The organism is Actinomadura geliboluensis (assembly GCF_043197915.1).
Lineage (GTDB): Bacteria > Actinomycetota > Actinomycetes > Streptosporangiales > Streptosporangiaceae > Spirillospora > Spirillospora geliboluensis.
This window is the reverse complement of the sequence record NZ_JBICUA010000012.1, coordinates 57,178-219,289: the sequence shown is the minus strand read 5'-3', so window position 1 is coordinate 219,289 and position 162,112 is coordinate 57,178. Positions and strand designations below refer to the sequence as shown.

The window sequence follows — 162,112 nt, the reverse complement described above, 5'->3', positions numbered from 1 at the left end:
CATTTGACGGAGCTCATTTGACGGAGCTCATTTGACGGAGCTCATTTGACGGAGCTCATTTGACGGAGCTCATTTGACGGAGCTCATTTGACGGAGCTCATTTGACGGAGCCGGCGGTCAGGCCGGCCACCAGGAAGCGCTGGAGCAGCAGGAACCCGGCGACGACGGGGGCGCTCACCACGAGGGAGGCGGCCATCACCTGGTTCCAGTAGACCTCGTGCTGGGTGGAGTAGCCCTGCAGCCCGACGGCCAGCGTCCGGGTCTGGTCGTTGGTCATGACGGAGGCGAACAGCACCTCGCCCCACGCGGTCATGAAGGCGTAGACGGTCACCGCGACGATGCCCGGCAGCGCCGCCGGGACGATCACCCGCAGCAGCGCGCCCAGCGGCCCGCAGCCGTCCACCCGGGCCGCCTCGTCCAGCTCGTGCGGGATCGAGGCGAAGTAGCCGGCCAGCATCCAGATCGAGAACGGCAGCGAGAACGTCAGGTAGGTCAGGATCAGCGCGCCCCGGCTGCCGTACAGCGCGACGCCGGTCGCGTTCCCGGCGTTGACGAAGATCAGGAACAGCGGCAGCAGGAACAGGATGCCGGGGAACATCTGCGTGGACAGCACCGTCACGGTGAACACCCGGCGCCCCGCGAACCGGTACCGGCTCACCGCGTACGCCGCGCCGACCGCGATCACGACCGACGCGACCGTGGCGCCGCCCGCGACGATCACGCTGTTGACGAAGTAGCGGGCCAGCGGGACGGTCGACCACATGTCGACGTAGGGGCGGACCGTCGGCTCCGACGGGATCCAGCGGAACGCTCCCTGGACGTCCTGCAGCGGTTTCAGCGACGAGCTGACCATCGCGTAGACGGGCACGAGGGTGAACACCGCCAGCAGCGTCAGCACGATGCGGCGCGTCCACACGAACGACGCCGGCGGGTCGGCCGGCCCTCTGCGGGACGGGCGCGGTTCAGCCATGCGCGGGTCTCCGTCTCGACGTGGCGAGCAGGTACGCCGCCGTGACCACCAGCAGGAACAGCAGGAGCAGCACCGACATCGCCGAGCCGGTGCCGAAGTTCCAGGTGACGAACGACGCGTGGTAGATGTGCACCGAGATCAGGTCGCCGCCGTCGGGCGCCGCCCTGCCGAACAGGACGAACGGCGTGTTGAAGTCGTTGAACGTCCACAGGAACAGCACCAGCACGAGCACCTGGTTGACGGGCCGCAGCGCCGGCAGCGTGATGTGCCGGATCTGCCGCCACACGCCCGCGCCGTCCAGCGCGGACGCCTCGTACAGGTCGCGGGGGATGTTCTGCAGCCCGGCCATGAGCACCAGGAACGCGAACGGCCACGACCGCCACACGATGACGGTGACCAGCGCCCAGAAGCTGTTGTCGCCGATCAGCCAGAACGGCCGGTCCCCGCCGGTCAGGTGGAGCTGGTCGGTGAGGACGTGGTTGACCAGGCCGGTGTCGCGCTGGAACATGAACGCCCACGTCATCACCGCGGTGTAGACGGGCAGCGCGTACGGGACGAGGAAGACCGCGCGCAGCGGCCCGCGGCCGCGGAACCGGTCCTGCATCAGGATCGCGGCGGCGGTGCCGAGCAGCCAGGACAGCCCGACCGCCAGCACCGTGACGGCGACCGTGACGAGGAAGGAGCGCAGCAGGCCCGCCCCGATGGCGCCGTCCACGTCGACCGCGACCCGGTAGTTGCCGAGGCCCGCGCCGGGGGCCCTGGACCATTCGCGGACGTAGAAGAGCGTCAGCTCCCGGAAGCTCATCCAGATCCCGACGGCGATCGGCACCAGGTGCACGATCAGCTCGGCGGCGATCGCGGGTGCGAGCAGCAGGTAGGGCAGCGCCTTGGGCGGGAGCCGCGGCCGCCGCCGGCCCGGCCGGGCCGCGCCGGGCCCGGGCCGGGGCCGCTCGGCGCCGCCCGTCCGGGCGGCCGAGGCGTTCGCGGTGGCCATCCGCCTACTTGCCCATCTGTTCCTGGGCGGCGGCGAGCGCGTCGCGCACCCGCTCCTCCGTGACGGGCTTGCCGGCGGCGGCGTCGGCGAACAGGTCCTTCATCGCGGTGCCGACGGCCGTCTCGAACTGGCTCTCCTCGGGGACCTGCGGCAGCGGCGCGGCGCCGGTGGCGAGGATCTGCTTGAAGACCTTCAGGTCGGGGGTGTCGAACGCCGGGTCGTTCTGCGCGGCGGTGACGGCGGGAAGGGACCCGTACGCCTTGTTGAGGACCTTCTGCTCGGCGTCGCCGGTCATGAACTTCACGAACTTCAGCGCGCCGTCCCTGTTGCCGGTGTTCTTGAAGACCGCGATGTTGATGCCGGCGACCATCGAGGTGACGTCCCTGCCGCCGGGCGGCGCCGGGGACGGTGCGGGCAGCGGGACGACGCCCCAGTCGCCGGGCTTCATGCCGAGGTTGGTGAGGCCGCTGGTGGTGGCCTGCCACATGAGCATCGCGGCCTTGCCGGTGGCGAAGTCGTTGATCGACTGGTTGGCGGAGTACTCCGCGTTGCCGGGTGCGGCGATCTTGTCCGCGGCGATGAGGTCGATGTAGGACTTGACCGCCTTCACCGCCTGCGGGGTGGCGAACTGCGGCTTGCCGTCGGGGGTGAAGAAGTCGGCCCCGTACATCTGGCCGATGTTGAACGCGGCGTGGACGTTCTCGGGGATGCTGGCGCCCTCGACGGCGATGCCGTGCTTCCCGCCCTTGGTGAGCCTGCGGCCGGCGTCGACCATCTCCTGCCAGGTCCTCGGCGGCTGGAGGTTCGCGTCCGCGAACATCTTCTTGTTGTAGTAGAGGCCGTAGGCGAGCGAGTAGAGCGGCACGGCGGCCGGGGGCCTGCCCTTGGCGCCGGTGGAGGCGAGCGCGGCGGGCACGAACCGGCCGGCGCCGCCGACCTCGGCCATCGCCGCGCCGTCGAACGGCAGCAGCCCGCCGGTGGCCTGGAGCGAGGCCGACCAGGTGTTGCCGATGTTGAGGACGTCCGGCCCCTGGCCGGAGGTGGTGGCGGCGAGGATGCGGTTGAGCAGGTCGCTCCAGGGGACGACCTCCAGCTTGACCTTGATGCCGGTCTGCCGCTCGAACTTCGCGAGCTCGGGGGCCAGCACCTTCTGGTCGGCGGCGATGTCGGCGCCCTGGTTGCTGGCCCAGTAGGTCAGCGTCTTCGGGTCGCCGTTCCCGCCGCCGGACGCGGTGCCGCCGCCGCAGGCCGCCGCGGCGGCGAGCACCAGTCCTGCCGTGAGGACGGCCCCTGCACGTCCTGCGAACGCTGCCCGTCCTGCGAATCTGGCCCGTCCTGGGAATGCGGCCCGTCCTGCGAGTGGGGTATGGCGCATCGGCTCGGCCTTCCGGTCCGGAGTGAGGGGGATCACTCGGAGAGTTAGATCACACCTTATTTCACGACGTGATCTAAGCAGTGACATAATTACCGGGTCAAGACCTGAGAACCGGGGGGACGCGGCCGCGCGGCGGCCGCGGGAGAAGGGGGCCCGATGCCGGAACGGCGCCGGAGGACCGTGCGCGACCTGCGCCGCACCAACCGGTCGGTGCTGCTGCGGCGGCTGTACTTCGACGGCCCGCTCAGCCGCCAGGACCTGGCCCGCGAGACCGGGCTCAGCCCCGCCTCGGTCAGCAACGTCGTCACCGAGCTGATCGAGGCCGGGCTCGTCGTGGAGGCGGGCAGCGTGGAGTCCGACGGGGGCCGCCCGCGGGTGCTGCTGAAGACGGCGGCCGGTTACGGCCACCTCGTCGGGGTGGACGTCGGCGAGACGCGGGTGATGGTCGAGCTGTTCGACCTGGAGCTGACCCAGCTCGCCAAGGCCGACCTGCCGCTCGGCGACGGCGGCCACGACGAGCGCGCCGTCGTCCGGCACATCCTGGACGGGCTGCCCGCCGTCATCGAGGGCGCGTCGGTCGACCCGGCGTCCATCATCGGCGTCGGCGTGGGCGTGCCCGGCGTGATCGAACACGGCCCGGAGGCGGTCGTGCACTGCCAGACGATCGGGTGGGAGGCCGTGCCGCTGGAGCGGATGCTGCGCGCCGGCACCGACCTGCCGCTGTTCATCGACAACGGCGCCACCTCCCTCGGCCAGGCCGAGATGTGGTTCGGCGCGGGCCGCGGCCACCGCAACGCCGTCGTCGCCCTGATCGGCTCCGGCGTCGGCGCCGCCGTGATGATCGACGGCTCGCCGTACCGGGGCGCGGCCGGCAGCGCGGGCGAGTGGGGGCACACGACGCTGCGGGTCGGCGGCGCGCGGTGCCGGTGCGGGTCGCGCGGCTGCCTGGAGTCCTATGTCGGCGCGACCGCGCTGCTGGAGCGCTACCGGGCCGCGGGCGGCGCCGCCGGGACCGACGAGGAGGCGGCCCTCGCCGCGCTGCTCGCCGACCCGTCGCAGGCCGCCGCCGGGCTGCGCGCGGAGGTCGCCGAGTACCTGGGCGCCGGCATCGCCGACCTGGTCAACCTGTTCAGCCCCGAGAAGATCATCATCGGCGGCTGGGCGGGGCTGCTGATCGGCGGCCGGATGCTGGACCGGATCGTCGAGGCCACCGCCGCGTACGCGCTGCGGCAGCCGTTCGCGCAGACCGCGGTGGAGCTGTGCCACCTCGGCCCCGAGGCGGTCGCGGTCGGCGCGGCGACCCTCCCCCTCGCCCACCTCCTGGACCGCGGGGGCGCCCCGGCGGACGCCTGAATGGCCGGGCCGCCGGGCGGCGCGCGATAATGGGGACCCGACCAGCACCCGGAGGAACGACGACACCATGGGCACCGCCGGACGCCCCGTGCGCGAGTCCCTGCTCGACGCCGCCGCCGAGCTGCTGGTCGAGCGCGGCTACCGGGCCGTCCGCATGCGGGACGTCGCCGCGGCCGCCGGGGTGAGCCGGCAGACCGTCTACAACGAGTTCGGCGACAAGTGGGGGCTGGCCCAGGCGGTCGTGGTCCGCGACAACGAGCGCTACCTCGACGGCGTCGACGCGGCGCTGTCCGAGCACGACGACGTGTACTCCGCGGTGGTCGCCGCCGTGATGTACACGCTGGAGACCTCGGCGGACGACCAGCTGAAGAAGGCGGTGCTGACCGGCGCGGGCGGCGACGAGATGCTGCCGCTGCTCACCACGCAGGCCGAGCCGGTGCTGTTCGCCGCCAGCGCCCGCATCGCCGACCACGCGCTGCGGCACTGGCCGCATCTGGACCGCGACGCGCTCACCGAGGTCGCCGACGCGGCGGTGCGGCTGACGATGAGCCACATCATGCTGCCGTCCGGCCCGCCGGAGGAGTTCGCGCACTTCGTGGCCCGGCTGGTGGCCCGCTACCTGTCCGTCCCCGCGAAAACCGGTGGCCCGGACGCCTGACCCCGCGCTACCGTCGGTCTCTCCTCGCGGCTGCTGAACCCGAGGACGAGCGGCCCCGCCCGCTCCCCCGCCGTCGCGCCCTCCGCGCGGACGGCTCCTTCCCGCGCGCCGTCGCGCGCTCCCAGCAGCCCTGAAGGATTCACCGTGTCCGCACGTCAAGACCCCCGTCTCGCCCGCACCGGCGAGAACTGGCTCACCCTCCCCAACCCGCAAGGCGTCCCCGTCGAGATCTGCGCCGGGGCCGGAGTGCCGCTCGAACCCGCCGCCGTCACCGAGGCGCTGGCCCTGTTGGAGACCGCCGGGACGCTCGAGCGGCTCGCCGAGGCCACCCCCGGCTACACCGGGCCGGAGCCGCGCATCACCCGCGCCGCCCTCACGCCCGACTTCCACAAGGGCGCCGGGATACCGATCGGGACCGTCCTGGAGACCGAGCACGCGCTGCTGCCGCAGGCGGTCGGCAGCGACGTCAACTGCGGCATGCGGCTGGAGGTCACCGCGCTGCGTGCCGGCCGCGTCCGGGCCCGGCTGGACGCGCTGGAGCGGCGGCTGCGGCACCTGTTCTTCGAGGGCGGCCGCCGGATCGCGCTCACTCCCGTCCAGCGCGAGGCGCTGCTGCGCGACGGCCTGCCCGGCCTGCTGCTCACGGGCGCCGCCCCGTGGCGGGGCTTCCGGCCCGAGGACGCCGACGACGCCCTGGACCGCGCGCACGCGTGCGCGCACCCGGCCGCGACGGCCGCCGCGTTCGCCGACTGGATCGGCAGCGCGGGCGGCGCGAGCCACGACAGCGTCATCGGCGGGATCGGCGGCGGCAACCACTTCGCCGAACTGCAGTACGTGGCCGAGGTGCACGACCCCGCCGCCGCGCACGCCTGGGGCCTCTCCCCCGGAACGGTCGTCACGATGGTGCACAGCGGCTCGCTGTCGCTCGGCCACCAGGCCAACGCCACCGCCCTGGACGCGCTGCGCGCCGGGTGGCCGGCCGGGCTGCCCCGGCCCCGCAACGGCGTCCTGCCCTTCCTGCTGGACGAGCGGTCCGAGCCCGCCCGCCGCCGGTACCTGGACGCGTTCGGCAACGCCGCCAACTTCGCGGCCGGCAACCGGTACTTCCTGTCGCTGGCGATGCGCGCGGGCCTGGCGGCCGAGTGCGGGGACCCGGACGCCCGGCCGCTGTACGACGCGCCCCACAACCTGTTCTGGCGGGACGGCGACCGGTTCGTGCACCGCAAGGGCGCCACCCCGGCGGGCGGCCACGCCGAGATGGCCGGCGGACCCTATGCGATGTGGGGCGAACCGGTCATCGTGCCGGGGTCGATGGGGGCGTCCAGCTTCGTCCTGCGCGGGCACGGGAACCCGCGCACGCTGGCCAGCGCGTGCCACGGCGCCGGGCGCCGGGTCCCGCGCGGCGCGTCGGCGCGGGGCGGCGACGCCGAGCTCGACGCGTTCCTGCGCGAGTTCCGGGTCGTGACGCCGCTGGACCACCGCGACCCGGTGACGGCGCGCAGGCGCGACGTCATGGCGGCGTGGCGGCGCGACCTGAAGCAGGAGGCGCCGTGGGCCTACAAGGACATCGGCCCGGTCGTGTCGAGCCTGGCGGGCGGCGGCGTCGCGACGCCGGTCGCGGAGCTGCGGCCGCTGCTGACCGTCAAGGGCTGAGGGAGGGGCGTCAGGGGACGTCGGTCTGGACGTGGACGGCCTTCACCTTCGTCATCTCGTCCAGCAGCTCGGGGCCGTAGCCGAAGCCGCGGCCGCTGCCGAGGCGCGGTTCGGCGGCGCCGCCCGGGGCGCCGCCGAACACGGCGTTGATCTTCACCGTGCCGACGTTCAGGGTGCGCCAGGCGGCCTGCGCGTGCGCCATGTCCCGGGTGAGGACGGTCGCGGCGAGGCCGTGCCGGGAGCGGCGCGCCGCGTCGAGGGCGTGGTCGAAGGAGGCCACGGTGCGGACCGGCGCGACCGGCCCGAACACCTCCTCCGCCATGATCGCCATGTGGTCGGCGCAGCCGGCGAGGACCGTCGCGGGGTAGAACGCGCCGGGGCCGTCCGGGATCCGCGCGCTGGTCAGGGCGCGCGCGCCGTCCGCGATCGCCTTCTCGACCTGCTGGTGGACGTGGGTGCGGTGCCGCTCGTCGACGAGCGGCCCGAGCTCGGTGGTCACGTCGGCGCCCGGCCCCATCCGCAGGCCGCGGGCCCGCTCGGCGAGGGCCTCCAGGAAGGGGTCCGCCACGGCCTCGTGGACGTAGACCCGCTCGACGGACGTGCAGATCTGGCCGGCGTTGGCGAAGCAGCCGAGGGCGGCCTGGCCGGCGGCCCACCCGGGGTCGACGTCGCGGTCCACGATCAGCGGGTCGCAGCCGCCGTTCTCCAGCAGGGTGCGGGCGCCGGTGCGCAGGGCCAGTTCGGCGACGCGGCGGCCGGCGGCGGTGGAGCCGACGTGCGCGACGACGTCGGTGTCCGGGTGGCCGGCGAGGGCCTCGCCCGTCGCGCCGTCGCCGGTCACCATGTTGAGGACGCCGTCGGGCAGGCACGCGTCGAGCAGCTCGGCGAGCATCGCGCCGGTGTGCGGGGTCCGCTCGGAGGGCTTGTGGACGACGGTGTTGCCGGTGGCCAGCGCGGCGCCGATCAGGCCGCAGGCGATGGCGACCGGGTCGTTCCACGGGGTGATCACGGCGGCGACGCCGCGCGGCTCGCGGACCAGGAAGTCGGCGGCCCGCCAGCCGCCCTGGAGGCTGCGGCCGCCGTGCAGGGGGCCGAGCTCGGCGTACTGGCGCAGCGTCCCGATGCCGGCCTCGACACCGCCGAGCGCGTCGCCGGACGGCTTGCCCATCTCGGCGGTCACGAGCGCGGCCAGCTCGTCCATCCGCTCCTCGACCGCCCGCGCGGCGGCGTGCAGGGCCGCGCCCCGGTCGGCGGCCGGGGTGGCGGCCCAGCCGGGCGCGGCGTCGCAGGCCGCCGCGACGGCCGCGGCCACGTCCGCCGGGGTGGACACGGCCACCACGCCGAGCGGCTCGCCGGTCGCCGGGTCGGTCATCGTGAACGCGTCCTGCCCGGTGCCCTGGCTCCACCGTCCGCCGGCCAGCATCCACCTGTCGCGCGGCCGCATGGGCGCCCCCTCCCGAGTCGGTGTCCGTCGGTTCGCCTACCCGGTGCGGCGCGCTTCAATGACCGCACCCCCGCGTCAGTGACCACTTACTTAAATCGGCTACCGTGGTGCGGACGCGAATTGAGGGAGGCGCGGTGGACTTCGACCTGCCGGAGAGCGCGGCCGCGGTGCGCGAGGGCGTGCTGGCGATCGCCGGGAAGTACGACCAGGACTACTGGGGCCGCTGCGACGCGGACAAGCGCTGGCCGGAGGAGGTCTGGCGGGAGCTGGTGGCGGGCGGCTGGCACGCGCTGGCGATCCCCGAGGAGTACGGCGGCGGGGGCCAGGGGCTGCTGGAGCTGGCCGTCGCCCTGGAGGCGCTGGCCGAGGGCGGCGCGGGCGGCGCCGCGTCCTTCATGTACCTGCTGACGCCCGCGTTCGGCGGGCTGACGATCAACCGGCACGGGACCGAGGCGCAGAAGCGCGAGCTCCTGCCGAAGATCGCCGCCGGGGAGATCGAGACCTGCTTCGCCATCACCGAGCCGGACGCGGGCAGCAACGCGATCAACATCACCACCCAGGCCCGCCGCGACGGCGACCACTTCGTGGTGAGCGGCCAGAAGATCTGGATCTCCGGCGTCGAGCGCGCCGACTTCCTCGTCCTGGTCACCCGGACGATCCCGGCCGCCGAGGCCCGGCCGCGCACCTCCGGGTTCACCGTCCTGCTGGTGGACGTCAAGCAGGCCGTCGCCGACGGCACGCTCACCTACCAGCCGATCCCCAAGCTCGGCACCAACACCGTCGCGTCCAGCATGGTGTTCCTGGACGAGGTCCGCGTCCCGGCCGAGCGCGTCCTCGGCGAGCCCGACCAGGGGTTCCTCGTGCTGTGGGACATCCTCAACCCCGAGCGCATCCTCGCCGCGGCGGGCGGCGTCGGGTCCGGGGGGCTGGTGCTGAGGCTCGCCTGCGAGTACGCGACCGACCGGGCCCCGTTCGGCAAACCGATCGGCACCAACCAGGCCATCGCGTTCCCGCTCGCCAAGGCCAAGGCGCAGCTGGAGCTGGCGCGGCTGATGACCTACAAGGCCGCCTGGCTGTGGGACCGCGGCCGGCCCTGCGGCTCGGAGGCCAACATCGCCAAGCTGACCGCGGCGGACGCGGCCTGGCAGGCGGCCGACCGCGCCTTCCAGACCTACGGCGGGATGGCGTACTCGATGGAGTACCCGATCGCCCGGATGTTCCGCGACGCCCGCATCGCCAAGAACATCCCGGTCGCGGAGGAGCTCGTCCTCGCCCACATCGCGCAGCACGAGCTGGGCCTGCCCAAGTCGTACTAGGCCGCGGCCGCACTGGCCCGCGCCTACCCGCCTGACTCGGGGAGCCGGACGGACGTGCCCGGGTCGTGCGCGGCGCGCAGCTCGCGCTTGGGCACCTTGCCCGAGTGGTTGCGCGGGATCGCCGCGACCAGCTCGTACCAGCGGGGGCGCTTGAACGCGCCGAGCCGGGCCCGGCAGTGCGCGTCCAGCTCCGCCGGCGTGGTGCCTCCGCGCACCACGACCACGGCCTTGACCGCCTCGCCCCAGCGCCGGTCCGGGACGCCGATCACCGCGGCGTCCCGGACGCCGGGGTGCTCGGCGAGGACGCGCTCGACCTCCGCGCAGTACACGTTCTCGCCGCCGCTCTTGACCATGTCCTTGGCGCGGTCGATGAAGTGCAGGCGGCCGTCGGCGTCGAGCCGCATGAGGTCGCCCGTGCGCAGCCAGCCGTCCGGCGGGACGCCCGGGTGCCCGGCGTATCCGGCCATCAGGCTCGCGCCGCGCAGCAGCAGCTCTCCGACCTCGCCGGGGCCGTCCACGCCGTCCAGGGCGAGGTCGAACGCGGGCAGCGGGCGGCCGACCGTGCCGGGGGCGGCCAGCTCGTCCTCCAGCGTGGACACCGCCACGAAGTTCCCGGCCTCGGTCGAGCCGTACACGCCGCGGTAGCCGAGGCCGCGCAGCCGCTCCAGCGTCGCGGGACGCTCGGTCGCGGCCATGCCGAAGACCAGGCGGAGCGTCCCCGGCGCGGCGGCGGGATGGCGCAGCGCCCGCCCGGTGCCGGTGGGGAAGACCGCGACGGTCACGCCGTGCTCGGCGATGAGCGGCCACAGCGCCTCCGGAGACGCGCCGGACGGCAGCACGACCGTCCCGCCCGCGGCCAGCTGGCCGAGCACGGCGCCGTACCCGGCGACGTGGAACAGCGGCAGCGCGCCGAGCAGCCGGTCGTCGCCGGTCAGGCCGAACGCCTGCACCGCGTTCGCCGCGGCGGCGACCCAGCCCCGGCTGGTCAGCAGGCAGCCCTTCGGATGCCCGGTGGTGCCCGAGGTGTAGAGCTGGACGACCGGCGCGTCCGGGCCGGGGCGGGGCGGGTCGTGCGGCGGCGCCTCGTCCAGGGCCCGGTCGAGGGCCGGGCCGATCGTCCAGTGGTCGAGGTCGAGGAGGCCGGACGCGGCGGCCAGGGTCTCCAGCGCCGGGTGGACGACCGCGTGCCGCGCCCCCGCGTCCTCGACCTGGTACCGGATCTCGGCGGGGCTCAGCCGCACGTTCAGCGGGACCACCGCGGCGCCGATCAGCGACGCGCCGAACGCGGCCTCGACCGCCTCCGGCGCGTTGACGGTCAGCAGCGCGACGCGGCCGCCGGGCCCCACTCCCCCGCCGGCCAGCAGCCCGGCCCAGCACCGCGCGCGCCGGTGCAGCTCGCGGTAGGTGCGGCGGCGGCCGTCCCAGGCGAACGCCGTGCGGTCCGGCCAGAGCGCGGCGCCGCGGTGCGCGAGGTCCCCGAGCAGCATGCGCCTGATCATTCCGAATCGGATTCGGCACGGTCAAGGTGTTGCCCGGGTCACAGCGGCCGGGCCAGCATGAGGGTCCGCCCACCGTGAGGAGAGCCCATGCCCCGGTCCTACGCCAGTGCCGTGTTCGCCAGCAGCGCCGACGAGGTGTGGTCCTACCTGCGGGACTTCGGCAACCTCGCCGACTGGATGCCCGGCGTGCAGACCGGCGTGATCGAGGACGGCGGCCCCGGCGACCGCGTCGGCTGCGTCCGCCGCCTGATCGGCCCCGGCGAGACGGTGTTCCGCGAGCGGCTCACCGCGCTGGACGACGCCGGCCGCGGCTACCGGTACGAGATCCTGGAGTGCCCGCTGCCGGTGCGCGACTGCCGCGCCGAGCTGCGCGTCGCCCCGGTCACCGCCACCGGCCACGCGTTCGTCGAGTGGCGGGCCGAGTTCTCCGCGGACGCCGCCGACGAGGAGGCGATGACCAAGACGCTCGCGCAGGGCATCTACGCGACCGGGCTCGGCGCCCTCGCCAAGCGCTTCGGCTGACCCCGGCCCGCCCCGGGGCCGGGCCCCGCCTCAGCCGAACCGGGGCGGGCGCTTCTCGCGGATCGCCGCGACGCCCTCCCGCACGTCCGGGCCGGTGAACCCGAAGAACTCCATCGCCAGCGACGCGTCGAACGTCGGGCCCGCGAGCCGCAGCCAGTTGTTCAGCGCGTGCTTGGTCAGCGACAGCGCCTCGGCGGGCCCGGCGGCGAGCCGCCCGGCGATCTCCAGCGCGCGGTCGTGCACCTCGGCGTCGTCCACGCACAGCGACACCAGGCCGATCCGCTCGGCCTCCTCGCCGGTCAGGACGTCGTTGAGCAGCAGGTAGTACTTGGCCTTCGCCAGCCCGCACAGCAGCGGCCACACGATCGCGGCGTGGTCGCCCGCCGCCACGCCCAGCCGCACATGCCCGTCGATGATCTTCGCGGTGCGGCCGGCGACCGAGATGTCGGCGAGCAGCGCCACCGCGAGCCCCGCGCCCACCGCCGGGCCCTGCACGGCGCTGACCACCGGCTTGGAGCAGTTCAGCACGTTCATCACGATGTCGCGGGCCTCGCGCATGATCCGGCGGCGCGCGGCGTGGTCGGCCATCATCTCCTCGATCATGGCGATGTCGCCGCCGGCGGAGAACGCCGTCCCCTCGCCGCGCACCACGATCGCGCGCACCGCGTCATCGGCGTCGGCGTCCCGCCAGATCTCCGCCAGCTCGCGGTGCCCCACGGTGTCGACCGCGTTGAGCTTGCCCGGCGTGCTGATCGTGACGCGCAGCACCCCGTCCGCCGCCCAGTCGATCCTCAGCCGCTCGTACCCGTCGTACATGGCGCGCCGCCCTCCCGCTCGCGATCACCGAATGCCGCGCGCAATCGTCGCACAGCGAACGCCATCGCCTCGGCGCCGGCGTCGAAGATCTCCGGCAGCAGGAAGAACGAGTGCACGACGCCGTCGTAGCGGCGCAGCTCGACCGGCACCCCGGCCGCCGCGAGCCGGCGGGCGTACGCCTCCGCCTCGTCGCGCAGGATGTCGCACTCGGCGGTGATGACGGTGGCGGGCGCCGCGCCGGACAGGTCCGGGGCGCGCAGCGGCGCCAGCCGGAAGTCGGACGGGTCGGCGCCGCCCCGGTACAGGTCCATGAACCGGGCGAGGCTGCCCGCGTCCAGCCCGTACCCGGACCCGTACTCCCGCCAGCTCGGGGTGTCCATCGCGGTGTCGGTCACCGGGTAGACCAGCAGCTGGTGGGCGAGCGGCAGCCCGCGGTCGCGGGCCAGCAGCGCGACGGCCGCCGCGATGTTGCCGCCGGCGCTGTCGCCGGCCACCGCCACGGCGCCGGGCGCGATGCCGTGGCCGCTTAGCGAAGCCCCTTCGCGGCCCGCCTCCCCCGCCGCGGCGACGACGGCCCACGCGTCGTCCACGGCCGCGGGGAACGGGTGCTCGGGCGCCAGCCGGTACCCGACGCTCAGGACGGCGCATCCGGCGGCGTGCGCGAGGTCGCGGCACGCGGCGTCCACGTTGTCGACGCCGCCGAGCACCCAGCCGCCGCCGTGCAGGTAGACGACCGCGGGCAGCGGCCCGCGCGCGAGCGGCACCGGGCGGTACAGCCGCACCGGCACCGGGCCGCCCGGGCCGGGCACCGCGACGTCGCGCACGTACGGCAGCTCCCGCCGCACGACCGGGTACGCCGCGCCGATCCGCTCCCGCATCTCCGCGATCGTGGGCTCGGCTCCGTCCCCGGGGCCGGCGGGCGGGGCCGTCCAGGAGGCGAGCTGCTCCAGGAAGCTCGCGGTCTGCGGATGGACGGGCATGCGGCGGCCTCCCCGGGGTCTGCGGCGGTTTCCACCGACCGCCTTCCCCGGGAAAGGGGACGCCAATCCCGGCTCAGCGGCCCGCGGCCTCCGCGACCAGGGCCTCGAAGAGGCGCTTGTCCTCGCCCTCCTCGGGATGCCACTGCACGGCGAGGCCGAAGCGGTGGCCCTGCAGCTCGATGGCCTCCACCACCTGGTCCTCCGCCCACGCCACGGCCGACAGGCCCTTGCCGAGCCGGCCGACCGCCTGGTGGTGGTAGGCCGGGACGTCCGCCGCGTCGCCGAGGATCTTGCCGATCTGGCTGGTCGGGCTGATCCGCACCGGGTGCGAGCCGACCAGGCCGGCCTGCGGCGCGTGCCCGCGGTGGCCGACGGCCTCCGGCAGGTGCTGGATGAGCGCGCCGCCCCGCGCGACGTTCAGCACCTGCATGCCCCGGCAGATCGCCAGGAACGGCAGGTCCGCGGAGACGGCCGCGCGGACGAGCGCCAGCTCGAACCGGTCGCGCTGCGGCTGCGGCGGCCCCGTCTCGTGGTGCCGGGCGGCGCCGTAGAGCTCGGGGTCGACGTCGCCGCCGCCGGCGAGCACGATCCCGTCCAGCCGGCCGACGAGCAGGTCGACCCCGCGCAGGGTGGCGGCCGGGGGCAGCAGCACCGGGACGCCGCCGGCCCGCTCGACCGAGCGCACGTACGGCGCCGGCAGCAGCGCGGCCTCGCGCACCCAGGTCCCCCAGCGGGCCGGCTCCTGGTAGGTGGTGATCCCGATGACCGGCGGGCCGCCGGCACCGGTGGCGGGGCGCGGAGCCCCGCGGACGGCCTCTGACATGCGTTTCCCCCTCAGCTGAGCACTGGCCACCGGGCGGCGCGAACGGGTGCTCGCCGCACCCGCCCCCCTCGCGCCGTCCCGCCCCCGGCCCTTTTCTCCCGGCCAGCTTGCCGCAGGCGGCGGCTCTTCGCAGTCCGAAGCGGTCAGATCGCCGCGACGCGGCCGAACTTCCACCGGGGAGTGCTTTCCTCCTCCACCGCCGGACCGGCCGCCGCGGCCCGGCCACGCCATCCGCCGATACCGATCAGTATCCGTGTTCGATCACGGGCTCCGGCGGTCACCGCCGCCGCACGGGCGCTCACCCTGCGCAGCGGCGGGCGCCCCGCCGCGACCGCCCGGTTGAGTACGCACCGCGTTCGGCGAGAGAATCTCACCCAGCCGGGCACCCGGACCCGCCGCGACCGCCGGTGCCAGGCCCGAAGGCCAGGGAGAGAGCCCGGACATGCCACCGGAACCCCGTACCGCCGACGACTGCTTCGCCCGCCTCGAAGCCGACCCGGCGGGCGCGACGAGCTACTTCTACGGCCGCCTCTTCGCGGCCGAGCCCCACCTGCGCGTCCTGTTCCCGCCCGCGATGGGCCGCCAGCACGACCGGTTCTTCCAGGCGCTCGCCCGGATCGTGCGGAGCCCGGACGACCCCGCCGGCCTCGCCGCCCACCTGTGCCGGCTCGGCCGCGGCCACCGCAAGTACGGGGTCCGGCCCGAGCACTACGAAGCCGTCGGCGCCGCGCTCACCGCCACGCTGCGCGTCTTCGCCGCCGACTGCTGGACGCCCGCCGCCGAGGCCGCCTGGACCGCCGCGTACACGCGCGCGGCCGAGGCCATGATCGGCGCGGCCGAGCGGGACGCCGCGCAGTCCCCGCCGTGGTGGGCCGCCGAGGTCACCGCCCACGACCGCCGCGCCCCCGACCTCGCGGTGCTCACGCTGCGCCCCGAGCGGCCGCTCCCCTTCGCCGCCGGGCAGCACGTCAGCGTGCAGACCGCCCGCTGGCCCCGGATGTGGCGGCCCTACTCGATCGCGAACGCGCCCCGGCCGGACGGCACGCTGCGCCTGCACGTCCGGGCCCGCCCCGGCGGCTGGGTGAGCGGCGCGCTGGTCCGGGCCACCGCCCCCGGCGACACCGTGCTGCTCGGCCCGGCCGAGGGCGAGATGACCCTCGACCCCGACCCCGGCCGCGACCTGCTGCTGATCGGCGGCGGCACCGGGCTCGCCCCCGTGAAGGCGCTGGCCGAGCAGGCCGCCGGATCCGGCCGCGACGTCCGGCTGCTGGTCGCCGCGCGCACCGCCGACCACCTCTACGACCTGCCCGACCTGCGCCGGCTGGAGGCGGCGTCCGCGCGGCTGCGGGTCGTGCCGGTCCTGTCCCGGTCGGCGGGCCCCGGCGCGCTGACCGGCCACGTGCAGGACGTCCTGCCCGGCCTGCTGGACTGCGTCCGCGACCACACCGCCTACGTCGCCGGGCCCGCCCCGCTCGTCCGGGCCGCGGCCGCGGCGCTGCGGCGGCTCGGCGTGCCGGCGCCCCGCGTCCACCACGACCTGCCGGCGCGCGGCGGCGGGGCGGTCACCAGCCCGCCCGCTCCCGCAGGTACTCCGTCGTCGGCGCGTCCGCCGGATAGAACGACTCGATCGCCAGTTCCGCGACCGTGATGTCGATCGGCGTGCCGAACGTCGCGATCGTGCTGAAGAAGGACAGCTCCCGGCCGTCGAACCGCATCCGCAGCGGGACGAAGACGTCGTGCCCGGCGGGCGGCGCGATCGCCTCCCCGACGTCCCCGGGGAAGCTCCGCAGCTCCCGGTAGAGCTGGGTCAGCGAGGCGTCCGCGGTGAGCGCGACGTGGCGCCGCACCCGGTCGATCATGTGGGCGCGCCACTCGGCGAGGTTCAGGATGTTCTTCGCCATCCCGTCCGGGTGCATGCTCAGCCGCAGCACGTTCAGCGGCGGCTCCAGCAGCTCCGGCGGCGCGCCCTCCATGAAGAGCGCGGCGGCGCCGTTGGCGTCGATGAGGTTCCAGAACCGGTCGACGACCACCGCCGGGTACGGCTCGTGCCCGGCCAGCACCTGCTTCAGCGCCGCCCGGACCGCGTCCATCCTCGGCTCCTCGATCGGCGTCTCGTCGAACACCGGCGCGTAGCCGGCCGCCACCAGCAGCAGGTTGCGGTCGCGCAGCGGCACGTCCAGGTGCTCGGCGAGCCGCAGCACCATCTCGCGGCTCGGCGCGGAGCGCCCGGTCTCCACGAAGCTGAGGTGGCGGGTCGACACGTCCGCCTCCGACGCCAGCTCCAGCTGGCTGAGCCGGCGCCGCTGCCGCCAGGCGCGCAGCTGGTCGCCGATGGGTCGCATGTCGCTCAACGCCGTCGTCACGCCCCGGACGCTACCGGCCTCCCGGTCACGCCCGCGATTACGTCACGGGTAATGGACGCCGCGACGGCCCGGCGACCAGGGTGGACGCGAACACGCTCACCGAGGAGGCTTCATGACCCCTGACCAGCTCACCGACGCCATGCCGTTCGCCCGGACGCTCGGCGTGCGCATCGACACCGCCGGGCCCGAGGAGGTCACCGGCCGGCTGGACTGGGCCCCGGAGCGCTGCACCGCCGGCGGCGTCATGCACGGCGGCGCCCTCATGGCGCTCGCCGACACCCTCGGCGCCGCCTGCGCGTTCCTCAACCTGCCGCCGGACACGTTCACGACGACGCTGGAGTCGAAGACGAACTTCTTCCGCGGGGTCAAGGAAGGCTGCGTCAAGGGCGCCGCGCACCCGCTGCACACCGGGCGCACGTCGATCGTCGTCCAGACCGACCTCTACGACGACGGCGGCCGGCGCGTCGCCCAGGTGACCCAGACCCAGGCCGTCCTGCGCTCCTGACCGTCTGACCGGCCCGGCGCCTTTACGTTGTAGATTTTTTATTGAGGTACTCGCCGAAGAAGGCGAAGATCCGCTCCCACCCGTCGGCGGCGTTCTCCCGCCCCTTGCCGAGCCCGAAGACGATCTTCGCGACCGGGCCGAGCGGGGCCGGCGGGGCGAACCCGGTGAGGAAGGAGTGCCCGGTGCCCGGGTACTCCTTCACGTCGTGCGGGACGCCGGCGCTCGTCAGGGCCCGCTCCAACTTCCCCGCCGCCCCGCGCAGCGTCGGGTCGGCGCCGCCGTAGCTGCCGACGACCGGGCACGCGCCGCGCAGCGACTCCGCCGGCCGGCGGGGCAGGATGCCGTAGTTCGCGGCGGCGGCCTTGAAGTCGTACTTCGCCGCCGCCACCAGCGCGAACCCGCCGCCCATGCAGAACCCGCACACGCCGACGTCGCCGGTGCAGTCGTCGCGCCCGGCGAGCCACGCGCGGGACGCCTCGATGGCGTCGTAGGTCGGCCCACGCTGCGCGCGCATGTCGCGCATCGCCTTGCTGACGCACCGCACCCACGGCGCCCCGTTGTAGAGGTCCGGCAGGACGGCGAGGTACCCCTGCGCGGCGAACCGGTCGGCCTGGGCGCGCATGTCCGCGTTGGCGCCCATCGCCTCGAAGACGATGACGACGCCCGGCCAGGGCCCCTCCCCCGCGGGGACGGCGAGGTACCCCGGCACCTCCCGCGCGCCCGCGGGAATCATGATGTCAGACATACCGTCCAATAATGCCGCAGCGCCCGCCGCGCGCCCAGTCCCCGCCGCGCCGCCCCGGGGCGGAGGTCAGACCTTCCGCCACTCGGGGATCCACGAGCCGTCCTCGACGACGTAGTCGCCGAACAGGTCCGGGGCCTCCCTGCGCATCACCTCGCCGATCTTGCCGAACAGCAGCCGGATCTCCTCCTCGGCGCCCGGCGCGGTGCGGTTCTCCAGCGTGTGCCGCAGGGTGCGGACGTTGGCCGTCCAGACCAGGCCGGTGCCGACGCCCTCGGGGGCGAAGCGGCGCATGAACGAGGTCTTGTGCTTCTTCTCCTTGAACGGCACGCCCTCGTCGTCGAGGCCGAAGTGCTCGGCCATCCAGCCCTGGAACTCCTCCATCTGCTCCAGCATCGCCGTGGCGCGCTTCATCAGCTCGGGGTCCTCGCGGGCCCACTCGGGGAACCAGAACGGGATGTCCTGGAGCCGGACGAACCGGAGCGACTCCTGCGAGATCGCCACGCCAGGGCGGTGCCGGACGAGCTCGTGGGTCAGTACGCGGCTCACGTTGTGCAGGACGAAGCTGAAGCTGACGTGCTCCAGCACCGAGCCGTGCAGGCTCCGCAGGATGTTCTGCAGGTACTGGCCCGAGTCGGTGCGGATCTTGGTCACGTTGGGGTTGAGGCCCGGCTCCCAGGAGCGGTAGCAGAGCCGGCCCGCGAACTCGGCGAGGTTCTGCGGGTCGTTCAGCTCCGCGTCGAGGTCGCCGCGGTCGAGCCGCTCCAGCCAGCTCTCCCCGCCCACGTCCCGCAGGTACCGGGCGACCTCGTCGTAGTCCAGTTCGGGCTTCGCGACGAGGAACACCTCGGGCTCGACGCTCTTCACTCTCGTATCCCCCCACCGGTCGTTTGCATCGCCTCTTAGGAAACCACCCCGCCGGTGCCGCCGCGACCTGGGACGGGCCCCGCCGCGACGGTGTGGACCGATACGGTTCGGTTCGGAGGGTTCGATGATGGTTCAGGGGGATCCCGGCGCTCTGCTGGAGCGCGCGCGCAAGTTCGAGCGGCAGGGGCGGTCCGCCGAGGCCGCGGCCGCGTTCGCGGAGGCCGCCGGGGCGATGGAGGCCCGCGGCGACTGGCCGGCCGCGGCGGCGGTGCGGGCCCGGTACGCGCGGGCGCTCGCCGCGGCGGGCGACGTGGCGAAGGCGCAGCGGGTCGTCGACACGCTGGACCGGGGCGCCGCGTCGCTGCCGGCGGAGGTGCGGGCGGGGCTGGACGCGCAGGCCGCGCACGTCCTCGCGGCCGCGGGCCGGACCGGCGAGGCGGCGCGGCGCGCCTGGGCCGCGATGTCGGCGTTCGGGGCGCTGCACGACGCGAAGCGGTCCGGCGCCGCCGGCGTGCACGCGGCGCGGCTGATCCTCAAGGACGCCGGGCCCCGGGACGCGCTGCGGCCGCTGCGCGAGCTGCTGGCGCAGATGCCGCCGGGCGGCGACGGCCACCGCCAGGTCGCCGCGCTGCTCGCCGACGCCGAGCGGCGGCCCGACCGCGACCACGACGTCCTCGTCACCGACCCGGACAGCGCGCCGTGGGGGCGGCTCGCGGCGGCGCTCGCCGTCGGCGCGCACCTGGCCGTCGGGAACGGGACCGCCTGGAACGCCCTGCGCGGCGAGCCCGGCGACAAGGAGCTGCTGGAACGCGACTGGGGCGTCACCGACGCCGCCGGCTGGCGCGAGCAGATGGACGCGCTGCTCGACGCCCGCAACAGCGACCCGGCGATCCAGATGGTGCTCGACCGGCGCGGGCGCGGCACCGGGGAGCGGGAGTGGCGCGCCGCGATCACCGCCTGGTGCGGCGAGCGCGACATCGGGGAGGAGACGGTCCGGGAGGTCGTCGAGCTGTCGGGCGCGGTCCTGCGGTACGAGGCGCGGTTCCGCGCGGACGGCCTGCTCCCGCCCGACGGGCGGGTGGAGAGCGTGTACGGCTACGACTTCGGCCGCGCGGTGAACATGGCCCGCTGGGGCCTGTCCGCGGGGTACTGCGACGCCGACGAAGCGGAGAAGTGCGTCCTCACCGCCGGGCACCGGGCCCACCAGGTCTACCCGTCGTGGGGGTCGTTCTCCGCCGGGTACGTCCTCGGCCGGATGCTGCGGTTCGACGAGGGCGAGTTCGGCGAGTGGTACGACCGCTCCCTCGCCGGCCACCGCGTCCTCGCCGAGGACCCGGGCAGCCCGTGGCGGCGCATGGCCTGGGGCTAGCCGCCCCGGGCCCGGCGCCGCCCCGGTCAGAGCAGGGCGTCGATGTCGTCGGTGATCGCCTTGCGGTCGGCGGCGCCGAGCGACGAGGCGGCGACCGCGTTGCGGGCCAGCGCCGCCAGCTCGGCGGGGCCCAGCCCGAACACCTCGGCGGCGACGCGGTACTCGCCGGTCAGGGTCGTGTCGAACATCGGCGGGTCGTCGCTGTTCAGCGTGACGAACAGGCCCTCCTCCAGCATCCGCGGCATGGGGTGGGCGGACAGGTCGGGGACCTGGCCGGTGCGCAGGTTGGAGGTGGGGCACACCTCCAGCGGCAGCTGCGTCTCGCGCAGGTGGGCGATGAGCCGCGGGTCCCGCACGCAGCTGGTGCCGTGGCCGATCCGCTCGGCGCCGAGGCCCTCGATCGCCTCCCAGATCGTCTCCGGACCGGTCATCTCGCCGGCGTGCGGGAGGCTGCGCAGCCCGGCGGCGCGGGCGGCGGCGAACGCGTCGCGGAACGCGTCCCGGTGCGGGGTGCGCATCTGCTCGATGCCGCCGATCCCGAACCCGACGAGCGCCTCCGGCGGGTGGGACAGCGCGTGCTCCAGGGTGCCGCGGGCGCCCTCGGCGCCGAACTCGCCGGGGATGTCGAAGATGTAGGCGACGCGGACGCCGAGCCTCTCGCGGGCCTCGCGGACGGCGTGGTCGAGGGCCTCGGTGACCGCGGGCATCGGCATCCCGGCCCGCTGGTGGGTGTAGGGCGTGACGGTCAGCTCGACGTAGCGGACGTTCTGCGCCGCGAGGTCGCGGGCTACGCCGAAGACGAGGGTGCCGACGTCCTCGGGCGTGCGGACGAGGCCGGACACCGCCTCGTAGACCTCGGCGAAGTGCGGGAAGTCGCGGAACTCGTAGAAGGCGCGCAGCTCGCGCTCGTCCGCGGGGACGGGCCCGTCCGGGTATCGGCGGGCGAGTTCGAGGACGGTGGGGACCGAGGCGGAGCCGACCAGGTGGACGTGCAGCTCGACCTTCGGCAGGGCGTCGATGAACGCCTCGATGGGAGTGCTCTGGGTGGAAGTCACGCCGCGAAGCTAACAGCGACCGCGGCCCGTCCGACAGACGAAGGCGGCGAACCTGACAGGAAAACGTCAGGAACACCGCCTCGGGCCGCCGGCGGGGTCCGCGGTGCGGCAGGATGGGCCCGTGCGCGCGGCCCGGCTGATCTCGATGGTGCTCCTCCTGCAGTCGCGGGAGGCGATGACGGCGGGCGAGCTCGCGCGCGAGCTGGAGGTGTCGGAGCGCACCGTCTACCGGGACATGGAGGCCCTGTCGGCGGCCGGGGTCCCGGTCTACGCCGACCAGGGGCGCGGCGGCGGGTACCGGCTCGTCGGCGGGTACCGGACGCGGCTGACCGGCCTCACCCGCGAGGAGGCCGAGGCGCTGTTCCTGTCCGGGCTGCCCGGCCCGGCCGGGGACATGGGGCGCGGCGGCGCGCTGGCGGCGGCCGAGCTGAAGGTCCTCGCGGCGCTGCCCGCCGCGCTGCGGGACGCGCCCGCGCGGGCGAGCCGGCGGTTCCTGCTGGACGCGCCCGGCTGGTTCGGCGAGTCCGGCCCGCCGCCGCTGCTGCGCGAGCTGGCCCGCGCGGTGTGGCAGGACGAGACCGTCGAGCTGCGCTACCACCGCAAGGGCACCGAGGTCGTGCGCACGGCCGACCCGTACGCGCTCGTCCTGAAGAACGGCACCTGGTACCTGGTCGCGCGGGTCGGCGAGGGGTACCGCACGTACCGGGTCGACCGCGTCACCGCCGTCCGGGCGGACGGCACCGTCTTCGAGCGGGACGAGGAGTTCGACCTCGCCGCGCACTGGCGCGGCGCGGCGGCCGAGTTCGTGCGCTCGATGCTGCGCGAGGAGGCGACCGTGCGGCTCTCCCCCGCCGGGATGCGGCTGCTGCGGTACGCGGTGGAGCCGCACGCGGCCCGCCGCGCGGCGGAGGCGGCCGGCGAGCCCGACGCGCGGGGCTGGGTGACGACCACGCTGCCGGTCGAGTCGGCGGAGGTCGCGGCGTCGGAGCTGCTGCGGCTCGGCCCGGAGGCCGAGGTCCTCGCGCCGCCGGAGCTGCGGGAGCGGATGGCGGTCAGCGCCGCGCGGCTGGCGGAGCTGTACGGCGCCTAGTCCTGCTTGCGCGCGATCGCCGCGGCCAGCTGCTCCTTGCTCATCTTCGAGCGGCCCTGGACGTCGAGGCCGGCGGCGCGGTCGTACAGCTCCTTCTTGGTGCTGCCCTCTACGTCCACTCCGCCGAAGCTCTTGCCCTTGCCGCGGCGGGCGTCGGGGTTCTTGGCCCGCGGGTCGGACGGCCCCTTGCGGCCCTTCGGCTCCCAGTGGTCGCCGCGCTTCTCGAACTTGTGCTTGAGCGCCGAGTAGGCGGTGCGGTGCGCCCGCTGGCCCTCGCCGTAGGTCTTGACGGCGGAGTCGTGGGCCTTGGCGAAGGTCTCCTGGGCCTCCCGGGGAGAGCGCTGGAGCGTGCCGGGAAGCTCCTGCTTCCGGGGCTTGCCGCTCTTGTCGGTCATCGGCATGGCTCCTCCTTTCTCCTCTTCACGCCATAACCGGGCAGATCGTTCTCAAACGGCCCCGGGACGTCCCGGGGCCGTGGCGAGACGGCGGTCAGCGGTAGCCGGTGACGTCGGCGGGACGGCCGGCGTCCACGACCTCGGTGATGTAGCGCCACGCGTCGGGGCGGCTGCCGTCGGCGTCGGTGAAGCCGTAGACCCGGGCCAGCCCGCCGCTGGTCAGCGACCGGCCGTTCCAGCGGGCCCGGTCGGGGTCGGCGGCGAGCGCCGCGACCGCGCGCCCCACGAGGGCGGGCGATTCGGCGATGGCGAAGTGCGGGTCCTTGGCGGCGCCGTCCCGCCAGGTCGCCTCGGTGACGCCGAAGTGCTCCAGCATGGCCTCCGAGCGCAGCCATCCCGGCGTGAGCGCGACGGCGGTCGCGCCGTACGGAGCGATCTCCTCGGACTGGGCGAGCGCCATCCGCAGCACGGCGGTCTTGGCGATGTCGTAGAAGTAGCCGCACTCCTTGCGGTACTTCGCGTTGTACTCGGCGGTGCCGTCGGTCACCTCGACGACCAGCCCGCCCGGCTCGCGGATCAGCAGCGGGAGGGCGTGGTGGCTGGTGACGGCGTGGGTGTCGAGGGCCAGCCGGAACATCCGCAGGCCGTCCTCCAGGGACTGCTCCCACATCGGCTTGCCGAACTGGAAGAGGTGGTCCGATCCCCAGATGTCGTTGACCAGGACGTCCAGCCGGCCCCGCTCGGCGTCGATGCGGCGCACGAGCGCGGCGACCTGCGCCGGGTCGAGGTGGTCGACGCGGACGGCGATGCCCTCGCCGCCCGCGTCCGTCACCCGTTCCGCGGTCTCCTCGATGGTCTCGGGCCGGCCCATCTCCGATCGCTCGGACCGGGTCGTGCGCCCCGTCACGTAGACGGTCGCGCCCGCGGCGCCGAGCTCGGTGGCGATGCCCCGGCCCGCGCCGCGCGTCCCGCCCGCGACCAGTGCGGTCTTTCCTGTCAGTGCACGGCTCATGGAGACGATGCTGGCAGGCAAACCTGACATCTCATGTCAGGGTTACGGGCGGGTCGCGCGGATTTTCGGTCAGGTGAAGATGCTGACTCCACCGGGGCCGACGAGGAGTCCGACGACGATGAGGACGATGCCCCACAGGAGGTCGCGCCGGGCGAGGATCACATAGATGCCGGCGATCACCAGGATCACCGCGATGAGCCACAGGATTGTCATCATGGCTTCCGGCGTCCCCCGAGAGAACGCCAAGAAACGGCAATCCGGTTTCGAATGACCGAATTTTCCGTTTTGTACGGGGAAGGGGACGGTGCCCCCTCCCCCGCTGGGATAACGGCGGTCACCCGCGCCCTCGTGCGCGGCGCGCGCGGCCACGGCCCAGTCTTCCGCCGGGCCCGGCCCGGGGCATCGGCCTTCGGACCGGTTCCGCGCGCCGGGCCCTCGTGCTTGCGGACTAGGACCGGCTCGGCTCCTGGAACGGTTCAACCGTCCGAACGGCTCAACCGGAGCACGTTGGCGACGATCCGGTGCCCGGCCCCGCCCGCCGCGGTGAGGATCGACTCCGGGTGGAACTGGACGGCCCAGCGCCGCCGCGGCGCGTCCTCGACGGCCATCACCACGTCCCCCGTCAGCGCCGTCACCTGGAACCCCTTCACCCGGTCCGGCGTCGCGTGCAGCGAGTGGTAGCGGGCGGCGGTGAACTCGTCCGGCAGCCCCTCGAACAGCCCGCCGCCGGTGACCTTCACCTGGCCGGGCTTGCCGTGGGACGGCTCGGGCAGCAGCGCCAGCTCCCCGCCCGCGTGCTCCACCATCGCCTGCAGGCCGAGGCAGACGCCGAAGACCGGCAGCTCCCGCTCGGCCAGGGCGTCCAGCAGCGCGCGGGTGCCGAAGTCCTCCGGGCGGCCGGGGCCGGGCGACAGCACCACCAGGTCGGGGGCGTGCTCGTCCAGCATCCGCAGCGGGAACCCGTGCCGCAGCGTGACCACGGCCGCGCCCTGCTGGCGGAAGTAGTCGGCGAGCGTGTTGACGAACGAGTCCTCGTGGTCGACGAGCAGCACCGTGAGCCCGTCCCCCGGCAGCGCCGCGCGCGGCGCCTCCTCCCGCTCGGCGTCCCCGGCGCCGTCCTCGACCGCGGCGAGCGCGCCGAGCAGCGCGCTGGCCTTGAGGTGGGTCTCGCGCTCCTCCTCGTCGGGGTCGGAGTCGTACAGCAGCGTCGCCCCCGCCCGCACGGTGGCGACGCCGTCGCGGATCTGCGCGGTCCGCAGCGTCAGCCCCGTGTTCATCGACCCGTCGAAGCCGACGCAGCCGACCGCGCCGCCGTACCAGCGGCGCGGCGACTCCTCGTGGTCCTCGATGAACTGCATCGCCCACGCCTTCGGCGCGCCGGTGACGGTGACCGCCCACATGTGGGTGAGGAACGCGTCCAGCGCGTCGAAGCCGGGCCGCAGCCGGCCCTCGATGTGGTCGACTGTGTGGATCAGCCGGGAGTACATCTCGATCTGCCGGCGGCCGAGGACGCGGACGCTGCCGGGCACGCAGATCCGCGACTTGTCGTTGCGGTCGACGTCGGTGCACATGGTCAGCTCGGACTCGTCCTTCGCCGACGCCAGGATCGTGCGGATCTGCTCGGCGTCCTCCAGCGCGTCGCCGCCGCGCTTGATCGTCCCGGCGATCGGGCAGGTCTCGACGCGGTCGCCCGACACCCGGACGAACATCTCCGGCGACGCGCCGACCAGGTACTCGCCGTCGCCCAGGTTGAACAGGAACTCGTACGGGGCCGGGTTCGTCTCGCGCAGCCGCTCGAAGAACGCGGCGGGCGCGTCGCACCGGGCGTACATCGCGTGGCCCGGCGTCACCTCGAACAGGTCGCCGCGGACGAACTTCTCCTTGGCCTCCCGCACCATCCGCGCGTACACGCCGGGCACCGGCTGCGGCGGCAGCTCCGCCGCGCGCGGCCGGACCGGCGTCGGCTCGGTGGCCCGCGCCAGCCCCGCCGTGCCCTCGCCGCCGACCTCGAACTCGTAGGAGATCCGGTGCGAGGTCTCGCGCTTGCGGTCCACGACGACCATCTCGTCGGCCAGGTGCAGGACGAGGTCGCGCTGGTCGTCCGGCCGCTCCAGCCGGGTGCGCAGCGGCTCGAACTGCAGCGACAGGTCGTAGCCGAACGCGCCGTACAGGCCGAGGTGCGGGTCGTCGCAGCCGAACAGGCCGACGACGGCGCGCAGGGCGGTGAAGACGGTCGGCTGGCGGCTGCGCTCCTCCTCGGGGAAGAACTCCGCGCCGGGCGGGACGAAGACCTCGAACAGGTCCGCCGCGTCCGCGCGGACCTCGCCGACGCCGCGGAGCACGGCGGCCACGGCGGGCAGCACGATCCGCCCGCGCTCGTTGAGGGCGCGCACGGCGACCGCCCGCCCGCGCGCGACGATCTCCAGGCAGGGGTCGACGTAGGCCATGTGCCAGCGGCTGTAGCGGCCCGGGTACTCCATGCCGGAGCTGAGCACGCCGCCGCGCCGCTCCCCCACGGCGCGGACGAGGGCGTTCAGCACATCGGACTTGCGCTCGGAGTCGACGGGGACGGCGGTACGGGTCACCCGTACGCCCCCGGCCGTGACGAACTCGCTGGTCAGCGGCTGCTGTGAGACGGTCTCCACCGCGGTGGCCCCTCATGTCGGGCCCTCATCGGGCGGCGCCCACGAAAAAACGACCGCCGATGAGGGCGGTCGCCTGGTCTGAGCATGCAGGAACCGGCGCCGCCTCAGCGGCGCCACCACCACCGGGCGGCTGCGGTTCGCATGCGGCGAGGTTACCATGGACCCCGGTCGCAAGGGCTTGCTTACCTCCAGGAGCGGCGTCATGACCAGGAAGAACACCGAGTTCGAGCTGCGCGGGGTCAACCACCTGGCGCTGGTCTGCAGCGACATGAGGCGGACGGTGGACTTCTACGAGGGCGTGCTCGGCATGCCGCTCATCAAGACGATCGAGCTGCCGATGGGCTGGGGGCAGCACTTCTTCTTCGACTGCGGCGGCGGCAACGCCCTCGCGTTCTTCTGGTTCCCGGACGCGCCCGACCCCGTCCCCGGCGTCTCGGCGCCGAAGAACCTGCCCGACCGGGGCGAGCTGCTGTCGGCGGTCGGGTCGATGAACCACATCGCCTTCGACGTCCCGCCCGAGCGCATCGAGGAGTACCGCGACCGCCTCATCGCCAAGGGGATCGACGTCGGCGTGCTGCTCAACCACGACGACAGCGAGTTCGGCGTCGCGCCGGAGAACCACGAGGGCGTGTTCGTCCGCTCCATCTACTTCAAGGACCCCGACGGGATCCTGGTGGAGTTCGCGGCGTGGACCCGGGAGCTCGGCCTGCCGAGCGACGTCCGGCACGAGCCGAGGACCGCCGCCGACCGGACCGTCTGACCATCCCCTGACACCGGGTCGGACATGTCCTGACCTGCCCTCCCGCGCACTGGAACGATCCATCCAAGTCGTGCCGTGACCGATATCACACCGTGATCGTCGGATGTGTACTCTCGCCCGGCTGCTCCACCGGGACGGCCCCTCCGCGATCCGGACCGGCCGCTCCCGCGACGCACGACGAGGAGGACTCCCCTTGACTCCCGACACCCCCGAGGAACCGGCCTCGGCGCCCCCGCCACCGGAGGCCCGCTCCGACCGCAGCGCCTGGAACTGGCTGCTGGTCGTCCCGGTCGTGGTCCCGCTGCTGACGTTCCTGTTCAACAGCGACTCCCCGCGGCTCGCCGGCTTCCCCGCCTTCTACTGGATCCAGCTCGCCTTCATCCCGCTCGGCGTGGCCTGCACGGTCGTCGTCTACCGGCTCACCCGGAAGCGGGGCTGACCGATGGCGAGCGACCACATCACCGAGATCGTCGTCTTCACCGTGCTCTTCCTGCTGGTCAGCGGGATGGGCTTCGTCGCCGCCCGGTGGCGGCGCCCGGACACCATGCACAGCCTGGACGAGTGGGGCCTCGGCGGCCGCAGCTTCGGCAGCTGGGTCACCTGGTTCCTGATCGGCGGCGACCTCTACACCGCCTACACCTTCGTCGCCGTCCCCGCCCTGGTGTTCGGCGCGGGCGCCGCGGGCTTCTTCGCGGTCCCGTACACGATCATCGTCTACCCGCTGGTGTTCCTGTTCCTGATCCGGCTCTGGTCGGTGTCGCACGTGCACGGCTTCGTGACGCCGGCCGACTTCGTCCGGGCCCGGTTCGGCTCGCCGACGCTGGCGCTGCTGGTGGCGATCACCGGGATCGTCGCCACGATGCCCTACATCGCGCTGCAGCTCGTCGGCATCGAGGCCGTGCTGAAGGCCATGGGCGTGAACGGCCACTGGCCGCTCGTCATCGCGTTCACGATCCTCGCGGCCTACACCTACCAGTCCGGGCTGCGGGCGCCCGCGCTCATCGCGTTCGTCAAGGACGTGCTGATCTACCTGGTCATCATCGTCGCGGTGCTGTACATCCCGGCGAAGCTCGGCGGCTGGGGCGACATCTTCGACGCGGCGAAGGCCAAGTTCGACGCGACGCCCGCGCCCGGCGACGGCATCACGATCGCCGGCAGCGGCCAGCTGAACTACGCGATGCTCGCGCTCGGGTCGGCGATGGCGCTGTTCCTCTACCCGCACAGCGTCACCGGCGTGCTGGCGAGCCGGAACCGCAACGTGATCAAGCGGAACATGGCGGCGCTGCCCGCCTACAGCTTCGTGCTGGGCCTGATCGCGCTGCTCGGCTACATGGCGATCGCGGCGGACGTGAAGCCGATCAGCACCGACGGCAAGCCGGACGGCAACACCGCCGTCCCGGTGCTGTTCGACCACATGTTCCCCGACTGGTTCGCCGGGGTGGCGTTCGCCGCCGTCGGCATCGGCGCGCTGGTCCCGGCGGCGATCATGTCGATCGCGGCGGCGAACCTGTTCACCCGCAACATCTACAAGGAGTACATCCGGCGGGACGCCACCCCGAAGCAGGAGGCCACGGTCAGCAAGGTGGTCTCGCTGATCGTCAAGGCCGGCGCGGTGGCCTGCATCCTCGCATTGGACCCGCAGTTCTCCATCGACCTGCAGCTCATCGGCGGCGTGATCATCCTGCAGACGCTGCCGTCGGTCGGGCTCGGGCTGATGACCCGCTGGTTCCACCGCGGCGCGCTGATCGCGGGCTGGGCCGGCGGCATGCTCGCCGGGCTGTGGATGCTGTACCAGATCCCGAACCCGGCGAAGGGCAAGGAGCACTTCGGCGGGTCGGCCTACCCGCTCAGCGACCTCGGCCTCGACACCAAGACGACGATCTACGCCGGCGTGCTGGCGCTCGTCGTCAACGTCGCGGTCGCGGCGATCGGCACGCTGGTGTGCCGGGCGGCGAAGCTGGCGGACGGCGCGGACGCGACCCGTGCGCACGACTACTTCGCCGACGAGGGCGACCCGAAGGTCAAGGAGCTCGACCTCACCGGGACCACCTGACCGGCCGTCCCCGCGACAAGCGGCCCGCGCGCAGCTCGCGAGGCAGGGCCTCGCCGTGACCCGCCCGCGGCCCGGCCGTCTCCTCAGCGGACGGCCGGGCCGCCGGGCGCGTCCCTGCCTTGAACACCGGGCGCGGCGCCGCCTTGAACACCCGGCGCGGCGCCGCGGGCGCCGGACGCGGCGGCGGGCAGCCCGCCGAGCACCAGGTCGACGAGCCCGTCCACGACGGCCTCGCGCGGCACCTCGGCGGCGTGGTCGAGCCACCAGTCGCCGGCGGTCTGCACCATCCCGACGATCGCGTGGCCCCACACGTAGGCGCGGGTGCGGTCCGCCATCTCGCCCTCGGCGATCATCACCTCGGCCAGCTCCCGGCTCACGTCGCGGATCATCGTGCTCATCGCGCTGTGCGTGGCGGTGTCCTCGGCGCTCGCCCGGTGCATCAGGAACCGGTACAGGTTGAGGTTCTTGGAGATCGTGGCCAGGTAGGTGTCGATGGTGGAGCGGGTCCGGTCGCGGACCGGCTCGTCGCGGGAGAACTCGTCCCGGATGCCCTCGATCAGCTTGCGCGTGTGCCGCTCCGCGAGGGCCTGGTAGAGGCCGCTCTTGTCGCCGAAGTGGCGGTAGAGGATCGGCTTGCTGATCCCCGCCTCGGCGGCGATCGCGGCCATGGACGCCTCCGGCCCCTCCCGCTGGATGACCCGGTCGGCGGCCTCCAGCAGGGCGCGGCGGCGGCCGGGATCGCGCCGCGCTCCCGGCTTACCCGCCGCAGTCGTCATGGAAAGCACGCTATCGGGGGTGTTACCCGGTGACAACACCGGTATCACCGACTGACAACCGCGCCCCCGCCCGGCGGCGTCCAGGCCCCTGCCGGAACCGCCGCCGGGCGCCGGGCGGGCGCTACCGGACCGGGAGGCCGGTGATGGAGCGGCCGATGACCAGGCGCTGGATCTCCGAGGTGCCCTCGAAGATCGTGAAGATCTTGGAGTCACGGTGCATGCGCTCGACCGGGTACTCGCGGGTGTAGCCGTTGCCGCCGAGGATCTGGATGGCCTCTTCGGTGACGTAGACCGACATCTCGCTGGCCATCAGCTTGGCCATCGAGCCCTCGGCGTTCGCGAAGTCCTTGCCGGTGCGCGCCATCCAGGCGGCGCGCCACACCATGAGGCGCGCGGCGTCCAGGCGGGTCTTCATGTCGGCGAGCTTGAAGGCGACGGCCTGGAAGTCGCCGATCTTGCGGCCGAACTGCTCGCGCTCCCGCGCGTACTGCAGGGCGTAGTCGTAGGCGGCGCGGCCCACGCCGAGCGCCATCGCGCCGACGGACGGGCGGGTCGTCTCGAACGTCTTCAGCGCGGCCTGGCCCTTGGAGCTCTTGCCCTCGCGGGTGCGGGCGATGCGCTCGTCGAACTTCTCCTTGCCGCCGACGATCAGGTGCGAGGGGACGCGCACGCCGTCCAGGATCACCTCGGCGGTGTGGGAGGCGCGGATGCCGTGCTTCTTGAACTTCTGGCCCTGCTTCAGGCCGGGGGTGTTCGGCGGGATGATGAAGCTGGCCTGGCCGCGGCTGCCGAGCTCGGGGTGCACCGACGCCACGACGACGTGGACGTCGGCGATGCCGCCGTTGGTCGCCCAGGTCTTGGTGCCGTTCAGCACCCACTCGTCCTTGGCCTCGTCGAAGACGGCGCGGGTGCGGATGGAGCCGACGTCGCTGCCGGCGTCGGGCTCGGACGCGCAGAACGCGCCGAGCTTGACGTCGTCGGCGCTGCCGAACATCTGCGGCACCCACTCGGCGGTCTGCTCGGGGGTGCCGACGGCGGCGACGGACGCGGCGGCGAGGCCGGTGCCCACGATCGACAGCGCGATGCCCGCGTCGCCCCAGAACAGCTCCTCGAACGCCACCGGGATGCCGAGGCCGGTCGGCTCCAGCCACTGGGTGGCGAAGAAGTCGAGGGAGTAGATGCCGACCTTGGACGCCTCCTGGATCAGCGGCCAGGGGGTCTCCTCGCGCTCGTCCCACTCCTGCGCCGCGGGGCGGATGACGTCCCTGGCGAACTCGTGCACCCAGTCCCTGACCTCGCGAACGTCCTCGCTGGGCTCCAGCGAGAACGGCGTCTGCTCCGCGCTCGTCATGATTAATTCGACCCTTTCTCCAATATCGCTGTTACCAACGGTAGCACCACCAGGCGTTACCGTGGGTAACACCGTGGCCGGAGTCACAGGCCGGTCACCGGGTGCCCGGGGAGAAGGAGCGCGCGGCGGCGTAGCCGGGCACCTCGGCCATCGGCGGGCGCTCCCCCACGGCGACGTCGGTGGTGCGGGCGTCATGGCCGTCCGCGCCGCGGTGGAAGCGGGTGAGCGCGGTGGAGGGGGCCTCCAGCGGGATCATCCGGCCGTGCCGCTCCAGCCGCGACCAGGCCGTCTGCATGATCTGCCCGGACATCGCGCCGAGCGCCTCGGTGGACTGGTGGGCGTGCACCCGGCGGCCGAGGTCCACCTGCGCGATCGCGTCCAGCCCGGCGTGCTGGTAGACGTCCAGCAGCAGGCCGAGCTCCACGCCGTAGCCGGTGACGAACGGCAGCCGCTCCAGCAGCGCGCGCCGGCCCGCGTACTCGCCGCCGAGCGGCTGCATGACGCCGGCGAGCAGCGGCCAGTGCATGTTGATCAGGGGGCGGGCGACCAGCTCGGTGACCCGGCCGCCGCCGCCCTCGACGCGCCGCTCGCCGTCCACCAGCGGGCGGTCGTAGCAGCCCTTCACGTAGCCGACGGCCGGATCGGCCAGCAGCGGGCCGAGCAGCCCGGTGACGTAGGACGAGGTGAACTCGCGCAGGTCGGCGTCGATGAAGACCAGCAGGTCGCCGGACGTGGCGTACAGGGACTTCCACAGCGCCTCGCCCTTGCCGGACATGCGGCCGAGACCGGGCAGGACGGCGTCCTGCGCGACCACCTCGGCGCCCGCCGCCGCGGCGACGGCGGCGGTCCGGTCGGTGGAGCGGGAGTCGACCACGACGATCTCGTCCACGAGCGGGATCCGCTCGACCAGGTCGGTGCGGATGGCCGCGACGATCGCGCCGACCGTGGCCTCCTCGTCGCGCGCGGGCAGCACGACGCTGATCCCGGTGTCGCCCTTGGCGTCGAGCAGGAGGCGCGGCGGCCAGTCGCCCGCCGTGCTGGTGCGGCGGGCCAACCACGACGCGACCTCGGGCAGCACGCGTTCTCCCTCCCCTCTGGCCGTCCCGGACGGAACGCCCCCTCACTAACAGGGAACGCCAAATCCTCCCAGATCATTCACCGGTGGGACGGGAGGGAACGAACCGACCCGAAGAGTTGACGCGGGCGCAACACACCCGTCATTCGGCGGCGTGCTTGTCGAGGAACTCGTAGACGTCGGCGTCGTCCACGCCGGGGAACGCGCCGGGCGGCAGGACCGACAGGACGTGCGAGTGCGCGCGCGCCGACGGCCAGGCCATGCCCTCCCAGCGGTCCGACAGCTCCTTCGGGGGCCGCTGGCAGCAGTCGCCGTCCGGGCAGGCCGACTTGACCCGCCGGGTCGTCTCCCGGCCGCGGAACCAGCGGGAGTCCTCGAACCGGACGCCCAGCGTGATCGCGAAGTCGCGCTCGTGGCTCGGGTCTATGTGCGACAGGCACCAGTACGTCCCGTTGGGGGTGTCGGTGTACTGGTAGTAGACGGAGAAGCGGTCCGCGGCGCCGAACACGTGCCTGCCGGCCCATTCGCGGCACATCCGCTGGCCCTCGATCGCGCCGTCCTCGTCCTGTGGGAACGCGAGGCCGTCGTTTGCGTACGCCTTGTAGATGGTGCCGTTCTCGTCGTTCTTGGTGAAGTGCAGCTGCAGCCCGAGGTGGTGCGTCGCGATGTTGGTGAAGCGGTGCGCGGCCATCTCGTAGGAGACGGAGAAGACGTCCGCCAGGTCCTCCACGGACAGCTCCCGCGCCGCCTTGGCCTCCTGGAGGAAGGGCACGACGCTGCGCTCGGGCATCAGGATCGCCGCGCCGAAGTAGTTGGCCTCCACGCGCTGGCGCAGGAAGTCGGCGAAGTCGCGCGGCTGGTCGTGGTCGAGCGCGATGTGCCCGAGGGTCTGCAGCAGGATCGTCCGCGGCGTGTGCATGCCGAGTTGCTCGCGCTCCAGGTAGATCCGACGGTTGCGCAGGTCGGTGACGGACCGGACGGAGCGCGGCAGGTCCTGCACGTACTGGAGGCTGAAGCCGAAGTGGCCGACCAGCGTCATCAGCAGGCCCTGCGACACGGCGCCGCGCCGGTACCCGACGGCGTCGAGGGTCTGCGCGGCGACCCGCTCGATCTCCGGGAAGTGGTTGCCGCGCTCGTGCATCTGGCGGCGCAGCTCCGCGTTGGCCTTGCGCGCCTCCTCGGGGCTCGCGGTGGGCTTGGTGCGGCTGCGCTTCAGCTCCCCGTACAGCGCGAGGATGTGCTCGATCACCTCGTTCGGCATCCGCTTGCCGACCTTGAGGTGCGACAGCCCGAGCGTCCGGTACAGCGGGTCGCGCTGGGCCTCCTCCAGCTGGATCTCCAGCTGGGCGCGGCGGCTCGGCGGCTGCCGGCGCAGCAGTTCCTCCACCGGGCACTCCAGCGCGGCGGCCAGCGACTGCAGCAGCGACAGCTTCGGCTCGCGGCGCCCGTTCTCCAGCAGCGACAGCTGGGACGGGGCGCGGCCGACCCGCTCGCCGAGCTCCGAGAGCGTCAGCCCGCGGCCGCGCCGCAGGTGCCGGAGCCGCTGCCCGAAGGTGACGAGGTCTACGTCGCTCGTCAAGTTGAGGGGTTCTTCTTGTCGCAAGGTCGTCACGGCTTCATCGTACAGGAAATTTCGCACTTCTTTCGTTACTCGCGAGTTCATTAGGGGGTTGCGACCGGGGCATAGTCGTTGCAAGCACCCAGGGGACGACACGGAAGGGCAACATCATGAGCGACAGTCGCCTCAAGGGCGCAGCCGAGGAGCTGCAGCGACAGTGGGAGACCGACGCCCGCTGGAAGGGCGTCGAGCGGACCTACACGGCCGAGGACGTCGTGCGGATCCGCGGTTCGGTCCAGGAGGAGCACACCCTCGCGCGCCTCGGCGCCGAGCGCCTCTGGAAGCTCCTGCACGAGGAGGACTACGTCCACTCCCTCGGCGCGCTGACCGGGCTGCAGGCCGTCCAGCAGGTCAAGGCCGGCCTCAAGGCCATCTACCTGTCCGGCTGGCAGGTCGCGGCGGACGCCAACCTGGCGGGCCAGACCTACCCGGACCAGAGCATCTACCCGGCGAACTCGGTCCCGGCCGTGGTCCGCCGCATCAACAACGCGCTGCTGCGCGCCGACCAGGTGCAGTGGGCCGAGGGCGAGGGCGACACGCACTTCCTCGCCCCGATCGTGGCCGACGCCGAGGCCGGCTTCGGCGGCGTGCTGAACGCCTTCGAGCTGATGAAGGGCATGATCGCCGCGGGCGCCGCGGGCGTGCACTGGGAGGACCAGCTGGCCTCCGAGAAGAAGTGCGGGCACCTCGGCGGCAAGGTCCTCATCCCGACCTCGCAGCACATCAAGACCCTCAACACCGCCCGCCTCGCGGCGGACATCTCCAACGTCCCCTCACTGATCATCGCGCGGACCGACGCCGAGGCCGCGACCCTGATCACGACGGACGTGGACGAGCGCGACCGCGAGTTCACCACCGGCGAGCGCACCGCCGAGGGCTTCTACCGGGTCCGCAACGGCATCGAGCCCTGCATCGCCCGCGCCAAGGCCTACGCGCCGTACTCCGACCTCATCTGGATGGAGACCGGCACCCCGGACCTGGAGCAGGCCCGCAAGTTCGCCGAGGCGGTCAAGGCCGAGTACCCCGACCAGATGCTCGCCTACAACTGCTCGCCGTCCTTCAACTGGAAGGCGCACCTGGACGACGCGACCATCGCCAAGTTCCAGCGCGAGCTCGGCCACATGGGCTTCAAGTTCCAGTTCATCACGCTGGCCGGCTTCCACGCGCTCAACTACGGCATGTTCGACCTGGCTCACGGCTACGCCCGCGAGGGCATGACCGCCTACGTCGACCTGCAGGAGCGCGAGTTCGCGGCGGCCGAGAAGGGCTTCACCGCGGTCAAGCACCAGCGCGAGGCCGGCACCGGCTACTTCGACATGGTCAGCACCGCGATCGCGCCCGACTCCTCCACCACGGCCCTGAAGGGCTCCACGGAAGAGGGCCAGTTCCACTGATCCGCCCGGGCCGGCCGCGCCCCCGGCACGGCCGGCCCGTCCTTCCCGCACCACCCCCCCTAGGCCCCGAAGGCCCCCGCGTCCCTACACCCGCGGGGGCCTTCCGGTGTCCACGGGCCCCGCCCGGCCCCGCCCGATCGCCCCCGGCCGCCCCGCCCATCCGGCCACATGCGGCAAGGCACCTCGACAACGCCCGATAATCGGCGCATCGTGAGCGCGCTAGTTGATCACTCTCGGAGAGGATCCCTGATGGCGCGTCACCCCCGGTCCATCCGGTCCCGGGCGATCCCCGGCCGGATGCTGCCGATCGCCGCCGCCGCCGTGTGCGTCGTCGCGCTGGCCCCCGCGGCCGCCGCGGACGCCGCCGGACACCACGGGCGCTTCACCCCCGGCGCCCCCGGAGTGGGCGACCCCTACTTCCCGCTGGAGGGCAACGGCGGCTACGACGTCGGGCACTACTCGCTCGACCTCGGCTACGACCCCGACCACGACCAGCTCGACGGCACCGTGACCATCACCGCGCGGGCCACCCAGAACCTGTCGCGGTTCGACCTGGACCTGTCCGGCATGGACGTGGAGCGGATCTGGGTCGGCGGGCAGCGGGCCGACTACCGGCGGCAGGGCCAGGAACTGATCATCACGCCGCGGCGCGGGCTGCGGAAGGGGTCGGTGTTCCGGACGGTCGTTAGGTACGGCGGCGTCCCGCAGACCATCGTCGGCTCCCCGATCGTGTTCGGCTCCCCGTACGGGTTCCTGCACACCCCCGACGGCGCGTTCGTCGGCGGCGAGCCGAACGGCGCCCGCACCTGGTTCCCGGTCAACGACCACCCGAGCGACAAGGCGACCTACGACTACACGATCCGGGTGCCGGAGGGCCTGACGGCCGTCGCCAACGGGCGGCTGACCGGGCACAGCGGTGCCACCGCCGCGTTCAGCCGGCGTCCCGGCAAGACCCGCGCCGAGGTGTTCCGCTGGCGCGAGGACAGCCCGATGGCGAGCTATCTCACCACGATCGACATCGGCAAGTGGGTCGTGAAGCAGGGCCGCACGCCGGGCGGCGTCCCCAACTACACGGCGGTGGACCCCGTCCTGCTCCAGAACCAGCCGGACGCCGTGGACTTCTTCTACGGCACCACCGGCGAGGTCACCGACATGTGGTCGAAGGCGTTCGGGCGCTACCCGTTCGGCGGCACCGGCGCGATCGCCGACGACGCCCGCTTCGAGGGGCAGCCGCTCGGGTTCTCGCTGGAGACGCAGAGCAAGCCCGTGTACTCGGCGGTGCGCAGCACCGGGACGATCGCGCACGAGCTGGCGCACCAGTGGTTCGGCGACGCGGTGTCCCCGGCGCAGTGGAAGGACGTCTGGCTCAACGAGAGCTTCGCGACCTGGGCCGCCTGGTACTACACCGAGCTGAAGGGCGGGCGGAGCGTCCACGACGCGGCCCGCGCCACCTACGCCGCCCGCCCGTTCCCCGACCGCGAGGGCCGGCCGTTCTGGTCGGTGCTGACGGCCGACCCGCAGCGCGACACCATGTTCAACGACCGCGTCTACAACGGCGGCGGCATGATGCTGCAGTTCCTCCGGGAGAAGATGGGCGACGACGCGTTCCTCACCCTGCTGCGGACCTGGTACGCCACGCACAAGTACGGCAACGCGCGGACCGAGCAGTTCACCTCGCTCGCGCAGCGGATCGCCGGCCAGGACCTGAGCACGTTCTTCAACGACTGGCTCTACTCCCCCATCAAGCCCGAGATCCCGCAGGACTGACCCGCCCGTGCGGACCCGGCCCCCGGCGCCCCGCCGGGGGCCGGTTCTGTGGCGGATTACGTGGTAAGCGGCGTCTCGCCACCCTAGGATTCCGGCAAGTGGGGGTTCTTCCGTGGGTGTGGTGGTACGGCTTCCGCCGGCACACCTCGTACCCGCTCGGCTCGCTGACCGAGTCCCTGACCAACACCCTGTTCGGCTTCATGCGCGCCTACGTCCTGCTCGCGCTGTGGAACGTCCGGCCCTCGCTCGGCGGGTACGACGCCGCCGACGCCGTCACCTTCTGCTTCCTCACCCAGGCGCTGATCGGGCCGGTGCAGGTCTTCGGCGGGATGGACCTCACCGAGCGCATCCGCAACGGGGACGTGGCGATCGACCTGTACCGCCCGGTCGGGCTGCAGGGCTGGTGGCTCGCCGACGACCTCGGCCGCGCGGCGGGCTCCCTGCTGCTGCGCGGCGGCCCGCCGCTGGTCGCGGGCGCCCTGGTCTTCCCGTTCCGCGTCCCCGGCCCCGCGCACCTCGCCGCGTTCGCGGTGGCGCTGGTCCTCGCGGTGACGGTGAGCTTCGGGCTGCGCTACCTGGTGGCGCTCGGGATGTTCTGGCTGCACGACGACCGCGGCCTGCAGGCCGTCACGCTCGTGATGTCGCTGTTCTTCTCCGGCATGATCCTGCCGCTGGTCGTCTTCCCGGGACGGCTCGGCGACATCGCGCAGGCGCTGCCGTGGTCCGCGCAGATCCAGGTGCCGGCGGACGTGTTCCTCGGCCGGCACACCGGCGCCGGGCTGCTCGGCGCGCTGGCGTTCCAGGCGGCCTGGGCCGCGGCGCTGCTCGGCGCGGGGGTGCTGCTGACGCGCGCCGCCCGGCGGAAGCTGGTGGTGCACGGTGGCTGACGCCGCGGGGGCCGGGACGGTCCGCATGTACGGGCTGCTGGCCTGGACGTGGATCCGCGCGGCCGCGCAGTACCCGGTGTCGATGGTGCTCCTCGCCCTCACCACGGCGGCCGTCACCGGGCTGGACGTGGCCGCGATCGTGCTGCTGTTCGCGCACGCGCCGCGCATCGCCGGGTTCGGCGCCCCCGAGGTGCTGTTCCTCTACGGCACCTCCGCGCTGTCCTTCGGGATCTCCGACATCCTGCTCGGCACCACCGAGCGGCTCGGGCACCACGTCCGGCAGGGCACCCTCGACGCGATGCTGGTGCGGCCGGTGAGCCCGCTCGTCCAGGTCGCGACGGAGGAGTTCTCGCCGCGCCGGTTCGGCAAGCTCGTCCCGGCGGTCACCGTGCTGGTGTACGCGATCGCGGCGGCGGACGTCGCGTGGACGCCGGGCCGGATCGCGATGGTCCCGGTCATGGTGCTGTCCGGGGCGGCGATCTTCGGCGGGCTGTGGGTGCTGACCGGCGCGGTGCAGTTCGTGCTGATCGACGTCCACGGCGCGGGCAAGTCGGTGACCTACGGCGGCGCGTTCCTCACCCAGTACCCGATGACCGTGTTCGCCCGCGACTTCGTGCGCGGCGTGACGTTCATCGTGCCGCTGGCGTTCGTCAACTGGCAGCCCGCGCTGTACGTCCTGGACCGCCCCGACCCGCTCGGGCTGCCCGCGGCGGCGCGGTTCGCCTCGCCGGCGGTCGCCGTGCTGGTGTGCGCGCTCGGCGCGGCGGCGTGGCGGGCGGGGCTGCGGCACTACCGATCGACAGGGAGCTGATGCCGGTGCCGATGATCGAGGCCGCGGACGTCGTCAAGTCGTTCACCGTCCGGGCGCGCGCGGGCGGCCTGCGCCGCACCCGCCGGACCGTGCGCGCGGTGGACGGCGTGTCGTTCACCGTGGAGCCGGGCGAGTTCGTCGGGTACCTCGGCCCGAACGGGGCCGGGAAGTCCACCACGATCAAGATGCTGACCGGGATCCTCACCGCGTCGTCCGGGCGGCTGCGGGTCTGCGGGCTGGACCCGTCGCGGCGCCGCACCTCGCTCGCGCGCCGGCTCGGGGTGGTGTTCGGGCAGCGCACCACCCTGTGGTGGGACCTGCCGCTGCGCGACAGCCTCGCCCTCGTCCGGCGGCTGTACCGGGTGGAGGCGGCGGCGCACCGGGCCCGGCTCGCCGAGCTGACCGCGCTGCTGGAGCTGGAGCCGTTCCTGGACACCCCGGTCCGGCAGCTCAGCCTCGGCCAGCGGATGCGCGGCGACCTCGCCGCCGCGCTGCTGCACGACCCGGAGCTGCTCGTGCTGGACGAGCCGACGATCGGCCTGGACGTGGTGAGCAAGGCGACCGTCCGCGACTTCCTGGAGCGGATCAACGCCGAGCGCGGCACCACGATCCTGCTGACGACGCACGACCTCGGCGACATCGAGCGGCTCTGCCGCCGCGTCATGATCATCGACCACGGGCGGCTCGCGTTCGACGGCGGGCTGGACGCGCTGCGCCGCACGGTGGCCGCCGACCGGCTGCTGGTCGTCGAGCTGGCCCGGCCGGGCCCGCCGATCCGGCTGGACGGGATCGAGGCCGAGCGGGTCGAGGGGCCGCGGCAGTGGCTGCGGCTGCCGCGCTCGGCGAACGCGGCCGCGGTCATCGCCGAGCTGGCCCGGGCCCACGAGGTCCGCGACATCGCGCTGCGCGAGTCCGGGATCGAGGAGGTCCTCGCCGCGCTCTACCGGGGCGACCACGCGTACTGGTGCTCCGGGCGGCCGGTGGCACCGTAGCGCAGCGTCACCACGACCCGCCCGGCCTGCGCGAGCGCGGCCAGGTACCGCTGGGCGGTGGCGCGGGACACGCCGACCTCGTCGGCGATCTCGGCGGCGGAGCGGGGCGCGTCCGCGCGGCGCAGCGCGTCGCCGACCAGCCGCGCCGTCACCGGCGACTGCCCCTTCGGCGGCGGCGCCTGCCCGTGCAGCGGCGCGTACAGCGCGCGGACGGCGCCGTCCAGCGCGGCCTGGGACAGCTCGCCGTCCCCCGACAGCGCCTCCCGGTAGCGGGCGTAGGCGGTGAGCCGCGCGCCGAGCGCGGCGGCGGTGAACGGCTTGATCAGGTAGTGCAGGGCGCCGCGGCGCAGCGCCTCCCGCACGGCTCCGGGGTCGGCCGCCGCCGTCGCCATGATGACGTCGGCGTCCAGCTCGGGCAGCAGGGCGAGGCCGGAGGCGTCCGGCAGGTACACGTCCAGCAGGACGAGGGCGGGCGCCAGGTCGGCCGCCATGGACCGGGCCTGCGCGGCGGTGTGCGCGAGCCCGGCGACGGCGAAGCCGCGCACCGCCGCCACGAACTTCGCGTGGACCTGCGCCACCCGGAAGTCGTCGTCCACCACGAGAACGTCGATCACCGCACCGCTCACCTGACCGCCTCCGCTCCGAGCACACCGGGGATCCGCGCGACCGCCACGGCCCCGCCCCCGCCGGGCCCGCCCGTCCCGGCGGCGACGAACGCCACGTCGCCGCCGCGGGCGCGGGCGGTGCGGCGCGCCAGGCCGAGGCCCAGCCCGCGGGCCCGGCCGGCCGGGGCGTCGCGGGTGGACACGCCGTCGTCGAACACCGCCTCGCGCAGCCCGTCCGGCAGGCCGTCGCCGGAGTCGGTGACGGTGACGTGCAGGTCGGCGCCGTCGCCGAGCAGCTCGACCTCGACGCGGGCGGGCCGCCGGCGGCCGAGCCGGGCGGCCTCCACGGCGTTGTCGACCAGGTTGCCGACGACGGTCGTCACGTCCAGGGCGTCGGCGACGCGGCCGGGCACGTAGCTGGCGGCCCCGATGTCGAGCCGGACGCCCTTCTCCGCGGCGACCGCGGACTTGGCCGACAGGAACGCGCGCAGGTAGGGGTCCGACACCGGGTCGGGCAGGGTGTCGGGCGCGGGCGCGCGGCGGGCCGCGTCCTCCATCAGCGCCCCGACGTAGTCGGCGGCCTCCGCGGCGTGCCCGAGCTGGAGCAGCCCGGACAGCGTGTGCAGCCGGTTGGCGTACTCGTGCCGCTGCGCGCGCAGCGCGTCGAACAGGGTGCTGACCGAGTCCAGCTCGCGGGCGAGGGTCTCCAGGTCGGTGCGGTCGCGCAGCGTGACGACGGCGCCGAGGTCGCGGCGGTCGCGGCGCACCCGCCGCCGGTTGACGACGAGGACCCGCTCGCCCGCCGTGACGAACAGGTTCGCGGCCTCCCGGCGGCCCGTCAGGACGTCCCGCAGCGTGCCCTCGGCGGCGAGGTCCCCGGCGGGCGCGCCGCGCTCGGGCGTGACGCCGAGCAGCCGCGCCGCCTCGTCGTTGCAGACCGCGATCCTCCCCTCGGTGTCGACGGCGACGACGCCCTCGCCGACGCCGTGCAGCACCGCCTCCCGCTCGTGGACCAGCTCGACCAGCTCGTAGGGTTCGAGGCCGAGCGTCTGCCGCTTCAGCCGCCGCCCGATCGCGGCGGACGCGGCCACGCCGAGCAGGACCGCGCCCGCGACGAACAGCGACATCTCGCGCAGCACGTGGCCGAGCTCGCGGTCGATCGCGCGGGCGTCGAACCCGACGCTGACCTCGCCGAGGACGCCGCCGTCCCGGCCGTACAGGGGAACCTTGCCGCGCGCCGACAGGCCGAGCGTGCCGCGCTCGACGCGCACGACCTCCCGCCCGGCGAGCGCGTCGGACGGGTCGGTGCTCACCCGCTCGCCGAGGCGGACCGGGTTGGGGTGCGACAGGCGCAGGCCCCGGTGGTCGGTCACCACGACGAACAGCGCCCCGGTGCGGCGGCGGACCCGCTCGGCCCGGTCCTGGACGGTGCGCCCGGGGTCGCCGGCCGCGACCGCGTCGCGGATCTCCGGGTCGGCGGCGACGGACCGCGCGACGGTGAGCGCCCGCTGGCCGTACTGGTCGCGGAGCCGGCCGTCCAGCATCCACGCGACCAGGCCGTAGCCGAGGACGGCCACCACGACGACCACGCCGACCTGCAGGATCAGCACCTGCCGGGCGAAGGAGATGCGGGGCCGCACGGACATGACGTGTCACCGTAATCGATGCCGGCCCGGCCGCCCAGCCCCCCGCGGGCGGAACCGTGCGCACAACGCGCAGAAGTCGCGGTAACGCGCGCAACGTGGGGATTCGCGGCTTGCGAGCACATCGCGGGCAAGGGTTCCGGTGACGCGCGCCACATCCGTACGGTGCGGCCGTGTCCGAACAAGCGAGCTCCCCAGAAGAGCGCACCGAGCGGCCCGCCGGGCCCGTCATCGAGCTGGACGGCGCCACCAAGCGCTTCCGGTCGGCGGGCGGCGTGCACACGGCCGTCCGCGACCTGCACATGAGCGTGGGGCCCGGCGAGTTCGTCGCCGTGGTCGGCCCCACCGGCTGCGGCAAGTCGACCACCCTGTCCCTGGTGTCCGGCCTCGAACCGGCGTCCGCGGGCCGCGTCCTCGTCCAGGGCCGGCCGGTGGACGGCATCCCGGACGGCGTCGGCTACATGTTCCAGAACGACGCCGTCCTGCCCTGGCGGTCCGTGCTCGACAACGTCGCGGCCGGCCCCCGCTACCGGGGCGCGTCCCGCCGCGCGGCCCGCGACCGGGCCCGCGACTGGGTCGCGCGGGTCGGCCTCGCGGGGTTCGAGGGCTACTACCCGCACCAGCTGTCGGGCGGCATGCGCAAGCGCGTCGCCCTCGCCCAGACCCTGGTGAACGAGCCGTCCGTGCTGCTGATGGACGAGCCGTTCTCCGCGCTGGACGTCCAGACCCGCGGCCTGATGCAGGACGAGCTGCTGCGCCTGTGGTCGGGCTCGGGGGCGGCCGTCGTGTTCGTCACCCACGACCTGGAGGAGGCGCTCGTGCTGTCCGACCGGGTCGTGGTGATGACCGCGGGCCCCGCCACCATCAAGGCCGTGTTCGAGGTGCCGCTCGACCGGCCGCGCGACGCCGAGGAGGTCCGCCTCACCGGCGAGTTCCTCGACATCTACCGCGAGGTGTGGGACTCGCTGCGCGAAGAGGTCCAGATCACCCGGGAGAGGGGGGCCGGCCATGCCGCGTGACGCGGAGACCATCGCGCAGGCGCCCGCCGCGGGCCCGGCCGGGACCGCGACCGGCGACCGCGACGGCGGCGAGCTCGCGGCGATCGCGCGGGCCCGCACCGCCGGGCTGCGCCGCGCCGCCGGCATCAACGCCGTCCGGGCCGCGCTCGTCGCGGCCTGGCTCGGGTCGTGGGAGCTGGCCGCCCGGCACTGGATCGACCCGTTCTACTACTCGATGCCGTCCAAGATCTGGGAGCGGCTGGCCGGCTGGTTCACCGACGGCACCTCGCAGGGCTCGATCTGGGAGCAGATCTCCGTCACCCTCCAGGAGGCCGTCGCGGGCTTCGCGCTCGGCGCGGCGGGCGGCGTGGTCCTCGGCATCGTGCTCGGCCGCAGCCGGTTCCTGTCGGACGTGTGCGCGCCGTTCATCAAGGCCGTCAACGCGATCCCGCGCATCATCCTGGCCTCGCTGTTCATCATCTGGTTCGGCCTCGGCATGCAGTCCAAGATCGCGACGGCGTTCGTGCTGGTGTTCTTCGCGGTGTTCTTCAACGCCTTCCAGGGCGCCCGCGAGGTCGACCGGAACCTGGTGAACAACGCCCGGATCCTCGGCGCGGGCCGGCTGCAGGTGCTGTGGACGATCGTGGTGCCGAGCGCCACGTCCTGGATCCTCGCCTCGCTGCACTCGGCGTTCGGGTTCGCCATCATCGGCGCGATCGTCGGCGAGTACACCGGCGCCGACAAGGGCCTCGGCCTGCTCATCAACCACTCGCAGGGCACCTTCGACGCGGCCGGGATCTACGCCGGGATGATCATCATCACCGTGCTGGCCCTGCTCGCCGAGTGGCTGCTCACGCTGCTGGAGGGCCGGCTGCTGCGCTGGCGCCCGTCCGTCTCCGGCCACGACGTCCAGATCTGAGCCCCGTTCCCCTTCCACCCCCGCACGACCGGAGAACCGCCATGCCCAGCACCACCGTCCGGGCGAGCGCCGCCGCGCTCGCCGCCCTCACCGCCCTGTCCTGCCTGTCCGCCTGCCGCGGCTCCCGCGCCGGCGGGGACGGCGGCTCCGGCGGCACCGTCAAGATCATGGTCGGCGGCATCGACAAGGTCATCTACCTGCCGGCCAAGCTGACCGAGCGGCTCGGCTACTTCAAGGAGCAGGGCCTCGACGTGCGGCTGCTCACCGAGCCCGCCGGCGCGCAGGCCGAGAACGTCCTCATCTCGGGCGACGTGCAGGCCGTCGTCGGCTTCTACGACCACTCCATCCACCTGCAGACCAAGGGCAAGTGCGTGCAGAGCGTCGTGCAGATGGCCGACGTCCCCGGCGAGGCCGAGATGGTCGCGGCGTCGAAGGCGGGCGAGCTCACGTCGCCGGCCGCGTTCAAGGGCAAGAAGCTCGGCGTCACCAGCCCCGGCTCGTCCACCGACTTCATCACCCGCGCGCTGGCCGTCCGCAACGGCGTCAAGACGTCCGACTACACGACGGTGAAGGCGGGCGCCGGGCAGACGTTCATCTCCACGATGGACAACGGCGGCATCGACGCGGGCATGACGACCGACCCGACCATCGCCAAGCTGGTCAGCACCGGCAAGGCGAAGGTCATGGTCGAGATGCGCACCGAGGAGGGCACCCGCGCGGCGCTCGGCGGGCTGTACCCGTCCAGCTCCCTCTACATGGACTGCGCGTACGTGAAGTCGCACGGCGAGACCGTGCAGAAGCTCGCGAACGCGTTCGTCAAGACGCTCGGCTGGATCAAGGCGCACCAGCCGGCGGAGATCGCGGCGAAGATGCCGGCGGACTACGCCGGCGGCGACCCGAAGCTGTACGAGAAGGCGATCGGCGACTCGGCCGGCATGTTCAACGGCGACGGCGTCATGAAGCCGGACGCGGCGGAGAACGTCCTGAAGGTGCTCGCGCAGTTCTCGCCCGAGGTCGGCGAGATGAAGGACCGGATCGACCTGTCGAAGACCTACACGACCGAGTTCGTGACTAAGGCGAAGCAGTGACGAAGGCGGAGCGGTCCTGAGCGGGGGGTGCGGCGGCCGGGACTAGCGGGCGCGGCCGCCGCGCTCCATCGCGTTGTAGAAGTCGAGGTCGGCGGCGTCGTCGTCGCGCTCGGAACCCCAGCGGCGCGGCGCCCAGGCCGGCATCAGCAGCGCGAATCCCATCATCGCGTACAGGCCGGAGCCGAGCAGCATGCGCAGCCCGGCGTCCAGGTCCCCCGCCGGCGGCACCCGGCCGGGCAGGTCGAGGACGGTGCCGGGGTCGGCCAGGAACCAGCCGGAGAGGCCGAGCAGCGCGAGCGCGGGCACCAGCGAGACCAGCGGCGACGCCCAGCGCGCGACGATGACCACGCCCGTCACCAGGCCGACGGCGGCGAGCAGGGCGAACGCGCCGTAGATGCGGGTGCGGTCGGTGATCTCCTGCCCGGTGCCGTCGAAGGACCGGCCGGCCTGCACGTAGCCCCAGGCGGCGCCGTACAGCAGGGCTGGAGTCAGCAGGACGCCGAGGACGAGGCCGAACGCGTGGCGCACCGCGCATCACATCCATTCGCGCGCGCCCGCCGCAGGGCGCACATCATTCCGGTAGCGCCCCAATCACAACATGCGAGTCGGGCATAGCGCAGTAAATCCACTCAGATGACCTTGTCCGGCGCCGCAGCTCACCCGGCTCCATAACCGGCCTGCGGCGGATGACCGTTTCTTGGTGGTTCGTTTTGAACGCCATTGACCGGGCATCGCGGTCTCATCCTGATCCGACGCACGCTGGAGGAGACCATGTCGACCGCGATATGGGTCGTCATCGCCGTAGTCGTCGTCGCCGTCCTCGCCGCGGCGGCGCACCTGGCCCGCACCAGGTCCCGGACGCGGCGGCTCAGGCGGCGGTTCGGCCCCGAGTACGACCGGGCCGTGCGGGACGCGGGCGGCCGCGCGGCCGCCGAGCGGGAGCTGCTCTCCCGCGAGCGGCGCCACGAGGAGCTGGAGCTGCGCGAGCTGGACCCGGGCAAGCGCGAGCAGTACCACGAGCAGTGGGTCCGCGTTCAGGAGCGGTTCGTCGACACGCCGGCGGCGGCGGTCGAGCAGGCCGACGGGCTCGTCACGGTCGTGATGGGCGAGCGCGGCTACCCCACGCACGGGTTCGAGGAGAAGGTCGCCCACCTGTCCGTGGAGCACGGCCGCACGATGGAGCACTACCGGCGCGCCCACGCGATCGGCGGCAGGGCCGCGTCCAGGGAGGCGTCCACCGAGGAGCTGCGGCAGGCCATGGTGCACTACCGCGCCCTGTTCGAGGAGCTGCTCGGCACGCCCGGCCGGGAACGGGCCGGGCGGCACGCCGCGGACGGGCCCGCGCCCGCGCCCGAGGCGCCGGCGTCCACCGAGACCCCGAGGAGCTGACCCCATGGAGCACAGGCGGCACGCTGAGCGAGTACCGGCCCCGGGCCTGCCCGGCGACACCCGCGTCGCCGGTCCCGCACCGGAGCCCCCGGTGGCGGACGCGCCCGAGCCCGTCCCGGACACGGCCCCGGACCCCATGCCCGCCGTGAAGCCCGAGCCCGCCCCGGACACCGGAGCAACCGCGGACACCGGACCGGCCGCGGACACCGGACCGACCGTGGACACCGGGCCCCTCGCGGCCCCCGGGCCCGCCGCGGTCCCGGACGGGCTGTTCGACCCGGCCGAGACCGAGCGGTTCCGGGAGCGCTGGCGCGAGGTGCAGTCCGCGTTCGTCGACGATCCGGGCGCCGCGGTCCGCCGGGCGGACGAGCTGGCCGCCGAGGCCGCCGAGGCCCTCGGCCGCGCGATCGCCGCGCACCGGCGGGCGCTGTCGGACGGCCTCGACGGCGGCGGGCAGGCCGACACCGAGCGGCTCCGGCTGGCGCTGCGCGGCTACCGGGACCTGCTGGACCGCGTCTGCGCCTCGTGAAGGCTCAGCCGTTGAGGAAGCGGTAGACCGCCTCGCGCCCCTGCGTTCCGCGCTCGCGGTTCTGGATGGAGTGCGAGGCGCCCTTCACCACGACGAGCCGGCCGCGCGGGGCGTTGCGGAGCTCCTCCCGCGCCCATTCGAGCGGCGTGGACAGGTCGCGGTCGCCGCTCAGCAGCAGGACCGGGACGGAGAGCTTCGTCCGGTGCGGTTCGGCGGTGTGCCGCGACCACGGCCAGTGCAGGCACTCCTGGACGAACCCGTTGCCGACGGCCGTGTCGGCGGTGAACGGCCAGGTGGCGCGGGCGGGAAGGTGCCTGCGCGCCCGCTCCAGCGCGGCGGGGCGGGCGGCGGGCGGGGTCTCCGACGTCCCCCAGGGGAAGTGGCCGTCGCCGCAGATCGTCGCGATGTGCAGGCCGGAGCTGTACCGGGTGACGTCGTCGCCGCCGGAGTTCAGCATCTGCAGCAGCCGGTCGAGCCGCGCCGGGTCGCCGTGGCGCGCCTCATGGACGGCCGCCACGGCGTCGCCCGCGCCGCCCGGCAGGGAGTTCTCGTCCCGGTAGGTCGGGTCGAGGAACTCGTAGGTCACCAGCATGTCCCAGATGAGGACCGCGTCGTCGCGGTGCCGGGCGAGCCACGCCAGGTCCTCCGCCGGGTCGAAGCCGCAGGCGGGCGCCGCCGTGCAGGCGTCCCGCAGGACGCGCGCGGTGGCGCGGAGGCCCGTGAGGTAGAGCATGTCGTCGCCCTGCGGGTCGACATGCGGGAGCACCGAGTCCAGGACCAGTTTGCTCACGTGCTGCGGGTACCGGAGGGCGTAGTTCGCGCCGGTCATGGTGCCGTAGGAGACGCCGTCCACGGTCCACTTGCGCGCCCCGAGGGCCCGCCGCAGCAGGTCGAGGTCGCCGACGGTCTGCTCGGTGGTGAAGTAGTGCCGCCGGTCCCCGAGGACGCCGGCGCATTCGGCGACCGCGGCGGGCGCGGGCGGCTCGATGTCGCTGCTGCCGACCTCGGCCTGCAGCTTCGGGCAGTCGATGGCGCCGAAGTCGCCGGTGCCGCGCTGGTCGACCATGACGAACCGGTAGTTCTTCGCGAGCTCCGGCAGCCGCGCGGTGATCCCGTCGATGAACGGGACACCGGGCTGGCCCGGCCCGCCGGTCAGGAACAGCAGGACCCCCTTCGGCGCGCGGGCGTTGTCCGCCGCGGCCACCTGGAGCCTCAGGCTGCCCTTGCCGGGGTCGCGGTGGTCGAGCGGGACGGTCAGGAACGAGCAGGTGAAGCCGGGCTTGCCCGTGCAGGGACGCGGGTCGGCCAGCTGCGGCGCGGACCGCGCGGACGGTACGGGCGCGGGCGGTGACGCTGTGGGTGCTGCGGCCGCCGTCGCCCCGCCGGATGCGGCGAGGGCGAGGGTGAGGGCGAACACCGCGGTGAGACGTGATCGCATGTGATGATCATCACTCCGTTCGGCGCCGCGGGCGGGGATCTCGCCGGATCCGGCCACCGGCGCGCCGCCCCGCCCCGGCAGCGGTCCGGGGCGTGGCACGTCTCGTCAGACGGGCGTCGAAGGTGAATACTGAATCTCGTTCGGTAACCCCCTGAGCGGAGGATCAACGGTGTCCGAGACCTTCTCGATGACCATCGACGGCGCGGCCGTGGACGCGCCCGGCACCTTCGGGGTGATCAATCCGGCGACCGGCGAGGTGGCCGAGCAGGCGCCCGACGCCTCCAGGGAGCAGCTCGACGCGGCGATGGCCGCGGCGCAGGCCGCCTACGCGGACTGGCGCCGCGACGAGGCCGCGCGGCGCAAGGCGCTGCTGGCGGCGGCCGACGTCATGTTCGCCCGGTCCGAGGAGATCGGCCGCATCCTCACCCTGGAGCAGGGCAAGCCGCTCGCCGACGCGACCATGGAGGTCGTCGGCGCCGGCGTGTGGCTGAAGTACTTCGCCGACCTGGAGCTGCCCCGCGAGGTCATCCAGGACGACGACAACGCGCTGGTCGAGGTCGTCCGCCGCCCGATGGGCGTCGTCGCCGCGATCACCCCGTGGAACTTCCCGCTACTGCTCGCGGTGTGGAAGATCGCCCCGGCGCTGCTCGCGGGCAACACGCTCGTCCTCAAGCCGTCCCCGTTCACCCCGCTGTCCAGCCTCAAGCTCGGCGAGGTGCTGCGGGACGTGCTGCCGCCCGGCGTGCTCAACGTCGTCACCGGCGGCGACGACCTCGGCGCCTGGATGACGGCGCACGACGTCCCGCGCAAGATCAGCTTCACCGGCAGCGTGGCGACCGGCAAGCGCGTCGCCGCGGCGGCGGCGCCCGACCTCAAGCGCGTCACGCTGGAGCTCGGCGGCAACGACCCGGCGATCCTGCTGGACGACGCCGACCCGGCCGCCGTCGCCGACAGGCTGTTCGGCGCGGCGTTCCAGAACAACGGCCAGGTCTGCTCGGCGATCAAGCGGGTGTACGTGCCGGACGCGCTCTACGGCGACGTCGTGGACGCCCTCGCCGAGCGGGCGAAGGCCGCCAAGGTCGGCAACGGCATGGACGAGGGCGTCCAGTACGGGCCCGTCAACAACAGGCCGCAGTACGAGCGGGTGTCGGAGCTGGTCGCCGACGCGCTCGCGGGCGGCGCCCGCGCGGCGGCCGGCGGCCGGCCGATCGACGGCCCCGGCTACTTCTTCGAGCCGACGATCCTCGCCGACCTCTCCGACGGCACCCGGATCGTGGACGAGGAGCAGTTCGGCCCCGCGCTGCCCATCGTGAGGTACACCGACCTGGAGGACGCGCTCGCCCGCGCCAACGGCACCCACTTCGGGCTGTCCGGCTCGGTGTGGGGCACCGACACCGACCGGGCCGCCGAGGTCGCCGGGCGGCTGGAGTGCGGCACCGCGTGGGTCAACACCCACCTGGCCCTCTCCCCCAGCCAGCCGTTCGGCGGGTTCAAGTGGAGCGGCGTCGGCGTCGAGAACGGGCCGTGGGGCCTGTACGGGTTCACCGAGCTGCAGGTGATCCACCGCTCCAAGCGCTGAGCGGTACCGGTACGGGTCCGGCGGCGGCCGCCGCCGGACCCGTACCCCTCTCCGCCGCGTACCGCATGAGCGGAGGGCCACGACTTCGAGTCCGGAAAGTGATATGGCCGCTACTGGCGGTCGGCGTCCGGAATGGCACACTTTCTGTGCGGGGCCGTGGAGTCCGCACCGCGACCTGTGAAGGAGCCGCATGCACACCTGGGACGTCATGCGCCGGGACGACCTCGGCAACACCTTCCAGGTGGCCGCCCACGACTCGCGCATCGCGGCGCTGGCGCAGGTCCTGGTGATGGAGAGCGGCGTCCAGCACAAGCAGTCGTACTGGGTGGAGGGGCCGCCGGGGCCGGCCGTGCGCACCAACCGCGACCTGTACCTGGTCTTCCTGCACCTCGGCCAGGAGGCCCGCGCGGCGTCCTGGTCGCTGTCGGCGTTCCTGCGGTCGCTGTGGAAGGTCAGCGCTCCGCTGAGCGGCCAGTCCCGGCTGGAGCCCGACGACGTCGCGGCGATGTTCGCCGCCGCGTCCACCACGCCGCCCGCCGCCTTCGACCCCGCGTGGACGGGCAAGGACCTCGCGCTCCCCGGCGCCGAGCCGGAGGGGTACGCCGACTGGGAGCGGGTCCTGCTGTCCCAGATCGCCGACCTGGAGGACTTCCTCGTCCACCCGCCGGGGCCGCGGGCGCGGTTCGGCGCGGACGCGCCCCGGCCGCCGGGCTCGGGCGCCCGCGCCACCCCGGCCCGCTGGTACAACTTCGACCCGGCGACGTACCTGGAGTGCGCGGTGGCCGGCAGCCTCGGCGGCTGGGACGCCGCCGACGGCGCCCGGGTGCCGCTGCCGCCGCGGCCCGGGGAGCCGCCGGCCCGCTCCTACGTCCGCCCGATCACGACCATGACCTGGGCCGACCTCGCCCGGATCGCGGTGTGCGGCCAGATGTACGAGTAGCCGGTTCCGTCGGTCCCGCGTGGTAGGACTGGGGGCATGACCGACAGAGCGGTCGCGGTCACCGACCGGGGCGGCTGGTACCTGGCGCGGGGGCGCCCCCACCCGGCCCTGCGCCCGTTCCTGCGCTCCTACGACGGCTACTGGGAGACGCTCGCCGCCCCGAGCCGGATGCGCACGCTGCCCACCCGCACCACCGTGGTGATCCTCAACATGGGCCCGCCGCTGCACCTGGCGGTCCCCGACCCGGGCGTCGGCGACCGCTCGTACGGGTCGTTCGTGGCCGGCATGCACGACGGGCACGGCATGTACCTCAGCCCCGGCGGGCAGCGCGGCATCCAGCTCGACGTGACCCCGCTCGGCGCCTACTCGCTGCTCGGCGTGCCGATGGCCCGCCTCACCAACGCCGCCGTGGAGCTGCCCGACCTGCTCGGGAGCGAGGCCCGCGTGCTGGTCGAGCGGCTCGCCGAGGCCCCGTCCTGGGCGGCCCGCTTCGACCTGCTGGACGCCTTCCTGCTGCGCCGCCTCGACGCCGGCCCCGCCCCCGACCCGGAGGTGGCCCGGGCGTGGCGGCTGCTGGACGGCGGCGCCGGCGTCACGGTCGGCGACCTCGCCGCCGACGTCGGCTGGAGCCGCAAGCACCTCACCCACCGGTTCCGCGAGCAGGTGGGGCTGCCGCCCAAGGTGATGGCGCGGGTGCTGCGGTTCCGGCGCGCCGTCGAGCTGCTGTCCGGCGGCGCCGGGCTCGCCGACGCCGCGGCCGCCTGCGGCTACTACGACCAGGCGCACCTCAACCGCGAGTTCCGCGCCCTGTCGGGCTGCACCCCGACCGAGCTGATCGCCGGCCAGCTGGAGCAGCAGCGCGTCACCACCCTCGCCGAGCCCGCCTGACCGGCGGCGGGGCCCGGTGGGGGCCGGCGGGGTCAGCCCTGGTGCACCCCGCCGCCGAGGTTCATCACGATGACCCCGATCACGATGATGACCGCGCCGGCGATCGTGAGCGGCTTGAGCTGCTCGCCGAACAGCAGCACGCCGCCCGCGAACGCGCCGATCGTGCCGAGCGCGGACCAGATCGCGTAGACCGGGCCCACGTTCAGCGACGTCAGCGCCTTGGCCATGAAGACGAACGACACCAGGTACCCGGCCACGACGATCAGCGACGGCCACAGCCGGGTGAACCCCTCCGAGGCCCGCATCGCCAGCGTCGCCGTCACCTCGAAGGCGATCGCGAACGCCAGCAGCACGAACGGCATCAGCCGGCCCCGCCGTGCTCGGCGGCGACGGCCTCGAACACCTTCATGTCGGCGTCGAACTGCGTGCCGGGGCGCGGCCAGTGCAGCGCGATCTCCGTGATGCCCAGCTCGGCGTAGCGGCCCGCGAGGTCGGCGAACGCGCCGGGCGAGGCCAGCCACGGCTCCCCGGTGAACCCCGTCATCAGGACGAGGTCGTCGAGCTTGCGGCCCTCCGCGTCGCAGGCGGCCTTCAGCGCGGCGAGCCGGGACCGGACGACCTCCTGCGGCTCCCTGCCCTCGGCGTGGCCGCTGGTCACCCAGCCGGTGCCGTGCCTGGCGGCGACCCGCATCCCGCGCGGCCCGTTCCCCGCGATGAGGAACGGCACCCGGGGGCGCTGGACGCAGCCGGGCTCCTCGACGACCTCCCGCGCGCTGTAGTACGTCCCCTCGAAGGTCGTCCGCGGCCCGGTCAGCAGCCGGTCGAGCAGCTCCACCCATTCGGCGAACCGGGACGCCCGCTCGTCCGGGGACCACTCCGGCCCGCCGAGGACGCCGGCGTCGCTGGTGCGGTGCGTGCCGCCGGACCCGATCCCGACGGTCAGCCGGCCCCCGCTCACATGGTCGATCGTCTTGATCGCGTGCGCGGTGGGGACGGGGTGCCGGAAGTTCGGCGACGTCACCAGCGTGCCGATCCGGATCCGGGAGGTGACCGCGGCGGCCGCGGCCAGCGTCGTGTACGCGTCGTACCAGGGCGTCGCGCCCCGCCAGGCCAGGTGGTCGTACACCCAGGCGTGCCGGAACCCGAGGTCCTCGGCACGCCGCCACGGCTCCCCCGCCTCCGGCCACGACCGCATGGGCCACAGCACGGCGCCGATCTTCGGTGCGTTCACCCGTGTCTCCGTTCTCCTCGCTCCATCATGATCGGGCATCGGCGAGCCAGCGGTGCAGGGCCCACCACCGGTTCGCGGTCCGCGCCACCGCCGCGCCGCCCGCCGGGTCGAGCAGCGGCCGCCCGGTCAGCTGCTGGAAGCGGCGGATCCGGTACTTCACCGTATTGCCGTGGACGTGCAGCGCCGCCGCCGTCGGGCCGATCCGGCCGCCGTGGTCGAGGTAGGCCAGCGCCGTCTCGGCCAGCTCCCGGTGGAACGGGTCGTCTTGGTCCAGTCCGGACAGCAGCGCGACGGCGAGCAGCCCGCCGAGCTCCGGCTCGGCCGCGGTGACGGTGAGCAGCGCCAGGTCGGCCAGCTCCCGCATCCCGGTGAGGCCCGCGGCGGCGCCCGCCCGCAGCGCGCGGCGCCCGAGCCGGTACATGGGCGCGACCCCGGCGGGCCGGGCGGGCGGCGCGGCCACCAGCAGCGGGCCGGACGGCACCGGGTCCGGCAGGCGCGGGACCAGGGCGGCGAACCGGCCGTCCACGAGCCCGCACAGGCCGGGCGCCGCGGCGGTCAGCTCCTCCTCAAGCCGCGCCGCCACCTCGGGGTCGCTCACGTCCGACACCACGCAGTGGTACGCGGCGGCCGGGTCGAGCGGCGCGCGGACCGCGACCGCCTCCCCGTGCAGCAGCCGCCGGAGCAGCTGGCCGCGGGTCTCCCGCGCGGTGCGGGCCAGCTCCAGCTCGGCGACCCGGTGCGCCTGCACCATCCGGTGGACGAGCGCCGTGGTGATCTCGTCGATGCGGGTCACCCCGTCCAGCAGCTCGGCGTCGGGGACGCCCAGCCGGCGGCCGCCGGCGACGACCGTCCGGACGAGGTGGGCGCGGCCCGCCTGGAAGCCGTCCAGGAACGCCTCGACCGGCACCCCCTGCCGGGCCCGGTCCGAGCCGAGCCGCGCCGCCGCCGCGAGCACCTCCTCGCTCGGGCCGCCGCCGCGCAGCGCGGACACGACGCCGCGCACGAGCGCGCGGGTGTGCCGCCGGGTCTCCTCCTCGGGCAGCGCCGCCACCAGCTCCGACCGGCCGCGGGCGGCGCGCACCGTCGCCTCCAGCAGCGCCGGGTCGTCGCCGTGCTCGATCAGCAACCGGAGGAACCGGTCGCCCGCGCCGGGCTCCATCCCCCCATTCTGCGCCCCCGTTGTCCCGGCCGGACAACCGGCCCCGCGCGGCTTGGGCGCCGCCGGTCTAGCCGGGCCGCCGCCGCATGGTGTTCGGTGGGGGCAGGCTGAGGCGAGGAGGCCCCGATGTCCGACGAGGACGAGTTCCTGGAGAAGCTGCCGACCGACCTGATCTTCCGGCTGCCGCCCGCGTTCGACGACGTCGCGGACGAGCGCCGGCACCGCAAGGAGCGGCTGGCCGCCGCGCTGCGCATCTTCGGCAAGTTCGGGTTCGAGGAGGGCGTGGCCGGGCACATCACCGCCCGCGACCCCGAGCGCACCGACCACTTCTGGGTCAACCCGTTCGGCATGTCGTTCAAGCACATCAAGGTCAGCGACCTGATCCTGGTGAACCACGAGGGCAAGGTCGTCGAGGGCCGCTACCCGGTGAACGAGGCCGCGTTCGCGATCCACTCGCAGGTGCACCAGGCCCGCCCGGACGTGGTCGCCGCCGCGCACAGCCACTCCACCTACGGCCGCGCGATGTCGGCGCTCGGCCAGAAGCTGGAGCCGATCACGCAGGACGTGTGCGCGTTCTACCAGGACCACGGCCTGTTCGACGACTACACCGGCGTCGTCACCGACCTGGAGGAGGGCAAGCGCATCGCCGCCGCCCTCGGCGGCCACAAGGCCGTCATCCTGCGCAACCACGGGCTGCTCACCGTCGGCGACACCGTGGACGCCGCGGCCTGGTGGTTCATCACGATGGAGCGCTCCTGCCAGGTGCAGCTCCTCGCCAAGGCCGCCGGGCAGGTCGTCCCGATCGAGCACGACAACGCCGCCCTCACCCACGAGCAGATCGGCAACGACCTGGTCGGCTGGATCAACTACCAGCCGCTCTACGACCAGATCACCCGCGAGCAGCCCGACCTCTTCGAGTAGCCCGCGCCGCCCCGCCTACCCCGCGGAGCCCTCACCGGCCGCCCCGCCGGACCCGTCGCCGGAGTTCTCGGCGGCGGGCTCGGTGAGCGGGAGCAGGACCTGGAAGCGGGTGTCGCCCGGCAGCGAGGACGCCACCTTGATGTCGCCGCCGTGGCGGTCGGCGACGATCCGCCAGGAGATGTCGAGGCCGAGCCCGGTGCCCTGCCCGACCGGCTTGGTGGTGAAGAACGGCGTGAAGATCCGGTCGACGTCCTCGTCGGGGATGCCCGTCCCGGTGTCGCCGATCTCCACGAGCGCGTGGTCGTTCACGCGCGCCGTCCGGATGGTCAGCGTGCCCGCGCCCTGCATCGCGTAGAGCGCGTTGACGATCAGGTTCGTCCAGACCTGGTTCAGCTCCGCCGCGAACACCGGCACCGGCGGCAGCTCCGGGTCGTAGTCGAGCTTCACGGTCACGTCCGGGCCGATCTTGCGCTTCAGCATGGTCAGCGTGCTGTCCAGCAGCTCGCGCAGGTCGGCCCGGCCGTAGGGGGCGCGGTCGAGCTGGGAGTACTGGCGCGCCGAGTCCAGCAGCGCGGTGATGCGGCCCATCGCCTCGGAGATCTCCGTCTGGAGCTGCGTCACCTCCATCACCTCGGCGAGCCAGCGCATCGCCGCCGGCAGGTGCCCGCCGGCCGCCCGCTCGACCTCCTCCGCCTGCTCGGTCCCGACCCCGGCGGCGACCAGGCCCGGCGCGAGGTCCCAGGCGTCGGGGACGCCGTGCTCCTCCAGCCAGTCGCCCAGCTCGTCCTCGGCGTCGCTGACCTCCAGCGGGCTGCGCCGGCCGCCGGCCGGCGGCGCGGGCAGCGCCGGGCGCAGCGACACGAGCGCGCTCAGATGCGTGCAGTCGACGCCCTGCGCGGCGAGGTCGGCGAGGCCGCGCTGCGCGCCGAGCAGCCGCTCGCCGAGCTCCGCGCTGGCCCGCGCGGCGGCCGCGGCCGGGTTGTTCAGCTCATGGGTGAGCCCGGCCGTGATCGTGCCGAGCGCGGTGAGGCGCTCGCGCTGGTCGACGATCCGCCGCGCGTTGGTCATCCCGAAGAAGATGCCCTCCAGCAGGTGCGTGGCCATCGGGAACCACTTGCGGACGGCCTTGGCGAACTTCAGCGCGGGCAGCACGAACACCCGCGCCGGGCGCGTCGCCCGCAGCGAGTGCTGGTACCTCTGCTCGATCTTGTGCCCCAGGTACGCCTGCACGGCGCCGCCGTAGGTGCCGGGGCGGTCGGTCCGGCTGACCTCGACGGCGTGCCCCCGCACGGTCTGGGTCATCGCCATCTCGCCGTCCAGCAGGACGTAGAGGAACTCGGCGGGGTCTCCCTGCGCGCAGATGACGCCCTCGGCCGGGTACTCGGCGACCGTCCCGCACAGCGACAGCCAGCCGAGCTTGTCGTCGTCGAGGTCCTCGAAGAGGAACAGCCCCCGCAGCTCCTCCGGCGATGCCGTGCTCATGCCTGCTCCAAGTAGCGATGGACGAGCGCGACGGCCATCGCGCCGTCGCCGACCGCGGACGCGACGCGCTTCATCGACTCCGAGCGCACGTCGCCCGCGGCGAACACCCCGGGGACGCTCGTCTCCAGGTGGTAGGGCTGCCGGACGAGCGGCCACCCGGCGGGGCGGCGCCCGCCGGCGACCAGGTCGGGGCCCGTCAGCACGTACCCGCGCGCGTCGCGCTCGACGAACCCGTCCAGCCAGTCCGTGCCGGGCTCCGCGCCGATGAACACGAACAGCCAGTGCGCGTCGATGGTCTTCTTCCCGGCCGCCGACGCGAACGTGAGCCGCTCCAGCCGGTCGGCGCCCTCCGCCGCGCACACCGTCTTGCCCGTGTGCACCTCGATGTTCGGCGTCGCCGAGATCTGCTCGATCAGGTAGTGCGACATCGACTTCTCCAGGCCGTCGGCCCGGACGATGATGTGCACCTTCCTGGCGTACTTCGCCAGGTGCACCGCCGCCTGCCCGGCGGAGTTGGCGCCGCCGACGACGGCGACCTCCTCGTCCTCGCAGGACGGCGCCTCGGTGAGCGCGGCGCCGTAGAACACGCCCCGCCCGACGAAGTCCTCCACGCCCTCGGCGTTGAGGCGCCGGTAGGACACGCCGCTGGCGAGGATGACGGCGTGCGCGGCGATCTCCGTGCCGTCCGACAGCCGCACCACCCGCGCGGTGCCGCGCGACTCCAGCCCGACGACCTCGCCGGCCTGCAGCAGCTCGGCGCCGAACCGGTCGGCCTGCCGGCGGGCCCGGTCGGCGAGCTGCGCCCCGCTCACCCCGTCGGGGAAGCCCAGGTAGTTCTCGATGCGGGAGCTCTGCCCGGCCTGGCCGCCGAGGGCGCGGCGCTCCACCACGACCGTCCGCAGCCCCTCGGACGCGCCGTACACGGCCGCGCCGAGCCCGGACGGCCCGCCGCCCACCACGATCAGGTCGTAGAACCCGGTGGACGGCGTGCTCGGCACCCCGGCCGCGGCGGCCAGCTCGGCGTCCGACGGCGCCGACAGCGCCGTCCCGTCCGCGGTCACCACCAGCGGCAGCTCCGGCGACCCGGCGGCCGCGACCAGCTCGGCGCCCTCCGGGTCGGTGTCCATCACCCAGCTGTAGGGCACCTGGAGGCGGGCGAGGAGCTCGCGGACCTCGTAGCAGCGCGACGACCAGCGGTGCCCGACCACCCGCAGCTCGGCCGGCGGGCGGCGGTCGAGGCGGCCCCACGCGTCCAGCTGCTCGTCGATCACCGGGTAGAACTTCTCCTCCGGCGGGTTCCACGGCTTGAGCATGTAGTGGTCGAGGTCGACGTCGTTGATCGCGCGGATCGCCGCGTCGGTGTCGGCGTAGGCGGTCAGCAGGACGCGGCGCGCGTACGGGAACAGGTCCATCGCGCGCTCCAGGAACTCCACGCCGTCCATGCCGGGCATCCGGTAGTCGGCGAGGAGCACCGCCGTGTCGTCGCCGCGCAGCCGCAGCTCCGACAGCGCGTCCAGGGCCTGCGGCCCCGACTCCGCGCGGACGATCCGGTACGTCTCGGCGTACCTGCGGCGCAGGTCCCGCGCCACCGCCCGGGAAACGCCCGGATCGTCGTCGACGGTCAGCAGCACTGGCTTGGGCAACGTGTCCCCCTCGATCCGGCACAACCCCGGACGAAAGCCTACGACTCCCCTACCCCCTTCCGGCGCACGCGACCCGCCGATCCGACCCCCGCCGCCCGGCCGCCGCGGCGGCATCGGTCATGATCGGGGCATGGACCTGCGAGTTGCGCTCATCGGATACGGCACCGGCGGCTCGGTGTTCCACGCCCCGCTGATCTCCGCGGTGCCGGGGATGCGGCTCGCCGCGGTCGTCACCGGCTCCCCGGAGCGGCAGCGGGCCGTGCGGGAGCGGTACCCGGAGGCCGAGGTCCTGGACGGCGCGGACCGGCTGTGGGGCACCTCGGGCGACTACGACCTGGTGGTGGTCGCAGCGCCGAACCGGCAGCACGTGCCGCTGGCCCGGACGGCGCTGACCGCCGGCGTCCCGGTCGTGGTGGACAAGCCGGTCGCGGCCTCGGCGGCGGACGCCCGCTCCCTCGCCGCGCTGAGCGCCGTCCGGGGCCTGCCGGTGTTCCCGTTCCACAACCGCCGCTGGGACGGCGACTACGTCACGGCGGCGCGGCTGATCGAGTCCGGCGCGCTCGGCGAGGTGGGGCGGTTCGAGTCCCGGTTCGAGCGCTGGCGGCCCGAGGTGAAGGAGAGCTGGAAGGAGAGCACCGACCCCCGCGACGCGGGCGGCATCCTGTTCGACCTCGGCTCCCACCTCGTCGACCAGGCGCTGGCGCTGTTCGGCCGCCCCTCCCGCGTCTACGCCGAGATCGACACCCGCCGGCCCGGCGCCACCGCCCCCGACGACGTGTTCGTGGCGCTGGCCCACCCCGGCGGCGCCCGCTCGCACCTGTGGATGAGCGCGACCGCCGCCCAGCTCGGCCCGCGCTTCCGGGTGCTCGGGAGCCGCGCGTCCTACACGGTCTCCGGCATGGACCCGCAGGAGGAGCAGCTGCGCGCCGGCCTCACCCCGAAGGACCCCGGCTTCGGCATCGCCGACCCCGACGCCTACGGGCTGCTGGGCACACCCGGCGAGACGTCCCCGGAACCCACCGCGCCCGGCGCCTACCAGGAGTTCTACGCGGGCGTCGTCCGCGCCCTGCGCGACGGGGCGGCGCCGCCCGCCACGCTCGCCGACGCGATCACGGGGCTGGAGGTCATCGAGGCCGCCGCCCGCTCAGCCCGCGACGCGGCCGTCGTCGACCTCGACCCTCAGTAGCCCGATCGGGCGCCGGGTCAGAGGACGGAGACGTGGACGTGGTCGTAGTGGTTCTGGGTGACGCTGCCGCGGTCCTCCATCTGGCGCCAGCCGCCGCTGCTGCGCATGTCGTAGATGCGCTGCTTCCAGATGACGTACTTGATGCCGAGGCGGGACGCGTTGTCGATGACGTACTGCGCGACCCGGTCGCCGTGGGCCTGGGCTGAGGCGCTCGGCATCTTGCCGCCGGTGCTCTCCATGAAGTCGCAGGCGGTGCCGGAGCCGTGGTCCTGCGGGTCGCCGGGGCGGGCGCAGCCGATGGTGGGGAACGGGCCGAACTTGCCGTCGACCTCCAGCAGCACGGTGCGCATCCGCGAGGTCATGGAGTTGCCCACGATCGGCGACTTGCTGCCGCTCACCCCGTCGGGGCGCCCGGTGCCGCCGCCGCTCACGGGGGCCTTGGTCACCTCGGGCTTGTACTTGGCGAGGAGCTTCTTGACCCGGGCGCGCTGGCCCTCCAGGTCGTCGATCTCCTTCTTCACCGTCGCCAGCTTCTTCTTGGCGGCCTCGCGCGACTGCGCCGCCTTGGTGTTGAGGATCTCGAGCTCGGCGATGCGGCGGCCGTTGTTGCGGGTGATGTGCTCGATGACGGCGGCGTCGCGGACGGCGGCGCCGGGCTCGGCCGAGGACACCATCGGGATCACGTCGAGCCGGCCGGTCATGTAGGTGGTGGAGGCGATCCGCGCGACGGCGACGCGGGCCGCGTCGTACTCGCGGCCGGTCCTCTCCGCGTCCGCGCCCGCGCGCTCGGCGGCCTTCTTCGCCTCCTCCAGGGTGACCAGCTCGCCCCGGTACTCCTTCGACAGCTTCTCCGAGCGCTCCTTGAGCTTGGCGTACTCCTTCTTGAGGTCCTTCGGCTCCTGCGGGAGCCTCGCGGCGGCCCCGGACGCGGGCGGCAGCACCGCCGACACGCCCACCGCGAGCGCGATCGCCGCCAGGCGCTTCGCCGTGCGCCCGCGCGCCGCACGGGCCGTCCTGCCACCGGGATCGAGGGCCGCCACAGATCACTCCTAGATAACAAAGCTCAAGATTGGCGGCACGCTACCACAATCGCCCATTTAGCCTCAGACGCTTCCCCAAAACACACACTGTCACGCGAGAGTCACCGAGACCGGGCACATGGTACGAGACGCCCAGGGGGCGGGACCGCCGTCCGGCGGTCCCGCCCCCTGCCCCACGCCCCGTCACGCGCCCCGTCAGGGGCCGACGAGCTCCTCCCAGCGCGGGACCCGCGGCGGCCGCAGCAGCCGGAGCCCGGCCTCGGCGACCGTCCGGTCCGCCTTGCGGTTGTTGCACTTCCCACACGCCAGGACGGTGTTCTCCCAGGTGTCGCCGCCGCCGCGGGACTGCGGGCGGACGTGGTCGATCGTGTTCCCGCGCCCGCCGCAGTAGCAGCAGCGGCCCCGGTCGCGCAGGTACACGCCGCGCTTGCTCCACGGCGGCCGCCTGCCGTGCCGCCAGCGCATCGCGACGTACCGGACGAGCCGCAGGACCCGCGGCACCGGGAAGCGGCCGAAGGTCCGGCCCTCCTCCGCCTCCTCGACGACCGCCACCTCGCGCACCAGCATGCGGATGGCGTGCCGCAGGTCCACCCTCTGTAAGGGCTCGTACGACGCGTTCAGGACGAGCACGTTCACCGGGTCACCTCCTTGCCCGTGTGCCGCTCCCCCACCGGGATTCGAACCCGGATCCTCCCGCGCCGAACCCCTCCATTCCCGGATCCGTAGTACGGAGCAGAATGGAGAATGCCGACGGCGCGGCGTTCTTCCGGTGAACTATGGGGAAATGCTTCGGCAATTCCGTGGCCGCCGGGTATTTCCCGGAACGGCCTCCCCAAGAATGCCGAGCGGCGGGCCGCGGCGGCAAGGTGTTTTCGGGCCGGAGCGGCCGGTCAGGGCAGGGCGGCCACCCGGGCCTGGTACTCCAGGGACTCGCGCTCGGTGCGGAATCCCAGCTCCTCGTTGACCGCGATCATGTGCGCATTGTCGCCCGAATTGTCCGTTTCTATCTCGCGCACGTCGGGGCGCTCGGCGGCCAGCCAGGAGAGCATCGCGGCCTTCACCCAGATGCCGATGCGCCGGCCCCGGTGCTCCGGGACGACCGCCGTGTCGTACTGCGCGGCCCGGCCGGCCGAGTCGTGCGGGACGACGACCTCGGTGAACCCCGCGATCGCGCCGCCGTGCAGCGCGGCGACCGTGTACAGCTCGTCGCCGCGCTTGGCGACGACCTCGGCCATCTCCCGGACGCGGTGCGCGTCCCACTGCGTGCCCTCGTACTCGGCGAGGTCGGCCATGGCGTACTTGGCGCGGGCCAGGGCCGCCGCGTGCGCGTCCGGCACCACGCCCCGCCAGCGGGCCAGCCGGTACCCGGCGGGCGCCTCGGCGAGCAGGCGCGCGACGCGCTCCGGGGGGACGTCCGCCAGCCGCAGCACCATGCCGCGCAGGGTGAGCACGCACTCGAAGCCGAGCGACTCCAGGAACGGGACGGCCGGGGTCCCGGCGAGGACCTGCGCGATCACGCTGGCGCGCCCGTCGGCGCGCAGCCCGCCCGCGGCGGCGGCGAGCAGCCGGCCGCCGAGCCCGTGCCGCCGGTGCTCGGGGCGGACCTGGACGTCGATCTCGCCGGGGCGGCCGGCGCCCGGCTCGCCGGGGAGCCGGAGCGCCGCCACCGCGAGCAGCCGGCCGCCGTCCGCCACCGCCCAGAGCCGCTGCCGCGAGCCGGGGTCGGCGCCGAGCAGCCGCCGCGCCGTCGCGTCCGGGTCCGGGGCGGGCTCCCCGGCCGGGTCGGCGGCGTGGACGGCCGCGACCACCTCGTGCCACGCGCGGATCTGCGCGTCGGTCGGAGCATCGAGCGCGATGACGTCCATCCGACTTTTGTACCGGATCCCGGGCCGCCGCGACCGGGACCCCGGACATCCCGTGCCGGGAACCCGGGTCAGCCGTCCCGCGTGAACGCCGCCAGGATGCGGTCGGCGGCCAGGGCCGGGGTGAGCGTCCCGTCGGCGACGTCCCGCTCCAGCCCGGGCACGAGCTCGCGGACGCCGGGGTGCGCGTGCAGCTCGCCGAGCAGCCGGTCGCGGACCATCGCCCACGTCCAGCCGACCTGCTGGCGGCGGCGCCGGGCCTCCAGCTCGCCGGACGCGCGGAGCCGCTCCTGGTGCTCGACGATCAGGCCCCACACCTCGTCCAGCCCGGTGCCCTCGCGGGCGCTGCACGTCAGGACGGGGGTGTCGCGCACCCGCTCGTCGCTGCGCAGCATCCGCAGCGCCCCGGACAGCTCCCGGGCGGCGCGCTTGGCCTCCATCTTGTGCTCGCCGTCGGCCTTGTTGACGGCGATGACGTCGGCCAGCTCCAGGACGCCCTTCTTGATGCCCTGGAGCTGGTCGCCGGTGCGGGCGAGGGTGAGGAACAGGAAGGAGTCGACCATCTCGGCGACGGTCGTCTCCGACTGGCCGACGCCGACCGTCTCGACGAGCACGACGCCGTACCCGGCGGCCTCCATGACGACCATCGCCTCGCGGGTGGCCTTCGCGACGCCGCCGAGCGTCCCGGCCGTCGGCGACGGCCGGATGAAGGCGTCCGGGTCGGCGGCGAGGCGCTGCATGCGGGTCTTGTCGCCGAGGATGCTGCCGCCCGTCCGGGTCGAGGACGGGTCGACCGCGAGGACCGCGACCTTGTGCCCCTCCCCCGTCAGCTTCGTGCCGAGCGCGTCGATGAACGTGGACTTGCCGACCCCGGGCACGCCGGTGATCCCGACGCGGCGGGCGTTCCCCGCGTGCGGGGTCAGCTCGACCAGCAGCCTCTGCGCCAGCTCCCGGTGGTCGGGGCGGGTCGACTCCACGAGCGTGACCGCCCGCGCGATCCACGCCCGCGACCCCTCCCGCACCCCGGCGACGTAGTCGTCGAGCCCCGGCCTCACCGCGCGACGTGCCCCAGCTCGGCGCCCAGGTCGTCCAGCAGGCCGAGTGCCGCGTCCGCGAGCACGGTGCCCGGCGGGAAGATCGCCGCGGCGCCGGCGGCGCGCAGCTCGGCGAAGTCCTGCGGCGGGATGACCCCGCCCACGACGATCATGATGTCGGAGCGGCCGAGCGCGGCCAGCTCCTCGCGCAGCGCGGGCACCAGCGTGAGGTGGCCGGCGGCGAGCGAGTTGACGCCGACGATGTGCACGTCGGCCTCCACCGCCTGCCGGGCGACCTCCGCCGGGGTCTGGAACAGCGGGCCCACGTCGACGTCGAAGCCGAGGTCGGCGAACCCGGTCGCGATCACCTTCTGGCCGCGGTCGTGGCCGTCCTGCCCCATCTTGGCGACCAGGATGCGGGGGCGGCGCCCCTCGGCCTCCTCGAACGCGGCCGTCGCGGCGCGCGCCCGCTCGATGCTCGTCACCTCGCCGGCCTCTTCCCGATACACACCCGAGATCGTACGGATCTGCGCCGCGTGCCGCCCGTACGCCCGCTCCAGCGCGTCGGAGATCTCCCCGACGGTGGCCTTGGCGCGGGCCGCGTCGATGGCGAGCGCGAGCAGGTTGTGCTCCAGGCCGTGCGGGCGGGTGCCGCCCTCGGCGGCCTCGGCGGCGCGGGTCAGCGCGTCCAGCGCGGACCGGGCGGCGCCCTCGTCGCGCTCCTCCCGCAGCCGGCGGAGCTTGTCGATCTGCTGCGCCCGGACGGCCGCGTTGTCGACCTTGAGGACCTCGATCTCCTGCTCGGCGTCCGGCCGGTACTTGTTGACGCCGATGACCGGCTGCCGCCCGGAGTCGATGCGGGCCTGGGTGCGGGCCGCGGCCTCCTCGATGCGCAGCTTGGGCAGCCCCTCGTCGATGGCCTTGGCCATGCCGCCGGCCTGCTCGACCTCGGTGATGTGCGCCCAGGCGCGGCGGGCGAGGTCGTAGGTGAGCCGCTCGACGTAGGCGCTGCCGCCCCACGGGTCGATGGTGCGGGTCGTCCCGGACTCCTGCTGCAGGAGGAGCTGGGTGTTGCGGGCGATGCGGGCCGAGAAGTCGGTCGGCAGGGCCAGCGCCTCGTCCAGCGCGTTGGTGTGCAGCGACTGGGTGTGGCCCTGCGTGGCGGCCATCGCCTCGATGCAGGTGCGGGCGACGTTGTTGAACACGTCCTGCGCGGTCAGCGACCAGCCCGACGTCTGGGAGTGCGTCCGCAGCGACAGCGACTTCGGGTTCCGCGGCCCGAACGTCTTCACCAGCCGCGCCCACAGCAGCCGGGCGGCGCGGAGCTTGGCGACCTCCATGAAGAAGTTCATCCCGATCGCCCAGAAGAACGACAGGCGGGGCGCGAACGCGTCGATGTCCAGCCCGGCCTCGCGCCCGGCGCGGATGTACTCGACCCCGTCGGCGAGGGTGTAGGCCAGCTCCAGGTCGGCGGTGGCCCCGGCCTCCTGGATGTGGTAGCCGGAGATCGAGATGGAGTTGTACTTCGGCATCCGCTGCGAGGTGAACGCGAAGATGTCGGAGATGATCCGCATCGACGGCTGCGGCGGGTAGATGTAGGTGTTGCGGACCATGAACTCCTTGAGGATGTCGTTCTGGATGGTCCCCGCCAGCGCCTCCGGCTTCACCCCCTGCTCCTCGGCCGCGGCGATGTAGAGCGCGAGGACGGGCAGCACGGCGCCGTTCATGGTCATCGACACGCTCATCTTGTCCAGCGGGATGCCGTCGAACAGCTGGCGCATGTCGTAGATGGAGTCGATCGCCACCCCGGCCATGCCGACGTCGCCGGCGACGCGCGGGTGGTCGGAGTCGTAGCCGCGGTGGGTGGCGAGGTCGAAGGCGACCGACAGGCCCTTCTGCCCGGCCGCGAGGTTGCGGCGGTAGAAGGCGTTGGACTCCTCGGCGGTGGAGAAGCCGGCGTACTGCCGGATCGTCCACGGCTGGGTGGCGTACATCGCCGGGTAGGGGCCGCGCAGGTACGGCGCGATGCCCGGCAGCGTGTCGAGGAAGTCGACCCCGGCCAGGTCGTCGCCGGTGTAGAGCGGCTTGACGCCGATGCCCTCCGGGGTGTCCCAGGTCTGGGCCTCCGGGTCCCCGCCGGTGGCGTCGGCGACGGCGGCGCGCCACCGCTTGGCGGCCTCGTCGGCGGGGGGCGCGGTCCCGAGGTCGATCTCGGTGAAGTCGGGGATCATTCGTTCACTCCCAGATCGTGGAGGGTGGTCTCCAGGACCCCGATCGCGTCGCATCCGGCGTACACGCGGGCGTCGACCCCCTCGTAGGTTCCCTTACCCGCGAGCCAGACCTTCACCGCGCCCGCGTCGCGCAGGATCCGCGCGGCGTCCCGGGCCCGATCGGCGTAGACCTTGTCGCTGGAGCACAGGCAGGCGACGGCGGCGCCGGACGCGGCGAACTCCTCGGGCGCGCCGGTGACCGTCTCGATCCCGCCCGCCTGGAAGAGGTTGGCGGCGAACGACGCGCGCGCCGTGTGCACGGCGATGGGCCCGAGCGTCGCCAGGAACACCCGGGGCCGGGAGCCGGTGGCCTCGGCGTGGGCGTCGGAGCGGTCGCGAAGGGCCTCGAAGTCCTGCGCGTACGACACCACCGGGAGGCCGCCGCCCGGCTGCGCCGGGGCGGGGTCGCGCTCGGGCAGCGCCTCGGCGAGGTTGGGGAACTCGCTGACGCCGGTGAGCGGCGCCTTGCGGCGGGCGATGTCGGCGCGGCGCCGCTCCCACGTCGCGGCGAGCCGGTCGGCGACGAGCCCGGACTCCAGGGCCGCGGCGAGGCCGCCGGCCTTCTCGATCTCGGTGAACCAGGTCCAGGCGGCCTGGGCGAGGCCCTCGGTGAGGCTCTCGGCGTACCAGGACCCGCCGGCCGGGTCGACGACGCGGGCGAGGCTCGACTCCTCCAGCAGGAGGGTCTGGGTGTTGCGGGCGATGCGGCGGGCGAAGTCGTCGGGCAGCCCGAGGCGGGCGTCGAACGGCAGGACCGTGACGGCGTCGGCGCCGCCGACGCCGGCCGCGAACGCCGCGATGGTGGTGCGGAGCATGTTCACCCACGGGTCGCGGCGGGTCATCATCGCCGCCGAGGTGACCGCGTGGATCCGGGCGGCCGTCCCGTCGGCGGCGCCGCTGACCTCGGCGACCCGCGCCCACAGCCGGCGCATGGCGCGCAGCTTGGCGATCGAGGAGAACTGGTCGGCGTTGACGGCGAGGCGGAACTCCAGCTGCCCGAACGCCTCGTCCACGCTCAGCCCGGCGCCGGTCAGGGCGCGCAGGTAGGCGACGCCGGCGGCGACGGCCGCGCCGAGCTCCTCGGCGTCCGCGCCGCCCGCGTCGTGGTACGGGGTGCCGTCCACGGTGATCGCGCGGAGCCTGGGGAACTCGCGTGCGCACCGGACGGCCAGCGCGGCGGCCTCCTCCAGCGAGCCCTGGGCGCCCGTGCGGGCCTGGAGCCCGAGCGGGTCGGCGCCGAGGCTTCCGGACGCGTCGGCCGCGTTCCCCCGCTCGGCGGCCAGGGACAGGAAGGCGCCGGCCGCCTCGGCCGTCGCCGCTCCCGCGTCCAGCACCACGGGCGCGAGGTCGAGCAGCACGCCGCGCAGGGCGTCGGGGAGGGCCGCGACGGGCAGGCCGCCGTCGCCGAGCCGCAGCCAGACCGAGGTGGCGCCGTTCTCCAGGTCGGCGAGGATCGCCTCGCGGGTGGCGGCGGCGTCGGGGTGCGCGTGCCGCTGCCGGACGTCCCAGCCGGCGATGCCCTCGCCGTCGGGCCGCACCTCGCGGACGTACGGGGCCAGGCCGGGGCGTCCCGGCGGGGCGTCGGCCCGGGTGTAGAGCGCCGCGACCGGCACCCCGTCGTACGACTCGCGGGTCAGCAGACCCTCGATCCCGTCAAGGGGGGTGTCGTCGGTCGCCGCGCCGGACTTGCGCAGCACCCCCTTCACCATCTCCCGCCACCGGTCGCGCTCGGCCGGGGGGAAGGCGGCGGCCAGTTCGAGTTCCTCAGGCGGCACCGTCATGGCGGAAATCGTAGGTGAGCGACCGAACGGGGCTCTAAAGCGGGTCCCGCTGACCAGTACCCGGGCCCGCCCCCGGGTCCCCGCCGGCCGGTGCCCTGGCCGCCCCCCCGGGGCCCGGTTAGCGGCACGGGGGCCGGGAAAAGGGGCGTCATGACCTTGGACTCTCTCCCCGGTGACCTCTACCACATGCAGGAACTCCTCGACGAGCGCGAGCAGCGGATCGTCGGCCGGGTGCGCGCCTTCCTGGAGGCGAAGGTCGCGCCGATCGCCGACGGCTGCTGGGCGCGGGCGGAGTTCCCGTTCGACCTGATCCCCCAGTACGGCGAGCTCGGCATCGCCGGGCTCGCCCACGACGAGTGCCCCGGGGAGAAGCCGAGCAGCCTGCTCACCGGCTTCCTCGCGATGGACATGGCGCGGGTGGACCCGTCCATGGCGACGTTCTTCGGCGTCCACACCGGCCTCGCGATGGGCAGCATCGGCCGCTGCGGCTCCCCCGAGCAGCGCGAGCGGTGGCTGCCCGCGATGGGGCGGATGGAGAAGATCGGCGCGTTCGCGCTCACCGAGCCGGAGGGCGGGTCGGACGTCGCGCTCGGGCTGCGCACCACGGCCCGCCGCGACGGCGACCACTGGGTGCTGAACGGCGCCAAGCGCTGGATCGGCAACGCCACGTTCGCCGACCACACCGTCGTGTGGGCGCGCGACGAGGCGGACGACCAGGTGAAGGGGTTCGTCGTCGCCAAGGGCACGCCGGGGTTCACCGCCACCCCGATCCGCAACAAGATCGCGCTGCGGACGGTGCAGAACGCCGACATCGTGCTGGCGGACTGCCGCGTCCCCGAGTCCGACCGGCTCGCGGGCGCGAACACCTTCAAGGACACCGCCGCGATCCTGCGCCGGACGCGCAGCGGCGTCGCGTGGCAGGCCGTCGGGGTGATGCTCGCCGCCTACGAGATCGCCCGCGACTACGCGGTGGAGCGCGAGCAGTTCGGCCGGCCGATCGCCCGGTTCCAGCTCGTCCAGGACCTGCTGGTCCGGATGCTGGGGAACGCCACCGCCTGCCTCGGCATGGTGGTTCGGCTGGCGCAGCTCCAGGACGCCGGCCGGTACCGCGACGAGCACTCGGCGCTCGCCAAGGCGTACTGCACCACCCGGATGCGGGAGGCCGTCGGCTGGGCGCGCGAGCTGATGGCGGGCAACGGGATCGTCCTCGACTACGGCATCGGCCGCTTCGTCGCCGACGCCGAGGCGCTGTACTCCTACGAGGGCACCCGGGAGATCAACACGCTCATCGTCGGCCGCGCGGCGACCGGAATGGGGGCGTTCGTCTGATCCGCCGCCCGCGGCCGGCCCCCGAAGTGATCAACGGGTACCCCGGAAGGCCCTGTGGCTAGGGACGTTGCTAGAGTTCGGGCACGTACCGCCCCTCCAGAACCTTGCAGAGGAACCAACGCATGTCGACTGGCAGCCACGCCGGGCGCCCGAAGTCCTGGGTCGCCGTGGCCATCATCTTCGTCGGTTTCGTCGTCGGTGGTGTCGGCATCACCATGGGCCCGGACTGGATCGTGTTCGGCGTGGGCGCCGCGATCACCGTGGTCGGCGGCATCGTCGCGCTGGCCGTCGACATCATGACCGACGTCATCGTCGACGACCCCCGACAGTAGCGGGGCGGCCATGGCGTTCGGTCGCCCTCCCATCGAGGAGCGGATCGCGGCGCGCCAGCGCGAGCGCGGCGAGCTGAAGCACGGGGCGGTCTTCCCGCACGGCCCGGCCAAGATGCTGTTCTTCTTCAGCATGGGCGTGGTCGTGGTCACGCACATCATCGCCCTGGCGATGTACTTCGTCGACGCGGGGCCGGGCCGCTAAGCCCCGCGCGGGGTCAAGATCGGGTCAAGAAGATCCCTTTCCACTCGGATTACGGTCTGTCCGCCAGGTGCGGGCTCGGCGGCGGCCACGTACGGTCGAGGTGAGTGTGGCCGCCTGAGTCGCCCCGAGACCGAGGTGGTGGAAGGCCCTGCGGTTCGGCATCGAGGAAGAGTACTTCGTCGTCGATCCCGTCTCCCGGGAGGTCGTCCCCCGTGCCGCCGCCGTCGTGCGGCGGGCCGGCGCGGCGCTGGGCGAGCGCGCCTCCACCGAGCTGGTGGCGTTCCTCGCCGAGGCCAAGACCTCGCCGTGCGACGACCTGGACAAGCTCCGCGAGCAGGTCCGCGCGATGCGGGCCGCGATGGCGGCGGCCGCGGCGGCCGAGGGCGTGCGGCTCGCCGCCACCGGGACGCCCGTACTGGGCGAGGTGATCCCGGCGCCGATCGGCGCCGGCGCCCGCTACGCCGAGAGCCTGGCCGTGTACCGGGGGCTGGACGACGAGCAGAGCATCTGCTCCTGCCACGTCCACGTCGAGATGCCCGACCGCGAGCACGCCGTCCAGGTCGGCAACCATCTGCGGCCGTGGCTGCCGACGCTGCTCGCGCTCGCCGCGAACTCCCCGTACTGGGCCGGGCGCGACACCGGCCACGCCTGCTGGCGGGCGATGGCGTGGGCCCGCTGGCCGGTGGCGGGCCCGCCGCCCTACTTCGACTCCGCCGCCCACTACGACGACCTCGTCGGGACGCTGCTCGGCTGCGGCGCCCTGATGGACACCGGGACGATCTTCTGGGACGTCCGGCCGTCGGCGCGGCTGCCGACCGTGGAGGTCCGGCTCGCCGACGTCGCGCCGACCGCCGCCGACGCGGCCGTGCTCGCCGCGCTGATCCGGGCGCTGGTGCGGGAGGCGTCCCGCGCGGTGGCCGGCGGCGAGCGGGCGCCCGACCCGCCGCAGGAGATGCTGCGCGCGGCCTACTGGCTGGCCGCGCGCAACGGGCTGGCGGGGCGGGGCCTGGACGTGCGCACCGGCCGCGCCGCCGGTCAGCGGGCGCTCGCCGGCGACCTGCTGGCGCACGCGCTGCCCGCGCTGAGCGCGGCGGGCGACCTCGGCTTCGTCACCGCGGGCGTCCGGCGGCTGCTCACCGGCGGGACGGGCGCCGAGCGGCAGCGCGCCGCCTACCGCAGGCGCGGCCTGCTGTCCGACGTCGTCGACGCCGCGCTGCTGCCGGACCGGTGACCCGCGGCGAGTAATCCGATCCGGCCGGATTTTACGTATTTGGCCCGTTTCTCCCGGTCGGCGCCGGGTACCAACTGGTCTGGACCAGTCGCCGCCGGCCGCCGGAACGGGGACGCGGGCCGTCGCACGGCCGCCCGCGACCGCGTACCCTCGACCGGATGCAGGCGACCGCAGCGACCTCGGACGGAGCGACCGCACGATGAGCCTCAGGCCCGGTGGACCGGGCGTGATGCCGCAGGGCCCCTTCGTCCATCCCGCGCTCTTCTACCGCGACGACGAGGAGTACCTCGCCGGCACCGTCCCGTTCGTCCGGGCGGGGCGCGCGGCGGGCGAGCCGGTCGCGGTCGCGGTCCCCGGCCGCCGCCTGGAGCTGCTGCGCGACGCGCTCGGCCCCACCGCCCGCGAGGTCACCTGGCTGGACATGGCCGAGGCGGGGCGCAACCCGGGGCGGATCATCCCCGGCGTCCTGCGCGGCTTCGCCGACCGGCACCACGGCGGCCGGGTGCGGATCATCGGCGAGCCGATCTGGCCCGGCCGGACCGCCACCGAGTACCCCGCCTGCGCGCAGCACGAGGCGCTGATCAACCTGGCCTTCGCCGGGCGCGGCGTGTCGATCCTGTGCCCCTACGACACGGCCGGGCTGGACGAGGTCGCGCTCGCCGACGCCCGCGCCACCCACCCCGTGCTCATCGACCGGCACGGCGAGCACGTCAGCGAGGACTACGCGCCCCACCGCGTCATCCGCGCCTACAACCGGCCGCTGCCGGAGCCGTCCGGCGCCGTCGCGATGAGCTTCGACCTCGACGCGCTCCCCCGCGTCCGCGAGTTCGCCTGCCGCTGGGCCGCCCGGCTCGGCCTCGGCGCCGACGCCGTGGGCGACCTGGAGCTCGCCGTGAGCGAGCTGGCCGCGAACTCCTGCCTGCACGGCGGCGGGTCCGGCACCGCCCGGCTGTGGGCCGAGGACGGGCAGGTCGTCTGCGAGGTCCGCGACGCCGGGACGATCACCGACCCGCTGGCCGGGCGCCGCCCGGCGCACATGAGCCCGCACGGCGGCCGGGGCATCCTGCTGGTCCACCACCTCGCCGACCTCGTCCGGATGCACACCGGCCCCGGCGGAACCGCGATCCGGGTGTACCTGCGCGCGTAGCCCCCTCGGCAGGCCGAGACTTGACCCGGGTTCAGGTGTAGGGGGCCGACGGCGGGAATGATGCCCTGCGCCCGAACTCTCCCGACCGTGATGGGGAACGATGCGTCTTCTTGCTCGTGCTCACCAGATGCCGGTCCGCCTGGCCGTGGGGGCGTTCGTGCTGAACTCGGGGCTGTCGAAGCACAAGGCCCTGGACGAGTCGGCCGAACAGACCCACGGCATGGCGAAGGCCGCCTACCCGTTCCTGGAGTCGCAGGACGCGCGGGACTTCACCCGCAACCTCAGCCGGGCCGAGATGGCCCTCGGCTCCGCGCTGATCGCCCCGTTCGTGCCCTCGCTGCTCGCGGGCGCGGCGCTGACCGCGTTCGCCGCCGGGCTGACCGGCCTCTACCTGCGGCTGCCCGGCATGCGGGAGGAGGGCGGCATCCGCCCCACCCAGCAGGGCATCGCGCTCGCCAAGGACATCTGGCTGGTCGGGGTGGGGACCTCCCTCGTCCTGGAGGAGCTGACCCGGATCCGCGGGGACCGCTGTCCTTGACGCGGCGGCGCGGCGGCGGTGAGGATCGGCGCGTCCCCGACAGGAGGCCGCGCCCATGACGTCCCCGCCCCCGCCGTCCCCGCCCGTCCGCACGGCCGGCGTGCAGGACGCCGCGGCGATCTCCGCGCTGCTCGGGCGCGCCTTCGACGACGACCCGGTCTGGCGCTGGCTGCTGCCCGACGACGCCACCCGGGTGCGCCGGCTGACCGGCCTGTTCGAGGTCCTGCTGCGGCGGGTCCACCTGCGGCACGGCGCCACCGAGGCCGCCGGGCGCGGCGGCGCCGCCGAGGCCGCCGCGCTGTGGGACCCGCCCGGCCACTGGCGGGTGCCGCTGCGGCTGCAGGCGGCGCAGACGGTGCCGCTGCTGCGGATCCTCGGCACCCGCGTGCCGGCCACGCTGCGCACCCTCGGCGAGATCGAGCGGCACCACCCGCGGGAGCCGCACTGGTACCTGGCGGTGCTCGGCACCGACCCGCCCGCACAGGGCGGCGGCCTGGGCGGCGCGCTGCTGCGGTCCCGGCTCGACCGGTGCGACGCCGAAGGCGTCCCCGCCTACCTGGAGAGCTCCAAGGAGACCAACGTCCCGTACTACGAGCGGTTCGGGTTCCGGGTGACCCGGGAGCTGGCCCTGCCCGGACGGGGCTGCCCGCCGGTCTGGCTCATGTGGCGGGACCCTGCTGGCTGAACGACCGCCGGCCGAACGACCGCCGGACGGGATTTCGACAGGAATTCGACCGTGTCCGTTAAGTGCATGTCATGGCCGGATCCGGCCATACGGCGGGCCCGTGCGCCCCGAGCCGTGCACGCGCGGCGACGGTCCGTTCCGCCGCCGCGTTCCTGATGCGCGTCCTGGCCGCCGCCAGAACGGGCAGAGCACCGCGAAACGCGTCCGGCCCGATGTGGCCACCGGAGCTCCCGATGGCCGGGCCGCCGGACGGCCCCGGTGGCACCCTCGCCGAATGTGCGGCCTACCGTCGGAAAGGAGCCATTGCACTCCTCCCTTCGGTGAAGGCGATAGGTGAACCACATGACCATGGCCGGGACACGGGCGGCGGAGACCCCGCTCGCCCTGCACAGGCCGGGTCCAGCGCGGGTCCAGGACTACCTGCTCGGCGGCAAGGACAACTACGCCTGCGACCGCGGGCTCGCGCACCGGATCCTCGACGTCCTCCCCCAGTCGGCGGACGCGGCCCGCGCCGCCCGCGCGTTCCTCGCCGGCTCGGTCCGGCTGCTGGCCGAGCGCGGCCTGCGCCAGTTCCTCGACCTCGGATGCGGGCTGCCCAGGGCCGACAACGTCCACCAGATGGCCGCCCGGCACATCTGCGGCACCCGCGTGGTCTACGTCGACCACGACCCGCTCGTCATCGCGCACGCACGCGCGCTGCTGATCGACGACGGCAACATCGCGGCGCTGCGGGCCGACATCGGCGACCCCGCCGCGGTGCTGGGCAGCCCGGAGGTGCGCCGGCTGATCGACCCGGCCGAGCCCGTCGCGCTGGTGCTGTCGTCCGTCCCGCACTTCCTGCCGGGCGCCGCCGACCTCGTCGCGGGCCTGGCCGCGGCGGCCGCGCCGGGCAGCGCCGTGGTCGTCTCGCAGCTGACCGCCGACTTCGCCCCGGCCGGGGTCGCCGAGGCCGCGCGGGCGTACCGGGAGGCGAGCGGCGTCGCGCTGTACCCGCGCGGCGGCGCGGAGGTGGCGCGCCTGCTCGGGCCGTTCCGCCCGCTCCCGCCCGGGATCACGCCGCTCACCGGCGGGACGCGCACCGGAGCCCCGGTGATGTACGGCGTCGTCGGCGTCCGCTGACCCAGCCTGGAGCCCGCCCGCGACGGTGTGGCATTGATCACATCCGTGCCCCCGGAACGGCTCCGCCGCGGCCGCGCGCCCGGCCCCGCGACGGCCCTGCTCCCGGCGCTCCTCAGGCGTTCCGCACCCGTCACACTGAGTCATCCAAGACAACTGCTATCGCACAAAAATCTCATTCACCCGTTAGGGACGGTAACGGTTCGGCCCCTATGGTGGCCCCCGATGCCGACGAACACCCTGCCTCCCGCCGAAACGACGACTGCCGCTCCCAAGGGCCGGGCCTCTCGGATGGAGTGGCTCGACGCCCTGCGCGGCCTGGCCGCCCTGGTGGTGGTGTTCGAGCACTCGCTGGACGTGCTGCTGCCCGAGGTGCGCCGCACGGCCAGCCCCTGGTTCGACTTCGGCCGCTACGGCGTCTTCGTGTTCTTCCTCGTCAGCGGCTACGTCGTGCCGTTCTCGCTGCAGCGGCGCGGCAGCGTCCGGGAGTTCTGGGCGGGGCGGTTCTTCCGGCTGTACCCGGCCTGGGCGGTGTCGCTGGTCCTCGCGCTGACGCTCGCGGCGGCGGGCGTCGGCTACGGCCTGCCCGCCGCGCTCGGCGACCGGCCCTGGGCGTCCGCCCTCGCCCACCTGACGATGCTGCAGGACCTGCTGGGCGTGCCCAACGCCGTCAACGTCCTCTGGACGCTGTCCTACGAGATGGTGTTCTACCTGCTCATCACGGCGATGTTCGTCGCCGGCGTGCACCGCTCCAGCGCCCGGGTCGCGCTGGGGTTCGGCGTGGGCGCGGCGATCCTCGGCGTGGCGCTGCCGTCCGGGCTGCTGGCCTCCCGGTGGCCGGGCGGCACGATCCTCGCCGCCGCGCTGCTGCTGGTGGGCGGCCTCGGCGCCATGCTCACCCGGCACCGGGCCGTGCGGCGCGCCGGCGTCGTCGTCGTGGCGGGGCTGGCGCTGACGCTGCTCGTGCTCAACAGCCGCATCGGCGCGATCGAGAGCCTGTGCGTCATCGCCACGATGTTCGCCGGGACGGCCGTCCGCGGCATCCAGGACGGGCGGCTCCGGCGCGGCCCGGCCGCGGCGATGGTCGCGTTCGTGGCCGTGCTCTCGCTGCTGGCGGGCATGCGCACCCCGACGACCTGGGCGCTGCACGCCAACCCGGACCCGCTCGGCCCCGACTGGTCGGCCGCCGTGGCCGCCGCGTGGGCGACGTTCCTGGTCGGCCTCGCGCTCCGGCACCGCCGCATGCCCCGCTTCCTGGTGTGGTCGGGGCTGGTCAGCTACTCGCTCTACCTGCTGCACCCGCTGGTCGTCCAGGTGGTCTGGTACGCGGCCGGCCAGGACACGTGGGGCCTGCCCGTGCCCGTCCGGGCGGCCTGGGGCGCGGCGCTGGCGACGGCCGTCCTGGTGTCGGCGGCCCTGGCGCACCGGTACGTCGAGCGCCCGGCCCAGCGGCTCGGGCGGCGCCTCACCGCACGGCACCGCGCGAGCCCCGGCCCCGGCCCGGCCGCGGGACCGGGCGCGGCGCCGCAGCCCGCGCGGACCTGACCGCCCGGCGGCGGCCGGGGGCCGGTGATGACAGCGTTCCCCTTCTTGCTTAGGGTGAGGCCGATCCGTCCCGCCCCCGAACCCGCCGAACGGAACCGCGGATGACAGAAGGGCCGATGCCCGCCGAGCTGCCGGAGATGCTGCGGCAGCACCTCCAGGCCGCCGTGGACGAGATGGAGCGGGAGATCCGCGACCAGGTCCCCGAGTACGCGGGCGACGACGGCGGCGAGTACGCCAAGCGCGTGGAGCGGACGGTCGGCGACACCGTCGCGTTCTTCATCGACTCCGTCGACCACCCGGACGCCGACGCGCGCACCCTGACCGAGCTGTACATGCGGCTCGGCGAGGAGGAGGCCCGGCAGGGCCGCAGCCTCGCCGCGCTGCAGAACGCGATGCGGGTGAGCAGCCAGGTCGCCTGCCGCCGCTTCATCAAGGACGCCTACCGGCTCGGCTGGTCGCGGGAGACGCTGAGCCGGCTGACCGACTCGCTGTTCATGCTGCTCGCGCGGGTCGCCGACGCCGCCGCGCAGGGCTACGCGCGCCAGCAGGGCCAGCTGGCGACCGAGCGGGAGCGCCGCCGCGACCGGCTGCGGGACCTGCTGGTGAGCGAGCCGCCGCCCGCGCCGGAGGCGATCGCCGAGCTGGCGGCGGCGGCCCGCTGGGACCCGCCGAAGAGCATCGCGCTGATCGCGCTGCCGGCCGGCGCGCCCGCCGGCGCCCGGATCCTGCCGCCCGGTGTGCTGGCCGGGTGGGACGCGCCGGTCCCGTTCCTCGTGGTGCCCGACCCGGAGGGCCCCGGCCAGGAGCGGCTGTGGCCGGTGCTGCGCCGGCTCGGCACGGCCGCGATCGGCCCGACCGTGCCGCTCGGGCAGGGCGCGGTGTCGCTGCGCTGGGCCCGGCACGCGCTGACGCTGGCCGAGCGCGGCATGCTGCCCGGCGACGCCCCGGTCCGGTGCGCGGACCACATCGCGGCGCTGGCCGCCTTCGCCGCGGACGAACTGGTCGGCGCGACCGCCGGGGCCGTCCTCGGGCCGCTGCTGGAGCTCGCCCCGGCCCGCCGGCAGCCGCTCGCCGAGACGCTGCTGACCTACCTGGAGTGCGGCGACAACGCGGTGATCGCGGCGGAGCGGCTGCACATCCACGAGCAGACCGTCCGGTACCGGCTGCGCCGCATCACCGAGCTGACCGGCGGGCGGTTCGCCGAGACCGACGGGCGCCTCGACCTCATGCTGATGCTGAGCTGGCTGGTGCGCAGCGGCCGCGCCGCCGCCACCGCCTGACCGGCCGGCGCTACGCCGGGAGGCTCGGGGGGTCGTCGCGGCCGCCGCCGGCGTGCGCGGACCGCGACAGCAGCGCCACCCCGCAGGTGAGCAGCAGGACGCTGAGGGAGACGGCGGTGAACGCGGCCGCGGTGCGGGGCGGCAGCGTCTCGAACGCCAGCGCGGCGACCAGGTAGGAGGCGATCGGGTTGGTCATCGTCATCGCGGTCATCGCGGCGGGCAGCGACCCGGCGGCGAACGCCCGCTGCTCCAGCACGAGCCCGAGCAGCGTGCTGCCCGCGAGCGCGTAGCCGGGCCAGTCCACCGCCGTGGCGGCCACGCCGCGGTCGACGAGGTCGGCGGTGGTGAGCTTGATCAGCACGGCGGTGGCGGCGAAGCACAGCCCGGCGCAGACCCCGAGCAGCGCGGCCCGGACCGGGCCCGCGCGCAGCCACGCCGCGCGGGACAGCACGACGACCGCCGGCGCCGCGATCAGCCCGGCGAGCAGGATCCGCGGCCGGGACGGCTCGCCCTCCGGCGGGATCGCGCCCGGCACCGTGAACAGCGCCGCGAGGCCGGCCGACACGGCGAGGCCGCCGAGCAGGTCCAGCCGCGCGGGGCGGCGCCCGGTGCCGACCGTGCCGAGCACGATGGTGAAGACGAGCTGGGTGACCAGCAGCGGCTGGACGATGGCGGTGGAGCCGAAGTGCAGGGCGACCGCCTGCGTGCAGAAGCCCGCCAGGTTCACGCCCCACCCGGTCAGCCACACCGGGTCCCGGACCAGCCGGCGGATCAGGCCGTGCGCGGCGCTCGCGTCCGAGCCGCCGTGCACGGCGCGGCGGGCGGCCCGGTACTGCAGCGCGGCGGCGGCGGCGAACAGGAACGCGGCGACGAGGCTGAAGCCGACGGACCACGCCATCACGCCGTCCCGCTCTGCGCCTCGCTGCCCGCGCCGCTGCCGGCGCCGCCGCCCGCGCCGGCGGCGGCGGCCAGCCGCTCGAACGCCCGCAGGAGGCCGTCCGGGAACGCGGCCGCCTCGGGGAGCACCCGCGGCTCGGCGGTGTCCGAGATGTGCAGGGCCCCGTTCCAGCTCAGCGCGCCCACCGCGAACGGGACGCCGTCGGCGAGCGGCAGGATCGGGTGGACGTCGCCGAGCGGCGCGCCCGCGAGCGACATCGGCAGCGGCGGTCCCGGCATGTTCGAAACGATCCCACCGAAGAACCCCGCACGGTAGGTACCGCGGGCAGCGCGCGCGTGCAGCGGCGGGGGCAGCGCGCCCATCAGCCGCATCGCGGCGGTGCTCGCGGCGGTGCGGCCGGACCTGCGGCGCGGCTCGGCCGCCGCGTGGACCGCGGCGAGCCGGTCGAGGACGGGCATCCGCCCGAGGGGCACGTCGAGCCGGAGCGCGGCGGTGAGGTTGCCGGGCACGGCGGTGCGGCCGAGGCCGGGGGGCTCGGGGGCGCGCAGCGTCATCGGCACGGCGGCGCGCAGCGGCCGGCCGCCCGCCGGTGCGCCGCGCGCCGCCAGCACGTCCGCGACGACCTCGCCGACCAGCGCGAGGAGCACGTCGGTGATCCGGACGCCGGCGGCGCGGGCGACCGCGCGCACCCGGCCGAGCGGCAGCGTGGCGGTGCCGAAGACGCGCTCGGGGCCGAGCGGCCCGGTGACGGCGATGGTCCGCGCGGTCCCGTCCAGGCCGAGCAGGACCAGGCCGGGCAGGACGGCGGCGGCGCGCGCGAGCCCGCCGGGGCCGCGCGCCGGGGCCGCCTCCGGCAGGGCGGGCTCCAGGATGCCGCGCAGGATGTCGACGACGCCGATGCCGTCCGCGATGGCGTGGTGGAAGAGGATCACGACGGCGTCGGGGGCGTCCGGGCCGCGGCGGACGAGGCAGAACCGCCACAGCGGGCGCCCGTGGTCCAGCGGCTCGGCGACGAGGCGGGCGACGAGGCCGTCCAGCGCGCCGCGGCCCCCGCCGGCCGGCAGCCGCACCTCCTGGACGTGCCGGCGCAGGTCGACGGCGCCGGCCTCGACCCAGCGCGGCCGCCGCAGCGCGCCGCCGGGGCGGACCCGCTGGGTGAGGCGCGGCATCCCGGGCAGCCGCTCGGCGAGCAGCGCGCGCACCCGCTCGGCGGGCGGCCCGGGGCCGGCGAACTCGGCGACCCCGCCCACCACCTGCGGGACGTCCCGGCTCTCGACGTGCAGGAAGAACGCGTCGGCGGCGGCCACCCGCTGCTCCCGGCGACCCGGGCCGCGCCCCGCCGGGCCGCGCCCCCGCACGAGCCGGTCCTGAACGAGCCGCCCCTGAACGAGCCGCCCCTGAACGAGCCGGGCCCGCACGGCCTCGGCGGCCGCGGCGGCGGGGACGAGCAGCAGCCCGCCCGGGATGTCCACGACGTAGTGGGCGGAGGTCGCGACGATCACCAGGGCGGTCACGGCGAGGTGCAGGGCGCAGAGCCAGGTGAAGAACCGGCCGCACCGGGCGCGCAGGGCCGCCGCACCGATCCACGCGACCCAGCCGATGTGCAGGCTCGGCATGGCCGCGTACGGGTTGGCGCCCGCGGACACGACCCCGGTGCCCCAGGTGGCGGGCGGATGGTGCAGCGCGATGACGTCGGTGTACCCCTCGCCCGGCAGCAGCCTCGGCGGCGTCGCCGGCCACAGGGCGAAGCAGCAGATCGCGATCAGCGTCACCAGGATCAGCGTGTTGCGCGCCCAGGGGTAGGCGGGGCTGCGGCGCCACCACAGCCAGGCCAGGAACCCGAAGGTGCCGACCACGTACGTCGTCGCGTACTCCCACGCGGCGACCGCGCCCAGCCATCCGTGCCGGGTGAGGAACTCGTTCAGCGGGCGCTCGGCGTCCAGCCCCGCCCACCGCTCGAACTCCAGCAGGGCGCGCCCGTGCGCGTCGCTGACCGCGCGGTCCCCGCTGAAGGCGTGGGTGAAGACCAGGTAGACGACCAGGACGGCGAGCGCGGTGGCGATCTCCCGCGCGGCCGACGCGGCCCGTCCCGCGTCCTCGCCCGCGGCCTCCCGCCCGGCCGGGCCGGGCGGCCCGCCCCGGTTCACGGCGACACTCCCGCCACGCGCATCGCTGCACCCCCTCCGATCATCCTCCCCACGATCGGATTGAACGACCATGCGCGGACTCACCCCCTTGACTACGGCGCCAAACGGGCATAAATACAAGGGAAACAAAATCAAACGGAAGGGAACCCACATGGTCCGCGGAACGGCGCGCGCATGATCGTGACGGTGACGCTCAATCCGAGCCTCGACCGGACGATCGAGGTGGACGTGCTGACCCGCGGCGCGGTCATCCGGGCCCGGTCCGCGCGGCTGGACCCGGGCGGCAAGGGGGTCAACGTGTCCCGGGCGCTGCTCGCCAACGGGGTCGCCTCGACCGCCGTGGTCGCCGTGGGCGGCGGCGACGGCGACCAGCTGCACCGGCTGCTGGCCGCCGAGGGCATGCGGGTCCGCGCCGTCCGCGTCGCGGGCCGCACCCGGTCCAACGTGACGATCGCCGAGCCCGGCGGCGTCGACACCAAGCTCAACGAGCCGGGCGGCCCGCTGTCGCGCGGCGAGCTGGACGAGCTCGCCGCGGTGGTCGCCGCCGAGGCGGGCGCGGCGAGCTGGGTGGTGGGCTGCGGCAGCCTCCCGCCCGGCGTCCCGGACGACACCTACGCCGCGCTGTGCCGCCGGTTCGCCCCGGACGGCATCCGCGTCGCGGTCGACTCCAGCGGCGCGGCGCTGCGCGCGGCCGTCGCCGCCGGGCCCGACCTGATCAAGCCGAACCGGGAGGAGCTCGCCGAGGCGGTCGGCGGCGCGGTCGACACCGTCGCCGACGTCGTCGAGGCGGCCGGCGAGCTGCGGGCGCGGGGGGCCCGCACCGTCCTGGTCAGCCTCGGCGCGGAGGGCGCCGTGCTCGTCGACGACGACGGCGTCCGCACCGGCGAGGCGCCCGTCGCCCACCCGCTCGGCACGGTCGGCGCCGGCGACGCCCTCCTCGCCGGGTTCCTGGCGGCCGGGGCCCGCGGGCCGGCCGCGCTCGCCGAGGCGCTCGCCTGGGGCGCGGCGGCCGTGCGGACGCCGGCCGGCCGCATGCCGGGCCCGGCGGAGATCCACCGCGACACCGTGCGCATCCACCCCCGGCCGGACCTCGCCCGGCCCCTGCTCACCTGACGGATCTCAGTACCCACCCCCGATCGACAGGAGGCCCGAGATGGCCACCACGTACACCCCGGAGCCCACCGGCACCGGGTTCCGGGCGCACGTCCAGCGCGTCGGCGGCAAGATGGCCGGGATGGTCATGCCGAACATCGGCGCGTTCATCGCCTGGGGTCTGATCACCGCGTTGTTCATCCCCACCGGCTGGCTGCCCAACAAGGAGCTGGGCGAGCTCGTCGACCCGATGATCAAGTTCCTGCTGCCGCTGCTGATCGGCTACACCGGCGGGCGGATGGTGCACGGCCAGCGCGGCGCGGTGGTCGGCGCCGTCGCGACCGTCGGCATCGTCGTCGGCGCGGACGTGCCGATGTTCCTCGGCGCGATGATCATGGGTCCGCTCGCCGCGTACCTGCTGAAGCTGTTCGACGGGCTCGTCCAGGACCGGGTCCGCACCGGGTTCGAGATGCTCGTCGACAATTTCTCCGCCGGGATCATCGGCGGCGCCATGGCGGTCGCCGGCCACCGGGTGATCGGCCCGGTCATGAACACCTTCAGCGAGTGGGCCGGGGACGGGGTGAGCTGGCTCGTCGACCACGACGTGCTGCCGCTCACCTCCCTGCTGATCGAGCCCGCGAAGGTGCTGTTCCTGAACAACGCCGTCAACCACGGCGTGCTCGGCCCGCTCGGCGTGCAGCAGGCCGCCGAGACCGGCAAGTCGGTGCTGTTCATGCTGGAGTCCAACCCCGGGCCCGGCCTCGGCGTCCTGCTCGCCTACTGGTTCTTCGGGCCGCGGCGGCTGCGGCCGAGCGTCCCGGCGGCCGCCATCATCCACTTCTTCGGCGGCATCCACGAGATCTACTTCCCCTACATCCTGATGAAGCCGCGGATGATCCTCGCCGCGATGGCGGGCGGCATGACCGGCGTGGCGATCTTCGTGGCGACCGGCACCGGGCTCGTCGCGACGCCCTCCCCCGGCAGCATCTTCGCCTACCTCGCGCAGACGCCGCGCGGCGTCGGCAACTGGATCGGCGTCTACACCGGCATGCTCGCGTCGGCGGCCGTGTCCTTCGGCGTCGGCGCCGCCCTGCTCGGCTTCGGCAGGCTCGCCGAGCCCAAGGAGGACGGCGCCGAGGACGAGCTCAGAGAGGCCGAGCAGAAGACGGCCGAGAACAAGGCCGCGGGAGGGACCGCCAAGGAGGCGGCCGCGTCCTGACCACCACCACGTCCGATGGAAGGCACACCCACCATGAACGGCAAGGACATCCGCAAACTCGTCATCGCCTGCGACGCCGGAATGGGCAGCAGCGTCATGCTCGCCGGGCAGCTGCGCAAGGCGCTGAAGAAGAGCGACGTGACCGTCGAGCACACGCCCGTCGACGCGATCCCCGGCGACGCCGACGTGGTCGTCACCCACGCCGGGCTCGCCGACCGCGCCCGGCGCGGCGCCGGGGACGCCCCGGTCGTCACCTTCGAGGTCTACATCGGCGACCCCGCCGTGGACCGGCTCGTCAAGGCGATCAAGGACGGCGGTGAGGTCGGTGCCTGACCGGGCCGCGGCCCTGCTGGCACCCGAGGCGATCCGGCTGGACGCCCGCGCCGCGGGCCGCGACGAGGCCGTCCGCGTCTGCGGGCGGGTCCTGGTGGAGACCGGGGCCGTCGAGTCCGGCTACGTCGAGGCGATGCTGGAGCGGGAGCGCTCGATCTCCACCTACCTCGGCGAGGGCGTGGCCATCCCGCACGGCACGAACGCGGGGCGCGGCCTCATCCACCGCGACGCCCTCGCCGTCGTCCGGTTCCCCGAGGGGACCGACTGGAACGGCGACACGGTGACCGTGTGCATCGCGATCGCCGCGCGGGGCGGCGGGCACATGGAGATCCTCGCCGAGCTGGCCGAGATCCTCATGGACCCCGGCCGGGCCCGCGCGCTGCGCGAGGCGGCCGAGCCCGAGCAGGTCCTCGCGCTGCTCGCACCGCAGGCAGAACACCACCGAACGACAGGACAAGGACACACCGTATGAAGGTCGCCCGTTTCTACGCCCCCGGCGACATCCGGCTGGAGGACGCGCCCGAGCCGGCGCCCGGCCCCGGCGAGCTGAAGATCCGCGTCCGGAACTGCTCGACCTGCGGGACCGACGTCAAGATCTCCCGCTTCGGGCACCACCACATCGCGCCGCCGCGGGTGATGGGGCACGAGATCGCCGGCGAGGTGGCCGAGACCGGCGCCGGCGTCGCGGGCTGGGCGGCGGGCGACCGCGTCCAGGTCATCGCCGCGATCCCCGACGGCACCTGCGCGGAGTGCCGGCGCGGCCGCCGGACCGTCTGCGCCGCGCAGGAGTCGATGGGGTACCACTACGACGGCGGCTTCGCCGAGTACATGATCGTCCCGGCGAAGGTGCTCGCGGTGGACGGGGTGAACCGGATCCCGGACGGCGTCTCGTTCGCCGAGGCGTCGGTGGCCGAGCCGCTCGCCTGCGTCCTCAACGGCCAGGAGCTGGCGCGGGTCGGCGAGGGCGACGACGTCGTGGTGTTCGGCTCCGGCCCGGTCGGCTGCCTGCACGTGCGGGTCGCGCGGGCCCGCGGCGCCGCCCGGGTGTTCCTCGTCGAGGTCAACGCCGAGCGGCTGGACCGGGCCGCCGCGCTGGTCAAGCCGGACGCCGCGATCGACGCGAGCGTCGCCGACCCGGTCGCGGAGGTCCTCGCGCGCACCGGGGGGCGCGGCGCCGACGTCGCGATCACCGCGGCCGCGTCCGGCGCCGCGCAGGAGCAGGCGCAGCGGCTGATGGCGCCCGGCGGCCGGGTCAGCCTGTTCGGCGGGCTGCCGAAGGACGACCCGGTGATCTCCGTCGACGCCAACCGCGTCCACTACCGGGAGCTGTCGCTGGTCGGCGCGAACGGGTCGAGCCCCGCCCACAACGCGCGCGCGCTGGAGCTCATCGGGTCCGGGCGGGTGCAGGTGGAGGACCTCATCACCCACCGGCTCCCGCTGGACGCGCTGCACGACGCCCTGGACCTGGTCACCCGGGGCGCGGCCATCAAGGTCACGATCGAGCCCTGAAGGAGCCACGCCATGCCCGAACGCAGCGTCGTCATCGCCTCGGCGCAGGGCCTGCACGCCCGGCCCGCGCAGATCTTCGTGCACACCGCCGCCCGGCAGCCCGTCCGGGTGTCCATCCGGGTCGGCGACCGCGCCCCCGTCCCGGCGAGCAGCATCCTCGGCGTGCTGTCGCTCGGCGCCGCCCGGGGGACGGAGGTGACGCTGTCGGCCGAGGGCGACGGCGCCGCCGCGGCCCTGGACGAGCTGGCGGACCTGCTGGCCCGCGACCTGGACGCCGAGGAGCCCGACCATGCGTGACCCCGCGCCGGGGCCGGCGGCGGCCCCGGCGCGGGCGCGGGAGACCGCCCGCACCCGCCACAATGGGGCGGGACGGGACTGACGCGGGACGGGTGGGACGGTCATGTACGCGGAGGAACGGCAGCAGGCGATCCTTGCGCTGGCGCGCTCGAAGGGCCGGGTGGACGTGGTCGCGCTGTCGGAGGAGTTCTCCGTCACGACCGAGACGATCCGCCGGGACCTGACCGTCCTGGAGCGGGCCGGGACGATCCGCCGGGTGCACGGCGGCGCGATGCCGGTGGAGCGGCTCGGGTTCGAGCCGGAGCTGGCGGCGCGGGACGCGGTGATGACCGAGGAGAAGCAGCGCATCGCCAAGGCGGCGCTGGCGGAGCTGCCCGCCGAGGGGTCGATCATCGTGGACGCGGGCACGACCACGGCCCGGTTCGTCCAGCTGCTGCCGGCCGACCGCGAGCTGACCGTGATCGTGAACTCGCCGCCGCACGCCGCGGTGCTGGCCACCCGCGCCAACCTGACCGTGATCATCCTGGGCGGCCGGGTGCGCGGCCGGACGCTCGCCACGGTCGACGACTGGGTGCTGCGCCCGCTCGCCGACCTGTGGGTGGACGTGGCGTTCATGGCGACCAACGGCTGCTCGGTCGAGCGCGGGCTGACCACCTCCGACCAGGCGGAGGCGGCGGTGAAGCGGGCGATGATCGCCTCGTCCCGGCGGCGGGTGCTGCTCGCCGACCGCACCAAGATCGGGCACGACCACCTGGTGCGGTTCGGCGGGCTGCCGGACATCGACGTGCTCATCACCGACACCGGGCTGGACACCGACCTCGCGGCCGACCTCGCCGCCGCCGGGCCGGAGATCGTCCGGGCCTGAGCCGGTCCCCCCGGAGCCGCCGTCCCGCGCCGGTGGGGCGGTCGCGCGGGACGGCGGCGGCACCCGTCAGCCGGCCGCGGGGATCCCGTTGGCGGGCGCCTGCGGCTGCGGCGTCGTGTAGGGCTGGATCGGCCCGTCGCCGTCGTCGGTGGTGAGCGGCTGCCCCTCGGGCACGACGTTCTCGCCCTGGATCTTGCCGATCACCGCGCCGGTGTACCCGGCGTGCGACTCCTTGCTGTAGGCGAACGGGACGACGCCCGGCCCGGTGAAGTGCGACTTCTCCAGCGCCTCGACGAGGGCCTTGCGGGTCGGGTTCTTCCCGGCCGCCTGCAGCGCCTGCACGAAGGTGTAGGCGACCGACATCCCGTAGACGATGTTGCCGTTGAACGGCAGCTTCGGGATGTACTGGGCGTGGATCTTCTTGAACAGCTGCGTCCAGCTGTTGGAGGCGTCGCCTGGCGCCGCCAGGTACCCGTCGGTGATCATGCCCTGGATGAGCGGGCTGCCCTTGACCTCGGCGCCGCCCTTCTTGGCGAAGCTCTCCAGCAGCCCGGTGAGGGTGATCGGGTCGGATCCGACGTTGCTGACGACGAACGTCGGCTTGTAGTTCAGCTTCAGTGCGGCTAGCCGGAACAGCGCGGTGTAGGTGGGGATGCTGAACAGCACGACCACGTCGGCCTTGGACTGCGCGATCGCCTGGGCCTGCGCGCCGATGTCGGTGCTGCCCGGCTGGTAGGACTGCCGGGACACCACGTCGGCCTTCGGGATGTACTTGTCGAGGCCCTTCACGCCGTCCTGGCCGAAGTCGTCGTTCTGGAAGAAGTAGGCGACCTTCTTGCCGGCGAACGTCTTCTTGATGTGGTCGCCGAGGATCTTGCCCTCGCGGATGTAGTCGACCTGCCAGCCGAACGTCTGCGGGTGCTTCTGCGGCTCGTCCCAGCAGCCGCAGCCGGAGGCGACGAACAGGTCGGGCACCCGCTGGGCGTTGAGGTAGTCGACGACCTTGGAGTGGGTGGGGGTGCCCAGCCCGTTGAAGATCGCGAAGACCTTGTCCTGGAGGACGAGCTTCTGCGTGACGCTGACGGTCTGCGTCGGGTTGTAGGCGTCGTCCACGTACTTGTAGACGATCTTGCGCCCGTTGATGCCGCCGTTGGCGTTGACGTAGTCGAAGAACGCCTTGGACGCCGCGGAGTTGGCGCTGTACCCGGGCGCGGCCGGGCCGGTCAGCGGCTGGTGGCTGCCGATGGTGACGGTGGTGGCGGTGACGCCGGGCGCGGCCGAGTCGCCGCCGTCCCCGCCGTCACCGCCGCAGCCGCTCGCCGCGATCGCCAGGCTCGCCGCGGTCATCACGGCGAGCGCCCTGGTCCGCAGTCGCTTCATCTGCTCCTCCTGGGTGCGTGGTGGTGGGCCCCGATGTGTCGGTCGATGCGGAACCGCGCGGCCCGGGAGCTCGGTCGCGCCTGACGTGCGCGCGGCGCCGGACGGCGCCGCCGATGCCGCGGAGCCCTCCCTGGAGTCCGCGCGGGAAGGCCAGCGTCACCACGATGAGGACGAGGCCGTAGACGGCGAGGGGCAGGTTGGAGGCGATGTTGTGCGACAGGCCGGACGAGGACGACAGGTCGGACGCCCACGTCGGCACGTACACCAGGATCAGCGCGCCCCACACGGCGCCGGCCAGGCTGCCGAGGCCGCCGATGATGATCGCGGCGATCAGCTGGAGGGAGAGCGTGAGCGGGAACGCGCCGGGCGCGGCCAGCGTCGCGACCACCGCGAGCAGCCCGCCGCCGAGGCCGGCGCAGGCGGCCGAGACGACGGTCGCGGCGATCCGCAGCCGGGCGACGCGGACGCCGCTGAGCGCGGCGGCGATCTCGTCGTCGCGGCTGGCCCGCAGCGTCCGGCCGAACCGGCCGCGGGTGAGGTTGGCGAGCAGGAACAGCGTGATGACGGCGCCGAGGCAGGAGATCCACGCCTGCCAGCGCTCCAGCGGGAACGTCGCGCCGAGCGACTCGGGCGGCACCGGCGGGACGAGCGTCAGCCCGTTCTGCCCGCCGAGCAGGTCGGTGAGCGGCGCGTAGTTGGCGAGGCCGGGCAGCCCGACGGCGAACGCGAGCGTGGCGCCCGCGAGGTAGGGGCCGTGCAGCCGGGCGGCGACCGCGCCGACCAGCACGCCCGCGACGGCGGTGACGCCGGCCGCCGCCGCGAGGACGGCGGCGAGCGGCCAGCCCCAGTGCCCGATGACGAGCGCGGCGGTGTAGGCGCCGACGGCCATGAACGCGCCGTGCCCGAGCGAGATCTGCCCGCCGAGCCCGGTCAGCACGGTGAGGCCGGCGACCGCGCAGGTGAGGTAGGCGACCTGCGCGATCTGCAGGTCCCGGTAGGGGCCGACGGCCGTCGTCAGGAAGTACAGGGCGGCGAGCCCGGCGAGGGCGCCGGCGGTGTGCCGGGTGAGCGTCGAGCGGCGCAGCAGGTTCAGGACGGTGTCCACCGCGTCACACCCTTCTCGCCGTGCTCGCGGCGAACAGGCCGTTGGGTCTGACCATCAGGACGGTGATGAGGGCGGCCAGCGCACCGAACGTGACCAGGTCGGAGCTGACGTAGCCGGACACGTAGCTGAGCGCGCAGCCGAGCAGCAGCCCGCCGGTGACGGCGCCCACCGGGCTGTCCAGCCCGCCGATGACCGCCGCGGTGAACCCGAACACGAGCATCGCGTCGAACTGTGCGGGGCCGACGAACACCGACGGGGCGATCAGCACCCCGGCGAGCGACCCGACGAGCGCGGCGAGCGCCCAGCCGAGGGTCAGCATCCGGCCGACGCGGACGCCCTGCAGCCGGGCGATCTCCGGCGCGAACGCCGACGCGCGCAGCCGCAGCCCGAGGTCGGTGCGGACGAACAGCAGCGTCAGCAGCACCATCACCGCGGCGACGGCGCCGATGACGAACAGGTCGAACGGGGACAGCAGCAGCCGCGTCCCGGCCACCGACAGCCCCTTGATCGTGAACGCGGGCGGGTAGGAGTGCGGCGTGTCGCCCCAGATCATCCCGGCGCCCGCCTGCAGCAGCACGTACAGGCCGAGCGTGACGATGACGGCGTTCAGCGGCGGCTTGTTCTCCACCGGGCGGACCACGACCCGCTCGATGACCGCGCCGAGCACCAGCCCGGACGCCAGCGCGACGCCGAGCGCCAGCCAGTAGGAGCCGCCGTGGTCGATGACGCTCCAGGCGAGGAACGTCGTGAACATCAGCATCCCGCCCTGCGCGAAGTTCACGACGCGGGTGGCCCGCCAGATCAGCACCAGCGCGAGCGCGACCGCCGCGAACACCATGCCGGAGGTGATGCCGGCGAGCGTGAGATTGATGAAGCGCACCATCAGAACCCCAGGTAGGCGTGGCGGAGGCGGTCGTCGGCGGCGAGGGTCGCGGCGGGCTCGGCCGCGACGACCGCGCCGAGGTCCAGGACGATCGCGCGGTCGGCGACCGACAGCGCGCTGCGGGCGTTCTGCTCGACGAGCAGGACGGTGCGGCCGTCCTCGTCGCACAGCCGGCGCAGCACGGCCATCAGCTGGGCGACCACGCGCGGCGCCAGGCCGAGGGACGGCTCGTCGACCAGCAGCAGCCGGGGCGCGCCGGTGAGCGCCCGGGCCAGCGCGAGCATCTGCCGCTCGCCGCCGGACAGGGTGGCGGCGGTCCGCGCCCGGCGCTCGGCGAGCGGCGGGAACAGCTCGTACATCTCGGCGACCCGGCGCGCCAGCGCGGCCCGGTCCCGCCGCCACAGCCCGCCGAGCCGCAGGTTGTCCTCGACGGTCAGCTCGGTGATGACGCCGCCGCTCTGCGGGACGTGCGCGACCCCGAGCCGGACGATGTCCTCGACCGGCAGCCGGGTGAGGTCCGTCCCGTCCAGCTCGACGCGGCCCGCCTTCGGCCGCAGGAGCCCGGAGAGCGTGCGCAGCAGCGTGGTCTTCCCGGCGCCGTTGGCGCCGAGCACCGCGGTCACCGAGCCCTCGTCCACCGACAGGTCCACGCCGCCGAGCGCGCGGACGGCGCCGTAGTGGACGGTCAGCCCCTTCACCTCAAGCACCCGCGACCTCCTCGCCGAGGTAGGCGTCGAGGACGGCGGGGTCGTCGCGGACCTCCGCGGGCGCCCCGCTCGCGATGACCTTGCCGAAGTCCAGCACCACGACCTGGTCGCAGACGCTCATCACGAGGTCCATGTGGTGCTCGACGAGCACGACCGCCGGGCCGCCGCGCAGCCCGCGGATCAGCTCGGCCAGCTCGTCCATCTCCGCCGCCGACAGCCCGGCGGCGGGCTCGTCCAGCAGCAGCAGGTCGGGCTCGGCGACCAGCGCCCGCGCCAGCGCGACCCGCTTCTGCACGCCGTAGGGCAGCTGCCCGGACAGCCGGTGGGCCTCCCCCTCCACGCCCAGCTCGGCGAGCCGGGCCATCGCCCGCTCGCGCAGCGCGGCCTCGTCGCGGTCGCCGCGCGGCAGCGCGAGGAGCCCGGACCAGAACCCGGCCCTGGCGTGCCGGTCGGCGCCGACCATCACGTTCTCCAGGACGGTCAGCCCGGGGAAGAGCCCGAGTCCCTGCAGGGTCCGGGCGATGCCGAGCCGTGTCAGGTCATGTGGCCGGTGCCGGCCGAGGACCCGGCCGCGCCAGCGCACCTCCCCCGACACCGGCCGGACGAACCCGCACACGACGTTGAAGAGGGTCGTCTTGCCCGCGCCGTTCGGGCCGATCACACCGGTGACCCGGCCCTGCGGCGCGGAGAGGGACACACCGTCCAGGGCGACCAGCCCGGCGAAGCGGACGGTCACCTCTCGTAGTTCCAAGTTCGCGGAGGAGCCGGACATAACGCCTCACCTCGCCGATGAAACAGCGTGAATCCCCCGAGGCTGAAATGCACATACCGACTGGTCGGATTCCATGAAGATAGAATCATCGGGCGCTCCCGGTCAACAGCCGGTGCGCAGGTCCCGATACGGCCCCGCGCCCGCGCCGCCGGTAGGCTGTCGGCGATCTGCGGGCGGCCGCCGCCGGGACGGCGCGAGATCCCGGGGCCATCCCGGAACGGAGGTGGAGTGATGACGCAGGCGCCCGTGAACCGGATCCCCGGCAACCTGCCGCTGCCCGACCGGCTGCTCGCCGTGGCGACGCGCATGTTCGCCGAGAAGGGCTTCGAGAACACCTCGGTCCAGGAGATCGTCAACGCCGCGGGCGTCACCAAGGGCGCGATGTACCACTACTTCGGCTCGAAGGACGACCTCCTCTACGAGATCTACCACCGCCTCCTCGGCCTGCAGATGTCGCGCCTGGAGCAGATCGCCGACGGCCCCGGCACCGCCGAGGAGCGGCTGCGCGCCGCCGCCGTCGACGTCCTCAACACCTCGTTCCGCTACCTGGACGACTTCACGGTCTTCTTCCGCTCGACGCACCTGCTCCCCCGCGACCGCCGCGAGGCCGTCCGCGCCGAGCGCCGCCGCTACCACGAGCGCTTCCGCGACCTCGTCGAGGAGGGCCAGCGGGCGGGCGCGTTCCGCAGCGCCACGCCCGCCGACATCGCCGTCCACTTCTTCTTCGGGACCGTCCACCAGATCGGCGTCTGGTACCGCCCGGGCGGCACGCTGGAGACCGAGGCCATCAGCGACCACTACGTGGACCTGTTCCTGAACGGCCTGAAAAACTAGCCGCGCTCACTGAACCGAATACCGAAGCCCATTCGGTAATGGCGCGGCGCCACCCGGATTCAGGGCTTCTCGATCTGCTCGACCTTCAGGGTCGCGTCCTTGTGGTGGGCCCGCAGCGGCTTCTTGTCGAACTTGCCCACGGTGGTCTTGGGGATCTCGTCGATGAAGGTCCAGTACTCGGGGACCTGCCAGCGGGCGACCTTGTCCGCGAGGAACGCGGCGAGCTCGGCGGCCGTCGCGGCGGCGTCCGGGCGCAGCACGACGCAGGCGAGCGGGCGCTCGTCCCAGCGCGGGTCGGGGATGCCGATGACGGCGGCCTCGGCGACGGCGGGGTGGGCCATCAGGTGGTTCTCCAGCTCGACCGAGGAGATCCACTCCCCGCCGGACTTGATGACGTCCTTGGCGCGGTCGGTGATCTGGAAGAAGCCGCGGTCGTCGATGGTGCCGATGTCGCCGGTGCGCAGCCAGCCGCCGTCGAACTTCTGCGGGGCCGGGTCGCGGTGGTAGGCGCCGGTGATCCAGGGCCCGCGGACCTCGATCTCGCCGACGGCCTCGCCGTCCCACGGCAGCTCGGCGCCGGAGTCGCCGACGATGCGCATCTCGACGCCGGCGGCGACGCGGCCGGACTTCAGCCGCCACCGCATGTCCTCGTCGGTGCCGGGCTCCACGCCGGGCGGCGGGAACGCCATGCCGCCGAGCGGGCTGGTCTCGGTCATGCCCCAGCCCTGGATGATGCGCAGGCCGTAGCGCTGCTCGAACCGCTCCAGCAGGACGCGGGGCGCGGCGGCGCCGCCGGACGTCCCCGCGCGCAGTGACGACAGGTCGATCTCGTGCCGCTCCCCGTGGGCGAGGATGCCGTTCCAGATCGTGGGCACGGCGGACGCGAGCGTGCTGCGCTCCGCCTCGATGAACTTCACCAGGTGCTCGGGCTGCATGAACGGGCCCGGCATGTGGAGGGTGGCGCCGGACAGGAAGGCGCCGTAGGGCAGGCCCCACGCGTTGACGTGGAACATCGGGACGATGGTCAGCACGCGGTCGGCCTCGGTGATGCCGACCATCGACGCCGACTGCACGGCCATCGCGTGCAGGAACGTGGAGCGGTGCGAGTACACGACGCCTTTGGGGTCGCCCGTGGTGCCGCTGGTGTAGCACATGGACGCGGCGGAGCGCTCGTCCAGGTCCGGCCACGCGAAGCCGGGCTCCTCGGCATCGAGGAGGTCGCGGTAGCGCAGGACGGGCGCGCCGTTGCCGTTGCCCTCCAGCGCCGACGCGTCGCCGTCGCCGACCACCACGAACGCCTCGACGGCGGGGAGCTCGCCGACCACCCGCGCCAGCAGCGGCACGAGGGTGTCGTCCACGATGACGACCTGGTCGTCGGCGTGGTTGATGATGTGCGAGAGCTGCTCGGGGAACAGCCGGATGTTCAGCGTGTGCAGCACCGCGCCCATGGCCGGCACCGCGAAGTACGCCTCCAGGTGCTCCTGGTTGTTCCAGCAGAACGTCGCGACCCGGTCGCCGCGCCGGACGCCGAGCCGGGCCAGCGCGGCGGCGAGCCGCTCGGCATTGCGGGCGATCTCCGCGAACGTCGCGCGCCGGGGCGGGCCGCCGCCGGTCCAGGTCACGCACTCGCTGCGGCCGTAGACGCGCGCTCCGTGCCGCAGGATCGCGGCGACCGACAGCGGAAAGTCCTGCATCGTGCTGGGGATCATGGCAATTCTCCGAAAGACGCGCGGCGGCGAACGGCCGGCGAAGGGAATGGACATCGCACATACCGACCGGTCGGTTCACCATAATTTCCGCGGTGCGCCGCCGTCAACGCCCGGGGCGCGGGCGGCCCGCCGTGATCATTTATGCGGGCCGGTGCCCGGGGAGCCGTCCCGCAGCGCGGCGAGGCCCGCGCGCAGCAGCGGCTCCACGGCCGCGCCGACCGCGCCGAACCCCTCCCCCACGGTCTGGCCGCGCAGGTACCGGTAGTGGATGCCCTCGGAGATCACCGCGAGCTTGAAGCAGGCGAGCGCCACGTAGAAGCCGATCGAGGACACGTCGCGGCCGCTCCGCGCGGCGTAGCGGGCCACCACCTCGTCCGGCGCGGGGAAGCCGGGTGCGCTGGAGGCGTCCCGGCCGCCGGGCGCCGGGGCGCCGCGCCCCATGTAGACCAGCAGCAGCGCGAGGTCCGTCAGCGGGTCGCCGAGCGTCGCCATCTCCCAGTCGAGGACGGCCGCGATCCGGTCGCGGGAGTCGACGAGGAGGTTGTCGAGCCGGTAGTCGCCGTGCACGATCGCGGGCGCCGCCCCGGCGGGCGGGTCCGCCGCCAGCAGCGCGTGCAGCTCGTCGGCGGCGGGCAGGTCCCGGCTGCGCGAGGCGTCGAGCTGCTTCTTCCAGCGCCGCACCTGGCGGGCGAGGAACCCCTCGGGGCGGCCGAAGCCGGCGAGGCCGGCCGCCGCCGGGTCGACCGCGTGCAGCGCCACGAGCGTGTCGATCATCCGGTCGGCGATCCGCGCCACCCGGTCCGGCCCGAGCGGCGCGAGCTCGGCGGCGCTCCGGTACGGGACCCCCTCGACCATCTCCATGACGTAGAACGGCGCGCCGATCACGTCCGGGTCCTCGCACAGCGCGTAGGTCTCCGGGACGGGCACGGCGGTGCCGGCGAGCGCGGTCATCACCCGGTACTCGCGCGCCATGTCGTGGGCGGTCGCGAGGACGTGCCCGAGCGGCGGCCGCCGGACGATCCACGAGGAGCGCCCGTCGGTCACCTCGTAGGTGAGGTTGGACCGCCCGCCGTCGACGACCCGCGCGCGCAGCGGCCCGGCCGCGGCGCCCGGCCGGACCCGCTCGAAGTACGCCCCGAACCGGTCCAGCGCCAGCCCGGGGACATCGGACTCCTCGAATACCCGCATGGTCTCTCCTCGCCGTCCGAAAGCCTTGTACCGTCCGGTCGGTATGGCGCAGGATGCCGGAGGGCCGCGCACTGCGAGCGGGCATGGCAAGGGTCCGGCACACGCCGCCCCCGGGCAGGTATCCGCACGTAGATAAGACCATACCGACTGGTCGGTTTTCAACGGCGCAACTTATTGCCATTCGAGCGCGGCGGGATTACCGTGACCGCACGACGGACGGCGGAGCGGCGCTCCGCCGCCGGTCGGGACCGGTTTCTCGGGGGAGAACAGCGCCCGGAGGAGTTCCTGAATGCCCGTTTCCTCGTCCACCGACGCCGGCGCCGCCGAGGGCGCCGCCGCGCCGGGCCTCGCCGCCCGGCTGTGGCGCCGCGACCTGCCGCACTACCCCGAGACGGGGCGCCGCTACGGCTATCTCGCGATCGTGGTCGTCACCACGATCGTGCTGTACTACCTGCTCTACATCCAGTACGCCGTCGCGACGTCGATCATGACGCACTACTCGATGTCGTTCGGGTACTTCATCCTGCTGTCGGTGATCGGCAACGCGATCGGCGCGTTCGCCTCGCTGCTCGCCGGGCTCGCCGACCGGTGGGGCCGGGCGAACCTCGTCGTGTACGGGCTGCTGGTCGCCGGCCTGCTGGTGCTGGCGCTGCCCTCGTCGCCGGGCAAGCACACGTTCCTGGTGCTGTTCGCGCTGCTCAGCTTCATCGAGGGCATCGTGCTGGTCGCGACCCCGGCGCTCATCCGCGACTTCTCCCCGCAGCTCGGCCGGGCCACCGCGATGGGCTTCTGGACGATGGGCCCGGTGCTCGGCAGCCTCGTCGTCACGACGGTGACCAGCGCGACGCTCGACACCTCCAGCTGGCAGGACGAGCTGCGCTACTCCGGGTACGCCGCCCTGGTGGTGTTCGTCGTGGCGCTGTTCGGGCTGCGGGAGCTGTCCCCGGCGCTGCGCGACCAGATCATGGTGAGCATGCGCGACCGCGCGCTGATCGAGGCGCGCGCCAAGGGCATCGACCCCGAGCGGCAGGCGACGGGCCACTGGCGGCAGATGATGCGGCTGGACGTCGTCGGGTCGGCCTTCGCGATCAGCGTCTACCTGCTGCTGTACTACGCGGCGGTCGGCAACTTCGTCATCTACTTCTCCGCCACGTTCGGCTACAGCGAGCAGCGCACCAACGGGCTCGCGAACTGGTACTGGGCGGCCAACGCGGTCGCGCTGGTGGTGGCGGGGCTGCTGTCGGACAGGCTCGGCGTCCGCAAGCCGCTGATGCTCGTCGGCGGCATCGGCTCGGTCGCCGCCACGGCCTACTTCGCGCAGCTGGCCGTCCACCCCGACACCGGCTACTACACCTTCGCGTGGCTGTTCATCGCCATCGGCGTGTTCGGCGGCTTGGCGTACGCGCCGTGGATGGCGGGCTTCACCGAGACCGTCGAGAAGCACAACCCGGCGGCGACCGCGACCGGGCTCGCCGTGTGGGGCTGGATCCTGCGGCTCGTCGTGGCGGGGTCGGCGGCGTTCGTCCCGCTCGTGGTGACGTCGGTGACGCCGCTGGTGGAGCACGGGCACGAGGTGCAGGCCGCGTCCAAGGAGGCGGCACCGGCGCTGGCCATCGTGAACCAGCATCCGCAGCTGTTCGCGGAGCTGGGCAAGTACCCGGCCGGGCAGGCGCCGCCGGAGCTGCAGGCGCGGGCCGCGAAGGAGGTCGGCCTGCCCGGCCTCGCCACCGTGCAGAAGGCGCAGCCGCAGCTGGCGGTGCTCAAGGAGCACGGCGCCGAGGTACAGAAGGCGTCCGAGGAAGGCCCCGGCCAGTGGCGGACGTGGTGGTACGTCTGCCTGGGCGGCCAGCTGGTCTTCCTGCCGTTCATCTTCATCATGACGGGGCGCTGGAGCCCGAAGCGCGCCCGCGAGGACGCCGAGGCGCACCAGCGCGCGATCGAGAAGGAGCTGGCGGCGCTCGCGAAGGAGTGACCGCCGCCGCGGGACCACCGCGGAACACGAGCCCCCGGCCGGGCCCCTCCCCCCGGCCGGGGGCTCGCCGCGTTCCGGCCGCGCCGCCGGCCGGCAAGATACTTAGTTTGACTAACATATAAGCCGGTGATACACCGGAATCCGGTTCCCCCGCACACTCCGACCGACCACCAGAGAGCCGCGTATGAAACCAGCCATGCAGGGCGGGGCGGGCGCGCAGAGCCCGTTCCGCCAGCCGAAGGCCGTCTGGGCCGTCGCGTTCGCCTGCGTCATCTCGTTCATGGGCATCGGGCTCGTCGACCCGATCCTGCCCGCGATCTCCGAGGACCTGAACGCCTCCCCCAGCCAGGTCACCCTGCTGTTCACCAGCTACCTGGTGGTCACGGCGGTCGCGATGCTGGTGACGGGCTTCGTGTCCAGCCGCATCGGCGCCAAGCGCACCCTCGTCGCGGGCCTGGCCCTGATCGTGGTGTTCAGCGCCCTCGCCGGGACGTCCGGCAGCATCTCCGGGATCATCGGGTTCCGGGCCGGCTGGGGGCTCGGCAACGCGCTGTTCATCGCCACCTCCCTCGCCGTCATCGTGGCGTCGGCGAGCGGCGGGCTCGGCGGCGCGATCATCGCCTACGAGTCCGCGCTCGGCCTCGGCATCGCCGTGGGGCCGCTGCTCGGCGGGGTCCTCGGCGACATCAGCTGGCGCGGCCCGTTCTACGGCGTCGCCGCGCTGATGGCCGCCGCGCTGATCGCCACCGTCGTGCTCGTCGAACCGCAGCCGAGACCCGCGCGCAAGACCTCGATCGCCGACCCGATCAAGGCGCTCCGGCACCGCGGCCTGCTGATCATGAGCCTGACCGCGCTCTGCTACAACTGGGGCTTCTTCACCGTCCTCGGGTACGCGCCGTTCCCGATGGAGCTGAGCGCGATGAGGCTCGGCCTGGTCTTCACCGGCTGGGGGCTCCTCGTCGCGGTGTTCGCGGTGTTCGGCGCGCCGCTGCTGCAGCGCAGGTTCGGCCTCGCCCGCACCCTCTACGGCAACCTGGCGCTGTTCGCGGTGAACGTCGCGGTGATCGCGGTCTTCGTGAACTCGCAGAAGGTGCTGGTCATCGCGGTGATCGTCGCCGGGATCTTCATCGGCGTGAACAACACGGTGACCACGCAGGCCGTCATGATGATCGCGCCGGTGGAGCGGCCCGTCGCGTCCGCCGCCTACGGGTTCGTCCGGTTCATCGGCGGCGGCCTCGCGCCCTACGCGGCGGGGCGGCTCGTCGAGCACACGAACATCCACGTCCCGTTCGCCATCGGCGCGGGCGTGGTCGCGCTCGGCATCGGGGTCCTCGCCCTCGGGCACCGCGACCTCGCGGCGGCCGAGCGCGGCCAGGCCGAGGTCGACGCGGAGGCCGCCCGCGGCGAGCCCGGCGCTGAGATCACCGAGGCTGCGGAGACCGGCTCGGGGTCCGGCTCGTAGCACGGCCGGCCGCTACGCACCCGCGCGCCAAAAAGCGCCGATTCTTTCTGCGCGCGGGTGCGTAGCGGCGCGCGCGCACCAAGCGTTAGATCGGGTGCCATGAAGATCGCCGCGCGGGCGGCGACGATCGTGGCAGTGCTCGCCGCGCTCGTCGCCCACCCCCTGCCCGCCGGGGCCTCCGAGGACGCCCCAGGAACGTCGGAGCACACCATCGCCATGGGCTTCTGGAACCGGCCCTACCTGCTGCACCTCCCGCCCGGCCGGCCGGCCGGGAAGCCGCTGCCGCTGATCGTCGCGCTGCACGGCGGGCTGAACGACCCCGAGTACGTCCGCAGGCAGAGCGGGCTCGACACGGTCGCCGACGCCCAGGGCTACGCCGTCGCCTACCCCGAGGGGTTCCTCGGCACCTGGAACGCCGGGGCGTGCTGCTCGTTCGCCCGCTGGGCGGGCATCGACGACATGTCGTTCCTCGACGAGCTGATCGAGACGCTGGTGAAGCAGGGCGTCGCCGATCCGCGCCGGGTGTTCATGACCGGCTTCTCCAACGGCGGCGGCATGGCCTACCGGTACGCCTGCCAGCGGGCGGAGCGGCTCGCCGGGATCGCCGTCGTGTCGGGCGCCCTCGCCATCGGCTGCACCCCGGCGAAGCCGGTGTCGGTGCTGGCGTTCCACGGGACGCTCGACCCGTCCGTGCCGTACACGGGCGGCGGGAACATGGACGCCGACGTCCACTTCCCGTTCTTCGCCGTGCAGGTCGTCATGGAGTTCTGGCGCTGGGTGAACAAGCTGCCCGCGCTGTCGTGGCCGGTGCCGGGCGGGCCGGACGGCTGCGTCGGCACCGGGCCCGGTCCGCTGCTGGTCGCGCTGTGCACAGAGCAGGGCGGCGGGCACGAGTGGCCGTCCTACGCCAGCCGGATGATCGGCGAGTTCTTCGCGGCCCGGCCGTCCCTGCCCGCGAGCTGACGGCGCACGGGCAGGGACGGAGGGGCGGGCGGCGCGGGGGACGCCGCCCGCCCCGGGTCAGCCGGCCAGGCTCCGCGGGCGGATGTCCTTCCAGTTGGCCGTGACGTAGCCGATGCACTCCGACCGGGAGTCGGGCCCGAAGACCGTCGTCCAGCCGGCCGGGACGTCGGCGAACGCCGGCCACAGCGAGTGCTGGCCCTCGGCGTTGGCGAGGACGCGGAACGTCCCGTCGGGGTCGTCGAACGGATTGGTCATCGCGCCTTCCTCTCTCTCCTCTAGACGGCCGGGGTGACGCCGGCCGAGCGCCGGGCGATGGACCGGACGATCTCCCCGGTGCGGACCGCGGTCATGGACAGCAGCGACGAGGCGATCCCGTGGGTGTGCTCGGTCGCGCCCTGCAGGTAGACGCCCCAGGAGCGGCCGGGGGCCGTGGCGACGCGGTAGTCGCGCTCCACGACGGGCCGCCCGTCGGGGCCGGCGAGGCAGTCGCCGCCCGCCTCGCCGAGCAGGTCGAACGGGTCGCGCTCGCGGTAGCCGGTGGCGTAGACGAGGGCGTCGGCGTCGAGGTCGGCGGCCTCGCCGGTGGGCAGGAAGCCCACCCTGACGCGCACCGCGCCGCCGTCGTCCCGGACGTCCAGGACGCGGGAGGCGTTGAGGATGCGCAGCCGCTCGGCGCCCGCGACCTTCTCGGCGTAGGCGCGCCGGTACAGCTCGTCGATGAGGTCGAGGTCGACGACCGAGTAGTTGGTGTTGCGCGAGTACTCGAACAGCATCCGCTTCACGTCGTCGGGCGCGGCGTAGTAGTGGTCGACGGCCGCGGGGTCGAAGATGCGGTTGGCGAACGCGCTGTCGTCGGCGGGCGAGTACCCGTAGCGGGCGAAGACCGCGCAGACCTCCGTCCGCGGGTAGGTGCGGTGCAGGTACTCGACGGCCTCGGCGGCGCTCTGCCCCGCGCCGACCACGACGACCCGGCGCGGGTTCCAGCTCTCGCGCTCGCCCAGCCGGGTCAGCAGGTCCTCGGTGTGCCAGACGCGCTCGCCCGCCCGCACGCCCTCGGGCAGGACGGGTTCGAGCCCGACGCCGACGACCACGTTGCGGGCGAGGTGCGTCTCCAGCCGGTCGTCGCGGCGCACCACGACCTCCAGGACCTCGTCGTCGCGCGGGCGGAGCGCGACGACCTCCGTCCCGTAGCGGACGCGGTCGGCGAACGCGGCGGCCGTCCATTCGAGGTAGTCGTGGAACTCCACCCGGGTCGGGAACATCGTCTTGTGGTTGACGAAGTCGACCAGCCGGCCGCGGGCGTGCAGGTAGGCGAGGAAGGAGTACCGGCTCGCGGGGTTGCGCAGCGACACCAGGTCCTTGAGGAAGTGGACCTGCATGGTGGCGCCGTCGATCAGCATCCCCCGGTGCCAGCCGAACCCCGGCTGCTTCTCGAAGAACACCGCGTCCACGCCGGGGCCGTCCGCGCCCCGCCGCTCGTCCTCCTCGGCGAGCGCGACGGCGAGGGCGAGGTTGGACGGGCCGAAGCCGATCCCGACCACGTCGTGGACACGGGGCTGCATGCGCTCCTCCTGCATCAGGCGGACTTCACCTTGCCGGCGGCCTCGGCGATCTTCGGGACGACGTTGTCGACGACGTACGGGACGGCGAGCGGGGTCGGGGTGCGCAGCGGCCAGAACGCCTTCAGGTCGAGCGGGACGTAGGAGCCGCGCTTGACGACGGCGAGGTCGGCGAACAGCTTGCCGCCCTCGATCTTCTTCTGCGTCGCGGCGTCGTCGTTGTAGTGGCTGAGCAGCACGTCCACGTCCAGGACGGAGATCTTCTCCATGCTCAGCTCGGCGGCGAAGCCGTCCCCGGGCAGCTTGGCGAGCTGCTCGGGCAGCGTCATGCCGAACTGCTCCAGCAGCTTCACGCTGGTGTCGTCCTTGGACTTCATCACGCCGATGTTGCCGTTGGGGAAGACGCTGGTGAACGCGAAGCCCTTGCCGTTCAGCTCGGGGTGCTCGGTCTTCACCGCAGTGATCTTGGCCTCGACGTCGGCGACGAGCTTCTTGCCGTCGGCCTCGCGCCCGACGGCCTTGGCGGTCTGGAGGGTGATCTGCTGCCAGGTGTCCTCGGCCGGGCCGGTCTGGTAGGCGACGGTCGGCGCGAGCTTGGAAAGCTTCTCGTACTCCTTGTCGATGTAGAAGTCGCCGCCTGCGAGGATGAGGTCGGGCCGCAGTGCGGCGATCTCCTCCAGGTTGAACCCGGCTTCGCCCGCCTTCAGCAGCTTGGGCTTGGCACCGGTCAGCTCGGGCGCGGTCCAGGGCGCGAGGCCGTCGGGCTGGACGCCGGTCAGCTCCGCCATGCCCGCGGGGGTGACGCCGAGCGCGAGGAGCGCGTCCTGGTCGACCTCGCCGAGCGCGACGATCCGCTTCGGCGCGGACTCGACCTTCGCGGTACCGAGCTTGTGGGTGATGGTGACCGGGAACGCCCCGGCGGACTCGCCGCCGGAGGAGCCGCCGGCGGGCTCGTCATCGCCGCCGCACGCCGCGAGCGTGCCGAGGCTCAGCACGAGCGCGGCGGAGGCGGCCAGGCGCCGCATCTTGGTGCGCATAGAGGACCGGTGTCCTTCCAGGATCTTCGGGGGGTTGCTGATCAAGGATCTTAGGTTAGCCTCACCTAACCTCGCAATGGGTGCGCCGGTATGAGGCGGCTCACCTCGGCCCGGCCGGGCCGAGCCGGGCCAGCAGCCCCGCGACGGTCGGCGCCGCCATCAGCGCCGCGACCTTGAGGTCCGCGCATCCGGGCTCCCTCCTGATCCGCCGGACGAGCCGCATGGCGAGCAGCGAGTGGCCGCCGAGGTCGAAGAAGTCGTCGTCCGGGCCGACCTCCGGGACGCCGAGCTCGGCGGCGAAGATCCGGCAGAGCGCCGCCTCCCGGTCGTCGGTGCCCCGCGCCGCCGTCGGGGCGGCCTCCGCCGTGACGGCGCGCGCGGTGAGCACGGAGGGCAGCGCGCCGACCCGCGCGCCGGGGTCGGCGGCGACCGCCTCCAGCACGCCGATCAGCCCGTCCGCCAGCGCGGCGATCGTGCCCCGGTCGAACAGGTCGGCGGAGTAGTCGACGATGAGCCGCAGCCCCTCGCCGTCCTCGCGGAAGATGAAGTCGAGGTCGAACTTGGCCGCGCCCGGCCCGAACAGCGCCTCCCGCTGCTCCAGGCCGGGGAACCGCACGTCGCCGACGCCCTGGTTCTCATAGCCGACCATCACCTGGAACAGGGGGTTGCGGCCGGGCACGCGGCGCGGGCGCAGCGCCTCGACGACCGCCTCGAACGGGAGGTCCTGGTGGGCGAGCCCGGCGAGGTCGGCCTCCCGGACGCGGGCGAGCAGCTCCGCGAACGACGGGTCGCCGGACACGTCCGCGCGCAGCACGAGCGTGTTGACGAAGAAGCCGACGAGGTCGCGGGCGGCGTCCTCGGTGCGCCCGGCCACGGGGCTGCCGAGCGGGATGTCGTCGCCCGCGCCGGTGCGGTGCAGCAGCGCGGCGACGGCGGCCTGGCAGACCATGAACATGCTGGCGTTCGCGTCCCGCGCGACCTTGCGCAGCCGGGCGGCCAGGCCGGGGGGCAGCTCCGTGGCGAGGGTGCCGCCGCGCTGCCCGACGGTGCCGGGGCGGGGCCGGTCCACCGGCAGCGGGATCTCCTCGGGCAGGTCCGCCAGGGCGCGGACCCAGTGGTCGAGCTGCCGGGCGTGGACGCTGCCGGGGTCGAGGGGGTCGCCGAGCAGCTCCCGCTGCCACAGCGCGTGGTCGGCGTACTGGACGGGCGGCGGCTCCCATGCCGCGGCCCTCCCGTCCAGCCGGGCGGCGTACGCCTCGGCGACGTCGCGGGCGAACGGCCCGAACGACCACTCGTCGAAGGCGATGTGGTGGAAGACGGCGAGCAGCAGGTGCTCGCGCTCGCCCTCCGGGAACACCGCGACCCGCAGCGGGACGTCCCCGGACAGGTCGAACGGCCGGGCGATCACGTCCTCGGGCGCGCAGTCGGCGACCTCCAGCACGGGCCGCGCCTCCTCCGGGGGCAGGATCCGCTGGTAGGGGGTGCCGTCGTGCTCGGTGAAGACGGTCCGGAGGCTCTCGTGCCGGGCGGTGACGTCGCCGATCGCCGCCTCCAGCGCCGCGCGGTCGAGGTCGCCGCGCAGCCGCACCGCGAGCGGCAGGTGGTAGGCGCCGCGCGGGCCGTCGTCCTCGCGGAGCAGCTGGTCGAGCAGCCACAGCCGGCGCTGCGCCGACGACAGCGGGATCCGCTCGGGCCGCTCCCGCGGCGCCAGCGCGGGCCGGGGCTCCGCGCCGGCGTCGCGGTGCACCCGCTCCGCCAGCTCGGCGACGGTCGGCGCCTCGAACAGGTCGCGGATCGAGAGGTCGGCGCCGAGCACCGCGCGGGCGCGGCCGACGAGCCGCGTCGCGAGCAGCGAGTGCCCGCCGAGGTCGAAGAAGCCGTCGTCGATCCCGGCGCCGGGGGCGTCCAGGACCTCGGCGAACAGCGTGCACAGCAGCCGCTCGACGGGGGTGCGCGGCGGCCTGCCAGCCTTGCGCGGCCCGTCCTGCCCGGGGTCGGGCAGGGCGCGCCGGTCGAGCTTGCCGTTGACGGTGAGCGGCAGCGCGTCCAGCGTCATGACCGCGCTCGGCACCATGTAGCCGGGCAGCCGACTCTTGAGGCTCTCCCGGACGCGGGCGGCGAGCACGCCGTGGTCGCGCGCCGCGACGGGGTTGTTCGCGTACGCCTCCGGGGGCCGGCCCGGCTCCGCCGGGAGGTTCGCCGCTCCCCCGCCGAACACGGCGTCGTAGCGGCCGGGCCGGTCAGAGGGGGTGAGTACGGCGTCCGGGAAGAGCGCGCGGAGGGTCTCCGGCTCGATCCCGTCGCGGGTGGTCAGCGCCTGCCCGGCCTCGTCCGCCGAGCCGCCGTCGCGCAGCGTCCGCCACGCTGCGGTCTCGCCCGACAGCCGGGGGTCGGGGATCCCCCGCACCCGCAGCGGGCCCGCCGGCCTGGTCTTGAGGGCGTCGAGGGTCGTCCAGTCGACGGCCGGGGTCCGCGGCGCCGGCGGGGCGTCCTTGCGCAGGACGACGTCGTAGCGGTGGCGGGTCAGCTCGTTGTGGTGCGTGCCGCGCTTGGTGAGGACGTCCACGCGGGCGGGGCCGTCCAGGGCGGTGAAGAAGGCGGGGTCGAGGAGGAGTTCCTTCTCCATCCGGACGGCGCGCTCGACGGCGTCGAGGTCGCCGCCGCCGCGGCCGAGCTGGATCGCGGCGTGCAGGCAGTGGACGGTCCGCAGGTCGCGGACGTCGCCGATGAACAGCGCCCCGCCGGGGGCGAGGAGCCGCATCGCCTTGGCGATGACGTCCCGGAGGTAGCCGGCGCCCGGGAAGTACTGCACCACCGAGTTGATCACGATGGTGTCGAAGTGCGCCTCGGGGAGGCCGGCGGTGTCGTGGGCGGGCCGGCAGCTCAGCCGGACGCCCGAGTCGTCACCGAGGTCGTGCCTGAGCTTGGCGATGACGGGTTCGGAGAAGTCGGTCCCCCAGTACTCCTCGCTCTCGGGGGCGAGGCGGGTGAGCAGGAGGCCGGCGCCGACGCCGATCTCCAGGACGCGGCGGGGCCCGGACCGGCCGGAGAGCGCGCGGATGCGGTCGACGGTCGTCTCCCGCCATTCGCGCATGTCGTCCAGGGGGATGGGGGCGCCGTCGTAGCTGCTGTCCCAGCCCGCGAACTCCTCGGCGTGGACGACCGTGCCGACCTCCGTGTACTCGGCGTCGTAGATCTGCCGCCACTCGGCGAGCTGCTCGTCGGCGGCACCCTCCCGGGAGCCGTCGGGGACGATGTAGCCGACGAGCCGCTTCACGCCGGGCACGCCGGTGTCGGCGGCGACGACCGCCGCCTGCCCGACGCCGGGCTCGGCGGCGAGCGCGGTCTCGATCTCCTCCAGCTCGACCCGGTAGCCGCGGATCTTCACCTGGTCGTCGGTGCGGCCGAGGAAGTCGATGTTGCCGTCCGCGCGGACCCGGACGAGGTCGCCCGTCCGGTACATGCGGCCCCCCGCCGACGGGTCGGTGCGGAAGGGGTCGGCGACGAAGCGCTCGGCGGTCAGGTCGGCGCGGCCGAGGTAGCCGCGCGCCAGCCCGTCGCCCGCGATGTACAGCTCGCCGGGCGCGCCGGGCGGGACGGGCCGCAGCCACGCGTCCAGGACGTACCCGCGGGTGTTCCAGATGGGTTTGCCGACGGTCGGGGTGGCGCTGTCCTCGGTGCCGCCGCCGAGCGTGTTGATCGTGTACTCGGTGGGCCCGTACAGGTTGTAGCCGAGCACGCCTTCGGCCCGCGCGAGCCGGTCCCACACGGAGGCGGGGACGGCCTCGCCGCCGAGCAGGACGAGCGGCGGCCGGTGCCCGCCGTCCAGGAGCCCCTCGTCGAGGAGCTGCTGGGCGTAGGTCGGGGTCACGTTGATGACGTCGACGCGGTGCCGCCGCAGGTAGGCGGTGAGCGCCTCGGCGTCGCGGCGCAGGTCCTCGTCACAGACGTGCACCTCGTGGCCCTCGATGAGCCAGAGCAGCTCCTCCCACGACATGTCGAAGGAGAACGAGACGGTGTGCGCGATGCGCAGCCGCCGCCCGGCGGAGGCGACGACGGGGTCGAAGATGTGGGCGCGGTGGTTGAACTGCATGTTGGTGAGGCCGCGGTACGGCGTCACCACGCCCTTGGGGCGCCCGGTCGAGCCGGAGGTGTAGATGACGTAGGCGGGGTGGTCGAGCCGTCCGGGGGTGCCGGGGGCGAAGCCGGGCAGCTCGTCCGGGGACGGGTCGGTGCCGGGCAGGTCGGCGAGGACGCGGGCGGTTTCGGGGTCGTCGAGCGCTAGCGTCGTGCCGGAGAAGGCGAGGCCGGCGGCGATCTCGCGGTGCGAGACCAGGCAGGCCGGGGCGGCGTCCCGCAGCATGAAGTCGAGCCGGTCGGCCGGGTAGTCGAGTTCGAGCGGCAGGTAGGCGGCGCCCGTGCGCAGGACGGCGAACAGCGCGACGACCATCTGCGCGGAGCGCGGCAGCGCGAGCGCGACGACCTTCTCCGGGCCCGCGCCGTTCGCGAGCAGCAGCCGGGCGAGGCGGTTGATCTCGGCGTTCAGCTCCCCGTAGGTGAGCCGGACGTCGGGGAGGGAGACGAGCGCGAGGTCGTCCGGCTGCTCGGCGGCGCGTGCGGCGAGCAGTTCCGCGACGGTCAGCTCGGGGACGGGGTGCCGCGCGCCGTCCCAGTCGCGGTGGAGCCGGTCGTGCTCCTCGGGCAGGAGCAGGTCGAGCCGGTGGCAGGGCGTCTCCGGGGCGTCGGCGAGCCGCTGGAGAACGGAGACGTACCGGTCGGTGACGCGTTCGGCCTCCGCCTCGGTGAACGCGTCGCCCCGGTACATGACGCGCAGCCCGGTGCCGGGCTCGACGACCATCGTGATCGGGTAGTGGGTGGCGTCGCGGACCTCCCGGCCGAGGACGCGCAGGTCCCCGTCCGGGCCGAAGCCGCGGTCGGTCGGCATGCCGGGGAAGTTCTGGAAGACGAACAGCGTGTCGAACAGCGTGCCGAGGCCGGTGGCGCGCTGGACGTCGGCGAGCGCGACGTAGGAGTGGTCGAACAGTTCGGACTGCGCCGCCTGGACGCGGTCGAGGACGGCGGCGAGCGCGTCCGCAGGGCCCGCCTGCACCCGGACGGGGATCGTGTTGAACAGCAGCCCGACCATGGATTCGACGCCGTCGACGTCGGGGTGGCGGCCGGAGACGGACGCGCCGAAGACGACGTCGTCCCGTCCGGTGAGGCCCATCAGGACCAGGCCCCACGCGGTCTCGAAGAGGGTGCCCGGGGTGACGCCCCGGTCGCGGGCGACCGCGTCGAGGCGCCCGGCGAGGCCGGGCGGCAGCGGCCGGTGCAGCTCCCCGGCGGCCGACAGGTCGGCGGGCTTGTCGACCAGTCCGGGGCGGACGAGCGCGGGCTCGTCGAAGCCGTCGAGCGCGCGGCGCCACGCGTCCACGGCGGCGTCCTTGTCGCGGGTGCTGACCCAGTCGAGGAACGCGCGGAACGGCGGGACCGGACGGGCCAGCTCGGCGGCGGCGTCGGTGTAGGAGTCGAGCAGCGAGGTGACGAGCAGGCCGCCGGACCAGCCGTCCAGCAGGATCAGCTCGGAGGTCAGCACCAGCCGGTGGTCGTCCTCCGCGAGGGTGGCGAGGGCGAACCGGATCAGCGGCGGGCGGCCCGGGTCGAACGGCTCGGAGCGCTGCGCGTCGATGAACGCCTCCAGGCCGTCGCGCGGCACCTCGGCGTGCGTCCACGGCACCTCGAAGCCGTCGGGGACGAACTGCACGGCGCGGTCGCCGTCCGTCCGGAACCCGGCGCGGAGGTTGGGGAACTTCTCCAGCACGGCGCGCGCCGCGTCCGCCATCCGGCCGGGGTCGACGGGCCCGGACAGCGTCACCACGGCCTGCTGGACGTAGATGTCGCGGCCCTCGCCGGCGAGCATCAGGTGGAAGAGCAGCCCCTCCTGGAGCGGGGACAGCGGCAGCTCCCCGGCCGGTTCGGGGTGGAGGGCGGGCGCGGTGCCCGCGGTGGCCGCGGCCGCCCGCGCCAGGGCCTCGACCGTCCGGAGGCGGAACACGTCGCGGACGGTGAACGACAGCCCGGCGCGGCGGGCGCGGGCGACGAGGAGCGCCGCGCTGATGCTGTCGCCGCCGGTGCGGAAGAAGTCGTCGTCGGCGCCGGCGGCGTCGCGGCCGAGGACGCTCGCGACGAGCCGGGCCAGGACGCGTTCCGGCTCCGTCGCAGGGGCGCGGCCTGCGGCCGGCCGACCCGGCTCGGGCAGCGCGCGCCGGTCGACCTTGCCGTTCGGGTTGAGGGGCAGCTCGTCCAGGACGACCAGCTCGGACGGGACGAGGTAGCCGGGCAGCAGCTCGCGCAGCGACGCCTGCACGTCCTCAGGGTCGGCGTCACCGGTGATGTAGCCGACGAGGCGGGACCCGTGCGCGGCGACGGCGGCCCGCCGGACGCCCGCCTGGGCGGCGAGTGCGGCCTCGACCTCGCCCGGCTCGATCCGGAACCCGCGGATCTTCAACTGCCCGTCGGCGCGGCCGAGGAAGTCGAGCCCGCCGTCCGGGCGGCGGCGGACGCGGTCGCCGGTCCGGTAGAGGCGGGAGCCGGGCGGGCCGAACGGGTTCGCGACGAACCGCTCGGCGGTGCGGGCGGGGTCGCCGAGGTAGCCGCGCGCCAGCCCGTCGCCCGCCAGGTACAGCTCCCCGGCGGGGACCTCGCGGAGCGCTGCGTCCAGCACGTACGCGCGGGTGTTGGCGATCGGGGTCAGTCCCCCACCTTCGCCGGGCAGGGCGATGAGGCTGTCGCCGGCCGCCTCCGAGCACCCGTACAGGTCGATCAGCCGGGCCGGGACCTTCGCGGCGAGCGCGGCGGGCAGCGCCTCGCCGCTGCTGATCCAGGTGGTGACGGACGGCGGCAGCCCGTGCTCCGCGAACGCGGCGAGCAGACTCGGGACGAGCGTGACGAGCCGGACGCCGTGCCGTTCGATGAACTCGGCGAGCGCGACGGCGTCGGACGCGGTGGCGTCGTCGGCGATGGCGACGGTGTCCCCGGCGGCGAGGCCGCCGAGCAGCTCGGTCGTCCCGTCGATGAACGCGGGCGAGGACTTGGCGACGCGGACGCCGGGCGCGGCGAGGCCGGCGCCCCAGGCGAGCCGGTTGGCGAGGCCGCGCTGGGTGCCCGCGACGGCCTTCGGCGTCCCCGTCGACCCGGACGTGAAGACCACGTACGCGGGGTGGTCGGGGTGGAGGTCCGGCCGGGCGCGGCGGGGCGCGTCGCGCGGCGGCTCGTCGCGGCCGAGGACGAGCAGGGGCCGCACCGCGTCCAGCATCGCCTCGATGCGGGCGGGCGGGTAGGACAGGTCGAGCGGCAGGTAGGCGGCGCCCGTCTTGAGCACGGCGAGCAGCGCGACGGCGAAGTCGTCCGAGCGGGGCAGGGCGAGCGCGACGACCCGCTCGGGGCCGGCGCCGGCGGCGGCGAGCCGGTCGGCGAGCGCCTCGGCGCGGCGGTCGAGCTCGGCGTAGGTGAGGGCGGTGCCGCCGAAGACGACGGCGGTCCGGCCAGGGGTGCGCGCCGCCTGCTCCTCGATGAGCGCGGCGGCCGTCTCGACGGGGAGCTCGCGGGCCGTGTCGGGGTGCTCGACGGGCGCGCCGAGGGTGGAGAGCCGCCGTCCGGGGTCGGCGGTGACCTGGGCGAGCAGGTCCCCCAGGCCGTCCAGGAGACCCTCGATCGTGGCGGCGTCGAACAGGTCGGCGGCGAACGCCGCGAACCCCTGGACCTCGCCGTCGCCCTCGGCGAAGTACAGGTCGAGGTCGAACTTCACGCCGCCGGTCCCGGGCAGGAACGGCTCGGCGCGGACGCCGGGCAGCGCGAGCCGCACGTCGTCCAGCCGCTGGTGGACGATCATCACCTGGAACAGCGGGCTGCGGGCCAGCGAGCGCTCCGGGGCGAGCCTGTCCACGACCCGCTCGAACGGGACGTCGGCGTGGGAGAACGCGGCGAGGTCGGCGGCGCGCACCCGCTCCAGCAGCTCGGCGAACGCGGGGTCGCCGGACAGGTCGGTGCGCAGCACGAGCGGGTTGACGAACACCCCGACGAGGCCGGCGAGGTCCTCGTCGGCGCGGCCGGCGATGGGCGAGCCGAGCGCGATGTCGTCGCCCGCCCCGGACCGCTGGAGCAGCGCGGCGACGGCGGCGTGCAGCACCATGAACACGCTGGTCCCGGTGTCGCGGGCGAGCCGCCGCACCCCGGCGGCGGGGAGCCGGAACGGGACGAGCCCGCCCCGGTGGCTCGCCTCCGCCGGCCGCGGCCGGTCGAACGGCAGGACGGTCTCCTCGGGCAGGCCCGCGAGGGTCCGCGCCCAGAAGTCGAGCTGCGGCGCCGGGTCGGGTGCGGCCTCGCGCTGCCAGGCCGCGTAGTCGGCGTACTGGACGGGCAGCGGCTCCCAGGCGGGCGCGCGCCCGTCCCGCCGGGCCTCGTAGGCGTGCGCCAGGTCGGCCAGCAGCGGCGTGAACGACCATTCGTCGGCGGCGGCGTGGTGCAGGAGCAGGATCAGCGACCAGTCGTCGTCGCCGGTCCGGATGAGGGTGCCGCGGACGGGCAGGTCGCGGCCGATGTCGAAGGCGTGCGCGGTGGCGTCCCGCTCGATGGCGGCGAGGCGTTCGGGGGTCTCGCCGCGCGCGTCGACGAGGGAGAGGCCGACGGCGGTGTCCGGTGCGAGGACGCGCTGGACGGGCAGGCCGTCCGGCCCCTCGACGAGCAGCGTGCGCAGCGCCTCGTGGCGGGCGACGACATCGCCCAGCGCCGCACCCAGCGCATCCGCGTCCACGGGGCCGTGCAGGCGCAGTCCCAGCGGCAGCGCGTACGACGCGGACGGGCCGCGCAGCCGCTCCTCCAGCCACAGCCCGCGCTGCGCCGCCGACGCCGGTACGATCGCGGGCCGCTCGACGTCGCGGACGCGGACCGCGTCCGTCGCGGTGAGCCGGGGCGCGAGGGCGGCGACGGTCGGCGCCTCGAACACGTCCGCGATGGACAGCTCGGCGCCGAGCACGGCGCGCGCCCTGGCGGCGACGCGGGTGGCGAGCAGCGAGTGCCCGCCGAGCGCGAAGAAGTCGTCGTCGATGCCGACGCCCTCTTCGCCGAGCAGCTCGGCGAAGATCGCGCAGAGCGCGGCCTCGCGGGCGTCGCGCGGGGCGCGTCCGGAGACCTCGGCCTCGGGGGCGTGCAGCGCGGCGCGGTCGAGCTTGCCGTTGACCGTGCGGGGCAGCGCGTCGAGGGCGACGAGCGCGGACGGCACCATGTACTCGGGCAGCGCCCTGGCGAGCGCGTCCCGGAGCGCCGCGGCACCGGTCTCCCCGCCGGAGGGGACGTAGTAGCCGGTGAGGCGGGGCTCGCCGGGGCGGTCCTCGCGGACCACGACGGCGGCCTGCGCGACGCCCGGCTGCGCGGCGAGGACCGCCTGCGCCTCCGCGGGCTCGATCCGGAAACCGCGGATCTTCACCTGGTCGTCGGTGCGGCCGAGGTACTCGACCGACCCGTCGCGGGCGCGGCGCGCGAGGTCGCCCGTCCGGTACATGCGGGAGCCGGGCGGCCCGAACGGGTCGGCGGTGAACCGCTCCGCCGTGAGGTCGGGGCGGCCGGTGTAGCCGCGGGCGAGCTGCGCGCCCGCCAGGTACAGCTCGCCGGGCACGCCGGGCGGCACCGGGCGCAGCCGCGCGTCCAGGACGTACGCGCGGGTGTTCCAGAACGGGGTGCCGATGCCGGTCGCGGGCAGGTCGGCGGACGTCGCCCAGATCGTCGCCTCGGTCGGCCCGTACATGTTGGTGGCGAGCGCCGCCGTCTCCGCCAGCGATTCGGCGAGCACGGCGGGCAGCGCCTCGCCGCCGACCAGCACCCGCAGGCCCTCCAGCGCGGCCGGGTCGAGCGTGCCGAGCAGCGACGGGGTGCCCTGGACGACCGTGGCGCCCTTGAGCAGCCCGGCGAGCGCGGCGGGGTCGCGGACGTCCGCCCGGCCCGCGAGGACGACGGTCGCGCCGCTGATGAGCGGGGCGAACAGCTCCAGCGCCGCGATGTCGAACGCGATCGTCGTCACCGCGACGAGCCGGTCGCCCTCGCCGAGGCCCAGCCGGTCGCGGGTGAGGAGGAGGAAGTTGGCGAGCGCGCCGTGCGGGATCTCCACGCCCTTGGGACGGCCGGTCGAGCCCGAGGTGTAGATGACGTAGGCGAGCTGGTCGGGGCGCGTCGCGGCGGGCGCCGCGCTCGCCGGCTCCAGGGGGCCGTCCAGGACGAGGAGGTCGGTGGTGCCGGGCAGGACGTGCGTGGTCTCCGGTGCGGCGATCGCGCACAGCGGCCGGGCGTCGTCCAGCATGTAGGCGAGCCGGTCGGCGGGATGGTCGAGGTCGAGCGGCAGGTACGCGGCGCCCGCCTTCAGGACGCCGAGCAGCGCCACGACGAGGTCGGGGGTGCGGGGCAGCGCGAGCGCGACGACGCTCTCGGCCCCGGCGCCCCGGGCGCGCAGCTCCGCCGCGAGCGCCGACGACCGCTCGTCCAGCTCGGCGTAGGTGAGGGACTCCGCCCCGGTCTCGACGGCCGTCGCGCCGGGGGTGCGGGCGGCCTGCTCGGCGAACAGCGCCACGACGTCGGTGTCCGGCACGGGATGGCCGGTGTCGTTCGCGTCCTCGATGAGGGCGCGCTCGTCCCCGCCCATGAGCTCCAGGGCGCCGATCGGGCGGTCCGGGTCGGCGACCGCGTCGGCGAGGAGGGTCTCCAGGTGGGCGAGCAGCGCGTCGATGCGCTCGTCCTCGAACAGCTCGCGCCGGAACGTGGCCTCGACCGTCATGCCCCGCGGCCGGACGAACGCCTCCAGCGACAGGTCGAAATGGGTGGTGCCGTTGTGGACGTGCGTCCAGCTCGACGTGATCCCGGGCAGGTCGAGTTCGCCGATCTCCTGCGCGAGGAACAGCAGCATGGTGTCGAAGAACGCCGACCGCCCCCGGCCCCGCGCGGGGCGGAGCTCCCGGACGATCCGGTCGTACGGGAGGGCCTGGTGCGCGAAGCCCTCGGTGACCGTCGCGCCGGTGCGGCGCAGCGCCTCCCGGAACGTCGGCGCGCCCGACAGGTCGGTGCGCATCACCAGCGTGTTGCCGAAGTTGCCGACGAGCCGCTCGGTCTCGGCGTGCTCCCGGTTCATCACCGCCGACCCGACCGCGATGTCCTCGGACCCGGTGTAGCGGTGCAGCAGGACGGCGTACGCGGCGAGCATCACCATGTACGGGGTGAGGTTCTCCTCGGCGGCGAGGCGGCGCATCCCCTCCGTCACCGCGTCGTCGAAGCGCCGCGCCCGGCGCCCGCCGCGCTCGGTCGCGGCGGCGCCGCGCGGACGGTCGGCGGGCAGGTCGAGCGGCGCGGGCGGCGGGTCGAGGCGCCCGCGCCAGTAGGCCAGGTCGGCCTCGTCGGCGGGCCGCCGCTGCTCCCACTCGGCGTAGTCGGCGTACTGGACGGCGAGGGCCGGGAGCCCGTCCGGGTCCCCGGTCGCGGCCGCGCGGTACAGGGCCGACAGGTCGCGCGACAGCGAACCCCAGGTCATCCCGTCCCACGCGATGTGGTGGACGACGAGGACGAGCGCGTGCGCGTCCTCGCCGAGCTTCAGCAGCTCCAGCCGGATCGGCCGCTCGCCGCGCAGGTCGAACGGCAGCGCGGCCAGTTCCGCCGCCCGCGCGTCGGCGTCGTCGCAGGGGACGGGCGGGAGGTCGAGGGAGTCGTCACCGGTGACGACCTGGACGGCGCTCTCCCCCTCGGCGTCGGCGTAGGTCGTGCGGAGGACGGCGTGCCGCCGGATCAGGCCGCGCAGCGCCTCTTGCAGCGCGCCGGTGTCGAGCGGCCCGTCCATGCGGACGAGCAGGCAGACGTTGTAGGCGGGGCTGTCCGGGAACGTGCGGTGGTGCAGCCACATGCTCTGCTGCGCGTAGGAGAGGGGCGCCGGCCCGTCCGACCCGCGCGGGGCGATCCCGGACGTCCCCGGCCCCAGACCGGCCTCGGCCATCATCCGCCGCATCAGTTCGCGCCGCCGCGCCGTCGTCGTCTGCACGCCCGCTCTTTCGTCCGACTCCATGATCGCGGGTTAGGTTAGCCTTGCCTATGGACAACGCACAAGGTTAGCCTTACCTAACTTGATCTTCTGGCCGCAGAGGGAGTTGGCTGCCTTGTCCATCGGTCTGCGCACTGATGCGAACCCCACGGAGCTCGTGCTGGAACGCACCGCCGAGCCGCTCGCCGTCATGGCCCGGCTGGCCGGGTCCGGCCTCTTCGGCGACTACGTGGTGTACGAGCGGCCCGGCTCGTGGACGTTCGCGGGCGGCGTACTCGGCGAGGTCGTCCTCGACGCCGACACCGTCCACGTCCGCTGGCCGGGGCGCCCGCCGTCCACCGGGCCCTGGTCGGGCCGCCCCGCCGACGCGCTCCGCGACACCTTCGCCGACGCCCCGCTGCCCGCCTGGAACGCCTACGGCTGGATCGCGTTCGAGTTCGCCGCGCCGCGCCCCGCCGGGCGGCTCGCGCACCTGATCGTGCCGCGCACCGAGGTCCGGATCGAGGACGGCCGCGCCCGCGTCACCGGCGCCGACGCGCAGCGGGTCGCCGCGCTGCTCGCCGAGGCCGGCCCGGTCGCCGGGACCCCCTCCCCCGTCGACGTCCGCGTCGACGGCGACGCCTACCGCGCCAAGGTCGCGGCGGCCGTCGCCGAGATCCACGCGGGCCGCTACCAGAAGGTCATCGTCTCCCGCCGGCTGGACGTCCCGCACCCCGTCGACGTCATCGCGACCTACGCGCGGGGCCGCGAGGCGAACACCCCCGCCCGCTCGTTCCTGCTCGACCTCGGCGGCTTCCAGGCCACCGGGTTCAGCCCCGAGGTCCTCGCGACCGTGGACGCCGGCGGCCGCGTCATGACCCAGCCCCTCGCCGGGACCCGCGCGTTCGGCGCCGGCGCCGAGACCGACGCCCGCAGCCGCCGCGAGCTGGAGAACGACCCGAAGGAGATCTTCGAGCACGCCGTCTCCGTCCGGACGTCGATGGAGGAGCTGCGCCGCGTCTGCGACCCCGCCACCGTCCAGGTCACCGACTTCATGACGGTGAAGGAGCGCGGCAGCGTCCAGCACCTCGGCTCCCGCGCGTCCGGCGTCCTCGCGTCCGGCCGCTCCCCCTGGGACGCCCTGGAGGCCCTCTTCCCCGGCGTGACCGCGTCCGGCATCCCGAAGCCTGCGGCGATCGAGGCGATCACCCGCCTCGAGGACCGCCGGGGCATGTACTCCGGCGCCGTCGTGGCCGTCTCCCACGACGGCTCGCTCGACTCGGCGCTCGTCCTGCGCGCCCTCTACAGCGAGGACGGCCGCGCCTGGCTGCGGGCCGGCGCCGGGATCGTCAGCGCGTCCACGCCCGAGCGCGAGTACGAGGAGACCTGCGAGAAGCTCTCCAGCATCGCGCCCTACGTCGTCCGCCGCTGACCCGCCGCATGGCGGGTAGGGGACCCGCCATGCCGGAACTTCCCGATGTCGAGGGCTTCCGCCGGGTGCTCGCCGAGCACGCCGGCGAGCCGATCGCCGGGGTCGCCGTCCTCGACGCCGGCGTGCTGCGCGGCGTCACCGCCCGCGCGCTGCGCGACGCCCTGCGCGGCCACCGGTTCGAGGAGCCGCGGCGGCACGGCAAGTGGCTCATCGCCCCGGCCGGCGGCCCCGTCCTCCTGCTGCACTTCGGCATGACCGGCTCGCTCACCTGGCACGACGCGGCCGAGCCGCGGCACCGCCACGACCGCGTCGTCTGGCGCCTCCCCGGCGGCGAACTGCGCTACCGCGACATGCGCAAGCTCCAGGGCGTCCACCTGGACGACGCCGGCGAGGTGCTCGGAGACCTCGGCCCGGACGCCCTGGAGGTCTCCCGGCGCGACATCGCCGGCCTCCTGTCGCACCGCCGCGGACGGCTGAAACCGACCCTGACCGACCAGACCGTCATCGCGGGCCTGGGCAACCTGCTCGCCGACGAGATCTGCTGGCGCGCCCGCGTCAACCCGCTGCGCACGGCCTCGGACCTGGACGCGGCCGAAGTGGCCGCCCTCCACCGCGCCCTGCGCCGCGTGCTGCGCGACTCGGTCGAGGCCGAACGCGTCCCGCCGCGCCGCACCTGGCTCACCGGCGCCCGCGACAGGCCCGACCCCGTCTGCCCCCGCTGCGGCACTCCCCTGTGCAGCCGCCGCGTCTCGGGCCGCCGGACCGTCTGGTGCCCGGCCTGCCAGCCCGCGCGAGGCGAACGCGGGCGCTGAGAACGCTCAACGCCCGCGATCACGTGCCGCCGCCGTGGTTCACGCCGTGGCCAGGTAGCCGGCCAGGCCGTCCAGCAGCATGGCGCTGCCCTGCTCGGCCTGGTCGCGCTCCTCGGCGCCGTCGAACGTCTGGGACAGGGTGATCTTGGTGCGGTCGCCGTCGGCGGCCAGCTCCATCGTCATCAGGACCTGGTCGCCGCCGCCGGGGACGTCCATCCCCATGACCAGGCGCTCGTTCGGCACGACCTCGGTGTAGACGCCGGTCAGCGGGACGCGGGCGCCGCCGGGGATGACCATGACCGAACTCCAGGCGCCGCCCGGCCGGACGTCCAGGGAGACGTCCTCGGCACTGGCCCACTTGCCGTAGACGGCGGAGTCGGTCCAGGCGTCCCAGACCTTCTCGACCGGGGCGTCCAGCGTGCGGGTGATGGCGTAGTCGAAACCGGCGGTACCCATGGCTCTCCTCCTTCTCCGGCCCCCGCTCGGTGGGGGCCCGACTGGCACTGAAGCTATAGTAACGATCGATGACAGTCAAGAATTGTGACTATTTTCCCCGAGCGCCATCGGCGCGCACTCCACGAGGACAGCACCCGGGTATGACATTGCGGGAGGATGCCCGGGTGACCAGCAAGACACATGCGAAGGATCCCGATGCCGAAGCGTGAGCTGTACATCTCGGCGGACGTCGAGGCCGACGGGCCGATCCCGGGCCCGTACTCCATGCTGAGCTTCGGCCTGGCGGCATGCGGCACCTACGACGGACGCGACTTCACGCCGCTCGACCCGGCCAAGTCCACGTTCTACGCGGAGCTGAAACCCATCAGCGACGACTACGTCCCCGAGGCGCTCGCGGTCAGCGGCCTGGACCGCGACCGGCTCACCGCCGAGGGCTGGACACCGGCCGAGGCGATGAACGCGGCCGGCGCCTGGGTGACCCGCGCCACCGCGGAGGCGGACGCCGCCTCACCGGTCCTTGTCGCCTACCCGCTCGGCTTCGACTGGATGTTCCTGTACTGGTACTGGACGCGTTTCGCCTCCGCGGGCTCCCCGTTCGGGCACTCAAGGCACCTGGACATGAAGACCCTGTACGCCGCCAAGGCCGGCGCCATGGTCACCCGCTCGACCAAGCGGCAGATGCCCCCGGAGCTGCTCTCCGACCGTCCGCACACCCACAACGCCCTGGACGACGCGATAGAACAGGCCGAACTCTGCCAGAACCTCACCCGCTGGCCCGGCCGAGACCGGACGTAACGTCGTCGGATGGCGTTACCACCACCCCGAGCGCAATCCGCCCGCATCACCGAGGTCGACGTCCTCCGCGGCTTCGCGCTCTTGGGCATCACGCTGGCGAACACCGTCACTCTCACGGAAACACTATCCTCGGCGACAGGCGGCCTCGGCCACTGGGCCTTTGAGACCCTCCTGCACCAGAGGTTCTTCCCGATCTTCTCCTTCCTGTTCGGGCTGAGCTTCGGGCTGTTCCTGGACGCCGTCCAGGGGCGGACGCGCAGCCCCCGCCTGCTCATGATGGCCCGCCTGGGTTTCCTGGTGCCCTTCGGTGCGCTGCACCGCCTGCTGCAACCGCGTGAGGTCCTGCTGACCTATGCCGTCGTCGGCATCCTCGTGCTGCTCCCGGCGTCCTACCTGCCCGGTTGGCGCACGGTGCTGGCGCTGGGGACCGCCGCCACCGCGGCCGCGGCGCTGCTCGCCGGCGGCAGCACGCTCATCCCCGGCCTGTTCCTGATCGGCTTCGCAGCGGCGAAACACGGCCCGGACAGACTGCTCACCCTCCCGACGAGCCGCATCTGCACGGTCTTGGCCATTGCTTCCGTAATCGCCATCGCCCTGAACGTCCAGCAGATCTACTACGGCTCCGAATCCACCTCACGTGCGGCGACCGTGGCCGGACTGGCGACGGCCGCGACCTACGTGATCGCCATCGTGCTCCTACTCCGTACACCGATCCGACACGCGCTGCGCCCACTGGCGCCCGTCGGCCGCATGGCACTGACGTGCTACATCGCGGCCACGCCCTTGATCCTGATATCCGATCAGGCGTTGCACATCGACGGCGGCTATGGAATTGCTCTCGCCATCGGCATGGGCGTGTTCGTGACCGAACTGACTTTCAGCATGCTGTGGCTGCGCCGCGCCCGATACGGCCCACTCGAATGGGTGTGGCGTTGCCTGACCTGGTGGAGCTTCGTACCGAACAGCTCACGCGGGTCCTCGCGGCATGGTCCGGCCGGGCCGCGGTGGTCTCCGTCCCGTGACGGGTGCCGATAGCGTCCGTCCATGGACGTACCCGACCTGGCGGACCTGATCTGGCTCTTCGAGGACGAACCGACCTCGGAGTACGACGACGTGACCTGGCCGGTCGGCCTGCAGGGCTTCCGCCTCCGGCGGGGCACCCGCGAGGTGCTGTTCTCACTCGACGTTTGTCGTTGCGTCGGCCGGAAAGCCCGCGCGAACCGCGCGACCGCTTCGTAGGCTGGCGCGGTGATATTCGGGGTTTTGGGGCCGCTGGCCGCCTGGACGGACCATGGCGAGCCCGTCACGGTCCCTGGGCGCAAGGTACGGGCGCTGCTGGCGGACCTGCTCGTCCACGAAGGACGCGTCGTATCGTCCGACCGGCTCGTCGACGACCTGTGGGGCGACACGGCGCCGGCCGATTCCACGGCCGCGCTGCACGTGCGGGTGTCGCAGCTGCGGCGGGCGCTGGCGAGCGCCGAGCCCGGCGCGCGCGACCTCGTGGTGTCGCAGCCGCCCGGCTACGCGCTGCGGGCCGCGCCCGGCGCCGTGGACGCGGCGAGGTTCGCGCACCTGGCCGAGCTGGCGCAGGCGGCGGACGACCCGCGGACCAGGGCCGGGCTCCTGACGGAGGCCCTGGACCTGTGGCGCGGCCCGGCCCTGGCCGACTTCGCGGACGAGGAGTTCGCGCAGGCCGCCGTGACCCGCTGGGAGGAGCGGCGGCTGGCCGCGGCGGAGGCGCTCGCCGAGGCGCGCCTCGCCCTCGGCGAGCACCGCGAGCTGGTCGCCGAGCTGGGCGAGCAGGTGGCCCGGGAGCCGTACCGGGAGCGGCTGCGCGCGGCGCACATGCGCGCCCTCTACCGGGCGGGCCGGGTGGGCGAGGCGCTGGAGAGCTACCAGGACCTGCGCCGCCGCCTCGCCGGCGAGCTGGGGCTCGACCCGAGCCCGGAGCTGACCGCGCTGCACGCGGCGATCCTGGCCGGCGACCCGTCCGAGCGGGCGCCGGCGCCCGCGCCGCGTCCGGTGAAGCCCACCTCGAACCTGCCGGCCCCGGTGACCGAGCTGATCGGACGCGACCACGACGTCCGCCGCGTCCGCGAACTGCTGGCGACGGGACGGCTCGTCACCCTGACCGGTCCGGGCGGCGTGGGCAAGACCAGCGTCGCGCTCGCGGCCGCCCACGCCGTGGCCGACGCGTACCCGGACGGCGTGTGGCTGGTCGACCTGACCACGTGGGACGGGCGCGGCGACCCGGCGGAGACCGTGCTGTCCGTCCTGTCCATCCCGGACGTGCCGGGCGACGCGGAGACGGGCACCGGGGCGCGGCTCGCGGCGGCGCTGCGCGAGCGGCGGATGCTGCTGGTGCTGGACAACTGCGAGCACGTGATCGAGCCGGTGGCCGAACTGACCGGTGGGCTGCTGCCGGCCGCGCCCGGCCTGCGGGTGCTGGCCGCGAGCCGGGAGCCGCTGCGGCTGCGCGGCGAGGCGCGCTGGGACGTGGAGCCCCTCGACGTCCCGGGCACCGACGACCCGGACCGGCTGTCGCGGTCGCCCGCCGTCCGGCTGTTCCTCGCGCGGGCGGGGCTGGACCCGGCGCCGGAGACGGTCGCCGCCGTGGCGGAGGTGTGCCGCCGGCTGGACGGCATCCCGCTCGCCCTCGAACTCGCCGCCACCCGCGTGCCGGCGCTGGGCGTCGCCGAGCTCGCGGCCCGGCTGCGCGTGCCGCGCGACCGGTTCGGCCTGCTCGGCACGGGCCCGCGGGACGCGCCCGCCCGCCAGCGCACCCTGACCGCGGTGATCGACTGGAGCTGGCGGCTGCTGACCGGGCCGGAGCGGGCCGTGCTGCGCCGCCTCGCCGTCCACTCCGGCAGGTGCACGCTCGACGCCGCCGAGGCGCTGTGCGCCGGGGACGAGGTCGAGCCCGGCCAGGTGCTCGACCTGCTCGCCGGGCTGGTGGACCGTTCCCTCGTCGTCCGCGCGCCCGGGCCCCGGTTCCGGCTGCTGGAGTCGGTGTCGGCGTTCTGCCACGACCGGCTGCGGGAGGCCGGGGAGGAGGCGGAGCTGCGCCGCCGGCACGCCGACCACTACCTGGCGCTGGCCGAGACGGCCGATCCGCGGCTGCGCGGGCCGGGCCAGCGCGAATGGCTGCTGCGGCTGGACGCCGAGAACGCGAACCTGCGCGCGGCCCTGGACTCCTTCTGCGGGGACGGCGCGGCGGAGCGCGCGCTGCGGCTGGCCGGGACGCTGACCTGGTACTGGTTCCTGCGCGGCCGGTTCACCGAGGCCGACCGGGCGCTCGCCGCCGCCCTGGACGTGCCGGGCGAGGCGTCCGCCGGCGTCCGGGCGAAGGCGGCGGCCTGGCACGCCGGGCTGGCGCTCCTGCGGGGGCGGGCCGGGGCGGAGCGGGTCGCCGAGGTGCTGCACGACGTGGAGGCGGTGGCGGATCCGGTCGAACGCGTCCGGGCCCAGTGGTTCATCGCGAGTTCGGTGATCAGCTTCGGCGACGAGACGACCATCGCGAAGCTCCTGGCGTCCGCCCTGGGCACGGCCCTCGCCACCGGGGACCGCTGGGGCGAGGCGGCGGTGCTGAGCATCCGCACCGTCCTCGCCCACATGCGCGAGGAAACGGACGCCCTCGAACACGACGCCCGGCGCGGCAGCGAACTGTTCGCCGAGCTGGGCGACGAGTGGGGCGTGCTCCAGGCCGCGAACTGGCTGATCGGCCTCGCGGACATGGCCGGCGACCACGCCGCGGCGGCCAGGCTCGCCCGGGACGGCCTCCGCATCGCCGAGGATCTCGGGCTCTGGTCCGACGTGACCGACCTGCTGAGCTGGCTCGCCTGGACGTCGGTGCAGGCCGGCGACCACGCGAGCGCCCGCGAGCAGGGCGAGCGGGCGCGACGGCTGGCGGCCGAGCAGGGGCAGGCCGGGGAGGTGTTCGCCACCATCTCGGTGGCGTTCGCCGCGCGCCGCGGCGGCGATCTCGACGAGGCCGAGGAGCACCTGCGCTGGCTGCTGGCGACGGCCCGGGGGCGGCAGACCGAGGAGAGCCGTCCGCCGTACCTGCCGATGGTCCTGGCCGAGCTGGGGATGCTGGCCGCGCGGCGCGGCGACCCCGCGACGGCACTCGTCCACCACCGGGAGGCGTTCGCGGTGTGCCGCGACCAGGGCTCGGCGCGCGGGATGGCGTGGGCGCTCGCGGGCATGGCGGAGGCGCTGGCGCTGGACGGACGCTCCGGCGTCGCCGCGCGGCTGCTCGGCGCCGTGGAGACCACCCGGCGCGGGACCGTCCTGCCGCCGTCGCCCTCCGACCGCGCCGAACTCGACCGGATCACGGCGGCCGTCCGCGACGCGGAGCCCGATTTCGACGCCCTTTTCCAGCAGGGCTCCGAACTCACGCCCGAACAGGCCCGGTCCCTCGCGGACGAGGGCCGGGCCTGACCGGGGCACCGCCGTCTACTTCGGGACGTAGACGTGGACGGCGATCCCCGACGCGAACTGGTTGACGTCGGCCAGCTTCAGGTGCGTGGTGTCGAAGCCCGCGTCCTCGAACAGGTGCCGGCCGGCCCCGACGATGACGGGGAAGTACCAGAAGTGGAACTCGTCGACCAGGCCGTGCTCGACGAGGGTGCGGTCGACCTCGCCGGTGCCCCACTTCAGGATGTCCTTGCCCGGCTGCTCCTTGAGCTTGGCGACCTCCTCGGGGACGTCCTTGAGGACGGTGGCGTTCCACTTGGGGGCCTCGGTCAGCGTCCGCGACGCCACGTACTTGGGCATCGCGTTGATCATGTCGGCGCCGGGGTCCCCGGCCCTCGACAGCCACGCGTCCGCCATTCCCTCGTAGGTGACCCGTCCGACGAGGATGGCGTCGGCCCTGGTGATCAGGCCGGCCGAGTAGTTCTTGTGGTCCTCGTCCCAGTAGGGCATGCCCCAGTGCTGCGGCTCCGCCCGGGACGCCGTCGACGGCGTGGTGTCGTTGATGACCCCGTCCAGTGACACGAACGTCGACTCGATCAGCTTGCGCATCGTGCTGCTCCCTCTGTCCTCCGGCGGCTCCCCGCCGGTTCGATGACTCCAAGCTGCCGGAGGGGCCTTACGGTTTCCTTCAGGTCCCCCATCGACGCGCCGTAAGGCGACTCTGCTGTGCTTGTATATGCCGGTGTGACGGCTCCCCTTTATGTGCCCGTAGGGACTTCGGCAGAGCGGACTGCGGACAATGACGAGCGGGTCGTGCGCGTCCTGGCCAATACCGAGCAGCGTCTCGCGGCCCGCGTCGTCGACGGCGCCGTGGCGTTCGTGGTGGTCATGGCGGGCCTTTCGCCGGTCTATGTGGTCGGCCTGTTTTTCGAGGACGCCTCGTTTTCGTGGATGACGTGGGTGGGCATTCCGGCCGTGTTCCTCGGGGTCTTCGCCATGGTCCTGCTGCGTGTCGGGGGGATTGCGCGGTGGGGGTGCACGGTCGGGCAGCGGGTCGCCGGGATCCGGGTGGTGCGCCAGGAAGACGGGATGCGGCCGCCGGGGTGGTACAGGTCTTTCAAGCGGTACGCGCTTCCCCGGAGTTCGTCGTCCATTCCGCTGATCACTGATCCGTGGGAGCACAGGAAGGACGGACGGCTCGGGCAATGCCTGCACGACCGTCGGGCCAAGACGGTCGTCGTCCTGGCGCAGGCGCCGCCCGCGCCTGCGGAGAGCGGTGGGCTGGCGGTGCTCGGGTCTTCCGGTTCGGGTGCGGTGGGGGCTGACCATGTGCGGCGCTGGGAGAGGCGGGAGCGTCGGTGGCGCGTTGCGCTCGGCTCCATTGCCGGGGTCCTCGGAGTGACCGTTCTGGCGGCGCCGGTCGTCATCGGGCTCACGGCCGGTAGGGCTTCATCCGGCGGGGCTTCATCCAGCGGCGGTCCGGCGTTCGAGGTGAACACCTTCTACGACGATGACATCCGGTTCGAGAACGCCTTCGGTGGCGCCTCGGAGACCTACGAACGTACGGCGGCCGAGGTGCTGGACGACGAGAAGGGCTGCCGCGCCGGTGCGACCAGTGAGCAGGCCCGTGGTGTTCTGCGGCAGGCCGGGTGCGAAGGGCGGATCGAGATCGCGTTCAAGACCCCGGACGGGGTGCTGGTCAGCAGTCACGTCCTCAGGTTCGCCAATCCGGGCGCGGCGGGTGATGCCGCGCGGCGCTTGCGGCATACCGATCTGCGGTTCGTGCCGGGTGGCGACCTGGAGCCGCCGGGCGGGGCGCAGGTCGGGCAGGTGGGGAGTCAGGATCGGTATGTCGTCGCGACGACCGCCGTATCGCCCGCGCAGCCGGATGCGGCGGGCAAGGCGAAGAATGCCTTCCGGTTCATTCAGGCCCCTACTCTCAGCGTCATCCTCTGGCTGTGAGGGCGGGGATCGGCCGTTTCACCCGCCGGCCGCCTCTCGCCGGCGGCCGGTGGGTGACGGGGTCGCGTCAGGAGGCCGCCACTCGGGCCGCCAGGGTCTTTTTGCTGATCTTGCCTACGGGGGTGCGGGGGAAGGCGTCGGCTGTTTCCAGGCGGTCGGGGAATTTGTAGGCGGCGAGGCCGCGTGTGCGGAGGAACTCCTTGATCTCGGGGAGGGTGGGGGCCTTTCCGGCGTCCCTGATGATGAGGAAGGCGCAGGTTCGCTCGCCCATCATGGGGTCGGGGATGCCCACCACGGCGGCGTCGTGGACGGCGGGGTGGGCGAGCAGGTGGTTCTCCAGTTCCTCGGCGGAGACCTTGTCGCCGCCCCGGTTGATCTGGTCCTTCTCGCGGCCTTCGACGATCAGGTGGCCGGACGGGAGCTGCCGGACGAGGTCGCCGGTCCGGTAGTAGCCGTCCGGGGTGAAGGAGCGGGCGTTGTGCTCGGGGGCGCGGTAGTAGCCGCGCAGGGTGTACGGGCCCCGGGTCAGCAGTTCGCCGACCTCGCCGGGGGCCACCTGCTTGCCGTCCTCGTCGACGATCCGGATCTCGTCGGCGGGTGAGAGCGGGCGGCCCTGGGTCCGTTCGACGAGGTCGGCCGGGTCGTCCAGGCGCGTGTAGTTGAGGAGGCCCTCGGCCATGCCGAAGACCTGCTGGACCTGGCAGCCGAGGGTGCCCGGCACGTCGGCGGCGCGTTCGGCGGCGAGCTTCGCGCCGCCGACCTGGAGGAGTTCGAGGGACGAGATGTCCTCCTCCTGCCAGGACACCGCGTCCAGCCAGAGGAGCGCGATCGGGGGGACGACCGCGCAGACCGTGGCGCGCTCGCGTTCGATGAGGGGGAACGCCTCGTCGGGCGAGCCGGACGGGGACAGCACGACCGTGCCGCCGGTGGCGAAGACGCCGAGGATGCCGGGGCAGGCCAGGGCGAAGTTGTGCGCGGCGGGCAGGACGACGAGGTAGACGGTGGCCGGGGTGAAGCCGCAGACCTCGGCGCTGGCCTCCAGGTTGTAGACGTAGTCGCGGTGCGTCCGGGGGATCAGCTTCGGCAGGCCCGTCGTGCCGCCGGAGAGCAGGAAGACGCCGATGTCGGACGGGGACGGCGGCGCGGACGCGACGGGGTCGGCGTCCACCGACGCGAGCGGGGTGAACTCCTCCGCGTCGCCGTCCACGACCACGTGGTCCACGGGGAGGGCGCGGGCCATGGCGCGGTAGTCGAAGTCGCCGTCGCGGTCGGCGCAGATGTAGGCGCGGGCCTCCGACAGCTCGCACAGGTAGCGGATCTCGCTCTCGCGGTGGGCGGGCAGCGCCAGGACGGGCGCCGCGCCGATGCGGACGAGGGCGAGGAAGGTGACGACGAAGGCGGTCGTGTTGGGGAGCTGGACGACGACGCGGTCGCCGCGGCCGATGCCGAGGGCCAGGTACCCGGCGGCGGCGCGGGCGGCGCGGGCGTCCAGTTCGGCGTAGGTGAGGCGGTCGGCGCCGGCGACGAGGGCCGTCCGGGACGGGTCGCCGCGCAGGACGTCGCCGAGGAGGCGGTCCGTCCAGTGGCCGTCGGCGGTGTAGCGGGCTTCGAGGTCGGCGGGCCAGGGGGTGAAGCCGTCCATGCTCACCGCCCGGCCAGCTGGGCGGGGGCGCCGGGGACCGGCTCGGCCGGGTCGGAGCCGAGGGCGACGATGCGGTTGGCGGCGTCGACGTGGACGACGCGGGGCTCGTGGCGGTCCCGGGCGGACTCCTCCACGGACGCGTAGGTGATGATGATGACCATGTCGCCGGGCTGGACCTGGCGCGCGGCGGCGCCGTTGACGCCGATGACGCCGCTGCCCGCCTCGCCGGTGATGGCGTAGGTGACGAGACGGGAGCCGTTGGTGATGTCGACGACGTGGACCTGCTCGCCCTCGACGATGTCGGCCGCGGCCATGAGGTCCGCGTCGATCGTCAGGGAGCCCACGTAGTGCAGATCCGCCTGGGTGACGGTCGCGCGGTGGATCTTTCCGTTCATCAGCGTCCGCTGCACCGGTTCGTCCTCTTCTCCACGATCAACTAAGGCTAGGCTTACCTTAGCTAATCCCCCGGCAGAGGAGAACCCCGAGGATGCTCCGGCGACTGGCCATGGACATCAGTCCGCTGCGCGACAGCAGGCCGTTCCGCAACGTGTTCATCGCCCGCACGGTCTCGGTCTTCGGGATCGGGATGCTGGCCGTCGCCCTGCCCGTCCAGGTGTACGACCTGACGGGCTCGACCGTGCACGTCGGCGGGGTGTCGGCGGCGGAGGGGTTCGCGCTGCTCGCCGGGTTCCTGTGGGGCGGCGCGCTCGCCGACAAGGGCGACCGGCGGCGGCTCATGCTGCGCGCCCGGACGGCCGCCGGGATCGGGTTCGTGCTGCTGGCGCTGAACGCGTTCCTGCCGTCCCCGTCGCTCGCCGCCCTGTACGCGCTGGCCGCGTGGGACGGCCTGATGACCGGCATCAGCGTCACCGCGCTGCTCGCCGCGACGCCCGCGCTGGTGGCCGCGGACAAGCTCGTCGCGGCGGGCGCGCTGAACGCGCTGACCGTCCGGCTCGGGTCGATGGCCTCGCCCGCGCTCGGCGGGGTCATCGTGTCGGCGTTCGGCGTCGGCTGGAACTACGCGGCGGCCGCGGCCGGCACCCTCGGCACGATCGGGCTGCTCACCACGCTGCCGGTGCTCAAGCCCGAGACCGCGGAGCCGCCGGGCAACCCGCTGAAGGCCGTCGGGGACGGGTTCCGGTTCGTCGCGTCCCACCGGGTCGTGGGGTCGCTGATGCTCCTCGGGCTGCTGTTCATGGTCGCGGGCGGCATCCCCGTGCTGATGCCCGCGTTCGCGGAGCGGAGCCTGGACGGCGGCGCCACCACGGTCGGGCTGCTGTTCGCCGCGCCCGCGTGCGGGGCCGTGCTCGCGTCGGTGACGAGCGGCTGGGCGGGGTCGGCGCGGGCGCCGGGGCTGGCGCTGCTCGTCGCGTCCGTGACCGGGTTCGCGGCGCTCGCGTGCCTCGGCCTGGCCCGCCATCCGGCGCTCGCCGTCGCGATCCTGTTCGCGTACGGGTTCGTCCAGTCGATCGAGGAGATCCTGCGGTACGGGCTGATCCAGTCGCACACGCCCGACTCGCACCTGGGACGCGTCAACGCGCTCTGGGCGGCGCAGGAGACCGGCGGCGGCGCGATCGGGTCGCTGGGGGCCGGGGCCCTCGGCCGGTACCTCGCGCCGGGCGCCGCCATCGTCCTGTACGGGACGGTCAGCGCCGTCCTCGCGCTGGCGCTGGCGCTGACCCTGACCGGGCTCCGGACGGCGAAGATGCGCCCGGAGCCCGAACCCGGCTGATCAGCCGAGGCGCGCGGCGAGCTCCTCCTCGGTCATCGCCTCGACCTCCAGCCAGATCGCGGCGACGGCCTCTAGGCGGCCCGGCTCGTCCTCCAGCTCGGTGAAGCGGCGGCAGACGCGCGCGACGGTCCGCTCGGCGAACAGCACCCGGACCGGCAGCGCGGTCGTGTCGAGCGCCTCCCGCAGCCGCGCGACCACCGTGGTCGCGAGGACGGAGTCGCCGCCGAGCGCGAAGAAGTCGGCGTCCGCGCCGACGCGCTCCTCCCCCAGCACCTCGGCGACGATCCGGGCCAGCACCTTCTCCAGCGGCGTCGCCGGCTCGGCGTAGGGCGCCTCGCCCTTCTCGGCGGCGGCGAGCGCGGTGAGGGCCTTGCGGTCGACCTTGCCGTTCGCGGTGAGCGGCAGCTCGTCCACGCGGACGAGCCGTTCCGGCACCATGTGCGGCGGGAGGAGGCCGCGGGCGTGCTCCAGCACCTCGTCGAGGTCGCCGGACGCCACGACGGCCGCGGCCAGCTGCCCGCCGGCGAGGAGCGCGACGGCGCGGCCGACCGCAGGGTGGTCCTGCAGCGCGGCCTCGACCTCGCCGAGTTCGATGCGGAAGCCGCGCACCTTGACCTGGTGGTCGCGGCGGCCGAGGAACTCGATGGCGCCGTCCGGGCGGTAGCGGGCGAGGTCGCCGGTCCGGTACCAGCGGGCGCCCTCGTGAATGACGAACCGGTCGGCGGTGCGCTCCGGGTCGCCCGTGTAGCCGTCCGCGACGCCGGCGCCGCCGATCCACAGCTCGCCGGCGACCCAGTCGGGGCGATCGCGGCCGAGCTCGTCCACGACCCGGCACGCGACGCCGCGCAGCGGCACCCCGTACGGGACGGCGTGCCAGTCGGCCGGCACCTCCCCCGCGACCTCCTGCACCGTGGAGTGGATCGCGGTCTCCGTCGTCCCGCCGAGCGCGACGAACCGGCAGCGCGGCGCGCGCTCCGCCAGCAGCGCGGGCAGGTGCGCACCGACCCAGTCGCCGCCCAGCAGGACGAGCCGCAGGCTCTCGGGGCGGCCCGCGTGCAGCAGCATCTCCAGCACGGACGGGACGCAGTTCAGCACGGTCACCGACCAGCGGCGCACCAGGCCGGCCCAGCGGGCGGCGTCGCGCCGCTCGTCCTCGTCGGGCAGGACGACCGCGCCGCCCGCCGACCAGGCCGCAAACAGGTCGAACACCGACAGGTCGAAGTCGAGCGCGGAGATCGCGAAGGTGACGTCGTCCTCCCCGATCGCGAACCGCTCGGCCAGGTCGCCGATGGTGTTCATGGCCGCGCCGTGCGGCACCTCGACGCCCTTCGGCTCGCCGGTCGAGCCCGACGTGAAGAGCACGTAGGCGGCCTGGTCGGGACGGACGGCCACCGGCTCCGGCAGCGGCTCGGCGTCGGCGGGCCGGCCGGCGGGCACCGTGCCCGCGACGCCGACGCCGACCTCGGACTCGCCGGCGGGGACCAGAAACGCGGCGACGGCGGCGCTCGCGCGGATCTTCGCGCGGCGGGCGTCCGGCTGCTCGGGGCCGATCGGGACGTACGCGGCACCGGCCGCGAGCACGCCGAGGGCGGCGGCGACCTGCGCGGGGCCCTTCGGCAGCTCGACCGAGACGCGGTCGCCGGGACGCACACCGGCGGCGACGAGCGCGGACGCGATGCGCAGTGCGCGGGCGGCCAGTTCGCCGTAGGTGAGGGTGCCGTCGTCGCCCCAGTGCAGGGCCGGAGCGTCCGGGCGGCGGCGGGCGTGCTCGAAGAAGCCCTCGGTGAGCGTGCGCGGCGGCGGGGCGGGGGTCGCGTTCAGCACGTGCCGCACGCGGAGCTGGGACGCGGGAGCCGCGACGCCGAGCGGCGCCGACCAGTCGGCGTCCGCCGCGCCCAGCCGGGTGATCGCGTCGGTGTAGGCGGCGAACATCGCCTCGGCGACGCCGTCCGGGAACGCCGGGACGCGCACGTCCCAGTTCAGCAGCAGACCGCCGGACACCTCGGTGACCTGCGCGTCCAGCAGCACCTGCGGGCCCTGCGAGATGATCCACTCCGGCTCGCCGAAGTGCTCGCGGACGCGCTCGCCGAACAGCTCCCCGAGGTTCAGCGCGCTGGTGTAGACGATCGGCGCGAGGACCTGCTCCCCGCGCCGCCGCGACAGGTCGCGCAGCACCTCGAGGCCCGAGTAGTCGCTGTGCGCGCCCGCCGTGTGCAGGTTCGCCTGGAGCCCGCGCGCCCGCTCGACGAACGGGAGGTCCTCGCGGAGGTCGGCTTCGAGCATGATGGAGCCGGTGAAGTCGCCGACGACCGCGTCCACGTCCGGGTGGACGGGCTCTCGGTGGAACAGCGGCAGGTTCAGCAGGAAGCGCGGCGTCGCCGACCAGGCCCCGATGACCTCGGCGAACACGGCCGCCAGCGCCATCGCCGGGGTGACGCCCTCGGCGTGGGCGCGCGCGATGAGGCGGGCCTTGTCGTCCGGCGCCAGCCAGTGGTGCAGGCGCTCGACGCGGTCGCCCGGCTCCGGGACGACGGGCAGCTCGGGCGGGCCGGGGAGGCCGGCGAGGCGCTCGGCCCACCACGTCCGGTCCTGCTCGCGCGCGGCGGCGCGCGGGTCGTCGGCGAGGTAGCGGGCGTAGCCGTACCGGATCGGCGCGAGCGCCTCGCCCTCGTACAGCGCGGCGAGGTCGGCGAGCATGACGCGGTAGCTCATCGCGTCGGCGGCGACCATGTCGACGTCCAGGTGGAGGCGGGCGGTGCCGCCGGGGAGCAGGCTGAGGCGGGCGTCGAAGACGCGGCCGTCCTCGATCGGGAGGCGCTGCCGCGACATCTCGGCCCGGATCCGCGCGAGCTCGGCGTCCGGCTCGTCCGCCGACCGCAGGTCGTGGACGGTCACGGCGGGCCCGGGCCGCTCGGGCAGGATCCGCTGCGTGCCGTCGTCGGACACGGCGACGCGCAGCATCGGGTGCCGCGCGGCCAGGTTGCGGACGGCGTCCTCGAACCGGGCGGGGTCGATGGCGCGGCCGTCGAGCTCGACGTACAGGTGGGCGGCGACGGAGCCGAGCGACTGGCCGGAGTCGCGGCCGATCCAGTAGGCGTGCTGCATGAGGGCGAGGGGGAAGGGCTCGTCCGGCTCGATGTCGGCCTGCTCCACCACGGGCGGTCCGGCGGCGGGCGGCCCGGCCGCCGGCTCCACCTGGCCCTTCGCGGCGAGCAGCTCCCACCATTCGGCGAGCGTGGGGCGCTCGGCCAGTTCGGCGAAGCGGACCTCGATGCCGCCGCGGCGCAGCCGGCCGGTCAGCTGCATCAGCCGGATCGAGTCCATCCCGAGCTCGATGAGGTTGTCGTCGGCTCCCGCGTCCTCGCCCAGCACGTCGGTCAGCGCGGTGTGCAGCTCTTCCCAGGTCAGCACGGAACCCCTCTCAAAATTAGGTAAGGCTAACCTAATTCAGGGGGTTTCGGCCGTCAACGCCCGCCGCCGCCCGGCCGGGACGATCAGCGGCGTCTCGGTCTCCGGGTCCGGGATGACGCGGCACGGGAGCCCGAACACCCGCTCCACCAGACCGGCCGTCACGATCTCGGCGGGCGGCCCCTCGGCGAGCACCTCGCCGTCCCGCATCGCGATCAGGTGGGTGGCGTAGCGGCAGGCGTGGTTGAGGTCGTGCAGCACCGCGACGAGCGTGCGGCCCTCCTCGTGGAGGCGCGCGCACAGGTCGAGGACTTCGATCTGGTGGGCGATGTCCAGGTACGTCGTCGGCTCGTCCAGCAGCAGGATGCCGGTCTGCTGGGCCAGGACGAGCGCGAGCCACACCCGCTGGCGCTGCCCGCCGGACAGCTCGTCCACCACCCGGTCGGCGAGGTCGGTGACGCCGACCGCGTCCATCACCTCGGCGACGACCGCCTCGTCCTCCCGCGACCACTGGCGCAGCAGGCTCTGGTGCGGGTAGCGGCCGCGCGCGACGAGGTCGCGGGCCGTGATGCCCTCCGGGGTGAGCGGCGACTGCGGCAGCAGCCCGAGCCGCCGCGCGAGCCGCTTCGGCGGCAGCGCCGCGATCGGCTCGCCGTCCAGGTAGACCGTGCCGGCGCGGGGGCGCAGCAGCCGGGCCAGGGCGCGCAGCAGCGTCGACTTCCCGCACGCGTTCGGCCCGACGATGACGGTGAACGACCCGTCCGGGATCTCCACGCCGAGCCCTTCGGCGACGACGCGCTTCTCGTAGGCGAGCGTGAGGTCCTCCGCGCGCAGCCGGGTCATGTCGTCCCCTTCCGTCCGGTGGTGGACAGCAGCCAGGCCAGGTACACGCCGCCGAGGACGCCGGTGACGACGCCCACCGGCACCGCGACCGGCAGGTGCAGCGAGATGAGGTCGCTGCAGGCGAGCAGCGCGGCGCCCGTCAGCGCGGCGGGCAGCAACGGCGCGCCGGGTCGTCGGGTCAGCCGGCGGGCGAGCTGCGGCGCGGCGAGCGCCACGAACGGGACGGGCCCGGCCGCCGCCGTCGCCGCCGCGACGAGGCCGACCCCCGCGACCGTGAGCAGCGCGCGGGTGCGCTGGACGGGCACGCCGAGCGCCTGGGCCGCGTCGTCGCCCAGCTCCCCCATGCCGAGCGGGCGGGCGAGCAGCAGCGCCGCCGGGACGAGCACCGCCAGCGCGAGCGCCAGCGGGACCGCCTGGTCCCAGTCGCGCCCGTTCAGGCTGCCGGTCAGCCAGAACGCGGCCTCGTACGCCTCGCGCAGCTCGGCGCGGGTGATGAGGTAGGAGTTGAACGCCTCCAGCATCGCCGCCGCCGCGACGCCGATCAGCACCAGCCGGACGCCGTGCACGCCGCCGCCGGGCCGGTAGGCGACCAGGTAGACGGCCAGGGCGGTGACCACCGCGCCCGCGACCGACGAGACAGTGATCGCGACGGCGCCGCCGCCGAACACGAGGATCTGCAGCAGCGCGCCCGTCGCCGAGCCGGTGGTGAAGCCGATGAGGTCGGGACTGCCGAGCGGGTTGCGGGAGATGCTCTGGAAGATCGCGCCGCTGAGCCCGAGCGCGAGCCCGGCGAGCAACCCGGTGACGGCGCGCGGCAGCCGCAGCGTCTGGACGATGAACTCGGTGGCGCGGTCGCCCTGCCCGACGACGGCCCGGACCACGTCCGGCGGTGAGATCGGGAACTCCCCCGACCCGACGACGAGGACGGCCGCGCAGGCCGCGACCGCCGCCAGCACCCCGCACACCGCCGCCGCCCGCGGCTCCCACCGCAGCGACACGCCGCCCGCGCGCAGCACTCTCATAGGTCGCGCGTCCTCCCCCGCCGGACCATCACCGCGAACAGCGGCGCCCCGAGGAACGCGGTGACGATGCCGGTCTCCAGTTCGCCGGGCGCGACGACCCGGCCGATGATGTCGGCACCGAGCAGCAGCACGGGCGCGAGCAGCAGCGAGTACGGCAGCACGAGCCGCTGGTCGGGGCCGGCCGCGGCGCGGACGATGAACGGGACGGCGAGCCCGAGGAACCAGATCGGCCCGGCCGCGGCCGTCGCCGACCCGCACAGCAGCACCACGGCGAGCGCGCCGAGCGCCCGCGTCCGGCCGGGCCTTGAGCCGAGGGCGCGGCCCGCCTCGTCGCCCATGCCGAGGGCGTTCAGCGGGCGGGCGAGCAGCAGCGCCAGGACCGCTCCCGCCAGCACGAACGGCAGCACGCGGTAGAACACCGCGAGCTCCCGCCCGCCGAGCGAGCCGACCTGCCAGAACCGGAAGCCGTTGAAGTTGGCCGGGGTGAACAGCATGACCCCGGCCGTCATCGCGCTGAACACGGCGTTGAGGGCCGCGCCGGCGAGCACCAGCCGCGCGGGCGACGCGCCGCCCCGCCCCCGCGCGCCGATCAGGTAGACGAGGACCGCCGCGCCCGCCGCGCCGGCGAACGCCGCCCACACGTAGACGAGCGGGTCGCCGGCGTCGGCGAGGCCGATGACGAGCACGACCGCGAAGGCGGCGCCGCCGTTCACGCCGAGCAGCCCCGGCTCGGCGAGCGGGTTGCGGGTGAGCGCCTGCATCACCGCGCCGGCGAGGCCGAGCGCCGCGCCGACGGCGATGCCGAGCAGCGTGCGGGGCAGCCGCAGCTCGTGGACGATCAGCTCCGCCCGCGACCCGTCGTCCGGGCCGAACACGCCCGGCAGCACCCGCCCGAGCGGGACGTCCCCGGCGCCGATCGCGAGGCTCGCCACCACCGTCGCGAGGAGCACGGCCGCGAGCAGGGGCAGCCAGATCCGGTGGGCGCCGCGCCGCCCGCCTCGCTTCGCCGGGGTCGTCGGCGGGCCGGTTCGCGCGGGGGACAGCACGATATGAGGCTAGCCTAAGCTAACTATCCCGGTGAAGGCGGCTCATCGAAGAATGTGGCGGCCCTGGCGACGACGCCGCAAGGGGCCAGGTCAGGGCGCGGGGTGGTCCGGGTGCGCGAGGAGCCACGCCCAGATCTCGATCGGGTCCTCGGCGGTGTGCTGCGCGCCGCAGTGGCAGACTCCGGTGAGGGTGTCGGAGCCCGGCGACCACTCCACCCGCAGCCGGCCCGCCGCGGGGCCCGCGCCCCGGCCCGCGCTCATCGGGCCGTCTGCCGCGCCAGGATGCGGCGGGCGGCCAGGCCGCCGGTGTCGATGTTGATGGACAGCTCCTGGTAGCCCTCCGGCTCGGACGCGATGACCTTCTCCAGGACGTTCAGCGCCTCCACGTCCTGGAGGACGACCGTGCGGTTGCTGTCGGCCAGGAACTCCGACACCTTCTCGTCGTCCAGGGCGAAGTCGCGGGCGACCAGCCAGAAGTCGTGCGTGCTCGTCTCGGTCTCGGGCGTGATGGCGTAGCCGACCTCGACGTGGAACGCCCGGGAGTCGTCGCCGTCGGGGCCCGGCTCCACGCCGGTCGGCGCGATGCGGCTGTGCAGGAGGTAGAGGCACGGCGGGTGGTACTCGATGTCCTGCCAGCGGTCGATGCGCCCCTCGATGCCCGTCGACTCGGAGTAGAACGGCGGGCACTCCACGTCCTTCATGCGGCGGCTCACGTAGACGATGCCCGCCTCCTCGTCGACCTCCGTGTTGATCGGGGTCTGCGCCACCTCCGGCGTGCCGATGTAGCCGGCGTGCAGGTAGGTCTCGTGGGACAGGTCGAGCAGGTTGTCGACGAGCAGCCCGTAGCGGGCGGCGAGCGGCTCCATCCCGCGGACGGTCGTGTACTCCGGCGAGTCGAACCACGCGGCGCGCGGGATCGCGGACGCGTCGCCCTCGCCGTCGCCGATCCAGACCCAGATGAACGAGTCCTGCTCGACGACCTGGTAGGCGCGGACGCGGGCGGTGCGCGGGACGCGGGCCTGCCCCGGCACCGCGACGCACACGCCGTCGGGCGCGTAGGTGAAGCCGTGGTAGCCGCAGACGATCCGGTCGCCGTCCCGGTTGCTCTCCGACAGCGGGAAGCGGCGGTGCACGCAGCGGTCGGCGAGCGCGACCGCCTCCCCCGCCCGCGTCCGGTACAGGACGAGGGGCTCGCCGCAGATCGTCCGGGCGAGCAGGCCGTCGCCGACCTCCCGGCCGTAGGCGGCCACGTACCACTGGTTGCGTGCGAAGACCATGGGTCGCTCCTCCGTGGATGGCAGGGTCACGACGACCATCGCGGCGGGCGGGTGACCCGGGCCACAGCGATTCCGTCCAGCGGAAGAAGTCCGGCGGAAGAACAGGTCAGCGGTTGTGCAGCGCGGTCTCCGGCGGGCGCAGGGCGCGGGGCGCGCCGAGCGCGCGGGAGATGCCGCGGGCGCTCGCGCGCACGACGGGGATCAGCGCCCGCGCGTCCCACCCGTCGGACGGCACGACGATCGCGACGGCCGCGACGACCGTGTCGTCCGGGCCGTAGACGGGCGCGCCGACCGACAGGGCGAACGTCTCCACCTGGCCGTCGCTGATGGCGACGCCCGCGCGGCGGACCTCGGCGAGCACGCGGCGCAGCTCCGCGCCGGTGCCGATCGTCCGGTCGGTGAAGCGGCGCAGCGGCGCGGCGATGGCGCGCTCCTGCAGCGCGGGGTCGGCGTGCGCGAGCAGCGCGAGGCCGACGCCCGTCGCGTGGGCGGGCCACCGCCCGCCGACGCGGGAGAGGACGTGCACGGCGTCGCGGGCGGAGATCCGCTCGATGTAGACGACGTCGAGGCCGTCCAGGACGGCGAGGTGGACGTTCTCGTGCGTCGCCTCGTACAGGTCCTCCAGGAACGGCATCGCGGCGGCGCGCAGCGCGGGGCCGCGGGGCGCGAGCGCGGCGACCTCGAACAGCCGCAGCCCGATCCGGTACAGCCCGGCGGCGTCGCGTTCGAGCGCGCCCCAGCACGCCAGCTCGCCGACCAGCCGGTGCGCGGTGGACAGCGGCAGGCCCGCGCGCCGGCTGATCTGGGTGATGGTGAGCGCGTCGCGCTCGGCGGAGAACGCCTCCAGGATGTCCAGCACGCGGCTGGTGACCGTCGGCCGGCCGCCGCCGGCCGGGGGCCGTGCGCTCCCGCCGCCCGCCGTCATGGGTCGCCGTACTCCTCCCGCAGCCGCGCCTTCAGGATCTTCCCGGCGGCGTTGCGCGGAAGCTCCGCGGCGAGGACCGCCGACTTGGGAATCTTGTAGCGGGCCAGTCTGCCGGACAGCGACGCGATCACCTCCGCCGGGCTCACCTCGGCGCCGGGGCGCGGGACGAGCACGGCGCGGCACGCCTCGCCCCAGGCGGCGTCCGGGACGCCGATGACCGCGCACTCCGCCACGCCGGGGTTGGCGGCGAGGATCGCGTGCTCGACCTCCGCCGGGTACACGTTCTCGCCGCCGGAGATGATCATGTCCTTGATGCGGTCGACGATGTAGGCGTAGCCGTCCGCGTCGAGGCGGGCGGCGTCGCCGCTGTGGAACCAGCCGTCGCGCAGCACGGCGGCGGTGTCGGCGGGCCGCCCCCAGTAGCCGCTCATGACGTGCGGGCCCTGCACGACGACCTCGCCGGTCTCGCCGGGCGCCGCGTCCGCCATGCCGGGGCCGACCACGCGCACGTCGCTGAAGAAGTGCGGCACCCCGGCCGAGCCGGCCTTCGGCACCGCGTGCTCGGCGTCCAGGAACAGCACGCCGGGGGCGGCCTCCGTCATGCCGTAGCCCTGGAGGAACGTCAGCCCCCGCCGCTGGTAGGTCTCGATGAGAGACGGCGGCACCGGCGCGCCCCCGCAGGTCAGGATGCGCAGCGAGGACAGGTCGGCGGCCTCCCAGCCGGGTTCGCGGGCGACGCGCTCGAACATCGTCGGCACCCCGAACATGAACGTGACCCGGTGCTCCTCGACGAGGGAGAGCGTCGCGGCCGGGTCGAACGCGGCGACGAGCACGCACGCGCCGCCCTTGAGCAGCACCGGCAGCGTGAGCATGTTGAGCCCGGCGGTGTGGAACAGCGGCGCCGACACGAGCGCCACCTCGCCCGCGACGAGGTCGTGGTCGATCAGGACGTTGATCGCGTTCCAGGTGATGTTGCCGTGGGTGAGCGTCGCGCCCTTGGCCCGCCCGGTCGTCCCCGACGTGTACATGATCATGCAGGGGTCGCCGAGCGCGACGGGCAGGTCCAGGGGGTCGCCGTCCGCGCCGGCGAGGAGGTCCTCGTACCCGCCGCCGAGCGCGACGCGCTCCCGGACGGGGCCGCCGCCGGGCAGTCCTTCGACCAGTTCCGCGTGCGACGGCGCGTGGACGAGCACGGACGCGCCCGAGTCGTCCAGCTGGTAGGCGATCTCGGGGCCGGCGAGCCGGGTGTTGAGCGGGACGAAGATCCCGCCGAGCATCCCGGTCGCGAACAGCGCCTCCAGGAACGACGGGTGGTTCGGGCCGAGGTAGGCGACCCGGTCGCCGGGCCGGACGCCGAGCCCGCGCAGCGCGCGGGCGAGGCGCGCGACCCGGTCGAGCAGGCCGGCGTAGGTGAGCGCGGTCCCCTCGTGGACGAGGGCGGTCGCCCGCGGGGTCTTGCGGGCGCGGCGCGCGGGCCACGACCCGAGTCCTTCGTTGCGCATGCGCGTCACCCCTCCGTCGGTTTCGAGGCCGTGCGGCGATCCCACCACGCGGCGGCGGACGGCACGAGCCCCTTCGGCAGGAACAGCACGACCGCGATGAGCAGCAGCCCGTAGACCGCGTAGGACAGCACGGCGGGCGCCGACGCGGGCATCCCCTCGCGGGTGCCGATGTCGTTGAGCAGCTGGAGCAGCAGGGTGATGGCGGTGGCCCCGGCGAGCGCGCCCCAGATCGTCCCGGCGCCGCCGACGACGACCATCACGACGTACTCGAACGACAGCAGGACGGGGAACGAGCCGGGCGCGACGTAGCCGATGTAGAAGGCGTAGACGCCGCCCGCGAGCCCGGCGAACGCGGCCGACAGGCTGAACACCGCCTGCTTGTACGCGGCGACCGGCACCCCGGAGGAGGCGGCGGCGACCTCGCTGGTCGCCAGCGCCCGCAGCCCGCGCCCCGGCCGTGACGCCACGATGTGCCGGGTGACCAGCACGACCAGCCCGAGCGCGGCGAGGGCCAGGTAGGCGTAGGAGACCTCGCTCGCGAACTCGTACCCGGCGATCCGGAGCCGCGGCACGCCCTGCAGGCCGATGTCGCCGCCCGTCCACTCCTGCCGTCCGACGAGGCTGAGCAGGATCAGCTGGATGGCGAGCGTCGCGAACGCGAGCTGGTGGCCGCGCAGCCGCAGCAGCGGGACGCCGACGAGCGCGGCGCACGCCGCGGCGGCGGCCGGGGCGAGCAGCAGCCCGAGCCAGGTCGGCAGGCCGTGCGTCGCGGTCAGCGCCGCCGTGTACCCGCCGATCATGGTGAAGGACGCCTGGCCGAGCGAGACCTGCCCGGCGTACCCCATCAGCATCGACAGCCCGACGACGACGGTCGCGGCCAGCAGGAGCAGGACGTACACCGAGACCTGCGTCGCGGGCAGCACCACCGGGGCGAGCAGCGCGGCGGCGGCGACGGCCGCCGCGGCGAGCGCGCCCGGGCCGGGCCGCCGCCGGGACGCGGGTGCGGCGGCCCCGGCCGCCGGCCGGTTCTTGCGGACGGACACGCTCATCGGGCGGCCTCCTCCTGCAGCGCGGTCCTCCGCGAGGCCCGCACCATCATGATCGCCAGCATCAGCGCCAGCGCGACGACGGTCTGGTAGGACGCCTCGCCGTAGCCCGCGACCATCGCCTCGGCGACGCCGAGCGTCAGCGCGCCGGCGAGCGCGACGACCGGGCGGTTCAGGCCGCCGAGCACCGCCGCCGCGAACCCGTTGGTGATCAGCAGGACGTCGCTGTTGTAGGAGATGGGCTGCAGCGGGGTGAGCAGCACCCCGGCGAGGCCGCCGAGCATCCCGCCGAGCGCGAACGCGAGCAGGCCCATCTTCAGCGGGTCGATGCCGAGGGTGCGCGCCGCGTACGGGTTGGACGCGCACGCGCTCAGCGCCTTGCCCGGGTAGGTGCGGCCGAAGAACAGCGCGAGCAGCGCGAACACGGCGGCGGCGACCCCGATGACGAGGAACGACTGCTGCTGGACGTGCGCGCCGAACACGGTGACGGCGCCGCGCAGCCCGGCGTGCGAGCGCGGGTTGTCGCCCCAGATCATGATCTCCACCGCGTAGGCGAGGAAGCCGACCCCGAGCGTGACGATCAGCGCCGACTGCGGGGACGTCCCGCGCTTGCCGGTGGCGGCGGCCCCGACCGCGAGCCCGACCAGGCCCGCCACCGCGACGGCGGCGGCCTCGGCGGCGCCGTGCGGCAGCCCGGCCGCCAGCAGGGACCCGGCCGCCATCCCGCCGACGACGGCGAACATGCCCTGCGCGAAGTTCACCACCCGGGTCACCCGGTGGATCGCGACGAGGCCGCTCGCCAGCAGCGCGAAGCCGCAGCCGGTGGCGACCCCGGAGATGAGGTACTGCAGGAAGGCGCTCATGTCTCCCCCTCGGTGCCGCCGCGCCCGCCGAGGTAGGCGTCGGCGACGTCGGGGCCCGCCGCGAGCTCGGCGGCGGTGCCCTCGGCGCGGACGCGGCCCGCCTCCAGGACGTAGCCGCGCCCGCACAGGTCCAGCGCCAGCCGCGCGTTCTGCTCGATCAGCAGGACGGCGAGGCCGCGCTCGGCGTTCAGCGCGCGCAGGTGCTCGGCGAGGTCGGCGGTGACGAGCGGGGCGAGGCCGAGGGACAGCTCGTCCACCACGATCGCGTCGGGCTCGGCCATCAGCGCCCGCCCGAACGCGACCATCTGCTGCTGCCCGCCCGACAGCGACCCGGCCCGCCGCCGGCGCAGGTCGGCGAGCTGCGGCAGCACCTCGTACACGCGCGCGGTGTCGCGCGCCCCCTTCGCGCGGCGGCGCCGCCACGCGCCGAGGACGAGGTTGTCCTCGACGGTCAGGTCGTCGAACATCTGCCGGCCCTCGGGGACGAGCGCGACCCGGCCGCGCAGGTCCACCCGTCCCGCCGCCGGGCGCAGCACGCCGAGGACCGCGTTGACCAGCGAGGTCTTGCCCGCCCCGTTCGGGCCGATGAGCGCGACCAGCTCCCCGGCCCGCACGGTCAGCCCGACCCGGTCGAGCGCGGTCGCCGTCCCGTACCGGACGACGAGGTCCTCCACCTCGATCACGGCGCTCACGCGGCTTCCTTCCCGAGGTACGCGGCGATGACGGCGGGGTCGTCGCGGATCTCGGACGGGGTGCCCTCGGCGATGAGGCGGCCGAGGTCCAGGACGGCGACCCGGTCGGCGAGGCGGGAGACGAACGCGACGTCGTGCTCGACGAGCATCATCGTCAGCCCCTCCGCGCGCAGGCCCTCGATCAGCTGCGCGAGGGCCTCCCGCTCGGCGGCGCGCAGGCCGGACGCGGGCTCGTCCAGCAGCAGGAGCCGGGGGCGGGCGCACAGGGCCCGCGCCACCTGCAGCGACCGCTGCTGGCCGAGCGGCAGGACGTCGGCGGAGCGGTGCGCCCAGTCGCGCAGCCCGACCCGGTCGAGCGCGGCCAGGGCGTCCGCCCTGATCGCGGCCTCCTCGCGGCGGTGCGCGGGGAGCCGGAGCACGGCGGAGGCGAAGCCGTGCCGGGTGCGGGCGTGCGCGCCGACCATGACGTTCTCCAGCGCGGTCATGCCGTGGAAGAGCCGGGCGCCCTGGAACACGATCGCGACGCCGAGCCGGGCGCGGGCGTGCGGCGGCAGCCGGTCGATCCGGCGGCCCGCGTAGGACAGGGTGCCGTGGTCGGCGGCGAGATGGCCGCTGATCAGGTTGAACAGGGTGGACTTGCCCGCGCCGTTGGGGCCGATCACGGCGCGGGTCTCGCCCTCGGCGACCGCCATCGCCACGTCGCGGACGGCGTACACGCCGCCGAACGCGCGACCGACGGCGCCGATCTCCAGCAGGGTCGTCATCCGGCCGCCTTCGCGGTCTCGGCGAGCTGCTTCATCGACCACTCGGTGGGGACGAGCTGGCCGTCCTTGACCTGGTTCATCGAGATGTCGGTGGGCTTCAGGCCGGAGTGGTCGGTCTTGGAGTAGGTGTACTGGCCGCACGGGGTGACGAGGGTGAGGCCCTCCAGCGCGTCCCGGATCTTCTCCCGGTCGGTGCCGGCCTTGTCGATCGCGGCGGCGAGCAGCTTGACGCCGGCGTAGCCGTCCATCGCGAACTGCGGGGGCTCGTAGCCGTACTTCTGCTTGAACGGCACGGACATCTCCTGGACGGACTGCTTGAGCTTCCCGTCCGGCAGATGCTCGCCGACGACGCCGATCGCGGACTGGACGTACACGCCCTCGGCGGCCTTGCCGACCGGGTCGAGCCACAGCTTGCTGGCCTGCGAGCCGGTCATGTAGAGCGGCAGCTTCAGCCCGGACGAGGGGTACTGCTTGGCCAGCGTGACGCCGGGCGCGCCGCTCGCCCACGCGACCAGGGCCTGCGCGCCGGAGTCGCGGACGTGGGTGAACAGCGGGCTGAAGTCGGACGCCGTCGTCTCGTAGGTCTCCTCCTTGACGATCTGGACGCCGTACTGGCCCGCGTACTCCTTCATGCCCGCGAACCCGGCCTTGGCGTAGGCGCTCTTGGTGTCGTACGCGACCGCGACCTTGGTGATCTGGTGCGCCTTGAAGTACCCGAGCATCGCCTGCGCGTAGGTCGAGGAGATCGCCGGGACGACGAAGGTGTACTTGCGGACCGGGTCGACCTGCTCGTCGGCGGGGGCCAGCGAGATGTAGGGGATCCGCTCGCGCTCGGCGAGCGGCTCCACGGCGAGGCCGACGTTGGAGAACGTCGAGCCGATGATCGCGGTGACCTTCTCGGACTTCAGCTTGTTGAAGTGCAGCACGCCCTGGTCCGGTGCCGTCTTGTCGTCGAGGGTGATCAGTTCGATCTTCCGGCCGTCGATGCCGCCGGCGCCGTTGAGCTGCTCGACGGCGAGCTCCACGGTCTTCTTCGCCTCGCCGCCGAGCGGCGCGTAGTTGCCGGTCAGCGACTCGATGAAGCCGATCTTGAGGGTGGATCCGGCGCCGGATCCACCGCCCGAGCCGCACGCGGCGGCGGCGAGGACGGTGGCGGCGAGAAGGGGGACGAGTTTGCGCACTGGGACCTCCCGGGGTGGGCGTGCCCCGAAGTTAGGCGTATTCTTCACGGCAGTCAATGATTTGCCCAACATCAGCGTGACGGCGGTCACCGCGACCCCGCCGCCGTCGTTACGCTGGCGGGATGACGGGAGCCGAACGGTTGAGTGCACAGAGCGCGGCCGGGCCAGTGCCGTCCGACGAGCCGTCCCCGAGGCTCCGGCCTCAGTCGCTGATGCTGACCTACCTCGGCAACTACGTGCTGGGACGCGACATCGCCGTGTTCTCCGGCAGCTTCATCGACACCTTCGCCCGGCTCGGCGTGGGCGAGCACGCCGTCCGCTCGACGCTGACCCGGATGGTCGGCCGGGGCCTGCTGGCGCGGCACCGCGAGGGCCGCCGCATGCACTTCGGGCTCACCCCGCGCTCGGAGGGGATCCTGCACGACGGCGAGGACCGCGTCTGGCGGCGCGGCGTGCTCAACACCGACTGGGACGGCAGCTGGACCGTCCTCGCGTTCTCCATGCCCGAGTCGTGGCAGCGCGTCCGGCACGACCTGCGCGCCCGGCTGACCTGGGCCGGGTTCGGGTCGCTCGGCAACGGCACCTGGATCGCCCCGTCCCGGGTGGACGTCCGGCCGATCGTCGCCGGGCTCAACCTGAACGGGCACCTGAAGGTGTTCGCCGGCCCGGCCGAGGAGCCGACGGACGTCCCGCACATGCTCCGCGAGGCGTTCGACCTCGACGGCCTCGCCCAGGGCTACCGCGCGTTCCTCGACCGCTGGGACCGCGCCGACCCGCTCCCGCACGCCCCCGACGACCTCGCCCGCTACCTGTGGATGACCACCGAGTGGCTGCAGCTCGTCCGCGCCGACCCGCGGCTGCCGGTCGAGCACCTGCCCGCCGGGTGGCCCGCGGTCCGCGGCCAGCAGGTCCTGCTGGAGCTGCGGGACCGCTACGAGGGCACCGCGCGGCGCCTCGCCGACGCCGCGATCGAGTACGTGCCGGTGGGCCGGCCGGGCGGCGCGACCGCATGATCCGCGCTCTCGCGGGTACGTCGCGTGCCCGGGGATCGACGGAAGGTGATCAGCATGTCTCTCGGGGCCGGTGACACCTCGGACCACGCCGCCGCCGACGCGCTGCACGTCCGCAGCGAGCTCCGCGGCCCCTGCCTGCTCGTGGAGGCGGACGGGGAGCTCACCATCCTCACGGCCGAGCGGCTGCGCGAGCACGTCCTCGCCGAGATGCGGGAGGTGCCGTCGCCGCCGCGGGTCGTCCTGGACGCCGGCGGGGTCGGGTTCTGCGACTCCTCCGGCCTCAACGCGCTCATCATCATCTGGAAGGCCGCGCACCGGGCCGGCGGCGAGTTCGTGCTGGCCGACCTGGACCGCCGCTTCCGGACGATCATCGAGCGCAGCGGCCTGGACCGGCACCTCGTCGCGCACCCGACCGCCGAGCAGGCCCTCGACGCGCTCGCCGCGGACTAGCCCGCCCGCCGCCCCCGGCATACGATGATACGGATTTCGTATTGTCGTCTCACGAGGGCGAGGGCCCATGCCACACCTCGACACCCCCGCCGGCCTCCCGACCGACTCCGCCGCCCCGGCGGCCCGTCCCGCCGGCGCGATCCCCGGCCGGGCCGAGACGGACCGGCTCCGCGAGATCCACAAGGGCATCAAGGGCGTGGACGCCGCAGGGCGCCGCTACCACCCGCTGAACCCCGAGGCGTACCTGTGGGTGCACGCGACCCTGTACCACGGCATGGTCGACCCAGTGCGTCTTCGGCCGCCCCCTCGGCCCGGTCAAGGAGGCGGCGCTGCTCGGCGAGTGGCGCGACCTCGCGCCGGCCCTCGGCATCACCGACCGCCACCTCCCGCGCTCCCCCGTCGCCCTCCGCGCCATGCGCCGGGCCCGGCGCGCGGGCGGCGGCTAGAGTCGGCCGCACGATGACCACCGACGACGAACTCCTGCGCAGCCTCCTCACCGAGGGGCCGCGGAGCGAGCCCCAGACCGACCGGATCCTCGACGCCGCCCTGCGCTCCTTCGAGGCCTACGGCCCGCGCCGCACCACGATGGACGACGTCGCCCGCGAGTCCGGGCTCGGCCGCGCCACCATCTACCGGCGCTTCCCCACCAAGGGCGACCTCGTCACCGGCGTCCTGCTGCGGGAGGCGCGGCGCTTCTTCGCCGAGCTGGACGAGGCGGTCGCCGCGCTGCCCACCCTGGAGGAGCGCCTCGTCGAGGGGTTCGCCGTCACGCTGCGGATCAGCCGCGAGCAGCGGCTGATCACCCGCCTGATGGTCGTCGAGCCCGAGCTGATCCTGCCGCACTCCACGGTCAAGGCAGGCCCGCTGCTCGCCGCCGCCCGCGGCTACCTCGCCGGCCGGCTCCGCACCGCGCAGCGCCTCGGCGCCGCACCCGCCGGCGTCGACCCCGAGCTCGTCGCCGAGATCCTCGTGCGCCTCACCCACTCCCTCGTCCTCACCCCCGAGGGCCACATCCCGCTCGACGACGAGGGCGCCCGCGCCTTCGCCCGCCACTACCTGCTGCCCATCGTCCAGACGTCCCCGGCCGGCGGGGACGGCGGCTAACCCGGCAGCGGGAGGGTGATGGTCAGGGTGGTGCCGGCGCCCGGCGGGCTCTCCAGGGCGACCTCGCCGCGCAGGGCGCGGACGCGGTCGGTCAGCCCGGCGAGGCCGCCGCGCGGGACCGGGGCCGCACCGCCCGCCCCGTCATCGCGGACCTCGGCCACGACCTCGCCCGCGGCGGCGCGGACGGTCACCTCGACCGCGTCCGCCCGGGCGTGCTTCACGGCGTTGGCGAGGGCCTCGCAGAGCGCGAAGTAGAGGGTCGTCTCGATCTCCGGCGGGAACCGCGCGGCGGGCAGGTCGAGCCGCACGGGCACGGCGGCGCGGGCCGCGACCAGCTCCATGGCCGGGGCCAGCCCGGCGTCGGCGAGGATCGCCGGGTGCACACCGCGGGCCAGGCCGTCCAGCTCGGCGACGGCCTCGGCGAGCTCGCGGCGGCAGCCGCGGGCCTGCTCGCGGGCCGCCGGATCCGCCGCGGCGCCCTCCAGCCGGGCGAGGGTCCCCTCCAGCGCGCGGAGCCGGGCGCGGGCGCTGCGCTGCAGGTCCGCGGCGAGCCGCTCGCGCTCGGCGGCCTGGACCCGGACGAGGCGCTCCTGCGCGTCCCGGGCCTGTTCGAGCGCGGCGCGCGCGGCGGCCTGCAGCCGGACGGTCTCCAGCGCCCGGCCGCCCGCGGTCAGCGCCGCCTCGACGAGCGTCCCGTGGTCGCGCAGCGCGGCGGCGAGGTCGACGGTGGCGAGGGGCTCCCCGCCCGAGGTGCGGACCTCGTGCCGCCAGCGCCCCGGGCCCGGCCCGTGCGGCGCGCCCGGCCGCCGGCCGTCCACGCCGACGTAGCCGCCGTCGGCCCACAGCCACAGGTCGAGGGCCGCGTCGCCGAGGACGCCGCGCAGGGCGTCGCGGACCTTCTCCACCGACACGGGCGCGGTGAGGCGGTGCATCCGCTCGGCCACGGTCAGCTCCGCCAGCCGGGCGCGCAGCGCGGCGAACAGGAAGACGATCGGCAGCGTCGTGGCGCAGAAGCCCTGCAGGAAGTAGACGCCGAGGACGTCGTCGAGCGTGACCGCGGTGCCGAGCAGGGCGCCCTGGACGGCCAGGGCGGCGCTGACGCCGACCGTCACGGCCGCCGCGACCGGGACGGTGAACGCCCGGTCCAGCCGCCCGGTCCGCGGCACCCGCGCGAGGAGGATGAGCACCAGCGCCCCGGCGAGCGCGGCCATCGCGACCGTCACCGCGCGCTGCGCGCAGCGGAAGACCTCCTCGTCGGGCCGGACCGACGGCCACACCGCGGAGGCGGCGAAGCCGTTCCACTCGGGCCGCGACACCGCGCACAGCAGCGCCTGCCCGCCGACCATGACCAGCACGGCCGCGGCCGTCCACAGCCGGGCGGGGGCGCCCGCCGGGCGGCGGCCCGGGTAGATGACGACGCCGACGCCGATCGCGACGAAGAACACCGACTGCGCGAACACCGACACGAGCGGCGCCGCGCCGCCGTTCCAGGCCGCCGACCACGTCGCGGCCCACGCCGCGGCGGCGACCACGAACGCCGCGCCGGTGCGGCGCCCGAGCCGGCCGGCGGCGAGCAGGCCGCCCGCGGCGGCGAACCCGCCGCAGCACGCCAGCGTGACCGCGGCCTCGGCGGGACGCCCGCGCCAGTACGGCCAGCCGCACGCCAGCGCGGCCGCCGCGATCACCGTGCCCGCGCCCAGGGCGCGGCGGACCCGCGCGCCCAGCCACAGCGGCCAGCGGGGGACGGCCCTCACCGCGTTCCTTCCGTGTCGTCCCGGGGAACCACCGTCCGGGATTGGGGTTTTCCCGGATGTGCGGGACGGGCGGCACCGGGAGCATGGGAGCGGGCCGGAGGCCGCGCCCCGGCACGGCCCGCGGCGCGCCCGGTGGCGTGCGGGGGCCACCACCGGGTCACCCGGTGCGACCCGGTTCCCGCGGCCAGTTTTCCGCACCGCGCACGGCGAGCGGGAGGCTCCGTTACCCGATCGATGCGCGCCCGCGGCGGCCGGCCGCGGCCGCTTCCGGTCAGCGGGTCTCCGCGGCCCGCAGCCAGGTGAGGACGGCCAGCACCCGCTTGTTGCTGTCCTGCGGGCCCGCCGCCCCGCCCGATGAGGCGATCTTCAGCTTGGTGAAGATCGCCCGCACGTGGTCCTCCACGGTCCGCGCCGACAGGTGCAGCCGCTTGCCGATCCCCGCGTTGGAGTGCCCCTCCGCCATCAGCGCCAGGACCTCCCGCTCCCGGCCCGACAGCCGGGACATCTCCGCCTCGCGGTGCCGCGCCTCGACGAGCCTGCTCACCACGTCCGGGTCGATGACGACCTCGCCGCGCATCACCCGCTCCAGCGCCGAGCGCAGGCTGTCCACGTCGGTGACGTGGTCCTTCAGCAGGTAGCCGACGCCGCGCGGCCGGTCGCGGAACAGCTCCATCGCCTGCGGGGTCTCGTTGAACGCCGACAGCACGAGGACGCCGATGCCCGGATGGCGCTCCAGCAGCCGGCGGGCCGCGACGACCCCCTCGCTGGTGAACGTCGGCGGCATGTGCAGGTCGACGATCACCACGTCGGGCGGGTCGCCGGCGACGCGGGCGAGCAGCTCCTCGCCCGAGCCCGCGGACGCCACCACCTCGATGCCGACCGTGGTGAGCAGGGTGACCAGCGCCTGCCGGAAGATCCCGCTGTCCTCCGCCACGGCTACTCGCATGGCACGTCCATCCTCACCGTCGTGCCCTCGCCGGGGCCGCCGCCGACTTCCACCTCGCCGCGCAGCGCCCCGATCCGGCCGGACAGCCCGGCGAGGTCGGCGGCGGGATCGCCGGGCCCGCCGCCGTCGCAGGTCAGCTCCGCGGCCACCCGGCCGTCCGCATGGCCCACCCGGACGTGCACCCGCGTGGCGTGCGCGCGGTCCACAGCGTACGACAGCGTCTCGCACAGCACGGAGTAAAGCGTGGACTCGATCTCGCGGGAGAACCGGCGCTCGGTGACGTCGAGCTCGACGCGCACGCCGACCCGCTCGGCGACGACCTCCAGCGCCGGCCCGATGCCGTCCTGGACCAGCAGCGCGGGCCGCACCTCGCGGGCCAGCTCGCGCAGCTCGGCGAGGGCCGCCACCAGCTGCTCGCGGCACGTGCGCGCGTGCTCCTTCACCACCGGGTCGCCCGTGACGGCCTCCAGCGTGCCGAGCATCGCGCCGAGCGCGAGGAGCCGCTGCTGCGCGCCGTCGTGCAGGTCGCGGGCGAGGCGCTCGCGCTCGGCGGTCTCGGCCCGGACGAGGCGGCGGTAGGCGGCGCGGACCTGCTCCAGGCCCGCGTGCACGCTCGCCTGCAGCCGCGCGGTCTCCAGCGCCCGGCCGCCCGCGGCGAGCGCGGCCTCGACCAGGGAGCCGTGGTCGCGCAGCGCGGCGCCGAGCTCCACGACGGCGAGCGGCTCGCCCGCCGCGTCCTCGACCCGGCGCCGCCACCGCCCCGCTCCCCCGCCGCCCGGGTCCTCCGGGCCGAGCTCGACGGGGCGCCCGTCGGTGTCGACGTAGGTGCGTTCCGCCGGCGCCCAGAACCACAGCTCCAGCGTCGGGTCGTGCAGGACGTCGCGCAGCGCGTCGCGGACCCGCTCCACCGACACCGGCGCGGTCAGCCGGAGCATCCGGCCGGCGACGGTCAGCTCCGCGATGCGGACCCGCAGCGCGGACGCCAGCAGGGTGAGCGGCACCAGCACGACGACCGCCCCCTGCACCGCGTACACCCGCAGCAGGTCGTCCAGCGGGATCGAGTCCTCCATGATCGGCCGCTGCGTCAGCGCGGCGGAGATGCCCACGAAGCCGATGGCGACCGTGACGGGGAGGGCGAGCAGCCGCCGCATCCGGCCCATCCGCGGCAGCCGCAGCATCAGCACGACGGCGAGCGACACGGCCAGCAGGACGTACAGGGTCGCGGACACCCGCAGGACGACCCGGAAGACCTCCAGGTCGGGGAACGGCGCGGGCCACCACACCGAGTCGCCGCGGAACGCCGCCCACTCCGGCTCCGAGGTCGTCCACAGCGCGGTCGGGCAGCCCCACAGCACCGCGCACGCCGCGGCCGTCCAGATCCGGTCGGGCAGGTACTCCAGCCGCCCGGCCGGATACAGCAGGACGCCCACGGCGAGCGCGAGGTAGAAGGTGGCCTGCGCGTACGGCGACAGGAGCGGGCCGATGGAGGCGTCCCAGCTCGCCGCCCAGTTGACCGCCCAGCAGACGGACGCGGCCGCGAACAGCAGCCCGGTGCGGCGGGTCCGCGGCCCGGTCGCGAGCAGCACCCCCGCCATGGCGATCGCGGCGCAGCCGACCAGCGTGATCGCGGCGGCGGCCGGATGGTCCCGCCAGTACGGCCACCCGGCCGGCAGCGCGAGCCCCGCCACCGCCGGCCCGGCGACGAGGGCGCGCCTCGTCTCCGCGCCGAACCACGGGGGCGACCTGCGCCGCCGCGGTGCGGAAATGACCACGACCATCCCCTCCATGCTCGGACCTCGGCGGGAGGTCCTGCCACCGGAAAGCCACGGGGCGCCGGCCCGTGCTTTCCCGGACGCCGCGGCGGGCGGCGGGACCGCACCGGAAGTGTCCCCGAGGCCGGGGCCCGCCGTCACGGTGCGTTATGCGATCGATGCGCGCGCCGTTCCGGCGTTCTCGTCCCGATCTCGCCGGACCGGAGTCCCGCCGGCCCGGGAGCATTCAGGACGCGCCTCCCTTGACGCGGGACGGCCCCGCGTCCGGACCCTGGACGCGGCCGAATCCGACCCGGCTGAAAGGAATTCACATTCACCGGGAAAACACCGCCGCCGGCCCGCGTTCTACTGGGTTGCCGGGCCGGGCGGGGAATGCCAGGATCGTTTCGCGGGAGCAATGGGGGACGCGGGGAGAAAGGGGCGCGGGGGAAATGGAGCAGACGACGGCCGTGCGCGGCCCGGGGCCGGGGGCCGGGCTGCCGGTACCCGCCGGCGCGGCGGGGCCGCTCGCCCCGTTCGCCGACCGGGCGCGGGTCCGGCCGCGGTACCGGGCGATCCTGGCGGTGGACATCGAGGCGTCCACGACGCGCACCGACCCGGTGAAGGCCGAGCTGCGCCGCACGCTCTACCGGCTGCTGGAGGAGGCGTTCAACCGCGCCGGAATCGGGCCGCGGCACCGCGAGGAGTACGTCGACCGGGGCGACGGGGTCCTCGTTCTGGTGCGCCCTTTCGACGAGGTTCCGAAAACGCTGCTGCTGCACCCGGTGGTGCCGCTGCTGTCCGCACTCCTCGCCGAATACAATTCGGCGCAGACGATCACGTCCGGCGGCGACCGGCGAATTCGGGTGCGGGTGGTGGTGCACGCCGGAGAGGTGCACAACGACGGGCACGGCAATTTCGGCGAATCCCTCGACGTCGCCTTCCGGCTGCTGGACTCGGCGGAGGCGAAGGGCGCCCTGCGGCGCACCCGCGGGCCGCTGGCGCTGGTCGTGTCCGAGGACATCTACCACTCCATCGTCCGGCACGGGTACGAGGGGATCCGCGCCGACTCCTACGTCCCGCTCGTCCGGCTGGAGGTCACCGGCCGCAGCCACCAGGGCTGGGTGCACGACGCCGGCGCCGCCCCGGCGCGCGTCCACCGGCGCACCGCGCGCGCCGCGCGCGACGGCCTGCCCGTGTGGCGGCGCCGCCTGCGCGCCCTCGCGGTCAGCGGCGGCGGCCCACGCCCGCCAGGGTGAAGGCCCGTTCCGGGTGCGCGGTCCCCGGCCCGTCGGGGCGCCACAGCGGGGTGAAGGTCAGGCCGGGCTCCACGAGGTCGAAGCACGCGACGATGTCGAGGATCTCGGCCCGGCCGCGCCCCCAGAAGTGGCCGCTGGTCGGCTTGAACACCCGGCCGACGTCGCCGCCGGACTCGGGCTCGGGCTCCTGCGTGATGTGCGTGAACACCAGGTGGCTGCCCGGGGCGAGGGCGTCGTGCAGCCGCCGCAGCACGGCGGCGGCCTCGGCCGCGTCCGGGATGAAGTGCAGGACGCGGTCGAGCACGACCGCCACCGGCCGCTCGAAGTCGATGAGCGCGCGGACCTCCGGGTCGCCGGCGACGGCCTCCGGGCGCCGCGGGTCGCACCGGACGAAGGCGGCCCGCCGCGTCCGGGCGAGCAGCGCGCGGGCGTGCGCCAGCACCACCGGGTCGCCGTCGGCGAACACGACGGCCGCGTCGGGCGCGACCTGCGCGGCGACCTCGTGGACGTTCCCGCGCGCGGGCAGCTTGCTGCCGATGTCGATGAACTGCCGGACGCCCGCGCGGGCGAGGAACCGCACCGCGCGGCCGATGAAGGCATGGTTCTCCCGCGCCGCCGCCCGCGCCTCGGGGATGACGGCGAGCAGCTGCTCGGCCACCTCCCGGTCGGCCGCGTAATTGTCCTTGCCGCCGAGCAGGTAGTCGTAGATCCGCGCCGTGTTCGGCGTGACCAGATCCACGTCGGCGGGAGTCCACCTCTCATCGGCCATCGCAAAGCTCCGATCGTCCCCGGTCAAATGATCGTCTCATGGAACGCGGAGTGCTCGCGCCGGAACCCACCGTGAGGCACGCCGGCGCGGGCTCAGTAAAGCGAGCACGGCAGAGCGGCCTAGTCGGGCAGCAGCGGGACCTGCACCCCCTGGTCGCGGTTCAGCAGGACGGCGCGGGTGATGGCGGACTGGCCGAACCGCTCCCGGACGCCGTCCACCGCGCCGTCCACGGCCATGGCCTGGTCGAACGGCAGCGCGAGCTGGACGGCCCGGTCGTCGTGCAGGTTCCCGAGCGAGACGCCGATCAGCGTCAGCCCCCGGCTCTCCACCAGCGGCGCCGCGGCGGCGAGCAGCCCCCGCGCCGCCGCCAGGATCGCGGGGGTGTCGGCGGTCGCCTGCGCCAGCGTGTGCGAGCGGGTGGCGCGGGCGTAGTCGCCGAACCGCAGCCGGAGGGTCACCGTCCGGCACACGCGCCCGGCCTTGCGCAGCCGTCCGCCGAGCCGGTCGACGAGGCCGACGAGCATGGCGTCCAGTTCCGCGGGCGACCGGCGGCGGCGGCCGAGGGCGCGCTGCGCGCCCATGGACCGGCGGCGCACGCCCGTCCGCACCGGGCGGGGGTCGCGGTTGAGCGCGAGCGCGTGCAGGTGCCGCCCCGCGCCCGGGCCGAGCAGCGACACCAGCGCCGACTCGGGCATGTCCGCCACGTCGCCCACGGTCTCCACGCCGTACCCGGCCAGCTTGGCGGCGGTCGCCGGGCCGACGCCCCACAGCCGCCGCACCGGGAGCGGGCGCAGGAACTCCAGCTCCCCGTCCGGCGGCACCACCAGCAGCCCGTCGGGCTTGGCGACGCCGCTGGCGACCTTGGCGAGGAACTTGGTGCGGGCGACCCCGACCGTGATCGGCAGCCCGACCTCCTCGGCGACCTCCCGCCGCAGCCGGGCGGCCACCTCCGGGGGGTCCCGGCGCAGCCCGTCCACGTCGAGGAACGCCTCGTCGATCGACAGCCCCTCGACGAGCGGCGTGGTGGCCCGGAAGACGGCGAAAACCGCCTTGCTCGCCGCGCTGTAGGCGCTCATCCGCGGCGGCACCACGACCGCGCGCGGGCAGAGCCGCCGCGCCTGCCCGCCGCTCATCGCCGTCCGCACGCCGTGCGCCTTGGCCTCGTAACTGGCGGCCAGCACCACGCCCATCCCGACGATGACCGGCCGCCCGCGCAGCGACGGATCGTCGCGCTGCTCGACCGACGCGTAGAACGCGTCCAGGTCGGCATGCAGGATCGTCGCGGCACCGGACACGAACATATGTTCGCATAGCCGGAGTCCGGGCAGGTAGGGGGCCCGTGGCGGCAGGACGCCGCCACGGGCCGCGGGGTGGGTGGTTACTCGTTGAAGAGGCGGCCGTAGTCGGCCATGGCGAGGGCGATGTCCGCCTGCGCCCAGAAGCGGTGGTAGGTGAAGGTCGGCGCGGTCGAGGTCTCGCCGTTGGCGTAGGCCATGACGCGCTGGTAGTCGGGGTCGCTCTTGTAGAAGGAACGGATGGAGATGAAGGTCGAGTTGGAGTTGATCGGGTCGCCGTTCGGCATGGTGCCCGTCCAGCCGGACGGGACGTAGACCGGGTCGGTGAGGCGGTTGTAGTCGGCCCGGGTCTCCTGCACCGACACGCCCTTGGCGTCAGCGTGCTTCCACATGGCGTCGAGCAGGTCCTTGGCGGCCTTCTTGGCGTCGGCGTCGCCGGACTTGGCGGCGTAGTACGTCAGGGTCTTGGCGTACGCGGCGGCCACGCCGACGTCGTTGGTGTAGTCCTGCACGGTGACGTGCAGGCCGGTGTTGGCGGGCGGCATGCCGCTGGCCGACGACCAGTTCGCGTCCGGCTGCCCGGTCCACTTGAGCGTGGACGGGATCTTGATGCTGCCGGTGGACGGGTCGACGGTCGTCTGCGACAGCGCCCAGGAGACCCACTTGTCGAGGATCGCCTTGGCGTTCGCGTCACCGGTGACCTGGTAGTACTCGGCGACGCGCTCCATCGACCACGCCTGGAAGCCGAACCACTGGTTGCTCGGCGGGTCGTGGTAGACGGGCTGCCAGTCGTAGGCCATGCCGTAGAACTCGGTGAGGCCGGTCGGCGGGGTGCTGTAGCTGCCCTCCCAGCTGTTGGTGACGCCGCCGGCGATCCCGCCCTCGGCGGACTGCAGCCACTTGTAGAGCTGCAGCTGCCGGGTGAGGCTCTTCTCCCAGTCGGCCTTGGCCGTGGCGCCCTTGGGGGCGAGCGCGGCGTCGTTCACCAGCGCGTAGGCGGCCAGGGGGTTCTGGTAGCCGAAGTGCGAGGCGCCGTCGCCGATGCGCCAGGCCCAGCCGGCGCTCGTGTCCGTGGCGCCGCCCCAGGCGTAGTACCAGGACAGCAGGTAGTGCTCGCTGTCCTTGCCCGTCCCGGCCGGGCAGGACGTGGCGGGGTGGCAGTCGCCGATCTTCTTGAAGTACTTGTCGAAGAAGGAGTAGCGCAGGTAGTCGCCCATCTTGCCGGCCTTGGCGACGGTGGCCGAGACGGAGCCGGCCTTGCCCTGCTCCGCGGCCCAGGTGTTCGCCCAGTACGCGGCCTGGATGGCGCGCGCGTCGGCGTCGGGGGCGTCGGTGAACTTCCACTGCTTGGCGTAGGACGAGTCCTTGATGAACAGGTCGAGGTAGCCGTTGGTGCCGCCGAACGCGAACTTGTCGCACGTCGGCTGCGGGACGGTCTCGAACACCGACTCCTGGGCGCCGCGCTGGTAGGTGTTGATGTAGGACGGGCCGTCGGCGCTCGGGCCCTCCTCGCAGCCGCCGCCCGGCGTGTTGCCGTAGCCGTACACGTTGTCGACGTCCTGCAGCCAGTGCATGCCGTAGATGTCGTCGGTGCCGTAGGCGGACTTCAGCTCGCTCGCGATCGGGTCCTGCCCGACCGGGATGTTGCCGTCGATCTGCGACGGGTAGTCGCTGACCTCGGGGTGCTCGGCGGCGTAGGTGGCGGGCTTGGAGGCGTTGTAGAAGGAGTTCGTCGGCTGGTCGTCGTGGGTCGGGATCATGTACTTCTCCATCAGCGCCCACGCGGCGTTGAAGGGGGCCCAGTTCTGCGTGACCTTGCCGTACATGGCCTCCAGCCAGATGAGGTAGCTGTAGGCCTCGGACGTGGTCTCGTGCCCGTGGTCGGGCGCCTCGACCATGAAGGTCTCGACCGAGTGGTACGGGATGCCCTCGGGGCTGAAGTAGCCGTTCGCCGGGTCCTTGATCTTGTTGTACTGGTCGAGGAACCGCTGGGTGTAGGTGTCGCCGCCGGTGGCCACCTCGGTCGCGGTGACCGTGGCCGCCGCGTAGCCGGTCGCCGACGAGGTGAACGTCGCCTGGCCCGTGCCGGAGTCGTCCGCGGTGATCGTCACGTTCTGGGCGGTCGACCAGTTCTGCGGCGTGAACGTGAGCGATCCGCCGCCGGTCACCGACAGGCCGCTGTTGCCCGCGGTGCGGGCGGTCGTCACGGTGACGTTCGAGGACGGCGCCTCCGACAGCTTCACCGCGTACGCGGCCGTGGAGCCCTGCGCGATGGTCAGCGTCGCCGGGTTGGCCACGACGCTCGCCTCGGCCGCGACCGTGATGCCGACCGGCGCGGACTCGGCCGTGCCGCCGGCGCTGTCGGTCACCTTGGCGTAGAGCGAGTAGCCGCCCGCGGCGGAGGGCGTCCAGTTCAGCGCGTAGGGGGCGGTGGTGTCGGCGGCGCCGAGCGGGCCGTCCTGGTCGAAGAACTCGACCTTGGAGACGGTCGCACCGGTCCCGGCGGTGGCGGTCGCCGCGAGCGGCACCGAGGCGCCCACCGAGTAGGTGGCCCCGGCGGCCGGGCTGGTCAGCGCCACCTTCGGGGCGGACGTGCTGCCGTTGCAGGGCGTGCCGTTCAGGGTGAAGGACGTCGGGTCGGTGTTGGTCCCGCTGTAGGTGAACTGCGCGCCGATGTTCACGGTCGCACCGGACGCCAGCGCCCCGTTCCAGCTCTCGTTCTGGACGGTGACGTCCTGGCCGGACTGCGACCACTTGCCCGACCAGCCGCTCGCCAGCTTCTGGTTCCCCGCGTAGGAGTACTTCAGCGTCCAGCCGTTCAGCGCGTCACCCTGGTTGGCGATGTCGATGCTGGTCGTGAAACCGCTGCCCCAGTCGTTCTTCTTGTAGACGACCTTGCACGCGGCGGCGGCGGCGTGCGCGGGCGCCAGCACCCCTAGGCCGCTGCAGAGCAGGGTCAGCGTCGCGCCCACGGCCGTGAACGCGCGCCATCGTTGCCGTCTTCTCACCTTTGTTCCTTCCTGAGTCACCCGGCGTGCGGGCATGCCGGGCTCCACCGCCGGCGGACTCCGGCGGTGGCGTCTCCTTCAAGGGGCGCGCCGCGAGGCGGGCGCGCGTCAGGCCGGGGCCGTCAGCCGGACTCCCGGATGATCAACTTGGTGCGCAGCACCACGCGGCGCTCGGTGTTCGGCCGGCCGCCGGTGCAGGCGCGCAGCTCGCGGGCGAGCCGGGCGCCGAGGTCCTCGGCGGGCTGCCGGACGGTGGTGAGCCGGGGCCGCACCTGCCGGGCGACGGGCGCGTCGTCGAAGCCGACGACGGCGACGTCGTCGGGCACCCGCCGGCCGGCCCGGCGCAGCGCGCTGAGCGCGCCGACCGCCATCTGGTCGGACGCGGCGAGCACGGCGTCGACGTCCGGCCGGCGCTCCAGCAGCCGGCGCATCGCGCGCTCGCCGGACAGCCGGCCGAAGTCGCCCTGGCAGACGAGCCCGTTGACGCCCATCCCGGCCTCCCGGGCGGCGAGCCGGTAGCCGGCCAGCCGGTCGACGGCCGCGCCCATGTCGGCGGGCCCGGCGATCGTGCCGATGCGGCGGCGGCCGGTGGTGAGCAGGTGCCGGACGGCGGCGTGCGCGCCGCCGCGGTTGTCGACGTCGACGTAGGGCAGCGCCACCTCGTCGAGGGGGCGCCCGGCCAGCACCACCGGGGCGCCGGCCGCGGCCTGCACCAGCGGGGCGACCTGGTCGCGGCGGGCGCCGACGAGCAGCACGCCCTCGGCCCGGCCGCCGCGCAGGTAGCCGGTGGTGGCGCGCCACTCGTCCGGCCGACCGGCCATGAGGACGACCAGCGGCGCGCGGCCGTCCAGCTCGCGCCGCACGCCCCACAGCAGGCGCGCGAAGTAGGGGTCGCCGAGGACGCGGCAGGCGTCCTCGCACACCACGGCCGCGATCGTGCCGGAGGACTCCCGGTCGGGGGAGCCGCCGCGGCGGCGGACGTAGCCGAGCCGCTCGACGGCCGCCTCCACCTGGAGGCGGGCCGTCCTGCTGACCCGCGCCGAGCCGTTGAGCACGCGGGACGCGGTCGCGGGCGACACGCCGGCGAGCTCGGCGACGTGGGCGAGGGTCGGGGGCCGGTCGGGAAGGGCGGGGTCTTCGGGATGGGTGAGGGTCACGCTTGAGCACTCCCTTCGGGGGTTCCCGGGCCGTCGCGGGGGTGGGACCGGGTCGGGAGTAGTGGGAGCGCTCCCAAGAATCCGATCGGACGCCGATTGTGTCAAGGGTCACAGGCCAAATGGATGCGCGGAATGGCTCCCCGGTCCCTCACCGCGCGCGCGAGCCGCCGTGAAAATTCGTGAAAGGAATGGAACAGGGGTTCCATGCCGTGTCCGGGCCGTTCTACGTTCACCGCAGTCCAGGAGTGGGAGCGCTCCCAAGCGAAAAGTCACGACGTGAAAGCCGAGATCCCATGAGATCGCCTTCCCCGCGCACCGCCGCGGCGGCCGCCCTGACCGGCGCGCTGTGCGCGGCGGGCTCGCTCGCCGCCGCCGGCGCCGTGCTCGGCGCGCCGCCGGCCCGGGCGGCCGTCGCCTGCGAGGTCGCCTACACCACCAACGACTGGGGTACGGGCTTCACGGCCGCCGTCACGATCACCAACCGCGGCGCGGCCGCCACCGGGTGGACGCTGACCTACTCCTACACCGGGAACCAGCGGCTGGCGAACGGCTGGAACGGCCGCTGGTCGCAGTCCGGCGCGGCCGTCACCGTCCAGAACGAGAGCTGGAACGGCGCCCTCGCGACAGGTGCGTCCGTCCAGGCCGGAGCCCAGTTCACCTACAGCGGCAGCAACGCCGACCCCACCGACTTCAAGGTCAACGGCACGGCCTGCAACGGCGACACTGGGCCCACCGATCCGCCGACGCCGCCCACCACTCCCCCGCCCGGCGGGCCGGCACCGGAGCTGAAGGTCTCCGGCAACGCCTTCACCGACGCCGCCGGCAACACCGTCCGGCTGCGCGGGGTGAACCGCTCCGGCGGCGAGTTCGCCTGCGTCCAGGGCAACGGCATCTGGGACGGCCCGATGGACGCGGCCTCGGTCGCCGCCATCAAGGGCTGGAACGCCAACGCCGTCCGGGTGCCGCTGAACTCCGACTGCTGGCTCGGGCTGGACAACGTCGACCCGGCCTACCGCGGCACCGCGTACCGGAACGCGGTGCGGAACTACGTCGGCCTTCTCGAAGAGAACGGCATCACGCCCATTCTGGAGCTGCATTGGAGCCACGGCCTGTGGACCGGCAATGACAACCATTGCGCCACGGCCGCCGCCGAATGCCAGAAACCGATGCCGGACGCCGAATACGCGCCCGAGTTCTGGCGGCAGGTCGCCGCCGCGTACAAGGACGACAAGGCCGTCGTATTCGACCTGTTCAACGAGCCGTATCCGAACAACTTGCAGGTCATGGACTACGGCCAGTCGTGGAAGTGCTGGCGGGACGGCGGCGCGGACTGCACCGGCCTGACCTACGAGGCCGCCGGGATGCAGGACCTCCTCGACGCGGTCCGCTCCACCGGGGCCGAGAACGTCGTGATGGTGGCGGGCAGCAGCTACTCCAACGACCTGTCCCAGTGGCTCGCGCTGAAGCCGTCCGACCCGGCCGGCAACCTCGCGGCGGCCTGGCACTCCTACAACTTCAACTACTGCAGGGACGCGGCCTGCTGGGACCAGCAGCTCGCGCCCGTCGCCGCCGCGGTGCCGCTCGTCGCCGGCGAGATCGGCGAGAACACCTGCGGCCACTCCTACGTCGACACGCTGATGGCCTGGCTCGACGCGCACGCCGCGTCCTACCTCGGCTGGACGTGGAACACCTGGGACTGCTCCAGCGGCCCCTCCCTGATCAGCTCCTACGACGGCACCCCGACCGCGTACGGAGCAGGGCTCCGCGACCACCTGCGGTCAGCCCGCTGACCCACCGCTCCCTGACCCACCGCCTGCAACACGCCCACCCCAACCAGATGGAGGAGAGACCCGCATGAAGCACCCCCCTGCGCGCAGGAGGCCCGGCGCCCGCCGCGGCGCGGCCGCCGGAGCGGCGGCCGTCCTGCTCGCCTCAGGCACGGTCGCGCTGGCCCAGGCCCAGGCCAGCGCGGCCGCCGGCTGCACCGTCGAGTACACCGCCAACGACTGGGGCACCGGCTTCACCGCCAACGTGAAGGTCACCAACCTCGGCGACGCCCTCAGCAGCTGGACGCTGGAGTGGGACTTCGCCGGCAACCAGCAGGTCACCAACGGCTGGAACGGGACGTTCGCCCAGTCCGGCAAGCACGTGACCGTGAAGAACCCCAGCTGGGGCGGGGCGCTGGCCAAGAACGCCTCCGTCACCCCGGGCTTCCAGGCAACCTACTCCGGCTCGAACCAGGCCCCCACCCGGTTCACGCTGAACGGCACCGTGTGCGACGGGTCGACGGGCGGCCCCACCGACCCGCCGACGACGCCGACGGATCCGCCGACCGACCCGCCGACCGGTGACCGCGTCGACAACCCGTACTCGGGGGCGAAGGTCTACGTGAACCCGGAGTGGTCCGCCAACGCCGCCGCCGAGCCCGGCGGGAGCGCGGTCTCCGACCAGCCGACCGGCGTGTGGCTCGACCGGATCGCGGCGATCAACGGCGTGAACGGCGGCATGGGCCTGCGCGACCACCTCGACGAGGCGCTCTCCCAGGGCGCCGGGGTGATCCAGCTCGTCGTCTACGACCTGCCCGGCCGCGACTGCTCCGCGCTGGCGTCCAACGGCGAGCTCGGCCCGAACGACCTCGACCGGTACAAGACCGAGTTCATCGACCCGATCGCGGGCATCCTCGGCGACGCCAAGTACGCCGACCTGCGGGTCGTCACGGTCGTGGAGATCGACTCGCTGCCGAACCTGATCACCAACGCGGGCGACCGGCCGACCGCCACCGAGAACTGCGACGTCATGAAGGCGAACGGCAACTACGAGAAGGGCATCGCCTACGCGCTGCAGAAGCTCGGCGCGCTGTCGAACGTCTACAACTACATCGACATCGGCCACCACGGCTGGATCGGCTGGGACGACAACTTCGGCCCGACCGCGCAGCTGCTCGCCGACACCGCCGACATGTCCGGCTCGAAGGGCAACGTGGCCGGCTTCATCACCAACACCGCCAACTACGGCGCGGTGAAGGAGCCCTACTTCACCATCAACGACTCGGTGAACGGCACGTCCGTCCGCCAGTCCTCGTGGGTCGACTGGAACCGGTACGTGGACGAGCAGTCCTACGCGCAGGCGTTCCGGCAGGAGCTGATCAGCAAGGGCTTCGACTCCGGCATCGGCATGCTCATCGACACCAGCCGCAACGGCTGGGGCGGCGCCGAGCGTCCGACCGGGCCCGGCCCGCAGACGGACGTGAACGCCTACGTCGACGGCGGCCGCATCGACCGCCGCATCCACCTCGGCAACTGGTGCAACCAGGCCGGGGCGGGCCTCGGTGAGCGGCCGAAGGCGGCGCCCGCGACGGGCATCGACGCCTACGTGTGGATGAAGCCTCCGGGCGAGTCCGACGGCGCCAGCGAGGAGATCCCGAACGACGAGGGCAAGGGCTTCGACCGGATGTGCGACCCGACGTACACCGGCAACCCGCGCAACAACAACCACATGAGCGGCGCCCTGCCGGACGCGCCGCTGTCCGGGCACTGGTTCTCCGCGCAGTTCCAGGAACTGCTGCGGAACGCCTACCCGCCCGTCCAGTAACCGGCCCCTCCAGGAAAAGGCCCCGCGACCCGCTCCCGGTCGCGGGGCCTCTCCCTGTCGCGGGGCCTCTCCCTGTCGCGGGGCCTCTCCCTGTCGCGGGGCCTCTCTGTGCCGGGGAGCCGTGCCTCGGGGCCGGGCCGCGTGCCCGTGCGCCGGCCGGAACGGGAGCGGCCCGCGGCGTCCCCTGTCGGACGCCGCGGGCCGTGTTCTGTTGGGAGCCGGGTTCTGCTGGGAGCGGTTCGATCGGGAGCTTTCAGGAGGTCATGCAGTGCGGTTCGACGTCGGTGGCCGAACTGGGGGCGTTCGCGGTGAACCCGAACGTCGTCGAGGCGCCGACGGCCAGCGACCCGTTCCAGCTCGCGTTCTTCACCGTGACGTCCGGGCCGGACTGCGTGAAGGTGCCGTTCCAGAGGCTGCCGACCGTCTCGCCGTTGGCGAAGGTGAAGTGGGCCATCCAGCCGCTCAGCGGGAGCGTTCCGGTGTTGGTGACCTTGACCTCGCCCTGGAAGCCGCCGCCCCAGCTGTTGACGGAGCGGTACTCGGCGGAGCAGACCATGCCCGGCGTGCCGGGCGGGTCGGTCGGGTCGGTAGGCGGGTCGGTCGGGTCGCCGTCGCCCTCTCCGACGCCCGTCACCTCGCCGTTGCCGCCGTCGAACACGACGTCGGAGCAGCCGTAGAACGTCTCGTTGCTGTCCGAGCGCTGCCACACCGTGTAGATGATGTGGCGGCCGCTCTTGCCGGACGGGAGCCGGGCGTTCCAGTGGTAGTAGGCGTCCTCGCTGCCGGGCGAGCCGACGCTCGGCGGGTCGGTGGCGCTGTAGAACGGCTGGTCCTCCAGGTCGTCCCAGCTGAGCGGGCGGGTCGGGCTCCAGGTGTCCTTGGTGATGTAGGTGCGGAACGTGCCGGGGTGGGCCGCCCACTTGTTGTACCGGAACTCGATGTCCGCGCCGGACGTCAGGTGCGTGACCGGCCAGTCGTCGCGGGCCAGGTCGTAGCCGCTGAAGTCGTACACGACCGCGCCGCCGCTGCACAGCTTCCCGTCGGGGATGAAGCCGCGGGTGCGGCCCGCGCCGTCCGAGCGGAGCACCGCGAACCAGTTGTACAGCGAGGTGGTGCCGCTCTGCGCGACGGCCGCCGCGCACGCGGGGTTGTGCGGGACGATCTGGCCGGTCGAGGTCAGCCCGTCCTTCCAGCACAGGTACGTGCGGCTGCCCGGCACCATCATCGCGCCGTGCGCGGACGCCGGCACGGCGGTGATCAGGGCGCCCGCCAGCATGGCGGGGCCGAGCACCGCCCCCGCCGCCAGCGCTCTTCGTCGTCGCTTTCCCATCGTCCTCCCGTCCACGGGCCGAGGAGAGTCCTGTCCAGGCGGACGCTAGCTCCGCGCCGGCGGGGCCCGGAACGGTCCTTTCACCCTTTCATCGAAGGGCGGTGACGGCAGGACCATACGGCCCGGACGGCGTCGTCCGGGCCGTGCCTCGGGCGGGCTCAGCCCTTCGTGGCACCGGCGGTGAGCCCCCCGATCAGCTGCCGCTCGGCGATGGCGTAGAAGGCGATCGCGGGGACCATGGCCAGCACGATGTAGGCGATGACGAGCGCGTAGTTCGTCGAGTACTGCCCCTGGAACTGCTGGATGCCGACGGGGATCGTCTGCCACTTCGGGTCGGCGAGCACCAGCAGCGGCAGGAAGAAGTTGTTCCAGCTCGTCACGATGGCGAGGACCGACACGGTGCCGAGGGCGGGCCGCGCCATCGGCAGCAGGATCCGCCAGAAGAACCCGAACCGGGAGCAGCCGTCCATGACGGCGGCCTCCTCCAGCTCGCCGGGGATCGTCCGGAAGAAGGACCGCAGGATGATGATCGTGATGGGCAGCGCGAACGCGGCCTGCGGCAGGATGATGCCGAGCGGGTTGTCCAGCAGCCCGAACGAGCGCAGCAGGACGAACAGCGGCAGCACCGCCACCGCGGGCGGGAACATCAGCCCGGCCGCGAACAGCGTGAAGAAGAACTCCCGGCCCCGGAAGGCGTAGCGGGCGAACGCGAACGCCGCCAGCGCCGACACCGCGACGGTGATCAGCGTGGTGGCGACGGCGATCAGCACGCTGTTGGCGATCTGCCGCCAGAAGTCGCCGGACGTCAGGATGCCGGTGTAGTTCGACACCTTCCACGGGTGCGGCAGCCCCAGCGGGTCCGCGGTGAGGTCGCCGGTGGTCTTGAAACCGGAGATCACCGCGTACAGCAGGGGGACGACGACGAACGAGCCGAGCACCCACACCAGCGTGTGCCGGGACAGGCTCCGCGCGAGGCCGGCTCTCATCGGCGGCCTCCCGCGTTGGTGACGGCGCCCTGCAGGTCGCGGCGGAGCGCGTAGCGCTGGTACAGCAGGGAGAAGACCATGCAGATGAGGAACATGGCGACGCTGATCGCCCCCGCGTAGCCCATCTGGTAGCGCTTGAAGCCGAACTGGAACATGGTGACGGCCATCGTCTCCGTGGAGTGCGTCGGCCCGCCCGTCGTGGTGACCCACACGAGGTCGAACAACTGGAGGGAGCCGATGACGGACAGGAACACGCTGATGCGCAGCGTCGGGCCGAGCAGCGGCAGCGTGACGCTGCGGAACCGCCGCCAGGGGCCCGCCCCGTCGATCGCGGCGGCCTCCAGCACCTCCGACGGGATGCCCTGCAGCCCGGCGAGGTAGATCATCATGTGGAAGCCGAAGTACTTCCACGTCATGACGGCGAACAGGGTGGGGAGCGCGGTGTCGGGGTCGGCGAACCACCGGCCGGCGAGGTCGCCGAGCAGCGGCAGGTCCCCGACGAGCTTGTCGGCGAGCCCGCTGCCCGGCAGGAAGATGATGCCGAACAGGACGCCCGCGATCACCTCGGACAGGATGTAGGGCGCGAAGAAGATCGCCCGGTACACCGCCCGGCCGCGCATCCTCTGGTTCAGCAGGACCGCGGTGCCGAGCGCGATCGGCAGCTGGACGGCGATCGAGAACACGATGATCAGCAGGCCGCGCCACAGGTCGCCGCGGAAGACGGGGTCGTCGGCGAGCTTGCGGTAGTTGCCGAGGCCGACGAAGTCCTCGGGCCAGCCGAAGCCGCCCCAGCGGAAGAAGCTCGTGTAGAACGCGACGAAGATCGGGATCAGGACGAAGAAGAAGAACAGCAGCAGGGCGGGCAGGAGGAACCAGGTGCTGGACGCCCAGCCGCGCAGCCGCTCCCCCGCCGACGCCTCGGGGCCCCGCCTGCGCGGGGCCC

At 74.2% G+C, this 162,112-nt stretch carries 138 protein-coding genes and 1 tRNA gene (1 of these 139 cut by a window edge); 63 read left to right on the top strand and 76 right to left on the bottom strand.

Translation table 11 applies throughout. The annotated features are described in order from the left end of the window. Window positions 1-97: 97 nt before the first annotated feature. Genes ACGFI1_RS34415 through ACGFI1_RS34405 form a run of 3 tightly spaced genes read right to left on the bottom strand, consistent with a single transcriptional unit; the run spans window position 98 to window position 3,231 of the window. Window positions 98-970, bottom strand: coding sequence for a carbohydrate ABC transporter permease (locus tag ACGFI1_RS34415; protein ID WP_392791412.1), 873 nt, complete (start codon window positions 968-970; stop codon window positions 98-100). After that, complete coding sequence (locus ACGFI1_RS34410) at window positions 963-1,964, bottom strand: carbohydrate ABC transporter permease (protein ID WP_392791409.1); 1,002 nt, start codon at window positions 1,962-1,964, stop codon at window positions 963-965. The genes ACGFI1_RS34415 and ACGFI1_RS34410 overlap by 8 nt, the downstream gene beginning before the upstream one ends. Before the next feature lie 4 nt (window positions 1,965-1,968). After that, entirely contained in the window at window positions 1,969-3,231 is a 1,263-nt protein-coding gene (locus tag ACGFI1_RS34405) for an ABC transporter substrate-binding protein (RefSeq protein WP_392791406.1), read from the bottom strand. Window positions 3,232-3,495: 264 nt separating this feature from the next. Between ACGFI1_RS34405 and ACGFI1_RS34400 the strand changes: the two genes are divergently transcribed. The 3 genes from ACGFI1_RS34400 (at window position 3,496) to ACGFI1_RS34390 (ending at window position 7,003) form a co-directional block, all read left to right on the top strand. Then, on the top strand, window positions 3,496-4,692 hold the full coding sequence (locus ACGFI1_RS34400) for an ROK family transcriptional regulator (RefSeq protein WP_364553572.1): 1,197 nt from the start codon (window positions 3,496-3,498) through the stop codon (window positions 4,690-4,692). Between the two features lie 67 nt (window positions 4,693-4,759). Then, the gene (locus ACGFI1_RS34395; RefSeq protein WP_138633951.1) at window positions 4,760-5,350 is read left to right on the top strand and encodes a TetR family transcriptional regulator; all 591 of its coding nucleotides are present in this window, start codon (window positions 4,760-4,762) and stop codon (window positions 5,348-5,350) included. A gap of 144 nt (window positions 5,351-5,494) precedes the next feature. Then, the gene (locus ACGFI1_RS34390) at window positions 5,495-7,003 is read left to right on the top strand and encodes an RtcB family protein (protein ID WP_392791402.1); all 1,509 of its coding nucleotides are present in this window, start codon (window positions 5,495-5,497) and stop codon (window positions 7,001-7,003) included. A gap of 10 nt (window positions 7,004-7,013) precedes the next feature. Here the strand turns inward: ACGFI1_RS34390 and ACGFI1_RS34385 are convergent, their stop codons facing one another. Next, window positions 7,014-8,447 carry an aldehyde dehydrogenase family protein gene (locus ACGFI1_RS34385; protein WP_392791400.1) on the bottom strand — a complete coding sequence of 478 codons (1,434 nt, stop codon included), beginning with the start codon at window positions 8,445-8,447 and terminating at the stop codon, window positions 7,014-7,016. A 134-nt stretch (window positions 8,448-8,581) separates the two neighbouring features. Between ACGFI1_RS34385 and ACGFI1_RS34380 the strand changes: the two genes are divergently transcribed. After that, window positions 8,582-9,763: an acyl-CoA dehydrogenase family protein gene (locus ACGFI1_RS34380; RefSeq protein WP_364553569.1), complete on the top strand. Its 1,182-nt coding sequence runs from the start codon at window positions 8,582-8,584 to the stop codon at window positions 9,761-9,763. A 23-nt stretch (window positions 9,764-9,786) separates the two neighbouring features. On the opposite strand, the gene ACGFI1_RS34375 is transcribed toward ACGFI1_RS34380, so the two are convergent. After that, the gene (locus ACGFI1_RS34375) at window positions 9,787-11,250 is read right to left on the bottom strand and encodes a class I adenylate-forming enzyme family protein (RefSeq protein ID WP_392791398.1); all 1,464 of its coding nucleotides are present in this window, start codon (window positions 11,248-11,250) and stop codon (window positions 9,787-9,789) included. A 99-nt stretch (window positions 11,251-11,349) separates the two neighbouring features. Here ACGFI1_RS34375 and ACGFI1_RS34370 point away from each other — a divergent pair, with 99 nt between their 5' ends. Further along, window positions 11,350-11,784, top strand: coding sequence for an SRPBCC family protein (locus tag ACGFI1_RS34370; RefSeq protein WP_138633938.1), 435 nt, complete (start codon window positions 11,350-11,352; stop codon window positions 11,782-11,784). Window positions 11,785-11,814: 30 nt separating this feature from the next. Here the strand turns inward: ACGFI1_RS34370 and ACGFI1_RS34365 are convergent, their stop codons facing one another. The 3 genes from ACGFI1_RS34365 to ACGFI1_RS34355 all read right to left on the bottom strand — a co-directional run bounded on the left by ACGFI1_RS34365 (window position 11,815) and on the right by ACGFI1_RS34355 (window position 14,403). Then, on the bottom strand, window positions 11,815-12,600 hold the full coding sequence (locus tag ACGFI1_RS34365) for an enoyl-CoA hydratase/isomerase family protein (RefSeq protein WP_364553565.1): 786 nt from the start codon (window positions 12,598-12,600) through the stop codon (window positions 11,815-11,817). Then, on the bottom strand, window positions 12,576-13,580 hold the full coding sequence (locus ACGFI1_RS34360; RefSeq protein WP_392791396.1) for an alpha/beta hydrolase: 1,005 nt from the start codon (window positions 13,578-13,580) through the stop codon (window positions 12,576-12,578). Before ACGFI1_RS34360 ends, ACGFI1_RS34365 begins: the two co-directional genes overlap by 25 nt. Window positions 13,581-13,653: 73 nt before the next feature. Further along, on the bottom strand, window positions 13,654-14,403 hold the full coding sequence (locus ACGFI1_RS34355; protein WP_138633929.1) for a gamma-glutamyl-gamma-aminobutyrate hydrolase family protein: 750 nt from the start codon (window positions 14,401-14,403) through the stop codon (window positions 13,654-13,656). Between the two features lie 442 nt (window positions 14,404-14,845). Here ACGFI1_RS34355 and ACGFI1_RS34350 point away from each other — a divergent pair, with 442 nt between their 5' ends. Beyond that, window positions 14,846-16,051 carry a globin domain-containing protein gene (locus ACGFI1_RS34350; protein ID WP_392791393.1) on the top strand — a complete coding sequence of 402 codons (1,206 nt, stop codon included), beginning with the start codon at window positions 14,846-14,848 and terminating at the stop codon, window positions 16,049-16,051. Here ACGFI1_RS34350 and ACGFI1_RS34345 read toward each other — a convergent pair. After that, window positions 15,966-16,745 (bottom strand): helix-turn-helix domain-containing protein, encoded by a 780-nt coding sequence (locus tag ACGFI1_RS34345; RefSeq protein WP_386866770.1) that lies wholly within the window; start codon window positions 16,743-16,745, stop codon window positions 15,966-15,968. The genes ACGFI1_RS34350 and ACGFI1_RS34345 overlap by 86 nt on opposite strands. 133 nt (window positions 16,746-16,878) lie before the next feature. Between ACGFI1_RS34345 and ACGFI1_RS34340 the strand changes: the two genes are divergently transcribed. After that, window positions 16,879-17,271 (top strand): PaaI family thioesterase, encoded by a 393-nt coding sequence (locus ACGFI1_RS34340; protein ID WP_392791390.1) that lies wholly within the window; start codon window positions 16,879-16,881, stop codon window positions 17,269-17,271. Window positions 17,272-17,293: 22 nt separating this feature from the next. On the opposite strand, the gene ACGFI1_RS34335 is transcribed toward ACGFI1_RS34340, so the two are convergent. Both ACGFI1_RS34335 and thyX read right to left on the bottom strand, forming a co-directional pair. Next, a complete protein-coding gene (locus ACGFI1_RS34335; RefSeq protein ID WP_392791387.1) occupies window positions 17,294-18,016 on the bottom strand; it encodes a dienelactone hydrolase family protein in 723 nt (240 codons plus the stop codon). 66 nt (window positions 18,017-18,082) lie between these two features. Continuing rightward, entirely contained in the window at window positions 18,083-18,880 is a 798-nt protein-coding gene (gene thyX / locus ACGFI1_RS34330) for an FAD-dependent thymidylate synthase (protein WP_138641015.1), read from the bottom strand. 124 nt (window positions 18,881-19,004) lie between these two features. On the opposite strand from thyX, the gene ACGFI1_RS34325 reads away from it, so the two are divergent. After that, window positions 19,005-20,249 carry a DUF1266 domain-containing protein gene (locus ACGFI1_RS34325; RefSeq protein WP_392791385.1) on the top strand — a complete coding sequence of 415 codons (1,245 nt, stop codon included), beginning with the start codon at window positions 19,005-19,007 and terminating at the stop codon, window positions 20,247-20,249. 26 nt (window positions 20,250-20,275) lie between these two features. Here the strand turns inward: ACGFI1_RS34325 and add are convergent, their stop codons facing one another. Further along, entirely contained in the window at window positions 20,276-21,304 is a 1,029-nt protein-coding gene (add, locus tag ACGFI1_RS34320; RefSeq protein ID WP_386866171.1) for an adenosine deaminase, read from the bottom strand. 121 nt (window positions 21,305-21,425) lie between these two features. Here add and ACGFI1_RS34315 point away from each other — a divergent pair, with 121 nt between their 5' ends. Then, on the top strand, window positions 21,426-22,394 hold the full coding sequence (locus tag ACGFI1_RS34315) for a helix-turn-helix transcriptional regulator (protein WP_392791383.1): 969 nt from the start codon (window positions 21,426-21,428) through the stop codon (window positions 22,392-22,394). Here the strand turns inward: ACGFI1_RS34315 and ACGFI1_RS34310 are convergent. The 4 genes from ACGFI1_RS34310 to ACGFI1_RS34295 form a co-directional block, all read right to left on the bottom strand. Then, window positions 22,391-22,795 carry a ChaB family protein gene (locus ACGFI1_RS34310; RefSeq protein WP_138638865.1) on the bottom strand — a complete coding sequence of 135 codons (405 nt, stop codon included), beginning with the start codon at window positions 22,793-22,795 and terminating at the stop codon, window positions 22,391-22,393. The two genes, ACGFI1_RS34315 and ACGFI1_RS34310, sit on opposite strands and share 4 nt — an antisense overlap. Window positions 22,796-22,883: 88 nt before the next feature. Beyond that, on the bottom strand, window positions 22,884-23,801 hold the full coding sequence (locus tag ACGFI1_RS34305) for an SDR family oxidoreductase (RefSeq protein ID WP_138638866.1): 918 nt from the start codon (window positions 23,799-23,801) through the stop codon (window positions 22,884-22,886). 69 nt (window positions 23,802-23,870) lie between these two features. Further along, complete coding sequence (locus ACGFI1_RS34300) at window positions 23,871-24,017, bottom strand: GPGG-motif small membrane protein (RefSeq protein ID WP_165959128.1); 147 nt, start codon at window positions 24,015-24,017, stop codon at window positions 23,871-23,873. Between the two features lie 260 nt (window positions 24,018-24,277). Next, the gene (locus ACGFI1_RS34295; protein WP_364553612.1) at window positions 24,278-26,446 is read right to left on the bottom strand and encodes an anthranilate synthase component I; all 2,169 of its coding nucleotides are present in this window, start codon (window positions 26,444-26,446) and stop codon (window positions 24,278-24,280) included. 202 nt (window positions 26,447-26,648) lie between these two features. Between ACGFI1_RS34295 and ACGFI1_RS34290 the strand changes: the two genes are divergently transcribed. The 3 genes from ACGFI1_RS34290 to mctP all read left to right on the top strand — a co-directional run bounded on the left by ACGFI1_RS34290 (window position 26,649) and on the right by mctP (window position 29,259). Further along, complete coding sequence (locus ACGFI1_RS34290; protein ID WP_138638868.1) at window positions 26,649-27,206, top strand: VOC family protein; 558 nt, start codon at window positions 26,649-26,651, stop codon at window positions 27,204-27,206. A gap of 193 nt (window positions 27,207-27,399) precedes the next feature. After that, entirely contained in the window at window positions 27,400-27,645 is a 246-nt protein-coding gene (locus ACGFI1_RS34285; RefSeq protein WP_240808141.1) for a DUF3311 domain-containing protein, read from the top strand. Between the two features lie 3 nt (window positions 27,646-27,648). Continuing rightward, window positions 27,649-29,259, top strand: coding sequence for a monocarboxylate uptake permease MctP (gene mctP / locus ACGFI1_RS34280; RefSeq protein ID WP_392791379.1), 1,611 nt, complete (start codon window positions 27,649-27,651; stop codon window positions 29,257-29,259). Between the two features lie 83 nt (window positions 29,260-29,342). Here mctP and ACGFI1_RS34275 read toward each other — a convergent pair whose 3' ends face one another. The 4 genes from ACGFI1_RS34275 to ACGFI1_RS34260 all read right to left on the bottom strand — a co-directional run bounded on the left by ACGFI1_RS34275 (window position 29,343) and on the right by ACGFI1_RS34260 (window position 34,040). Next, window positions 29,343-30,035: a TetR family transcriptional regulator gene (locus tag ACGFI1_RS34275; protein WP_392791377.1), complete on the bottom strand. Its 693-nt coding sequence runs from the start codon at window positions 30,033-30,035 to the stop codon at window positions 29,343-29,345. A 121-nt stretch (window positions 30,036-30,156) separates the two neighbouring features. Beyond that, window positions 30,157-31,386 (bottom strand): acyl-CoA dehydrogenase family protein, encoded by a 1,230-nt coding sequence (locus tag ACGFI1_RS34270; RefSeq protein WP_138638873.1) that lies wholly within the window; start codon window positions 31,384-31,386, stop codon window positions 30,157-30,159. 94 nt (window positions 31,387-31,480) lie between these two features. Then, window positions 31,481-32,464: a glucosyl-3-phosphoglycerate synthase gene (locus ACGFI1_RS34265; protein ID WP_386866526.1), complete on the bottom strand. Its 984-nt coding sequence runs from the start codon at window positions 32,462-32,464 to the stop codon at window positions 31,481-31,483. Between the two features lie 139 nt (window positions 32,465-32,603). After that, window positions 32,604-34,040 (bottom strand): XRE family transcriptional regulator, encoded by a 1,437-nt coding sequence (locus ACGFI1_RS34260; protein ID WP_138638875.1) that lies wholly within the window; start codon window positions 34,038-34,040, stop codon window positions 32,604-32,606. A 149-nt stretch (window positions 34,041-34,189) separates the two neighbouring features. Here ACGFI1_RS34260 and aceA point away from each other — a divergent pair, with 149 nt between their 5' ends. The 5 genes from aceA to ACGFI1_RS34235 all read left to right on the top strand — a co-directional run bounded on the left by aceA (window position 34,190) and on the right by ACGFI1_RS34235 (window position 39,930). Continuing rightward, entirely contained in the window at window positions 34,190-35,473 is a 1,284-nt protein-coding gene (aceA, locus tag ACGFI1_RS34255; protein WP_138638876.1) for an isocitrate lyase, read from the top strand. 249 nt (window positions 35,474-35,722) lie between these two features. Continuing rightward, window positions 35,723-37,240: a M1 family metallopeptidase gene (locus ACGFI1_RS34250; RefSeq protein ID WP_386866530.1), complete on the top strand. Its 1,518-nt coding sequence runs from the start codon at window positions 35,723-35,725 to the stop codon at window positions 37,238-37,240. 98 nt (window positions 37,241-37,338) lie between these two features. Next, window positions 37,339-38,127 carry an ABC transporter permease gene (locus ACGFI1_RS34245; RefSeq protein WP_392791372.1) on the top strand — a complete coding sequence of 263 codons (789 nt, stop codon included), beginning with the start codon at window positions 37,339-37,341 and terminating at the stop codon, window positions 38,125-38,127. Further along, entirely contained in the window at window positions 38,120-38,938 is an 819-nt protein-coding gene (locus tag ACGFI1_RS34240) for an ABC transporter permease (protein WP_338072666.1), read from the top strand. The genes ACGFI1_RS34245 and ACGFI1_RS34240 overlap by 8 nt, the downstream gene beginning before the upstream one ends. Continuing rightward, a complete protein-coding gene (locus tag ACGFI1_RS34235) occupies window positions 38,938-39,930 on the top strand; it encodes an ABC transporter ATP-binding protein (protein ID WP_386866536.1) in 993 nt (330 codons plus the stop codon). The genes ACGFI1_RS34240 and ACGFI1_RS34235 overlap by 1 nt, the downstream gene beginning before the upstream one ends. On the opposite strand, the gene ACGFI1_RS34230 is transcribed toward ACGFI1_RS34235, so the two are convergent. Further along, complete coding sequence (locus tag ACGFI1_RS34230) at window positions 39,879-40,556, bottom strand: response regulator (RefSeq protein ID WP_240808593.1); 678 nt, start codon at window positions 40,554-40,556, stop codon at window positions 39,879-39,881. The two genes, ACGFI1_RS34235 and ACGFI1_RS34230, sit on opposite strands and share 52 nt — an antisense overlap. Further along, on the bottom strand, window positions 40,553-42,181 hold the full coding sequence (locus ACGFI1_RS34225; protein ID WP_386866538.1) for a sensor histidine kinase: 1,629 nt from the start codon (window positions 42,179-42,181) through the stop codon (window positions 40,553-40,555). The genes ACGFI1_RS34230 and ACGFI1_RS34225 overlap by 4 nt, the downstream gene beginning before the upstream one ends. 170 nt (window positions 42,182-42,351) lie before the next feature. Between ACGFI1_RS34225 and ACGFI1_RS34220 the strand changes: the two genes are divergently transcribed. The 3 genes from ACGFI1_RS34220 to ACGFI1_RS34210 are packed head-to-tail and all read left to right on the top strand — an operon-like array spanning window position 42,352 to window position 45,183. Continuing rightward, window positions 42,352-43,197, top strand: coding sequence for an ABC transporter ATP-binding protein (locus tag ACGFI1_RS34220; protein WP_392791368.1), 846 nt, complete (start codon window positions 42,352-42,354; stop codon window positions 43,195-43,197). Beyond that, the gene (locus ACGFI1_RS34215; RefSeq protein WP_392791365.1) at window positions 43,187-44,095 is read left to right on the top strand and encodes an ABC transporter permease; all 909 of its coding nucleotides are present in this window, start codon (window positions 43,187-43,189) and stop codon (window positions 44,093-44,095) included. The genes ACGFI1_RS34220 and ACGFI1_RS34215 overlap by 11 nt, the downstream gene beginning before the upstream one ends. A 41-nt stretch (window positions 44,096-44,136) precedes the next feature. Then, window positions 44,137-45,183: an ABC transporter substrate-binding protein gene (locus tag ACGFI1_RS34210; RefSeq protein WP_386866544.1), complete on the top strand. Its 1,047-nt coding sequence runs from the start codon at window positions 44,137-44,139 to the stop codon at window positions 45,181-45,183. A gap of 42 nt (window positions 45,184-45,225) precedes the next feature. Here ACGFI1_RS34210 and ACGFI1_RS34205 read toward each other — a convergent pair whose 3' ends face one another. Then, window positions 45,226-45,711, bottom strand: coding sequence for a hypothetical protein (locus ACGFI1_RS34205; protein ID WP_138641473.1), 486 nt, complete (start codon window positions 45,709-45,711; stop codon window positions 45,226-45,228). A gap of 243 nt (window positions 45,712-45,954) precedes the next feature. On the opposite strand from ACGFI1_RS34205, the gene ACGFI1_RS34200 reads away from it, so the two are divergent. Together ACGFI1_RS34200 and ACGFI1_RS34195 are read left to right on the top strand one after the other, a co-directional pair. Next, a complete protein-coding gene (locus tag ACGFI1_RS34200; RefSeq protein ID WP_386866548.1) occupies window positions 45,955-46,572 on the top strand; it encodes a hypothetical protein in 618 nt (205 codons plus the stop codon). 4 nt (window positions 46,573-46,576) lie between these two features. After that, entirely contained in the window at window positions 46,577-47,101 is a 525-nt protein-coding gene (locus ACGFI1_RS34195; RefSeq protein WP_392791361.1) for a hypothetical protein, read from the top strand. 4 nt (window positions 47,102-47,105) lie between these two features. On the opposite strand, the gene ACGFI1_RS34190 is transcribed toward ACGFI1_RS34195, so the two are convergent. Further along, window positions 47,106-48,539 carry an alpha/beta fold hydrolase gene (locus ACGFI1_RS34190; RefSeq protein ID WP_392791358.1) on the bottom strand — a complete coding sequence of 478 codons (1,434 nt, stop codon included), beginning with the start codon at window positions 48,537-48,539 and terminating at the stop codon, window positions 47,106-47,108. A gap of 169 nt (window positions 48,540-48,708) precedes the next feature. On the opposite strand from ACGFI1_RS34190, the gene ACGFI1_RS34185 reads away from it, so the two are divergent. The 3 genes from ACGFI1_RS34185 (at window position 48,709) to ACGFI1_RS34175 (ending at window position 51,946) form a co-directional block, all read left to right on the top strand. After that, window positions 48,709-50,118 (top strand): aldehyde dehydrogenase family protein, encoded by a 1,410-nt coding sequence (locus ACGFI1_RS34185; RefSeq protein WP_364553871.1) that lies wholly within the window; start codon window positions 48,709-48,711, stop codon window positions 50,116-50,118. Window positions 50,119-50,308: 190 nt separating this feature from the next. Then, complete coding sequence (locus ACGFI1_RS34180) at window positions 50,309-51,058, top strand: hypothetical protein (protein ID WP_387067273.1); 750 nt, start codon at window positions 50,309-50,311, stop codon at window positions 51,056-51,058. A gap of 36 nt (window positions 51,059-51,094) precedes the next feature. Beyond that, the gene (locus tag ACGFI1_RS34175) at window positions 51,095-51,946 is read left to right on the top strand and encodes a helix-turn-helix domain-containing protein (RefSeq protein WP_392791355.1); all 852 of its coding nucleotides are present in this window, start codon (window positions 51,095-51,097) and stop codon (window positions 51,944-51,946) included. A gap of 32 nt (window positions 51,947-51,978) precedes the next feature. On the opposite strand, the gene ACGFI1_RS34170 is transcribed toward ACGFI1_RS34175, so the two are convergent. Genes ACGFI1_RS34170 through ACGFI1_RS34160 form a run of 3 tightly spaced genes read right to left on the bottom strand, consistent with a single transcriptional unit; the run spans window position 51,979 to window position 54,336 of the window. Beyond that, a complete protein-coding gene (locus ACGFI1_RS34170) occupies window positions 51,979-52,308 on the bottom strand; it encodes a DMT family transporter (protein WP_138641487.1) in 330 nt (109 codons plus the stop codon). After that, window positions 52,308-53,177, bottom strand: a complete 870-nt coding sequence (locus tag ACGFI1_RS34165; RefSeq protein ID WP_392791353.1) for an LLM class flavin-dependent oxidoreductase — start codon at window positions 53,175-53,177, stop codon at window positions 52,308-52,310. Before ACGFI1_RS34165 ends, ACGFI1_RS34170 begins: the two co-directional genes overlap by 1 nt. A gap of 25 nt (window positions 53,178-53,202) precedes the next feature. After that, window positions 53,203-54,336 (bottom strand): helix-turn-helix domain-containing protein, encoded by a 1,134-nt coding sequence (locus ACGFI1_RS34160; protein WP_392791350.1) that lies wholly within the window; start codon window positions 54,334-54,336, stop codon window positions 53,203-53,205. Window positions 54,337-54,462: 126 nt separating this feature from the next. On the opposite strand from ACGFI1_RS34160, the gene ACGFI1_RS34155 reads away from it, so the two are divergent. Continuing rightward, window positions 54,463-55,257: a class II aldolase/adducin family protein gene (locus ACGFI1_RS34155; RefSeq protein WP_171069447.1), complete on the top strand. Its 795-nt coding sequence runs from the start codon at window positions 54,463-54,465 to the stop codon at window positions 55,255-55,257. A gap of 15 nt (window positions 55,258-55,272) precedes the next feature. Here ACGFI1_RS34155 and ACGFI1_RS34150 read toward each other — a convergent pair whose 3' ends face one another. Both ACGFI1_RS34150 and ACGFI1_RS34145 read right to left on the bottom strand, forming a co-directional pair. Further along, window positions 55,273-56,739 carry an ATP-binding protein gene (locus tag ACGFI1_RS34150; protein WP_392791348.1) on the bottom strand — a complete coding sequence of 489 codons (1,467 nt, stop codon included), beginning with the start codon at window positions 56,737-56,739 and terminating at the stop codon, window positions 55,273-55,275. Then, window positions 56,736-58,382 (bottom strand): FAD-dependent oxidoreductase, encoded by a 1,647-nt coding sequence (locus ACGFI1_RS34145; RefSeq protein ID WP_392791345.1) that lies wholly within the window; start codon window positions 58,380-58,382, stop codon window positions 56,736-56,738. Before ACGFI1_RS34145 ends, ACGFI1_RS34150 begins: the two co-directional genes overlap by 4 nt. A gap of 130 nt (window positions 58,383-58,512) precedes the next feature. On the opposite strand from ACGFI1_RS34145, the gene ACGFI1_RS34140 reads away from it, so the two are divergent. After that, the gene (locus tag ACGFI1_RS34140) at window positions 58,513-59,568 is read left to right on the top strand and encodes a Gfo/Idh/MocA family oxidoreductase (RefSeq protein ID WP_392738049.1); all 1,056 of its coding nucleotides are present in this window, start codon (window positions 58,513-58,515) and stop codon (window positions 59,566-59,568) included. A 17-nt stretch (window positions 59,569-59,585) separates the two neighbouring features. Here ACGFI1_RS34140 and ACGFI1_RS34135 read toward each other — a convergent pair whose 3' ends face one another. From ACGFI1_RS34135 to ACGFI1_RS34105, 7 genes are all read right to left on the bottom strand, one after another. After that, the gene (locus ACGFI1_RS34135) at window positions 59,586-60,608 is read right to left on the bottom strand and encodes a coiled-coil domain-containing protein (protein WP_392791343.1); all 1,023 of its coding nucleotides are present in this window, start codon (window positions 60,606-60,608) and stop codon (window positions 59,586-59,588) included. Window positions 60,609-60,803: 195 nt separating this feature from the next. Then, window positions 60,804-61,244, bottom strand: coding sequence for an HNH endonuclease (locus tag ACGFI1_RS34130; protein WP_386866568.1), 441 nt, complete (start codon window positions 61,242-61,244; stop codon window positions 60,804-60,806). 26 nt (window positions 61,245-61,270) lie between these two features. Next, window positions 61,271-61,392, bottom strand: a tRNA-OTHER gene (locus tag ACGFI1_RS34125). Between the two features lie 106 nt (window positions 61,393-61,498). Further along, complete coding sequence (locus tag ACGFI1_RS34120) at window positions 61,499-62,473, bottom strand: GNAT family N-acetyltransferase (RefSeq protein WP_392791340.1); 975 nt, start codon at window positions 62,471-62,473, stop codon at window positions 61,499-61,501. Between the two features lie 68 nt (window positions 62,474-62,541). After that, window positions 62,542-63,525: a methylmalonyl Co-A mutase-associated GTPase MeaB gene (gene meaB / locus ACGFI1_RS34115; RefSeq protein ID WP_392791337.1), complete on the bottom strand. Its 984-nt coding sequence runs from the start codon at window positions 63,523-63,525 to the stop codon at window positions 62,542-62,544. Beyond that, window positions 63,522-65,735, bottom strand: coding sequence for a methylmalonyl-CoA mutase (scpA, locus tag ACGFI1_RS34110; protein WP_392738039.1), 2,214 nt, complete (start codon window positions 65,733-65,735; stop codon window positions 63,522-63,524). Before scpA ends, meaB begins: the two co-directional genes overlap by 4 nt. Next, window positions 65,732-67,555: a methylmalonyl-CoA mutase family protein gene (locus tag ACGFI1_RS34105; RefSeq protein ID WP_392791334.1), complete on the bottom strand. Its 1,824-nt coding sequence runs from the start codon at window positions 67,553-67,555 to the stop codon at window positions 65,732-65,734. Before ACGFI1_RS34105 ends, scpA begins: the two co-directional genes overlap by 4 nt. 150 nt (window positions 67,556-67,705) lie before the next feature. Between ACGFI1_RS34105 and ACGFI1_RS34100 the strand changes: the two genes are divergently transcribed. The 10 genes from ACGFI1_RS34100 to ACGFI1_RS34055 all read left to right on the top strand — a co-directional run bounded on the left by ACGFI1_RS34100 (window position 67,706) and on the right by ACGFI1_RS34055 (window position 76,960). Then, window positions 67,706-68,884, top strand: a complete 1,179-nt coding sequence (locus ACGFI1_RS34100; RefSeq protein ID WP_392791331.1) for an acyl-CoA dehydrogenase family protein — start codon at window positions 67,706-67,708, stop codon at window positions 68,882-68,884. 122 nt (window positions 68,885-69,006) lie between these two features. After that, window positions 69,007-69,216 (top strand): HGxxPAAW family protein, encoded by a 210-nt coding sequence (locus tag ACGFI1_RS34095; protein WP_301176680.1) that lies wholly within the window; start codon window positions 69,007-69,009, stop codon window positions 69,214-69,216. Between the two features lie 10 nt (window positions 69,217-69,226). Then, the gene (locus tag ACGFI1_RS34090; protein ID WP_301176681.1) at window positions 69,227-69,418 is read left to right on the top strand and encodes a hypothetical protein; all 192 of its coding nucleotides are present in this window, start codon (window positions 69,227-69,229) and stop codon (window positions 69,416-69,418) included. 148 nt (window positions 69,419-69,566) lie between these two features. After that, window positions 69,567-70,649, top strand: a complete 1,083-nt coding sequence (locus ACGFI1_RS34085) for a carboxylate-amine ligase (RefSeq protein ID WP_392791684.1) — start codon at window positions 69,567-69,569, stop codon at window positions 70,647-70,649. 199 nt (window positions 70,650-70,848) lie between these two features. Continuing rightward, window positions 70,849-71,796: an anti-sigma factor RsbA family regulatory protein gene (locus tag ACGFI1_RS34080; protein WP_386866580.1), complete on the top strand. Its 948-nt coding sequence runs from the start codon at window positions 70,849-70,851 to the stop codon at window positions 71,794-71,796. Between the two features lie 100 nt (window positions 71,797-71,896). Further along, a complete protein-coding gene (locus ACGFI1_RS34075; RefSeq protein WP_301176683.1) occupies window positions 71,897-72,334 on the top strand; it encodes a hypothetical protein in 438 nt (145 codons plus the stop codon). Window positions 72,335-72,389: 55 nt separating this feature from the next. Continuing rightward, window positions 72,390-73,019 (top strand): GNAT family N-acetyltransferase, encoded by a 630-nt coding sequence (locus ACGFI1_RS34070; RefSeq protein ID WP_301176684.1) that lies wholly within the window; start codon window positions 72,390-72,392, stop codon window positions 73,017-73,019. Window positions 73,020-73,361: 342 nt separating this feature from the next. Continuing rightward, window positions 73,362-74,138, top strand: a complete 777-nt coding sequence (locus ACGFI1_RS34065) for an SAM-dependent methyltransferase (protein ID WP_392791327.1) — start codon at window positions 73,362-73,364, stop codon at window positions 74,136-74,138. A gap of 222 nt (window positions 74,139-74,360) precedes the next feature. Further along, entirely contained in the window at window positions 74,361-75,680 is a 1,320-nt protein-coding gene (locus tag ACGFI1_RS34060) for an acyltransferase family protein (protein WP_392791324.1), read from the top strand. 101 nt (window positions 75,681-75,781) lie between these two features. Next, window positions 75,782-76,960 (top strand): PucR family transcriptional regulator, encoded by a 1,179-nt coding sequence (locus ACGFI1_RS34055; protein WP_301175963.1) that lies wholly within the window; start codon window positions 75,782-75,784, stop codon window positions 76,958-76,960. A gap of 10 nt (window positions 76,961-76,970) precedes the next feature. On the opposite strand, the gene ACGFI1_RS34050 is transcribed toward ACGFI1_RS34055, so the two are convergent. Further along, complete coding sequence (locus ACGFI1_RS34050) at window positions 76,971-77,858, bottom strand: DMT family transporter (RefSeq protein ID WP_392791321.1); 888 nt, start codon at window positions 77,856-77,858, stop codon at window positions 76,971-76,973. Further along, window positions 77,858-80,005, bottom strand: a complete 2,148-nt coding sequence (locus ACGFI1_RS34045; protein WP_392791318.1) for a bifunctional phosphatase PAP2/O-acyltransferase family protein — start codon at window positions 80,003-80,005, stop codon at window positions 77,858-77,860. Before ACGFI1_RS34045 ends, ACGFI1_RS34050 begins: the two co-directional genes overlap by 1 nt. Before the next feature lie 186 nt (window positions 80,006-80,191). Between ACGFI1_RS34045 and pfkB the strand changes: the two genes are divergently transcribed. From pfkB to ACGFI1_RS34010, 7 genes are all read left to right on the top strand, one after another. Beyond that, window positions 80,192-81,118: a 1-phosphofructokinase gene (gene pfkB / locus ACGFI1_RS34040; RefSeq protein ID WP_392791315.1), complete on the top strand. Its 927-nt coding sequence runs from the start codon at window positions 80,192-80,194 to the stop codon at window positions 81,116-81,118. A 40-nt stretch (window positions 81,119-81,158) separates the two neighbouring features. After that, complete coding sequence (gene mtlA, locus ACGFI1_RS34035; protein WP_386866590.1) at window positions 81,159-82,316, top strand: mannitol-specific PTS transporter subunit IIC; 1,158 nt, start codon at window positions 81,159-81,161, stop codon at window positions 82,314-82,316. Between the two features lie 15 nt (window positions 82,317-82,331). Beyond that, the gene (locus ACGFI1_RS34030; RefSeq protein WP_138638588.1) at window positions 82,332-82,649 is read left to right on the top strand and encodes a PTS lactose transporter subunit IIB; all 318 of its coding nucleotides are present in this window, start codon (window positions 82,332-82,334) and stop codon (window positions 82,647-82,649) included. Then, complete coding sequence (locus ACGFI1_RS34025; RefSeq protein ID WP_392791313.1) at window positions 82,642-83,121, top strand: PTS sugar transporter subunit IIA; 480 nt, start codon at window positions 82,642-82,644, stop codon at window positions 83,119-83,121. Before ACGFI1_RS34030 ends, ACGFI1_RS34025 begins: the two co-directional genes overlap by 8 nt. Continuing rightward, the gene (locus ACGFI1_RS34020) at window positions 83,118-84,158 is read left to right on the top strand and encodes a zinc-dependent dehydrogenase (RefSeq protein ID WP_392738018.1); all 1,041 of its coding nucleotides are present in this window, start codon (window positions 83,118-83,120) and stop codon (window positions 84,156-84,158) included. Before ACGFI1_RS34025 ends, ACGFI1_RS34020 begins: the two co-directional genes overlap by 4 nt. 12 nt (window positions 84,159-84,170) lie before the next feature. Then, window positions 84,171-84,455 (top strand): HPr family phosphocarrier protein, encoded by a 285-nt coding sequence (locus ACGFI1_RS34015; protein WP_138638590.1) that lies wholly within the window; start codon window positions 84,171-84,173, stop codon window positions 84,453-84,455. Window positions 84,456-84,558: 103 nt separating this feature from the next. Then, window positions 84,559-85,320, top strand: coding sequence for a DeoR/GlpR family DNA-binding transcription regulator (locus tag ACGFI1_RS34010; protein ID WP_138638591.1), 762 nt, complete (start codon window positions 84,559-84,561; stop codon window positions 85,318-85,320). Window positions 85,321-85,386: 66 nt separating this feature from the next. On the opposite strand, the gene ACGFI1_RS34005 is transcribed toward ACGFI1_RS34010, so the two are convergent. From ACGFI1_RS34005 to ACGFI1_RS33985, 5 genes are read right to left on the bottom strand one after another with little or no spacing between them, the layout of a single operon-like run. Then, window positions 85,387-86,700 (bottom strand): ABC transporter substrate-binding protein, encoded by a 1,314-nt coding sequence (locus tag ACGFI1_RS34005; RefSeq protein WP_138638592.1) that lies wholly within the window; start codon window positions 86,698-86,700, stop codon window positions 85,387-85,389. Beyond that, the gene (locus tag ACGFI1_RS34000) at window positions 86,621-87,805 is read right to left on the bottom strand and encodes a branched-chain amino acid ABC transporter permease (protein ID WP_138638593.1); all 1,185 of its coding nucleotides are present in this window, start codon (window positions 87,803-87,805) and stop codon (window positions 86,621-86,623) included. The genes ACGFI1_RS34005 and ACGFI1_RS34000 overlap by 80 nt, the downstream gene beginning before the upstream one ends. A 4-nt stretch (window positions 87,806-87,809) precedes the next feature. Beyond that, entirely contained in the window at window positions 87,810-88,688 is an 879-nt protein-coding gene (locus tag ACGFI1_RS33995; RefSeq protein ID WP_386866598.1) for a branched-chain amino acid ABC transporter permease, read from the bottom strand. Further along, entirely contained in the window at window positions 88,688-89,395 is a 708-nt protein-coding gene (locus tag ACGFI1_RS33990) for an ABC transporter ATP-binding protein (protein ID WP_392791310.1), read from the bottom strand. The genes ACGFI1_RS33995 and ACGFI1_RS33990 overlap by 1 nt, the downstream gene beginning before the upstream one ends. After that, window positions 89,388-90,167: an ABC transporter ATP-binding protein gene (locus tag ACGFI1_RS33985; RefSeq protein ID WP_386866601.1), complete on the bottom strand. Its 780-nt coding sequence runs from the start codon at window positions 90,165-90,167 to the stop codon at window positions 89,388-89,390. Before ACGFI1_RS33985 ends, ACGFI1_RS33990 begins: the two co-directional genes overlap by 8 nt. A gap of 231 nt (window positions 90,168-90,398) precedes the next feature. Between ACGFI1_RS33985 and ACGFI1_RS33980 the strand changes: the two genes are divergently transcribed. Continuing rightward, window positions 90,399-91,001, top strand: coding sequence for a TetR/AcrR family transcriptional regulator (locus tag ACGFI1_RS33980; RefSeq protein WP_138638597.1), 603 nt, complete (start codon window positions 90,399-90,401; stop codon window positions 90,999-91,001). A gap of 59 nt (window positions 91,002-91,060) precedes the next feature. On the opposite strand, the gene ACGFI1_RS33975 is transcribed toward ACGFI1_RS33980, so the two are convergent. Both ACGFI1_RS33975 and ACGFI1_RS33970 read right to left on the bottom strand, forming a co-directional pair. Continuing rightward, window positions 91,061-92,710 (bottom strand): long-chain fatty acid--CoA ligase, encoded by a 1,650-nt coding sequence (locus ACGFI1_RS33975; RefSeq protein ID WP_392791306.1) that lies wholly within the window; start codon window positions 92,708-92,710, stop codon window positions 91,061-91,063. Between the two features lie 135 nt (window positions 92,711-92,845). Then, window positions 92,846-93,898 carry a phosphotransferase family protein gene (locus tag ACGFI1_RS33970; RefSeq protein WP_392738000.1) on the bottom strand — a complete coding sequence of 351 codons (1,053 nt, stop codon included), beginning with the start codon at window positions 93,896-93,898 and terminating at the stop codon, window positions 92,846-92,848. Window positions 93,899-94,187: 289 nt separating this feature from the next. Here ACGFI1_RS33970 and ACGFI1_RS33965 point away from each other — a divergent pair, with 289 nt between their 5' ends. The 3 genes from ACGFI1_RS33965 to ACGFI1_RS33955 all read left to right on the top strand — a co-directional run bounded on the left by ACGFI1_RS33965 (window position 94,188) and on the right by ACGFI1_RS33955 (window position 98,295). Then, a complete protein-coding gene (locus tag ACGFI1_RS33965) occupies window positions 94,188-95,870 on the top strand; it encodes an MFS transporter (RefSeq protein ID WP_392791303.1) in 1,683 nt (560 codons plus the stop codon). A gap of 196 nt (window positions 95,871-96,066) precedes the next feature. Next, the gene (locus tag ACGFI1_RS33960; protein WP_387067307.1) at window positions 96,067-97,332 is read left to right on the top strand and encodes an MFS transporter; all 1,266 of its coding nucleotides are present in this window, start codon (window positions 96,067-96,069) and stop codon (window positions 97,330-97,332) included. A gap of 99 nt (window positions 97,333-97,431) precedes the next feature. Next, window positions 97,432-98,295, top strand: a complete 864-nt coding sequence (locus ACGFI1_RS33955; protein WP_392791299.1) for an alpha/beta hydrolase family esterase — start codon at window positions 97,432-97,434, stop codon at window positions 98,293-98,295. 57 nt (window positions 98,296-98,352) lie between these two features. Here the strand turns inward: ACGFI1_RS33955 and ACGFI1_RS33950 are convergent, their stop codons facing one another. From ACGFI1_RS33950 to ACGFI1_RS33935, 4 genes are all read right to left on the bottom strand, one after another. After that, window positions 98,353-98,550 carry an MbtH family protein gene (locus ACGFI1_RS33950; protein WP_364550033.1) on the bottom strand — a complete coding sequence of 66 codons (198 nt, stop codon included), beginning with the start codon at window positions 98,548-98,550 and terminating at the stop codon, window positions 98,353-98,355. A gap of 20 nt (window positions 98,551-98,570) precedes the next feature. Continuing rightward, complete coding sequence (locus ACGFI1_RS33945; RefSeq protein WP_392791296.1) at window positions 98,571-99,857, bottom strand: lysine N(6)-hydroxylase/L-ornithine N(5)-oxygenase family protein; 1,287 nt, start codon at window positions 99,855-99,857, stop codon at window positions 98,571-98,573. A gap of 14 nt (window positions 99,858-99,871) precedes the next feature. Further along, complete coding sequence (locus ACGFI1_RS33940; protein ID WP_392791293.1) at window positions 99,872-100,891, bottom strand: iron-siderophore ABC transporter substrate-binding protein; 1,020 nt, start codon at window positions 100,889-100,891, stop codon at window positions 99,872-99,874. Window positions 100,892-100,991: 100 nt separating this feature from the next. After that, the gene (locus tag ACGFI1_RS33935) at window positions 100,992-112,985 is read right to left on the bottom strand and encodes an amino acid adenylation domain-containing protein (RefSeq protein ID WP_392791291.1); all 11,994 of its coding nucleotides are present in this window, start codon (window positions 112,983-112,985) and stop codon (window positions 100,992-100,994) included. Window positions 112,986-113,076: 91 nt separating this feature from the next. Here ACGFI1_RS33935 and ACGFI1_RS33930 point away from each other — a divergent pair, with 91 nt between their 5' ends. Beyond that, window positions 113,077-114,372: a salicylate synthase gene (locus ACGFI1_RS33930; RefSeq protein ID WP_392791290.1), complete on the top strand. Its 1,296-nt coding sequence runs from the start codon at window positions 113,077-113,079 to the stop codon at window positions 114,370-114,372. Window positions 114,373-114,401: 29 nt separating this feature from the next. Beyond that, complete coding sequence (locus tag ACGFI1_RS33925) at window positions 114,402-115,184, top strand: Fpg/Nei family DNA glycosylase (RefSeq protein ID WP_392791287.1); 783 nt, start codon at window positions 114,402-114,404, stop codon at window positions 115,182-115,184. 39 nt (window positions 115,185-115,223) lie between these two features. Here ACGFI1_RS33925 and ACGFI1_RS33920 read toward each other — a convergent pair whose 3' ends face one another. Next, the gene (locus ACGFI1_RS33920) at window positions 115,224-115,640 is read right to left on the bottom strand and encodes an SRPBCC family protein (protein ID WP_392791284.1); all 417 of its coding nucleotides are present in this window, start codon (window positions 115,638-115,640) and stop codon (window positions 115,224-115,226) included. A gap of 195 nt (window positions 115,641-115,835) precedes the next feature. Here ACGFI1_RS33920 and ACGFI1_RS33915 point away from each other — a divergent pair, with 195 nt between their 5' ends. From ACGFI1_RS33915 to ACGFI1_RS33900, 4 genes are read left to right on the top strand one after another with little or no spacing between them, the layout of a single operon-like run. Beyond that, entirely contained in the window at window positions 115,836-116,435 is a 600-nt protein-coding gene (locus ACGFI1_RS33915; protein WP_392791282.1) for an exonuclease, read from the top strand. Window positions 116,436-116,444: 9 nt separating this feature from the next. Next, window positions 116,445-117,470, top strand: coding sequence for a DUF418 domain-containing protein (locus ACGFI1_RS33910; RefSeq protein WP_392791279.1), 1,026 nt, complete (start codon window positions 116,445-116,447; stop codon window positions 117,468-117,470). A 9-nt stretch (window positions 117,471-117,479) separates the two neighbouring features. Continuing rightward, complete coding sequence (locus tag ACGFI1_RS33905) at window positions 117,480-117,674, top strand: hypothetical protein (RefSeq protein WP_392791275.1); 195 nt, start codon at window positions 117,480-117,482, stop codon at window positions 117,672-117,674. Window positions 117,675-117,698: 24 nt separating this feature from the next. Next, window positions 117,699-120,875 (top strand): BTAD domain-containing putative transcriptional regulator, encoded by a 3,177-nt coding sequence (locus ACGFI1_RS33900; RefSeq protein ID WP_392791273.1) that lies wholly within the window; start codon window positions 117,699-117,701, stop codon window positions 120,873-120,875. Between the two features lie 15 nt (window positions 120,876-120,890). Here the strand turns inward: ACGFI1_RS33900 and ACGFI1_RS33895 are convergent, their stop codons facing one another. Further along, the gene (locus tag ACGFI1_RS33895) at window positions 120,891-121,460 is read right to left on the bottom strand and encodes a dihydrofolate reductase family protein (protein WP_392791270.1); all 570 of its coding nucleotides are present in this window, start codon (window positions 121,458-121,460) and stop codon (window positions 120,891-120,893) included. Window positions 121,461-121,664: 204 nt separating this feature from the next. On the opposite strand from ACGFI1_RS33895, the gene ACGFI1_RS33890 reads away from it, so the two are divergent. Further along, entirely contained in the window at window positions 121,665-122,813 is a 1,149-nt protein-coding gene (locus tag ACGFI1_RS33890) for an RDD family protein (protein WP_392791268.1), read from the top strand. A gap of 67 nt (window positions 122,814-122,880) precedes the next feature. On the opposite strand, the gene ACGFI1_RS33885 is transcribed toward ACGFI1_RS33890, so the two are convergent. Both ACGFI1_RS33885 and panD read right to left on the bottom strand, forming a co-directional pair. Then, window positions 122,881-124,455 (bottom strand): (2,3-dihydroxybenzoyl)adenylate synthase, encoded by a 1,575-nt coding sequence (locus tag ACGFI1_RS33885; RefSeq protein WP_392791265.1) that lies wholly within the window; start codon window positions 124,453-124,455, stop codon window positions 122,881-122,883. 2 nt (window positions 124,456-124,457) lie between these two features. Next, on the bottom strand, window positions 124,458-124,865 hold the full coding sequence (gene panD, locus ACGFI1_RS33880; protein ID WP_138636974.1) for an aspartate 1-decarboxylase: 408 nt from the start codon (window positions 124,863-124,865) through the stop codon (window positions 124,458-124,460). Window positions 124,866-124,942: 77 nt separating this feature from the next. On the opposite strand from panD, the gene entS reads away from it, so the two are divergent. After that, window positions 124,943-126,187, top strand: coding sequence for an enterobactin transporter EntS (entS, locus tag ACGFI1_RS33875; protein WP_392791262.1), 1,245 nt, complete (start codon window positions 124,943-124,945; stop codon window positions 126,185-126,187). Here the strand turns inward: entS and ACGFI1_RS33870 are convergent, their stop codons facing one another. The 13 genes from ACGFI1_RS33870 to ACGFI1_RS33810 all read right to left on the bottom strand — a co-directional run bounded on the left by ACGFI1_RS33870 (window position 126,188) and on the right by ACGFI1_RS33810 (window position 140,756). Next, window positions 126,188-129,598, bottom strand: a complete 3,411-nt coding sequence (locus tag ACGFI1_RS33870; protein ID WP_392791260.1) for a non-ribosomal peptide synthetase — start codon at window positions 129,596-129,598, stop codon at window positions 126,188-126,190. Between the two features lie 36 nt (window positions 129,599-129,634). Then, a complete protein-coding gene (locus ACGFI1_RS33865) occupies window positions 129,635-130,438 on the bottom strand; it encodes an ABC transporter ATP-binding protein (RefSeq protein WP_138636971.1) in 804 nt (267 codons plus the stop codon). Next, a complete protein-coding gene (locus tag ACGFI1_RS33860; protein WP_392791258.1) occupies window positions 130,435-131,460 on the bottom strand; it encodes a FecCD family ABC transporter permease in 1,026 nt (341 codons plus the stop codon). Before ACGFI1_RS33860 ends, ACGFI1_RS33865 begins: the two co-directional genes overlap by 4 nt. Next, window positions 131,457-132,506, bottom strand: coding sequence for a FecCD family ABC transporter permease (locus ACGFI1_RS33855; RefSeq protein ID WP_392791256.1), 1,050 nt, complete (start codon window positions 132,504-132,506; stop codon window positions 131,457-131,459). Before ACGFI1_RS33855 ends, ACGFI1_RS33860 begins: the two co-directional genes overlap by 4 nt. Window positions 132,507-132,596: 90 nt before the next feature. Then, window positions 132,597-132,767 (bottom strand): hypothetical protein, encoded by a 171-nt coding sequence (locus tag ACGFI1_RS33850; protein WP_387067352.1) that lies wholly within the window; start codon window positions 132,765-132,767, stop codon window positions 132,597-132,599. Next, window positions 132,764-133,783, bottom strand: a complete 1,020-nt coding sequence (locus ACGFI1_RS33845; RefSeq protein WP_392791253.1) for a Rieske 2Fe-2S domain-containing protein — start codon at window positions 133,781-133,783, stop codon at window positions 132,764-132,766. The genes ACGFI1_RS33850 and ACGFI1_RS33845 overlap by 4 nt, the downstream gene beginning before the upstream one ends. A gap of 106 nt (window positions 133,784-133,889) precedes the next feature. Continuing rightward, window positions 133,890-134,708, bottom strand: a complete 819-nt coding sequence (locus ACGFI1_RS33840; protein WP_138636968.1) for an IclR family transcriptional regulator — start codon at window positions 134,706-134,708, stop codon at window positions 133,890-133,892. Beyond that, window positions 134,705-136,210, bottom strand: a complete 1,506-nt coding sequence (locus ACGFI1_RS33835; RefSeq protein WP_387067354.1) for an acyl-CoA synthetase — start codon at window positions 136,208-136,210, stop codon at window positions 134,705-134,707. Before ACGFI1_RS33835 ends, ACGFI1_RS33840 begins: the two co-directional genes overlap by 4 nt. Window positions 136,211-136,215: 5 nt before the next feature. Beyond that, window positions 136,216-137,259, bottom strand: a complete 1,044-nt coding sequence (locus tag ACGFI1_RS33830) for a branched-chain amino acid ABC transporter permease (RefSeq protein ID WP_138636966.1) — start codon at window positions 137,257-137,259, stop codon at window positions 136,216-136,218. Continuing rightward, window positions 137,256-138,119, bottom strand: coding sequence for a branched-chain amino acid ABC transporter permease (locus ACGFI1_RS33825; RefSeq protein WP_138636965.1), 864 nt, complete (start codon window positions 138,117-138,119; stop codon window positions 137,256-137,258). The genes ACGFI1_RS33830 and ACGFI1_RS33825 overlap by 4 nt, the downstream gene beginning before the upstream one ends. Further along, on the bottom strand, window positions 138,116-138,811 hold the full coding sequence (locus tag ACGFI1_RS33820; protein WP_240807669.1) for an ABC transporter ATP-binding protein: 696 nt from the start codon (window positions 138,809-138,811) through the stop codon (window positions 138,116-138,118). Before ACGFI1_RS33820 ends, ACGFI1_RS33825 begins: the two co-directional genes overlap by 4 nt. Further along, the gene (locus tag ACGFI1_RS33815) at window positions 138,808-139,575 is read right to left on the bottom strand and encodes an ABC transporter ATP-binding protein (protein ID WP_138636964.1); all 768 of its coding nucleotides are present in this window, start codon (window positions 139,573-139,575) and stop codon (window positions 138,808-138,810) included. Before ACGFI1_RS33815 ends, ACGFI1_RS33820 begins: the two co-directional genes overlap by 4 nt. Beyond that, on the bottom strand, window positions 139,572-140,756 hold the full coding sequence (locus ACGFI1_RS33810; protein WP_386866646.1) for an ABC transporter substrate-binding protein: 1,185 nt from the start codon (window positions 140,754-140,756) through the stop codon (window positions 139,572-139,574). The genes ACGFI1_RS33815 and ACGFI1_RS33810 overlap by 4 nt, the downstream gene beginning before the upstream one ends. A gap of 122 nt (window positions 140,757-140,878) precedes the next feature. Between ACGFI1_RS33810 and ACGFI1_RS33805 the strand changes: the two genes are divergently transcribed. The 4 genes from ACGFI1_RS33805 to ACGFI1_RS33790 all read left to right on the top strand — a co-directional run bounded on the left by ACGFI1_RS33805 (window position 140,879) and on the right by ACGFI1_RS33790 (window position 143,323). Beyond that, on the top strand, window positions 140,879-141,769 hold the full coding sequence (locus ACGFI1_RS33805; protein ID WP_205719270.1) for a PaaX family transcriptional regulator: 891 nt from the start codon (window positions 140,879-140,881) through the stop codon (window positions 141,767-141,769). A gap of 54 nt (window positions 141,770-141,823) precedes the next feature. Further along, on the top strand, window positions 141,824-142,219 hold the full coding sequence (locus ACGFI1_RS33800) for an STAS domain-containing protein (RefSeq protein ID WP_138636962.1): 396 nt from the start codon (window positions 141,824-141,826) through the stop codon (window positions 142,217-142,219). Window positions 142,220-142,286: 67 nt separating this feature from the next. Continuing rightward, the gene (locus ACGFI1_RS33795; protein WP_392791250.1) at window positions 142,287-142,682 is read left to right on the top strand and encodes an oxygenase MpaB family protein; all 396 of its coding nucleotides are present in this window, start codon (window positions 142,287-142,289) and stop codon (window positions 142,680-142,682) included. Beyond that, entirely contained in the window at window positions 142,679-143,323 is a 645-nt protein-coding gene (locus tag ACGFI1_RS33790) for a TetR/AcrR family transcriptional regulator (RefSeq protein ID WP_392791248.1), read from the top strand. Before ACGFI1_RS33795 ends, ACGFI1_RS33790 begins: the two co-directional genes overlap by 4 nt. Here ACGFI1_RS33790 and ACGFI1_RS33785 read toward each other — a convergent pair. The 3 genes from ACGFI1_RS33785 to ACGFI1_RS33775 form a co-directional block, all read right to left on the bottom strand. Further along, window positions 143,320-145,077, bottom strand: coding sequence for a sensor histidine kinase (locus ACGFI1_RS33785; protein ID WP_392791246.1), 1,758 nt, complete (start codon window positions 145,075-145,077; stop codon window positions 143,320-143,322). The two genes, ACGFI1_RS33790 and ACGFI1_RS33785, sit on opposite strands and share 4 nt — an antisense overlap. Before the next feature lie 271 nt (window positions 145,078-145,348). Then, window positions 145,349-146,023: a response regulator transcription factor gene (locus ACGFI1_RS33780; protein ID WP_138636959.1), complete on the bottom strand. Its 675-nt coding sequence runs from the start codon at window positions 146,021-146,023 to the stop codon at window positions 145,349-145,351. After that, window positions 146,014-147,801 (bottom strand): histidine kinase, encoded by a 1,788-nt coding sequence (locus ACGFI1_RS33775; RefSeq protein ID WP_386866658.1) that lies wholly within the window; start codon window positions 147,799-147,801, stop codon window positions 146,014-146,016. Before ACGFI1_RS33775 ends, ACGFI1_RS33780 begins: the two co-directional genes overlap by 10 nt. Window positions 147,802-148,226: 425 nt before the next feature. Between ACGFI1_RS33775 and ACGFI1_RS33770 the strand changes: the two genes are divergently transcribed. Continuing rightward, window positions 148,227-149,033, top strand: a complete 807-nt coding sequence (locus tag ACGFI1_RS33770; protein ID WP_392791244.1) for a hypothetical protein — start codon at window positions 148,227-148,229, stop codon at window positions 149,031-149,033. Here ACGFI1_RS33770 and ACGFI1_RS33765 read toward each other — a convergent pair. The 4 genes from ACGFI1_RS33765 to ACGFI1_RS33750 form a co-directional block, all read right to left on the bottom strand. Further along, entirely contained in the window at window positions 149,002-149,802 is an 801-nt protein-coding gene (locus tag ACGFI1_RS33765) for an SAM-dependent methyltransferase (RefSeq protein WP_386866660.1), read from the bottom strand. The genes ACGFI1_RS33770 and ACGFI1_RS33765 overlap by 32 nt on opposite strands. Before the next feature lie 119 nt (window positions 149,803-149,921). After that, window positions 149,922-151,097: a DNA polymerase IV gene (gene dinB, locus ACGFI1_RS33760; RefSeq protein ID WP_387067374.1), complete on the bottom strand. Its 1,176-nt coding sequence runs from the start codon at window positions 151,095-151,097 to the stop codon at window positions 149,922-149,924. Between the two features lie 83 nt (window positions 151,098-151,180). Beyond that, window positions 151,181-154,105 (bottom strand): glycoside hydrolase family 48 protein, encoded by a 2,925-nt coding sequence (locus tag ACGFI1_RS33755; RefSeq protein WP_392791240.1) that lies wholly within the window; start codon window positions 154,103-154,105, stop codon window positions 151,181-151,183. 122 nt (window positions 154,106-154,227) lie between these two features. Then, on the bottom strand, window positions 154,228-155,262 hold the full coding sequence (locus ACGFI1_RS33750) for a LacI family DNA-binding transcriptional regulator (RefSeq protein WP_301175908.1): 1,035 nt from the start codon (window positions 155,260-155,262) through the stop codon (window positions 154,228-154,230). Between the two features lie 293 nt (window positions 155,263-155,555). On the opposite strand from ACGFI1_RS33750, the gene ACGFI1_RS33745 reads away from it, so the two are divergent. Together ACGFI1_RS33745 and ACGFI1_RS33740 are read left to right on the top strand one after the other, a co-directional pair. After that, on the top strand, window positions 155,556-157,052 hold the full coding sequence (locus tag ACGFI1_RS33745; protein WP_392791238.1) for a cellulase family glycosylhydrolase: 1,497 nt from the start codon (window positions 155,556-155,558) through the stop codon (window positions 157,050-157,052). A gap of 64 nt (window positions 157,053-157,116) precedes the next feature. Continuing rightward, window positions 157,117-158,853, top strand: coding sequence for a glycoside hydrolase family 6 protein (locus ACGFI1_RS33740; protein ID WP_392791236.1), 1,737 nt, complete (start codon window positions 157,117-157,119; stop codon window positions 158,851-158,853). Window positions 158,854-159,106: 253 nt separating this feature from the next. Here ACGFI1_RS33740 and ACGFI1_RS33735 read toward each other — a convergent pair whose 3' ends face one another. The 3 genes from ACGFI1_RS33735 to ACGFI1_RS33725 form a co-directional block, all read right to left on the bottom strand. Then, window positions 159,107-160,183: a lytic polysaccharide monooxygenase auxiliary activity family 9 protein gene (locus ACGFI1_RS33735; RefSeq protein WP_392791233.1), complete on the bottom strand. Its 1,077-nt coding sequence runs from the start codon at window positions 160,181-160,183 to the stop codon at window positions 159,107-159,109. A gap of 158 nt (window positions 160,184-160,341) precedes the next feature. Continuing rightward, window positions 160,342-161,169, bottom strand: coding sequence for a carbohydrate ABC transporter permease (locus ACGFI1_RS33730; RefSeq protein ID WP_138641575.1), 828 nt, complete (start codon window positions 161,167-161,169; stop codon window positions 160,342-160,344). Then, window positions 161,166-162,112: the 3' portion of a carbohydrate ABC transporter permease gene (locus ACGFI1_RS33725; RefSeq protein WP_138641576.1), read on the bottom strand. 46 nt of this gene lie beyond the right edge of the window; only the last 947 of its 993 coding nucleotides appear in the window; its start codon lies off the right edge, out of view; its stop codon occupies window positions 161,166-161,168. The genes ACGFI1_RS33730 and ACGFI1_RS33725 overlap by 4 nt, the downstream gene beginning before the upstream one ends.

Excerpts from the sequence above, each read along its gene's own strand:
- ACGFI1_RS34415 (WP_392791412.1), bottom strand. The coding sequence starts at position 970 with ATGGCTGAACCGCGCCCGTCCCGCAGAGGGCCGGCCGACCCGCCGGCG.
- ACGFI1_RS34410 (WP_392791409.1), bottom strand. The coding sequence starts at position 1,964 with ATGGCCACCGCGAACGCCTCGGCCGCCCGGACGGGCGGCGCCGAGCGG.
- ACGFI1_RS34400 (WP_364553572.1), top strand. The coding sequence starts at position 3,496 with ATGCCGGAACGGCGCCGGAGGACCGTGCGCGACCTGCGCCGCACCAAC.
- ACGFI1_RS34395 (WP_138633951.1), top strand. The coding sequence starts at position 4,760 with ATGGGCACCGCCGGACGCCCCGTGCGCGAGTCCCTGCTCGACGCCGCC.
- ACGFI1_RS34385 (WP_392791400.1), bottom strand. The coding sequence starts at position 8,447 with ATGCGGCCGCGCGACAGGTGGATGCTGGCCGGCGGACGGTGGAGCCAG.
- ACGFI1_RS34375 (WP_392791398.1), bottom strand. The coding sequence starts at position 11,250 with ATGCTGCTCGGGGACCTCGCGCACCGCGGCGCCGCGCTCTGGCCGGAC.
- ACGFI1_RS34370 (WP_138633938.1), top strand. The coding sequence starts at position 11,350 with ATGCCCCGGTCCTACGCCAGTGCCGTGTTCGCCAGCAGCGCCGACGAG.
- ACGFI1_RS34365 (WP_364553565.1), bottom strand. The coding sequence starts at position 12,600 with ATGTACGACGGGTACGAGCGGCTGAGGATCGACTGGGCGGCGGACGGG.
- ACGFI1_RS34360 (WP_392791396.1), bottom strand. The coding sequence starts at position 13,580 with ATGCCCGTCCATCCGCAGACCGCGAGCTTCCTGGAGCAGCTCGCCTCC.
- ACGFI1_RS34355 (WP_138633929.1), bottom strand. The coding sequence starts at position 14,403 with ATGTCAGAGGCCGTCCGCGGGGCTCCGCGCCCCGCCACCGGTGCCGGC.
- ACGFI1_RS34350 (WP_392791393.1), top strand. The coding sequence starts at position 14,846 with ATGCCACCGGAACCCCGTACCGCCGACGACTGCTTCGCCCGCCTCGAA.
- ACGFI1_RS34345 (WP_386866770.1), bottom strand. The coding sequence starts at position 16,745 with ATGCGACCCATCGGCGACCAGCTGCGCGCCTGGCGGCAGCGGCGCCGG.
- ACGFI1_RS34340 (WP_392791390.1), top strand. The coding sequence starts at position 16,879 with ATGACCCCTGACCAGCTCACCGACGCCATGCCGTTCGCCCGGACGCTC.
- ACGFI1_RS34335 (WP_392791387.1), bottom strand. The coding sequence starts at position 18,016 with ATGTCTGACATCATGATTCCCGCGGGCGCGCGGGAGGTGCCGGGGTAC.
- ACGFI1_RS34325 (WP_392791385.1), top strand. The coding sequence starts at position 19,005 with ATGATGGTTCAGGGGGATCCCGGCGCTCTGCTGGAGCGCGCGCGCAAG.
- ACGFI1_RS34310 (WP_138638865.1), bottom strand. The coding sequence starts at position 22,795 with ATGCCGATGACCGACAAGAGCGGCAAGCCCCGGAAGCAGGAGCTTCCC.
- ACGFI1_RS34305 (WP_138638866.1), bottom strand. The coding sequence starts at position 23,801 with ATGAGCCGTGCACTGACAGGAAAGACCGCACTGGTCGCGGGCGGGACG.
- ACGFI1_RS34300 (WP_165959128.1), bottom strand. The coding sequence starts at position 24,017 with ATGATGACAATCCTGTGGCTCATCGCGGTGATCCTGGTGATCGCCGGC.
- ACGFI1_RS34290 (WP_138638868.1), top strand. The coding sequence starts at position 26,649 with ATGACCAGGAAGAACACCGAGTTCGAGCTGCGCGGGGTCAACCACCTG.
- mctP (WP_392791379.1), top strand. The coding sequence starts at position 27,649 with ATGGCGAGCGACCACATCACCGAGATCGTCGTCTTCACCGTGCTCTTC.
- ACGFI1_RS34275 (WP_392791377.1), bottom strand. The coding sequence starts at position 30,035 with ATGACGACTGCGGCGGGTAAGCCGGGAGCGCGGCGCGATCCCGGCCGC.
- ACGFI1_RS34270 (WP_138638873.1), bottom strand. The coding sequence starts at position 31,386 with ATGACGAGCGCGGAGCAGACGCCGTTCTCGCTGGAGCCCAGCGAGGAC.
- aceA (WP_138638876.1), top strand. The coding sequence starts at position 34,190 with ATGAGCGACAGTCGCCTCAAGGGCGCAGCCGAGGAGCTGCAGCGACAG.
- ACGFI1_RS34250 (WP_386866530.1), top strand. The coding sequence starts at position 35,723 with ATGGCGCGTCACCCCCGGTCCATCCGGTCCCGGGCGATCCCCGGCCGG.
- ACGFI1_RS34235 (WP_386866536.1), top strand. The coding sequence starts at position 38,938 with ATGCCGGTGCCGATGATCGAGGCCGCGGACGTCGTCAAGTCGTTCACC.
- ACGFI1_RS34225 (WP_386866538.1), bottom strand. The coding sequence starts at position 42,181 with ATGTCCGTGCGGCCCCGCATCTCCTTCGCCCGGCAGGTGCTGATCCTG.
- ACGFI1_RS34215 (WP_392791365.1), top strand. The coding sequence starts at position 43,187 with ATGCCGCGTGACGCGGAGACCATCGCGCAGGCGCCCGCCGCGGGCCCG.
- ACGFI1_RS34210 (WP_386866544.1), top strand. The coding sequence starts at position 44,137 with ATGCCCAGCACCACCGTCCGGGCGAGCGCCGCCGCGCTCGCCGCCCTC.
- ACGFI1_RS34200 (WP_386866548.1), top strand. The coding sequence starts at position 45,955 with ATGTCGACCGCGATATGGGTCGTCATCGCCGTAGTCGTCGTCGCCGTC.
- ACGFI1_RS34195 (WP_392791361.1), top strand. The coding sequence starts at position 46,577 with ATGGAGCACAGGCGGCACGCTGAGCGAGTACCGGCCCCGGGCCTGCCC.
- ACGFI1_RS34190 (WP_392791358.1), bottom strand. The coding sequence starts at position 48,539 with ATGCGATCACGTCTCACCGCGGTGTTCGCCCTCACCCTCGCCCTCGCC.
- ACGFI1_RS34180 (WP_387067273.1), top strand. The coding sequence starts at position 50,309 with ATGCACACCTGGGACGTCATGCGCCGGGACGACCTCGGCAACACCTTC.
- ACGFI1_RS34175 (WP_392791355.1), top strand. The coding sequence starts at position 51,095 with ATGACCGACAGAGCGGTCGCGGTCACCGACCGGGGCGGCTGGTACCTG.
- ACGFI1_RS34170 (WP_138641487.1), bottom strand. The coding sequence starts at position 52,308 with ATGCCGTTCGTGCTGCTGGCGTTCGCGATCGCCTTCGAGGTGACGGCG.
- ACGFI1_RS34160 (WP_392791350.1), bottom strand. The coding sequence starts at position 54,336 with ATGGAGCCCGGCGCGGGCGACCGGTTCCTCCGGTTGCTGATCGAGCAC.
- ACGFI1_RS34155 (WP_171069447.1), top strand. The coding sequence starts at position 54,463 with ATGTCCGACGAGGACGAGTTCCTGGAGAAGCTGCCGACCGACCTGATC.
- ACGFI1_RS34150 (WP_392791348.1), bottom strand. The coding sequence starts at position 56,739 with ATGAGCACGGCATCGCCGGAGGAGCTGCGGGGGCTGTTCCTCTTCGAG.
- ACGFI1_RS34140 (WP_392738049.1), top strand. The coding sequence starts at position 58,513 with ATGGACCTGCGAGTTGCGCTCATCGGATACGGCACCGGCGGCTCGGTG.
- ACGFI1_RS34120 (WP_392791340.1), bottom strand. The coding sequence starts at position 62,473 with ATGGACGTCATCGCGCTCGATGCTCCGACCGACGCGCAGATCCGCGCG.
- scpA (WP_392738039.1), bottom strand. The coding sequence starts at position 65,735 with ATGATCCCCGACTTCACCGAGATCGACCTCGGGACCGCGCCCCCCGCC.
- ACGFI1_RS34105 (WP_392791334.1), bottom strand. The coding sequence starts at position 67,555 with ATGACGGTGCCGCCTGAGGAACTCGAACTGGCCGCCGCCTTCCCCCCG.
- ACGFI1_RS34100 (WP_392791331.1), top strand. The coding sequence starts at position 67,706 with ATGACCTTGGACTCTCTCCCCGGTGACCTCTACCACATGCAGGAACTC.
- ACGFI1_RS34095 (WP_301176680.1), top strand. The coding sequence starts at position 69,007 with ATGTCGACTGGCAGCCACGCCGGGCGCCCGAAGTCCTGGGTCGCCGTG.
- ACGFI1_RS34090 (WP_301176681.1), top strand. The coding sequence starts at position 69,227 with ATGGCGTTCGGTCGCCCTCCCATCGAGGAGCGGATCGCGGCGCGCCAG.
- ACGFI1_RS34080 (WP_386866580.1), top strand. The coding sequence starts at position 70,849 with ATGAGCCTCAGGCCCGGTGGACCGGGCGTGATGCCGCAGGGCCCCTTC.
- ACGFI1_RS34075 (WP_301176683.1), top strand. The coding sequence starts at position 71,897 with ATGCGTCTTCTTGCTCGTGCTCACCAGATGCCGGTCCGCCTGGCCGTG.
- ACGFI1_RS34070 (WP_301176684.1), top strand. The coding sequence starts at position 72,390 with ATGACGTCCCCGCCCCCGCCGTCCCCGCCCGTCCGCACGGCCGGCGTG.
- ACGFI1_RS34065 (WP_392791327.1), top strand. The coding sequence starts at position 73,362 with ATGACCATGGCCGGGACACGGGCGGCGGAGACCCCGCTCGCCCTGCAC.
- ACGFI1_RS34060 (WP_392791324.1), top strand. The coding sequence starts at position 74,361 with ATGCCGACGAACACCCTGCCTCCCGCCGAAACGACGACTGCCGCTCCC.
- ACGFI1_RS34055 (WP_301175963.1), top strand. The coding sequence starts at position 75,782 with ATGACAGAAGGGCCGATGCCCGCCGAGCTGCCGGAGATGCTGCGGCAG.
- ACGFI1_RS34050 (WP_392791321.1), bottom strand. The coding sequence starts at position 77,858 with ATGGCGTGGTCCGTCGGCTTCAGCCTCGTCGCCGCGTTCCTGTTCGCC.
- mtlA (WP_386866590.1), top strand. The coding sequence starts at position 81,159 with ATGGCCACCACGTACACCCCGGAGCCCACCGGCACCGGGTTCCGGGCG.
- ACGFI1_RS34030 (WP_138638588.1), top strand. The coding sequence starts at position 82,332 with ATGGAAGGCACACCCACCATGAACGGCAAGGACATCCGCAAACTCGTC.
- ACGFI1_RS34020 (WP_392738018.1), top strand. The coding sequence starts at position 83,118 with ATGAAGGTCGCCCGTTTCTACGCCCCCGGCGACATCCGGCTGGAGGAC.
- ACGFI1_RS34015 (WP_138638590.1), top strand. The coding sequence starts at position 84,171 with ATGCCCGAACGCAGCGTCGTCATCGCCTCGGCGCAGGGCCTGCACGCC.
- ACGFI1_RS34010 (WP_138638591.1), top strand. The coding sequence starts at position 84,559 with ATGTACGCGGAGGAACGGCAGCAGGCGATCCTTGCGCTGGCGCGCTCG.
- ACGFI1_RS34005 (WP_138638592.1), bottom strand. The coding sequence starts at position 86,700 with ATGAAGCGACTGCGGACCAGGGCGCTCGCCGTGATGACCGCGGCGAGC.
- ACGFI1_RS33995 (WP_386866598.1), bottom strand. The coding sequence starts at position 88,688 with ATGGTGCGCTTCATCAATCTCACGCTCGCCGGCATCACCTCCGGCATG.
- ACGFI1_RS33985 (WP_386866601.1), bottom strand. The coding sequence starts at position 90,167 with ATGTCCGGCTCCTCCGCGAACTTGGAACTACGAGAGGTGACCGTCCGC.
- ACGFI1_RS33980 (WP_138638597.1), top strand. The coding sequence starts at position 90,399 with ATGACGCAGGCGCCCGTGAACCGGATCCCCGGCAACCTGCCGCTGCCC.
- ACGFI1_RS33975 (WP_392791306.1), bottom strand. The coding sequence starts at position 92,710 with ATGATCCCCAGCACGATGCAGGACTTTCCGCTGTCGGTCGCCGCGATC.
- ACGFI1_RS33970 (WP_392738000.1), bottom strand. The coding sequence starts at position 93,898 with ATGCGGGTATTCGAGGAGTCCGATGTCCCCGGGCTGGCGCTGGACCGG.
- ACGFI1_RS33965 (WP_392791303.1), top strand. The coding sequence starts at position 94,188 with ATGCCCGTTTCCTCGTCCACCGACGCCGGCGCCGCCGAGGGCGCCGCC.
- ACGFI1_RS33960 (WP_387067307.1), top strand. The coding sequence starts at position 96,067 with ATGCAGGGCGGGGCGGGCGCGCAGAGCCCGTTCCGCCAGCCGAAGGCC.
- ACGFI1_RS33955 (WP_392791299.1), top strand. The coding sequence starts at position 97,432 with ATGAAGATCGCCGCGCGGGCGGCGACGATCGTGGCAGTGCTCGCCGCG.
- ACGFI1_RS33950 (WP_364550033.1), bottom strand. The coding sequence starts at position 98,550 with ATGACCAATCCGTTCGACGACCCCGACGGGACGTTCCGCGTCCTCGCC.
- ACGFI1_RS33945 (WP_392791296.1), bottom strand. The coding sequence starts at position 99,857 with ATGCAGCCCCGTGTCCACGACGTGGTCGGGATCGGCTTCGGCCCGTCC.
- ACGFI1_RS33940 (WP_392791293.1), bottom strand. The coding sequence starts at position 100,891 with ATGCGCACCAAGATGCGGCGCCTGGCCGCCTCCGCCGCGCTCGTGCTG.
- ACGFI1_RS33935 (WP_392791291.1), bottom strand. The coding sequence starts at position 112,985 with ATGGAGTCGGACGAAAGAGCGGGCGTGCAGACGACGACGGCGCGGCGG.
- ACGFI1_RS33925 (WP_392791287.1), top strand. The coding sequence starts at position 114,402 with ATGCCGGAACTTCCCGATGTCGAGGGCTTCCGCCGGGTGCTCGCCGAG.
- ACGFI1_RS33920 (WP_392791284.1), bottom strand. The coding sequence starts at position 115,640 with ATGGGTACCGCCGGTTTCGACTACGCCATCACCCGCACGCTGGACGCC.
- ACGFI1_RS33915 (WP_392791282.1), top strand. The coding sequence starts at position 115,836 with ATGCCGAAGCGTGAGCTGTACATCTCGGCGGACGTCGAGGCCGACGGG.
- ACGFI1_RS33910 (WP_392791279.1), top strand. The coding sequence starts at position 116,445 with ATGGCGTTACCACCACCCCGAGCGCAATCCGCCCGCATCACCGAGGTC.
- ACGFI1_RS33905 (WP_392791275.1), top strand. The coding sequence starts at position 117,480 with ATGGACGTACCCGACCTGGCGGACCTGATCTGGCTCTTCGAGGACGAA.
- ACGFI1_RS33895 (WP_392791270.1), bottom strand. The coding sequence starts at position 121,460 with ATGCGCAAGCTGATCGAGTCGACGTTCGTGTCACTGGACGGGGTCATC.
- ACGFI1_RS33885 (WP_392791265.1), bottom strand. The coding sequence starts at position 124,455 with ATGGACGGCTTCACCCCCTGGCCCGCCGACCTCGAAGCCCGCTACACC.
- entS (WP_392791262.1), top strand. The coding sequence starts at position 124,943 with ATGCTCCGGCGACTGGCCATGGACATCAGTCCGCTGCGCGACAGCAGG.
- ACGFI1_RS33865 (WP_138636971.1), bottom strand. The coding sequence starts at position 130,438 with ATGACCCGGCTGCGCGCGGAGGACCTCACGCTCGCCTACGAGAAGCGC.
- ACGFI1_RS33860 (WP_392791258.1), bottom strand. The coding sequence starts at position 131,460 with ATGAGAGTGCTGCGCGCGGGCGGCGTGTCGCTGCGGTGGGAGCCGCGG.
- ACGFI1_RS33850 (WP_387067352.1), bottom strand. The coding sequence starts at position 132,767 with ATGAGCGCGGGCCGGGGCGCGGGCCCCGCGGCGGGCCGGCTGCGGGTG.
- ACGFI1_RS33845 (WP_392791253.1), bottom strand. The coding sequence starts at position 133,783 with ATGGTCTTCGCACGCAACCAGTGGTACGTGGCCGCCTACGGCCGGGAG.
- ACGFI1_RS33840 (WP_138636968.1), bottom strand. The coding sequence starts at position 134,708 with ATGACGGCGGGCGGCGGGAGCGCACGGCCCCCGGCCGGCGGCGGCCGG.
- ACGFI1_RS33835 (WP_387067354.1), bottom strand. The coding sequence starts at position 136,210 with ATGCGCAACGAAGGACTCGGGTCGTGGCCCGCGCGCCGCGCCCGCAAG.
- ACGFI1_RS33830 (WP_138636966.1), bottom strand. The coding sequence starts at position 137,259 with ATGAGCGTGTCCGTCCGCAAGAACCGGCCGGCGGCCGGGGCCGCCGCA.
- ACGFI1_RS33825 (WP_138636965.1), bottom strand. The coding sequence starts at position 138,119 with ATGAGCGCCTTCCTGCAGTACCTCATCTCCGGGGTCGCCACCGGCTGC.
- ACGFI1_RS33815 (WP_138636964.1), bottom strand. The coding sequence starts at position 139,575 with ATGACGACCCTGCTGGAGATCGGCGCCGTCGGTCGCGCGTTCGGCGGC.
- ACGFI1_RS33805 (WP_205719270.1), top strand. The coding sequence starts at position 140,879 with ATGACGGGAGCCGAACGGTTGAGTGCACAGAGCGCGGCCGGGCCAGTG.
- ACGFI1_RS33800 (WP_138636962.1), top strand. The coding sequence starts at position 141,824 with ATGTCTCTCGGGGCCGGTGACACCTCGGACCACGCCGCCGCCGACGCG.
- ACGFI1_RS33795 (WP_392791250.1), top strand. The coding sequence starts at position 142,287 with ATGCCACACCTCGACACCCCCGCCGGCCTCCCGACCGACTCCGCCGCC.
- ACGFI1_RS33790 (WP_392791248.1), top strand. The coding sequence starts at position 142,679 with ATGACCACCGACGACGAACTCCTGCGCAGCCTCCTCACCGAGGGGCCG.
- ACGFI1_RS33780 (WP_138636959.1), bottom strand. The coding sequence starts at position 146,023 with ATGCGAGTAGCCGTGGCGGAGGACAGCGGGATCTTCCGGCAGGCGCTG.
- ACGFI1_RS33775 (WP_386866658.1), bottom strand. The coding sequence starts at position 147,801 with ATGGTCGTGGTCATTTCCGCACCGCGGCGGCGCAGGTCGCCCCCGTGG.
- ACGFI1_RS33770 (WP_392791244.1), top strand. The coding sequence starts at position 148,227 with ATGGAGCAGACGACGGCCGTGCGCGGCCCGGGGCCGGGGGCCGGGCTG.
- ACGFI1_RS33765 (WP_386866660.1), bottom strand. The coding sequence starts at position 149,802 with ATGGCCGATGAGAGGTGGACTCCCGCCGACGTGGATCTGGTCACGCCG.
- ACGFI1_RS33745 (WP_392791238.1), top strand. The coding sequence starts at position 155,556 with ATGAGATCGCCTTCCCCGCGCACCGCCGCGGCGGCCGCCCTGACCGGC.
- ACGFI1_RS33740 (WP_392791236.1), top strand. The coding sequence starts at position 157,117 with ATGAAGCACCCCCCTGCGCGCAGGAGGCCCGGCGCCCGCCGCGGCGCG.
- ACGFI1_RS33735 (WP_392791233.1), bottom strand. The coding sequence starts at position 160,183 with ATGGGAAAGCGACGACGAAGAGCGCTGGCGGCGGGGGCGGTGCTCGGC.
- ACGFI1_RS33730 (WP_138641575.1), bottom strand. The coding sequence starts at position 161,169 with ATGAGAGCCGGCCTCGCGCGGAGCCTGTCCCGGCACACGCTGGTGTGG.